191 protein-coding genes, 2 rRNA genes, 9 pseudogenes, 6 riboswitches and 1 other annotated feature are annotated in these 218420 nt (G+C 36.8%); of the genes and pseudogenes, 58 read left to right on the forward strand and 144 right to left on the reverse strand.

Annotated features, from left to right (window positions below):
• Window positions 1-446 precede the first annotated feature (446 nt).
• Window positions 447-803 (forward strand): YgzB family protein, encoded by a 357-nt coding sequence (locus ACTDJC_RS17400; RefSeq protein ID WP_098306924.1) that lies wholly within the window; start codon window positions 447-449, stop codon window positions 801-803.
• A 69-nt stretch (window positions 804-872) separates the two neighbouring features.
• On the opposite strand, the gene perR is transcribed toward ACTDJC_RS17400, so the two are convergent.
• The 6 genes from perR to ACTDJC_RS17430 all read right to left on the reverse strand — a co-directional run bounded on the left by perR (window position 873) and on the right by ACTDJC_RS17430 (window position 5373).
• Window positions 873-1298 (reverse strand): peroxide-responsive transcriptional repressor PerR, encoded by a 426-nt coding sequence (gene perR / locus ACTDJC_RS17405; protein WP_176524533.1) that lies wholly within the window; start codon window positions 1296-1298, stop codon window positions 873-875.
• A gap of 474 nt (window positions 1299-1772) precedes the next feature.
• Window positions 1773-2228, reverse strand: coding sequence for a thioredoxin-dependent thiol peroxidase (gene bcp, locus ACTDJC_RS17410; RefSeq protein ID WP_253628535.1), 456 nt, complete (start codon window positions 2226-2228; stop codon window positions 1773-1775).
• A gap of 46 nt (window positions 2229-2274) precedes the next feature.
• Window positions 2275-2679 (reverse strand): ion channel, encoded by a 405-nt coding sequence (locus ACTDJC_RS17415; protein WP_098306920.1) that lies wholly within the window; start codon window positions 2677-2679, stop codon window positions 2275-2277.
• A 103-nt stretch (window positions 2680-2782) separates the two neighbouring features.
• Window positions 2783-3568: an ABC transporter permease gene (locus ACTDJC_RS17420; RefSeq protein WP_098306918.1), complete on the reverse strand. Its 786-nt coding sequence runs from the start codon at window positions 3566-3568 to the stop codon at window positions 2783-2785.
• 7 nt (window positions 3569-3575) lie between these two features.
• Window positions 3576-4367 (reverse strand): ABC transporter permease, encoded by a 792-nt coding sequence (locus ACTDJC_RS17425; protein WP_440604202.1) that lies wholly within the window; start codon window positions 4365-4367, stop codon window positions 3576-3578.
• Complete coding sequence (locus ACTDJC_RS17430; RefSeq protein ID WP_098306914.1) at window positions 4360-5373, reverse strand: ABC transporter ATP-binding protein; 1014 nt, start codon at window positions 5371-5373, stop codon at window positions 4360-4362. The genes ACTDJC_RS17425 and ACTDJC_RS17430 overlap by 8 nt, the downstream gene beginning before the upstream one ends.
• Before the next feature lie 252 nt (window positions 5374-5625).
• Here ACTDJC_RS17430 and hemL point away from each other — a divergent pair, with 252 nt between their 5' ends.
• From hemL to ACTDJC_RS17445, 3 genes are all read left to right on the forward strand, one after another.
• The gene (gene hemL, locus ACTDJC_RS17435) at window positions 5626-6921 is read left to right on the forward strand and encodes a glutamate-1-semialdehyde-2,1-aminomutase (RefSeq protein ID WP_098306912.1); all 1296 of its coding nucleotides are present in this window, start codon (window positions 5626-5628) and stop codon (window positions 6919-6921) included.
• A gap of 377 nt (window positions 6922-7298) precedes the next feature.
• Window positions 7299-11738, forward strand: coding sequence for a glutamate synthase-related protein (locus tag ACTDJC_RS17440; protein WP_440604203.1), 4440 nt, complete (start codon window positions 7299-7301; stop codon window positions 11736-11738).
• Between the two features lie 188 nt (window positions 11739-11926).
• Complete coding sequence (locus ACTDJC_RS17445) at window positions 11927-13015, forward strand: aromatic acid exporter family protein (protein WP_098306907.1); 1089 nt, start codon at window positions 11927-11929, stop codon at window positions 13013-13015.
• 18 nt (window positions 13016-13033) lie between these two features.
• On the opposite strand, the gene ACTDJC_RS17450 is transcribed toward ACTDJC_RS17445, so the two are convergent.
• The 4 genes from ACTDJC_RS17450 to ACTDJC_RS17465 all read right to left on the reverse strand — a co-directional run bounded on the left by ACTDJC_RS17450 (window position 13034) and on the right by ACTDJC_RS17465 (window position 16503).
• Window positions 13034-14791, reverse strand: coding sequence for an ABC transporter ATP-binding protein (locus ACTDJC_RS17450; RefSeq protein ID WP_440604204.1), 1758 nt, complete (start codon window positions 14789-14791; stop codon window positions 13034-13036).
• A gap of 62 nt (window positions 14792-14853) precedes the next feature.
• Entirely contained in the window at window positions 14854-15384 is a 531-nt protein-coding gene (gene ntdP / locus ACTDJC_RS17455; protein ID WP_098306903.1) for a nucleoside tri-diphosphate phosphatase, read from the reverse strand.
• Between the two features lie 166 nt (window positions 15385-15550).
• The gene (locus ACTDJC_RS17460; RefSeq protein WP_098306901.1) at window positions 15551-15796 is read right to left on the reverse strand and encodes a YgaB family protein; all 246 of its coding nucleotides are present in this window, start codon (window positions 15794-15796) and stop codon (window positions 15551-15553) included.
• A 404-nt stretch (window positions 15797-16200) separates the two neighbouring features.
• A complete protein-coding gene (locus ACTDJC_RS17465) occupies window positions 16201-16503 on the reverse strand; it encodes a gamma-type small acid-soluble spore protein (protein WP_141524972.1) in 303 nt (100 codons plus the stop codon).
• A gap of 121 nt (window positions 16504-16624) precedes the next feature.
• On the opposite strand from ACTDJC_RS17465, the gene ACTDJC_RS17470 reads away from it, so the two are divergent.
• The gene (locus ACTDJC_RS17470; RefSeq protein WP_098306897.1) at window positions 16625-16810 is read left to right on the forward strand and encodes a hypothetical protein; all 186 of its coding nucleotides are present in this window, start codon (window positions 16625-16627) and stop codon (window positions 16808-16810) included.
• 326 nt (window positions 16811-17136) lie between these two features.
• Here ACTDJC_RS17470 and mutY read toward each other — a convergent pair whose 3' ends face one another.
• Window positions 17137-18231: an A/G-specific adenine glycosylase gene (mutY, locus tag ACTDJC_RS17475; protein ID WP_440604205.1), complete on the reverse strand. Its 1095-nt coding sequence runs from the start codon at window positions 18229-18231 to the stop codon at window positions 17137-17139.
• Between the two features lie 147 nt (window positions 18232-18378).
• On the opposite strand from mutY, the gene ACTDJC_RS17480 reads away from it, so the two are divergent.
• Complete coding sequence (locus ACTDJC_RS17480; protein WP_440604206.1) at window positions 18379-19359, forward strand: metal-dependent hydrolase; 981 nt, start codon at window positions 18379-18381, stop codon at window positions 19357-19359.
• A 25-nt stretch (window positions 19360-19384) separates the two neighbouring features.
• Here the strand turns inward: ACTDJC_RS17480 and ACTDJC_RS17485 are convergent, their stop codons facing one another.
• A complete protein-coding gene (locus ACTDJC_RS17485; RefSeq protein WP_440604207.1) occupies window positions 19385-19651 on the reverse strand; it encodes a YfhJ family protein in 267 nt (88 codons plus the stop codon).
• Window positions 19652-19765: 114 nt separating this feature from the next.
• Here ACTDJC_RS17485 and ACTDJC_RS17490 point away from each other — a divergent pair, with 114 nt between their 5' ends.
• Window positions 19766-19927: a small, acid-soluble spore protein K gene (locus ACTDJC_RS17490; protein ID WP_098306889.1), complete on the forward strand. Its 162-nt coding sequence runs from the start codon at window positions 19766-19768 to the stop codon at window positions 19925-19927.
• Window positions 19928-19961: 34 nt separating this feature from the next.
• Window positions 19962-20114 carry a YpzG family protein gene (locus ACTDJC_RS17495; protein ID WP_098306887.1) on the forward strand — a complete coding sequence of 51 codons (153 nt, stop codon included), beginning with the start codon at window positions 19962-19964 and terminating at the stop codon, window positions 20112-20114.
• 62 nt (window positions 20115-20176) lie between these two features.
• Here ACTDJC_RS17495 and ACTDJC_RS17500 read toward each other — a convergent pair whose 3' ends face one another.
• Both ACTDJC_RS17500 and recX read right to left on the reverse strand, forming a co-directional pair.
• The gene (locus ACTDJC_RS17500; RefSeq protein ID WP_440604208.1) at window positions 20177-20497 is read right to left on the reverse strand and encodes a YfhH family protein; all 321 of its coding nucleotides are present in this window, start codon (window positions 20495-20497) and stop codon (window positions 20177-20179) included.
• Between the two features lie 8 nt (window positions 20498-20505).
• A complete protein-coding gene (gene recX, locus ACTDJC_RS17505; RefSeq protein ID WP_440604209.1) occupies window positions 20506-21318 on the reverse strand; it encodes a recombination regulator RecX in 813 nt (270 codons plus the stop codon).
• Window positions 21319-21398: 80 nt separating this feature from the next.
• On the opposite strand from recX, the gene ACTDJC_RS17510 reads away from it, so the two are divergent.
• The 4 genes from ACTDJC_RS17510 to ACTDJC_RS17525 all read left to right on the forward strand — a co-directional run bounded on the left by ACTDJC_RS17510 (window position 21399) and on the right by ACTDJC_RS17525 (window position 24479).
• A complete protein-coding gene (locus ACTDJC_RS17510; protein ID WP_440604210.1) occupies window positions 21399-22301 on the forward strand; it encodes a TIGR01777 family oxidoreductase in 903 nt (300 codons plus the stop codon).
• Window positions 22302-22356: 55 nt separating this feature from the next.
• Entirely contained in the window at window positions 22357-23481 is a 1125-nt protein-coding gene (locus tag ACTDJC_RS17515; protein ID WP_440604211.1) for an amidohydrolase, read from the forward strand.
• A 250-nt stretch (window positions 23482-23731) separates the two neighbouring features.
• Window positions 23732-24289: a GNAT family N-acetyltransferase gene (locus ACTDJC_RS17520; RefSeq protein WP_253628525.1), complete on the forward strand. Its 558-nt coding sequence runs from the start codon at window positions 23732-23734 to the stop codon at window positions 24287-24289.
• A gap of 67 nt (window positions 24290-24356) precedes the next feature.
• On the forward strand, window positions 24357-24479 hold the full coding sequence (locus ACTDJC_RS17525; protein WP_098306877.1) for a YfhE family protein: 123 nt from the start codon (window positions 24357-24359) through the stop codon (window positions 24477-24479).
• A 631-nt stretch (window positions 24480-25110) separates the two neighbouring features.
• Here ACTDJC_RS17525 and ACTDJC_RS17530 read toward each other — a convergent pair.
• Window positions 25111-25686 carry a TetR/AcrR family transcriptional regulator gene (locus ACTDJC_RS17530; RefSeq protein WP_440604212.1) on the reverse strand — a complete coding sequence of 192 codons (576 nt, stop codon included), beginning with the start codon at window positions 25684-25686 and terminating at the stop codon, window positions 25111-25113.
• Window positions 25687-25905: 219 nt separating this feature from the next.
• Between ACTDJC_RS17530 and ACTDJC_RS17535 the strand changes: the two genes are divergently transcribed.
• Window positions 25906-27138: a cytochrome P450 gene (locus tag ACTDJC_RS17535; protein WP_440604213.1), complete on the forward strand. Its 1233-nt coding sequence runs from the start codon at window positions 25906-25908 to the stop codon at window positions 27136-27138.
• 84 nt (window positions 27139-27222) lie between these two features.
• Here ACTDJC_RS17535 and ACTDJC_RS17540 read toward each other — a convergent pair whose 3' ends face one another.
• The gene (locus ACTDJC_RS17540) at window positions 27223-27801 is read right to left on the reverse strand and encodes a TetR/AcrR family transcriptional regulator (protein WP_440604214.1); all 579 of its coding nucleotides are present in this window, start codon (window positions 27799-27801) and stop codon (window positions 27223-27225) included.
• 157 nt (window positions 27802-27958) lie between these two features.
• Here ACTDJC_RS17540 and ACTDJC_RS17545 point away from each other — a divergent pair, with 157 nt between their 5' ends.
• Window positions 27959-29428 carry an MDR family MFS transporter gene (locus ACTDJC_RS17545; RefSeq protein ID WP_440604297.1) on the forward strand — a complete coding sequence of 490 codons (1470 nt, stop codon included), beginning with the start codon at window positions 27959-27961 and terminating at the stop codon, window positions 29426-29428.
• 269 nt (window positions 29429-29697) lie between these two features.
• Here ACTDJC_RS17545 and ACTDJC_RS17550 read toward each other — a convergent pair whose 3' ends face one another.
• The 7 genes and pseudogenes from ACTDJC_RS17550 to ACTDJC_RS17580 form a co-directional block, all read right to left on the reverse strand.
• Window positions 29698-30861: a diglucosyl diacylglycerol synthase gene (locus ACTDJC_RS17550; RefSeq protein WP_440604215.1), complete on the reverse strand. Its 1164-nt coding sequence runs from the start codon at window positions 30859-30861 to the stop codon at window positions 29698-29700.
• 413 nt (window positions 30862-31274) lie between these two features.
• A complete protein-coding gene (gene pflA / locus ACTDJC_RS17555) occupies window positions 31275-32006 on the reverse strand; it encodes a pyruvate formate-lyase-activating protein (RefSeq protein WP_098306867.1) in 732 nt (243 codons plus the stop codon).
• A gap of 65 nt (window positions 32007-32071) precedes the next feature.
• Window positions 32072-34321, reverse strand: coding sequence for a formate C-acetyltransferase (pflB, locus tag ACTDJC_RS17560; protein ID WP_440604216.1), 2250 nt, complete (start codon window positions 34319-34321; stop codon window positions 32072-32074).
• Between the two features lie 337 nt (window positions 34322-34658).
• Window positions 34659-35305: pseudogene (locus ACTDJC_RS17565) on the reverse strand (glycosyl transferase); the annotation flags it as partial.
• Between the two features lie 12 nt (window positions 35306-35317).
• Window positions 35318-35430, reverse strand: a pseudogene (locus tag ACTDJC_RS17570) (glycosyltransferase); the annotation flags it as partial.
• 10 nt (window positions 35431-35440) lie between these two features.
• Window positions 35441-35635, reverse strand: a complete 195-nt coding sequence (locus tag ACTDJC_RS17575) for a hypothetical protein (protein WP_440604217.1) — start codon at window positions 35633-35635, stop codon at window positions 35441-35443.
• A gap of 17 nt (window positions 35636-35652) precedes the next feature.
• Entirely contained in the window at window positions 35653-36054 is a 402-nt protein-coding gene (locus tag ACTDJC_RS17580; RefSeq protein WP_440604218.1) for a DUF2642 domain-containing protein, read from the reverse strand.
• A gap of 229 nt (window positions 36055-36283) precedes the next feature.
• On the opposite strand from ACTDJC_RS17580, the pseudogene pyk reads away from it, so the two are divergent.
• A pseudogene (pyk, locus tag ACTDJC_RS17585) lies at window positions 36284-37693 on the forward strand (pyruvate kinase); the annotation flags it as partial.
• Window positions 37694-37770: 77 nt separating this feature from the next.
• On the opposite strand, the gene ACTDJC_RS17590 reads toward pyk, so the two are convergent.
• The 4 genes from ACTDJC_RS17590 to nagE form a co-directional block, all read right to left on the reverse strand.
• Window positions 37771-38421: a DsbA family oxidoreductase gene (locus ACTDJC_RS17590; RefSeq protein ID WP_440604219.1), complete on the reverse strand. Its 651-nt coding sequence runs from the start codon at window positions 38419-38421 to the stop codon at window positions 37771-37773.
• A 93-nt stretch (window positions 38422-38514) separates the two neighbouring features.
• Window positions 38515-39105 (reverse strand): sugar ABC transporter ATP-binding protein, encoded by a 591-nt coding sequence (locus ACTDJC_RS17595; protein WP_440604220.1) that lies wholly within the window; start codon window positions 39103-39105, stop codon window positions 38515-38517.
• A 328-nt stretch (window positions 39106-39433) separates the two neighbouring features.
• Entirely contained in the window at window positions 39434-40588 is a 1155-nt protein-coding gene (locus ACTDJC_RS17600) for a serine hydrolase domain-containing protein (protein ID WP_440604221.1), read from the reverse strand.
• 280 nt (window positions 40589-40868) lie between these two features.
• Window positions 40869-42362, reverse strand: a complete 1494-nt coding sequence (nagE, locus tag ACTDJC_RS17605) for an N-acetylglucosamine-specific PTS transporter subunit IIBC (RefSeq protein WP_440604222.1) — start codon at window positions 42360-42362, stop codon at window positions 40869-40871.
• A 350-nt stretch (window positions 42363-42712) separates the two neighbouring features.
• Here nagE and glsA point away from each other — a divergent pair, with 350 nt between their 5' ends.
• Window positions 42713-43642: a glutaminase A gene (gene glsA / locus ACTDJC_RS17610; RefSeq protein WP_098306849.1), complete on the forward strand. Its 930-nt coding sequence runs from the start codon at window positions 42713-42715 to the stop codon at window positions 43640-43642.
• Between the two features lie 327 nt (window positions 43643-43969).
• Complete coding sequence (locus ACTDJC_RS17615; RefSeq protein ID WP_098306847.1) at window positions 43970-44311, forward strand: DUF3969 family protein; 342 nt, start codon at window positions 43970-43972, stop codon at window positions 44309-44311.
• 74 nt (window positions 44312-44385) lie between these two features.
• Here ACTDJC_RS17615 and ACTDJC_RS17620 read toward each other — a convergent pair whose 3' ends face one another.
• The 3 genes from ACTDJC_RS17620 to ACTDJC_RS17630 all read right to left on the reverse strand — a co-directional run bounded on the left by ACTDJC_RS17620 (window position 44386) and on the right by ACTDJC_RS17630 (window position 46707).
• Window positions 44386-44544, reverse strand: coding sequence for a hypothetical protein (locus ACTDJC_RS17620; protein WP_020061179.1), 159 nt, complete (start codon window positions 44542-44544; stop codon window positions 44386-44388).
• A gap of 156 nt (window positions 44545-44700) precedes the next feature.
• Window positions 44701-46122: an amino acid permease gene (locus ACTDJC_RS17625; protein ID WP_440604223.1), complete on the reverse strand. Its 1422-nt coding sequence runs from the start codon at window positions 46120-46122 to the stop codon at window positions 44701-44703.
• Between the two features lie 330 nt (window positions 46123-46452).
• Window positions 46453-46707 (reverse strand): biotin/lipoyl-containing protein, encoded by a 255-nt coding sequence (locus ACTDJC_RS17630; protein ID WP_098306843.1) that lies wholly within the window; start codon window positions 46705-46707, stop codon window positions 46453-46455.
• A 285-nt stretch (window positions 46708-46992) separates the two neighbouring features.
• Between ACTDJC_RS17630 and ACTDJC_RS17635 the strand changes: the two genes are divergently transcribed.
• Window positions 46993-48408 carry a sigma-54 interaction domain-containing protein gene (locus ACTDJC_RS17635; protein ID WP_440604298.1) on the forward strand — a complete coding sequence of 472 codons (1416 nt, stop codon included), beginning with the start codon at window positions 46993-46995 and terminating at the stop codon, window positions 48406-48408.
• An 87-nt stretch (window positions 48409-48495) separates the two neighbouring features.
• On the opposite strand, the gene ACTDJC_RS17640 is transcribed toward ACTDJC_RS17635, so the two are convergent.
• Window positions 48496-49770: an acetylornithine deacetylase gene (locus tag ACTDJC_RS17640; protein WP_440604224.1), complete on the reverse strand. Its 1275-nt coding sequence runs from the start codon at window positions 49768-49770 to the stop codon at window positions 48496-48498.
• A 204-nt stretch (window positions 49771-49974) separates the two neighbouring features.
• Here ACTDJC_RS17640 and ACTDJC_RS17645 point away from each other — a divergent pair, with 204 nt between their 5' ends.
• A complete protein-coding gene (locus ACTDJC_RS17645; protein WP_253628510.1) occupies window positions 49975-50760 on the forward strand; it encodes a DUF4240 domain-containing protein in 786 nt (261 codons plus the stop codon).
• Between the two features lie 278 nt (window positions 50761-51038).
• Here the strand turns inward: ACTDJC_RS17645 and truA are convergent, their stop codons facing one another.
• Window positions 51039-51776: a tRNA pseudouridine(38-40) synthase TruA gene (truA, locus tag ACTDJC_RS17650; RefSeq protein ID WP_098306837.1), complete on the reverse strand. Its 738-nt coding sequence runs from the start codon at window positions 51774-51776 to the stop codon at window positions 51039-51041.
• A 283-nt stretch (window positions 51777-52059) separates the two neighbouring features.
• Entirely contained in the window at window positions 52060-52902 is an 843-nt protein-coding gene (locus ACTDJC_RS17655; RefSeq protein WP_253628509.1) for a DnaD domain-containing protein, read from the reverse strand.
• 374 nt (window positions 52903-53276) lie between these two features.
• Here ACTDJC_RS17655 and ACTDJC_RS17660 point away from each other — a divergent pair, with 374 nt between their 5' ends.
• The gene (locus ACTDJC_RS17660; RefSeq protein WP_440604225.1) at window positions 53277-54740 is read left to right on the forward strand and encodes a L,D-transpeptidase family protein; all 1464 of its coding nucleotides are present in this window, start codon (window positions 53277-53279) and stop codon (window positions 54738-54740) included.
• A gap of 371 nt (window positions 54741-55111) precedes the next feature.
• Here the strand turns inward: ACTDJC_RS17660 and ACTDJC_RS17665 are convergent, their stop codons facing one another.
• Both ACTDJC_RS17665 and ACTDJC_RS17670 read right to left on the reverse strand, forming a co-directional pair.
• Window positions 55112-56626, reverse strand: coding sequence for an acetyl-CoA hydrolase/transferase family protein (locus tag ACTDJC_RS17665; RefSeq protein WP_440604226.1), 1515 nt, complete (start codon window positions 56624-56626; stop codon window positions 55112-55114).
• 127 nt (window positions 56627-56753) lie between these two features.
• The gene (locus tag ACTDJC_RS17670; RefSeq protein ID WP_098306827.1) at window positions 56754-57398 is read right to left on the reverse strand and encodes a LytTR family DNA-binding domain-containing protein; all 645 of its coding nucleotides are present in this window, start codon (window positions 57396-57398) and stop codon (window positions 56754-56756) included.
• A 56-nt stretch (window positions 57399-57454) separates the two neighbouring features.
• On the opposite strand from ACTDJC_RS17670, the pseudogene ACTDJC_RS17675 reads away from it, so the two are divergent.
• Window positions 57455-57820, forward strand: a pseudogene (locus tag ACTDJC_RS17675) (zinc ribbon domain-containing protein); the annotation flags it as partial.
• 201 nt (window positions 57821-58021) lie between these two features.
• Here ACTDJC_RS17675 and ACTDJC_RS17680 read toward each other — a convergent pair.
• Entirely contained in the window at window positions 58022-59194 is a 1173-nt protein-coding gene (locus ACTDJC_RS17680) for an MFS transporter (protein ID WP_098311043.1), read from the reverse strand.
• A gap of 81 nt (window positions 59195-59275) precedes the next feature.
• Between ACTDJC_RS17680 and yeiL the strand changes: the two genes are divergently transcribed.
• Window positions 59276-59947: a transcriptional regulator YeiL gene (gene yeiL, locus ACTDJC_RS17685; protein WP_098311044.1), complete on the forward strand. Its 672-nt coding sequence runs from the start codon at window positions 59276-59278 to the stop codon at window positions 59945-59947.
• Between the two features lie 343 nt (window positions 59948-60290).
• On the opposite strand, the gene ACTDJC_RS17690 is transcribed toward yeiL, so the two are convergent.
• The gene (locus tag ACTDJC_RS17690) at window positions 60291-60755 is read right to left on the reverse strand and encodes a phage tail protein (RefSeq protein ID WP_098311045.1); all 465 of its coding nucleotides are present in this window, start codon (window positions 60753-60755) and stop codon (window positions 60291-60293) included.
• A 22-nt stretch (window positions 60756-60777) separates the two neighbouring features.
• Window positions 60778-61257: a GyrI-like domain-containing protein gene (locus ACTDJC_RS17695; RefSeq protein ID WP_098311046.1), complete on the reverse strand. Its 480-nt coding sequence runs from the start codon at window positions 61255-61257 to the stop codon at window positions 60778-60780.
• A gap of 110 nt (window positions 61258-61367) precedes the next feature.
• Between ACTDJC_RS17695 and ACTDJC_RS17700 the strand changes: the two genes are divergently transcribed.
• Together ACTDJC_RS17700 and ACTDJC_RS17705 are read left to right on the forward strand one after the other, a co-directional pair.
• Window positions 61368-62330 carry a helix-turn-helix transcriptional regulator gene (locus tag ACTDJC_RS17700; protein WP_440604227.1) on the forward strand — a complete coding sequence of 321 codons (963 nt, stop codon included), beginning with the start codon at window positions 61368-61370 and terminating at the stop codon, window positions 62328-62330.
• A gap of 519 nt (window positions 62331-62849) precedes the next feature.
• Window positions 62850-63638, forward strand: coding sequence for a COG4705 family protein (locus ACTDJC_RS17705; RefSeq protein WP_440604228.1), 789 nt, complete (start codon window positions 62850-62852; stop codon window positions 63636-63638).
• Window positions 63639-63749: 111 nt separating this feature from the next.
• Here ACTDJC_RS17705 and ACTDJC_RS17710 read toward each other — a convergent pair.
• The 7 genes and pseudogenes from ACTDJC_RS17710 to ACTDJC_RS17740 form a co-directional block, all read right to left on the reverse strand.
• A pseudogene (locus ACTDJC_RS17710) lies at window positions 63750-64262 on the reverse strand (IS200/IS605 family accessory protein TnpB-related protein); the annotation flags it as partial.
• A gap of 250 nt (window positions 64263-64512) precedes the next feature.
• Entirely contained in the window at window positions 64513-65982 is a 1470-nt protein-coding gene (locus ACTDJC_RS17715; RefSeq protein WP_440604229.1) for a glutamate decarboxylase, read from the reverse strand.
• 288 nt (window positions 65983-66270) lie between these two features.
• Complete coding sequence (gene rlmD, locus ACTDJC_RS17720; RefSeq protein WP_253628504.1) at window positions 66271-67656, reverse strand: 23S rRNA (uracil(1939)-C(5))-methyltransferase RlmD; 1386 nt, start codon at window positions 67654-67656, stop codon at window positions 66271-66273.
• A 10-nt stretch (window positions 67657-67666) separates the two neighbouring features.
• Window positions 67667-68530, reverse strand: a complete 864-nt coding sequence (locus tag ACTDJC_RS17725; protein ID WP_440604230.1) for a DNA-3-methyladenine glycosylase family protein — start codon at window positions 68528-68530, stop codon at window positions 67667-67669.
• Between the two features lie 58 nt (window positions 68531-68588).
• On the reverse strand, window positions 68589-69371 hold the full coding sequence (gene pdaA / locus ACTDJC_RS17730) for a delta-lactam-biosynthetic de-N-acetylase (protein WP_098310891.1): 783 nt from the start codon (window positions 69369-69371) through the stop codon (window positions 68589-68591).
• 201 nt (window positions 69372-69572) lie between these two features.
• Window positions 69573-71099: a fumarate hydratase gene (locus ACTDJC_RS17735; RefSeq protein WP_253628501.1), complete on the reverse strand. Its 1527-nt coding sequence runs from the start codon at window positions 71097-71099 to the stop codon at window positions 69573-69575.
• 117 nt (window positions 71100-71216) lie between these two features.
• Window positions 71217-71399 carry an SE1561 family protein gene (locus tag ACTDJC_RS17740; RefSeq protein ID WP_098310889.1) on the reverse strand — a complete coding sequence of 61 codons (183 nt, stop codon included), beginning with the start codon at window positions 71397-71399 and terminating at the stop codon, window positions 71217-71219.
• Window positions 71400-71841: 442 nt separating this feature from the next.
• Here ACTDJC_RS17740 and yfkAB point away from each other — a divergent pair, with 442 nt between their 5' ends.
• Window positions 71842-72969, forward strand: coding sequence for a radical SAM/CxCxxxxC motif protein YfkAB (yfkAB, locus tag ACTDJC_RS17745; RefSeq protein WP_098310888.1), 1128 nt, complete (start codon window positions 71842-71844; stop codon window positions 72967-72969).
• Window positions 72970-73098: 129 nt separating this feature from the next.
• Here yfkAB and ACTDJC_RS17750 read toward each other — a convergent pair whose 3' ends face one another.
• Together ACTDJC_RS17750 and cax are read right to left on the reverse strand one after the other, a co-directional pair.
• Complete coding sequence (locus ACTDJC_RS17750; protein WP_098310887.1) at window positions 73099-73896, reverse strand: YfkD famly protein; 798 nt, start codon at window positions 73894-73896, stop codon at window positions 73099-73101.
• Window positions 73897-74029: 133 nt separating this feature from the next.
• Window positions 74030-75088 carry a calcium/proton exchanger gene (cax, locus tag ACTDJC_RS17755; RefSeq protein ID WP_141525096.1) on the reverse strand — a complete coding sequence of 353 codons (1059 nt, stop codon included), beginning with the start codon at window positions 75086-75088 and terminating at the stop codon, window positions 74030-74032.
• Window positions 75089-75286: 198 nt separating this feature from the next.
• On the opposite strand from cax, the gene ACTDJC_RS17760 reads away from it, so the two are divergent.
• The 3 genes from ACTDJC_RS17760 to ACTDJC_RS17770 all read left to right on the forward strand — a co-directional run bounded on the left by ACTDJC_RS17760 (window position 75287) and on the right by ACTDJC_RS17770 (window position 76512).
• Window positions 75287-75703: a pyridoxamine 5'-phosphate oxidase family protein gene (locus ACTDJC_RS17760; protein WP_098310886.1), complete on the forward strand. Its 417-nt coding sequence runs from the start codon at window positions 75287-75289 to the stop codon at window positions 75701-75703.
• A 162-nt stretch (window positions 75704-75865) separates the two neighbouring features.
• On the forward strand, window positions 75866-76012 hold the full coding sequence (locus ACTDJC_RS17765; RefSeq protein WP_028411195.1) for a BH0509 family protein: 147 nt from the start codon (window positions 75866-75868) through the stop codon (window positions 76010-76012).
• Between the two features lie 71 nt (window positions 76013-76083).
• Window positions 76084-76512, forward strand: coding sequence for an EamA family transporter (locus ACTDJC_RS17770; RefSeq protein ID WP_098310884.1), 429 nt, complete (start codon window positions 76084-76086; stop codon window positions 76510-76512).
• A 25-nt stretch (window positions 76513-76537) separates the two neighbouring features.
• Here the strand turns inward: ACTDJC_RS17770 and ACTDJC_RS17775 are convergent, their stop codons facing one another.
• Window positions 76538-77140 carry a DedA family protein gene (locus ACTDJC_RS17775; RefSeq protein WP_253628498.1) on the reverse strand — a complete coding sequence of 201 codons (603 nt, stop codon included), beginning with the start codon at window positions 77138-77140 and terminating at the stop codon, window positions 76538-76540.
• A gap of 363 nt (window positions 77141-77503) precedes the next feature.
• Between ACTDJC_RS17775 and ACTDJC_RS17780 the strand changes: the two genes are divergently transcribed.
• The gene (locus tag ACTDJC_RS17780; protein WP_440604231.1) at window positions 77504-80302 is read left to right on the forward strand and encodes a dynamin family protein; all 2799 of its coding nucleotides are present in this window, start codon (window positions 77504-77506) and stop codon (window positions 80300-80302) included.
• 134 nt (window positions 80303-80436) lie between these two features.
• Here ACTDJC_RS17780 and ACTDJC_RS17785 read toward each other — a convergent pair whose 3' ends face one another.
• The 4 genes from ACTDJC_RS17785 to ACTDJC_RS17800 form a co-directional block, all read right to left on the reverse strand.
• Window positions 80437-80862, reverse strand: coding sequence for a hypothetical protein (locus ACTDJC_RS17785; RefSeq protein ID WP_440604232.1), 426 nt, complete (start codon window positions 80860-80862; stop codon window positions 80437-80439).
• A gap of 13 nt (window positions 80863-80875) precedes the next feature.
• The gene (lepB, locus tag ACTDJC_RS17790; protein ID WP_440604233.1) at window positions 80876-81409 is read right to left on the reverse strand and encodes a signal peptidase I; all 534 of its coding nucleotides are present in this window, start codon (window positions 81407-81409) and stop codon (window positions 80876-80878) included.
• A 265-nt stretch (window positions 81410-81674) separates the two neighbouring features.
• Entirely contained in the window at window positions 81675-82355 is a 681-nt protein-coding gene (locus tag ACTDJC_RS17795; RefSeq protein ID WP_440604234.1) for a lysoplasmalogenase, read from the reverse strand.
• A gap of 170 nt (window positions 82356-82525) precedes the next feature.
• Window positions 82526-83485, reverse strand: a complete 960-nt coding sequence (locus ACTDJC_RS17800) for a DMT family transporter (protein WP_440604235.1) — start codon at window positions 83483-83485, stop codon at window positions 82526-82528.
• Between the two features lie 269 nt (window positions 83486-83754).
• On the opposite strand from ACTDJC_RS17800, the gene ACTDJC_RS17805 reads away from it, so the two are divergent.
• Entirely contained in the window at window positions 83755-85683 is a 1929-nt protein-coding gene (locus ACTDJC_RS17805) for a heavy metal translocating P-type ATPase (RefSeq protein ID WP_440604236.1), read from the forward strand.
• 186 nt (window positions 85684-85869) lie between these two features.
• On the opposite strand, the gene ACTDJC_RS17810 is transcribed toward ACTDJC_RS17805, so the two are convergent.
• From ACTDJC_RS17810 to ACTDJC_RS17820, 3 genes are all read right to left on the reverse strand, one after another.
• Complete coding sequence (locus tag ACTDJC_RS17810; RefSeq protein WP_253628492.1) at window positions 85870-86739, reverse strand: YihY/virulence factor BrkB family protein; 870 nt, start codon at window positions 86737-86739, stop codon at window positions 85870-85872.
• 5 nt (window positions 86740-86744) lie between these two features.
• Window positions 86745-87233 carry a DUF4075 domain-containing protein gene (locus ACTDJC_RS17815; RefSeq protein ID WP_098311124.1) on the reverse strand — a complete coding sequence of 163 codons (489 nt, stop codon included), beginning with the start codon at window positions 87231-87233 and terminating at the stop codon, window positions 86745-86747.
• 175 nt (window positions 87234-87408) lie between these two features.
• Window positions 87409-87873 carry a low molecular weight protein-tyrosine-phosphatase gene (locus ACTDJC_RS17820; protein WP_098311125.1) on the reverse strand — a complete coding sequence of 155 codons (465 nt, stop codon included), beginning with the start codon at window positions 87871-87873 and terminating at the stop codon, window positions 87409-87411.
• Between the two features lie 165 nt (window positions 87874-88038).
• Here ACTDJC_RS17820 and ACTDJC_RS17825 point away from each other — a divergent pair, with 165 nt between their 5' ends.
• On the forward strand, window positions 88039-88263 hold the full coding sequence (locus ACTDJC_RS17825; protein WP_098311126.1) for a DUF1128 domain-containing protein: 225 nt from the start codon (window positions 88039-88041) through the stop codon (window positions 88261-88263).
• 100 nt (window positions 88264-88363) lie between these two features.
• Here the strand turns inward: ACTDJC_RS17825 and ACTDJC_RS17830 are convergent, their stop codons facing one another.
• From ACTDJC_RS17830 to ACTDJC_RS17865, 8 genes are all read right to left on the reverse strand, one after another.
• Window positions 88364-89446 (reverse strand): toxic anion resistance protein, encoded by a 1083-nt coding sequence (locus ACTDJC_RS17830; protein WP_440604237.1) that lies wholly within the window; start codon window positions 89444-89446, stop codon window positions 88364-88366.
• A gap of 18 nt (window positions 89447-89464) precedes the next feature.
• On the reverse strand, window positions 89465-91096 hold the full coding sequence (locus ACTDJC_RS17835) for a YceG family protein (protein WP_440604238.1): 1632 nt from the start codon (window positions 91094-91096) through the stop codon (window positions 89465-89467).
• 79 nt (window positions 91097-91175) lie between these two features.
• A complete protein-coding gene (locus ACTDJC_RS17840) occupies window positions 91176-91964 on the reverse strand; it encodes a TerC family protein (RefSeq protein WP_440604239.1) in 789 nt (262 codons plus the stop codon).
• 73 nt (window positions 91965-92037) lie between these two features.
• Complete coding sequence (locus tag ACTDJC_RS17845) at window positions 92038-92616, reverse strand: TerD family protein (protein WP_440604240.1); 579 nt, start codon at window positions 92614-92616, stop codon at window positions 92038-92040.
• A 29-nt stretch (window positions 92617-92645) separates the two neighbouring features.
• Window positions 92646-93230 (reverse strand): TerD family protein, encoded by a 585-nt coding sequence (locus ACTDJC_RS17850; protein WP_253628488.1) that lies wholly within the window; start codon window positions 93228-93230, stop codon window positions 92646-92648.
• Window positions 93231-93250: 20 nt separating this feature from the next.
• Window positions 93251-93847 (reverse strand): TerD family protein, encoded by a 597-nt coding sequence (locus ACTDJC_RS17855; RefSeq protein WP_440604241.1) that lies wholly within the window; start codon window positions 93845-93847, stop codon window positions 93251-93253.
• Between the two features lie 469 nt (window positions 93848-94316).
• Window positions 94317-95747: a proline--tRNA ligase gene (proS, locus tag ACTDJC_RS17860; protein ID WP_440604242.1), complete on the reverse strand. Its 1431-nt coding sequence runs from the start codon at window positions 95745-95747 to the stop codon at window positions 94317-94319.
• Window positions 95748-95792: 45 nt separating this feature from the next.
• Window positions 95793-95996: a binding site (T-box leader), on the reverse strand.
• A gap of 104 nt (window positions 95997-96100) precedes the next feature.
• Window positions 96101-96376 (reverse strand): YesK-like family protein, encoded by a 276-nt coding sequence (locus tag ACTDJC_RS17865; protein WP_098309211.1) that lies wholly within the window; start codon window positions 96374-96376, stop codon window positions 96101-96103.
• A gap of 148 nt (window positions 96377-96524) precedes the next feature.
• Here ACTDJC_RS17865 and ACTDJC_RS17870 point away from each other — a divergent pair, with 148 nt between their 5' ends.
• Both ACTDJC_RS17870 and ACTDJC_RS17875 read left to right on the forward strand, forming a co-directional pair.
• Window positions 96525-97838 carry an alkaline phosphatase family protein gene (locus ACTDJC_RS17870; protein WP_098309106.1) on the forward strand — a complete coding sequence of 438 codons (1314 nt, stop codon included), beginning with the start codon at window positions 96525-96527 and terminating at the stop codon, window positions 97836-97838.
• A gap of 96 nt (window positions 97839-97934) precedes the next feature.
• Window positions 97935-99221 (forward strand): MFS transporter, encoded by a 1287-nt coding sequence (locus ACTDJC_RS17875; RefSeq protein WP_440604243.1) that lies wholly within the window; start codon window positions 97935-97937, stop codon window positions 99219-99221.
• 193 nt (window positions 99222-99414) lie between these two features.
• Here the strand turns inward: ACTDJC_RS17875 and ACTDJC_RS17880 are convergent.
• Window positions 99415-99828, reverse strand: a pseudogene (locus ACTDJC_RS17880) (MFS transporter); the annotation flags it as partial.
• A gap of 895 nt (window positions 99829-100723) precedes the next feature.
• Between ACTDJC_RS17880 and ACTDJC_RS17885 the strand changes: the two are divergent.
• Entirely contained in the window at window positions 100724-102043 is a 1320-nt protein-coding gene (locus ACTDJC_RS17885; protein WP_098309109.1) for an amino acid permease, read from the forward strand.
• A 75-nt stretch (window positions 102044-102118) separates the two neighbouring features.
• Here ACTDJC_RS17885 and ACTDJC_RS17890 read toward each other — a convergent pair.
• From ACTDJC_RS17890 to ACTDJC_RS17950, 13 genes and pseudogenes are all read right to left on the reverse strand, one after another.
• A pseudogene (locus ACTDJC_RS17890) lies at window positions 102119-102273 on the reverse strand (IS6 family transposase); the annotation flags it as partial.
• 159 nt (window positions 102274-102432) lie between these two features.
• Window positions 102433-102576 (reverse strand): histidine kinase, encoded by a 144-nt coding sequence (locus tag ACTDJC_RS17895; protein WP_098309110.1) that lies wholly within the window; start codon window positions 102574-102576, stop codon window positions 102433-102435.
• A 171-nt stretch (window positions 102577-102747) separates the two neighbouring features.
• On the reverse strand, window positions 102748-102990 hold the full coding sequence (locus ACTDJC_RS17900) for a hypothetical protein (protein WP_440604244.1): 243 nt from the start codon (window positions 102988-102990) through the stop codon (window positions 102748-102750).
• Between the two features lie 17 nt (window positions 102991-103007).
• A complete protein-coding gene (locus ACTDJC_RS17905) occupies window positions 103008-103319 on the reverse strand; it encodes a thioredoxin family protein (RefSeq protein WP_440604245.1) in 312 nt (103 codons plus the stop codon).
• Between the two features lie 15 nt (window positions 103320-103334).
• Window positions 103335-103635: pseudogene (locus ACTDJC_RS17910) on the reverse strand (DnaJ family domain-containing protein); the annotation flags it as partial.
• A 336-nt stretch (window positions 103636-103971) separates the two neighbouring features.
• The gene (locus ACTDJC_RS17915) at window positions 103972-104640 is read right to left on the reverse strand and encodes a methionine ABC transporter permease (protein WP_098309113.1); all 669 of its coding nucleotides are present in this window, start codon (window positions 104638-104640) and stop codon (window positions 103972-103974) included.
• Entirely contained in the window at window positions 104615-105655 is a 1041-nt protein-coding gene (locus ACTDJC_RS17920; RefSeq protein ID WP_440604246.1) for a methionine ABC transporter ATP-binding protein, read from the reverse strand. Before ACTDJC_RS17920 ends, ACTDJC_RS17915 begins: the two co-directional genes overlap by 26 nt.
• A gap of 12 nt (window positions 105656-105667) precedes the next feature.
• A complete protein-coding gene (locus ACTDJC_RS17925; protein WP_098309115.1) occupies window positions 105668-106480 on the reverse strand; it encodes a MetQ/NlpA family ABC transporter substrate-binding protein in 813 nt (270 codons plus the stop codon).
• 91 nt (window positions 106481-106571) lie between these two features.
• Window positions 106572-106686: riboswitch (SAM riboswitch) on the reverse strand.
• 177 nt (window positions 106687-106863) lie between these two features.
• Complete coding sequence (locus ACTDJC_RS17930) at window positions 106864-108408, reverse strand: ABC-F family ATP-binding cassette domain-containing protein (protein WP_440604247.1); 1545 nt, start codon at window positions 108406-108408, stop codon at window positions 106864-106866.
• 391 nt (window positions 108409-108799) lie between these two features.
• Window positions 108800-109549: an ABC transporter ATP-binding protein gene (locus ACTDJC_RS17935; protein WP_098309117.1), complete on the reverse strand. Its 750-nt coding sequence runs from the start codon at window positions 109547-109549 to the stop codon at window positions 108800-108802.
• A complete protein-coding gene (locus ACTDJC_RS17940; RefSeq protein WP_440604248.1) occupies window positions 109546-110550 on the reverse strand; it encodes an ABC transporter substrate-binding protein in 1005 nt (334 codons plus the stop codon). Before ACTDJC_RS17940 ends, ACTDJC_RS17935 begins: the two co-directional genes overlap by 4 nt.
• On the reverse strand, window positions 110547-111347 hold the full coding sequence (locus ACTDJC_RS17945) for an ABC transporter permease (protein WP_429707837.1): 801 nt from the start codon (window positions 111345-111347) through the stop codon (window positions 110547-110549). The genes ACTDJC_RS17940 and ACTDJC_RS17945 overlap by 4 nt, the downstream gene beginning before the upstream one ends.
• Window positions 111295-111615: an MTH1187 family thiamine-binding protein gene (locus tag ACTDJC_RS17950; RefSeq protein ID WP_429707839.1), complete on the reverse strand. Its 321-nt coding sequence runs from the start codon at window positions 111613-111615 to the stop codon at window positions 111295-111297. Before ACTDJC_RS17950 ends, ACTDJC_RS17945 begins: the two co-directional genes overlap by 53 nt.
• A gap of 107 nt (window positions 111616-111722) precedes the next feature.
• Window positions 111723-111825, reverse strand: a riboswitch (TPP riboswitch).
• A 131-nt stretch (window positions 111826-111956) separates the two neighbouring features.
• Between ACTDJC_RS17950 and ACTDJC_RS17955 the strand changes: the two genes are divergently transcribed.
• A complete protein-coding gene (locus ACTDJC_RS17955) occupies window positions 111957-112328 on the forward strand; it encodes a cytochrome-c oxidase (RefSeq protein WP_440604249.1) in 372 nt (123 codons plus the stop codon).
• Window positions 112329-112489: 161 nt separating this feature from the next.
• Here ACTDJC_RS17955 and ACTDJC_RS17960 read toward each other — a convergent pair whose 3' ends face one another.
• Complete coding sequence (locus ACTDJC_RS17960) at window positions 112490-112594, reverse strand: methyl-accepting chemotaxis protein (RefSeq protein ID WP_440604301.1); 105 nt, start codon at window positions 112592-112594, stop codon at window positions 112490-112492.
• A 392-nt stretch (window positions 112595-112986) separates the two neighbouring features.
• On the opposite strand from ACTDJC_RS17960, the gene ACTDJC_RS17965 reads away from it, so the two are divergent.
• Window positions 112987-113256: a DUF1292 domain-containing protein gene (locus tag ACTDJC_RS17965; protein WP_098309122.1), complete on the forward strand. Its 270-nt coding sequence runs from the start codon at window positions 112987-112989 to the stop codon at window positions 113254-113256.
• Window positions 113257-113529: 273 nt separating this feature from the next.
• Window positions 113530-113616: riboswitch (cyclic di-GMP riboswitch) on the reverse strand.
• Window positions 113617-113909: 293 nt separating this feature from the next.
• On the forward strand, window positions 113910-115223 hold the full coding sequence (locus ACTDJC_RS17970) for an anaerobic C4-dicarboxylate transporter family protein (protein WP_098309123.1): 1314 nt from the start codon (window positions 113910-113912) through the stop codon (window positions 115221-115223).
• Between the two features lie 110 nt (window positions 115224-115333).
• On the opposite strand, the gene ilvA is transcribed toward ACTDJC_RS17970, so the two are convergent.
• From ilvA to thiM, 4 genes are all read right to left on the reverse strand, one after another.
• The gene (gene ilvA, locus ACTDJC_RS17975) at window positions 115334-116542 is read right to left on the reverse strand and encodes a threonine ammonia-lyase (protein ID WP_440604250.1); all 1209 of its coding nucleotides are present in this window, start codon (window positions 116540-116542) and stop codon (window positions 115334-115336) included.
• 422 nt (window positions 116543-116964) lie between these two features.
• The gene (locus tag ACTDJC_RS17980; RefSeq protein ID WP_098309125.1) at window positions 116965-117354 is read right to left on the reverse strand and encodes a cupredoxin domain-containing protein; all 390 of its coding nucleotides are present in this window, start codon (window positions 117352-117354) and stop codon (window positions 116965-116967) included.
• 419 nt (window positions 117355-117773) lie between these two features.
• Complete coding sequence (thiE, locus tag ACTDJC_RS17985) at window positions 117774-118436, reverse strand: thiamine phosphate synthase (protein WP_440604251.1); 663 nt, start codon at window positions 118434-118436, stop codon at window positions 117774-117776.
• A gap of 6 nt (window positions 118437-118442) precedes the next feature.
• Window positions 118443-119252, reverse strand: a complete 810-nt coding sequence (thiM, locus tag ACTDJC_RS17990) for a hydroxyethylthiazole kinase (RefSeq protein WP_440604252.1) — start codon at window positions 119250-119252, stop codon at window positions 118443-118445.
• 73 nt (window positions 119253-119325) lie between these two features.
• A riboswitch (TPP riboswitch) is annotated at window positions 119326-119435 on the reverse strand.
• Between the two features lie 199 nt (window positions 119436-119634).
• Between thiM and ACTDJC_RS17995 the strand changes: the two genes are divergently transcribed.
• Window positions 119635-121830 carry a DNA topoisomerase III gene (locus tag ACTDJC_RS17995; RefSeq protein WP_440604253.1) on the forward strand — a complete coding sequence of 732 codons (2196 nt, stop codon included), beginning with the start codon at window positions 119635-119637 and terminating at the stop codon, window positions 121828-121830.
• Between the two features lie 141 nt (window positions 121831-121971).
• Here the strand turns inward: ACTDJC_RS17995 and ACTDJC_RS18000 are convergent, their stop codons facing one another.
• The 10 genes from ACTDJC_RS18000 to argR form a co-directional block, all read right to left on the reverse strand.
• Complete coding sequence (locus ACTDJC_RS18000; RefSeq protein WP_440604254.1) at window positions 121972-124611, reverse strand: YhgE/Pip family protein; 2640 nt, start codon at window positions 124609-124611, stop codon at window positions 121972-121974.
• Window positions 124612-124978: 367 nt separating this feature from the next.
• Entirely contained in the window at window positions 124979-125770 is a 792-nt protein-coding gene (locus tag ACTDJC_RS18005; protein ID WP_440604255.1) for an endonuclease/exonuclease/phosphatase family protein, read from the reverse strand.
• A gap of 3 nt (window positions 125771-125773) precedes the next feature.
• Window positions 125774-127414: a PTS transporter subunit IIBC gene (locus tag ACTDJC_RS18010; RefSeq protein WP_098309131.1), complete on the reverse strand. Its 1641-nt coding sequence runs from the start codon at window positions 127412-127414 to the stop codon at window positions 125774-125776.
• 195 nt (window positions 127415-127609) lie between these two features.
• A complete protein-coding gene (locus tag ACTDJC_RS18015; RefSeq protein WP_440604256.1) occupies window positions 127610-129274 on the reverse strand; it encodes a glycoside hydrolase family 13 protein in 1665 nt (554 codons plus the stop codon).
• 386 nt (window positions 129275-129660) lie between these two features.
• The gene (locus ACTDJC_RS18020) at window positions 129661-130350 is read right to left on the reverse strand and encodes a Crp/Fnr family transcriptional regulator (protein ID WP_098309133.1); all 690 of its coding nucleotides are present in this window, start codon (window positions 130348-130350) and stop codon (window positions 129661-129663) included.
• A gap of 286 nt (window positions 130351-130636) precedes the next feature.
• A complete protein-coding gene (arcC, locus tag ACTDJC_RS18025; RefSeq protein WP_098309134.1) occupies window positions 130637-131578 on the reverse strand; it encodes a carbamate kinase in 942 nt (313 codons plus the stop codon).
• Between the two features lie 34 nt (window positions 131579-131612).
• Window positions 131613-133028 carry an arginine-ornithine antiporter gene (gene arcD, locus ACTDJC_RS18030; RefSeq protein WP_440604257.1) on the reverse strand — a complete coding sequence of 472 codons (1416 nt, stop codon included), beginning with the start codon at window positions 133026-133028 and terminating at the stop codon, window positions 131613-131615.
• 164 nt (window positions 133029-133192) lie between these two features.
• Window positions 133193-134191 carry an ornithine carbamoyltransferase gene (gene argF, locus ACTDJC_RS18035; protein WP_098309212.1) on the reverse strand — a complete coding sequence of 333 codons (999 nt, stop codon included), beginning with the start codon at window positions 134189-134191 and terminating at the stop codon, window positions 133193-133195.
• Between the two features lie 30 nt (window positions 134192-134221).
• Window positions 134222-135454, reverse strand: coding sequence for an arginine deiminase (gene arcA / locus ACTDJC_RS18040; protein ID WP_098309136.1), 1233 nt, complete (start codon window positions 135452-135454; stop codon window positions 134222-134224).
• Window positions 135455-135882: 428 nt separating this feature from the next.
• Window positions 135883-136332 (reverse strand): arginine repressor, encoded by a 450-nt coding sequence (gene argR / locus ACTDJC_RS18045; RefSeq protein ID WP_440604258.1) that lies wholly within the window; start codon window positions 136330-136332, stop codon window positions 135883-135885.
• 390 nt (window positions 136333-136722) lie between these two features.
• Between argR and ACTDJC_RS18050 the strand changes: the two are divergent.
• The 4 genes and pseudogenes from ACTDJC_RS18050 to ACTDJC_RS18065 form a co-directional block, all read left to right on the forward strand.
• Window positions 136723-136788 (forward strand): annotated as a pseudogene (locus ACTDJC_RS18050) (BBE domain-containing protein); the annotation flags it as partial.
• 256 nt (window positions 136789-137044) lie between these two features.
• Complete coding sequence (locus tag ACTDJC_RS18055) at window positions 137045-137767, forward strand: amino acid ABC transporter ATP-binding protein (RefSeq protein WP_098309138.1); 723 nt, start codon at window positions 137045-137047, stop codon at window positions 137765-137767.
• A gap of 17 nt (window positions 137768-137784) precedes the next feature.
• Entirely contained in the window at window positions 137785-138570 is a 786-nt protein-coding gene (locus ACTDJC_RS18060; RefSeq protein WP_440604259.1) for an ABC transporter substrate-binding protein, read from the forward strand.
• Between the two features lie 93 nt (window positions 138571-138663).
• Window positions 138664-139350 (forward strand): amino acid ABC transporter permease, encoded by a 687-nt coding sequence (locus ACTDJC_RS18065; RefSeq protein ID WP_440604260.1) that lies wholly within the window; start codon window positions 138664-138666, stop codon window positions 139348-139350.
• Between the two features lie 77 nt (window positions 139351-139427).
• Here the strand turns inward: ACTDJC_RS18065 and ACTDJC_RS18070 are convergent, their stop codons facing one another.
• Complete coding sequence (locus ACTDJC_RS18070; protein WP_440604261.1) at window positions 139428-140516, reverse strand: fatty acid desaturase family protein; 1089 nt, start codon at window positions 140514-140516, stop codon at window positions 139428-139430.
• Between the two features lie 534 nt (window positions 140517-141050).
• On the opposite strand from ACTDJC_RS18070, the gene ACTDJC_RS18075 reads away from it, so the two are divergent.
• Window positions 141051-142577: an FAD-dependent oxidoreductase gene (locus ACTDJC_RS18075; RefSeq protein ID WP_440604262.1), complete on the forward strand. Its 1527-nt coding sequence runs from the start codon at window positions 141051-141053 to the stop codon at window positions 142575-142577.
• A 41-nt stretch (window positions 142578-142618) separates the two neighbouring features.
• Here the strand turns inward: ACTDJC_RS18075 and ACTDJC_RS18080 are convergent, their stop codons facing one another.
• The 12 genes from ACTDJC_RS18080 to ACTDJC_RS18135 form a co-directional block, all read right to left on the reverse strand.
• Window positions 142619-143395: a nucleotidyltransferase domain-containing protein gene (locus ACTDJC_RS18080; protein WP_440604263.1), complete on the reverse strand. Its 777-nt coding sequence runs from the start codon at window positions 143393-143395 to the stop codon at window positions 142619-142621.
• 266 nt (window positions 143396-143661) lie between these two features.
• Entirely contained in the window at window positions 143662-144774 is a 1113-nt protein-coding gene (locus ACTDJC_RS18085) for a PRK06851 family protein (RefSeq protein ID WP_253628463.1), read from the reverse strand.
• Window positions 144775-145251: 477 nt separating this feature from the next.
• A complete protein-coding gene (locus ACTDJC_RS18090; protein ID WP_369680114.1) occupies window positions 145252-145614 on the reverse strand; it encodes a hypothetical protein in 363 nt (120 codons plus the stop codon).
• 314 nt (window positions 145615-145928) lie between these two features.
• On the reverse strand, window positions 145929-147164 hold the full coding sequence (locus ACTDJC_RS18095) for an ATP-binding protein (protein WP_440604264.1): 1236 nt from the start codon (window positions 147162-147164) through the stop codon (window positions 145929-145931).
• Between the two features lie 724 nt (window positions 147165-147888).
• Window positions 147889-148128: a helix-turn-helix domain-containing protein gene (locus ACTDJC_RS18100; RefSeq protein WP_440604265.1), complete on the reverse strand. Its 240-nt coding sequence runs from the start codon at window positions 148126-148128 to the stop codon at window positions 147889-147891.
• Window positions 148129-148366: 238 nt separating this feature from the next.
• Window positions 148367-149008 (reverse strand): L-fuculose-phosphate aldolase, encoded by a 642-nt coding sequence (locus ACTDJC_RS18105; RefSeq protein WP_098309148.1) that lies wholly within the window; start codon window positions 149006-149008, stop codon window positions 148367-148369.
• 32 nt (window positions 149009-149040) lie between these two features.
• Entirely contained in the window at window positions 149041-149826 is a 786-nt protein-coding gene (locus ACTDJC_RS18110) for a DeoR/GlpR family DNA-binding transcription regulator (protein ID WP_253628461.1), read from the reverse strand.
• Window positions 149827-149879: 53 nt separating this feature from the next.
• The gene (gene mtnA, locus ACTDJC_RS18115; protein ID WP_141525033.1) at window positions 149880-150926 is read right to left on the reverse strand and encodes an S-methyl-5-thioribose-1-phosphate isomerase; all 1047 of its coding nucleotides are present in this window, start codon (window positions 150924-150926) and stop codon (window positions 149880-149882) included.
• Between the two features lie 12 nt (window positions 150927-150938).
• Entirely contained in the window at window positions 150939-152171 is a 1233-nt protein-coding gene (gene mtnK, locus ACTDJC_RS18120) for an S-methyl-5-thioribose kinase (protein WP_440604266.1), read from the reverse strand.
• A gap of 252 nt (window positions 152172-152423) precedes the next feature.
• Entirely contained in the window at window positions 152424-153032 is a 609-nt protein-coding gene (locus tag ACTDJC_RS18125; RefSeq protein WP_440604267.1) for a methyltransferase, read from the reverse strand.
• Window positions 153033-153368: 336 nt separating this feature from the next.
• Window positions 153369-154475, reverse strand: a complete 1107-nt coding sequence (locus ACTDJC_RS18130; protein ID WP_440604268.1) for a M20 peptidase aminoacylase family protein — start codon at window positions 154473-154475, stop codon at window positions 153369-153371.
• A 293-nt stretch (window positions 154476-154768) separates the two neighbouring features.
• The gene (locus ACTDJC_RS18135) at window positions 154769-156055 is read right to left on the reverse strand and encodes a transcriptional regulator (protein WP_440604269.1); all 1287 of its coding nucleotides are present in this window, start codon (window positions 156053-156055) and stop codon (window positions 154769-154771) included.
• Window positions 156056-156146: 91 nt separating this feature from the next.
• On the opposite strand from ACTDJC_RS18135, the gene ACTDJC_RS18140 reads away from it, so the two are divergent.
• Both ACTDJC_RS18140 and ACTDJC_RS18145 read left to right on the forward strand, forming a co-directional pair.
• Window positions 156147-157256 carry a mandelate racemase/muconate lactonizing enzyme family protein gene (locus ACTDJC_RS18140; RefSeq protein WP_440604270.1) on the forward strand — a complete coding sequence of 370 codons (1110 nt, stop codon included), beginning with the start codon at window positions 156147-156149 and terminating at the stop codon, window positions 157254-157256.
• A 13-nt stretch (window positions 157257-157269) separates the two neighbouring features.
• The gene (locus ACTDJC_RS18145; RefSeq protein ID WP_440604271.1) at window positions 157270-157965 is read left to right on the forward strand and encodes a GNAT family N-acetyltransferase; all 696 of its coding nucleotides are present in this window, start codon (window positions 157270-157272) and stop codon (window positions 157963-157965) included.
• A gap of 173 nt (window positions 157966-158138) precedes the next feature.
• On the opposite strand, the gene ACTDJC_RS18150 is transcribed toward ACTDJC_RS18145, so the two are convergent.
• The 8 genes from ACTDJC_RS18150 to rlmD (ACTDJC_RS18185) form a co-directional block, all read right to left on the reverse strand.
• Window positions 158139-159008: an HD domain-containing protein gene (locus ACTDJC_RS18150; RefSeq protein WP_440604272.1), complete on the reverse strand. Its 870-nt coding sequence runs from the start codon at window positions 159006-159008 to the stop codon at window positions 158139-158141.
• A gap of 252 nt (window positions 159009-159260) precedes the next feature.
• Window positions 159261-160805, reverse strand: coding sequence for a DHA2 family efflux MFS transporter permease subunit (locus tag ACTDJC_RS18155; protein ID WP_440604273.1), 1545 nt, complete (start codon window positions 160803-160805; stop codon window positions 159261-159263).
• Between the two features lie 568 nt (window positions 160806-161373).
• Window positions 161374-162975 (reverse strand): alkaline phosphatase D family protein, encoded by a 1602-nt coding sequence (locus ACTDJC_RS18160; RefSeq protein ID WP_440604274.1) that lies wholly within the window; start codon window positions 162973-162975, stop codon window positions 161374-161376.
• A gap of 1046 nt (window positions 162976-164021) precedes the next feature.
• On the reverse strand, window positions 164022-165122 hold the full coding sequence (locus tag ACTDJC_RS18165) for a glycerophosphodiester phosphodiesterase (protein WP_098309159.1): 1101 nt from the start codon (window positions 165120-165122) through the stop codon (window positions 164022-164024).
• A 393-nt stretch (window positions 165123-165515) separates the two neighbouring features.
• A complete protein-coding gene (locus tag ACTDJC_RS18170; protein WP_440604275.1) occupies window positions 165516-166223 on the reverse strand; it encodes a M48 family metallopeptidase in 708 nt (235 codons plus the stop codon).
• A gap of 121 nt (window positions 166224-166344) precedes the next feature.
• Complete coding sequence (locus ACTDJC_RS18175) at window positions 166345-166875, reverse strand: DUF1456 family protein (protein WP_440604276.1); 531 nt, start codon at window positions 166873-166875, stop codon at window positions 166345-166347.
• Between the two features lie 504 nt (window positions 166876-167379).
• Window positions 167380-168369: a tRNA dihydrouridine synthase gene (locus ACTDJC_RS18180; protein WP_440604299.1), complete on the reverse strand. Its 990-nt coding sequence runs from the start codon at window positions 168367-168369 to the stop codon at window positions 167380-167382.
• Window positions 168370-168606: 237 nt separating this feature from the next.
• Window positions 168607-169983, reverse strand: a complete 1377-nt coding sequence (gene rlmD / locus ACTDJC_RS18185; protein ID WP_440604277.1) for a 23S rRNA (uracil(1939)-C(5))-methyltransferase RlmD — start codon at window positions 169981-169983, stop codon at window positions 168607-168609.
• 122 nt (window positions 169984-170105) lie between these two features.
• Window positions 170106-170207, forward strand: a riboswitch (purine riboswitch).
• A gap of 181 nt (window positions 170208-170388) precedes the next feature.
• On the opposite strand from rlmD (ACTDJC_RS18185), the gene ACTDJC_RS18190 reads away from it, so the two are divergent.
• The 4 genes from ACTDJC_RS18190 (at window position 170389) to ACTDJC_RS18205 (ending at window position 175576) form a co-directional block, all read left to right on the forward strand.
• On the forward strand, window positions 170389-171585 hold the full coding sequence (locus tag ACTDJC_RS18190) for a NupC/NupG family nucleoside CNT transporter (protein WP_098309164.1): 1197 nt from the start codon (window positions 170389-170391) through the stop codon (window positions 171583-171585).
• Between the two features lie 188 nt (window positions 171586-171773).
• Window positions 171774-172892, forward strand: a complete 1119-nt coding sequence (locus tag ACTDJC_RS18195; protein ID WP_440604278.1) for a polysaccharide deacetylase family protein — start codon at window positions 171774-171776, stop codon at window positions 172890-172892.
• Window positions 172893-173159: 267 nt separating this feature from the next.
• Complete coding sequence (locus ACTDJC_RS18200; protein ID WP_440604279.1) at window positions 173160-174251, forward strand: polysaccharide deacetylase family protein; 1092 nt, start codon at window positions 173160-173162, stop codon at window positions 174249-174251.
• A 95-nt stretch (window positions 174252-174346) separates the two neighbouring features.
• On the forward strand, window positions 174347-175576 hold the full coding sequence (locus ACTDJC_RS18205) for an aminopeptidase (RefSeq protein ID WP_440604280.1): 1230 nt from the start codon (window positions 174347-174349) through the stop codon (window positions 175574-175576).
• Window positions 175577-175715: 139 nt separating this feature from the next.
• Here ACTDJC_RS18205 and ACTDJC_RS18210 read toward each other — a convergent pair whose 3' ends face one another.
• From ACTDJC_RS18210 to ACTDJC_RS18250, 9 genes are all read right to left on the reverse strand, one after another.
• Window positions 175716-177125 (reverse strand): NAD-dependent succinate-semialdehyde dehydrogenase, encoded by a 1410-nt coding sequence (locus ACTDJC_RS18210; RefSeq protein ID WP_440604300.1) that lies wholly within the window; start codon window positions 177123-177125, stop codon window positions 175716-175718.
• Window positions 177126-177216: 91 nt separating this feature from the next.
• A complete protein-coding gene (locus ACTDJC_RS18215; protein ID WP_098309169.1) occupies window positions 177217-178599 on the reverse strand; it encodes a sigma-54 interaction domain-containing protein in 1383 nt (460 codons plus the stop codon).
• A gap of 229 nt (window positions 178600-178828) precedes the next feature.
• Window positions 178829-180190: a 4-aminobutyrate--2-oxoglutarate transaminase gene (gabT, locus tag ACTDJC_RS18220; protein ID WP_440604281.1), complete on the reverse strand. Its 1362-nt coding sequence runs from the start codon at window positions 180188-180190 to the stop codon at window positions 178829-178831.
• Window positions 180191-180346: 156 nt separating this feature from the next.
• Window positions 180347-181102, reverse strand: coding sequence for an HAD family hydrolase (locus ACTDJC_RS18225; RefSeq protein WP_440604282.1), 756 nt, complete (start codon window positions 181100-181102; stop codon window positions 180347-180349).
• 132 nt (window positions 181103-181234) lie between these two features.
• Window positions 181235-182137 (reverse strand): diacylglycerol kinase, encoded by a 903-nt coding sequence (locus tag ACTDJC_RS18230; protein ID WP_429707927.1) that lies wholly within the window; start codon window positions 182135-182137, stop codon window positions 181235-181237.
• Between the two features lie 441 nt (window positions 182138-182578).
• The gene (gene gatB, locus ACTDJC_RS18235; protein WP_098309172.1) at window positions 182579-184009 is read right to left on the reverse strand and encodes an Asp-tRNA(Asn)/Glu-tRNA(Gln) amidotransferase subunit GatB; all 1431 of its coding nucleotides are present in this window, start codon (window positions 184007-184009) and stop codon (window positions 182579-182581) included.
• 14 nt (window positions 184010-184023) lie between these two features.
• The gene (gene gatA, locus ACTDJC_RS18240; protein WP_253628440.1) at window positions 184024-185481 is read right to left on the reverse strand and encodes an Asp-tRNA(Asn)/Glu-tRNA(Gln) amidotransferase subunit GatA; all 1458 of its coding nucleotides are present in this window, start codon (window positions 185479-185481) and stop codon (window positions 184024-184026) included.
• 15 nt (window positions 185482-185496) lie between these two features.
• Window positions 185497-185787: an Asp-tRNA(Asn)/Glu-tRNA(Gln) amidotransferase subunit GatC gene (gene gatC / locus ACTDJC_RS18245; RefSeq protein ID WP_020062440.1), complete on the reverse strand. Its 291-nt coding sequence runs from the start codon at window positions 185785-185787 to the stop codon at window positions 185497-185499.
• A 277-nt stretch (window positions 185788-186064) separates the two neighbouring features.
• Window positions 186065-186298 carry a YiaA/YiaB family inner membrane protein gene (locus tag ACTDJC_RS18250; protein WP_253628439.1) on the reverse strand — a complete coding sequence of 78 codons (234 nt, stop codon included), beginning with the start codon at window positions 186296-186298 and terminating at the stop codon, window positions 186065-186067.
• Window positions 186299-186539: 241 nt separating this feature from the next.
• Here ACTDJC_RS18250 and ACTDJC_RS18255 point away from each other — a divergent pair, with 241 nt between their 5' ends.
• The 5 genes from ACTDJC_RS18255 (at window position 186540) to ACTDJC_RS18275 (ending at window position 189887) form a co-directional block, all read left to right on the forward strand.
• Window positions 186540-187022 (forward strand): MarR family winged helix-turn-helix transcriptional regulator, encoded by a 483-nt coding sequence (locus ACTDJC_RS18255; protein WP_253628438.1) that lies wholly within the window; start codon window positions 186540-186542, stop codon window positions 187020-187022.
• A 76-nt stretch (window positions 187023-187098) separates the two neighbouring features.
• Window positions 187099-188280, forward strand: coding sequence for an ArsA family ATPase (locus ACTDJC_RS18260; protein WP_440604283.1), 1182 nt, complete (start codon window positions 187099-187101; stop codon window positions 188278-188280).
• On the forward strand, window positions 188273-188467 hold the full coding sequence (locus ACTDJC_RS18265) for a DUF3926 domain-containing protein (RefSeq protein ID WP_377880523.1): 195 nt from the start codon (window positions 188273-188275) through the stop codon (window positions 188465-188467). Before ACTDJC_RS18260 ends, ACTDJC_RS18265 begins: the two co-directional genes overlap by 8 nt.
• A 163-nt stretch (window positions 188468-188630) precedes the next feature.
• Window positions 188631-189188 carry a cysteine hydrolase family protein gene (locus tag ACTDJC_RS18270; protein ID WP_253628435.1) on the forward strand — a complete coding sequence of 186 codons (558 nt, stop codon included), beginning with the start codon at window positions 188631-188633 and terminating at the stop codon, window positions 189186-189188.
• 282 nt (window positions 189189-189470) lie between these two features.
• Window positions 189471-189887, forward strand: coding sequence for a PH domain-containing protein (locus ACTDJC_RS18275; protein ID WP_440604284.1), 417 nt, complete (start codon window positions 189471-189473; stop codon window positions 189885-189887).
• Between the two features lie 48 nt (window positions 189888-189935).
• Here ACTDJC_RS18275 and pruA read toward each other — a convergent pair whose 3' ends face one another.
• From pruA to ACTDJC_RS18305, 6 genes are all read right to left on the reverse strand, one after another.
• On the reverse strand, window positions 189936-191483 hold the full coding sequence (pruA, locus tag ACTDJC_RS18280) for an L-glutamate gamma-semialdehyde dehydrogenase (RefSeq protein WP_440604285.1): 1548 nt from the start codon (window positions 191481-191483) through the stop codon (window positions 189936-189938).
• A 158-nt stretch (window positions 191484-191641) separates the two neighbouring features.
• The gene (locus ACTDJC_RS18285) at window positions 191642-192412 is read right to left on the reverse strand and encodes a TSUP family transporter (protein WP_098309187.1); all 771 of its coding nucleotides are present in this window, start codon (window positions 192410-192412) and stop codon (window positions 191642-191644) included.
• 275 nt (window positions 192413-192687) lie between these two features.
• On the reverse strand, window positions 192688-193869 hold the full coding sequence (locus tag ACTDJC_RS18290) for a CamS family sex pheromone protein (protein WP_440604286.1): 1182 nt from the start codon (window positions 193867-193869) through the stop codon (window positions 192688-192690).
• Between the two features lie 16 nt (window positions 193870-193885).
• Window positions 193886-195895 carry an NAD-dependent DNA ligase LigA gene (gene ligA, locus ACTDJC_RS18295; protein WP_440604287.1) on the reverse strand — a complete coding sequence of 670 codons (2010 nt, stop codon included), beginning with the start codon at window positions 195893-195895 and terminating at the stop codon, window positions 193886-193888.
• A 15-nt stretch (window positions 195896-195910) separates the two neighbouring features.
• Window positions 195911-198151, reverse strand: coding sequence for a DNA helicase PcrA (gene pcrA, locus ACTDJC_RS18300; protein WP_440604288.1), 2241 nt, complete (start codon window positions 198149-198151; stop codon window positions 195911-195913).
• Window positions 198152-198841, reverse strand: coding sequence for a heptaprenylglyceryl phosphate synthase (locus tag ACTDJC_RS18305; protein WP_440604289.1), 690 nt, complete (start codon window positions 198839-198841; stop codon window positions 198152-198154).
• A 197-nt stretch (window positions 198842-199038) separates the two neighbouring features.
• Here ACTDJC_RS18305 and ACTDJC_RS18310 point away from each other — a divergent pair, with 197 nt between their 5' ends.
• The 3 genes from ACTDJC_RS18310 to ACTDJC_RS18320 all read left to right on the forward strand — a co-directional run bounded on the left by ACTDJC_RS18310 (window position 199039) and on the right by ACTDJC_RS18320 (window position 200648).
• A complete protein-coding gene (locus tag ACTDJC_RS18310) occupies window positions 199039-199422 on the forward strand; it encodes a YgaP family membrane protein (RefSeq protein ID WP_429717350.1) in 384 nt (127 codons plus the stop codon).
• Between the two features lie 200 nt (window positions 199423-199622).
• Window positions 199623-200468, forward strand: a complete 846-nt coding sequence (locus ACTDJC_RS18315) for an SPFH domain-containing protein (protein WP_253628428.1) — start codon at window positions 199623-199625, stop codon at window positions 200466-200468.
• Between the two features lie 15 nt (window positions 200469-200483).
• Window positions 200484-200648 carry a toxin-antitoxin system HicB family antitoxin gene (locus ACTDJC_RS18320; protein WP_440604290.1) on the forward strand — a complete coding sequence of 55 codons (165 nt, stop codon included), beginning with the start codon at window positions 200484-200486 and terminating at the stop codon, window positions 200646-200648.
• A gap of 149 nt (window positions 200649-200797) precedes the next feature.
• On the opposite strand, the gene ACTDJC_RS18325 is transcribed toward ACTDJC_RS18320, so the two are convergent.
• The 14 genes from ACTDJC_RS18325 to purE form a co-directional block, all read right to left on the reverse strand.
• The gene (locus ACTDJC_RS18325; protein WP_440604291.1) at window positions 200798-201220 is read right to left on the reverse strand and encodes a DUF1801 domain-containing protein; all 423 of its coding nucleotides are present in this window, start codon (window positions 201218-201220) and stop codon (window positions 200798-200800) included.
• Between the two features lie 204 nt (window positions 201221-201424).
• Complete coding sequence (locus ACTDJC_RS18330) at window positions 201425-202030, reverse strand: hypothetical protein (RefSeq protein WP_440604292.1); 606 nt, start codon at window positions 202028-202030, stop codon at window positions 201425-201427.
• Between the two features lie 314 nt (window positions 202031-202344).
• Window positions 202345-203610: a phosphoribosylamine--glycine ligase gene (purD, locus tag ACTDJC_RS18335; RefSeq protein ID WP_440604293.1), complete on the reverse strand. Its 1266-nt coding sequence runs from the start codon at window positions 203608-203610 to the stop codon at window positions 202345-202347.
• 219 nt (window positions 203611-203829) lie between these two features.
• On the reverse strand, window positions 203830-205365 hold the full coding sequence (purH, locus tag ACTDJC_RS18340) for a bifunctional phosphoribosylaminoimidazolecarboxamide formyltransferase/IMP cyclohydrolase (RefSeq protein WP_429717334.1): 1536 nt from the start codon (window positions 205363-205365) through the stop codon (window positions 203830-203832).
• A 36-nt stretch (window positions 205366-205401) separates the two neighbouring features.
• Window positions 205402-205980, reverse strand: coding sequence for a phosphoribosylglycinamide formyltransferase (gene purN / locus ACTDJC_RS18345; RefSeq protein ID WP_440604294.1), 579 nt, complete (start codon window positions 205978-205980; stop codon window positions 205402-205404).
• Window positions 205977-207017 carry a phosphoribosylformylglycinamidine cyclo-ligase gene (purM, locus tag ACTDJC_RS18350; protein ID WP_098309200.1) on the reverse strand — a complete coding sequence of 347 codons (1041 nt, stop codon included), beginning with the start codon at window positions 207015-207017 and terminating at the stop codon, window positions 205977-205979. The genes purN and purM overlap by 4 nt, the downstream gene beginning before the upstream one ends.
• Window positions 207018-207160: 143 nt before the next feature.
• Window positions 207161-208576, reverse strand: coding sequence for an amidophosphoribosyltransferase (purF, locus tag ACTDJC_RS18355; RefSeq protein ID WP_440604295.1), 1416 nt, complete (start codon window positions 208574-208576; stop codon window positions 207161-207163).
• Entirely contained in the window at window positions 208561-210780 is a 2220-nt protein-coding gene (gene purL / locus ACTDJC_RS18360) for a phosphoribosylformylglycinamidine synthase II (protein ID WP_429712552.1), read from the reverse strand. The genes purF and purL overlap by 16 nt, the downstream gene beginning before the upstream one ends.
• On the reverse strand, window positions 210764-211447 hold the full coding sequence (gene purQ / locus ACTDJC_RS18365; protein ID WP_098309203.1) for a phosphoribosylformylglycinamidine synthase subunit PurQ: 684 nt from the start codon (window positions 211445-211447) through the stop codon (window positions 210764-210766). The genes purL and purQ overlap by 17 nt, the downstream gene beginning before the upstream one ends.
• On the reverse strand, window positions 211444-211698 hold the full coding sequence (gene purS, locus ACTDJC_RS18370; protein WP_098309204.1) for a phosphoribosylformylglycinamidine synthase subunit PurS: 255 nt from the start codon (window positions 211696-211698) through the stop codon (window positions 211444-211446). Before purS ends, purQ begins: the two co-directional genes overlap by 4 nt.
• A complete protein-coding gene (gene purC, locus ACTDJC_RS18375) occupies window positions 211691-212410 on the reverse strand; it encodes a phosphoribosylaminoimidazolesuccinocarboxamide synthase (protein ID WP_429712554.1) in 720 nt (239 codons plus the stop codon). The genes purS and purC overlap by 8 nt, the downstream gene beginning before the upstream one ends.
• An 89-nt stretch (window positions 212411-212499) precedes the next feature.
• Entirely contained in the window at window positions 212500-213801 is a 1302-nt protein-coding gene (purB, locus tag ACTDJC_RS18380; protein ID WP_253628418.1) for an adenylosuccinate lyase, read from the reverse strand.
• A complete protein-coding gene (gene purK / locus ACTDJC_RS18385) occupies window positions 213798-214949 on the reverse strand; it encodes a 5-(carboxyamino)imidazole ribonucleotide synthase (protein ID WP_440604296.1) in 1152 nt (383 codons plus the stop codon). Before purK ends, purB begins: the two co-directional genes overlap by 4 nt.
• On the reverse strand, window positions 214946-215431 hold the full coding sequence (gene purE / locus ACTDJC_RS18390; protein ID WP_098309208.1) for a 5-(carboxyamino)imidazole ribonucleotide mutase: 486 nt from the start codon (window positions 215429-215431) through the stop codon (window positions 214946-214948). Before purE ends, purK begins: the two co-directional genes overlap by 4 nt.
• 109 nt (window positions 215432-215540) lie before the next feature.
• Window positions 215541-215642: riboswitch (purine riboswitch) on the reverse strand.
• Between the two features lie 216 nt (window positions 215643-215858).
• On the opposite strand from purE, the gene ACTDJC_RS18395 reads away from it, so the two are divergent.
• Window positions 215859-216359: a DUF1269 domain-containing protein gene (locus ACTDJC_RS18395; RefSeq protein ID WP_098309210.1), complete on the forward strand. Its 501-nt coding sequence runs from the start codon at window positions 215859-215861 to the stop codon at window positions 216357-216359.
• Between the two features lie 246 nt (window positions 216360-216605).
• Here ACTDJC_RS18395 and rrf read toward each other — a convergent pair.
• Together rrf and ACTDJC_RS18405 are read right to left on the reverse strand one after the other, a co-directional pair.
• Window positions 216606-216721, reverse strand: a 5S ribosomal RNA gene (gene rrf, locus ACTDJC_RS18400).
• Window positions 216722-216771: 50 nt separating this feature from the next.
• A 23S ribosomal RNA gene (locus ACTDJC_RS18405) occupies window positions 216772-218420 on the reverse strand; the annotation flags it as partial.

A 218420-nucleotide genomic window follows, 5' to 3' on the forward strand; every position in this document is an offset into this window, starting at 1 on the left:
AATAAAGTGTTTGTCTAGCATCATAAATAAAAATTGACGTTTCACGTTGTTTGTTTCGTTCAGTTTTCAAAGAACTTATCCGCCGCTCAATTGCGACTTCCTCATGTTAGCATCTTTGTTTTTCGATGTCAACATTGTTTTTTACTTCTTTTTTCTTTTCGCTTTCTGCTCTTGTGCATCAGCGACGTTTATTAATATAACACGGCCATTACAGAGGGTCAATACTTTTTATAAAAAATTTCACATCCCGTTTAAACACTACCCAACTATAGTTAAATCACTACATAAGAAGACCTCTATTCCTTCACATCAACTTTTACTCTTGGCTTAGCTTAGTTATAAAATATATATCTTCGTAACTCTATACAGCATTCAGTAAATAAGGTATCAATCATCCAAAAATTCAGAAATATATGATATATTATCTTTATAGGAAGGTGAAGGGAATGAGCATTAAATACTCAAATAAAATCAATAAGATTAGAACCTTTGCATTAAGTTTAGTATTTATCGGGCTTTTTATTGCATACTTAGGGGTATTTTTTCGAGAAAACATGATTATTATGACCATTTTCATGATGGTTGGTTTTTTAGCCGTCATCGCTAGCACAGGTGTGTACTTCTGGATTGGTATGCTATCAACAAAGACCGTCCAAGTTGTTTGTCCATCTTGCAATAAATCAACGAAAATACTTGGACGAGTCGACGCTTGTATGCATTGCAACCAGCCGCTAACACTCGATCGTAATTTAGAAGGAAAAGAATTTGATGAAAAATACAACCGTAAAAATTACAAAGCCTAATGAAGAGTATATGTTTACTTCTAAAAAAAGAGAGGCTGACTTAAAATGTCAGCCCCTTAATCATTCTTATTACTTATTACATTCTTGACAAACGCCGTAAATTTCTAAGCGATGACTATTGATCACAAAGCCAGTTGCTTTCGCAGCTTCATCCTCAATCTTCTCTAAACTTGCATACGGAAAATCTACAATTTTCCCACATTTTTCACAAATAACATGATAATGTTGGCTTGTAACGTAATCAAATCTGCTAGACGCATCACCATACGTAAGTTCTTTTACAAGCCCTACTTCTTTAAATACGCGTAAGTTATTATAAACTGTCGCAACACTCATATTTGGGAACTTACCTTCTAATGCTTTATAAATTTCATCCGCTGTTGGGTGCGTCATAGATTCCACAAGGTACTCTAAAATAGCATGACGCTGTGGAGTAATGCGTACACCCGTATTTTTCAACATTTCCAGCGCTTCTTTTAATTCCTCTTTGACCACCGTCATGCACCCCGATTCTATACGGATTATTATTTTATAATTCTTATAAAGAGTGTACTCCTTTTCCTTTCACTCGTCAACATTTCTACTATAACTATGTGGTTTTATTCTTCATCTTATATTCATTTCACTCTAATAAGGAATAAAAGTACGATTGGTGAGAACGATGGAAGCTTCATTTTATCCCTAAGAACCCGATTGGTTCAACTGGCCATCAGTGAGCGATAAAGCCTCCCACTGATAGAAGTTTCATTTTATTCTTATATGAGCCTGCCTTTTTTTATACATATGCATAAAAAAAAGTGCGAGAAAAAACTCGCACATGGAAAACTATCACCTGAGGAGGTATGCCCTACACTACTAACATATGAAAAATTCCCAAAAGTGTATAGACATATGCCTTGTAATATTTCACTTATTATTTCGTGCTGCACAAGTGGGTAAAACTCCACCTCTATTGATGCAATTTTTACTTTACTTTATATAAGACAAAACTTCCTCTACGTGACCTTTTACTTTCACCTTACGCCACTCTTTAACGAGTTCCCCTTCCTTATTAATGAGGAATGTAGAACGCTCAATACCCATATATTCTTTTCCAAAGTTCTTTTTTAGCTTCCAAACATCATATAGTTCTGCTACTTCATGTTGCTCATCCACTAAAAGTAAAAATGGTAAGTCATGTTTTTCAATAAATTTTAAATGTCTATTTACTGGATCAGGACTCACCCCAAGAATAACTGTATCTTTCTTTTGAAACACCCCGTATGCATCACGAAAATCACACGCTTCTGTTGTACAACCTGGTGTCATATCTTTCGGATAAAAATAAAGTACAACATGTTTCCCGCGAAAGTCAGATAGTTTTACTTGCTCTCCGTTACTTGCTTCTAGCGTAAAATCTGGTGCCATTTGTCCTACTGCAACCACGTATAATCACTCCTTGTCTTTTTCTTCCACTATATCAAATATCATATCATTTTTCAGTTTCTATAACTGTTCGTACAACAAACGCAAATGGCATCGTATACCCTATTAGCGCTTCTACAATCGCGATCCAACGCCCAATTCCAATAGGAGTTACATCCCCATATCCAACTGATAGTAATGTAATCGCACTAAAATATAAACATACCTCTACAAGTGAAAATGAATGACTCGTTATCATCTTTCCGTCTTCCTGTAATACCGAAAATCCACTTTCTTCTAAAACAACATAACTTAACGCAAACGCAATTAGTATAGTTGTATAAATAAGAAATAATGAAATAAGATTATACAAAGAAAAGAAACGATTTGATTCCCCCGCCGAACTCCATAACAATTGGATACTTCGTAACACAGCAATCGCAGCAATAAATAAAATAATTCCCCATAACATGTCCTCCACCTCATTTTATTTGTATGAGGACAAAGATAGTTTTATCCCATCCTCAATGGACAATAAAACCTAGAGAAAGAAGACATAAAACAAATTAACTTTATTAATTTCCGGCACCGCGATATCGTTTTACTCCTATATTCCAAACGAAAAAACCAATTGAGAAACAAATAATTCCAACCGCAGGCGTTGCAAATGCGTAAGAGTTCCATTCTGTTTTTCCTAGAAAATAAGATGCTGGATATACACCAACAAAAGCAAATGGCAATACAAACGTTAAAATAAAACGAATGACGCGATTATAAATGTTAATAGGATAACGCCCATAGTTTCCGATATTATACATAAGCGGCATAATCGAACTTCTTGCATCTGACCAAAAACCAATACTTGCAAGTGTTACGAAAATTCCCCCATATACTAGCGCACCGCCTAGTACCATCAATATAAATAAAAAGAAATCATACCAATGAAATGTTAATTGAAGCTGTACTGCAGCATATCCCATTACCGCAAAACCTGTTATCGCACCAAGAAGTGACTCCAGCTCCATTCGTTCTAATATGACTTGAAACAAACTGTGAATGGGACGTGTTAAAATGCGATCCATTTCACCTTTTACGATATAACGATCATTAAAGTCCCATATATTAAAGAACGCTGAAAAAACTGCAAATGGAACTAAGAAGAACCCATAAATAAAAATAACTTCCTCCCTATTCCACCCTTTCAATTCTTGTGTATGTCCAAATACAACAAGAATAAAGATTAAGTTTACTGCTTGTAACAATAAATCTGATAGTAAACCAACAATAAAATCACCGCGATATTCTAGCTTCGTTTTTATATATTGACTTGCATATTGTAAAAACAACTTAAAATATAACATTTTCTCATCATCCCCCTTGCACAATCAGCCGTTTTCTCGCTGTTTTCCACATCATAACAATTGGAATAATGAGCAGAACCGCCCATGTTATTTGAAATAATAAAGCTTTATAAATTGCCTCACCTTGTATGCCTTCAGAAAAAATCATACTTGGAATGTAACTAATCGCTTGAAACGGCAAAAACATCATTGCTTTTTGAGTCCATAACGGAAAGAAGCTAATTGGGATTAATAGTCCTGAAAACAAATCGATAACGACACGTTTCGCATACATAATTCCATTATTATTAAATAAAAAGAACGTTAACATCCCTGTCATTAAATTAATTTGTGTATTAATGATAAAACTAAATAATAGCGATAGGAAGAAGTACAACCACGTTTGGAAATTCGTTGTAATTTGCAGTGAGAATAACAATGTAACGATTATCATACCTGGAATAGAAAAGAAAGCAAATCTAAAAATCCCTTCCCCTAACCCTTGCATCACTTTCATACCTAAATAGTTATATGGACGAATTAACTCAACTGCAACTCGCCCTTCCATAATTTCCATCGCAATCTCTCTGTCAATGTTATTAAAATAAAAAGCACGGGCCATCCATGCAATTGCGATATATGTTGTCATTTGTGTAACTGATACACCCTCGATATTTTCTTTCCCACTATAAATTGCTTGCCATAAAAAATAATATGCTCCGATATTAATTGTATAAATGATAATACCGCTATAGTAATTTGTTCGATAAGCAAGCATCATTAAAAAACGGACACGAATCATTTCAATATACTTATCCATGAGTTATACCCTCTTCATAAATATTACGAATGATTTCCTCCGTAGATACTTCATTAATTTTTAAATCTTTAATTGCAAAAGTTTGTACAACTTTTGATATAAGAGTGGAAATAATAATTTCTTCATTCGGAATCTTGGCAATCCACGTATTTTGTTCCCTTCCTTGCGACCAAACTACATCATTATCAGGCATTAACATCGCAAGCTGCTGATAAGCAACGGGAGTCCCAAATTGAAAATGAATTTCTTTTTCTGCTCCCCACTGCGACCTTAGCTTATCTAAAGATCCGTCATACATTACTTTTCCTTCATCTAACATAACAACACGATCACAAAGCGCTTCAATATCTGTAATGTCATGTGTCGTTAATAAAATTGTTGTTTTATATCGCTCATTCATTTCTTTTAGAAAGTCACGGATTTTCAATTTAACAAGAACATCAAGTCCAATTGTTGGTTCATCCAAAAACAATAACGGCGGATTATGAATTAACGCTGCCGCTAATTCGCAGCGCATCCGCTGTCCAAGGGATAACTTTCGAACTGGCTTGTCCAAAAGCGGACCAATATCTAACGTTTCAATCACATGCTCCATATGTTCTTTATATTGCTGATCAGAAACACCATATACTTTTTTTAACAAACGGAAGGACTCCTGCACAGCAATATCCCACCAAAGCTGTGAACGCTGCCCAAACACAACACCAATCGTTTTCACAAATTCTTCCCTTTGTTTGTGCGGATTCATGCCATTCACAGTGATCTGTCCAGCGGTCGGTGTTAAAATACCTGTTAGCATCTTAATAGTAGTGGATTTACCAGCACCATTTTCACCAATATATCCAACCATCTCCCCTTGCTTTACAGTAAACGAAATATCATTTACTGCTGGCACAATCTTATAATTACGATTTAATAAATCTCGAAACGCTCCTTTTAATCCTGAGCGGCTTGAGTACGATGTAAATTCTTTTCGTAAATCTTTTACTTCAATAACCGTCTCCATACTCATTCTCCTTTCTGTTTCTCCCTAACAAGCAACACCTTTTATTTTCATATGATATAAAGATCAGCGAGCTTTTGCGGGATTTCCCTATGAACTCGCTTCATTTAACTAACCATCAATGAAGCAGATAATGCCGACGAAAGTTTCATTTTAGCACAACGAATAGTTTACCCAACAGTAGCAACTATCACAAACAATACGTCTTTTCCAAAAACGTGTTAAAATAATACATAGATTTTTGTAAGGAGATGAATTTTCGTGAAATTCACAAAATCGGAAGAACTACATAAAGAAGCATTAGAACATATCGTTGGTGGTGTAAATAGCCCTTCTCGCTCTTATAAAGCGGTTGGCGGTGGATCACCTGTTGCAATGGAGCGCGGTAAAGGCGCTTACTTTTGGGATGTAGACGGCAACAAATATATCGATTATTTAGCAGCATATGGACCAATCATTACAGGTCATGCTCATCCGCACGTAACAGAAGCAATTAAAGTAGCTGCTGAAAATGGTGTATTATATGGAACACCAACAGCTTTAGAAGTAAAGTTTGCAAAAATGCTAAAAGAAGCAATGCCTGCAATGGATAAAGTACGTTTCGTAAACTCTGGAACAGAAGCTGTTATGACAACAATTCGCGTTGCTCGCGCTTATACAGGTCGCACGAAAATTATGAAATTTGCTGGTTGCTACCATGGACATTCTGATTTAGTACTTGTAGCGGCTGGCTCTGGTCCTTCTACACTTGGTACTCCTGATTCTGCCGGTGTACCTCAAAGCATCGCACAAGAAGTAATCACAGTTCCTTTTAATAATGTAGAGACATTAAAAGAAGCATTAGATAAATGGGGACATGAAGTAGCAGCAATTCTTGTGGAACCAATCGTTGGGAACTTTGGAATTGTCGAACCAAAACCTGGATTCCTTGAAAAAGTAAATGAACTTGTTCATGCAGCAGGTGCATTAGTCATTTATGATGAGGTTATCACAGCTTTCCGCTTTATGTATGGTGGTGCTCAAGACCTACTTGGTGTAACACCAGACTTAACTGCTCTTGGCAAAATAATCGGCGGCGGTCTTCCAATTGGTGCTTACGGTGGTAAAAAAGAAATTATGGAACAAGTTGCACCGCTTGGCCCTGCTTACCAAGCTGGCACAATGGCTGGAAACCCAGCTTCTATGGCTTCTGGTATCGCATGCTTAGAAGTACTTCAACAAGAAGGTGTATACGAAAAACTAGACGAACTTGGAGCAATGCTTGAAAAAGGTATTTTGGAACAAGCAGCTATACACAACATTGATATTACAATAAACCGCCTAAAAGGCGCTTTAACAGTATACTTTACTAAAGATAAAATCGAAGACTACGATGCTGCACAAAATACAGACGGTGAAATTTTCGGTAAATTCTTCAAACTAATGCTTCATGAAGGAATTAACTTAGCGCCATCTAAATATGAAGCATGGTTCTTAACAACAGAACATACAAAAGAAGACATTGAATACACGATTGAAGCTGTTGGCCGAGCGTTTGCTGCATTAAAATAAAGTGAAACTTCCATCAGTAGAGGTTCTTCATCCCCCGCTGATGGTTAACCGATTGGGCGCATGCCAGTAGTAATACCCTCACCACTTTTTGCATAACTTTAAGATGAGGGTATTACTCCTAAAAATAGAAGTATAACGCTCAACTACAGAACAGTGAATCTCTTTTCTGATCAATAATTAATATTAGTGAAATAAAAAACAGAGGTCCCCCTCTGTTTTTTTATTTTTACTATTTCATAAATTATGAATTGATAGTATAATTATTCATAATTATTTGTTTTTAGTCTTGAATAACAATTTATTATTTTAAAATATTAGGTGTCGCACACCTTTAATATTTTGACTATTCAAAATTAACACCAGAGGGGGCTTGACGGATGCTAAATAAAACAAATAAATGGACACCGTCTTTATTTCAAAATTATGCAAATGCAGAGCATGATGCGTGTGGAATCGTTTCCGTAATGGAAAAACGAAACATTCCAACGAAAGAAAACATTAATCTTTGTATACAGTCGCTGGTGAAAATGAATCATCGTGCCGGATTTATTAATAATGAAGGTGACGGGATTGGAATTCATATTGATCTTCCAAAAACACTTTGGAAAGAAAAATTAACTCAAAATGGTTATAATCCAACATTAGTGGACCATCCTCACTTTATTGTTGGACATTTTTTTCTACACCAAAAAAGGGATACAAACTCCTTACAAAATTATATTCGTTCCTTGCTGCATAAAGAAAATCTAACTATCGTATTTGAAACTAGCACCGTAACAAACTCTGATGCACTCGGACCTATCGGCAAACAGGAAGAACCACTATTTTGGCAAATTGCTATTGTTCCGGAAAATCAACATGAAAAGATTGATCAATTATTATTCTCTCTAACGATAGAAATTGAAAAAAATGAAGCTGTTCATGTCGCGTCATTCAGTCAAGATTATGTTGTTTATAAAGTACTAGGAGCTGGCGATACGCTTGTATCATACTATGATGACCTGCGAAATCCACTTATCGCATCTACAATGACACTTGGGCATAACCGTTATTCTACTAACACATTATCTAACTTTTTCCGCGTTCAGCCATTTAGTATTCTTGGACATAATGGAGAAATTAACACAATTGCTAAGCTGCGCGATCAGGCTGAAATGATTGATGTACCACTTACAATTGGCGGCAGTGACTCTCAAGATTTAAACCGTACCCTAGAAACACTTCTCACTCATTACAACTACAGCTTATTCGAAGCAATGGATATATTATTTCCGCCAATTATTAATGAAATTAAATTATACAAGCTGCATATGCAAGACTTATATACGTATATACGTGAAGCCTGGGGACATTTTGCTCAAGGACCCGCTGGAATTATTTCACGACATAAAGATGAAGCTGTTTTTAGTGTAGACTCCCTTGGCTTACGACCAGTTTGGAAAATAGAGACAGAAAATTCTTATATTTTTTCATCTGAGCCAGGTGTTATTTCTCCATCAGAATATGTTGCAGAACCAAAATCACTTGCTCCTGGAGAAAAAATTGGGTTAAAGCGGAATGCACAAGGCGAGCTTATTTTATACGAATACGATGTATATCAAGATGAAGTATATGCACGTATGAAACAGCGAATTGACTTTATCGACTATCGTTATCATCTACATCTTCCACCAACAGAAGAGCTAGATAACCTTGCTTCAATTACTGAAGTCAAAACAGAACAATACGCAGCCTTTGGCTGGGACCGCGAGCATATTCAGCTTCTCGAACAAATGGCTGAAAAAGGCGCTGAGCCAATCCGTTCTCTCGGACATGATGCTCCTCTTGCAGGACTCGATATAGGCAGAAGAAATATTGCTGACTTTATAAAGGAAAGCGTTGCTGTTGTAACAAATCCTGCTATTGATCGCGATCGAGAAATAGAGCACTTCTCTACACGTACAATTGTAGGAACACGCCCAAATCTGTATGCCACAGAAGAACAACCATTTGTTGTAGAACTTCCGAGCCCAATTGTCTTAGAAGGAGAACCCGGACAGCAAGCGGCAAAGTATTTAGAAACAGTAACATACGAACAACTCATCCGTATGTTTTCTCTGCATAGCACTGTCTATAAATTATCTGGAACATTTACAGCAGATGAAACTTTATATACTGCACTTAATCGACTAGGAGCAGAAGCTGTAACAGCAGTAAAAAAAGGAGCCTCTCTTCTCATACTTGACGATGCAAAGGCTCATCAAAACAACCAATTATGGATTGATCCGCACCTAGTCACAGCAAAAATCCATAACGAACTTGCAAAACATAAACTCCGCCGTGATTGTGCAATTGTCGTACGTTCTGGAGCGCTTCGTTCTTTACATGATATTGTAACGTTATATGGTTTAGGGGCAGATGTTATAAATCCGTACCTTACATTTGCAACAGTAAATGACGGAACAGAAAAGCCTATTCTAAATTTATATAACGCATTTAATAAAGGGCTTGAGAAAGTCATCTCAACACTTGGAATTCATGAATTACGAGGCTACGGCCGCCTCTTCTCTTCCATTGGTCTACACGAAGAGATTGCACGTATACTGGATATTACAAACTTTCTTGGATCTGATACATTAGCTTTTTCACTAGAAACATTAGCTGAAGATGCAAAAGCTCGGGCAATGGATTATACAAACGAAAAAGCAAAAATACGAAAAACGTTTCATCTATTCCCACGAATTTGGAAAGCGATTGGGGACATCGCAAAAGGGAATGCCTACGATGACTATCGTGAAAAGCTAGAAGAATTAGAAGAAAAAAATCCAACAACAATTCGTCATCTCATAAAAATAAAGGAAACAAATCATAAAGTTCCAATTGAACGCGTTTCAATTGCAATAAAAAATCATAGCCTACCATTTATTATTAGCTCGATGTCATTTGGCTCACAAAATGAAATTGCCTTCCGCGCTTATGCTGAAGCTGCCGACCGATTAAATATGATTAGTTTAAATGGTGAAGGCGGCGAAATTAAAGATATGATTGGCAAATATCCACATACACGTGGACAACAAGTTGCATCAGGACGTTTTGGCGTTAACGCTGAATTGCTCAATTCCTCTAATTTAATTGAAATAAAAATTGGGCAAGGAGCAAAACCGGGAGAAGGCGGACATTTACCAGGCTCAAAAGTAACGGCAAAAATTGCAGAAGCGCGAAATGCAACAATTGGTTCGGACTTAATCTCTCCTTCTAATAACCATGACATTTATTCGATTGAAGATTTAGCACAAATGATTACAGAAATTAAAACGGCTAATCAACATGCAAAAGTTGCTGTTAAAGTTCCTGTTGTCCCTAATATTGGAACCATTGCGGTAGGCATCGCTAAAGCTGGTGCTGATTTTATTAACATTAGCGGTTTCGACGGCGGGACAGGTGCAGCTCGTATTCATGCCTTGCAACACGTTGGTCTTCCTGTTGAAATTGGTGTAAAAGCTGCTCATAATGCTCTATCAGAAGCTGGGATGAGACATCATGTAGAAATTTGGGCTGACGGTGGTATCCGCAGTGCTGCAGATGCGTTAAAAATAATGCTTCTTGGTGCAAATCGCATTGGCTTTGGTACACTTTCTATGATTGCCATCGGTTGTACGACATGCCGCGGCTGTCATTTAGATACATGTCATGTCGGAATTGCAACGCAAATTGAATCAGAAGCGCAAGCGAAAGAACACGGTCTGCGCCGCTTTGTGCCACGAGATTTTGAAAGTGCTGTAAAAGGATTATTGAATTTATTCACAGCATTTGGAACAGAACTAAAGCGATTAACAGGACAGCTCGGTCATGTAAACTTACAAGAAATTGTCGGACGTTCCGACTTATTAGAACAAGCACACGGTCAGCATTTGCTAAATTTACATTACCTATTACAAACATTAGAAGATGTAACGTACGATGCTCCGCAAACAACATCACAACAAAAGTGTAGTGAGGCTAATTATGCCATTGAATCAAAAGAACTTGTTAGTGTTGGTGTCGATCAGCGCGTAATGGGCGGCATGGAATCTTGCTACCGCGTGCGCAGTAAATTATATGAAAATCATGTATTAGAGCCAATCACATTAAAATACACAAATGGTTCCGTTCCCGGAAATGGTTTAGGTGCCTATAATAGCGAAAACCTGTTCATTCATGTCAACGGCGGCGCGCAAGACGGCATCGGAAAAACAGCTTTCGGAGGCGGTATTTACATTACAAAAACAAAAGGAAAAGACAGTAAATACTACAACGGTTCTGTTGGAAAAGGATTTGGATACGGAGCACAAAAAGGATCATTATATGTACAAGGAAATGCTGATGCTAGAGCTGGAATTCGTCTATCAGGTGCTGATATGATTATTGGCGGAAGAATGACAACATCACTTCCGAAAGAAGAACATGGAAATATCGGTGTTCACGCTAATATAAAAGGATTTGCTTTTGAATACATGACAAATGGTCGCGCGCTCGTCCTCGGTGACCCTGGTCCATGGATTTGTGCTGGAATGACAGGCGGAGTTGTATACTTACGTCATCAACCTGATCTTGGATTAACAGAGCAAGCACTAGAGCGACGAATTGCAAAAGGCGCTAACGTTACGCTTCGTCCACTCAGTAAAACAGGAGAATCTGATGTAAACGAACTATTATCGGACTATCTCCGCGTGCTAAAGGAACATGAACAATATGAAGAAGTTGCTCTTCTTTCACCTTTGCTAATAGATCTGGATTCTCATTTCTACGAAGTAATTCCAGCAAAAGAGCAAGCAGATCCGTCTGTTTCAACAGAGTAAAATAAAAGAATAACAGCTTTCTCATTGACGACTTATGTTTCTCATAGTAAGCTATAACAAATTAAAAAAACCTGCTGAAATTCAGCAGGTTTTTTCATTAAAATATTACTTGCTAACATAAGTTAATGAATGTATAGTATCATGTTGTACATTCATTATGACAAGAAAGAAAGGATATAAAAAAGAGTATGAAACTTGGTGCTCGCGTTTTAAAAACGGGTATTGCCATTACATTAGCTTTATTTGCATGTTTATTGCTTGGATTACCAAGCCCTGTATTCGCTGGGATCTCAGCAATTTTTGCTGTACAACCCTCTGTGTACCGCTCATATTTAACAGCTCTAGAACAAATTCAAGCAAATGTAATTGGGGCAATTTTTGCCATTGTCTTTGTGTTTGCCTTTGGAAATAACCCTTTTATTATTGGGTTAACATGTATATTAGTTATTGCACTTACTTTAAAACTACATTTAGAAAATACAATTTCCATTGCCCTTGTAACTGTTATTGCCATTATGGAATATCAAGGTGCAAATTTCTTTGACTTTGCCCTATTACGCTTTGCAACAATTATGGTTGGGATTATCGCAGCATCTCTAGTAAATTTAATATTTATGCCGCCAAAATACGAAACAAAACTCTATCATAAAATCGTGGATAATACAGAAGAAGTCGTAAAATGGATTCGTATGAGCAGCAGGCAAGCATCTGATTTCACAACATTGAAAACAGATATTGACCATATGAAAGAAAAAATGATTCGTCTAAATCATTACTACTTACTGTATAAGGAAGAAAGAAGCTATACGAAAAAAGTGCAATTTGCTAAAATTCGTAAGTTAGTTTTATTTAGACAAATGTTAACGGCAACTAATCGTGCTTTGAGTACATTAAAAGCATTACATCGAACAGAAAACGAATTACGTTATATGCCAGAATCATTTCAAGAATCGATTCAAAATGAACTTGATTCGTTAACACATTATCATGAGCAAGTATTGCTGAAATTTATTGGGAAAGCAAAGAAACAACAATCTGTTGAATTTCTTGACGAAGTTTCTATTGGTAAACAACAACTAATTGACATATTTATGAACTACCAAAATAAAGAAGATGAAGAAAGTTATAAAATATGGCTTCACCTGTTCACTCTCGTTTCAGCTATTATTAATTATAGCGAAGAAGTAGAGCATCTAGATTTACTTGTAGACAGCTTCTATACGTATCATAAGCCAGAAGACGAACTGAAAATTCATGATAAACAAGAAGATGAATAAAAAACGACCCTTTCACCATTACGAAGGGGTCGTTTCTTTTATATGTTGAATTTGATATAAATTATAATAATGACCACGCTTTTGCATTAATTGCTGATGAGAACCCTTTTCTTTTATCTCACCGTCTTCTAAATAAATAATTGTATCTACATGTGTAATTGTCGATAATCTATGCGCAATAATAATAGTGGTTCGATCAGCAGCTAGCGTTTGCAGTGCTTCTTGAATATAACGTTCATTTTCTAAATCTAACGCAGATGTAGCCTCGTCTAAAATAAGCAGTGAGGGATTTTTTAAAAATACACGTGCAATTGCAATGCGTTGTCTTTGCCCACCTGACAATTTCACACCTCTTTCCCCGACCACCGTTTCATATCTATCAGGCAAACTCATAATAAAGTCATGAATATGTGCAGCTTTAGCTGCTTCTACTACCTCTTCTTCTGTCGCCTCAGGTCTTCCATATAAAATATTCGCTCCAACCGTATCGCTAAATAAAATGTTATCTTGCAAAACAAGACCAATATGACCACGTAAATTACGCACATCGTAATTTCTAACATCAATCTCATCTACATAAATCAATCCTTTAGAAACATCATAAAAACGAGGAATTAAACTTGCAAGCGAAGACTTTCCACCCCCGCTTAAACCAACAAGCGCTACTTTTTCACCTGGTGAAATAGATAAAGAAATATTTCGGAGCACATCTTGTTCATGTTCATTGTAGCGAAATGAAACATCTTCAAATACAACCTCACCTCGAAGTGACTTCTTTGTAATAGCATCTGGACGGTCTACAATATCGTACTCTTCATCTAATAATTCAAAAACACGGTCCATGGAGGCAAAAGATTGCGTAAGTGTGGTTGAAGAGTTTACAAGACGGCGTAATGGACTATATAGACTATCCATATAGCCAACAAAAGCTACCATTGTACCGAGTGTTAACGATCCATGAATGACTTCATAAGCAGCAAAAGCTATTACGATTAAAGGACCAAGATCCGTTAATGTGTTTACAGTAGAAAATGTCCTCGCTGTCCAGCTCGTATGTGTTAACGCCTTCGTTAAGAATTTGCTGTTCTTCTCTTGAAATTGCTCTTTTTCATACTCCTCTAACGCAAAGCTGCGTGTCACTTGCATGCCTTGAATACGCTCATGTAAATACCCTTGCATCGTCGCCAGCGCTTGTGAACGCTCACGTGTTAATGTTCGAAGACGACTGAAGAAGTATTTAACTGCAACTACATAAACAGGTAATACGAGTAAGGAAACAAGTGTTAGTTTCACATTCATCGAAAACATAACCGCAATTGCAATAAAAATTGTTGCTGTGTCAAGCCAAACATTCATTAATCCAGTAATAACAAAATCTTTTGTCTGTTCAACATCATTAATTACACGAGAAATAATTTCACCGGTCTTCGTATTAGAGTAATAACGTAAGCTTAATTTTTGTAAGTGTGCGAAAATATATTTTCTCAAATCATACAACACTGCATTTCCAATGCGCTGTGCAAAATATTGACGATAATATTCAATCGGAGGCCGTAGCACCGCAAAAATAAACAACGCAATCCCAATGGCCGTGAATAATTGAGTTGTTTTCTGTTCGAGTGAGCTTCCTCCTTGAATAATATCATCAATAATATACTTTAATAACCAAGGCATAATAAGCGGAATACCAAATTTAATGAGACCTATTACAATTGTAACCGTAATGAGCCACCGATACGGCTTTACAAATTGTAGATACCGTTTTATTCCTTTCATGCCACTCCCCCAATCATGTTCTAACAAGACAAAACCTGCAGGATGCCCTAGCAGGTTTTTCTCTAGTCTCTATACATTAAATATCGTTCATACCACATATCAATAAAATCAGGAGCAAATGGGCCCTTTCGTTGATGAATCCATTGTGTTAAATACTCAACATTTCTTTTTAATATAGTGTCAATTACAGCTGGATAGTTCATAAGCTCACGATGTTTTTCATACTCATCTTCATCTAACAATGTATACGTCATATCAGGATACACTTTAATGTCTAAATCATAGTCAATATACTTTAATGCTTCATAATCGTAGGCAAATGGCGAACTTAAATTACAATAGTAGTACACACCTTCCTGCCTCAGCATTCCAATAATATTAAACCAATAATTCGAATGAAAATAACAAATAGCTGGCTCGCGAGTAATCCACGTTCTTCCATCCGCTTCTGTTACCATCGTTCGGTCATTTGCTCCAATAACAAAACTTTGTGTCCCTTTTAAAACCGTTGTCTCTTCCCACATTCTATGAATGGAACCGTTATGTTTATAACTATGTATTTGTATTTTTTCTCCTTCTTTGGGAAATCCCATACTTTCTCCCTTCTTTCGCCGTGAACGCTCTTCTAAAGTTGTTATTTGGTATACCGTTCATTTTTACTCTTGTCCCAAAACATATTGAGCCTAATTCACTTTTCTTTTTATTATAACGGTTCTGTCGAAATTTTAAAACAAAAGAGCCGATTTACAAAATCGTCTCTTAGTTCGAAAGCATTTTCTCATTTTCAAAAGAATGAATCACTGCTGCTGTTTGCTGTTCAAATTTCTCCTGTAAATCTTTTAATGTTTTTTCTGTTTTTTGGATTTCTTGACGAATAAAATGGAGCTCTTTCGCATCTTGCTGATTCATTTCAAGGTGTTGGTATTTTTCTAAATGAACTTGTAACTTTAACAATTCGTCCATCGTCCTCAATTGTTCTTCAACCAGTTCATCAAACGATCTCATTCCATACCTCCTTAAAAATACTATTACATAGTTTCGAAGAAAAACGTTCCTTCTCCTTTGACTATATTTGTTGACTTATTAGAAGTTATGTCGGCTCTCACAAATAAAGTGAAACTTCCATCAATGAGGGTTTTCTTTATCCCCCACCTAGCTTCTTCGCTTTTCTCTGAATCTTGAGGCGGGGGTCTTACTGTCCGCGAATAGCGGGATAAAGTGAAACTTCCTTCTGGGAGCGTTTTTCCCCAGAAGGTTAGTCAACCAATCGGGCTTTTACGGACAGTTATTCCTCACCTACCTTCTTCGCTTTTCCCAGAATCTTGAGGTGGGGTCTTACTGTCCGTTAATGCGGGATAACAAAGAAAAAACACTCCTCTTACATTAAAGGAGTGTTTTTTTCTTTGTTATTAAGATTGTGATTTTTTTGCTGCTGATTTTGCGTTTTGTTGTTTTACCGCTTGTACATTCGTTTCTGTTGCAAACTCTGTACCATAGCTAGCAGCTGCACTTTGAGCAGCGCTAGCAGCGCCAGAAGCTTGTGATTTCTTAGCTTCTGCTTGTGCGTTTTGTTGTCTTACTGCTTGTACATTTGTTTCTGTTGCAAATTCTGTGCCATAGCTAGCGCTTTGTTGTTTTGCGCTTTGAATGCTAGCACCAGAAGTCGTTTTTCCAAAACCTTGTTGTTTTTTGTTCATCTTTCTCACCTCCACAACAAATAATGTAACCATCCTTCACTGAACATATCCGTTAAAAATGTGAAAAGAAAAATATTTTTTTACGTATACAGACAAAAACGTTCATTCAAACTAACTATGATGGAGGTGTAAATATATGTATGTTGGACGTGATATGACAGAATTATCAATGACTCCAAGAAATCAATGGAAAAAAGATGAACTCGCTCATTTTCATCATTCTCTGCAGCAAATAATGCCTTATTTAAATGTAGAAGGCCAAACTATTTACAAAGAAATTGTAAAAGAAATTGAAGCACGCGGTGGTTTACAGCGGCAATAAGCTGATTAGACACATGGTATAAAGTGAAACTTCCATCAGTGGGGGTTTTCTTCATTCCCCACTGATGGAAAGCTCTCACCAATCGGGCGCATGCCAGCAGTTATCCCCCACCTCTCTTCTGTAGAAAAGCGGAAGCGGCTCGCCCAGAATCGCAGGACGTTGGAGCACCCGACAGAGAGGCGCTTTTTGCCTCGTCCGAGGGGGCGAAACGACCGGAGATTCTAGCCGCTAGAGCTGGACAACGCTTTTCTCTGCATCTTGAGGTGGGGGTCTTACTGCCCGCGAATAGCGGGACAAAAATATCCTATGATTAAAAACCCCAGCCGCTACGGCTGGAGTTTTTTCACACACTCTTCAAAAATTGTTCGATGCGATTTAGAAATTGGTAACTGTTCAAATTCCTGAACCGTTATCACCTTTAAAATATCTGTTTCAACAATTGAATTTGTTACTGTACCATAAAATACAAATATATCCCACGTTCTATGCGTAAATGTATGCTGAACATTCATTGCATAATCATCAATAGAAACAGAAAGAGAAAACTTCTCTTTCATATAATCTGTCAATTGCTGTTTGTGGTTACGAATTCCTTCTCCAATTTCTACGTTAGGAAATTCCCACATGTTAGCAAGTAGCCCTGTGCTTCCTCTTTTATTAATGACATATTTACCGTCTTCTGTACGCAATACACCGGCAACGATTGGAACCATTTTCGGTGCTTTCGCCTTACTTTTCACAGGCAATTCCTTTTGTACTCCTTCTGCAAACGCGCGGCAGTGTTCTCTAACAGGACATAGAAGACAAGATGGATTTTTAGGAACACAAATAAGTGCACCTAATTCCATCAATCCTTGGTTAAAATAAGATGGATTTTCTTTTGAAATGATTTCACGAACAATATCTTCAAATAATTTACGTGTCTTTGGTTTAGCGATATCATCCCAAATCGATAAAATTCGTGATAATACACGCATCACATTTCCATCAACAGCCGGCTCTGGAATTCCGTAAGCGATACTTAAAATTGCTCCTTTTGTATACGGACCTACACCTTTTAACTTTTCAATTTGTTTTACATCGCTTGGAACTTTTCCACCATATTGCGCTTTTACTTCTTTGACTGCAGCGTGTAAATTACGTGCTCTCGAGTAATAACCAAGTCCTTCCCACGCTTTTAACACCTCTTCATCCTCAGCATCAGCTAATGCTTCTAACGATGGAAACTTTTCCATAAAGTTTGCGTAATATGGTTTTACAGCTTCAACTCGTGTTTGCTGAAGCATAATTTCCGAAACCCAAATGCGATATGGATCTTTATTGATGCGCCATGGTAAATCACGCTGCTCTGTTTCGAACCAACTGATTAAATCATGTTGGAAATTTTCTATATTAAAATCATCTAGTATCTCAAGCTTCAAACTTGATCCCCCTCATTTTTTGCATATACGTACTATTATAAAGAATTTAGGAGAAAATTTAAGTAAGATGATATAAGAAATAAAAGGTAAATGCCTTGTGATATAAAACAAAAAGAGTTACATTAATAAAAAACGGAGGTGGTTTTCATGGACACAGCCACTCATCTTGTCATGGGCGTTACATTAGGAAGCCTAGCCACACTAGATCCAGCAATCAGTCAAAGCGATTTTGGACCGCAAGCTGTGATGCTTGCCGCAATTGCCGGTTCGAATATACCTGATATTGATACTGTTTTAAAACTGCGCAACAATGCGAAATATATTCGAAATCACCGCGGGATTACTCACTCTATCCCAGCTGTTATGCTTTGGTCATTTCTTGTTAGCGGGATTACCTTTGCAATATTTCAAGGAACCCCTTATTTCCATCTTCTTTTATGGTCATTTATTGCTGTTTTTCTTCATGTTTTTGTTGATATTTTTAATGCATACGGTACACAAGCGCTGCGGCCCTTTACTAAGAGATGGGTGGCATTAGGCGTCATTAATACATTTGATGCAGTTATTTTCTTCATTCATTTATTAGCGATTGCATGTATACTTGTCGGTGCAAATAAAGGTTATGCAGGAGTAGCTGCTTATATATTAATGACCATTTATTATATTGGCCGAATTATAATGCGTCAAAATGTAAAAAGCGTCGTTAATAAACGGTTCCGTGATGTTGAACAAGTCATTATTTCACCGTCATACCGCTTTTATCATTACCGCTTAGCGATTGTAACAAAAGATCATTACTTTGTTGCTCATTGGCATCGCGGTCATATTATGGTTCATGATAAATTCGAGCGCATTCCATTACCTAATAATGATGTCATTCGTGCCGCTCAAAAAGATGAAAACATTTCAGCATTCTTATCGTTTTCTCCTGTCTATCGCTGGGACATTTTTGAATACAACGATCATTATGAAGTTCGATTTATTGATCTGCGCTATCGCAGCAAAGGTTATTATCCATTTGTTGCAATTGTTCGGCTTAATAAAGAACTTGATATTATAAGCTCATACACAGGATGGATTTTCAGTGAAGAAAAACTACGAAAAAAATTAGAATTAATTCCCCATTAAAAAAACGACCTCAATTGGTCGTTTTTTAATGTTTTAAATGATTTTCTTGATTAATTAAATGACTATACTTTGGATTATTCGTTTGAATTTCATGCAAACGCGCCCCTTGGTTATTAATCCACGCTCGTACAACTTTCTCTGTCATTTCAATCCCTTGATACGTTCCTACTTTTGCATATGCCGCTCCAAAGTCCTCCCATAACAACTCAACCCAAGTACGCGCCTGAGAATAAGAAAGGGTAGCATTTTTTTCAAGAAGTTCTTTCGTTAGTTTTTCAAAAATATCGTTCATTTTATATCTCCTTTAGTCAATTTATCCATTTTACGTTATAGAATATTTTTTCTCACATTGCACATTCTATAAGTGATACTTTTTGTATCAATTTGTAGCGAGGGGGAGTTCCTCTTGGGCAAACAATCTGAAATTTGGTCTGAAGCTAGAAATAACAATAAGTTAGACGGTCCGCCAAAAGCACAAGCACGTTTTGCTTCGAAACGACCTAACGGCACTATTAATACGCATCCGCAAGAACGAATGCATGCCGCTAATCGAGAAGAAGAAGCATAACAAATGTTTATCGATAACTATACGAGGTGATAAGATGAGTTACCGCGATCATTTAGACCATCGTTCCGAGTTATTCAACCCTACATGGGCGCGTCGAAAACATGCAAAAGCACAAGTAAATGGACAAACGCAGCAAAATCAATCTCTTATTATTTTGGCAAATGAGATGAGAAAACGCCAAACTTGATTGCCTATCTCCTGTAACAACTACGAAAAGTGAAAACCAGAGCAGCCAAGGCTCTCTGGTTTTTATTTCTTTTGCAATAGCGAAATAGGAATACCAATTTCCTCTGTTTCATTTTGTTTGTGGCCCCAAGCAAATACTCCATTAAAATACGTAATGGTAAAAGATACTCCTGGTTCTTCTATAAGTTCATATGTTTCACCAATCTTAAATGCATCGATATCTGTCATATAAGCACGAGCCATTGCAATTTTCCTCATCAATACATCAAATTCATTTACAATACCAAGCTGCTCTGCCTTTACTGCCTGTTCTTTTAAAATGCCAATTTCTTCTCTTAACTCATGTGGTGTCATCTCGCTATAGCGCTTTGGCATATTTCTCATATTTTCCCTCATCCCTCTTCACGTTTCATTTGAATAAGCACTTCTATTTCATCAATCGAAAAACCCTTTCGATATAACGCTTGCTTCATCTTATTTTCATACGTCCAGCCATCATATTTCTTGTATTTTTCATGATATTTATTACCATGATATATAAGGGCTTCTTCTTGTTGCTTATCATCCTTTTCATCCTTCAGTTCTTCTAAACAAATTTGAATGATATCACGCCCATACCCTTTGCGCACTAGCATCTCTTCTAATTTTTGTTTCATTTGCAGAAAAGAATGTTTTTGATAAGATCTTTTCTTTTTTTCTATAAGTCCAAGACCATTTTCAATTTGTTTCTCTTGTGGATACTCCTGTAAACTATGAGTAATAATTATATCCGAAACACCCTTACTTAACAGTTCACGTCTAATAACAATCGGTCCTTTTTGGCTCACATTGCTATGAGTACGTACATATGCAATTGCATACTCTTTATCATTAATATAACGGTCATGCAATAGTTTTAAAATGACTTCAGAGATGATGGCTTGTCCAATTTCTTTTTTTCGTAATTGCTCTTCTACTTCTTGTTTCGTTCTCATTTGATGCGATAAATAAGTAATGGCGTATAAATACGCTTTTTGCACTTCTTCATCGTATAAAATATTTGCTAATTCAACATCATCAAATTCTAGGCCTTTTTGAAGCCCGTGTTTAATTAAGGTCACTTGATCTACACTGAAACCATATTCTTCTCCTTGACCTTTATCAACATAAATATTAAATCTTTCTTTTATTCGTTTTTGTACTTCTATTTTTGTAATGACAGCCATAAATTTCACCCCTACATTATTTTAACATATATGAAACAAATTTGAGTTTCTTGAATATACATAATGAGGAGGGATTTCTCTTGGAAATTGCTATTTCTGGAGGAACAGGTTTTATTGGAAAAGCACTCACTTTATATTTAGCAAGCAACGGACATACCGTATACATTTTGACACGTCAACTGAGAGAAAATCTTTCACCTTCAAATATTCGATATATAAAATGGGACGCTAATGCTGTGAAATTCCCCCTTTCTTCCATTGATGTTGTTATTAATCTTGCCGGGGAATCTATTAACAATGGACGTTGGACTATGAAACAGAAGGAAAGAATCGTCAATAGTCGTTTACAAACGACAAAAGGATTAATTAAGCAACTACAAACGTTGTCCCAATATCCACATACGTTTATAAATGCAAGTGCAATCGGCTATTATGGTACATCAGAAACAGAAACATTTACAGAAGAACACCTAAAGTCAGGTAATGATTTTTTAGCTACTACAGTAAAGTTATGGGAAGAAGAAGCAAGCAAAGCTGCTGCACTCGGTATTCGCACTGTCTATACACGCTTTGGTGTTGTTCTTGGAAAAGATGGAGGAGCACTACCGAAAATGTTACTTCCATATCAATTGTTTATTGGAGGAACCATTGGCTCAGGCAACCAATTGCTTTCTTGGGTTCATCTTGAAGATGTTGTTCGAATGATTGATTTTGCTATTCATACAAAAGAAGTGAACGGTGCATTAAATGTTACAGCTCCTCACCCAGTAACTATGGAAGAATTCGGAAGAACAATTGCAAAAGTGATGCATAGACCACATTGGTTACCGATGCCTGCCTTTGCACTCAAAACCCTTCTCGGTGAAATGAGCATCCTTATTTTACAAGGACAAAATGTATTACCTCACAAGGCGATACAACATGGGTATACACATTCTTATGATACTTTAGAAAATGCGCTTCAAAACATTGTATCGTACTAATAATTTCTAAACTTCCTCAAGAGAAAAAACTCGTATGCAAAATAAAGAGGTTATTATGAAAATATTATTTAAGCAGGCCACTGTTTACCCTATTACATCTCCTAAATTACAAGGCGATGTACTAGTAGAAAACAACAAGATTGCTGCGTTAGAACGATTTATTGAATCTAGCGAAGATATGACCGTTATTGATGCACGTGGTCTCCATCTTCTTCCAGGCCTTATCGATGTGCATACACATCTTGGCTTATATGATGAAGGAACAGGATGGGCTGGAAATGATGCAAATGAAACAGCAGAAATGCTAACTCCTCATGTTCGCTCTTTAGATGGCATTCATCCTTTTGATATTGCTTTTCAAGATGCCATACAAAGCGGTATTACAACCGTACACGTTATGCCTGGAAGTCAAAATGTAATTGGCGGAACAACATGCGTCATAAAAACAGCAGGAAATAGTATCGATCACATGGTCATTCAAGAGCCCGCAGGTCTGAAAATTGCGTTTGGAGAAAACCCAAAAGGAATGCATAGTAATGGAAACAAAGAGTCTATTACCCGCATGGGAATTATGGGAATGCTGCGCGAAGCTTTTTATGAAGCAAAGTATTATGGGAATGATGCAGACTTTCGAATGATTCCTATCTTACAAGCGCTCCGCCGTGAAATTCCTATACGTGCCCACGCCCACCGTGCAGATGATATTCTATCCGCCCTTCGCTTTGCTAAGGAATTTAATCTTGATTTACGTATTGAACACTGTACGGAAGGTCATCTTGTTGCTGATAGATTAGCAAACCACGATTTAAAAGTATCTGTCGGTCCAACATTAACACGTCGTTCAAAAATTGAATTAAAAAACAAGTCTTGGCAAACATACCATACCTTATCGAATCATGGGATCGAAGTCTCAATTACGACAGATCACCCCTATACACCAATTCAGTATTTAAATATTTGCGCAGCTATCGCTGTTCGAGAAGGATTAGATGAGCATAAAGCTCTAGAAGGAATTACGATTATACCTGCTCGCAACTTACGTTTAGAAAAGAAAATTGGTAGTATCGAGCCTAGGAAAGACGCTGATCTTGTCCTATGGACTCATCATCCTTTTCACTACTTAGCCAAGCCTGTATTAACGATGATAGACGGAAAAATTATCCACACAAAAAAATCATAAAAACTAGTTTATTTTTTTGACTAGATGAAGTATTATACGATTATAAACTGAATGAAACCATGATCAATTTGTGTCGTGTTGAGTAATTTCAAATTGATGAATGGGGAAGGCAAATGGTGCGCCACCAGCATTATAGACTGGTTCTAGTGGGTTCGATTCCCACCCCGAAATTTTTTTAAGTTTTATATAAAAATTTCGAGGGTGGGGTGTTTTTTGTCGTCATGCTGCCCTCTTTTTAGGAGGAGATAGTATGTTAAAAAAACGTGACCTACATGACAGCCACGTTCTATATGATTTGATGATTCACCCTGATGTCTTCCCCTTTGTGCGTCAGAAGGCATCTTCTTATGAAGAATTTTTGTTTTTAACAAAACAAACAATTGAAGCTGAAGAGCGCGGAGAACTAATTTCACGCACAATTGTTGATGAATGGGGAAACCCTATTGGAACAATAACTTTATTTGATGTGCAAGAAAAAGCAGGTTTTCTTGGCACTTGGCTTGGCAAACCGTATCACGGAAAGGGTTATAATAAACCAGCAAAAGATGCTTTCTTTAGTGAACTTTTCTATGAATTAGATATTGAGACTATTTTCATGCGAATTCGCAAATTAAATACTCGCTCTATTAAAGCTGCCGAAAAACTACCATACGTTAATCTAGCAAATGAAACAAGAAAATGTGTATACGATCAAATTAACGCAAATGGTGAAGTATATAACTTATATGAAATTCCAAAAGATCAATACACACTACACACAATGCGCGAAGCAACATTCCAAGACGCTCATCATTTAAAAGAAGCATAATATATGTATATCTCCCTCTGTCATTGGTAACGATAGGTAATGACTTTATGACACGAGGTGAACTGTAATGGATAAGAAAAAACGTGAAAAATCAAGAAATACATTATCTAGCACACAAGAAGTTCTCTATCAACGTGAATTTAAAAGAGCAGATCGTGCAGCTGGATATAAACCAAAAGGAATTTATTAACATAAAGCTACCTCTTGTTCAGAAGAGGTAGCTTTTTTTGTGGAAAACTTTATCCACAAAATCACTAGAATTGTGTATAAATTCTAATATCTTTTGTATAAAAGAGGAATTTAATCACAGTTATCCTGTTTACTTTGTGGATATATTTACTAAAAATTGTGGATATTGTGGATAGTTTTGTTAATATTTAAAGTTTACTGTATATTGTAAGCGGATTCTTTTGTGGATAAAGTGAAATTTACATTCGCCTTCTTTACTTTCTCAAAATCCTGACGAAAATATCTATCCTCGCAAGTAGTTTAATGCAACCAAATGTTGCATTAAACTAAAGTTTGATTAAAAGTTGCACACACATTGATTTTAATATAAAGAAAAAGACCTCGTTTTGAACAAAGTTTGATCAAAACGAGGTTACTTTTTTAATATTGATAGGTTTATTTTTATAAAAAAGATTGATCAGTTTGTCTGCTAATTTCAACAAACTTATGAGTATGTAAATGATAGCAAACCACGTTAGTAAGAATTCCACTGACATCCGGCAACTTGTCTCTTTCGAAGGTGTGAATATTAAATGTGGATAATACAAATATGTTCAAATCTCATAAATTTCTTGCACCAAAAACGCCTCTATTCATTCCCTTTCAAATTGAAAAATTTCTTGATTAATCATTTGATGAAAGTATCTATCCATTTCTTCTGCTGAAACACTTTTTCTATTTTGTAACCACCATGCAATTAACGTTGCAGTGACACCCGAATAGAATTCGATAATTAACTCATTTGGTATCGTATGATTTTTACAAAGTCGATTTAGCTCTTGATTCTCCAGTTTCTTTATTTCACGATTTTGATAATGTAAACGGCTAATAAATTGCTCATCATCCATTTGTGACTCTAACATTTTACCAAACTCTTTATGATGTAAGAATTGTTCCATCACTTGAAATGGCTTAGTTAATCGCTCTAAAAGTGGTATTTGAAAAACTTCCTCTTGAAATTTGTTAATTCCAACTACAAGTAAGGCATCTTTATCTTCAAAATGTTTATAAAATGTTGTTCGATGCACCATCGCACGATCACAGATTTGATTGATGGTAATGGAACTATATTTCTGTTTTGATTGCGTCATTAATTCAAATAAAGACTCCCACAATAATTTATGTGTACGTCTAACACGTAAATCCAGTTGCCCCTCATTACTATTCATCTACACTTCTCCTTTTCTGTAGATTAATTATACAACTGGCGAAAATTGATTCTCCCTTTTTAATCTACATGTGTATATTATATTAAATATCTTAGTATACAAGTGTATTAAAAACAATCAATGCAGGAGCTGATCTAAGGGGAGTATGTTTCTGGGCCAGACGGATTAGGTAGTCAAATTTTGTTCTATTGTACTCTGATTAGACATGGAGGGATTTATATGGAAAATACAGTAATTTCAACTTCTGAAATTAAGGGTTTAAAAACTAAATCCGAAGAATTTGCTCCATTTTCTTGGTATAAAAAAATGCTGACGGAGCATCCGATTTACTATCATGCAGGCACGGACACTTGGAATGTTTTCAAATATGAAGACGTTAAGCGAGTTCTTACAGACTATGAACTATTTTCAAGTAAACGCCACCGTTCCATTTCCCAGATTGGAGCAGACACAGAGGAAGGGAGCGTCCCAGATCGCTTAAAAATTAATGAAACGGATCCACCGGAACATCGTAAGTCACGTTCTCTGCTTTCGGCTGCTTTCACCCCTAGAAGTCTCAAAACTTGGGAGCCGCGTATTGAACAGATTATTAACGATTTGATTGCCGAAATGGGGAATAAGTCGGAGATCGACATTGTTAAAGATTTTACAACCCCCCTTCCGATCATAGTAATGGCCGATTTGCTTGGGGTTCCGCATAAAGACAAGCTGCTGTTTAAGAAATGGGTCGATATATTATTCATGCCGTTCAATAGTGAAAATGCCGAGGAAGTAGGTCAACAAAAGGCGAAGGCAGCGATGGAGTACTTTAATTATCTGTATCCGATTGTTGTGGAAAAAAGAAATCAGCTTTCAGACGACATTCTTTCTGATTTGATTCAAGTTGAAATCGAAGGAGAAAAGTTTACGGATGAAGAAGTTGTTCGTGTGACTATGTTTCTTCTTGCGGCGGGTGTTGAAACAACAAGTCTTTTGTTGGCTAATTCATTCTACTCATTGCTATATGATGCTCCTAAACTTTACGAAGAATTAAGAAGCAATATAAACCTCGTACCTAATTTTGTTGAGGAGATGCTGCGTTACCGTTTCCACGTTATTGCATTGGACCGTGAAGTGAAAGTAGATAACAATGTTCTAGGCGTTGAGTTGAAGAAAGGTGATTTGGTGATTACTTGGAATAGCGCGGCAAACTTTGATGAGGATGTATTCGAAGATCCATTTACTGTGAATATTCACCGAAAAAATAACAACCGGCATCAAACGTTTGGCAATGGACCGCATTTCTGTCTCGGTGCGCCACTGGCGAGATTGGAAGCTAACAAAGCGTTCAAAATTTTTATAGAAACATTTTCTCGCATTGAATCGGTTCCAGGCTTCAATTTGGAGGCAAGTTTACAGGCCTCAGCTGCTGGCCAGGCCTTATCCAGCTTACCGCTGAAGGTTCACCGCTAGGCCAAGTTATCCGGTAAATTTGGGTGTCCCAAAAGTCATCAAAAATGACGGAGGGACGCCCTTTCCTCGTTTTGAAAATGATCTCTAGTCTTCTATTTCAAATCCAAAAACATCTTGATTGATCATTTGATGAAAGTATCTATCCATTTCTTCTGCTGAAACACTTTTTTTATTTTGTAACCACCATGCACTTAATGTTGTAATTACACCAGAATGGAATTCGATAATTAACTCAATTGGTATTGTATGATTTTTACAAATTCGATTTAATTCTTGATTCTCCTGTTTCTTCATTTCACGAGTTTGATATTGTATAAAGCTAATAAATTGTTCATCATCCATTTGTGACTCTAATATTTTACCAATTTCTTTATGATGTAAAAATTGTTCCATCACTTGAAATGGTTTAGTTAGTCGATCTAAAAGTGGTATTGTAAAAGCTTCCTCTTGATATTGTTTAAATCCAAATGCCAATAACGCGTCTTTATCTTCAAAATGTTTATAAAATGTTGTTCGATGCACCATCGCACGATCACAGATTTGGTTGATGGTAATGGAACTATATTTCTGCTTTGATTGCGTCATTAATTCAAATAAAGACTCCCACAATAATTTATGTGTACGTCTAATACGTAAATCCAGCTGCCCCTCATTACTATTCATCTACACTTCTCCTTTTCTGTAGATTAATTATACAACTGGCGAAAATTGATTCTCCCTATTTTTAATCTACACGTGTATATTATATTACACGTGATCTTTTAGATACAAATGTATTAAAAAGAGAGACAAAAAATAGGAGGAAAATCGATAAATGAATATGGCAGCCACGAGTTCCACAAGTAGCAAAATTGATACTTCTAATATTAGACATACACCCATTTTAATTGCATTAATTTTAGGTGCAATGGTCGCATTATTAAACGAAACATTACTTGGTAATGCTTTAACCGTATTAATGAAAGATTTTGATGTAACAGCTTCAACAATTCAATGGCTTTCTACATCCTACATGTTAGTTGTTGGGGTTTTAGTACCGATTACAGCTTTACTTCAACAATGGCTTACAACAAGACAAATGTTCTTAACCGCCATGTTAACATTTTTAGTCGGTACATTGATTGCTGGATTCGCACCGACATTTGCCGTTTTATTAATCGGACGTATTGTCCAAGCAATCGCGACTGGGTTAATTTCACCATTACTAATGAATACGATTTTAATTATTTGTCCACCTGAAAAACGTGGTGCGACAATGGGCTTAATAGCACTTGTTATGATGTCTGCTCCAGCAATTGGTCCTACTTTATCTGGACTTATTGTTGATTCGCTTAATTGGCGCTGGTTATTCTACATTGTTATTCCTATCGTAATCATTTCAATTTTAATTGGAATGAAGTATATTCAAAATGTCACAGAATTAACACGACCAAAAATTGATTATTTATCAATTCTTTTATCAACATTAGGTTTCGGTGGTATTGTGTATAGCTTTAGTTCTTCAGGTGATTTAGGATGGTCAGATCCTAAAGTTTATTACTCTTTAATTATCGGGGCTATATCATTATTCATTTTTGTTGTTCGTCAATTAAAAATCGATAATCCAATTTTAGAACTACGCGCATTTAGATTTCCAATGTTTACTTTATCAGTTGGGTTAATATTCATCGTCATGATGTCGCTGTTCTCAACAATGACATTATTACCAATGTTCTTACAAACGGTTTTACTTGTTACAGCCTTTAAATCAGGGCTAATCATGCTACCGGGGAGTATGATTAGTGCCATAATGGGACCGATTGCAGGTAAATTATTTGATAAATTGAGTCCAAAGGTTATTATCATCCCGGGCATTGTGTTAGTAGCCGTTGCAATGTGGCTATTCAAGGGTATTACCCCCGAAACAACATTGACACAAATTATCTTGATGCACAGCGTATTAATGGTTGGGCTCATGTTTGTAATGACAGCACAAACATATGGTTTAAATCAATTGACACCAGAGCTTTATCCACACGGTACAGCGCTCTTCAATACATTACAGCAGGTAGCTGGCGCGATTGGCACAGCTATATTTATATCTAAAATGTCTTCAGGCACAACTCAATATATGGAGAACTCAGCAAATCCAATGGATCCAGCAGAAAAGTTAAATGGCTTAACATCCGGCTTCCAAGGGGCATTTACGCTTGGGTTAACCTTGGTAATTGTTGCCCTCGTTGTATCGTTTTTCTTAAAAGGACAGAAAAAGAAAGCAAAAACCACTCAGCTCTTACACAATGAAAATTAGAAGAGCTTAAATTTTATATTAGCTGTAGCTTGATTTAATAAGAACATCAAAAAGACATCTTTACTAGTTAAAGATGTCTTTCGTTATAACCTACGTTGGATCGAATATAGGTATATCAGTAAATTTAAAAGTCCTTCATTTTGATTTTTATGTATGCTTGTCAAATAGTCTACAAACAATTCCTCTTCTCCCTTTTTTAATATTACTATCCATTTAAACGAAATAACGAAAAAACCTCCTTCTACTCAGATAGAAAAGAGGTTCTTATATTAAGTAAAAGACTGCACAAGGGCTGTTGGGTGTACCGGCGAATGTACTTGTACATGATTTTCTTTTAAAATAGAATCCACAATATGAAACGCTGGTTCCGGACGATAAATGTGTTTCATCGCTTCTTTCATTTGCAATAATCTCATATCATCTTGCAATAATTCTTTCGTTTTCTGAAAGATTTCATTATCTTCGCGAATAACAATTGCTGCACCTTGTTTTTCAAAATACTTCGCATTTTCATTTTCTTGCCCTGGTACTGGTTTATATAAAACGACAGGTACTTGCAAAGCTGCTGCTTCACTTAATGTAATTCCTCCTGGTTTTGTAATCATACAAGAAGTAATACGAAACAATTCATCAATATTCTCTATATAACCGAATACTTTTAATGCATCTGGATTGCTTTCTTGTAATTGCAGCAAGTCCTCTTGCAATACTTTATTTTTCCCACAAACTACGGCTACCTGCAGATTAGGAACTGACATAAAGGATTGGCATAACTCTTTTACACTTCCTAACACTCCATGCGCTCCTGCTACAATAAGTAGAATCTTTTTGTCCCGTGACAAATCATACTTATCATACAATGTTTCTACATTGATGACCGCTTCAAAATTTTTACGAATCGGAATCCCTGTTGCTACAATTTGCTCAGCAGGTACGCCTACCTTTATCATAATGTCCTTCACATAATCTGTTGCAACAAAATAACGATCTACTTCTCGGTGAATCCATATTTTATGCAAGCAAAAATCGGTAACTACATTATAAACAGGTATAGAAATATCTGTTTGCTTTTTCAACTCTGGCACCGCAATGATTGGAAATGTATTAATAACAATATCGGGTTTTTCAGCATGCAATATCGCTTTTAAACGTTTTCGACCAAAATTGGCATACCATGATGCAATTTTTTTATCGTAAATTTTCTCAACACCATAATAAAATAAGCGGTATAGCTCTTTCCCAATTGTATAACTTTTTAAATATAAATATTTTGTAATGTCTGTTATAACAGGGTGCGATTCACTAAAAAGATCGCATACGATTACATCCTCAAATCCTCTTTGACGAAATGTTTGTTCTAATGTTTTTGCCACTTGTATATGACCGTTACCATAATGTGCTGTTAATATTAAAACCTTGGGGTTTTTTATCAAACAAATCCACTCCTAGCTTTTTCGGTCCTTCATATTGCATCTGTCACAATATAAAAAACAATTTCCTTATGATTTTGCATGTTTGAATTCCAACAAATTTTCGTTGGATCTGTACCTGTCGTGGATATGCAAAGCATATGTTATTGACCCCTTAATCCCATCTGCTCATATCTTAAACATTATACTTTCCTATAACTGCTTTCGCAATAACTTGACTTTTATCTATACTCCAAGATACGCATTACATTATTTCTTAATTCTTTCTATTGTTTCGTTTTCCCTTTACATTTTTGTAAATTTATCCATATCGTTTCTTTACAAAAATAGACATTATGTAATCTTAGTATACTCTTTTCCTTATTTTTGCTCTACTATTTGTCAACAGAAAGCAAAAAGTCTAATCCACAATTGGATTAGACTGCTGCTAAAATATGCTTTGCTTTTTGAATGCTTTCTTCCGTTGGAGGCTCTACTCCTTCAAGAGGATATTTATGCCCTAACGCCTCCCATTTATAAACGCCTAACTTATGATATGGTAAGACTTCTACCTTTTGTACGTTATCAAGACTTTGGATAAAGGCTGCCAAATTTTCTAAGTCCTCTGTACCATCTGTAATTCCAGGTACAAGTACATGACGCACCCAAATTGATTTCTTTTTATCTGATAAATAACGAGCAAATTGTAAAATATGTTCGTTCGGTTTTCCTGTTAATTTGCGATGTTTCTTCGAATCAATATGTTTTAAGTCAAGTAATACCAAATCTGTATATTCCATCAAAATATCTAATTTTCTTTGGAATTCTTCATCTTCAGAATAGCACCCTCCAGAAGAATCAATTGTCGTATGAATCCCGATCTCTTTACATTTCTTAAACAGCTCAGTCAAAAAATCTAACTGCAGTAAAGGCTCGCCGCCACTTACTGTAATACCACCGCCAGAAGCTTCTATAAAAGGAAGGTAACATGTAACATCCTGCATCACTTCTTCAACTGTTATTTCTTTCCCTTTACCAATCTCCCACGTATCCGCATTATGACAATATTGACAGCGTAATAAACACCCTTGTGTAAATATGACATAACGAATTCCTGGGCCATCAACAGTACCACAAGACTCTACAGAATGTATTCTTCCTTTTACCATGTTGCTTCCCCCTCTATTGAAACAGCCTCCCTCTGTCTTCATGAGAACAGAGGGAAAGCTTTTACTTACATACTTTCGTGCATTGTACGGTTAATAACGTCAATTTGTTGTTCACGAGTTAATTTAATGAAGTTAACCGCATAACCAGATACACGAATTGTTAATTGTGGATATTTTTCAGGATGTTCCATTGCATCCATTAATGTTTCACGGTTAAATACGTTAATATTTAAGTGATGTCCTTCTTTTACTGCATATCCATCAAGCATAGATACTAAGTTGCGAACTTGTACATCATCTTCTTTTCCAAGTGCTTTTGGAATAATAGAGAATGTATTAGAAATGCCATCTCTTGCATCTTCATATGGTAATTTCGCAACGGATAATAATGATGCTAGTGCTCCTTTTGTATCACGACCGTGCATTGGGTTTGCCCCTGGTGCAAACGGTTCGCCAGCACGACGGCCATCTGGTGTGTTACCAGTTTTCTTACCGTATACAACGTTGGAAGTAATCGTTAAGATTGACATTGTGTGAATAGAATTGCGATATGTTGTATGTTTACGAAGCTTGTTCATAAATGTTTTCACAAGATTTACCGCAATTTCATCAACGCGATCATCATTGTTACCGTATTTAGGGAACTCGCCTTCGATTTCAAAGTCTACTGCAACTCCGTTTTCATCACGAATTGGTTTTACTTTTGCATATTTAATTGCACTTAAAGAGTCAGCTACTACTGATAAACCTGCGATACCTGTTGCCATTGTACGAATTACTTCAGTATCATGAAGCGCCATTTCAATACGTTCATAACTATATTTATCGTGCATATAATGGATGACATTTAATGTGTTTAAATATAAACCTGCTAGCCATTCCATTGTCATATCAAATTTACGCATAACTTCTTCATAATCTAATACTTCAGAAGTGATAGGTGCAAATTCAGGTCCAATTTGTTCTTTTGATTTTTCATCTTTACCGCCGTTAATTGCATATAGTAGTGTCTTAGCTAAGTTTGCACGAGCTCCGAAGAACTGCATTTGCTTACCGATTCTCATTGCAGACACACAACAAGCAATACCGTAATCATCGCCATACTCTGGACGCATAATGTCATCATTTTCATATTGAATTGCAGATGTCTTAATAGACATTTTCGCACAGTAGTTTTTAAAGTTCTCTGGTAATTGTTTAGACCAAAGAACTGTTAAGTTTGGTTCTGGAGCTGGTCCTAAGTTATCTAATGTATGCAAGAAACGGAATGAGTTTTTCGTTACTAATGGACGACCATCAAGTGCAATACCACCGATAGATTCTGTTACCCAAGTTGGATCACCAGAGAATAATTCATTATAATCAGGTGTTCTTGCAAATTTCACAAGACGTAACTTCATAATGAAGTGATCAACAATTTCTTGTGCCTCTTCTTCTGTTAATGTACCGTTTACTAAATCTCTTTCAATAAAGATATCTAAGAAAGTAGACGTACGGCCAAGACTCATCGCTGCACCGTTTTGTTCTTTAATTGCTGCAAGATAAGCAAAATATAACCATTGGAACGCTTCTTGTGCATTTGTTGCTGGCTTAGAAATATCAAAACCATGAGAAGCTGCCATTTGTTTTAATTCTTGAAGTGCACGAATTTGCTCAGATAATTCTTCGCGTAAACGCATTGTATCTTCGCTCATTACACCGCCAGTTAAATTCAAATCTTCTTTTTTCGCTTCGATTAAACGATCTATACCGTATAATGCAACGCGGCGATAGTCACCAATAATACGGCCGCGACCGTATGCATCTGGAAGACCTGTAATAACGCCTGATTTACGAGCTGCTCTCATTTCAGGAGTATAAGCATCGAATACACCTTGGTTATGCGTTTTACGCCAGTCTCTGAAAATACGGCTTAGTTCTTTGTCCATTTCATATCCATAAGATTCACAAGCTTGCTCTGCCATACGAATACCACCGTATGGTTGTAATGAACGCTTAAATGGCTTGTCAGTTTGGACACCAACTACTTTTTCAATATCTTTATTTAAATATCCTGGGTCATGTGATGTAATAGAAGAAACAATTTTCGTATCCATGTCAAGAACTCCGCCATTGTCACGTTCTTGTTTTGTTAATTCCATTACTTGATCCCAAAGTTGTTTCGTCGCTTCTGTTGCTCCAGCTAAGAAGGATTCATCCCCCTGGTAAACGTTTATATTATTTAAAATGAAATCGCGAACATCAATCTCTGCTTTCCACTTTTCACCTTTAAAGCTTTCCCATGCGTTTTTTACATTTTCTAATACTTGAGTCATCCTAATCTCCTCCATTTTTTGATTAGTACAGGACTAAGATTTTTTGTATAACAGCTTATGTGCTTAGCATACTACTTTTTTGAAAAAATGAACGTTAAAGTTGTGACATGTTTGTGAAACAATGAGCAAACTCCTATAGACATAGTGAAAACGTTATTGGAATCTTTATTGAATTAACCCCTTTTACTAATTTCTTTTTTGGGTATTCTAATAAAAGAATCCTTTTCTGCAGGTTAAGAGTCGTATCCACTTTAAACTGTAATACTCTTCCTCCCTATTCTGTTATAGTATTTTTGAAACAGAATAAAAAAAAGTGTGCCTGTTTCAGCACACTTTTTTATTTTGTTTCTCTCTTACGTCCTCCATCATGAAAACCACCTCGAATGCCAAGTTCTACTATCACACATGACATCCCCTCTATGTAATCCTCAATACAGCTGGGGCATGCCCCTCCACTGCAAAATGTTCACTCGGCCGACTTCGATTCATTTAGTCTAAATCCACAAGAGGTAGAGAATCCTGCTAATATCGCCTTCACCTGTGCCACACATGGAAATAAGAAAGCATCAAATCCGATATATTCTAAACAAACCTTACTAAATGCATTTAGTACGGCTACCAGCGAACCTACACCTAAATCTTTTCGGTTACAAGCCAAGTTTAAAGCATATTTTAGTGCCGTAACAAGATGTAACGGTGCTCGTAAATCTAAATAATAATTTAAATCATTCAACGCCACGTCTTGTCCGTCCGCAATCGCTTTTGCAAAATCCCCATCAATAAATAGCACGATATCCCCTCCCCTATAGAACGTCCCACATCATTTCCAAGCGTTTCTTCATAAATAATAGTTGTAGCCCCGCATTACTTTGCAATTGTCGCTGTCTTATCATTCAATCCATTAACAGCAACGATAATTTCAAGTGGCTCAATTTTACGTGCTTCTTGAATAACCGATGCAATCGTCATTTCTTCGTTTTGAACAGTCTCTTTATCCGCTCCATTCGCAATAACAATAATTTCATAAGGTTGTACTTTTTTACTTCTTCCAACACACCACCTATCGTTTGTGCTTCATTATGTGTTGGAATCACAACAGATACGCGCATGTTATTCCTCCTAACTATACAATCGAACATATGAAACAACTGGAATTCTTACAATAACATCTTCTAGTGGACCATAGAACGGAGCTGTTCGTATGACAATTACTCCATCTGTTACAGATAAAATACTCCCAGTTACAATTTCTCCAACAGTTACAACTTGAGCAAGTTGTCCCACATGAGACCGTAATGCATCAATAAACGACATTTTATTTCCCCCTTTCTCTATACCTCACGAATTGAAATAATACTTGAAAATGGTAATGAAATAGTTGCTCCAGTTAATTCTTGTAATGTTAAAAAGTCATCTCCTACTTGCGCAATGATACCTGTTAAACCTCCAACAGTTACAGTAATTTCGACCTCTTTCCCTAACAATTGTTCTGCAATTTCTTTAAATGGAGAAACATTACATTCTTTTAAAATAAAACAAATAATATTTTGAAATTCCTGCGATTTAATGTATTCTGCAACACCTTTTTTTGTATAAATTTCTATATACCGTGCAAACCGCGGTGAAAATAATTTTTCTTCCATAACAGGGATAAATTTCTTATATAAAAAGCAATCTAATTGTTTATCGACAACATGTGCAAACTTACGCCAATAATCTTTAAATAGAGACACTAGACTTTCCCCCTATATACATTTTGTTGTATGGACAACTTATTCACACTTATCAGCGTATACAGAAATAACACTTTTGGTGCTAAATAAACTACACATTTTCTATAAAACAAATCACATACCTATACATGAAGTACACATACAATTGCCAACATAATAAAGTGAAACTTCCAACAATAGGAGGATTTATTGTCCGCTAATATGTGGGTTAAAAAAGGAGGAATTTTATATGCGAAAAACAAAAATCGTTTGCACAATTGGACCTGCAAGTGAACAATACGAAACATTACTTTCTTTACTAGAATCTGGAATGAATGTGGCTCGGTTAAATTTTTCTCATGGAACACACGAAGAACATCGCGCACGTATAAATACAATACGAAAGGCCACAGCGGCAGCTAAAAAAAATATTGCACTCTTACAAGATATTAAAGGACCAAAAATTCGAACCGATGAATTTGAAGGAGGACAGGCAGAACTGCTTGAAGGTACGACTGTTACCGTTTCAATGAAAAAAGTACTCGGAACATCTAAACAGTTTTCCGTCACATACGAAGGTCTATACGATGATGTAGAAGTAGGATCTCATCTATTACTTGATGATGGATTATTAGAGCTAGAAGTAATAGAAAAGGCAAATGGTGAGTTACAAACAAAAGTTATACATGGCGGGATAATTAAAGATCATAAAGGTGTGAACGTACCGAATGTAAAAATCCGCCTACCTGGTATTACGGAAAAAGATAAAAAAGATATTCTTTTTGGAATAGAGCAACATGTTGACTACATCGCCATCTCCTTTGTACGTAAAGCTGCTGATATTTTAGAAGTACGCGACATATTAGCGAAGCATAATGCCTCACATATTCGCGTCATCGCAAAAATTGAAAATCAAGAAGGAATTGATAATATAAAAGAGATTGTAGAAGTTGTGGATGGAATTATGGTTGCCCGCGGTGATATGGGCATTGAAATTCCAGCAGAATATGTACCGATTATCCAAAAAGAATTAATCCATACCTGTAATCTGCTCGGAAAACCGGTCATTACAGCAACGCAAATGCTGGATTCTATGCAAAGAAACCCAAGACCAACAAGAGCAGAAGCTTCAGACGTAGCAAATGCAATCTTTGATGGCACAGATGCGATTATGCTTTCAGGAGAAACAGCTGCCGGTGAATATCCAATAGAATCCGTACAAATGATGAATAAAATCGCTCTGCAAGTAGAGAAGTCTTCTCTATTCCAAAGTCAAAAGCAATTGCTTCATGATAACCATAAACAAATAACAGAAACAATCGGTGCTGCTGCTGTCCAAGCAGCTTATTCCTTACAAGCAAAGGCAATTTTAACACCAACCAAAAGTGGTTATACAGCACAAATGATTTCAAAATATCGTCCGCACACTCCTATTATCGCAACAACATCTGAACAATCTGTTATGCAGCAACTCGCACTCGTATGGGGCGTACACCCATTTTTCACTGCACCAAAACAAACGACAGATGAAGTAATTGAACAAGCATTATGTAACGCTAAAGAACAACAGCTGATCTCTACGCAAGATATTGTCATTGTAACAGCAGGTGTCCCAGTTAACGAACGTGGAACGACAAATCTGATGAAAATTGAAGTTGTAAAATAAAGTAAAACTTCCATTCGTGAGCCCGCTAATAAAGTAAAAGAGGCAGATGCACTACGTCATCTGCCTCTTTTTCACTCGCAACCCTCTATATTACATGTCATGCCATTTGAAAATGTTGCTTTTTCTTTTTTTAATTCCTGCTCGATTATAGCCTCTAATGCTTCTTTGTTACGTACACCTTGTACTACACTCTCGCCAATAACAAATGTCGGCACAGCTTGTACCCCTTGTTCGTAATAAGCATGATGTACAGCTTTTTGATGCGCTTCTTTATACGTACCATTCTCTAGTGCTTGACGAAATTCATTTTGATTTAATCCTACTTCTCCGGCGATTTCTACAAGCACATCCACTTCTCCTATATTCCGTTCCTCTTGGAAAAATGCAGTAAACACGCGGTGCTGATATTCATTTCCTTTTCCATTTTCTTTCGCATATTGATATCCTTCAAATGCAGTATGTGTATATGGATGTGGTGACAAACGAGGTAATTTTATATCAACACCCATTTGCTCTGCCCACGGTGCAATTGTACTTTGGAACATCCCTAACTTGTCTGGTTCATTCCATGGATCAATACGTTCCGCTGGATATGGACGTAATTCAAATGGCATCCATTCTACTTCTACATCTTTGCCTTGAATTGCTTCTTGTAATGGTTGTTCACCAATAAAACAAAATGGACAAACATAATCGGAATATACTTTTATTTGTAATGTCATTATTTTTACTCCTTTGTTTTCTGATTGTAACAATTATAGTTACAACAAGGATTTTCTGTCAACTAAAAAGTGTTTCCATTCAAAAGAAGACATCTAACGATTTTTCAAAGCTACTATTGCGGCTACCGCATAATACAAAGCTTTCTCATACTTTGAATGTTCCACAATTGATAAATTAACGAGCGAACCGCCGCTCGCAGAAAAATATTCAATTGCTTCTACTGGAATCGCATCTTCTTTTACTTCAATAAAACTGCCATCTTTCCAATGTCCCTTTTGGATATTCGCATACAAATCTCCAGTAATTTCTCCAATTTCTTCATCATGTTCAGATCGCAAAAGCCATTTCAGCTTTTTTAAATTCAATGTCTGTTTCAGTTCGCAAATCTTATCTCCCGCTAGATCATGAAATGTATAAGAATAGTATGCTCTTTTTCTTACAATCAATATCTCTTCTCCCAGTTCGTTATACAAAATAAATCGCTTTTCATTCAATGATTTCAAGAAAAACGATATGAAAATTTTCCATATCTTTTGCATTTCTGTTTCATATTCTTCTCTTAAAACTCCAATTGTATTTCCATCCATTGAAAAATACGTAACTATAGTGGCTAAAGACATTTCTCTTCGTACAACAAACCGATGTTGATGCAGTAACGGCGATGTGCCTTTGTTACAAATCATTGTCCCAATTCTCTTAGCTCTCTTTCTTTCTACAAAACTATAAATCATAAAAAGAAAAGCCATTATAATCATACTTATAAAAGTCATAGTACCTTTGTTCCACTGAAGATGCGGCGTCCGAATAAAATCAAGGATAAATGCTATAATAGCAACAAAAAATATAAAGAGAGAGAGAATAAATAGTCTTTTTCCATTCCGTTCATGATGATCATGGATCCCCATATACAACCCCGCTTTTTTACATTTTATTATCTCATTTAACCATTATTTTTCCAAACGAATCCCCGACTGAAAATATATAAAAAAAGCTATCTTATAAGATAGCCTTCTAACCTTCTACATGCCGAGTCATTGTATAAATATCATTACTTAATACACCAAACGATTTAATGTTATTTTGAATATTAGATAATAAAACCACATACGTACTTCCATTTTTACTAAAACTATTTAAACAATTCCATCCCGGCATAACGCCATGATTTGAGTAACTACCAGGGTCCACATACCAACCAAAACCATAATCTTTTTTAAATGCTGTAAACATTTGATGATAACTTTCATTTGAAATGAGCTTTCCTGTAAATAAAGCTTGATCAAATAAATATAAATCATATGCGGTCATATATATATCACCGCATCCAAATAATTGTGACATACTTGGTAAAGCTGGTGTTGTCATCTTATTATCTACAATTTTATAGCCAGTAGAAGGATATTTTTCTTGTTGAAACTTGTCACCAAATCCGGAGTGCTTCATACCAGCTACTTCAAATATATGCTTTTGAATATAATCCTCAAGAGATTCTCCACTCACTTTCTCTACAATATACGCAAGCACAGAATAGTTAGAATCGGAGTATTTCCATTTCGACCCGGGAGGGAATGCCAATTTTTGATTTCCTATTCTTCTAATCAGTTCATCATGTGTGATGTCCTCTGATCCCTCTGGATACTCTGGAATACCTGATGTATGCGTAAGAAGATGTACTAATTTAATTTCTCCGCCTCTTGGGAAGTCAGGAATATATTTTGCCACAGTATCTTCTGTGTTTAATTTATTTTGTTCTTTCAATTGCATAATAGAAGTTGCGACAAAAGCTTTCGTAATTGATCCAATGTAATAGGATGTATCTGAATTATTAGAAATTTTTTCACCTTGATTAGCAAGTCCATATCCTTTATTCAAAAGAACTTTTCCATTCTTTACAACAACAGCTGTACCACTGAAGTTTTTACTCTTTATATACTCATCTAATTGAGCATTGTTATTGATTTCTTGCGGAGATTGCTCAGTTACCAATTCTTCTGAACGTTTCTCTACAGGTTCTGTCTTTACTTCTTTCGCTTCTTTCGCTGCTTGCAATGTTTCCTTTTCTTTATTGTTCGAAGTAATTTTCGTATACCCCCAATATACAAGGATGAATAACAGACTGAGAATAATCGTTCGCTTTATATATATAATCGGTCTGCGAGAGTTCATAACAATAAAAACCTACCTTTTCTCATAGTTGCTCATTTTACATCTTACTTTATCACGCAATGGGTGGTTTACCAACACCATGCACAAAAAATAAAAAAAGAGCATCTAAAATGCAAGATAGTCGTTACATTCGTAATGTGGTGAAACTTCCATCAGCGTTTTTTTCATCCCCCATCTATCTTCTTCGGATTCCTCACAATCTTGAGGGGGGCTTACTGTCCACGGATAGCGGAATAAAAAAACCCCTCATTTTTATCAATGAGGGATTTCTTTTCATTATTTATACATGTTTTTTCATATCATCAGCAACAGACTCAACGTTTGTACCAACGATAACTTGTATACTTGTATCACTTAGTTTCATAACACCTTTTGCACCGGCACGTTTTAATGCTGGTTCATTTACTAAGTTTGCATCTTTTACTTGTAAACGAAGACGAGTTGCACAGTTATCAATTACTATTAAGTTTTCTTTTCCGCCTAATGCTGCTACGTAAGTTTCACCGATAGACCCTGCAACTGGTGCTTCGCCTTCTTCTACTAGCTCATCGTCATCTTCACGACCTGGAGTTTTTAAGTTAAATTTCTTAATTAGGAAATAGAACACGAAGAAGTAAATTGCTGCATAAATTAAACCAATTCCTGCTAATAATAACGGTTTTGTTGCAATACCGAAGTTTAAGAAGTAATCAATTGCACCGGCACTAAATGAGAAACCGTCATGAATGCCGAGTTGTGTTGTAACAAATAAAGAAATACCTGTTAATACAGCATGAATACCATATAATACTGGTGATAAGAACATGAATGAGAATTCAATCGGTTCTGTAATACCAGTTAAGAATGAAGTTAAAGCAAGACCACCTAACATACCCGCTACTGCTTTACGCTTTTCTGGTTTAGCTGCTGCAATCATCGCAAAACATGCTGCTGGTAAACCAAACATCATGATTGGGAAAAAGCCGGTCATGAACGTACCTGCAGTTGGATCTCCCGCAAAGAAACGAGCAATATCGCCATGAACAATATCGCCTGCTGCATTTGTAAAATCACCAAGTACAAACCAGAAATATGTGTTCATTACATGGTGTAAACCAATTGGAAGTAATAAACGGTTTAATACCCCGAAAAGACCTGCACCAATCGCACCTAGATTAACGATACCGTGTGCCACTGCATCAATACCACTTTGAATCGTTGGCCAAATTTCTCCAAATACTAAACCTAATAAAAGCATAACTACAGCTGTAATAATTGGAACAAAACGTTTACCAGCAAAGAATCCTAACCATTCTGGTAATTTAATTTTATAAAATTTATTATATAGCAACCCTGCAACCACACCTGCAATAATACCACCTAAAATCGCCATATTAATTTTCGGTGCTAACGTTGCCGCCTTTGAAATCTTCCCTAAAGTATCTGCTACTTTAGACGGATCAACAGAACTAACTAAATCTTGAATGCTATTTAATTTATCGTGTAATTCTGCCGCCGAATACCCTTTACTTAAAGTATCAGTTGTATTTTTCAAAACAAGATAGCCAATTGCACCTGCAAGAGCTGCGGCACCGCTACCATCAACAGACAAACCAACTGCAACACCAATCGCAAAAATAAGTGCTAAATTATCAAAAATTGCTGCACCGGCTTGTGCCATAACAGGAATATTAAATACGTCAGGCTGCCCTAAACGAAGCAAGAGCCCCGCTGCTGGCAATACGGCAATTGGAAGCATTAATGCTTTACCAATACGTTGTAAAAACTGCAACATCTGAATTCCTCCTATCCAAAGATATGAAAACGTTACCATTTGTAAATAAGTTTTAGAAATGGTAACGTTTTCTATTACATAATCATGATAACATATAGTTGTATAGATGTGTAGTTATTATTTCGGGTTTTTTTATGGATTTATTTCCCTTAATCCTAGTTGTTTGTAAGATTCATCCTTATTCTAATCACTAAAAAGCAAATTGATTAAAATTATCATTTTTACAAATAACGAAGCGTCCTCATGAATAGAAGTTTCATTTTATCATTCCTCATTTTCATGTTATTATTTATTTCCGCGCTTGTCGGGAAAGTTAAATTTAGTAACTAATATAATAGGAGTGGTTTATTATGCAGTGTATCGAGACTAGCAACTTACAACAGTTATTAGATCAAGTTCAGCCCTATACAAAACAAGGTAAGCTTGCAACATATATTCCCGAGCTAGGAAATGCAAATCCCGATGATTTAGGTATCGCAATTTACCATAAAGAAAGCCATTACGTTCATGCGGGAAAATCCCAGATACTCTTTACGCTTCAAAGTATTTCAAAAGTAATTACACTTGCACTTGCTCTTTTTGACCGCGGTGAAGAGTATGTATTTTCTAAAGTTGGCATGGAACCCACCGGTGATCCTTTTAATTCTATTATTAAATTAGAAACAACAAGTCCCTCTAAACCATTAAATCCAATGATTAATGCTGGGGCGTTAGCTATCACAAGTATGATTGCAGGAGAGTCCAATGAAGAAAAAATGGAACGCATTCTTCACTTTGTCCGTGATATTACAGATAACCCTTCCATTAACTACTCTTCTAAAGTTGCCATCTCTGAATTAGAAACAGCTTATTTAAACCGCTCTCTTTGCTACTATATGAAGCAAAACAACATTATCGATGGTGATATTGAAGAATTAATGGATCTATATACACGCCAATGTGCGATTGAAGTAAACTGCATCGACTTAGCCCGTATCGGACTTATCTTTGCGATGGATGGTTATGACCCATATCGCAACAAACAAATTATCCCAAAATACATTACAAAAATTTGTAAAACCTTCATGGTAACATGTGGTATGTACAACGAATCTGGAGAATTTGCAATTCGCGTTGGAATTCCAGCAAAAAGCGGTGTAGCTGGTGGTATCTTTGGATGTGTAAAAGGTGAAATGGGTATTGGTATTTTCGGTCCTGCGCTAGATGAAAACGGAAATAGCCTTGCTGGATTTAAAATATTAGAGTTACTTTCTGAACAAGAAGGCTGGAGTATTTTCTAAAAAGCGTCTGAAATGGCGCTTTTTTCTGTATAATTTTGCATATTTCCTATACACCTCCGAATAGTATAGTACAACCTAGTGTTTTATCATATGAAATTTCCATGCAGGAAATACCTTTACACTAATCAAATTTTATGGAAAGTATCCGGCGAGCAAACAGGATAAAGTGAAACTTCCATCAGTGGGGGGCTTCATCCCCCACTGATGGTTGGTTGAACCAATCGGGCTTTTACGGGCAGTTGTCCCCCACCTACCTTCTGCGTTTCTCTCTGCATCTTAAGGTGAGGGTCTTATTGCCCGTTAATGCGGGATAATAGGGAGGTGCCCATGAAACTCATCCTTCAAACAGAAGATCAGGCAGTTCTTGAGAAAACTATCCTTCTTTTTGTATTAAGCATCGTTGAAAGTTTAAAATTAAAAGTTGTTTCCCTTGATGAAGCCTATCGATACATATTTAATTTAGATGTACTGGAATTGTTAATGGACCGAAGTATTGATGATAAAGTACTAGAAATTGTTCATTTCGGCATTGAATTAGAAGACATTCAAAACTTAATCCCCGAAGATTTAGAACAAAATATCGAAGAGTTGAAATGGCGCTGTATTCAAGTGCTAAGTGACTATGAAATGTATGAGGAAACGGAGCAATTAATTGAAGATATTCGGTAAAGCGGAAATTCCAGTAAAATATTGCGCTCCTTCTCCACATGAAAGCAGGAAAAAAGCACCTCTTTAGGTGCTTTTTAATGTTTTTTTAAACTATTTTTATATGTTTCAATATTTACTGGTAGCTCTTCCTCTTCTAACGTATGTTCATTTACATCTTTATGAATGTAAGCACCCTTTGGAGGTTGATGATCGTGTCCTTTTTTCTTATGATCAAAAGATTTACCGCGTCCCATACTAACACCCCTTCCTTTGAATAAAGTCTATGTTAGTATAAATAAAAGATCGTCGACATATGCAATTGTTTGTTGTATTTCCAAGGAAATGATAGAAATTTGTTTGATCCCTTGCTTAACAACCTGTGAGCCCCCACTGATGGAAGTTTCACTTTATTATAAACTTTGCGCTTCTGCCGTATTCGTCTCTTCAACCTGTTTCATTTTATTGTTCTTATTTTTAGAAAAATGGTAAAACAGTAAGCAAACAATCATAAATGGAATACCGCAATACAATGCCATACGTTGATCTGGAATAAAGGCCATACTCACAATTACAATCATATTTAATGTAAAAGCAAGAAGTGGAACAAACGGATATAATGGCGTTCTAAATTTCAAATCCTTAATATCCCCGCCTTGCTTTACATACGTTCTTCTCGCTAAAAGATTTGATAAAGCAATAGATGCCCAGACCAGTATTGCACCAAACCCTGCGATAGAAAGAAGCCATAAATAAACTGTATCTTCTGCATATATACCGCATAATAAAGAGAGACAACCAACAATGGTACTTGCAGTTAATGCATAAATTGGAACACCCTTTTTAGATAACTTACCAAAAATCGGACTAATCATTCCTTGGTTCGACATAGACCAAAGCATACGAGAAGTGGCATATAAACCAGAGTTTGCTACTGATAGCACTGCTGTAATAATAACGAAATTCATAATATCTGCTGCATATGGAATCCCAATTTTATCAAATACAACTACAAACGGACTTTCTACTAATCCCGCTTGTTCCCATGGGAATAAGCCAGCGAGTATAAATATAGAAAGTATAAAGAAAACTAATATACGCCAAACCGTATTATTAATTGCTTTTGGAATTGTTTTCTCTGGATTTTCACTCTCTCCAGCCGCAATACCAACTATTTCTGTTCCCTGAAAGGAAAAATTGACGGCAACCATTGTAACTAAAATCGCTGTCAGCCCATTTGGAAACAGTCCTCCGTGATCAGTAAAATTCGAAAGCATTGGGGCTGGTTCGGTTCCTTTCATATCTAAAAATCCAAACATAGCTGCCCCACCTAAAATAATAAATGCAATAATCGTAATGACTTTAATGCTCGCAAACCAAAACTCAACCTCTGCAAAACTTCGTGAAGATAATGCATTAACAGCAAAGAGAAGTACTGCAAAAACTACGCACCAAATCCAAGATGGTACATCTGGAAACCAACGTTTCATTAAAATACTAACTGCAATCAGCTCAATCCCTATCGTAGCAGACCAGTTTAACCATGACATCCAACCTACTACATAACCTGCCGCAGGCGAAATATGCTTTGTAGCATACACTTGATAAGATCCTGCACTCGGCATGGAAACTGCTAATTCCCCAAGACAGAGCATTGTTAAATACATAACAAAGCCTCCAACAAGATATGCGGCAATTGCCCCGCCTGGCCCAGCTTCATGAATGGTATAACCGGATCCTAAGAAAAGACCTGTACCAATAACCCCTCCAAGTGCAATCATAAATATGTGTCGACTTTTTAGCTCTCGCTTTAACTCCTGATTTTGCTTTTCCATATGAACCCCCCTTTAATTTTATCCCGCTATTCGCGGACAGTAAGACCCCCGCTGATGGAAGCCTCACTTTATAAGCACCCCAAAATGTAAACGCTTTACATTTAATATGAAAAATAAAAATGAATAAAGTGCATTTTTATTTCATCGTTACTATAGATTTGTAATAAGAGGGAGATTTTTCAAAAGAAAATCTCCCTATACAAGAAAATACCCAAAACACGATAGATTGTTCATACGAAAACTTTCTTATGCTTCACTTGGTAATGACATAAATTAAACAATTGTTTAAAAGAGCATTAGAAAACGGTACATAATCCAGAAGGCTTTGTATCAATCACTTCCTGTGATCAACAGATCATCCCTGACTGTTATTAATAATGTTTGATTTGTGATAGCTTGTCCTTCTTCTACTTCTAACAACTCCACATAGCCACTGATTCCCACTTTAATCTCTACTTTCTGTTTATCCATCGTTTCAATTAAAGCTAATTTCTCCCACTCATACACATAGGAACTTTCATTAATAAATAATTTTTCAACTTTACCATAACAAGGACTGTACACGTTTTCTATCACTGTTCTCATCTTTTAAACCCCTCTTTCTTATTAAGTGCAGATGTAACTCTTTCAACTTACCCCCCATCTCAAAATTTAAAGTATTCAACTACTATTAATGCAAGATATGTACCAACCTAATTTCTTACGTGGAATTAAGAGTTAGTACTGAAAAAATTTTAATACGCGCAAAATTTTTCTTCTCCTTTACAGATTTTTAACCCAGAAACGCAAATTTTTTTTGCATACTTACAATAATTTTATTAAAATTAAGAAAAATCAGTCTTCATATGGTATACAAGGAGAAGATAAATGATGCACACAGAAGAAATTAATTTCAAAAAATTAGTCGAAATGAATATGCTATATGAAACCTTACTCAATGAAATTGATATTGGGATTCACATTATTAACGAAGAAGGCAAAACAATCATCTACAACCGCAAAATGACGGAAGTTGAATCAATGAATCATAAGGAGGTACTATATAAAAATCTTTTAGAGGTATTTGCATTTGAAGAAAATCAAAACAGTACTCTTATAGAAGCACTAAAACTAGGAAAAGCGAGAAAAAATATAAAGCAAACGTATTTTAATAATAAAGGACAAGAGATCACAACAATTAATGATACCTTTCCCATAGTAGAAAATGGAAAAATAAAGGGTGCTATTGAAATAGTAAAAGAGATTCCCCAGATAAGGCAAACAAGTAAAGCAAATGCCCTTCGAGGCCATAATACTAAATTTACCTTTAATCATATAATAGGTAATTCTAAAGCCATTCAATCGGTTATTATAGAAGCAAAAAGAGTAACACGCACCTCTTCCTCTATACTTATCGTGGGAGAAACGGGGACTGGTAAAGAATTATTTGCACAGAGTATTCATAATGAAAGTTATCGTGCAGGGAAGCCTTTTATCTCACAAAATTGTGCTGCTATACCTGAAACTCTAATGGAAAGTTTATTATTCGGCACAAACAAAGGGGCTTTTACAGGTGCAATAGATAAACCAGGTTTATTTGAAGAAGCACACGGGGGAACTTTATTATTAGATGAAATTAACTCATTAAGCCCAGCACTTCAAGCTAAATTGTTGCGTGCAATACAAGATAAAACAATACGAAGAATCGGAGGAACACAAGAAAAAGAAGTAGACGTTCGAATCATAGCAACTATTAATGAAGATCCAATTGAAGCCATTACACACAACCGCTTACGAAAAGACCTATATTACAGATTAAGCGTTGTTACTTTATTTCTTCCACCTTTAAGAAAACGAAAAGAAGACATCTTCCCCCTTCTTCATAGTTTTATTGAAAAATATAATATGCAATTTGGCTTAAAAGTAAAAGGGATTGCTGACAACGTAAGGGACTTTTTCTATAAACACGATTGGCCTGGAAATATAAGAGAATTAGAACATATAATTGAAGGATCCATGAATTTAATAGAAGATGAGGAAATGATTACAACATCCCATCTTCCAACACGTTTTTATGAGTTAACAAAAAATGAATTCAACATTCACCCTCCTCTAACTAGGTGGGAGACAGATAACTCAGATTCCACATCTAAAACTTTAAAGAACACAATAAATGAAATGGAAAAAGAATATATCATTCAAGTTCTTAACGAACATAACGGTAATATCTCACAAGCCGCAAAATACTTAGGATTAAGTAGGCAAAATCTACAGTATCGATTAAAAAAGTACGGGCTAAACACGTAAAGATTATCGCTCTATCATTAATCCATACGAGTTTCTATAAAGTTTCTATAAGTACAGCAAAAAAGGGCGTTCTTAAAGAACAGCCCTCTATTTTTTTGTATGACACCACTCATAAACAAATGACAGAATCACTTTTGTAAACTCAACAAGCTGTTCTATCTCAACCTTTTCATTTACTGAGTGCGCTTCTTCTAACGTGCCTGGCCCGTAAATCACTGCTGGAATGTTAAATTCACTAAACCATCCTCCATCAGTTACTGTTGCAGACATATCAAGAATGGCACTGCGGTGTAATGTTGATTCATGTACAGCAGCAAGTTGTCGTACTGCTGGATGATCTTGATCAACTTCTAATGAAGGAAAGATTTCACCACGATCCACAATCATAGATTCCCCGCCCCATTTAAATTGTGGTGGATTTTCACGCAACCATGGATCAGCTGCCGCAAGTCTGCCAATATAATCTTCAATCTCTTCAATCACTTGTTGATGTGTTTCATTTGGATAAAAGTGTACCGTAATCCATAATCGGCATTCATCTGCAATAAATGCTGCATGACGGCCGCCTTCAATGACAGCCGGATTAATTGTCGTTGTCCCTACTGGATAACCTTCATATGTTTTCATAATAGCCCAGTGACGTTCTAGCTCTTGCAACCCTTGCACAATTTTCATCATCTTTTCAATCGCACTCGCTCCGAACAAGCGACCGCCGGCATGAATCATTTGTCTGCGCGTTGCATCATGAAATGTTTGCGGACTTTTCACAGTAATCCATCCTGTAATAACCCCGCCTTGGCCTTGCATATGTAAATCACTTGTATCCACAACAACTGCAAAATCAGCATTATATCCACGCTTGCAACATTGAAGCGTTCCTGCTTCTCCCACTTCTTCTCCAATTACCGATTGAAAAATTAAGTCCCCAGGCAGTTCCATACCAGCTTCTTGCAAAAGCTGAATGGCAAATAGAGCTCCAGCTAGTCCACCTTTCATATCAGCAGCGCCGCGGCCAACAAGCCAACCATCTTTAATAAAAGGTTCAAACGGTCCAGTTTCCCATGGTTCATCTGCTGAAACTTCTGCTACATCCATATGACCGTTAATAATTAAGCTTTTGTGTGAATCTCCTGCTGTCCCCTTTTTTACTCCAACAATATTCGGATCATTTGGATATACGTCCCATTTATCAATTTTAAAATTACGCTTCGTTAAAAAATCAGCGACAAATTGCTGTGCCTCATTTGTATTTCTCGCTGGTGGTGCAGGAGTTTCAAAACGGATTAATGTTTTTGCCAGTTCTACTATTTCATCTTTTCTTACATCAATTTGTTCTAGTAGCTGTGAAATCGTTTCATTCATTGCAAATTCCCCTTTGCATACCTAGTATATTCTTGCTCTTATTTTCACATAAAAAAGAGACTGTTTACAATGTTACAGTCTCTCATAAGCCACAAAATATATTTGTAAAGAACTTATTCTACAGAAACAATTCATACAAGAGAAGATTCTATCAAATATTTTTAATATATAATGAATGCAAAAGTAATTAAGGAGATAATGGCTATGCAAAAATTACTCATATATCAAGATAACTCCTCTCATAAATTTTGGAGAATCAACGTTACCGGAAACTGCTTTACCGTTACTTATGGAAAGATTGGAACCATTGGTGCTATTCAAAGTAAACAATTTGATTCACCTCAAAAATGTGAAAAAGAAGCTAATAAACTAATCAATTCAAAGTTAAAAAAGGGATATATAATTACAGACAATACTGAAGAAATAGTAAAAGAAAGTACGATAACAGAGGACACTTTCTGGAATTTACTAGATTCAGCGAAAAAGAAAGGTGATGATCCAGAAGAACAAGTCGAATGGCTAATTAATCACTTATCCAGAAAACCAATTAAAGATATTATTGAGTTTGACTTCATTCTTCAAAATTATCATCATTCTTCTTATACATCTGACTTATGGGCCGCTGCCTATATTATCATGGGTGGTTGCTCCGATGATTCGTTTGACTATTTTAGAGCATGGCTGATTTTTCAAGGAAAAGATATATTTAACGTTACCCTACGGGATCCACAGGCTATTATTCCAGCTTTACAATTGATAGAAGACGGAGAAGTCCCTGAATTGGAAGATCTGCTATTTGTAGCAAGTAGTGCATATGAAGAAAAGACGGGATTAGATGATGAACAATATAACAATCTATACTTGCAAACAAAAGACGGGCCATACAGTTTCCCAGACATCGAATTTGATTGGGATGAAAATGACGAAGAAGGATTAAAAAATAAATTCCCCAAATTGTGGGAGTTGTATGGTGATGAACCATTAGGATAGCAAAAAACAATAAAGTGAAACTTCCATCAGTGGTTTTTTTCATCCCCCACTGATGGTTAGTTAAACCAATCGGGCTTTTACGGGCAGCTATCCCCCACCTATCTTCTTCGCTTCTCTCTCAATCTTGAAGTGGGGGTCTTACTGCCCGTTAATGCGGGATAAAACTTGATTTGATTGAAGCATCCCTTGAATTGAAACGATAAAATCCCAGCAAGTAAAAAAGAAATTGACTTACCTTTTACCTGCTAGGATTTTTATTTTCTCTCTCATTATCTTAATTAAAAATCAACCTTCTCCAAATACAACCCACTTGCATCGGCAAGACAATTTATTTGGTTTCGTTGTTTTGCCTCTAAAATTTGCGGTATTGCTTCAGCATCTAGCTGGCCTAATCCAACTTCTATTAACGCTCCAACAATTTTTCTCACCATATTGTGAAGAAATCCGTTTCCGCTTACTCTAATTTGGATAAAGCCCTCGTCTTCAACGATATCAAGCATATATACTTCTCGAACCATAGACTTCTTCTTAGATTTAGCATTTGAAAAAGCAGTAAAATCATGTGAGCCGATTAAATATTGAGCTGCTTTTTTCATGCGTTCAATATTTAACTTTTTTCCAACGTGCATACTGTATTTTCGCATGAATGGATTTGTATGTTCCTCATTCCAAATCTTATATAAATACGTTTTCGCTTTCGAGTTGTAGCGGGCATGGAAACGCTCCGGAACTAATTCCACATCAGTAATACTAATATCATTTGGTAAGTATTGATTTAAGTACTTTTTAACTTTAGGTTCCGCCAAATTCTCATCAATCGTAAAATTAGCTACTTGATTAAGAGCATGTACACCAGCATCCGTTCTGCTGCAGCCAATAATTTCGATTTCTCTTCCGAGCATTTCAGATAATACACTCTCTATTTTTCCTTGAATGGTATTATCATTATTGCCAAGACGCTGCCAGCCCTTATAGCGTGCACCATCATATTGAATCGTCAATTTATAATTGTTCATTGTATTCTCCTTACTTTAATTCGCTGAATAAAGTGAAACTTCCATCAGTGGGAAGTTTCTTCATCCCCAACCTACCTTCTTCGCTATTCTCTGAATCTTGAAGTGAGGGTCTTACTGCCCATTAATGGGGGATAAAACAAAATCTTAAGCATTCTATGATGTTTTTCGTTATCTTCTTTCCATAGTAACACAAGACAGCTACTTTAGTGTCTACTTGTGCCAATGTATTATGCGCGTAGCCTAAATCAACAGTGTACAATCTCCCTCTTCTCGTTCACGGACGCTACCCATGTTCCTGCCAGAACTTCTGCAGTTCTTCTTCAGACGGTACATTTTTCTCCCACTCTTCGCACTCCTCTAGAAGCTTCTCAGTCTCATGGACGACAGACGGTTCCTTCTTCCGAAACCTCACTGTAGCTTCCTCTACTTCACTAAACTTCGTATATACTTTTCCATACCAATCTCGTAAGATGCCCTTCACATAAGCAAGCGTCCGCTTGTTGTTTTCATGAGCAATCTGGAGTGCTTTTAATACAAGTTCATCTGACAGATCATCCATCCACGCATTCAGTTCCTCCGTCGTATACCGTGACAAGCTGCCAAAGTTTTGTTCATAAAACATGAATACATTGTCGCCCGAATCAATTTTTCCATCTACTTCACAGCTTTCGGCATCATCTTGAGGAGCAGCTTGAAACTCCTCAACCGGCATACCGAAATGCTCCAATAATAGCGGAATGCTCAACTCCTCTTCCAAGCATTTTTGAAGAAACATATGAATAAACTTTTTGCTTTTCACAGTCTTTAACTCACGCAACACGCATTTCTCAATGTTTGTGTTCGCAACTGGGTTATAACGCAACCAATTCTGGATATATAACTCCTTCGTTTCTGCATCATATAATATTTTTCCATAGTCGATGAACCGCTGCAGCAGCTTCTCGACAGTCTCTCTGTTATAGCCTGTTTCCATCTCCGCCAAACGCTTCGGTAACGAATAAATACCGCATTGCGTCGTTTTAGAGCATGTCAGCAAGTATATGTAAAAGTATCGCTCCTCCGGCGTTAAGTCCAATATAAAATCATCCTGCCAAAAATTCACCTGTACATTCCGGTATACTGCCATATGTATTCCTCCCATCTTTACCGCAAATATAAAATTGCTGTTTCCTTAATAGATATAAGGATGAGTGAGGAAATTTGGTAGTTTTATTTTATAAAAAATTACTACTACGGTTTTATTGCTTTCGGGGTGATTCTTGTAGTAGTAGTGTTTTTTATTTTGTTTTTGTAATGATTTATTACTTGCAAGGGGCTTGGGATGGGCTTACAAGGGGTTTGTAAGGGGCTATTCATTGTGAGTCGAAAGAATTTGGCTATCATTACTATAAAACATGGTAAAAAATAGTGAAAATTTAAGAATAATAAGGTAAACTAATCAATGGTCTTATTTTACTAGTTTAAAGTCAATTGACGTTGATGTATGCGGAGGAAAGATTTATGAACAACAACACGCTAAATGAATCAGTTGAAGAAATTGATAAAAAACGAAGTGATAAAAAACGGGTAAACTCAATCAAGTGGTTTAAAAATTGGAAGTTTATCACAGCGGGTGGCGCTGTTATAATTGCACTTCTAATTGGGGGAATGAGTTATTATCAGGCAACCCGTTTCAATTCACATGTTACGATTAATGACACAAACGTCGGCGGTCTGACTGCTGATCAGGCAATAAAGAAATTACAAACATCTGTATTAAAAAACGAAGTCTATGTTGATCAACAACAAATTTTAGATGAAGAAGATACACAAATAGGATTTACGGATGAAGATTTGCCTAAAGTTAAGAAATTACTAAAAAGCCAGTGGACATTTTTCCCTTCCTCAAAGGAAAAAAATTATTGGCTGATACCCGAAAAGGCGGATCAATATCGAAGCGAAACGATGAAAAAACTTGTAGAAGAAAAGCTCTTATCTATGAATAAAGATTTAAAAGCGCCTCAAGATGCTATGGCGAAGTTGGAGCAGGGCAAAGTTGTTATCTCAAAAAGCATTGACGGAAAACAGTATGATGTCGCTAATCTATTGAAGGATTACGACAAGCAGAAGTATAAAAGTGAAATCCATTTGAATCCTGTATACATACAGCCTATTAAAGAAAACAATCCGATTGTAAAAAAAGAGGAGAAAGCGCTACAGGATCTTCTTCAACAAACCATTGATTATAAGGTACAAAATGAAGTTTACTCTTTAACAGCTAAAGATCTAATTAAAAATGCCTCTATGTCAAAGGATATGAAGGTTACAATCGATGCGAGTGACATTAAAAACAAAATTACTGAAATTAATAAATCTCAAGCAACATTAAATAAAAACTTCACATTTACAACCCATTCTGGTTCGGTCATATCAGTAAAAGGACAAGGCTATGGCTGGGCAATAGATGTTGAAAAAGAAGCAAAACGAATCCAAGAAGCCTTCGAAAAAGGGGAAAAATCACTTTCTGCTTCTAATATTTACGGAAATGGCTGGGAGAATAAAGGCATCGGTTATGAAACAACAGCCAATAATGGCATTGGAGACACGTATGCTGAAGTGTCAATTGCAGAACAGCAAATCTGGATTTACAAAGATGGAAAATTGGCAGTCACAACGAGTGTAGTGACTGGTAAACATAGCACGAGTGAAGATACATCACCGGGAGTGTGGTATATCCTCTATAAACGATCACCGTACACACTCAAAGGCAGCGCAGTAGGTAAACCTGATTATTCCGTTAAGGTAGATTACTGGGCTCCGTTTACAAACAGCGGACAAGGGTTCCACGATGCCGGCTGGCGGACAAACTGGGCAAATAATGCCTATTTAACGGGCGGTTCGGGCGGATGTGTCAACCTCCCTCCTAGTGTTGCGAAAACTGTGTATGATAATCTCAGCACTTATGAACCGGTTGTCGTGTACTAGCGAATAGCAGTCTCTCATGAAGTGAGGCATGTATCCAGAACTGAAAAAGTATTTTCTTTATAAAAAAAAGAAGCAGGCAATCGCAAGTGATTGTCTGCTTCTTTTTTTTATGTATGATACGTCCTTCTCATGTGCAGGTGGAGAAACAGTTATATGCTTATATTCACTTGCAACAAAAACTCCATTTACTTATGGTACAGTTCACCGTTATGAATCTATATGAGGTAAATTTCTAGGTGATTGAACTCTACTGGGCTTACCACCACGACTCTTCATGATATTTTTTGCTTTCTTCGTATTTAAGTAATGCAAATATAGTGATTCGTTGGATATACCATAAAAAAATTTAAGCGGTTACTTGTGATACGTACCTATACGGTTTCTACTGCCGCTTCAAGCATTGTTCCATTTTTAGCATAATTCGTATGCCAAGAAAAAGCTTTTTCTAAAACATGAGGAGTTTGTCCACCTCTTGTTTGTGCTTCTTGATAATAGGCTCGTAGCTGGTTACGATACATTGGATGTGCGCAATTCTCAATAATCAGTTCCACTCTTTCCCTTGGCGCCAGTCCCCTTAAGTCAGCATATCCCTGTTCAGTAACAATCACATCTACATCGTGTTCAGTATGGTCTACATGAGAGACGAAAGGAACGATGCTTGAAATGTTACCGCCTTTCGCAATCGATTTAGTAACAAAGATAGCTAGGCGTGCATTTCTTGCAAAATCACCAGAACCACCAATACCGTTCATCATCTTTGTACCTAAAACGTGAGTAGAGTTGACATTTCCGTATATATCTAATTCTAAAGCAGTATTAATCGAGATTAATCCAAGGCGGCGAATGATTTCAGGATGATTAGAAATCTCTTGCGGGCGCATCATTAATTTATCGCGATATTTTTCAAAGTTGGAAAATACCTGTTGCATTTTCTCTTCGGAAAGCGTGATGGAGCAGCAGGAAGCAAAATGTACTTTCCCAGCATCCATAAGATCAAAGACCGCATCCTGTAATACCTCAGAATACACTTCTAAATCTTCAAACTCCGAATCTAACATTCCATGCAGCACTGCATTGGCCACTGAACCAATTCCCGATTGTAATGGCGCTAAACGATTCGTTAATCTGCCTACTTTTACTTCTTTTCGAAGGAACTCTATTAAATGCTGTGCCATGATAACAGTTTCTTCATCTGGAGGAACAATCGTTGACGGCGAATCAAGTTGGTTCGTAAACACAATACCCTTCACTTTTTCAACATCAATCGGAATACCGATAGTTCCAATTCGATCATCCGATTTAACGAGCGGAATTGGAAGCCTTTCCCCTTGTTTCCCAGGTTCATATAAATCATGCAGCCCCTCTAGTTGTGTAGATTGAGCCATATTAATTTCAATAATAATGGACTTGGCATTTAGGGAAAACGCTAAGGAATTTCCAATTGAAGTGGTTGGAATAATCATTCCGTCCTCAGTTATCGCAACCGCTTCCAAAATAGCGACATCTATATCCATAACGTCGGCACGGAGTAGCTCTGCTGTATGAGACAAGTGCTGATCCACAAATAAAAAGTCTCCTTTATTAATTCCTTTTCGCATGGTCGCATCGGCTTGGAAGGGCAATCTTTTTCCTAAAATTCCTGCTTCAGCAAATAATTTATCTACATCCGAACCTAAGGAAGCTCCAGTATAAACATTTACTTTAAAAGATTCATCATGCTTAACGCGGTTCACCAGCGCAAATGGGACTGCCTTCACATCACCTGCACGTGTAAATCCACTTAAGCCTAAAGTCATTCCATTTTGAATCCAGGAAGCCGCTTCTTCAGGTGTAACTACCCGGTCCTTTAGACGTTGGTCCCTGATTCTCTCCAAATTATTCTCCATAAGTAATCCCTCTCTTAATGAATATTCATAATTATTTTACACATTAACACTATCAAAATAGGGATTTTGGTATACGATACCGAAAATTCAGATAAAATAGCAAATCTAGGCTCTAGAGCAGAGAAATCTAGAATCCTAGAAGCTTCCGAAAATAACTGGCGTATGATTGACTAACTGGTACCCTCTCACCATTATCCATCGAAAGTAAAAAGGTAGAATGGGTATCAGGATAAATCGCTTTAATATGATTAACATTTACAATAAATGAGCGGTGGCATCTAATAAACGAATCCTTCGGAAGCAAGTATTCGAATTCTTGCAGAGAGTATTTATGCGTTCCTGATAACTCTTCGGAATTCACATACGTCTTTTTATCTTTAGCCTCTAAATAAATGACCTTTGAAAAAGGAATCGGAATCCAGCCGTCCGTTGTTTTTAAGGTAACGACCGATTTTCCATCCGTTAAAGCTGGATAAATTGCCGTCACGCAACCCTCAAGTTTTCCATTATTTAAAAATGGTACGGCCATTCCATGATAAGGAATACCAAAAACATCCCGATTAATAAACTCAGAAACCTTTTGCTTCGTCACGATTGCTTTATGGGCAATCGTCCCTTCCTTTATAGGGTCCCCGACGCTAATTTTTAAATCAATTCGTTTACTTGGCCGATAGTATATATATTCTTTTGTATTAGAAACAGCAATTGAAATTTCATCTGAAAATACTTCACCAATAACATCTAGTAGTAAGCCTAAGGTTATATCTTCCATACTATTAACACCTCATTTACTATTATACTACTTAACACCAAAGTGTACTGATTCTGATGGGAAAAAGACAGAATCAATCCTTTTGCCATATCCCACACAATCTCCTCATTGAAATGATCATCTATAAAGCAAAACGAAAAGGCATTCCTGTACAAGTCGTGGAAGAATCGTATACAAGCAAGGCATCCTTTCTAGACAGTGATGCGATCCCCATTTACGGTGAGGAAGACATTCCTGTATTCAGTGGAAAACGGATCAAACGTGGATTATATCGTACGAAAGAGAATAAACTACTGAACGCAGATGTGAATGGTTCCTATAACATCTTAAAAAAAGCAGTTCCAAAGGCGTTTGCCGATGGAATAGAGGGGTTGTGCCATCAGGCAGCTGTGTCAACTCCACTCGTGTTAAGCATCTTTTGAAGATGATACACGAGAAACCCCCACTTCAAGATCCGAAGGAGATAAGTGGCGGGAGTTTTCATAATAACCCAGTATTACCTAATAATGCTCTACGATGATCTTAAGTATTAGGAAAAACGAAAATATGCCGCTGCTTGAATATCCGAAGATTTGTGCGGCATATAAGATCGATTTAGCTTCGTATAGTCTTAAATAAACAAACTAAATAAAAACTGCTGCTTTCTTTTTATATTCCAAATTTCGATAAACAAGTGCAAGCAGCATCGACGGTATGGTACAAACAATCATCCCGATAAAGGCGTATCTTGGCTCGATTTCGTATAAATAACCGCCAAACATCGTGAACACCGCAGTACTCCAGCTAAGTGCCAGTGCTGAATACATGCCTTGTGCTTTTGGAATCTGCGCATGTGGAATATTTTTGATTAAATATTTCATAAAGGCATAATGCCCCATTGCAAATGAGCATGCATGCAATGTTTGTGCGATACAGAAAACAATAACATTTGGAAAGGCAAATACTAATATCCAACGTACGGATGAACCAAGTGCCGCTAGCGTCAGTAAGGAGCCTACTGAAAATTTATGAAAGCTCTGATCTGCGATTGAGAAGAAAATGATTTCTGCGATCACGGCAATGTTAATAATTAACCCAATTAAATATTTGGGTGCGTGAATATCTTGTAAAAAAATATAGCCATAGCTGTAATAAGAAGCGTGTGCCGCTTGCAGTAAAATCACAATGACGAGCACCAAACCAAAGTGTTTGATGCGAAATAATTCCAGCATACCGCCTTTTTTTGTTTGATCCTCTTGCGGTTTTTTAGATAAAACAACGGGTGCACGCATAAAACCAAGACACACGAATACCAATGTGCCGAGTAACAGTGCCCATAAAATCACTTCATCGCCAAACGCCCCTGTAAAGATGGTTAAGATCATACCTGCCACGACAAATCCAATGGATCCCCACGAGCGGCTCTTCCCATAATGTCTTAATTGATTACTTTGCGCAAGTACGCCAGCTGCGCTATCTAAAGCAGGCATCAGCGCTGGGTAAATAAAATTCAAAAGTAACGTTACCAAAAGTAAGCTAACAAAGGAACTCGCTGGAATACAACACAGAATAGCAATTAGTGTGCCGATTGCCATCCCATTTAATAAGATTTTACTACTAAATTTCCTCGATAAATAAGGAAATGCAATTAATGTAGAAAGGCCTCTTGCAACCAAACCTAAGCTCATAATCAAACTAGTTTGTGAAAGAGTAAGCCCTTTTGTATGAATCATCCATCCTGTCCAATAGGGTAGAAAAATGCCCCATGTCATATAAAAACTAAAAAACTGTCTACTCATCCAGCGTTGTGTGTTCATTCTGTATCCCCCTCATTGTTTGCATGATAACATGGAGATACGTACAATAATATGAGATATCTCACATTTTTGAGGTGGATTATGGAAATTTATAAAAATGAGAAAAGGAAAAGATATTTGAATGAGTACTCCATTGCGCATTTATTTTCTTTTCCGATTGAAGAGTTTATAGAAGTGCATGAATATAAACGCGATGAATGGATTATTCAAGAAGGCATGCGACCGGATTTTTTATTTTATGTCATTGAAGGAAAAGCAAAAATTTATGTAACGCATCAAAATGGGAAAGTTTCCTTAATTAATTTTATCAATGCGAATGATTATATTGGGGAAATGGAATTATTAAATGAGGTGTACTATACAAAAGGGATCCAAACCTCCACTAAGACCATTTGCTTTGCGCTTCCTTTTCATCGCTGTCGCACACAAATGTTAGAAGATGCAAAATTTCTACGTGAACTAACCAAATTTTTAAGTGTAAAAGCAACACAAATGGCTGCAAAGTATTCGTATAGTCTCGCCTTCCCGCTTGAAAACCGGCTTGCGGATTTTATTTTGCAAACCTCGGATGAAGAGGTCTATAAGGAGAAACACGTAACTGTTTGTGATTTTTTAGGCGTCTCCTATCGACATTTATTACATGTGCTTGCACAATTTTGCGACAAAGGGTATTTGCAAAAGGAAGGACGTCACTATCGCATTCAGCAGCACAACCTACTATATGAACTTGCTGAGATGTTGAGGAATAAATAACTAACTGTGATTCATAAATAGTGGTATACCAAAATAGAAGAACAGACGTTTACTCCGATAAAAACCTTAATTTAACGAGCCTCACTTAGATTAATCACGCTGAACCGTATCATAAGTAAATGATGTTTTTGCGAAAAAAGTAACAGCACCCTCTAATTTGATGGAGAGGTGCTGTTTTGTTATTTTGAATGCCTAGATGAGCATTTGTTGCATGAATGGTTGTTTTTGCTCTTGCGATGAATTTAATTTTTTTGCTCAATCAGGATTTCCTTATCCAAATGAAGAAAAAGAATGACCAACTACCAAAAATGGCTGAATTCCTCCACTTGCGCTTTGGCTTACTTTAATATTCTCCTTTAATTACAAAAAACGAGCCCCGAATTGTTCCAGCTAGTTTAGACTTCTGCCTAGCAAACTTAAACTTCGTTTCTAACTCCTTTGGTACCTCCATCGCCTCAGAAAGTTTAAAACCAACGGCACGCTTCTTAGGGTCATCAACCGTATACATGACGTTGACCCCAAGACCATCCTCATAAAAGACGTAGGCAAATTTGATATTTTCCACTTGAAAACGCGACGTTTCTAAAGGTTTGGCCGCAAACTCAATATCACGTTCTTCTTTCAAAATTCGGTTCACATAATCAAGGGTCTCCTGGCTTTCGCTGGCTGGTACAACCGTAAATTCATGCTTATATTTGTTCATAAAGTAACGGGCTTCATGAGCACGTAAACCAGCAAGCGCTTCTACTGCTGGTGAAGACTCTAAACCAACTGTAGACACATTTTTAAAATCAACGATATAGGACATTTCCATCCCTCCTTTAATCCTTTTATTTCCTAACAACAGGAATCCACATTTCACCAAATACTAAGCCGTTTCGCTGCCCCATCTCAACCGTTGCATTTGGCCCGCCAACATAGGCAATATTCTTTGCTTCTGGCAAGACTTGACCAAAGGCAATGCCAGTAAGCTTATTACTCAACTCATCAGCCGTTTCTCCTTCCCCTTTAACAACTAGGTATGCCCCTTTAGGAAATTGGATAACTCTGGATTCTTCTGGTACCAATGCCTCTGTCATGACGCCAGCATAATGCATCATCTTGTTATTCACCGCTTCGTTCACGGCAAAAATGTAGTCATTTGTGGCTATGGCTTTTAAAGTGTCAAGCCTTCCATCTTGTTTGACGGCCCGCCAAAAGTCTGACTTTTCCTTGTTTATGCCAGCAAAGTCTGTGTAATCGCTCTTAAGCTCAGTTCCAAAACCTAAAACGGTAAAGCTGTCTTTTTCTTCTAGTGTATAATCTGCCATATTCAAAACCTTCCTTTTTTTTAAATTAATCAAATGATTTGTCTTTTCACTTGATAAGTTTATAATAGCCTTAAATCATGTCAAAAAATGATACTGTTTAGGAGGTCCTGATGAAAAAAGTTGAGCGGATTAATATCATCATGCGGTATATCAATAACCGCGCCCACTTTACAATTTCTGAAATCATGCGAGAATTTAACATCTCTCGTTCGACAGCTATTAGAGATATCAGAGAAATTGAAGCCATGGGGATGCCACTTGTCGCTGAAGTTGGAAGGGATGGGGGTTATTTTGTTATGAACAACTCTGTCCTGCCTACTGTTCGCTTTACCGATAATGAGATCAAAGCTCTTTTTATTGCCTTTATGGCTACAAGAAATCAACAACTCCCCTATCTAAAGAGTCGTCATTCTTTAGCTGAAAAATTACTAGGCCTCATCTCAGAAAACCAGCAAGAGGACCTTGTTCTTTTAAATCAAATCTTGCTTTTTGAAGGGACCAACCCCAATAATCCCGACCTGCTTGATCTGTCAGACCTCCCCCATCCTATGTTAGAAAAGCTTATCCAAATCCTTCTTTTGGATAGCTATTTATTGATTACCATCAAAGAAGAGAAGGTAATAAAGTCTTATCCAATTTATCTCTTGCACCTTTATCGTGAAAAAAGCCTTTGGCTGATTGAAGGCTTTGACTTAAAGGAAGAAAAGAGACAGACTTTTCCTGTCGACAATCTCACCAATGTCAAACCATACCCTACGAAAAAAAGATTAAGTAAGAAAAAGATTTTAGAAAAACTAAGTAAGCAGGAAGAAGTAATCAACCTTGTCGTTGAACTTGGTCCAAAGGCGATTGTCCAGTTCAAAAAATACCATCCTTTAAAAGTTTCAATTTCCTATACGAATCCTTACCAAACCACAGCCATTCTAAAGACTTTTATCAATGTTAATAATTCAGAAGAATTGACCGAAATAACAAATTGGCTACTTTTCCTAGGTGGGGATATCAAGGTCAGGGAAGTGCCAGAAGAAGTCTTAGAAGGTTTACAAGAGAGATTATTCCTATATTGCCGATAAGCAGTGCCAGTTAAAACCCAAATAATTTTGAGCTTGGCCAGTTGCTGGTTACCACTTATTTTCGCAAACCCTGAAAAGATAAGGATTTATGAATGTTGGAAATATTTTGAAAGGGTAATAGCATTTTTATTAGTATTGTTCTTTATTGAATTTCTAGTAAATTCATTCTAGCAAAAAAAGGTTAAACCTCATTTAGATGCATTACGCATGAACCATGCCACAAGTAACAGTAAATTATATTTTTTTTGAGTAAATGAACTTTATTTAATGAATTTTTAATATAATTCTCATTCTCCTTTCATGCAGTGAAGGGTGTTTCCTTGTAACATATTTTTATGTTCTGATACAGTGGTGGCTGTACAAATGATTATTTCCGCAAATCCGTTTGTTGAACGGTTAACAGACCGGATTATACAAAAAGCCCAACTCAGAAAAAATAATAGACTTTAAAAATAATTTCTTTTGCATCCAGATTGTTTTTTTGTGAAGGAAAGAATCATTGGAGGGAAAAACGAGCATATGAATAAGTCCTTATCGGCCGTTATGCATCGCGCAAAGCCGATCTTGTCGAAAGTTCCGGAAGTTACAGTCTATTTTTGGATTACCAAGGTGCTGACTACTGGAATGGGAGAGGTGTTTTCTGATTACCTAGTCAATCATATGAATCCGATCATTGCAGTTGCTCTTGGGGGATTTGGTTTAGCGGCCTCATTGGTACTTCAATTCTTGGTACGAAGATATGTGCCATGGATCTACTGGCTCGTTATTGTGATGGTCAGTATTTTTGGTACGATGGCTGCTGATGCTGTGCATGTTGTGTTGGGAGTCCCATACCTTGTATCAACCGTGTTTTTTGCAGCGACACTGGCAGTTATCTTCGTCATCTGGAACACGTTCGAGAAGACTCTGTCTATCCACAGTATTTACACTACTCGCCGCGAGATTTTTTACTGGTGCACTGTACTGAGTACGTTCGCCCTCGGTACTTCTGCAGGTGACATGACCGCGTCAACAATGCACTTAGGTTACTTTTCCTCGGGGGTGCTGTTTGCCGTCTTACTTGCCATTCCAGCTCTAGGATATTGGTTGTTTGGTCTAAATGAGATATTTGCCTTCTGGTTCGCCTACATCATGACTCGTCCAGTAGGTGCCTCGTTTTCGGATTGGATCTCGGCGTCTCACAACCGCGGTGGTCTTGGGCTTGGTGAAGGTCCGGTCAGTCTTGTCTTAACGATTATTATTGTTGTTCTTGTCGGCTACTTGACGATTAGCAAAAAAGATCGTAAGGATGAGTCTGCCGCGGCATAGGAGCGGTAGAAAGCTCACTTGCCCATAGCTTTTTCTTATTCTAATTAGGATGAAAACTCCCGCCACTTATCTCCTTCGGATCTTGAAGTGGGGGTTTCTCGTATATCATCTTCAAAAGATGCTTAACACGAGTGGAGTTGACACAGCTGCCTGATGGCACAACCCCTCTATTCCATCGGCAAACGCCTTTGGAACTGCTTTTTTTAAGATGTTATAGGAACCATTCACATCTGCGTTCAGTAGTTTATTCTCTTTCGTACGATATAATCCACGTTTGATCCGTTTTCCACTGAATACAGGAATGTCTTCCTCACCGTAAGTGGGGATCGCATCACTGTCTAGAAAGGATGCCTTGCTTGTATACGATTCTTCTACGACTTGTACAGCAATACCTTTTCGTTTTGCCTTATAGGTGATCATTTCAATGAGTAGATTATGCGGGAGATGGCAGAACGATTGATTCTGTCGTTTCCCCATCTCACTGTTTTGTTTCCACGATGTATTTTTCCCAATCACAATCGTAGAAATTTCGTATTGAACTGCAAGCTGAACAATATGGTAACTCATTTTGTGAAAGAGGTCTTTGATTTTGAGAAAACGTTTCTCATGAAGCCTTTCTAAACGATTACCCATTTTCATATTTTTCGAGTCAATTGGCGGAATCTCTCCGTCTATTTATCAGATCGGGTGCTTAACCTGTTCCCCCAGCCGATAAGAGATATAAACTTTTCTTCTGTATAAAGCATATCCTTATTGGTCGACTTAATCTCCATAAAAAGTCCCTCCAATAAATTTCTTAATGGAGGGATTCATCTAAGATAGTTAATTTCACCGGTGGTTAGCTCAACTTAATGACTACGGGATCTGTCCCCACTTAGTGATGAAACCCATTATCACATTTCGTATCATGTGGCATAGGCCCGTCCAGGGAATCCAGAAAGGCAACGGCCTGTTTGAGGTTCCTCAAAAATAAATGCGCGAGATCCATGGAAAATCCATTTCGAACCACAACGCGCATAATCGTCACCGCTTCCATATCTGGGGGCAATGGATAGGCGGGTACTTGCCAGCCGAACACACGCAATTGTCGAGATAAATCATAAAGATTCCAGTTTAATGTGTAACCATCTTTCAGTCGCCAAGCGAAAACCGGAATATCCGAACCCTCGGACAAAAGTTCGAACGGTTCCATCTTCTGAATCGCCTTGCTAAGAAAAAGAGCGACTTTCTGAGAAGCCCTTTGGACATCATAGTACCCACTTTTCCCCAAACGCAGGTAATTGTAATATTGCAGGAGCACTTGTGCGCCAGGACGAGAGAAATTCAGGGCAAAAGTCGGCATGTTCCCGCCCAAATAGGAGACGCGGAAGACTAGATCCTCAGGGAGATCTTCAGCTTCCCGCCAAATTATCCAACCCAACCCAGGATAGACTAATCCATATTTATGTCCGGATACATTGATGGACTTCACCCTCGGTAATTGAAAATCCCAGACTAAATCTGGTTGAAGAAACGGTGCTATAAATCCCCCCGAAGCCGCATCCACATGCATGGGAATGTCGAGGCCCGTCCTCTCCTGTAAATCGTCCAACGCTTTCGCAATGGCGGCAACCGGTTCGTAAAGCCCGGTATAAGTCTCACCGAGAATCGGTACCACACCAATCGTATTTTCATCCACGGCAGCGAGGACCCTCTGAGGATCCAATCGGGGATGCTCTGGGCTAACCTTTACATAGCGTGGTTCAACCTCCCAATAGTTCGCGAATTTTTCCCAAACGACTTGAACAGCAGAACTAAACACAATATTGGGCCGATCCACCGGCTTCCCTTCGCTTTTGCGTGCGTTTTGCCAGCGTCTCTTTAACGCAAGCCCCCCGAGCATACATGCTTCCGACGATCCAGTTGTTGAAACGCCCATAGTCGTAAGGGGGGTGGGCGAATGCCAGAGGTTGGCTAAAATGCGGACACACCGCTCCTCAATTTCGGCTGTCTGTGGATATTCATCCTTGTCAATCATGTTCTTGTCGAATGATTTGGCATATAAGTGCTCTGCGGCAGGCTCCATCCATGTGCTAACGAATGTTGCAAGATTCAAGCGGGCATTGCCATCAAGAGCAATTTCATCATGGACGATTTGATACGCTGTTTCTGGTAACATGCCTTCATCAGGCATGTGAAAGCGCGGAACGACTAATTCTCCTTCGCGGGCAAACAGAGGATTTACAGAAAATTCGTGAGGCAGCTCCATTTGCACGTGACGCGGTAGATATTGTGGATTATCTGGCATGATCTCTTTTCCTTCGTATGCATCGTTTTGAGCTTCTGCTTTTCGATCCTGTGGCATACAAGTCCCCCTTAATTAATTGTTTAACAAACATATTATTTACAAAAAAGCATTTGTTAAATCAAGAGGACAATTCTAATAAAAGGTGCTGCCACCATTCGAATTAAAGGAGTATATTAACGTAAGCCATTCAAATAACAAAACAGCACCTCTCCAGCAAATTAGAGGGTGCTGTTGTTTCTTCGCTAAAACCTCATTTACTTATGATACGGTTCAGCGTAATCAATCCTAAATAAAAATTAGGCCTTATCGATTTTTCGATAAGGCCTATGGCTCACTACTACACCTTTAACTTTCTTTTCTAACAAGCCTTACAACATTCTCCACATGCGCCGTATGTGGGAACATATCCACCGGCTGCACATACTCCACTTCATAGCTCTTCATTAATGTTTTCACATCACGTGCTAATGACGAAGGATTACAAGAAACATACACAACTTGCTTTGGTTTTACTTTCAAGATCGTTTCAAGTAGTTTATCATCACAGCCTGTACGCGGCGGATCGACAACGATGACATCCGGACGCCACCCTTCTTTCACCCATTTTGGTAACCATTGTTCTGCTTTTCCAGCCTCATACTTTGTATTTGTAAAACCGTGACGTTTTGCATTTTTCTTCGCATCTTCAATCGCTTCTGGAATCACATCCATACCACGTACTTCCGCTGCATCTTTTGCAAGCCAAAGTCCGATTGTACCAACACCGCAATACGCATCTACGATTTTTTCTTTTCCTGTTAAAGCAGCTGCTTTTTTCGCTTCGTTATATAAAACAACTGTTTGCTCAGGATTCAACTGGAAGAATGCGCGTGCCGATAATTCAAATGATAAATCACCAAGCGTTTCTTGAATGATTTCTTTTCCAGCTAAGCGGAATGTTTTATCACCAAAAATAACAGATGTTTTACGCCAGTTCACATTTTGCATAATCGATTTTACAGTTGGCATCTGTTTTTGTACTTCTGCGATAAATTGATCTTTATTTGGTAATTCTTCTTTTGTTGTAATTAATGTGACTTGTACTTCCCCTGTTTGAACCGCAGCACGTGTCACAATTGTACGTACAAGACCTTTTTGTTTTTTCTCATTGTAAATAGAAATGTTCAGTTTTTCTAATATACGTCTTACAACTTTTGTTGCTTCGTTTGTTGCTTTATGCTGAATCATACAATGAGAAATATCAATTAATTGATGTGAGTTTTGTTTGTATAAGCCTGTAATGACTTTTTCGTCTTTACGCCCTACTTGCAATTGACTTTTATTGCGATAATGCCACGGATCTCCCATACCAAGCGTCGGACGAATATCCGCTTCCATACTTCCGTTCATATACTTTTCAAATGCTTGTACAACAATATCACGCTTTTGATTCAACTGCTCTTGATAATCTAAATGTTGCAGCTGACAACCGCCACATTCATCGTATACAGGACATGGCGGCTTCACACGATGCGGTGAAGCCTTGCGAATTTTTTTCACTTTTGCTTCTGCAAAACCACGTTGAATTTTCGTTGCTTCTGCAACAACTTCCTCTCCCGGTAATGCTCCTGGAATGAAGACAACTTGTCTCTTAAAGTAACCTACGCCCTCTCCGTTAATTCCAAGACGTTTAATTGTCACAGGAAACGTTTGACCAACTTCCAACTTACTCTCATGTTGTTTTTGTATCATTGTTACACCTCTACTCTATACTTTTCCATAAATATAATGATGCATAACTGCAATATGGTTCACACTCTTGTTTCATTCGTTCTAAAAATGCGTCATCTGGCTTTTGTTCTAACTGAAATAACTGTTGAAGCGCGCGTTGAATTCCGATATCTGCTTTTGGAAACATATTTTGGCGTCCAAGCCCGAACAGTAAGAAATTTTGTACGGTCCATGCCCCAATACCTCGCAGCGGCAATAGTTGTTCTCTAACCTCTTCGTCAGTTTTTCCCTCTAACTCTTCTAAGTTTAACTTACCGTCCATAATATGTTTCGCAAGTCCAATGATATATTCTGCCTTCCGCTGACTAAATTTTTGATTTCTCAATTCTTCTACTGTAATATTTGCTACTTGTTCAGGTTTTGGAAAAAAGAAAACACCGTGTTTCTCTATTCCATATGTTTTTACAAATTGTTCTGTAAGCTTTGTAGCAAATTTCAAATGAACTTGTTGATGAATAATGCAGCGAAGAAGACAAGCGAAATAATCAAACTCTAAAATAATTGGTGTATATGCAAATGTTTCAAAAAGCGGACGTAATGACGTGTTTATAAAATGATTTTGAATCTCATGAAAAGGTTGATTCCATTGGAAAATAGAAAAAATACGCTTCTTAATTTCATCTTGTTTGTCTGTTTGACTAGAAATCCAAAATTGTGGCTGTTCCATTGTTCCCTTCCCCTGTACACGTACAACAAGTTGCTCTCCATCTATGCTAAGCGGAACATGAATTGTTTTATCTTCTAGATTAACGACATTTAATGGATCAAAAGATAATCGCTTTAACACTTCTTCAAAACGATACGGGTATTCTAACGTAACTTGTTCGCTCCACATACGTTCCTCATCCTTTTTACACATCATTATAGCATGAGAAAACCGCAAGCATACATGCTTACGGTTGATTGCCTTTTACTAAATCATCTAAGCTTTTAAAATGATACCCCTTCTCGCGTAAATCATCAATGATTTTCGCCAATGCTTCTGTATTATCTTTGGAAACAGAGTGCAGTAAAATAATAGCTCCAGGGTGAATCATATTCATAACATTATTATGAGCATATTGCCATCCTCTTTGCTGATCTACTTTCCAATCGAGAAAAGCAAGTGACCAAAATACATTATAATAGCCCTGTTCTTTTGCAAGTGCTAATGTACGCTCACTAAAAATCCCGCGTGGCGGCCTTACATATAGTACTTCTTTTTGGCCAGTTACCTTCTTAATTTCATCTTTTACAATTTGCAGTTCTTCACGAAGCTTTGTGTCATTTACTGTTGTAAAATCCGGATGACTTTGTGAGTGGTTTCCAATAATATGTCCTTCATCTGCCATTCTTTTCAATAAATCTGGTTGGCTTTTTATATAATGTCCTGTTACAAAAAACGTTGCTGGTACCTTCTTTTCTTTTAACACATCAAGAATCTTTCCTGTAAAGCCATTTTCATACCCATTATCAAACGTTAAGTAAATATCTTTTTTCTTTGTATCCCCTAAATAAAATCCTCCATTTTTCTGCAGCAGCTCTGTAAATTTCTGACCAGCATCCGGAGGAGTTTCATTCTTCGCACGTGGAATCCCCCAATGATTCGGTGTATTCACATAAGCAAACACAGAAGCTGGAACAAGTACCATCATAATTGAAAAGATAATACTAATGTATAACCAATTACGCTTCATTTATAAGCTCCTTTTCATATATAATCGTACTTGTAGTTTCTGTGTCTCTAATTTGTTTCATGCTGAACACGTTTTTCCATTTATACCAATACAAAGAAAGAAACTGACTCAATATATCGACCACTATTTAAAATATATCGGCGCTTCGACACATCAAACGCAAGAAAGGGAGCTGACAAAAGTCAGCTCCCTTCATCTTTCTTATTTAAATACTGGTTCTTTAAACGTTGCTAATTTCTCTAAAGATGTTTTATCAACATCAGCATGTAAGCTATTACCGTGAGAATCCATCGTTACAACTGCTTTGAATCCTTCTATACGTAAATGCCACATTGCTTCTGGAATACCAAATTGTAAGAAATCAACATTTTCTACTTCTTTAATACACTCTGCGTAGTACTGTGCTGCACCGCCAATTGCATTTAAATATACGCCGCCATGCTCATTTAATGCTGCCAATGTTTTCGCACCCATACCACCTTTACCAATAACAGCACGAATACCAAACTTCTTCATAATATCGCCTTGGTAAGGTTCTTCACGAATACTTGTTGTTGGTCCTGCCGCTTTAATTTTCCAATTGTCGTTTTCATCTTTTACAACAACTGGTCCGCAGTGATAAATAACTTGTCCATTTAAATCAACTGGGCAATCGTTATCCATTAAATGCTTATGAATCGCATCACGACCTGTGTACATCATACCGTTAATCGTTACAACATCACCGACGCGAAGTTCACGAATTTGCTCTTCTGTAATTGGAGCTTGCAGGACGATTTCACGTTGCGTATTTGCATCTTCCTTCGCTTCCTCGTGCTTTAACGTATCTTCACCTTCTTGATATAACCAGTCAATGATTTCACCTGATTCTGGATGAATCATTACACCTAAGCGGCGATATGCCCAGCAGTTATACGCAACAGAAACATAAAAACTAGCTGGAAGACGGTTGTATACGCCAATTTTGCAACCAAGCAATGTCGTTTCGCCGCCAAAGCCCATCGTTCCAATGCCAAGCTTATTTGCATTTTCAATAATATATTCTTCAAGCTGCTTCAATTCTGGGATTGGATTTTCATCATCTAATGTACGGAATAATTGGTTTTTCGCAAGCTCATAACCAGACGTACGATCTCCTCCGATACCAACACCAATTACACCAGCACTACATCCTTGCCCTTGTGCTTGGTATACCGCATGAAGAAGACATTTACGAATTCCTTCTAAATCGCGACCAGCTCGTCCTAGTCCTTCTAGTTCACAAGGTAAGCTATATTGAATATTTTTATTTTCACAGCCACCGCCTTTTAAAATAAGACGTGCATCAATATAATCTTTTTCCCATTGTTCAAACTTAATAACAGGTGTTCCTGGTCCTAAGTTATTTCCGCTATTATCGCCAAACAGAGAATCAACAGAGTTTGGACGAAGCTTTCCGTCTTTTGTTGCCTGTTCAATTGCTTGGTAGATCGCTTCTTTAATGTGTAATTGATTTACACCAACTGGTGTGTAAACTTTAAAAGTTGGCATCCCTGTGTCTTGGCAAATTGGCGAAATATTGTCATCTGCCATTTTAATGTTATTTGTAATTGTTCCAAGCGCCATCGCTGAACGAGTCCCTGCATTTTCTCGTTCTTTCGCTCGTTGAATTGCACGGCGAACATCTTTCGGTAAATTCGTCGACGTTTCAACAATTAGTTGATACATGCTTTCTTGAAGCTTTTTCATTATTACTTCCCCCTCAATTGTGAACGCTACCAAAACGCTTTAAAAAATTTCACATTTTGATTATACCTCTTTTTTTGTGTTGCTTCTAACAAAAAAGAATCAGCAATTTGCTGATTCTTACTCACCTTTTTTAAATTGCTCGCATTTAAATTCAATATCATCTAACATTTCAAGAAGACGGTCCACATCTTCTAGTTCTACATCTTCTGGTTCAATTGTATCAATAACTTCTAAAAACATATTTAGACGTTCTTTCAAATATACTAATTGTGAATCTTTATCATAAGTAGCATTTCCCATAGGGCTCTCTCCTTTTTGTTCGAGTTATCCTAATAAGCTCTTACTAAACATAAGTGTTCCTATATATTTACGAAAAATAACACACTTATACAACTCGATTGCTTCGACTCATATTCAGCATACTCATGGTTTGCTTGTTGAATCTTTATTTTATTATACAGCAAAAATGATTATCACGGTCATGAAATTTTTTCTTCAATTTAAGTAAAATGGTTTATCCCGCTATTCGCAGACAGTAATCCCCATTCCTCAAAATTCAGCATAAAGCAAAGAAGTTAGGTAGGAATAACTGCCCGTAAAAGTCCGATTGGTTCAACTAACCATCAGCGGGGAAGAAAAAAACTCCCCACTGATGGAAGTTTCACTTTATTAAAAAGCAATCTTCTTCTATCATAGAGAATGGACAAATTGTTATTTCAATAGTCAAAGGAGTATTTCATAAATGAATACATCACAAAAAATGAAGCCGATTACTCCTTCTTATGATCCATGGGAAGCGTATATGGACCTTGAAGAGTATGGCAAATTATTATTAACAAACGTTGAGTTTACAACTACAACGTTATGCAACATGCGCTGTGAACATTGTGCTGTTGGTTATACATTACAGCCAAAAGATCCGAATCCACTTCCGCTTGATTTGTTATTACAACGATTAGATGAAGTTCCTCATCTACGTTCTTTAAGTATTACAGGTGGCGAACCAATGCTTTCAAAAAAATCCGTTGATAACTATGTAACACCGCTCTTAAAATATGCTCACGAACGAGGCGTTCGTACACAGATTAACTCTAACCTAACTATAGATTTAGCTCGTTATGAACAAATTATTCCTTACTTAGATGTTCTTCATATTTCCCATAACTGGGGAACTATTGATGATTTCGTTGAGGGCGGATTTGCCATGATGGAACGCAAACCATCATATGAACAACGTGCCAAACTATTTGAACGTATGATTTCAAATAGTAAAGCATTATCAGAAGCGGGTGTTCTTGTTTCTGCTGAAACAATGCTAAATAAACGTACCCTTCCACACATTGAACATATTCACCGTCAAATTGTTGAAGAGATGGGCTGCAAACGTCATGAGGTACATCCGATGTATCCAAGTGATTTTGCGAGCAATCTTGAAATTTTAACGAAAGATGAAATTCGCAGTGCAATTTCACATCTTCTTGATATTCGTGATGAAAATGTATGGATGTTATTTGGAACATTGCCATTCTATGCATGTAGCAATGACGAACGTGATTTAGAAGTATTCAAAAAGCTACATACAAGTAAAAACGTCACAGTACGCAATGATCCAGACGGTCGTTCTCGCTTAAATGTAAATATTTTTGACGGTAATATTATCGTTACAGATTTCGGTGACATTCCATTGCTTGGAAACGTCCAAACGAACACATTGCAAGAAGCTTATGACAAATGGAGCTCTTCACAAACAGCAAAAGAATTAAGCTGTCATTGTCCAGCTGTAAAATGCCTTGGACCAAATATTCTTGTGAAAAATAGTTATTATTCAACAGAAGACTTCTTAACAAAACAAGCGAATCTCACTCTATAAGTGGGAAAAAAAAAGCCAGCGCAATATGCGCTGGCTTTTTTTCCCTCTATTCGCCGGCAGTAAGAGCCCGATTGGTGAGAGCTTTCCATCAGTGAAAGATGAAGAACCCCCAATGATGGAAGTTTCACTTTATTTTGGGGTAGGAGACGAAATAAACTTAAATGAAATATGATCTTGAATTGGTATGGAAGCTCCAATTCCTTGTGATGTTATATTTTTTATCATAAGTTTTCGCTGATTTCCTTTTAAGACAAGATATACTTCTCCAAATGTTACTTTTCCTTTTTCATTAACTGCTGGCGTATATGCATATAAGTATCCAAGTTGTTTCGGACTAATATTGTATACTCGTTCATGCTCGGTTCCATAGCCAATAATTGTTTTAAACGAAAGAGGTAAGCGTACTTTTTCCATTGCTTTTAGTAGCATCATCTTCTTTACATCTTCCGCATTTTTAATGTAAGAAGTGAGTCCACCTTCCACAATTTTTTGTGCTTCTTGCTTATAACGAAGTGAATAAAACCCCTGCCCACCACGATTATCATGGAAATTCCGATTCACTTGTCGATATTCCCAATTCATCGTTGTTTCAGTTGATTCATAATTTAAAGGCCATTGTCCTAAATAAATTTTAGCCCGGTATCCAACTGCAAGCGGCGCATTAGAAATAGACGTTTCATTAAACATTCGAATTAGGTCCGGATTTTCAATCACTATTGGCGATGTTTCAAGCAATGTTTTTGCTAGTTCGCTCGGTTGTAAGCGCGGCAAATCTTGTGTTGGATTTGGATACGTATTTTCTTTTGAAATGTTTAAAACAGACGGTGGAATTTTCACATTCAGTTCTGTCTTTGCAAAGCTACTACAAGGGAATAAAAAGATAAACGAGAACATGATGATGAGACAAATACTGGACACTCGTTTCATCCGTAAAGCTCCTTCCTAATGGGACTATACGGTTATATTCTTTTCCGCACTCCTCGTTGTTATCCAAACTTTTTATCAAAAAATAGGAGAAAACCCCACTTCAAGATCTAAAAGTGATAAGTGATAGAAGTTTTTATAATAAATAAAAACCGATACCCATAATGAGATACGCTGCAAGTAATGTTAAACCTTCAAACCAATTCGTATCGCCATCATTTGATATAGCAATTGTCAAAAATACAGCTGTAATCATTGCCACTAATTCCGGGAAAGTGAATATAAGAGGCATTTCCACTGCAAAAAACATAGAACTAATGACAAGTACAGGCGCAACAAACATTGCAATTTGTAATGTTGATCCAACTGCAATTTCAACTGCAATATTAACCTTATTTTTGTAGGCCATGAGAATAGCCGATGCATGCTCTGCTGCATTTCCAACAATGGCCACAATAATAACCCCAATAAATAATTCACTCCAGCCAAATGCTTTTGCAACTGTTTCAAACGTATGTACAAGCGCCTCTGATACATAGCCAACCGCTACTGTTGCAAGTGCTAAAATAAGCAACGCTCTTCCTTTTGACCATTCTGGCTCTTCGTCGTGTTGTTCTATTATTTCTTCTTTAGGCTGATATACTCCTCGATGCGTGACAAGTTTAAAATACAATGCAGCTAAATATAAAATAATCATAACGATTGAAACGCCAATACTAAGTTGGAATGTTTTTCCTATGTTCATTTTCATTGAAAATATTTCTGGAATAACAAATGCAACAACAACCGCAAAAATTAATAGGGCTGAATTATGTCTTGCATCATATACATTAAAGCTTTGACGTTTATACTTTAGACCACCTACAAAAAATGAAAGGCCGCCCACTAATAATAGGTTACCGAGAACAGAACCTGTTAACGAAGCGAGCACTACTTCTATTAACCCAGCTTGCAATGCAAAAATAGAAATAATAAGCTCAACTGCATTACCAAATGTTGCATTTAACAAGCCACCGATACGTGGTCCTGACAAAATCGCCAAACTTTCTGTCGCTCTCCCCATAAAGCCAGCAAGCCCAATAATCGTAATACAATATACGGCAAACATAATTGTTTGTGGCCAGTGCATGACGTTACCAAGAATGGAAAACGGCACACCAATAACTACAACGAATAAAAAGATTTTATTAAACATCCTTTTCATCCTTCCAATTTTCATCAATTACCCTTTGTTTTATCATTATTCTTCTAACTTACCCAATTTTCATAAAAATTACGTTTAAAAAAGGGCATTGAAGAAAAAAGTAAGAGCGAGCAAAGAATTTTTCATCACGTAAAAGCCTGTTAATTCAACTAATAATAAGTGCGAGACAATAGAAAGGGGCATAAACAAATGCATATAAAAGAAAAAATAGCAAATATCATTCAAAATCAAAAAACAGGTGTACTGGCAACACTTCGTGACAACAAACCACATAGCTGCTTTATGATATTTTTTCATGAAGATTTCGTATTGTACGCTGCAACAGATCGTCATTCAAAAAAGATAACAGATATAGAACAAAATCCAAACGTTCATATTTTACTTGGTAAGGAAGGAAAGAACTGGGATGAAGAGTACATTGAAGTAGAAGGAATCGCTTCTATTGAAGAAGACAATACATTAAAAAATAAATTCTGGACAAACAGCTTGAAACGTTGGTTACTTGGTCCTGAAGATCCAAATTACGTTTTAATAAAAATTAATCCTGAAACAATTTATTACATTGATAGTGTCGGTACAACGCAACCAGAATTTTTACGCCTATAGCAAAAAGAAACGAGATCTCACGAAATATGAGGTCTCGTTTTGTCGAAAAGTTCTTTTCCAAAAAAAATTGAAAAAGCTGGAACTTTCTAAAGATTCTGTTATATAATAGCATTAACTTAAATAAACTGTATTAAAACAGAGTGAAAGGGGAAATAAAAAATGATGAAAAGAGAAGAACGGAAAAACATGATTGAATTTATTGAAAAGAAAAAAGGGATTGAACGCGAAGAACTTATGTATATGACAGATGACGAGGTAGAACATATTTATAACGTGACGTACTTCTTATATGAGGAGATTGCAGAATAATAAGAAAAGACCATTCCCTAACAGGAATGGTCTTTTTTTATGTAAAATAATAGATGATCGGAGGAATTCATATGAGCTCATGGTTATTATTCGCATTACTATCAGCAATCACGGCAGCACTTGTATCTATCTTTGGAAAAATAGGACTAGAAGGAATTGATTCGAACGTTGCAACGACAATTCGTTCAATCATTATGGCCTTATTTATGATCGGCGTTATTATCATCCAAGGAAAATTCCAAAATATCGGAGAAGTATTAGTAAACAAGAAAGCATTATTATTTATCACACTTAGCGGTGTAGCAGGGGCTTCTTCTTGGCTCTTTTACTTTCTCGCCTTAAAAACAGGAAAGGTTTCACAAGTAGCACCTGTTGATAAGTTAAGCGTGGTCTTTTCGATTATCCTCGCTATGATTATTCTTGGTGAAAAATTAAATTTCATGACTGGTATCGGTGTTCTCCTTATTACAACAGGAGTTCTTTTTATTGCTTTTAGTTAATAAAAAAACCGCTATATAATATAAATTAGCGGTTTTTCTTAGCTTTTTGTATTCTTACATATGTATAAACAATCAAAGCGATGACAATTGAAATAATAAAAATCCAAAATCCATATCGATGTAAATTGTACTCTACCTCTCTCCACTTTTCTCCTAATTTCCATCCAAGCCCAATAAATACACTCACCCAAATCAAAGCACCGCCATACGCATATAAGCAAAACTTACCCCATTTTAAGTTGGACATTCCTGCAAAATATGCAGTTAGATGTCTGACACCAGGTAAAAAATAGCCAATCATTAGTAAAAAAGGACCATACTTCCCAAATAAAATATGAGTCCTCTCAATTTGTGCTTCTTTAATTCCCACTTTAGAACCATATTTTTTTAGTACAGGAAGTCCTAGCTTTAAACCGAGCATATAACTTAATGTAATCCCAAGTATAGACCCAGCCATACTGCTCATAAAAGCCTCTGTACCTGACATATATCCCCTTGAAATATTATATCCGATAAATGTAAGTAAAAATTCATCTGGTATCGGTAATCCAACGATTCCTCCAGCAAGTGCAATAATAATTCCATAATAACCATAGTGTGCGATTAATTCACCAATATGTTGTTCCATTCGCACGACACATCCAATACGTTATCGTTATTCCACATTGTACCCTCTCTATCAATGAAGCAAACATGGCATACATATTCACTATACATTGTTTTTATAACGAACTCTACATGTAATGTTACAACTTAATGTAGAATATTATATTCGCATTAAGTTATTAGGAACATCTAATGTTGTTTCACAACTGAAAGGAAATTGAAAAAGAACTGAAACTTTTCGCATAAAAATTCAATCATACTTAAAAAATGAAAGGAAAATGAAATTTTCCAAAAGAAAATCTTTGTTAAAATAAAAAGTATAAATACAAAAAAATGTTGACACATAGAGGAAAATGTATTTTTCAAGATATAGTGGGGGAAAAATATGAGATTAGAAAAACAATTAATAAAAAAGATATATTATGAAACATTCTTAATGGAGAATGAAACACATCCACCTCTTCAAGTACTTGGAGAAGCTTATTTAAACGAACAAAAAAATGAGTTTTCCGATGGATCTTATATTCGTTTTGCACAAGGTGAATTTTATTATCACTATCAAGATTTTGAATCAGCTATTTTTAAATGGGAGAAAGTCAATAATGAATTAGCACCATGGGCACAAAAAAATATTGCGGATGCTTACTTCGAACTTAACCAATTATCAGTTGCTGAAAGTGTTTATACATCAATTACTACTGATAATAAAGTACTTATGACTGAAATTTCATTGCAATTACTTTCTCTTTACATCGAGCAAAATAAATTTGATTCAGCTTTCGCTGTTATTAAAAAAGCGGTTTCTTTAAATCCCGATTATCCAAACGTCACAACAATTGCACGTTCCTTTTATGAAGAACAGCAAGATTTTGGCAGTGCAGTAGAGCTTGCTGTGAATGAGTTAATTCGAACAGAATCTTTTCCATGGTTTGAGGTTCTAAAAGAATATATTGATAAAGGATTTACTAAAACCATTTCACCAGATTATTTTTATGAAGTATTAGTTACATTAAATAATGTAGACCAAATACAATTTACGCAAATTGTTGCATCGCTTTGGCATAGCTATAAAAATGAACAAACTTATTTATTATGGCTTAAAACAATAAATGAATTTTTCTTACATATCGAAATACATTCGTCCGATATATGGGACAAAATTTCTTCTCTTTACGAAGAAACGTACTTTGAATTAATTCAAGGTCAATATATGCTGAGACAATTACACGATATCATTCCGAATCTTTTAACAAATTGGTTAAAGGTAACCAATCCGTCTCAGTCTGTATTTCCATCTTCAGCAGTATTAGCATGGGATGAGATTTTCCCTTCCCAAATAGATTCAGCAGATATAAAACATGCAGAAAATACCCTATCATATTCTACCAATTACACTGATGGATTAGAGTATAGCTTACATCTTTTTGAATCTATTACACAGTGGGCACAAAGAAATGATTTAGAAATAGGCCATCGATTTAGATGGTTAGTTGGCGAGCTTGCAGATTTAAAAACAAATCGCCTTTTAATAACAGGAACTTCAGGAAACGGAAAATCTTCATTTATTAACTCTATACTGGGAGAAAATATATTAGAAGACTCCAGCTCAAATGTAATTGTCTTTAAAAATGATGCTCAGACAGAAATTAACGCCGTAACAGATTCAGCAATTACAACGACTGAGAATTTCTCTGATTTCCATAACATGTTGTCTATGCACCGCCAAACATATAGAGATAGAGCATGTGTTGAATTTAAATTACCATGCAGATTTTTAAGTAAAAATAAACTTACATTCGTTGTTACACCTAGCTTCAGCAGAAACAATGATAGTAGAAATGAAACATTTGAATATTTAAATTCTGCAGATGAATTATTATTCGTATTGAATGCGGATTCACCTTTTACTGACAAAGAACGTGACATTCTATTAAGCATTCAAGAACATACACCAAATCTACAAATTCATTTCTTATTAAATAAAATTGATAACATTTACAGTGAAGCAGAAGCAAAAAGAGTTATACATGATACGCAAGCGAGAATAAACGCATATTTCCCGCATGCGAGGGTTTTCCCTTATTCTTCGTTATATACAAATAGTCAACAACTAGCCGAGTTCACTGAGTTTATTCATTTTAACTTTAACCATAAAAATATCGATGCAGAACGTACTGAAAAGCTATTAGTTTTCATTCGAAAAACAATTACATATCTTTTGGATAAACGCGTCGAGATGGAAAACAACCTAGTGGATTCCATTAGTTGGAATGAAGATATTTTAGTTAGACTAAATGGTTTTATTAATAACCTTACTGCTTTTGAAAAGGAAAAAATTCAGTTTATTACAGAATCATATCGTAAAATGAAAAAAGAAATTACTCATGATCTGACAGAACATATTCCGAAACTATTACAAAGTTGTTCTGATTTAATTAGCGAAGAGAGCGATTTCGGACACATTGATATTGAACTAAATACAGCGATGAACGAAAGAGTTCAAAACTATCTAGAACAAACTGTATTACCTAACCTTGCTCTCTCTATGAAAAATTGGATTGAAGCTTCTAATAACGAGTTCCTTCAAAGTCAATCGTACTTAGAAGAAATCAGTGAAGGACTTAATTCTTTATGTGGAGAAAATCGAATACAGTTAGAATGTGACTTTAAAGTGCTCGATGATTGGCGCAGAGATACTGATAGAATGACAACTAGAATACAAATGGAAGAAGTGAATATCTTACGCCGCTTTACACCAGCACAATTTTTACTGAAAAGTGCCGGTAAATTATTTGGAGTTCTTCCTAAAAACAAAGCAATGCTATATAACAAATACAAACAGTATTTAGAAAATGAAGATTATACCGATGTAACAGCTTCTATTATGAACAAATTTTTCTTGCAGTTTGAGCTATTTGAAAACGCACTAGAGCGAGATATTACTATGTTCTTTAGAAATCCATTTGGTGCGTTGAAACAAGCTGTAGAAAACACTCATTTAGAGATACAAGAAAATCAAAATACACTGCATAAAATGAAATCGAATCCTGAAGTTTATCATGACCCTATAACGCTCTTTGAATTGAGATTATGTCAGTATGAAGTAATCTTAAATATAGGTAAAGATAATTCCTATCCAGATTCAACTTTAGAAACAGAAATAGATGAACTATCCACCTTTTAACTTTCTCATATTGTAGTAAATAAGAACCAAAAAAGCAGCCTATATTGGCTGCTTTTTATACTAAGCTCTTATGTGAATGTAACTCTTCTTTCATTCTGTTTTATCCCGCATTAACGGGTAGTAAATCCCCCGTTTCACTTTACATCCCAAATCACATCATCAACCTTTGCTTCCACACGAATTTGCTGAATAAATTGTTGTCTTTCATTTTCGTTACGAATTAGTTTATGTATATACCGCCGCTCACTCAACAAATTCCGATAATGCTCTTCTGTATGAATTATATCTCGGCATTTTACATCTTCATATATAACTTTGAACCAATCATATCCTTTTAACTTTTCAATATGACGAGCAAATCTTCTTTTCTTTCGCTTCTCTCGTCCTTCTATGCTTTCTAACGCTTGTTCTACAATTTCCTCTGCTATACCTTCTCCTACAGCTTTTACAATTCCAACTGTTCCGCGAACGATAACCTTTGTAGCATCTACTGCCGCCTCTCCTAGTGCAATTGCTCCTCGTACAACCCCAGCGAGAATGTGACCAATAATATCTTCCATATCCACTCTCCTTCTAATCTACTATGTGCATCCGTTCAAAAGGATAATATATTGCAACCAAACTTCCTAATACATCATCTTTATCAATAAGCCCTAGCCCATTACGACTATCTCGGCTCACTAATCGATTATCCCCCATCACAAAGATTTTATTTTTCGGAATTATCATCGGACCAAAATCCTCAGTTAAATTTATCATAAGTTGTTTTGCTTGCTTCTTATTTTTTTCCAAATATGTTTCCTTTTGCAATTGACTATTTATATACAACTGATCATTTTTCATTTCAATTGTATCTCCAGGTAAACCAATAATACGCTTCACATAAAAATTATCTGTTTTTATCACAATTACATCACCATGATTATAGCTATCCTCTTTCCTTGCTAACTTATTTATAATGACTTTATCTCCTTCATAAAGTGTAGGCTGCATTGAAGCTCCTTGCACCGTCGTCGGAAAAAATACAAATACTTTCATAAAAAAAGCAATCATGCATGCAATCGCAAATACTTCCATCCATTCCCGAAAGCGGCTTTTCTGTCTCATGCTTATCTCCTTTATCCCTCTATGTACATATATTATAAAATATTTTTGTAAATATATTCTATATTATCAGTAAATTATCCACACCATTTATAGAATAGAATCTAACATTCGATATATAGAAAATGAAAGAAGAACTGCTCAAGAGCAGTTCTTCCTTCATTTTCTATACATGTGGCAATTATTCCTACGTCAACTTCGTAATAATCTCCTTATGCTGATGATATTTTCTTAAACGTTCATCGTTAGCACCTGATTAGTTCAACAATTACATTCCAACATAAATAATACACATTTGCGCTCCAACATATGTTGCCCAAACCCAAAGAGGATCATATTTTATATTTCTTCCCCCGATATCAGTAACTCCAATAATAAAGTCGGAAATGACAAACAGCAAACCACCAAGCGCTGGAATCCACCATATTCCACCGTAAGAGTATGCAAGTCCAAATGCAAAGCACGCCATTCCACCAACCCAAAGCCCGTATACAAGTGCTCCTATTGTAAATAGCTTATCTTGCTTATTATTTCTAATAAAAAAGAACCAACCGATAATTAAAAATAACCCATATCCTACTAAGCCAAACCATAATCCTGTCCATGCAATACCTGTCTCTAAAAAAGCTGTAACATACAAGCAATGTGCAATAGCAAATGTGACCATCCCACCAATTAAACGGTTACCAAATGGAATTAAGCCTGCCATAAATAAATCGCCAATTGTTGACAAAATCATACCGATTGCAACCCATTGCCGATAAGGTGTCGCAGGGTCTTGCACCCACATCCATATTGCAGCTCCAGTTAATGAAAAGCTTAGGAGTAAACGTACAAATAAAGGTAATGGTTCGTTTTTCTTTGTTTGTTTTGATTGCCTTATTGCATAAATTGTACCAAATAGAAACAAAGTTACTTGTCCAATCAGCAGTACGTACATTTCATTCATATTTTTCTCCTTGATGAATTAATATTTCTACGTTATTCGATATAAAAACATCATTTCCCTTCCTTTTATCTACAAATTTCAACAAAAATATGTGTGTTTCTATTACTCCATCACTTTCTAAAAAAAATTCCATTTAATATTTCCTAACTTTACATATGAAAAAGCGGCTCTTACTGAACCTCTTCATGCTGCTTTTGTATTTGCTCCGTTTTTTTCACCATAGGTGCACGATTCACCACAATGATTCCCGTCGCTACACATGCCAATCCAAACAATACGAAAGAATGAATCGCTTCACCTAAAATTAAGCTTGATAATATTACACCAAACACTGGAATGAAGAACATGTACATCGATACTTTTCCAACTTTGTTGTATTTCATCACTGTATTCCAAATACAAAATCCCGCTGCCGATAAGAAAGATAAGTATAGTAGCATAAGCAACGTTTGCATATGAAATGTAAATGGCATGAATCCAACTTGTAAAATCCCGATGAACAATAAACCTAAAGAACCAATAATCATTTGATATGCAGTCATATAGCCTACATCCATTGTTTTACTGCCTTCTTTCGCCAAAATGTTACCGTATGAGTACAGCATTGCTGCACCTAATAATAACAATTCGCCAATACCAAAGTGAAAATCCATATTTCCTTTTGGAATATTTACAAGGACTACACCGCAAAACCCAATTGATACTCCAACGATTTTTCTCATATTTAATGAATCATCTTTATATAGAAAATGTGCTAATAAAATTTGAAAGAATGAAGATGTTCCAGAGATAACTGCTCCTTCAATCCCGGTGCTATAACTCATGCCAATATAAAAACAAATATATTGTAAAAACGTTTGAAACAAACCAATCTGAACAAGCTGCTTCGCTGTACCTTTTTGGAAAGATACATTTTTTCCTAATACTTTTAAAAAGAATAAGAGCATTACTCCCGCTAAGAGAAATCGGTAACCTGCAAATAAAATTTGTTCACCTACTTCATGAGGTTGAATGTCTAACTGTACATAACTTAATTTAATAAATGGAAACGCACTGCCCCATAGAAAAGTTGCACTTAATGCCGCTACAAATACGCCGAGCGGATGTGTAAAAAATCTTTCTGTCTTCACGTGATGTCTTCCTTTCCGTACTTTTTACGAACAATATTCATATATAACAAAGCAAACTCAAAAACACAAGTATTTTCACTTCTAATCATTAAATAAAAAATCTTTCTATAAGTGGAAACATATGTTACAATTTAGAATAATAATAAAGTGAATAACTACACAGAATGTGTTTTCTAAGAAATGCTGCTATCCGTATGGATGGCAGCTTTCGTCGTTTTATAAGGGTTTCGATGATGATTATTTTTCTCAATGAAAGGAGTACAAAAGCTATGAATACACAAGTAAAAGTATTATCAAAACAAACAACAACGCCAACTTCTTCATCCTGGTTGGAAACATTCCAAAAACATTATGAACTTATTTTTGCGATTACATCTGGAATTTTTATTTTGGCAGGTTGGTTACTAACAAAGAATGATATTACAACAGCTGCAACCATATTTTACGTATTAGCTTATGTAATTGGAGGTTATGCCAAAGCAAAAGAAGGGATTGAAGACACAATTGCAGAAAAAGAGCTGAATGTCGAAATGCTCATGATTTTTGCGGCTATCGGCTCAGCCATTATCGGCTACTGGACAGAAGGTGCCATATTAATTTTTATCTTCGCTTTAAGCGGAGCTATGGAAGCTTACACACTGGATAAAAGTCAAAAAGAAATTTCAGCACTGCTCGACTTACAACCTGAAGAAGCACTGCGCATCTCTCGCGGAGTAGAAGAACGTATTTCAGTCCAGCAGCTGCATATTGGTGACATCATTTTAATTAAGCCAGGTGAACGTATTCCTGCTGACGGTGTAATTCACACTGGCGAAACAAATATTGATGAAGCTGCCATTTCAGGTGAACCAATTCCAAATGAAAAGAGACCAGGCGACGAAGTATTCGCGGGAACTGTTAACTTGCGCGGTGCCATTGAAGTGGAAATCACAAAACATAGCGATCAAACATTGTTCCAAAAAATTATTCGTCTCGTGCAAAATGCACAAAGTGAAAAATCTCCTTCACAACTTTTTATTGAAAAATTTGAAGGAACATATGTGAAAGGAGTACTTCTTGTTGTAGGGCTCATGATGTTTGTTCCTCACTATGCTCTTGACTGGAGCTGGAATGAAACATTTTACCGTGCAATGATTCTACTCGTTGTTGCTTCTCCCTGTGCGCTCGTTGCAGCCATTACACCAGCTACGTTATCGGCGATTTCAAACGGTGCAAGGCATGGCATCTTATTTAAAGGCGGTGTTCATTTAGAAAGACTCGCTTCATTAAAAGCCATTGCCTTCGATAAAACAGGTACATTAACACAAGGAAAACCAACAGTAACAGATGTATATACGCGTGATGGAGTATCTGAAAAAGAGTTATTGTACATTACAGCATCTATTGAAAGTCATTCTACACATCCTCTAGCAGAATCAATTGTTAAATATGCAAAACACGCATATGATATTACATTAACAAAACCAGAAAACGTAGAAGATGTAACCGGATTTGGCTTGAAAGGAATACTGCAAAACAAAGCTTATAAAATCGGGAAAGCTGATTTTATCGGTGCAGAAGCAACATTATTCCATAACGGCGTTTCAACACATTTAGAACAAGAAGGAAAAACTGTTGTATATATAGGCGATGAGAAAGGTATTCTTGGTATTATCGCCTTGAAAGATACACTACGCCAAGAAACAATTGCAGCAATTCACGAGCTTCAAGGCCTTGGTATCGAAGCGATTATGATTACAGGCGATAATGAACAAACGGCAAAAACCATCGCTGCTGAAAGTAATATTAAAGAGTATTATGCATCTTGCTTACCAGAAACAAAAGTGGAAGCAATAAAAGAATTGAAAAAGAAATATGGTACAGTGGCAATGGTCGGTGATGGCATTAATGATGCTCCTGCATTAGCCACAGCAAGTATTGGAGTTGCGATGGGAGAAGGAACTGATGTTGCTTTAGAAACTGCAGATGTTGTCTTGATGAAAAATGAACTTTCTCGCTTAGCACAAGCAATTCGCTTATCAAAACGAATGAATCGTATTGTAAAGCAAAACGTTACCTTTTCGTTGACAGTAATTATGCTGCTCATTTGTTCGAACTTCCTACAATTTTTAGCACTTCCATTAGGTGTCATCGGTCATGAAGGAAGTACCATTCTCGTTATTTTAAATGGGTTACGATTATTAAAAGCAAATAATTAAAAGGGTTCCAATATGGAACCCTTTTTTTAATGATAACCGTTATGTCCGTTTGCACTGCTGCTCGTTTTATGTTTTGGCTGTGAGCTGCTGTGTTGTTTACGTTGGTTTTTATCGTTTTTGCTATTGCCAGTTTTATTTTGGCCCATGAATAATCCCCCCTATTCCCTTTTAGTATGGAACAGAAGGTTACTTTTGATTACGGGAATTATTGTCACTCGTTCGATAATAATTCAAGAGTGCGTTAATTTCTCCACCAAGCAAAATCACCCAGCCAGTTAAATAAAACCATAATATTAAAATAATAATAGCACCGAGACTACCGTATGTATTAGAATAATTTCCAAAGTGATCGACATAGAATGCAAATGAATACGATGCCACAATCCATCCGATTGTAGCAAATAATGCTCCTGTTATCACTTCTCTTCTATTTACATGACGATTTGGAGCAAATTTATACAAAAAGCAAAATAAACCAAATAATACGAGAAAACTTAATAGTAATCGAACAATACTCCAAACAAGCGAAAATTCATGAGATAAACCTAAAATTTTAAAAATTGCTGATCCAATTACTTGGCCAAATACAGGTAAAATTAAAGCAAAAACAATCATAAAAATCGTTGCTAATGTTAATACAACTGACAATGCTCTTGTTGCAATATATGAACGTGTTTCAGTAATATCATAAGCACGATTAAATGCCTTCATCACAGCATTTACACCATTCGAAGCAAAATATAACATTGCAAGTAAACCAAACGATAATAATCCGCCATTTTGTTCACTTACTATTGTATCTACATTTGTTTCAATTAAACTCAATACATCTTCAGGAGCATAATTCTGTAAAAAGCCTAATACATCTTCTGTCTGAATTGGAATATATCCAAGAAGAGTTATTAAAAAAACAAGTGCTGGAAACATAGAAAGCAAGAAGAAATAGGCAAGCTGTGCTGATAAGCCTGCCACATCATCTCGCATTGTTCGATCATATAAGTCTTTCCCAAATGTGAAAACATGATGAGTTCTTGCTTGTTGTAAAAATGTTCTCATCTTTTTTAAACGCTTTTCTTTTCTTCTTGATTTTGTTCTAGCTCAATAAACGCTTCTGACTTCTTCTCTTCTACAATAGATTCCTTCGTACCGCTATCTTCTGCTACAATCAGTTCTTCTTCCGTCTTTAGCTCTTCTGTTGGTACAACCGCTTGAATTTCAATTGTTTCTGGTTTCTCTTTCGCATTATTCTTCTTCTTGTTAAAAATATCTTTCGTCTCTTTTAATGTTTCAACAACAGCTGGCGTTAATTTTTTAATTTCTGCCACTTTTGCTTTTACAACATTAAAGTCAGCAATTTCGCGCCCTTTATCTGTAACTGTTTGCATCTTCTCTTTTAGCTTTGCATTTTCACCAATTTCAATCATTTTTGTTTTCGCTTTTCCTGCCGTATACTTCACTTTCTCACGATTTTCTTTCTTTAACATAGAAACCGCCACACCTGCTGCCACACCGATTGCAATGTTTCGTACAATATTTCCCTTCTTTTCCATATTCCTTCACCCTTTCATCTATTTTGTTAGAAAGTTATCTCACTCTAACGGACAATGAATCCTAAAGGTGATAGCCTTGAGGTACCTCCCCATAAGAGCTCGATTGGTTTAACTAACCATAAGTAGCGATGCTCACCAATGGAAGTTTCACATTATACTTTCTGAACTAACATCCTTATATTCCTTGCTCATTTCGAATGAACGCTAACAATTTTGCACATCCTTCTGTTACAAGGTCATATACTTCTTGAAAGTTCCCTGTAAAATATGGATCCGGAACATCTGTCCAGCCACCGTCTGGAACAAAATCGGATAGTCTGCCAATATAGCCGCCTGCTTTTCCTAAAGCCTTTAAGTCGTCTAAGTTTTTATTGTCCATTGCAATTATGTAATCAAACTTTGTTAAGTCTTCTTTTTCTACTTGACGTGCTTTAATTCCTTCAAAGGACACTTCATTTTCTGTTAAAATTTTTTGTGTGCCATGATGAGGCGGGTGACCGATATGCCAATCTCCGGTTCCAGCAGAATCAACAGTAATCGCTTGTTCTAATCCTTCTTTTTTTACAAGCTCACGAAAAATTGCTTCTGCCATCGGAGAACGACAAATGTTTCCTAAACAAACAAATAAAACTCGAACCATATTTGTTTCTTCCCTTCATGATGCATTTGTTATATTTAGTATAAACAATCAACAATTACTTATAAAGGAAATAGGTACTAATTTAATACGAGTTCAAACTTCCGTTAACGAAAATGATAAAAAATGTTAAGATAAGTCTATGTTACTTTAAAAGGGGGCACTTTCGTGGATTTATCTGTAAAAACACAAGAAAACGTTGAATATATGGTAGAAGCAATTAAAGAAAAATTACGCATGGTAAACGCCGGAGCAATGAGAGCTTCAAATTTCAATGAAGATATGTATGAAGATTTACGTGACATTTATGAACACGTTATGAAACGCGAAACATTTAGTATTAGTGAGATGCAAGCTATTACAGAAGAATTAGGCTCATTAATTAAAAAATAAAATAAAAAGGCAATGAGGAGCATCCTCATTGCCTTTTTTATCCCGCTATTCGCGAGCAGTAAGCCCCCCTACTGATGGGAGTTTCACTTCATATCAGTCATTATCCTTGCATTTCCTTTTTAATTCTATCCGTTAAGTCTGCCATACGCTTACGGCTTTCTTCACGTTCACGTTTGTTTTGTTCTTCAATTTGTTGTGTCTCTTGAACACCTTTAGAAATAATATTCCAAGTCTCTTCAAGAGTTTCCATCTTAACACTTGAAGAACCCGCCAATTTTGCTACTTCTACACTTTGTGTCGCGATATTTTGTGCATTTCTCTTCAATAGCTCGTTTGTGCGGCGGTCAAGTTCTGCCATTGAATCAGCAACAAGCTTTTGACGTTTTGCATTTACGGCTTGAATAATACCATTTTTAAAAATAGGAATTGTCGTAATAAACGCTGTATTAATTTTCCCTATTAACTTGTTGTTACCACGTTGAATCATGCGAATTTGCGGTGCTGTTAATAGTGCAACCATACGCGCTTTTTCTAAATCGTCAATGCGTTGCTCTAAAATCTCTACAGAGTTTTTTAATGATTCCAGCTCGATTCCTGCAAGTTGATCATTGTTACGAACGCGCTCTTCATACATTGGAACTAATTCTGTTTGCAGACGCTCAAGTAGCATTTCACCCGCAACAACGTATTTCTCTAAATCTAAATAGTATTTTAAGTTTTGCTCATACAAACCATCTAACGTACCGATTGAACGCTTCATTTCATCTTGATATTTCGTGATTTCCACGTATACTTTATCCATTTCGCGTCCCATCGTTTGATACTTATTAAAGATTTGTTCAATCATTTGATTTCCTTTTTTAAATAAACGAGAGAAAAAACCGCCTTTTTCTTCAACGAAATCTTTGCTATCAAACTTGTCCATAATTTTCCCAAGCTGTTTTAATAGCTCACCGGAATCTTCTACCTTAGATAATGTCATCGTCTGTAAAATTTGATCAGCAAATCGTGAAATTTCTACAGATGGCTCTTTTCCTAACTCAATTAATTCCAGCTGATCTTTTATATCCACCGCATTATAGATGCGCTGTACTTCAGGATCTTGTCTTAACTGCAGACGGATATCTTGTGATGTTTGTTCATTCAATTCTGTTGTTTTTGAATCTAATACAATCGGATTCATATATGGATCTTCCTTCCTTTATAAAAATGGACGAAATAGCCCTTTTAAAGTATTTGATAAGTTTTTATAGGCCGATGGGCCGTGAAACTCTACATCAAAACTCACTTCTTCTAACCAATGTGAGTCAAAAGCTTCCGCTTCAATGTACTGCTCAATATCATTACGTCCTGTCGGATTAAAATGTAAAACATCTACACCAATATGATTTAAAAAGAGCATCAATATCGCATCGGAACGCGTAAGCTCTCCACTTTTTTCATTGTTGAATATAACTATTTTTGGTACCTCTTGCGAATAGTCAAATTTCTCAAGCTGTTCAAGTATGTTCGGCGGAATTTGTGAAAGCTGCGCAAACACATATAAAGCAGCATCTTGCTCTGTTTCTGCTCCCATTCTCTTGTAAAGCTGACTTTCACATGTATGAATAATCGCTTCAGCAATGCCGTATTGTAATCCTTCTGGCAAGCGTTTATGCGGCCACCAATGACTTTGAATGATTTTCTGTGCATTAAGCTTTCCAGAACGATCTAATGCGTCGCGATAATGAAATTGAAAATTGGCTTTCTGTTCTTTCGTAAACGGAAATTGATTTATTAATATACTGTTTTCATACGACGTTAATATTTTCAATCTTTGAAAATACTCTTTCTCATTTTTAGAAACACCGGACACTTTTGCAAATAACGATGGAATATAAATATGTTGATTTTCTACAAAGAATGTTGGTCTTATAAATGCCTTCTCTTTCGTAAGGATAAACAGTTCATCATATGTTGTCTTTAATGTACGCGCAACTGGTGTATATGCTCGAAATTGCCACGGTTTATATAAGAGTGAATTATCATGATGAAGCACTTGCTCAATTTCTTTCGACGCTTGATATGCAACTGTTGCAACGCGCTCCCGCTTTTTATCTGGAAATGGTTCAAGGGAAATCCGACTCGGATGCGAAATTACAAACGTGCGACTTTCTTCATCAACCTGTTCAAATCCATCTTTTCCTTCTGGATGATAATACAATACATCACATCCGAGCATAATAAGAAAGTATAAAAAGTAAATTTGACTTTCTGACGCATCACCATACCATATAATCTGGGGCATTTGTACTTTGTAATCCTTTTGTGAAAACCATTTTGAAACGTAATTTTCACTTAGCTTAATCATATCAATTAAGAAACGGCGGAAACCTTCTGTTTTTAATGATTGATTGTGCTGTTTTTCGTACAGCTTTAAAATTGAAATAAAAGTTGTATGTATGTAGTGTTGTATATCTGGATGGTCAACTTCAGGCAACAAACGTTTTCCCGATAAATGAGCAACGAGACGATTTACAGTTAAACCGTTTGGTGCTTGTTGATGTAATGAAAAAACTTCTTGAATATCACGAAGCTTCTCTGAAGGAATGACTTTATTTAAATTTTGTTCATGAAGCACAGTGATATTCTCATTTTGACTATACTCAAATAACTGGTTATAGTATCCATCCACATCATTCGGTACACCAAGAATGCGGCATCCAACATAGCTAAAATGTATATCATTCTCTGTCAATTCATAATGTGGGCGCTTTGCTAAACCCATTTCAAATTGTTTAAATGCTTCTTCCTCGCCCAATAGCTGTGGGTGAAATATAAAACGTGAAAACACACTCGTTCACCTCCAAACGAAACGTTTATAAAAAATGGGCGCCCATGTAAAGAGCAAGCCCATTTAGTCTATTAACCTATTAATCTTCTTTCTTAGAAGCTGCCACCTCTTCACGAGTTTGGCGAGATGTTTTCATATTATGCACAATAAATGTAGCCCCAAATGCAATAACTAAAATCGTAAAGAACATCCAATGCGGCATTTCAATATGGAATACAGAAAGGAACATTTTCACAGCAATAATTGCAATTAATATATATGCTGTCGTTTCAAGCTCTGGAATACGCTCTAGTAATCTTAAAAATACACCTGCAATACCGCGCATCATTAAAATACCAAGCATTCCTCCAAGAAGCAGAATCCATACTTCATTTGAAACACCAAATGCCGCAAGAACGCTATCTACAGAGAACGCGATATCCATTAGTTCGACCATTACAACTGTTCCCCAGAACATGCCAAACATTCTAAATAGAATGCTATCTTGCTTCATACCATGAGCTTCTTCGTCTTCTTCATTTCCTTTAGATTTATCAATGAAGTGTTTCAAAGAAAGCCATGCAAGGTAAAGAGCTCCCAGTACTTTTACCCATGCTAATTTAATTAAGTACATACCAATTCCGATGGCAAGAAAACGAAATACATACGCACCAATAAGTCCGTAAAATAAAGCTTTTTTACGCTTTTCTGCTGGAAGATGTTTTACCATAACTGCTAATACAAGTGCGTTATCAGCAGATAACAACCCTTCCAAAACAACAAGCGTACCAATTAATCCCCAAGATACTGGATCTGTTAATACTTTTACCCACATATCCCAATCAAAGAACTGGGCATACGTATTAAGGATTCCATGTAAAATCTCCATATCGTTGTTGACTCCTATTCTCTTTGTAAATTTCTAAAAAGCGGAAAAGAAGGAAACGAAAGTCGCTTCCTTCTTACGCATCCAAGCCGTACGCTCTTACAAGCGCACCTAGTCCACCTTGGAAGCCGCTTCCGACAGCATTAAACTTCCACTGTCCATTATGACGGTATAATTCACAAAAGACAACTGCTGTTTCAATGGAGAAATCTTCCCCTAAATCATAGCGAAGCACTTCTTCATTTGTTTCTTCGTTGGCTAAACGAACAAAAGCATTGGCAACTTGTCCAAAGTTTTGACGGCGCCCCTCTGCATCATAAATCGTTACTGTAATGGCAATACGATGTACATCAGCCGGTACTTTACTTAAATCAACAACAAGCTGCTCATCATCACCATCACCAGCCCCCGTACGATTATCTCCTGTATGTGCAACAGAGCCGCACGGTGATTGTAAATTATTATAAAAGATAAAGTCTGTTTCCTTCGTACATTTACCATCTTGATTTAATAAGAAAGCCGATGCATCTAAATCATAATCAGATCCACCGTCATATTGTTTAATATCCCAGCCAAGACCAATAATTGCTTTCGTAAGGCCTGGGCTTGTCTTACCTAAATCAATTTTTTGGCCTTTTTGTAACTGAATGACCATATCTATTCACCTCTATTTACACAGATTCTTTACTCTACATCTAAACCAAAGTTTTTACATAAAGCTGCTAATCCGCCTTGGAAGCCGCTTCCAATCGCATTGAACTTCCAGTCATTGTTATGACGGTATAATTCACCTACTACAACCGCTGTTTCAATTGAGAAGTCTTCACCTAAATCATAGCGAATTAGCTCTGTATTCTTCTCTTCATCTAAAATGCGTACAAAGGAGTTAGACACTTGTCCAAAATTTTGACGACGACCTTCTCCATCATAAATTGTAATCGTAAAACAAATGCGTTCAATATGCGCAGGAACATTTTTCAAATCCACTTTAATTGTTTCATCGTCTCCTGCACCATCCCCTGTACGGTTATCCCCTAAATGCTGTACAGAACCATTCGCTCCAGTTGGATTGTTGTAGAAAACAAAGTCTTCTCCTCCGCCAACTTTACCGTTTGCACCAACTAAGAAAATACTTACGTCTAAATCAAAATCAGCTTGTCCATCATATTTATTTGTATCCCAGCCAAGACCAACAATTACTTTTGAAAGACCTGGATTTGTTTTCGTTAAATCTACCTTTTGTCCTTTTTGTAATGAAATAGCTGCCATATATAGCGCCTCCTTAAAGATTATTGATAACGCGTTACAATTTCGCTTAAGTTTTTAGCTTGTGCTCCGTCTCCAATTGCAGAGAATTTCCATTCACCGTTATCACGATATATTTCACCAGCAATTAGCGTCGTCTTTCCGCCGTAGTTATCCGTTAAATTATAACGTACCAACTCTTCATGTGTTTGTGGATTTTGAATACGAATATACGCATTGCGAATCATTCCAAAGTCTTGACGACGATTCACACAATCATAAATATTTACAACAAATATTAAGCGGTTCACTCTAGATGGAACTTTTGATAATTCCACAAAGATAGTTTCATCATCGCCCGCTCCTTCACCTGTTAAATTATCACCTGAATGAACAATACTTCCGCAAGAAGATAATTTATTTCCAAAATAAATAAGGTCATGTTTATTTAAAAAGCGATCATTTTCAAGCATAATCACAGATGCATCACAGTCAATATTCGGCTTACTTCCAAACAATGAAGATAAAAATCCACCTGATTTTTCAAGCGGATCCCAACCCAGGCCAACTTGTAACTTTGTTAAACCAGGTTGTCCTTTCGTTAAGTCGATCTTCTGTCCTTTTTCTAAAATAATAGGCATGAAGTCTCTTCCTTTCAATCACTTTCCACCTAGGAAAATATTGTATTCTTTCTTTATATTGTAGCATTTTTCATAGATTGAGAAAAAGAATAATTTGTTAATTATACGAAAACATCTATTTGATTTCATCGCACTGATGTAAGAAGCAGGAATTTATTGGACAATCTATGCACAATTTTTTTATTTAAACTTTCACATTGTAAGCGCTTTCTGTTATAATGATTATAGGTAGGATAGCACCGGTGGCTATCAAAGCATATGGCGAAGGCGGGGCCAATGCTGCGGGTGGGATAAAAGAGTTATCCTTCTCATTTATTATACAAACCTAATTTTCTAACAGCTCAAAATATTGATTGACAAAGCTATGGTAGCAGCTATATACCCTATAAAAATTTAAAAAGAGTGAGATCCTTTTGTGTTTGGATTTCACTCTTTTTTCTTTTAAATTAAAATAAATCATTTGAACTACTTAATACGCCTTACCCCAATACACCATATGCTTCGCATCTTTCTCACAGCACACACATTGTTTAGCTAATTCCTCTTGTTCAAATGGCATACAACGTGATGTAACACCTACTTCTTCTTTCAACTTTTCTTCACAATCAAGACTTCCGCACCACATCGCTTTAATAAACCCTTGTTTTTCTTCTGCTACTTGTTTCATTTCTTCAAAAGTAGTAGCTATATATGTTTTTTCTTCACGAAATACTTTTGCTTTTTCAAAAAGAGACTGCTGAATGTCATCAAGTAATGTTGTAATACGTTCTTCTAATTCGTTTATAGATACAAATTCTTTCTCTTTTGTATCACGGCGTACAAGGACAACTTGATTTTTTTCAATATCTTTCGGCCCTACTTCTAAGCGAATTGGTACTCCCTTCATCTCATATTCATTAAACTTCCAGCCTGGTGTTTTGTTGCTTGCATCCATTTTCACACGCGCAACTTTCTGAATACGAGTTTGAAGCTCAGTTGCTTTTTCTAACACGCCTTCTTTGTGCTGGGCAATTGGTACAATCATCACTTGCGTTGGCGCAATCTTTGGTGGTAACACAAGTCCATTATTATCGCTGTGCACCATAATAAGTGCACCAATCATTCTCGTTGTTACACCCCAAGATGTTTGATGTGCATACTGCCATTTTCCATTTCGATCTAAAAATTTAATATCAAACGCCTCGGTGAAGTTAGTGCCAAAGTTATGTGACGTGCCCGTCTGTAGTGCCTTACCATCATGCATTAAACTTTCAATTGTATAAGTTGCTTTAGCACCTGCAAACTTTTCTTTTTCCGTCTTCTGCCCTTTTATAACTGGAATAGCTAAATACTCTTCACAAAACGACGCATATATATCTAAAATATTAAGCGTTTCTTGCTGTGATTCTTCCGCTGTTTCATGAATTGTATGACCTTCTTGCCATAAAAATTCAGTTGTGCGTAAGAACGGACGCGTTGTTTTTTCCCAACGTACAACTGAACACCATTGGTTATATAACTTTGGTAAATCATTATACGACTGAACAATTTTCGAGAAGTGCTCACAGAATAACGTTTCTGATGTTGGACGAACACAAAGACGCTCTGCTAATTCTTCACTTCCTCCATGCGTAACCCACGCTACTTCTGGTGCAAAACCTTCCACATGATCTTTCTCTTTTTGAAGTAAACTTTCTGGAATAAACATTGGCATATACACATTCTCATGCCCTGTTTCTTTTAATTTTCCGTCCATCACTTTTTGAATATTTTCCCAGATCCCATAACCATATGGACGTAAAATCATACATCCTTTTACACTTGAATAATCAACAAGCTCAGCTTTCTTTACAATATCGGTATACCACTGTGCGAAATCTTCTTCCATTTTTGTAATGGCTTGTACTTGTTCTTTTACCATCTACTTTTCCTCCTTCAAAAAAATAAAAAAAGCCCGTGTCCCTATAATAGGGACCGAGCTTTTGCCGGCGTTACCACCCTGATTCATATACAACATGTATATGCTCTCTTGTTTGATAACGGGAATTTCCCGCTGCATATGCAGAACTCAAAGGTAGGTTCCATATTATCTTTTAAGAATCTCTCAGCCACTGGATTCTCTCTCTGCAAAAAGATTGAACATGTACTAATCCTTTTTCATCGTCATAACGATATAAATTTGTTGATTATCATAATACACACTTTGTTGTAAAGCAATATAAAATTTTCTGATTCTTGTATATTCTTTTCATTTTATTTTGTTTTATACTTGTATTATATATATTTATCTCGAAAAAATTTTACGACTTGGTGAAGTAACATCCCAGTAATTGTTCCGATTAGGATAAAGAAACATAGAAAACCATATGCCATGCCTTCCCATCCACCAATGAAAAACAATGTGAATAAAAAACAAACGAAACAAATTATAATCACAATAAGTCCAAAGGCAATGTCAAACGAACGATTCGGAAAGCTTTTCCGTAACATAAACGAAATTAAAAAAACAACAACCGTTGTGATAATACTGATTATCCAAAAGATCTCCACCTTTTCCACCCCCTTCTCCTCCTAAATATATTATATGTTATAAAGTCTGAAAATTTTAAAAATACTTTTTTAAAAGATAAGTTTTTATCACAAAGTACTAATAGTAATATATATAAATAGGATATAGAAACTTGTGGAGGTATTTTCTATGAACAAACCTGCAACAAAACATGTTATTGTTTTATCTTTTGATTGTTTATCGGCTTTAGATTTTCCTATATTACAAACACTTCCTCACTTTCGTTCTTTACTAAAACATGGTGCGTACGCTGAAAAAGTCGAGAGTATTTATCCATCTGTTACATATCCAAGTCATGCAACGATTGTGACAGGAAATTATCCTGCAAAACATGGTGTTGTAAACAATACACTACTGCAACCTGGAAAAGAATCACCCGACTGGCACTGGTACCGCCGTTCTATTAAAGGAACAACCCTTTATGATGAAGCGCGAAAGGCAAACTTAAAAACAGCAGCACTTCTATGGCCTGTCACAGGAAGAGCAAAAATTGATTACAACATGCCAGAAATTTTCCCAAATCGGCCATGGCAAAATCAAGTACTCGTCTCCCTATTCAGTGGAAGTCCATTGTATCAACTAGAATTAAATCAGCGCTTTGGTCATATTCGGAACGGTTTGTCACAACCAGAGCTAGATAATTTTGTTCTCGCTTCTGCGGTACACACAATTCAAACGAAAAAGCCAAACCTTATGTTTGTTCACTTTACCGATTTAGATACACAGCGCCATTACCATGGATTTTCTTCTGAAGAAACAGTAGCAGCTATTCATCGCCACGACAAACGTCTAGGTGCAATTGTTGAGGCGTTAAAAGAAAGCGGCATTTATGAAGAAACAACTATCATTGCACTTGGGGATCATAGCGCATTAGATGAGCATAAGGCTATTCAATTAAATGTCTTATTGCGTGAAAAAGGATTCCTTACTGTGAACAAAAAAGGAGAAGTAACAAATTGGAAAGCTTATTGCCAAAGCTGTGATGGTTCAGCATATGTATACGTAAAAGATAAAAATGATACAGACACAATTGGAAGTTTGCACCGTTTACTGCAAGAAATCATGCAAGATGACCAAAACGGAATTGAGTTTCTATTAACAGATGAAGAAGCAAAAGATCGCGGAGCTGATGGAAATTGCCTCTTTATGCTTGAGGCTCGAGAAGGGTATTACTTTTTAGAAAATCATACCGGAGACCTGATAAGAGAGATTACAAGAGAAGATGTGACCTCTAGTAAAAAATATACGTTTGGTACTCATGGCTATTCTCCATCAAAACCAAATTACGAAACAATTTTCATGGCAGCTGGTAAGGGTATTCGTCAAGGAGCAATTATTCCACGTATGCGGCTTATTGATGAAGGTCCTACGATTGCAAGATTGCTTGGATTACATCTTGGTGAAACAGATGGCACTGTAATAGAAGAGTTATTGCAATTGTAAAGTTGTGTAAAAAATATGTAAACATTCAGTTAGTTTCTCTTTTTTATAAACGCCTTTTTGTACAATAACATTAGATTAGTTGAGGGAGGAACATATATGAAAAAAATGTCCAGGCAGGAAAAAAGCTGGATATTATATGACTGGGCAAACTCAGTGTATTCACTTGTTATTACAACTGCTGTATTTCCAATCTACTTTAAAGCAGCCGCTAAAGAAGCTGGACTTGCAGGTACAACATCAACTGCATATTGGGGATATGCAAATTCCTTTGCGACACTTATGGTGTCTATACTTGCTCCAATTCTTGGTACAATTGCTGATTATAAAGGATTTAAGAAACGTTTCTTCACATTCTTTTTCCTATTAGGCATTATTTTTACAAGTATGTTGGCAGTAGTACCAACTTCGCAGTGGATTCTCTTACTTGGCTGTTATATGCTCGCTTTAATTGGATTTGCAGGAGCAAATATTTTTTACGATGCGTTTTTAATAGATGTGACGACAGAGGACCGAATGAACCGTATTTCAACACGCGGCTTTGCTCTTGGCTATATCGGGAGCACAATTCCATTTATCGGCTGCATGGCCCTTATTATTCTTTCACAAAAAAGTATCATCCCATTATCAGTCGGCGTGGCAAGCCAAATTTCATTCGCAATTACAGCACTTTGGTGGGGACTCTTTACCATCCCTATGTTAAAAAATGTTGAACAACGTTATTTTATCGAACGTGATCCAAATCCTGTTGTGACAAGCTTTAAACGCCTTGCTTATACATTTAAAAATATCCGTCAATACCGAACTGTTTTTTTCTTCCTCCTTGCCTATTTCTTCTATATTGATGGAGTCGACACAATCATTACAATGTCAACAGCATATGGAACAGACCTTGGGATTAATGCAACAAATTTATTAATTATTTTATTCGTTACGCAAATCGTCGCCTGCCCATTTGCATTGTTATATGGCAAGTTATCTGAAACATTTACCGGAAAGAAAATGCTATATGTCGGTATTATTATTTATATTATTATTTGTACGTACGCCTATTTCCTAAAAACAACGCTGGATTTCTGGATTTTAGCGATGCTCGTTGCTACTTCACAAGGCGGTATTCAAGCGTTAAGCCGCTCCTATTTTGCAAAGCTCATTCCGAAAGAATCAGCAAACGAATTCTTTGGATTTTATAACATATTTGGTAAATTCGCTGCCATTATGGGTCCTGTTCTCGTCGGTGTCACAACGCAATTAACAGGCAAAACAAACGTTGGTGTTTTAAGTATTATCATATTATTTATTATCGGTGGATTTCTGTTAACACGCGTACCAGAGGGCTCTTCTGCTTCTGTAACACCACCTTCTCCAAAATCAGAAACATTATAAAGTGAAACTTCCATCAGTGGGGATTTTTTCATCCCCCACTGATGGTTAGTTGAACCAATCGGGCTTTTATGGGCAGTTCCCCCCCACCTAGCTTCCTCGTTTTTCTCTTCATCTTGAGGTGAGGGGGGCTTACTGCCCATTAAAGCGGGGTAATAAAGAAACTCTCCCAACTTATGCTAGTGGGAGAGTTTTTTTATAATTGATTTACTTTCTGCATTTCTTGTTTTTGTGTCATCTTCATTTTGAGTATCGGCAAGACAGCAATTACGACAAGTACAGCTGCTACACTAAACACTGTAATAAGGGAAGTCGCTTCCTTCAATATCCCCCCTAAAGAAACACCTATTAACATCGTGCTCATAAATAACGGCAATATAGTTCCGTTTACCCGGCCAATCATATTGTCAGCTACAAGCTGAATCATGAAAGTTCCTATTACGATATTTACACACGCTAAACAAATTCCTGTTACAAAACGCATACATACCGTAATCCAAAATGAAGTAGAAAATCCTTCTAAAACAAATGAAACGGCTAAAATGATAATTCCAAAAACAAGCAAGTGTTTCTGCTTTACTTTTGCAGCAACCACAGCTGGTACTGGGCCTTATAGCATAAGATACAATTCTGTTAGGGATATATGCATTTTATTCTCTTTTTTACACCAGAACCTAAATAACTGTTCTTTTTCCATACTAATCACACACCTTTTGTAAAGTAATAATATCAGTATGTCCAAGATTTATACAAAAAGAAGTTCCTTTTTTCTGAAAAATGAATATAAATTCAAGATTAATAATAAATATCCTAAGGAGATTTTATATTTCTTTCATTTATTCCTTTACATCTGCATGAATCATTTATTATAACAGTTTTCCCGTCTAAAATAAGATGTTTCAACAAAGGAAAGTATAATTATCTTTGTAATGGTCTTCCAATATAATCGATGTGTTAATCAAAGGAAAACTGTATTATTATTTTCTTTCTACTAACTAATACAGATTCAAACGATGGGCACAACTGCTACATGCCAAGTGTAATTTATTATCTATTCAAGATTCTGTTTATTCAATCTTTCTAAAAATAAAAAAATATTAAAACTCATAAATATGCAAGCTATAATGAGGGCGTCAGGAGATAATCTATTACCTCCAGAGAAAATATCAAACCAAGTTCTGGTGCAAAAATTCTAAACTTCTAAAATTGGACATACTGATACGCTTCCTTTTGTAATCAGAAAGGGAAATTTATTTAACATAAAAGTGGAAGCGTTACCATCCGAATCTTATGTTCTGATTTTTGGAACAAATGTAATTGTAGAAAATAAAAGCCGGAACATATTTTGAATTGGACATTCTAATAACTTAGATTCAACTGCAGTTAAAAACAATACATTATGGGGGCTTAGTTGTTAAATACAAAAGTTGTTTTGATGTGATTGGGCCAATATTCCTAAGCCTTAAAAAGAGACGTAAGAATAGGATACAAGGAGGAATTATTATATGAATGGGAATACTGCAAAAAAAATAGAATTTCAAGCTGAAAATACTGCAGTAAAAAATGAGAAATATCCAGATCCTAAAAAGTGGCATAAACAGGATACTACCTGGGCATTGAGCCTTTTTGGAACAGCAATTGGAGCAGGAGTACTCTTTTTACCTATTAATGCAGGTTCAGGTGGTTTATTATCATTACTGTTAATTACCATACTTGCATTTCCTGTTATGTACTACTCACATAGAGCGCTTGCTAAAATGATATACGCTTCTAATTCTGCTGAAGAGGGGATTACAGGTACAATAAGAGAGTATTTCGGAAATAAGGCAAGTATAATTTTTAATATAGTATATTTCGTCTCAATTTATACTATTGTGCTGATGTATTCGGTTGCACTTACAAATACTGCAAGTAGCTTTATCGTGAATCAATTGCACATGCAGGAGCCTCCAAGGGCCATTTTATCGCTTGTATTAGTACTCGGTCTTATAGCTATATTAAATTTTGGTCAAGATATCACTGTAAAGATAATGAGCATGCTAGTATATCCTTTCATAGCTTCTCTACTTTTTATCGCAATATCTTTGATTCCACAGTGGAATACGTCAATGCTTAGTTTTTCAAGTGTTTCTACTGCTTCAACAGGCACAGGATATTTTGGAACGATATTGATGATACTACCAATCATAGTATTCTCGTTCAATCATTCGCCTATGATTTCATCATTTGTTATGAAACAGAGAGCAACCTATGGAATAGAAGCTACTGATGCCAAATGTGCTCAAATACAAAAAGCTTGTTATATCATGACATTCGCTGTTGTTATGTTCTTTGTTTGGAGCAGTACATTGAGTTTGACTCCAGCTGATCTTATAAAAGCAAAAGAAGAGAACTTATCAATTCTATCATATCTTGCTAATGAGCTTAATTCGCCTGTCATCACTATTGCAGCTCCTATCATTGCTTTTATGGCTATAACAAAGTCCTTCCTTGGCCATTATATAGGAGCATATGAGGTAATGCGTGACATGATTATCAAGGTCGGTAAAAAACGCGGAAAAAATATGGGAGAAAAAACAGTTAAGACAATGATCCTTACTTTTGTTGTATTAACATGCTGGTATGTTGCTTATGCAAATCCAAGTATTCTTGGAATCATTGATGCCCTTAGTGGTCCGTTAGTTGCTGCTATCTTATGTCTATTACCAATGTATGCGATCCGCAAAGTACCAGTACTAGCTAAATACAGAGGGAAAGCGAGCAACGTATTTGTCATTATTATAGGTATACTTACTGTCCTAGCAAGTATTAGATCATTATTCTAATTCACTATTGTTGGTTCTGTTGCAAAAATAGTGGGAAATGAAAAAAGAACGAAAGATTCCTAGCGGAAATGAATTTTATGCTGTTAAACCAAAGAAATTATAGATAAGATATATCTGTTTTGGACAAACTTCTCACCTTGGGGAGTTTGTCCTTTTTTGATTATAGGCATAACTTCTATTCCAGCAATCACTTTTTTAGCTGTTTGCAATGATTTTAATCCAAGCATATTGGGGTGCCGCCCCATGTCCATCAAGCTAATATTTTGAAGTATCCCCAAAACGAAAATTTTATATCACTACAACAGTTATTTATGAGAATTTAGTGCATTTTTTGCGTTTTGGGGAACAACCAATTTCTTAAGTTGATGGGTATGTAAGGTGACCCCTATTTAAGAAAACATCTTGTCAATCCAATTATGAATCGCATACAGTTTCCCTATTTTTAACGCGACCTTAAATAAAATAACGCCTACCCCTACTAAAGCAAATGCAATCATCTTCCCTTTATTTTTTACTTTCGGCTTTTTTTCCATTCTATATTCCCTCTTTATATCTTTTTATCTTTATTAATCGATATGAGTTCCCTTATTAATCAAACGTTTGTTTAATACATTTCACAAGGCTTTGCCCCAACTAATCAAACGTTTGTTTAAATTTCAAAACAGTAAGAAATGCGCCTTTTCAGACGCATTTCCATATTAACTTCAATCGCCACCACAACTTCCACCATCTCCGCCATCTCCACCATCTCCACCAAAAGAACTATCACAATCTCCTGAACTCTCACTAGGTCCTGCGAAAAAAAATGGTGTAGCAGTATACGTTGTACTACCCGTTGCATCAGACTTATATTGTTTTTGTGCCCGCTTTCTTTCACTAGATACAATTACTTTTACAATAATCCAAAATAGTATAATAAAAAGCACAGCGCCTACTAATATTTCCATTTTAAATCCCCCTTTCACTATTCAATCATTTGTAGAATACGATTTATATTCTCCAAAGAAATGAAACGAGATTCTCGTACTATTTCTTTTCCACCGTAAAATAGTAAAACAGTTGGTGCAGTAAACACTAAATATTGCCCTGAAATTTCCCTCATATCCTCTAATGAAACAACAATTCTTTCCACATTCGAATGATGTTCGAGTAATTGTGTTATTTTTTCGAGCATAACGTCGCATACACCGCAATCTTCAGTTTTAATAAATAGTAGTAATAATGGCTGTTGTTCAATATATGCTGTTAGTTCTTCTATATTTGAGAATTGTTTCATGCAAATCCCTCTTTCTTACATGAATTTTTGAAATATCTTTTTACGATATGTGCCAAATACTGATGTTTCTTTTAATTTACGCCTTTCTAGCATTTGCTGAAGACGAAGCGATTTTGCAATTAATTCTTCTTATAATTGCCTTCTTTCTGCTTCATCGTGACAGCAAGCAATCAGATCTTCGATTTTTAACATATCTTTTTGTAGCTGCATTTCTTCAGGAATCATGCCAGCATTTTTTAAAATTTTATAACTTATGCGAAGCTTCTGGTATCATTGACAAATCCTTTCATTCAAGAGGCTTTCCTTTGTCATGTATCAGCATTTATATAGATATGTTAAAAACTTCATGTGCCGTGGCTTCATTATCATCATACGGAAATATATGTAATTCCGTCAATAAAACAAGCTATTTTTATATGATTCATACACGCAAAATAGATTTATAAAGTGAAACTTCCATCAAGTAGGATTTCTTCATCCCCACCTATTTTCTTCACTTTCTCTGCATCTTGAGGTTGGGATCTTACTGCCCAAAAGTAGCGAGATAAATATAAAACTGTCGTTTTTCTAATATTTGAAACTCTAATTATCTTAACTGGAACAAAGAAAACGGCGCTCTTGCACAAAAGAGGCACCGTTTTTACATTTTCTATTAATCTTTTTTTAATTTTCTAGCAATCCCATTTCCAAGAGACTGCAATCCTTGTACGAGGATAATTAAAATTAGAACGGTCGCATACATCACTTCTGGTTCATAACGCAAATGCCCAAAGCGATATGCTAAATCACCAAGCCCACCTGCTCCAACAAGTCCCGCCATTGCAGTTGCACCAATTAACCCGATCGTCGCAATCGTTAAACCTAGAACTAAAGATGGCCTTGCTTCCCTAACCATCACATACCAAATTATTTTTCGAGTCGAGATTCCCATCGCTTTATAGGCTTCTAATACTCCTCGATCAACTTCAAGTAATGCTGTTTCCATAAGACGTGCAATATAAGGTGCTGTAAATACGACAAGTGGTACAATTACTCCTTTTACTCCAATTGTTGTCCCAACAATGAATTTTGTAAAAGGTAAAATAAAAAATAGTAGAATAATAAACGGAATAGACCGAATGATATTAATCACTGTATTGAGAATCGGATATATGATTTTATTCTCTAGTTGCCCGCCGGGACGTGTTAACACAAGTGCTACACCAAGCGGAAGCGCAATGATAATTGAAATAAAAAGAGCAATGCTTGTCATTTGAAATGTTTGAATCGTTGCTTCCCATATTACTTCACTCCACTCACCCAAAAAGGACTTGCTGGTCATGTTCTTTTCCGCCCCCTTCTACAATAATTCCCTGTTCTTGTAAAAATGATAATGCCCTATGTACTTCTTTTGTTTCTCCTTTCATATGAACAACTAATTTTCCATACGCCTCATGCTTCAGCTGGGTGATGTTCCCCGATAGAATATTGGGATACACATTAAAGCGCTTTGTCGCAACAGCAAGTGCTGGTTCACCAGATGAATTTCCAATAAACGATAACGTAACGATTTCACCATTCTTTTGTAATTCAACCTGTAATACGTTAGGAATTTTTGAAGCAAATGAACTGTTTACAAACTTTTTAGTTGTGTCATGCTGCGGATTCGTAAATATATCTCTTACCTTACCGCTTTCTACAATACTACCGTTTTCCATTACCGCTACGCGATCACAAATGCGCTGAATAACATTCATTTCATGCGTAATCAGTAAAATCGTAATCCCAATCTCCTCATTAATTTCTAAAAGCAAATCTAAAATAGATTCTGTTGTTTCCGGATCTAATGCACTTGTTGCTTCATCACTTAGTAATATTTCTGGTTCGTGAGATAGGGCGCGGGCAATCGCGACCCGTTGTTTTTGTCCCCCTGAAAGTTCATTCGGATACGCATCTTTTTTTTCAAACAATCCAACAATGCGCAAATATTTTTCTACCCTATTTTGAATCTCAGCCTTTGTAACTCCTGTAAGTCGAAGCGGAAGTGCTATATTTTCATATACAGTTGCTGTTTTTAATAAATTAAACCCTTGAAAAATTATGCCAATTTTTTGCCTTGCCTGTGCAAGCTCATTTGAAGATAAAGATGTTAAATCTTTTCCATTTATAAGAACATGACCAGTCGTCGGCCTTTCTAATAAATTGACGCAGCGGATTAACGTACTTTTCCCGGCACCGCTATATCCAATAACTCCAAATATTTCTCCTGTTTTCACAGTAAGCGATGTACCTTTAAGTGCTTCTACTTTCCCTTTTTCTGTTTCAAATATTTTAGATACATTCTGTAATTCAATCATGCACTTCATCCCCTACCACGATGGCAATACAGCTCCATCAAATTTTTTCTCAATAAATTCTTTCACTTCTGGTGATTGGTAAGCTTTCTTAAACTGCTTTACGACTGCATCATCTTTATTATCTGAGCGAACAACGACCCAGTTTACATATGGCGAATCTTTTCCTTCACGGAAAATAGAATCTTTTGCTGGATGTAGTTTTGCACCCATTGCAAAGTTTGTATTAATGGCAGCTGCTTGTACTTCACTTAACTGTGTTGGCAGCTGGGATGCTTCTAGTTCAACAATTTTTAAGTTTTTAGGATTCTCTACTACATCTTTCGCGGTTGCCTTCTCTTTTGCTTTTGGATCAACTTTTAATACGCCCGCTTTCTCAAATAATTTCAACGCGCGTAATTCATTTGTTGGATCATTCGGTACCGCAATTGCATCCCCTTCTTTTAAGTCCTTCACATCTTTCACTTTCTTTGAATAAATCCCCATTGGAAACGTTACTGTTGAAAATACTTCTGTTAACTTCATTTTGCGTTCTTCTTTAAATACATCTAAATATGATTTCGTTTGAAAGCTATTCAGATCAATGTCTTTTTCATCTAACGATACATTGGGCATTACATAATCATTGAACACTTTAATCTCCACTTGTAAATGATCTTTTGCAGCTACTTCTTTTACTTTCTCCAAAATTTGTTCATGCGGCCCGCCGGTTACGCCAACAGTAATTTTCTTCTCATCTAATGCCTTAGCATCTTTTGTTGAATCTAGGCTGCATGCCCCTAGTAACAATACAGCTCCGCTTACAATACTTAATAATAATTTCTTCATCTCAGTTCCTCCTTAGTTTCTATCTTTTTGACAAAATAAAAACACCTCTCTAAAGTTAAGAGAGGTGTCCTATATATAAAAGTAGCTTCCTCTCTTATCTTCCAAAACGATAATCGTTTTGCTGGAATTAGCACCTGAACTTACCGTTTCGTAAGTTTGGTTGCCGGGCTTCATCGGGCCAGTCCCTCCGCCTCTCTGGATAAGAGTATCGGTATAAAGTTGTCAAAAACTATGTACCTTATACTAAATCTTGTAAAACATTTTGTCAACATGCTTTTCTGAATTTTTTTTATTCTCGAACAATAAAGCGAAACTTCCCCCATTGGGGGGCTTACTGCTCAAAAATAGCGGGATAAAGGAGCTATACGCTCCTTTGATATCCCTTATTTTATCTCTTTGCGCCACCCCTGCACATGCCAAACTTGCGTCACCCAATCTTCATAAAAATCTGGTTCATGAGAAACTAGTAACACCGTACCTTCATATTGCATGAGGGCTTCCTTAAGCGCTTCCTTTGCTCGAATATCTAAATGATTAGTCGGTTCATCTAAAACAAGTACATTACTTTCTGTTAACATCAATTCACATAAACGTACTTTCGTTTGTTCTCCACCACTTAATGAGTAAAGCCGCTGCCCAATATGTTCTTCTGTTAAACCGCACCTTGCTAGGGCCTGCCGAATTTCTTTTTGAGTCATATCAGGTCGCAATGACCATATTTCCTCAATTGGTGTTTGTTCTGAAGCAAATTCTTCTTGTGCAAAATAAGCTGGATTTACTCGCTCTCCTATTTTCACAATACCACTTAAAGGCTGCAAATGTCCCAATAGTGTTTTTAACATTGTTGTTTTCCCAATACCGTTATAGCCGACGATGGCAATTTTTTCACCGCGCTTTACCTGTAAATCAATTGGCGGGAATAAGGGCGCTGTGTAGCCAATTTGCATATCCTTTGCCTCTAAAATCCGGCTCACAGGATTACAGTAAACATGAAACATAAAACGTGGCTGCAGTGCAGAAGTTGGTTTTCCGATTTTTTTTATTTTTTCTAATACTTTTTCGCGGCTTTTTGCCTGTTTTGCTTTACGAATTTTATTCTTTTGAATAAAGTCCTTTAACTTTCCAATTTCTCTTTGCTGCCTATCATATGCCACTTGTAATTGCTGTTTATTTTGTTCATAGTTTTTTATAAATGTTTGATAATTGCCTATATAACGTTTCATTCCTTTATGTTCTAAATGATAAATTACATTGGTAATTTCATTTAAAAACCCTTCATCATGCGAAACCACAATGTAAGCATGTTCGTAATTTTTCAAATACCCCATAAGCCATTCAATATGAACGTTATCGAGATAGTTTGTTGGTTCATCAAGTAATAAAACATGCGGTTCTTCTAATAATAATTTTCCTAATAATAGTTTTGTTCGTTGGCCGCCGCTTAGTTTTTCCACCTCACGCTCCATACCAAGTGCTAAAATCCCTAATCCCGCAGCAACTTCCTCTATTTTTGCATCAATATGATAAAAATCAGAATGCTCTAGTATACTTTGTAACTCTCCATATTGTACTAACAATTGTTCAAGGTTATCTCCTGCTGTTGCCATTTTCTCCGCTACTTGCCGCATATTATGCTCGATGTCATACAAATGTACAAAGGCACTTTGTAAATATTTCATAATGGTTGTTCCAGCTTGTAAATCAATATGTTGCTGTAAAAAACCAATATTTACATGAGGAAACCATTCAACCTTTCCCGCATCAGGAAGTAACTCTCCTGCTAATATACGCAGTAATGTGGATTTCCCTGCTCCGTTGCTCCCTACAAGGCCAACACGCTCACCTCGAAGTAAGCGAACACAAATATTTTGAAAGATTATTTTATCCCCGTACATATGGGTAACATTTTCAACTGATAACATACTCATTTTACTCTCTCCTTTTCGCCTCAAATACAAAGCCAAACGAGAGAACAGCATGATAAAAACAATATTCAATTAGCTGAACATAAAAATGGGTAAGGCGAACACACCTTACCCATTACAATTTATTATTGTAAGAAAGGAATAAGGTTCTTTATCTACTGTCTTCTGGTCGGCTTTTAATCAAAAATTGGGCAGACTTCTCCCTTATCAAGCCAAAACCATTTGAAGAACAGTTGATAAAGTCATCTTATCCTTTCACTCCTTTTGAAATCATTATTTTCTCATAATAATAGTATAAACAAAGCTCTTATATCATATTCTTCATTTTCCTTTTTGTTCCTGCACTCAAAAGAAAAAACTCTTAACAAATTAAATTTGTTAAGAGTTTTTTCGTCTATTTCCTCATATAAGGAGCCAATATTTTTAATATCTCTGTTTTATCTTCTTTTAGTTCTTCAGATGTTAACATGTCCATTGTTCTAGGTCGTGGCAAGTTCACCTTGACTTCTCCAACAATTGTTGATGGTTGCTGTGACATAATGAAGACACGATCTGATAATAAAATAGCTTCATCTAAATCATGTGTGACCATAATAATGGTTTGCTTTCCTTTTTGCCACGATTCTAGCAGCCAGCTATGAACTTCCATTTTTGTAAATGCATCTAATTTCCCAAAGGGCTCATCAAGCAGCATAATTGGTTTATCACATAAATACGTACGTAAAAAACTAACTCGTTGCCGCATTCCACCAGATAAAGCATCTGGGTAATGATTTGCATATTCATCAAGTCCAAATTGCCTTAGCGCATCCATGCCAGCTTCTAATCGTTTTCTTTTTGGCTGTCCTTCAATTTCTAAAGGTAACACAATATTATGAAGAGCAGAACGCCACGGAAGCAGAAGATCTTGCTGCGGCATATAGCTAACAATCTCCCGATTCATAACGGATTGATTTTCGTAAAGTACATCTCCCTCATTTGCTCCTTCAATTCCAGCAATAATGTTTAATAATGTACTTTTTCCGCAACCACTTGGCCCAACAAAAGAAACAAACTCTCCATCCTGAATTGAGACGTTCATATGCTCTAGCACTGTTTTCCCATCAAATGTTTTCGTAACGTCTTTTACTAGTAATCCGCTCATTTTTCGCTTGGAAGGAATTCGTTTGTAAAGGCCGCTTTCACATCAATTTTCTTTTTAATGACTTTATTGTCATATAAGAAATTCATATAATTGCTCCATACCTCTTCCTTCTGTACTCCCCACGCTTTCGCATCATCTTGATATTTCGTACTTAACCATTTTTGACTTTCTTGCACTAACTCTTTATTGATGTCAGGTACATTTTTAATTAAAATATCCGCTGCTTCTTTCGGTTCCTTAATTGCAAAGTTATAACCATCTGTTGTTGCTTTCATAAATTTCTTCACAAAGTCTTTATCTTGTTTTGCATGTTTTTCACTTGTAATAATAACAGGACTATAATAATCTAACGCCGGATCTAAATCTTTTAACATAATTGTATTCAATTCAATACCTTGTCTCTTTGCTTCAATTCCATCCCAGCCATAATAGATCCACTCAAAATCAGCATCGCGGCCAATAGATTTAAAGAAATCAGTTTGTCCAAGTACAACATTCTGTACCTTACTATAGTCAGCTTGATGCTTATCCATAATTGTTTTTAATGTCGCTTCTTCTGCCGGTGCACCCCAGCCACCATATCTTTTTCCTTCAAAATCCTTTGGTGATGTTATGTTATCTTTTTTTAGAGACGCAAACGCAGATGTATTATGTTGAATAATTGCACCAATTGATACAACTGGAATGTCTTCTACACGTGCTGTTGTTACGTTTTCTTGATAGCTTACACCAAAATCAGCTTTTCCTGATGCAACCATTTGTTCAACAGAAGTATTATCACCCGGCTGAATAATTTCTACATCTAATCCTTGTTTTTTATAGTAATCTTTCGTCTTTGCTACATATAAACCAGTATGGTTTGTATTTGGAAACCAGTCCAATACCACTGTTACTTTCTTCTCTTTACTCTCTGCTCCCTTGCCTGCTTTCTTGTCTGCTGAGCAACCTGCAAATGAAAATAGTAAAGAAGCTGCTAATAACATTTTTAACCCTTTTTTCATTTTCCCTCATCCTTCCTGTAAATCCATGGTGCTGTTAGTCTTGCCATCAATTCGACAATAAAATACAACAATAACGTCATACCAACAATAACAACGGCTATTGCAAATACACGTGCTGTTAAAAAAGATTTCGTTGCCCTTGTCAGCATTACACCTAGCCCTTCACTTGCACCAAGCCATTCTCCAATAATAGCTCCCATTACGCTATACGTAACTGCAATTTTTAATCCAGAAAAAAAGTATGGCAATACTGCTGGAAATTTCACTTTTTGATATACTTGCCACTTGCTTGCTCGCATCGTTTGAAGTAATTTCAGCATCGGTTTATCTACCGTTTGAAAACCTTCTAAAATGCTAAGCGCAATTGGAAAGAAGCATACAAGAATAACAACCATTACTTTTGGTAGCATTCCATAGCCAAACCAAATAATGAATAAAGGTGCTAGCACGACAATCGGAATCGTTTGTGAAATCACCAATAGTGGATGAATTAAGACACGGAACAACGGAATGACGTCCATAATAATTGCAATGCTCGTTCCAATTACAATCGCAAAAAATAATCCGATTAAAACTTCTTCCAGCGTCTGCACCGTATTTGGAAGTAATAAATCTTTCATTTCTATAAGTTCACTTACAATCGCAGAAGGCTTCGGTAAAATCCACGGTTCAATATGAAATACTGACACAGCCCCTTCCCATATTGCAACGAGAAAAAGAAGCCAAACCATTGTAATCGTTACGTTAGATCGTTTCTGTTTTTTCATGCTCTTCACGATACTTCCACACTTTTTCATCAATCGTTACACCTGTGCTTGGACGATAATGAATTTTAATAGAAGTAATGACTTCTTCAGCCCCATCATCTATACAAGCTTGCTGCGCACGTTTGATAATATCAAGAAGCTCATCTAATTCCCCTTCCATCGTTGTTTCCATCGCACCAACTTCATAGCGTACACCAGATTGCTGAACAACCTCAATCGCTTTATCTACAACTGCATATACATCTTTCTGCTTTGCTTGTGGTACAACTGAAAATGAAATCGTAACTTGCTGTGACATACTAAATTCCTCCTTATATTAAATAAGTTTCACGAAAAAAGAAAAGGCTTTCCTGTCATGAAGCCAGGAAAGCCTTATATTCAAGTTACCATAGAATAACATATGCTACGATTCTTGATACAACTCCCTACGCTGGCATTATCCAGATCAGGTTAAGGGTCGATGCATTGTTACATCCTCTCAGCCGCACGGGCTCCCCTGTTCCAATTCGTTTTCATTGTAGCACGGATTATTTTTGTGAACAAACAAAAATAAATTTTTCCATCTAATGATACTGTCCTCAAGTTCATCTTCATATATTCTATTGTACTCACAAATTAATATGGAAAGGTGGAAATTGTATGGGCATTCGCTTTATAAAGATTTCTTCTATTTATTTTGTCATCGGCGTCTGTATGGGGATGTATATGTCAATGTCTCTTAATTTTGCATTAAGAAGTGTACACGTTCACTTGCTGCTTCTTGGCTGGGCTTCAATGATGGCAGCTGGCATTTTATATCATATCTTTCAAGAAGCTGGTCATTCTAAACTAGGAAAAATTCACTTTTGGCTGCTTAATATTGGGCTGCCAATTATGATGATTGCACTAGCTCTTGAGATTTATGGAAATCACGCAGCTATTCCGTTTGTTGCCGGCGGTAGTATTCTTGTTGTTCTCGCTATTATTATATTTTCTATTAATATTTTTACACATATAAAAGAAAATTCATAACGACATTCTTTATAAAGTGAAACTTCCATCAGTGGGATTTTTCTCATCCCCTACCTATCTTCTTCGGATTCTTTACAATCTTGAGGTGGGGGATAACTGCCCTTTATACAAAATACAAGAAAAAGCAGAAGCGGTTAGCACTTCTGCTTTTTCTTGATATTTCAGCTTTTAAATTCTCCAATAAGCTCTCGCAGCTCATAGGCAAGCGTATTTAAACAATTTGCTAATTCTGCTACTTCTTGAACAAACATTTCTTGCTCTTTCATACTTTCTTCCACTGTCTATTCAAAACATATAATGACGAATCTAAATCTTTATTTTTTTGAGATAAGGTAGGGATAGAAGGAAGAATGTAATTACATCAATAAAGCTTAGTCTAATACATTTTTTTAATGGAACAGTGAGAGAAGTTCACAAGGGTAGTCAATAACCAAATATCCACATGCAACCCATTTCTAAAGTTGATGGGCATGTGACGAGAGCTCAAAATGTATTCATTCATATTCACAGATGATATCCTTTTAGTTGGATTTTTACGCTGAGGCAGCAAGAAATTGTTGTTCTTTGAGCATTAATTTGATATTTTATGGAAAGATATACTAGTAAGTATACGATTTGAACGTTCTATTTTTTAGAGTATAACAGGAGGAGAATGAATATGTCGGAAATTGAAGTAGGCGAAATTTTTACCCTTAGCGATGAGAGTAATGAGGAGCAGGAAGTTGAAGTGCTCGGAACGATGAATGTCGAAGGAGCAGAATACATTGCTGTTGGCTTTGTAGAAGACATTCAAACGGAAACAGAGGAAGACATTGATATCTTCTTTTTAAAAGTAGAAGAAGATAGTGAATTCTCATACATTGAGAGTGACGAGGAATTTGAAAAAGTATCTGCTGCGTTTGAGAAAATTATGGACGAGCAAGAATAATATTGGTTGGACACAAGAGGGGGATGCATATCTGCCCTCTGTTTTTGTATATAGGGGTACCGCCCCATTGCCATCAAGTCAAGAAATTCATTGTTTCCCAAAACAATAAATAAACTGGATTCCCATAGGCAACTAGGAAGAGAGAAAATTTTCGTTTTGGGGATTCTTCAAAATCTTAGCTTGATAGGTATGCGGCAGGACCCCTTACAGAAAAATAGCAAAAAAAAGAGACCAATGTATGAAAAAAGCATTGGTCTAAACCAATCCTATCAGTCCGGTAACTGGCCAGCTTAGTCCATTTCAACCTTAGCCCCTAGAGTTTTGCGACCCTATGTTTCCATAAGTTTGCCTTTCTCGATGAACGAGTTGAACGATATGGGAGTTTTATGAGAATTACACAATTCTCCGTCCACAGATTACAACATCTAAATCAAATTATATTTATATTTTTACATACAAATATAAATGTCCCAATGATTCTTTTGTAAAATAATTGTAACAAAAAGGAGTGAATCATGTTTTTGATATGCTATATAATAAAAATGGCTATTTTCAGAGATTTATTTTATTATTCATTATTTAATTTTTGAATCATTAAACAAATTAAGTTATTTGATAATAACGATTGATTATTATCTCGGAGGTACTATACTATGTTCTGGCTACAGTTTATCATCTTATTACTCTGCATTTTCATCGGTGCGCGCCTTGGAGGTATTGGCCTTGGAGTAATGGGAGGTGTTGGTATGACAATCTTTGTCTTCTTCTTCCACTTACAACCAACCTCCCCGCCAATCGATGTTATGCTTATGATTTTAGCAGTTATTACAGCCGCTGGGGCACTACAGGCTGCTGGGGGGATGGACTATCTTGTTCATATTGCAGAAAAAGCGCTCCGCAAAAACCCGAAACGTATTACGTTCTTTGCCCCAATCGTCACTTATTTATTTACGTTTTGTGCAGGGACAGGCCACGTTGCCTATTCAGTTCTTCCTGTCATTGCTGAAGTATCGCGTGAATCAGGAATTCGACCAGAGCGTCCACTGTCAATTGCTGTTATTGCATCGCAGCAAGCGATTACAGCAAGTCCAATTTCAGCAGCAACCGTTGCACTTCTCGCTATGCTTGCTGACTATCAGATTACACTATTAGATATTTTAAAAATTAGTATTCCATCTACCTTTATCGCTTGTATGTTAGCTGCTTTCGTCGCAAGCAAAATGGGAAAAGAGCTAAACGAAGATGAAGAATACTTAAAACGATTACAAGAAGGCATGATTCCAAAACTAGAAGAAAAGAAAGAATTTATTGTCCCGAAAGGTGCAAAACTGTCTGTTATCCTCTTTTTATTTGCAACAGTTCTAGTTGTTCTTCTCGGATCTTTTGAAGCGTTACGCCCTAGTTGGATGATAGACGGAAAACTTGTACGTCTTTCTATGCCAAACACCATTGAAATGGTGATGCTAACAATCGCTGCACTTATTATTATTTTTTGTAAACCAAATGTAGAAAGCATCGTGTCTGGTAACGTCTTTAAAGCAGGAGCAACAGCAGTTGTTGCGATTTTCGGCATCGCATGGATGGGAGATACGTTCTTTAACGGTAACTTACAAATGATTCAAGGTTCTATTCAAGGTCTCGTAACGAGTGCACCGTGGTTATTCGCAATTGCACTATTCGTGCTATCAATCTTGCTATATAGCCAAGCTGCAACGGTACGTGCGTTAATACCGCTTGGATTAACACTTGGCATTTCACCAGCACTATTAATTGCGATGTTCCCAGCTGTAAACGGATATTTCTTTATTCCAAACTACGGAACAATCGTTGCAGCAATTAATTTTGACCGTACAGGTACAACGCGTATCGGTAAATATGTGTTAAATCATAGCTTTATGATCCCGGGTCTTGTTGCAACAATTACATCAATCGGAATTGGAATGTTTCTCGTTTCACTGATGTTTTAATTAAGAAAGAGCTAGCCTTTACAAGGGCTAGCTCTTTTTAATCAAACGTTTGTTTAAATATTTATCCCGCGTTAACGGGCAGTAAGACCCCCACTGATGGAAGTTTCACCCTATTCAATGATTTCGATACTATATCCTTTCTTCCGCATTCCTATTAGCACTTGCTCAATATGCTCATTATCTTTCGTCTCAAGAGAAAGGTGCAGCTGCGCATAACCTGGGAATACTTTCGTTCCAATTCTCTCTAAATGAATATGAAGAACATTCGCTTCAAAATCGGTTACAATCTGTAATACTTGTTGTAGTTGCCCTGGCTTATCTTTAATCGTCGTTGAAATATGGACAAATCGGCCTGCTTCAACCATCCCGTGTTCAATAATACGAGAAATAAAATTAACATCAACATTACCACCACTTAATACAGAGACAATCTTTTTCCCTTGCTCAGGCACTTTTCCATATAACATGGCAGCTAATGAAGTAGCACCCGATCCTTCTACAAGTAATTTATTACGCTCTAATAACATAAGCATTGCCCGAGCAATCTCCATTTCATCCACACAGAAAATATCATCTACATAACGCTGCACAAGCTGAAAAGTGAGATCCCCTGGTTTTTTCACCGCAATTCCATCGGCCATCGTTGGTGTTGATTGTACCGTCACCCTTTGTTTTTCCTGCAAGGATTGCTTCATACTAGGACACGCTAGCGCCTGTACACCATATATTTTCACCGATGGCTTTTGTTCTTTAATTGCCATCGCAACGCCCGCAATTAAACCACCACCGCCAATAGGACAAATGACCGCATCAACATCATCAAGCTGATGCAATATTTCTAACCCAACTGTTCCTTGTCCAGCAATAACATCCTCGTCATCAAATGGATGGACAAATGTCGCTCCAGTTCGTTCTTTTAAATCAAGTGCATAAGCTAACGCTTCATCAAACACATTTCCTTGCAATTCTATATTAGCTCCGTAACGCTTTGTTGCAAGTACCTTACTGAGCGGCGCTCCTTTTGGCATAACAATTGTACAAGGAATGCCGAGCATATTACTAGAATAAGCAACACCTTGCGCATGATTACCAGCCGATGCTGCCACAACTCCTTTTTGTAATTCTTCTTTGCTAAGCGAAGTCATTTTATTATAAGAGCCACGTACTTTAAAGGAACCTGTCTTTTGGAGATTTTCTAGTTTTAAATACACTTCATTATGAGATAACTCGCTAAATGTACTGGAATAATCTAATGGTGTTGTATGTACAATGCCTTTCATTTTTTCATGAGCAGCTATAATATTTTGTAACGTAATCATGTCGTCGCCTCCGAAGCAGTATATTCACACACTTTAGTTTCAAACGGCACAATTTGTTTTATACAAAAAAAGAATATTGCCTTAAAATAGAGTTTGATCCAAAACACCTCACAAACTCGTATTTTACGGTAAATGAGAAGAATCCATTTTGAAAAAAAGATTGATTAAAATGGATTCTTCTTTAGCATATTTAAGTTTCAGTTTTATAAAAAAGTTTGATCATTTTTCACCTTAGGTCTTCCACAATAACGCCCGATTGTGGAAGATCTTAATTACTATGTCTTTTTGAACAAACCTACTTCTTTACTTTTTATAAGAACATCCGTTTGCAGAGGGAAGTTAGCAGTTATAATGATGTCTGGGTAATAATAAGTAAGTTACCGTTGCTTATAAAACAAGCAAGGCCCGATTGGCCCTGCTTGTTATTTGACTATTACTTTTCCATCCATTCCTTTCTGGAAATGGTACCGACATATCAGTTCATATGTACCGGGATCTTGAGGTTTCACGGTAATGGTTCTTTCTTTTCCCGGCTGGACTTCGGCGTCAATTCTGAGCTTTTCCACTGTAAAGGTGTGCTCTTTCTTACCTTGGTTTTTCAATATCAACGTTGTCGTCCTTCCAATCGGAATAGTGATGACATTCGGATTAAAGTAATCATCATTCAACTCGACCTCAATCACTTTCACTGACTCAATAGGCTGTGTTACGACGCCGGATTCGGCAAATACACTGAGTGAGCCCGGAGTTGTCACAACCACAATCATCGTAAGCAAAACGACCAATCCAGTTAACCACTTTTTCACAGACATTCGCAGTCCTTCCTTTCCTAAGCACTATTGTTTTCCAATTCATAAAATATTATCACTATAAATGGGGCTCCAACGTGCTTCAAATAGTAGCTCTTTTATCTGAAACAGTGACAAAGAAAAAAAATCGACTCTAATAACGATCTTCTGAAATCTATTCTTCTTCAATTAACCTGCACCATTAGTTTAAGTGTAATACTTCATATTCAAACAAAATATTTTCATCAGCTTCAACAATCTGGCCCGATTGTTGAATAAAAAAAATCCTGCATTTCATGCAGGATTTTTGATCAAACTTTTTTACAAACAGTACATCTTTTTTATAAACGGTACGACTTTCTTATAACCAGTACAACTTTATTTCAAACCGACAAAGAACCATTTCTTCATGTTAGAAATGATTCCTTTCATATATGAACTGATTATTTTTTTACTAACTCCGCTAATTTTTTCGTACTATTATAAGGAGAATCCGCTAAGCTAATTGCAGAAATAACGGACACCCCATCCGCACCCGCTTCAATGACAGAAGCAGCATTTTCAATTGTAATTCCACCAATGCCGACAATTGGAACTTCAACGCCACTTTCGCGGAAGAAACGTAATCCTTCCGTTCCTTGTACTGCTTTTGCATCTTTTTTCGTATTTGTTGGAAAAATCGGCCCTACCCCTAAATAATCGGCACCATTTTCAATCGCAAAACGTGCTTCTTCTATTGTATGAGCGGATACACCAATTATTTTATCACCCATTTTTTCACGTACTGTCTTAATGCCCTCATCATCTTGTCCAACATGAACGCCATCTGCATCTAATTCTAGTGCTAATTCCACATCATCATTTACGATAAATGGAACATTATACTCTTTGCACAAAGACTGAAGCTGCTTTGCAAATGCATATCGTTCTTCTCCCATTAATGCTCCTTCACCTTTTTCACGATATTGAAAGATTGTAATTCCACCATCAAGTGCTTCTTTCATGACTTGTAATGGATCTTTACAGCAATTGTTACTCCCCATAATAAAATATACTTGTAATAACTCGGACATATACTGTTTATCGATGCACGCCATTTCTCTCATCCTTTCTTAACGAACTTCTTCGACATTCCCATATTGTTCAACGTCTTTTGCAGTAACATTTGCTAACTGATTAAGAAATTCAATTTGGAAACTTCCTGGCCCTTGTTCAACTGTTTTGTTTGCCGCAATTTCTGCCGCTACACCGTAAAACGTTACCGCTGCGACTGCCGCTTTTACATAGTCCCTTTCGACTGCTGCAAATGCTCCAATCACAGATGTTAATAAACAGCCTGTTCCTGTTACTTTTGTTAAAATAGGATGACCATTACGAAGAATAAATGTTCTTTCTCCATCTGTTATAACGTCTTCTTTTCCAGTGATAACAGCAACGGTATCTAACTGCTCTGCTGCTTGTTTCGCAATTGAAACAACATCACCGTTTCCTTCCCCTGCATCAACACCTTTAATCTTCCACTTCTCATCAATAACATTTGCAATTTCCGCCGCATTGCCGCGGATAATTGCTAGTTTTGCTTCACTCGGGAGATATCTTGCAACTTCTGTTCGGTACGAAGTTGCACCAGCACCAACAGGATCAAACAAAATCGGTACATTATGCGCATTTGCTGATTTCCCAGCAATGAGCATCGCTTCTACTTCTTCCGGGCGAAGTGTTCCCATATTTAAAACAAGCGCTCCAGCAATACTTGCCATTTCAGCTACTTCTTCTTTCGCATATGCCATTACAGGCGATGCACCTAATGCAAGTAAGCCATTAGCTGTAAAATTTGTCACAACAACATTTGTAATATTATGAACGAGCGGATTTCTTTCTCGTACTGTTTCGATTACTTGTGCAATTTCTTCGATTTTCATATTTATCAATCCCCTTTTTTTATAATGGGAGATATAGCTAAAAAAGACACTTTGCGTATGCAAAGTGTCTTAATATGCGTTTTCACACTCTCCCTACGCTGGCATTATCCAACAGGTTCAAATGGTCAACGACAGATTAGCCGTACTCTCAGTTTGCATCCGCAAACTCCCATGTGTTTTATTATTCATCTAATTCAGAGTCTACTCTTATTCTATCAAAATCACAAGTTACATTTTGTTATAAAAACTCGCCCCCCTCTTAACCAATCAAAGATGTAGAGTATGTAATTAATAACAATGGATGCGAATCTTCGGAATAACTGAATCCAAAAGAGATGTATGCTATAGTTAACTTACGGAAATTCGAAAGGATGTTTTAAATATGGCAAAAAGTGTTGTAATTGCTGAAAAACCTTCTGTTGCACGTGATATTGCACGTGTATTGAAGTGTGATAAAAAAGGAAATGGTTATATTGAAGGAAATAAGTATATCGTTACTTGGGCTTTAGGGCATCTCGTTACATTAGCAGATCCAGAAAGCTATGATGTGAAATATAAAAAATGGAATCTAGAAGATCTTCCAATGCTACCTGAACGCTTAAAATTAACAGTGATTAAGCAGACCGGCAAACAGTTTAATGCTGTTAAAAGTCAACTGACTAGAAATGATGTAAATGAAATCATCGTGGCTACAGATGCAGGAAGAGAAGGAGAATTAGTCGCTCGCTGGATTATTGATAAAGTTAAAATGAATAAACCTATTAAACGTCTATGGATTTCATCTGTTACCGATAAAGCAATTAAAGATGGCTTTGCAAATTTGAAGCCTGGTAAAGCATATGACAATTTATACGCTTCAGCTGTCGCACGTTCTGAAGCCGACTGGTATATCGGTCTTAACGCAACACGCGCATTAACTACACGATTCAATGCGCAACTAAATTGCGGTCGTGTCCAAACACCTACTGTGGCAATCATTGCAGGGCGTGAAGACGAAATTAAAAACTTCAAAGCGCAAACATACTACGGTGTCGAAGCCCAAACAACAGACAAGTTAAAATTGACTTGGCAAGATGCAAAAGGCAATAGCCGTAGCTTCGATAAAGAAAAAATCGATACGATTGTGAAAAAACTAGGCAAACAAAATGCCACTGTCGTGGAAATTGAGAAAAAACCTAAAAAATCATTTGCTCCTGGTCTTTATGACTTAACAGAACTACAACGTGATGCGAATAAAATCTTTGGCTATTCTGCAAAAGAAACGTTAAATATTATGCAGAAACTATATGAGCAGCACAAGGTATTAACGTACCCTCGTACAGATTCACGCTATATCTCATCCGACATTGTAGGAACACTTCCAGAACGTTTGAAAGCGTGTGGAGTAGGAGAATATCGTTCTTTAGCTAATAAGGTCTTAAATAAACCAATAAAAGCTTCTAAATCGTTTGTTGATGATAGTAAAGTAAGTGATCACCATGCGATCATTCCAACAGAAAGTTATGTAAACTTCTCCGCCTTCTCAGATAAAGAACGCAAAATTTATGATTTAGTTGTAAAACGTTTCTTAGCAGTTTTATTCCCAGCTTTCGAATACGAACAACTAACGTTACGAGCAAAAATTAGTGATGAAAACTTCGTCGCACGCGGCAAAACAATTCTTAATTCTGGTTGGAAAGAAGTATACGAACATCGCTTTGAAGATGACGAGACAGTAGACGATTTAAAAGAACAAATCTTACCTCGCATTGAAAAAGGCGATACATTAAACGTAAAACTAATTGCACAAACATCAGGTCAAACAAAGCCACCTGCACGTTTTAATGAAGCAACATTACTTTCAGCAATGGAAAATCCCACAAAGTACATGGGCACGCAAAATAAACAACTTGCAGACACGTTAAAATCAACTGGTGGACTAGGTACTGTTGCTACACGCGCGGATATTATTGATAAATTATTCAATTCGTTCTTAATCGAAAAGCGTGGCAAAGACATTCACATTACATCAAAAGGCCGTCAGTTACTTGATTTAGTGCCAGAAGAATTAAAATCCCCTGCACTAACTGCTGAATGGGAGCAAAAACTTGAGGCAATTGCGAAGGGTAAATTGAAAAAAGATGTATTCATTTCAGAAATGAAAAACTACACAAAAGAAATTGTTTCCGAAATTAAATCGAGCGATAAAAAATATAAGCACGATAACATTTCAACAAAAACGTGCCCAGACTGCGGTAAACCGATGCTAGAAGTAAACGGCAAAAAAGGCAAAATGCTTGTGTGCCAAGATCGTGAATGCGGCCATCGAAAAAATGTATCCCGCACTACAAATGCACGCTGCCCTCAGTGTAAGAAAAAACTAGAACTTCGAGGTGAAGGAGAAGGTCAAATCTTCGCATGTAAATGCGGCTATCGTGAAAAGCTTTCTTCATTCCAAGAACGCCGTAAGAAAGAATCTCATGGAAAAATGGATAAACGCTCTGTACAAAAATACTTAAAACAACAACAAAAACAAGAACAAGAAGAACCTTTAAATAATGCGTTCGCAGAAGCATTAAAAGGGTTGAAATTTGATTAAACCCATACTTAAGGGGCTATTCATAAAGATTAAATATCTTTATGAATAGCCCCTTTATCAAATTTTATATGGTACCTTGTCTATATGTAGATTTGTAATAAACAAAAGGTTCCCACCATAACTGGCAGGAACCTTTTTCTATTAGTGAATTAACTTACTTCCTTTTGCATTTTCTACAAACTTACTGCTCGACTTATTAATTGGCTTTTTCAAGAACAGCGCCATAACAAGCATAACAACGACCCATATACACAATGCGAGAAGATCTTTCCATACAATATCCCACAGCATACCGCCAACTGTCTCGCGAATCAGGCTAATCGCATACGTAAACGGTAAAAACGGATAAAGAGCTTGGAAGAATTTCGGCGTCATCTGAATTGGGAATGTTCCACCTGAACCGGCAACTTGTAGTACGAGTAAAATGACCGCAAATGACTTCCCGACGTTTCCAAATACAGAAACGAGCGAGTAAACAATACAGACGAATACCCCACTAATCAACATACTAAATAGAACAAACCAGAATTTATCTACTACATAAGTACCGAGCAAGAACATATCGCCCATTGCTACGATAAACGCCTGTGCAAGGCCAACCGTTAAGAACGTTAAAAAACGACCAAAGTAAATGTGATAACTTCTATACTCCGCATCTTCCTCATGTACTTCTACCGTTAACAATGAAACCATAAGTAATGCCCCTACCCATAACGCTAACACTGTATAAAACGGCGACATCGCTGAACCGTAGTTCGGTATTGGGTATAATTTGTTCTCTTTTAAGTTTACTGGGTTTGCGAAGAAATCACTTTGTTTTTCTACGTCATGTTTTAACAAGCGAATGATGTCATTTAAATCTTCTTGTGATTTAAAATCGCGAATTTTATTAGCAATGTCTGTAATTTTCTTCTGTGCATCAGGAAGTTCAGCTTTTATCTTTTCAACTTCATCTTTGCCAAGAGTTAAACCTTTCGATGCATCTTCTAATACTTTTTTCACATCAGGAAGACTTTTATTTGCTTCACTTAAGATTTTTGATGTATCTTTTGACATTTGTTTCGTACGTTCAATAGCATCGTTGAAACTTGGAACAATTTCGGAATCATACTTTCCTAAAATGTCACCTAATGCCGCTGAAGCACTTTTAGATGCAGCATTTATACCATCAACTACATCCTTTGCAGGTTTCTGACCTTTATTCATTGCATCTAATGCTAAATTTGCCCCGTTGATTCCTTTTTGGAAATCGCCTTTTACTTTGTTCAATTGATTAATTGTATTTGGTATATTTGTTGTTTTATTTAAATCTCCAGCAATTTTATCTACATCATTTAATACAGGAATAATCCCATCTATCAATTGGATCCCAGTTGTTAAACTTGCTTTTAAAGAATTCAATCCGTTTTTCGCTGGGTCTAAATTTACGCCTGGTTGTTTTAATTGATCCAAATCAGGCCATGTTCCTAAAATACTGTCGATAATAGCAATTCCATCTTTAGCCGCTTGATCTAGTGCATTAATCGCATCTTGCGATGGCTGTTGCCCTTGATCTATAGCCTTAATCATATTATCAATCTTCTTACTTGTATTATCTAATACCGTTTTTAAACCTTTCAGTCGGTCAATATTATCATTGAAGATTGTTGTATTAAATGTTTCATTAAGAGTTTGTAATAACGAAATGATTGAATCCACTTGTTTACTTCTAAAATCAATTTGATTTTTAATGATTTGAAGATCTTGTTTTGTCTTTTCAGGATCACTGACATTATTTTGTTTTAGAGCATCTGCCAGTTGTTGTGTAGATACTAATACTTGTCGAGTAGATGCTAAAAAGCTTTTTACAGTTTTTGATGATTCGGTTAATGTTTGTTCATTAATATTTGCTAAATCTAAATTCCCTGCTGGATTTTTCAAGAACTCTGTAATTTGTACAGCACCATCTGCAGACTGTTTTAGAAATGTTAGATTGTTTTTTATTGCTTCTGGTGCAGCTTCTAACGTTTTCGTATTCTGTGCAAAAAAGGCATCTAAATCCTTCGTCATTTCTTGTCCATCTCGAATGACATTCTCAACCGTCGGCAATGTTGCTTGTGCTGTTTTCACAAGTTTTTGTGCTGTATCAGCATCCGTTAATGCTGTATCAACTAAATTGTTAATCTCTGGAAACTGCGCTTCTAATTTAAAAACAAGTTCTGTTACTTTTTCAATACTTGGCAAATTCGTTTCTAAATCAATCCCAAGTTCATTAAAAATTTTAAAAATCTCACCGTTTGCTGTTTTTACGAAGTTTTTACCTATTTCCTGTACAACACCTGATGCACCTGATGACGTAATCTTTGGTGCAATAGCATTGACTTTTTCATTCACATAATATTGAAGCTCTGGTTTTTGCGGATTATCACTTAATACCGTTGCAATTTTTTCGGAGAAATCTTTTGGGATGGTAATACTCGCGTAATAATCACCATGCTTTACACCATCTATGGCCTGCTTCTCATCAACGAACTTCCAACCAAGGTTTTTGTCCTTTTTTAAAGAATCAACAACCTCTTTCCCTATATTAATATCTTTCCCGCGTAAAGTTGTACCAGTGTCTTCATTAGATACTGCAATAGGAACATCTTTCGTATTTCCATAAGGATCCCACGAGGCTTCAATATTAAACCACGCGTATAGCGATGGTAAAATGGTAAGCCCCAGTATGATAACAATTGCAGCCCAATGTTTTGCCACATTCCGTATGTCTGTCGTATAAATACGCCATATTTGTCTCATATTTTTAATCACCTAATCATATGTTTTTTCTTTTTCCCAAATTCATACATACATTTTGCCATTATATCACTGTTTACACAGAATTTTAAATGAAAATAATCCATACTTTTCTAATAAAGTGAGACTTCCATCAGTGGGGGTTTTCTTCATTCCCCACTGATGTTTACGGGCAGTTTTCTTCCCAGCTCTTCTCCATCCTTTACTGCCCGTTAATGCGGGATAAACTGTATACGTCATTATATAATGAATACATGTCGATATCTACACTAAATGACCAATTTAGTTTTATGTTCAATAATAGAAATTATGTATGAAATGTAATAAAAAAGCAACCAATCCGTATTTTACACGGCGGTTGCCTTTCTTATTACATATTAATTTGAACTTCAACACCAAAATGATCCGATATTACATTTCGGTTCACATCATTAAAAATCACTTGGGAAGAAACAACTTGCACAGGCTGATTACTTAAAATGAGATCGATGCGTAAATCTTTCTTGTTCTCATCCCAACCAGCAATCTTTCCTTGCACAGTTGTTCCTTCGTCTTTTCTTCCTGCTAATTCATACGTGTCGTATAGACCATTTTTCACGAGATAGTCATACCCCTCATTCTGTATGCGTGCATTGTTGTTGAAGTCACCCATTAAGAACGACAACTCATTATTATCTACATAACTCAATAAATGAGCTACTTGTTTCTTAAACGGCTCTTCTTCATCAAGCCACCAGCCAAGATGACAAGAATAAATTGTCACCGGCTGATTGTTATAGGAAACTGTTGCACTTACAATTTTTCGTGTTTTCCAGTATGTTGCATCTGTACTGTCTGATATGAAAAACGAATCGCTCTTTGTAATGGAATGCTTTGTCAAAATTGCCAAGCCTTCTTCATACACCTCATACCCAATATGAGCAAAGTCCCATACAACATCATATTTTGCGGCTCCTAGCTCTTCTAACTCCGCTTGTAATAAGCGTACAAAATTATCTTCTTTCATGTTACCGCATACATTTCTTGCTGTAATCGACTGACTTACCTCTTGCAGCGCAATAACGTCATAGTCATTTTCTTGAATTATTTTTGCTAAATAATGAATCTTTGCAAGTTGCTCTTCTTCTTGCCATGAATGACAATTTAAAGTTAATAATTTCATTTGTTATGCACCTAAAATGTCTTGAATGTCTGACTTTAATACGTCAGCTTTTGGACCGTAAACAGCTTGTACCCCTTTATCTTTTACAATTAACCCAAGTGCCCCGTTTTTCTTCCACTTTGCTTCTGGTGCAACAATATCTAAATCTTTTACTGTTACACGTAAACGTGTCATACAAGCATCTACATCCGCAATGTTCCCTCTTCCGCCTAATAACTCAATAACCGCTGTTGCTAATGAACCTTCTTTTACATTTGCCGCTACTTCTTCAGCCCCATCTTCATTATCAATGTAGTTACCAGCACGTCCTGGTGTTGGTATGTTAAACTTTTTAATTAAGAAGTTGAAGATTGTAAAGTTTAAGCCAAAGAATATAACTGATACAACAACAAAGTTGATAAGATCTCCTATTAATCCTGCCTTTATAATCATTGGTGTACGAGTTAATAACTCAATAAAACCAAACGCATGAATACGTAGGTGAATTACATCTGCTAATGCGAATGCCAAACCTGTTGTAATTGCATACACAACATATAATACTGGTGCGATGAACATGAACATAAACTCAATTGGCTCTGTTACACCTGTTAAGAATACAGCTAATGCTGCAGATAAGAACATTGGTTTATATTTATGACGTTTTTCTTTATCTACGTTGCGGTACATCGCAAATGCGATACCGATTAACGATGCTGTGGAGCCGATAACTTGTCCTACTTTAAAACGTGCTGGAACCACATTATTTAATAAATCATGATATGCTTTCGTATCACCATTAGCTAATAAGTTATTTAAGTCTGTAATCCATGCGAGCCATAATGGGTCTTGACCAGCTACTACTTGTCCTGCCTTGGTACCTGTTAATATTGTGTACGTGCCGCCAAGCTCTGTATAGTTCATTGGAATCGTTAACATATGATGCAATCCAAATGGTAATAATAAACGTTCTAGTGTTCCATATACAAATGGTGCCACAACTGGCGCGCTATCCTTTGAAGCTGCAATCCAACGCCCAAATTCATTTAATCCGCTTTGAATGAACGGCCATACTAACGATAAAATAATAGCAGTGATTGTAGAACCAACAATTACTACGAATGGTACAAAGCGTTTTCCATTAAAGAACGCTAATGCTTGTGGTAATTTATTATAGTTATAATATTTATTGTATAGAGTAGCTCCTAAAAAACCTGAAATAATACCTACGAATACTCCCATGTTAAGTGCCGGTGCACCAAGAACAGAAGTAAAATAATCTTTAACAAGTAAATTTCCCGCTAAAAAGGAAGAAACTTTCGCTTTTGAATCCGCTAACATTACAGCGTTTACACCAAAAATTGCTCCTGTAATTCGGTTTGTTAATATGAATGCTATCAAGGCTGCGAATGCACCGCCTGCACGATCCTTTGCCCAAGATCCCCCAATTGCTACAGCGAATAAAATATTTAAGTTTCCAATAATTCCCCAACCGATATCTTCCATAACTCTAGCAATCGTTTGTACTACAGCTATATCACCCGCAGACATACCGATTAGCTTACCAATGGAAATCATTAAACCAGCAGCCGGCATAACTGCAACTACTACTATCAAAGCTTTCCCAAACTTTTGCCAAAAATCAAAAGACGCAAGCTTCTTCATTTCTTTGTTCCTCCTTTTTCTAAATTACAATCCCTCATGTATAAATAATAATTGCTTATCCCCTTACGAAAACATTTTTTACGCAATCGTTTTCATAAATTAATTTTAATAAAAACGTTTTCATATTACAATAACAATTTTATAGAAAATACAAATTTTTATGAGAAAAGATGCTGTATGAGCATCTTTTCTCCATTAAGAAATATAATACACCCTTGTTTCATAAGGCTTTAAAGTTATGGTTGTAACTACATCATGTTCTTCTACTTCGTAGTTATTTAAGAGCAAACGTTTGCATTCTAGATTGAATGCAGCCTCATCATATACAGCTTCACTCTTTGATAAATTGCTAATTACAATAACTTTTTTATTATTTAACGTACGTGTATACGCATAAATTTGTGGGTCATCTTCTAAAAGTAAATCGTACGTTCCATAAGTAAACACTTCATGCTCTTTCTTCAATGCAATCATCTTTTTATAGAAATTTAAAATGGAATTTGAATCTTTTTGCTGCACCTCTACATTAATTTCTTTATAATTTGGATTCATTCCAAACCAAGGCGTACTTGTTGTAAAACCGGCATTTTCTACACTATTCCATTGCATCGGTGTCCGTGAATTATCACGACAAGATGCCCAAATAATCTCCATAATTTCTTGGTGAGGTATACCCTCTTCAATCTTTTGACGATATAAATTCTTAATTGCTACATCATCATAATCTTCAATATGTGGGAACTGGACATTTGTCATTCCAATTTCTTGGCCTTGGTAAATAAACGGCGTACCATGCATAAAGAAATACATTGCACCTAAAGCTGTTGCACTTTCGCGCCAATACTGTTTATCATCCCCCCAAGTAGAAACAATACGAGGTTTATCATGATTTTCAATATACAGTGCATTCCATCCTTTATTTTCCAAACCTTTTTGCCACTTCGTTAAAACTTTTTTAAGCCCTGCAACATCAAGCTCTTTTTTCTTTTCTGCATCCCATAAGCTTAAATGCTCAAATTGGAATACCATATTAAACTTTCCTTGTTCTTCTCCAACCCAAAGCTCAGCATCTTCAATTTTCACACCATTTGCTTCGCCAACAGTCATAATATCATAATTTGAAAACGTTTTCGTTTTTAACTCTTCTAAAAGCGGCTGAATGCCATCAACATTCATATGTTTATCAAAAGAAGGTACATACTTTAGTCCTTTTGGATTTGGCATGTCTTTAAACCCTTCTTCTTTTTTAATATGACTAATCGCATCAACACGGAAGCCGTCAATTCCTTTATCAAGCCACCAATTGACAGTATCATATAACGCCGCACGCACCTCTTCATTTTCCCAGTTTAAATCTGGTTGCTTACGTGAAAACAGGTGTAAATAATATTGATCTGTTGCTTCATCATATTCCCAAGCAGAGCCGTTAAAAATACTTTCCCAGTTATTTGGCTCTTTCCCATTTTTTCCGTCATGCCAAATATACCAATCACGTTTCGGATTATCTTTAGAAGAACGCGATTCAATAAACCACGGATGTTCATCACTTGTATGATTAATAACTAAATCTATAATGAGCCGCATTCCACGCTTATGAACCTCGTCTAATAACTGATCAAAATCAGCCATTGTACCGAATTCATCCATAATAGCTTGATAATCACTAATGTCGTAACCATTATCGTCATTTGGCGATTTGTACATTGGACAAATCCAAATCACATCAATACCCAGTTCTTTTAAATAATCTAATTTTGAAATAATGCCTTGCAGATCCCCAATACCATCGCCATTTGAATCCATAAAGCTGCGCGGATAAATTTGATAAGCTACCGCTTCTTTCCACCACGTTTTATTCATAATTCCTTCTCTCCTTTTGCACAAATTAATGCAAACGTTTTCGTAACACTATCATAACAAAATATAAAGAATTTGTAACGATAATTTTTTACATTCTTATTAAAACATCCGATTTAAAAAAATATCTCATCGTTAACCTATATGTATGATTAGTCTTGAACAAAGTGAAACTTTTACTAGTGATTTACGAACTCCTCTACACGAGATTCCGTTTGTTAGTACAGTAATATACAAATTTTTTATATTTGATAACATAAAAAAGCCCTTTATAAATATATAAAGAACTTTAATAATATAAAATCTGAAAAGGAAAGTTAGCATAATAATTCATTTTTTATATATTGTAATATTAATCTTGTACTTCCCTATCATCTATTACTTTGTTTTTACACAGAGATTTCTTCAAAATAAATGGGATCATGTATTGTAATTTTTTTATCTAGGACCGTGACAATACAATCATTTTTTAGTTGCTTTAACACCCCACTAACCGTTTCACGTGATGTCCCAGATATTTTAGAAATTTCAATCGTTGTAAGAGGGCATGAAATTATAATTTCTTCTCCCTCTTGTTCTCCTAAATCATTCATTAAATAACATAATGTTTGAATGACACGATCTTGCGCATTTGGAATTGTGATATTTTGGATACGTCTTTCATTTACCTTCAATATAGAAGATAACTCCTGAACAATATACATGAGCTGTTTTCGATCTGATTTCACCATGTCCTCAAAAATAGAAGTGGGGATATAGTACACATCAACATCTGTCATTGCTATAGCTGTATAATTATATGACTTATCTGTAAACATTCCACTGCAAGGAAAGATAGAGAAACGCTTTATGTAATCTTCATATAATAAATTTCCGCTTTGATTGACTCGCTCCAATTTTACAAATCCATCTAGCATAAGATATATTCTTTCTCTTGAATCACCTTCTAAAAATAAAAATTGCCCTTTTTTGTAGGTTCGCCAATAGACAAGCTCTGCTAGGCTTTTTAATTTCTTATCTGATAGATCAGCAAATAGTTCAAATTGCTTTAAGTCTTCAACTATATTTCGTCTTTGCATGAAACGTTCTCTCTCTTTCTATAAAGTGAAACTTCTATCAGTTGGGGATTCTTCATCGTCCACCTATTTTTTCGCTTCTCTTTGAATCTTGAGGTGAGGGTTCCCACGAATAGCGGGATAAATTATAAAGCAACGTAAAGAAAGCGCCTTCAAAAAATATTCTATCATAATAAAACACTGAATTTTCCCTTTATGAATGAATACTTTATGAACTTCCTCTATATTTGTACATAAAAAGAATGAAGCATGCCACTTCATTCTTTTTATGTACAAATATTTATAGATCTTACTTAGAAATGATGGTACCAGCATTCTCTTCTAATGCTTCATATACTTTTTCTAATGAAGTAATAATTGTTTTTCGCTTTGGATTTGTATTAACAAAATGAATTGCTGCTTGAATTTTTGGAAGCATGCTGCCTGCTGCAAATTGGTTATCTTGTATATATTGTTCTAGTTCGTCAACTGTAACATTCTCTAATTTCTTTTGATTTGGTTTATTAAAGTTTATATATACATGATCAACAGCAGTTAAAATAACAAGAATATCAGCATCTACTAATTCAGCTAATTTTTGAGCTGCAAAATCTTTATCTATAACAGCCTCAGTTCCTTTTAATCCATCGTCCGAATCTATAACTGGAATTCCGCCTCCTCCAACAGCAATGACAATATCCCCGTCCTCCACTAATGCATTGATTACTTTATGCTCATGAATACTCACTGGTTTTGGTGATGGTACAACTCGCCGCCATCCACGCCCAGAATCCTCTTTAAATGTAGCTTTTGTTGTCTCCATTAATTTTCGTGCTTCTTCTTCCGTATAAAAGGGACCAATTGGTTTTGTTGGATTTTTGAACGCCTCATCCTTTTCATCCACCACAACACGAGTTATAACCGTTACTACATCTTTTTCTATATTGCGCTTTTTCAAAGCCTTTTCAATTGCATTTTCCATCCAATACCCAATCATCCCTTGACTCATTGCACCGCAAGTATCTAATGGCATTGCAGGTGTTTTTTCCGTTTCCGCTGCTTTTTGCTGCAATAAGATGTTACCCACTTGCGGGCCATTCCCATGTGCAATGACAACATCTACATTATTTTCCATAATTTTAACTAATTGTTCTGCCGTTCTTTCCAAAGCTTCCTGTTGTGCTTGTGCAGTAGCATCCCCAGATTGTATTGCGTTTCCTCCCAATGCAACAACGATTTTTTTTCTTTTCATCTTTCAACCCTCCAATTCCTTTTCAAAAGAGTTTTTAAAGAGTAATACTACCTGTAGCCAATTGATAAATTGCAAACAGTGCTAAAGCTCCAATGACTATCGAGGAGACAAGCTCGACACGAGTAAATATTTGTTTTGGACTTGTTTGCTTTTGAACTTTGTAAAAGATAAAAATTCCTGGTGCATACAGTATCATAGTCAGCAATAAATAATCTAAACCTGCTGCATAAACTAACCAAATCGCATACATACTCGCAACTAAACCAATTACGATATTTTTTGTTCGATCGTTCTCTTCAGACTGCAAACTATACTTGAATTGATAGAATGCTGAAAAAGCATAAGGAATTAAAATTGCAGAGGAAGCGAGAGAAAATGCAAAATGATAGGCTTGATCTGAAACAACAAATGTCAACAAGAAAACTTGAATCAGACCATTTGTTAACCATAATGAATTAACAGGAGCTTTATTTTTATTTTCCTTCGCAAACCATTTTGGAAATACACCGTCTTTAGCAGCCAAATAAGGAATTTCAGATGCTAGTAACGTCCAACCTAACCAAGCACCTAATACAGAAATAATTAAACCTAAATTAATAAAAATAGCTCCCCATTTCCCAACAACACTTTCAAATACATATGCCATCGCTGGATTTTTCAAATTTGCAACATCTGCCTGCTTCATAATCCCTAAGGATAATAGTGTCAAGAGAATGTAAATAATGAGAGTCCCTATTAATCCAATAACAGTTGCTTTCCCGACATCACTTCGATTTTTTGCACGACTCGATAAGACCACAGCTCCTTCTACCCCAATAAATACCCAAAGAGTTACAAGCATTGTACTCTTAACTTGACTTCCTACAGCCACCCAGGAAAAAGTAGCACTTTGTCCCCAAAATCCATCTAAGAAAATATCAATATGAAAAGCAAATATCCCTACAACAATAAATACAAAGACAGGTACTAACTTTGCAATCGTTGTTACTAAATTTACAAGTGCTGCTGATTGTACACCGCGTAAAATCAACATATGAACACACCAAAGCAATATACTTGCTCCAATAATTGATGCTACATTTTGCCCACCTTCAAAAACTGGAAAAAAGTAACCTAGTGAAGCAAATAATAACGTACCGTAAGCCACATTTCCGAGCCAAGCGGATAACCAATATCCCCAGGCACTATTAAAGCCCATAAAGCTACCGAATCCAGCTTTTGCATAACTAAAAATTCCTCCATCTAAATCCGGCCTTTTAACTGTTAAGTTTTGGAACGCTAATCCAAGAGAAACCATTCCGATACCTGTTATAATCCAACCAATAATAATAGCACCTGCACCTGCACCCTTTGCCATATCACTTGCTAGGTTAAATGCTCCGCCTCCGATCATGGAACCTACAACAAGAGCGGTCAAAGTAAGCAGTCCTAATTTCTTTTCTTCACCCATTACACTCACCTCTCTTTTATCAGATAGGAATAAACAACAGTAGTGAATGATTGTATATAAAGGAAGATAAATTGAAACTTCCATCAGTGGGGGATTTTTTCATCCTCCACTGATGGAAAGCTCTCATCAATAATGGGATAAAAAAGGAGGAATCTCCCCCTTCTTTATTCCATATCTCCTAAAGTAGCTGCCATAACCGCTTTAATTGTGTGCATTCTATTTTCCGCTTGATCAAATACCTTTGAATGCTTACTACGGAATACTTCATCACTTACTTCCATTTCTTTTATGCCGTATTTTTCATATATTTCCTCTCCATACATTGTTTCCGCGTCATGAAACGCAGGTAAACAATGTAAGAAAATCATATTTTCATTCCCGGTCTTTTCAATCATTTTCATATTTACTTGATATGGTTTAAGAAGTTCAATACGTTCAGCAAATTTATCTTCTTCTCCCATAGATACCCATACATCTGTATAGATAACATCTGCACCTGCAACAGCTTCTTCCACGTTGCTCGTTACCATTACCCGATCACTATATTTTTTAGCGATATCAATGACTTCCTGTGCTGGAAATAATGATTCTGGGGTACAAATATGTACTTCCATTCCTACAATAGAGCCGCCAACTAATAAGCTATTCGCTACATTGTTACGGCCGTCTCCAACATAGACCAGCTTAATATCTTTTAATTTTCCGATATGCTCTTTTATTGTTAACAAATCTGCAAGTGTTTGTGTCGGATGCCACATATCTGTTAAGCCATTCCATACTGGTACACCTGAATTTTTTGCTAAAGATTCCACTGTTGCATGTGCAAATCCACGAAATTCAATACCATCAAACATACGTCCTAAAACTCTCGCTGTATCTTCAACAGATTCTTTTTTCCCAAGCTGAATATCATTTTTACCTAGGTACTCAGGATTTGCACCTAAATCCGTACATGCTACCGTAAATGCACAACGTGTACGAGTTGAAGTTTTTTCAAATAAAAGGGCAACATTTTTGCCTTCTAAATAATGATGTGGGATACCATGTTTCTTTTTCTCTTTTAAGTCTGCTGCTAAATCAAGAAGATATAACAACTCTTCTTCTGTAAAATCTTTTTCTGCAAGAAGGCTTCTTCCTTTTAAGTTTGGTTTTGTCATTAACATCATTCATCCCTACTTTCTCCAGTATTTATGCTAAATATCTTTTCGAACAATTGGCATACTCATACAACGTGGACCCCCACGGCCGCGAGACAATTCCGAGCTTAATACTTCAACAACCTCTATACCATGCTCACGTAATAAAGCATTTGAGACATAGTTGCGATCATATGTAACAACTACTCCCGGTGCAATTGCTAATGTATTAGATCCATCGTTCCATTGTTCACGAGCAGAAGCAATCACATCTCCTCCTCCGCAAGGAATAAGAACCAATTCACTCAAACCTAACGCTTCTTTTAAAGCCTCAGTTAAAGATGTGCGGTATGTAATTTTGAGAGTCTCTTTATCCGATCCTTTTTCCAAAATATAAATATTCATATTCCCCTTTGGACCTTGAATGGCTGGATGGATTGTAAATTTATCATAATCAACCATTGTAAATACTGTATCTAAATGCATAAACGCACGACATTTTGGAATCTCTATTGCCAGCACTTTCTTAATTTTATTTTGACGACTAAATAAATTTTTTGCTAAGCGTTCAATGGCCTTAGCTGAAGACCTAGCAGATACTCCAATTGCAATTGTTTCCTCATTTAAAATAAGCTCATCGCCACCTTCAATCGGAAACTTATAATCACGATCTAACCAAACCGGCACATTGTGACTTGCAAAGCGCGGATGGTATTTAATAATATATTCCATAAATAAAGATTCCCGTCTCCGTGCTGGCTCTCTCATTCTATTAATTGTTAAGCCTTCACCTATTGTCGCTGCTGGATCACGTGTAAAATATAAATTTGGCATTGGATCTAAATAAAATGGATAATGCTCTTCCATTAATTCATAAAGATGCGCTTTTTTATTCGTTTCAATTTCACTTTTACGCACGCCACCCATAATTTTTTGAATCAAATCTTCATTTGAAAAGGAAAGTAAATACTCTTTTAAAGTTTGGTGTGCAATATTTACATCTGCTTGCCCTTCTTTTAAAATACGATCAACAAATTCTTCTCGAAGCTCTTTATTAACTAATGCTTCAGCTGCTAGTTTCTCTAGATAAAGGACCTCAATCCCCCGATTTCGCAGTGTTTGTGCAAAATAGTCATGCTCTTTTTGAATAATTGGTAAATATGGAATATCGTCAAATAATAATTGCTGTAAATATTCTGGTGTTAAATTTTCAATTTCTTTACCAGGGCGTTTTAGTAAAACGGTTTCTAATTCTCCAATTTCTGAAGTAACATGTATCGGATGCTTCATTTGTTGTACCTCCTTTTAAATTCATTTGATGTCTTACAATTACATAATAAACAGAATGCACATATCGCTTTGTGAAAACGCTAACAATACTAGGTGAAATATTTCACAAATTATTTTGTAAAAAGTATAGCTAATCGTATTTTTATAAGATACTTCATCTCATAATTAAATAACTAGCTTTATATTATGTATATTAAATGTATAATAGCGTCCTATTTTATGTTAAAAATTTTTATCTCGTATTAGCGGAAAGTAATTGTTCTACCTCAAAATTCAGCAAACACAAAGAAGTTAAATTAGGAAAATCCCGATTGATGAGAACTCATAATTAATAACAATAGAACCGCTCCATTAATTAAAATTTCACTGTTTCACTTTATAAAAATAAAAAAGACTGTTCTAATTTGCATTAGAAACAGCCTTCTCATTTACATAATCAAATTCAATCTACCTTTTAGAATCTCCCTATCTGCTTTTGATCGAGAAATTACAAGACATGTATCATTCCCACATATACATCCTATTTTTTCTTTCCAGTCTAAAGAATCAAATAAAATACCGATAACATGGGCATTTCCAGGCAGAGTTTTTATAATAATCAGTTGTTCTACATAATCGATTTTTACAACAACCTCTCTTATTTTTTTCTTTAGCTGTATATCTGCTCGCTGGTTCTCTTCTGTAAAAATCTTATATATTACCAGCCCTTTTGAAGAGGCTACCTTTACTAAATTTAATTCATGAATATCTCGAGAAATAGTTGCTTGTGTAACAAATACATCACGGTGCTCTAACAACTCTACCAATTTTTCTTGTGTATCTATTTCATTCTCTCTCACCAATTGTTTAATTAGTTGTTGTCTTTTCTCTTTTTTCATGAAAGACACTCCTTCTAATATTATAGCTTTATTATATCTTGCTATAATTTTCTTCTGAAAGAGACAAAGATAAATGTTGCGGAAACGTTCATATTTTTACTTTTTATAACAATTTTTTCTATAATTTATAAAAAAAGAGAGCCAATTATATTGGCTCCTATTGAATTCGCTGCTGCTAATCCAAGCCCTACTATTTTTTTCATATCAATTAATCTCCTTTTAACTTTTCTATTCAACTTTATTTCAAAAAAATATTTTTATAGTTTTCGTTTTCTTTAACTACAGCAGTAACCTGTTCTTTTTTGATGGCCTTCCTGCCTAATTTCATTCTATCCAACAAAAAGCGCAATCACTATCGAGTTACATTACAATAACATTGCACTTCTGTAAGCAAGATATGACCATCATAATGTCTTTCGTTTTCCTCAAAGCATTCCACCGCTTACAAAAAAATAAAAATGAAGAACGATACATCGCTCTTCCTTCTATATGTTGTTATCTATACTTTTTATCATAAATAGATATATCGATTTTTGAAATAAATAATTAAATTTTGAAACAAATACTTATTTCTCTCAATGAAACTGTGTAATATACGACCAGTTATAATCCCTTTAAATTTTTAACGAAAAATAAAGGAATATGACAATTTATGACTAATTACCAAGAACAAGGTATTTTTATACACCCGAATTTCATTGGAGGGGGATGCATGATACAAGTTCAAAATCTGACAAAATCTTTTGGTTCTTTAAGCGTGCTCAAAAACGTCAATTTACACGTGCAAGAAAAAGAAGTTGTCGTCTTAATTGGTGCAAGCGGTTCAGGGAAAAGTACATTACTGCGTTGCTTAAATTTCTTAGAGCTGTATGATGATGGAGAAATTTCAATACAGGGTGAACAAATCCATCCAAAACGTACAAATCTAAACAAAGTTCGAGAAGATGTCGGCATGGTTTTTCAACATTTTAATTTATTTCCTCATATGACCTCACTAGAAAACATCATTGAAGCTCCTATTCACGTCAAGAAGTTAGACAAAACAAAAGCAACAAGCATTGCCTACGAACTGCTAGGAAAAGTCGGATTGCAAGATAAGGCTAATGTAACACCCGATCTTTTATCAGGTGGCCAAAAACAACGAGTTGCTATTGCAAGAGCACTCGCAATGAATCCGAAAATTATGCTATTTGACGAACCTACCTCAGCTCTCGATCCTGAACTCGTCGGAGAAGTACTACAAGTTATGAAAGACCTCGCAAAAGAAGGTATGACGATGATTATCGTCACGCATGAAATGGGATTTGCCCGTGATGTAGCTGACCGCATCATTTTTATGGATGACGGACAAATCGTAGAGGATGCACCTCCAGAACAGTTTTTCACCGCTCCGTCAAATAAACGCGCACAGCAATTTTTACGAAACATTATATAAACATTGGAGGAGTCTTTATGAAACGACATATGCTTAAAGTAATAGCAGCGATTGCATTATGTGCTTCTTTAATATTAAGTGCCTGTAGTAAAGAAAGTAGCACTACATCCGCAGATGGAAAGCAAGAATTTCGCTATGCAATGAGTGGTTTATATAAGCCGTTTAACTATAAAGAAAATGGCAAGCTTGTCGGCTTTGACGTCGAAATTGGTGAGGCACTTGCTAAAAAAATGAATATGAAGGCTGTTCCTGTAACAAATCCTTGGGAAACACTCATACAAGGTCTGCAAGCAAAAAAATATGATGTAATTCTAGGAAGTATGGCCATTACAGAAGATCGTCTCAAAGCAGTTAGTTTTACGAATCCATATTATCGCTCTGGGGCACAAATTTTCGTTACAAAAAATAACACATCAATCTCCTCCGCTGAAGATTTAAAAGGGAAAAAAGTAGGTGTCGTAAAAGCAAGTACATTCAAAACACTTGTTGCCAAGCAGACAGATCAAATTACAGAATACGATAGCGACATTACAGCTCTTATGGATTTAGAACCAGGACGAATTGATGCTGTTGTCACAGATCAAATGGTAGGTCTTCGTATGATGAAAGAAGGAAAATCAAATATAAAAGATGCTGGTAAACCATTATCTCTTGATGAAATGGCCATTGCTGTTCGCAAAGATGATAAAGAATTAATGGAAAAATTAAATAAAGCATTAGATGAAATCATTCAAGATGGTACGTATGAAAAAATCAGTAAAAAGTGGTTTGGTCGTAACATTCTAGGTGAGAAAGCAGAATAGATTTTTTGTGCATAAGTAGTGCCCCGCACCTTTCATTGGGGCATTGCTATCATATTCGTAAAATGAAAATCAACTCATATAGAGGTGATACTAATGATCGATATTTTCATATCTACATATCCAACGTTCCTAAAAGCAATTGTTCTGACATTACAATTAACAATAACTTCCTTATTACTTGGATGCCTAATTGGATTGTTATTTGCTTTTTTTCGTATTTCTAATAATAAACTCTTAAATGGAATTGCGCATGTATACATTGCTATTATTCGTGGTATACCGTTAGTTGTACAAATTATGATTCTCTATTTTGGAATTACATCTGTTATTGTATTATCACCTTTTTGGGCCGGCGCTATTGCCCTTGCTATTCATAACGGTGCCTATATTACTGAAATTTTCAGAGGGTCCATTCAGTCTGTGGACCGCGGCCAACTCGAAGCAGCCCGCTCTTTAGGGATGACATATCCATTAGCAATGCGACGTATTATTTTGCCTCAAGCATTTCGTTTATCTATTCCGCCACTTGGCAATCAGTTCATTATCGGCTTAAAAGATTCTTCTCTCGTTGCCTATGTAGGAATGTCTGAGCTATGGGGATCCGGGCTTTCTGAAGCTGCTGCAAACTTTCAGCAACTTGAAACATATATTGTCGTCAGCATCTATTACTTAGCGCTCGTTCTTTTATTTACGTACTTCGTTCATCTTCTTGAAAAACGATTAGCACGGAAAAATATAAATCACACACAACCCGCTAAACAAAAAGAAATCCCTATGTAAAAAGCACGAACTCTTCATGAGTTCGTGCTTTTATCATTATTATATAAACATAGTTGATTCTAATAACAACATATATTTTAGCCGTTTTTTACATTTTTTACTTCTTTTACTTCTTCTATATTTTCCTCACGAAATTCAATATTCGAAGGATCTAATCCATTCCCTAAGGAACCGTATAGATGCGCCTTATGCGGATCAATTAACTCGCTACCTTGGTGGTACACACGCGGTGTATTCCAAAGTGTAGCTAATGCTTTCCCCATCGGCATTTCATGATAGCGCTCTGGCCACATTTCTTTAATTTTCTCTTTTACTAATGGATAGTATTTTGAGCTCATACCTGGGAACAAGTGATGTTCTGTATGATATGAGAAATTAAAATGTAATACGTCTACCCAGCGCGGCACTGTTACTGATAAACAGTTAGCAAGTGGATCATTTACAGGAACAATCGGATTCAAACGGTGATTTGTTGCGATATATCCCATTACAATAGCGTTTGCAATTAATAATGGAAGAACATAAGCAAAAAACCATTTTGCAGGACCCATAATGAACAATAAACTAATCCACACTGTCCATGGTAAAAGAAGCTGAAGCCATACAGATTTTTGAGTTGATGGCTTAAATTCCTTGATAAAAAGGAAAAACATACGAGACGAATGCATTGTAAATTGAATTGTTAACGATAGAAAGCTAAAGAAAGAACGAACATGTAATGGAAGACGATATACCCATCGTAAAAATTTGCTTTTCTTAAACTTATCCATTGTTGGCCACGCATCTGGATCATGCTCCTCATGCTGTGTATGCACATGGTGAGTCAAATTGTGCCACTTTCTCCACAACTTTGGTCCAGTTGATAGTGGCAGAAACGCAATTGCTCCAAGAAAATCTCGCAGCCAAGCTTTTCTTACTACTGTACCATGTAAAATTTCATGTCCAAGAAATCCCATAGATGCAAAACATAATCCTAGAACGATTGCAATTCCAAGATTAGCCCACACGTTCAAATCTAATAAACCAATTGTCAAAAATCCCGCTATCGTAATAAGTAAATAGGCTAGTCCACCAAACAAACGAGTTGGGACTGGTTTAAATGCCTTCTTTGGCAAATGCGGTGATACACGTGCTGCATACCATCCAAACGTATGAAGATCCTTCATTCTTTTGCCCCCTTTTCATGCCGCGCTTACGCACCCTGCATACATCGATTGTCGTTTCCAGATTGATATTACTATTATTATAAAATTTTCTTTCCCAAAGAAAATTATGCTCACTTAATCTTACAATTATTATTCATTGAAAAATATTTCTCTTTTTACTCTTTATCAACCTTTCCACTAGATGAATCATATCAGTAGACTTTCTATATTGTCAATAACTTTTATGACCTAGTAATAAAAGTTGGTTATATTTTCATAATCACTTCCTATGTTACTAAAGAAAAAATGCTTATTTACCAACATTTACACTCCATACCAATTCTTCATCACTTTGTTACCAAACACTTAATTTTGTGAAGGATACTATACTTAACCCTATTTGTCCTGTGTTATGTCAAGAAAATTAAAACAAAGAATCATATACAGAATCCCTGTTAATTTATTATTTTAAAATAATTTATTTTTGACACATGAAATTTTGGTTATTGGAAAAATTAAGTAAAAGAAACTGATTAGAATAAGAGGTGCATTCATATGGAACATGAACAACTTCCAAGATTTCCAGAACCATATTGGCGGGACTCTACTAACTTCCCTACTTTCCCAAAGCTAACCGAGAACATTAAAACAGAAGTTGCCATTGTCGGAGCAGGTATCACTGGCATTACAACAGCGTACTTACTTGCAAAAGAAGGAATCAAAGTTGCATTAATTGATGCCGGAAATATTTTAAACGGAACAACTGGACATACAACTGCAAAAATTACAACCCAGCACGATCTTATTTACGATGAACTAATTAGCAATTTTGGGGAAGAGAAAGCAAGATTATATTACGAAGCAAACGATAAAGCGCGGCAATTTATAAAAGATACCGTACAACAGCACAATATCCAATGTGATTTCACAGAAGAAGATGCTTATCTATATACGAATTCAACCGACAATCTACACAAGTTAACGAAAGAATTAGAAGCATATAAAAAGCTTAATATCCCTGGCGAATACATAGAAAGTATCCCGCTTCCAATTCCTATCAAAGCGGCACTTGTTATAAAGAATCAAGCACAGTTTCATCCGCTTCGCTATTTAGCAGCGCTTGTCGAACAATTCATTGAAGCCGGCGGTGTTATATACGAAAACACAACTGCAGTTGATGTGGAAAAAGGATCTTATCTGCAAGTCATTACAAGAGACGGACATCGAATCACCTGTGGTTATGTCGTTTCTTGTTCGCACTTTCCGTTTTATGATGCGAACAGCTTTTTCTTTGCAAGAATGTATGCAGAGCGCTCTTATGTCCTCGGTGTAAAAACAAAACAAGAATATCCAGGAGGAATGTATATAAGTATTGATAATCCGAAGCGTTCCCTTCGCTACACCACAATGGGTGATGAAAAGTTGGTGTTAATTGGTGGTGAAAGCCACAAAACAGGACAAGGCATTAACATGATGAAACATTACGAAGCACTGCAAACATTTGGCGAAGAAACCTTTGGCATAGAAGAAATTCCATACAGATGGGCAACACAAGATTTGATTACACTTGATAAAGTTCCTTATATCGGACACATCAATGAAAATAACCCTAACATTTTCGTCGCAACAGGGTACCGTAAATGGGGCATGACAAATGGAACTGCGGCAGCTTTATTACTAAAAGCATCCATTATGAAAATCGATAGTCCATATAAAGAACTGTACGCACCATCACGCTTCCATACGAATCCAGATATAAAAACGTTCGTCACTCAAAACCTCGACGTAGCAAAACATTTAATTGAAGGAAAACTAGAATTTGCGCTTCGTAAACCCGAAGACCTCGTAAATGGAGAAGGTGCTGTCGTAAGGGTAAACGGAAAACGTGCTGGCGCTTATAAAGACGATGACGGCAAACTTCACATTGTCGATACAACTTGTACACATTTAGGCTGCGAAGTGGAATGGAATAGCGGTGATTGCACGTGGGATTGCCCTTGTCATGGTTCGCGGTTTTCGATTCAGGGAGATGTGATTGAGGGGCCGGCTGATAAGGCGTTAAAGAGAATTGAAGATATGTAGTACTGTTAATGTACAGCCTTTACCAAGGAAGAGCACCAATATTATCGGTGCTCTTTCCAGCTTTGATGTAGCATATCCCGAAACAGGACATTCAACTGCTCAATATCTATAGCTGTCTTCTTTTCTAAACTCTTCACATACTCCTCGTAATACATAATCTGTCCTTCTAAAAATTCATTCAATGTCGCAATTCTTGGTCCTACATCCAGCTCGATACCTGCTTTTTTCTTCTCAAGCAATTCCTCAATTTCTTTCAAAAGATCTGCATCCAAGGCTAATCCATTCACTAATCTTTCAAACTCAACAGGCGGCAATGTTCCTTTCTCTTCTAACCATCTGCAAGCTAGTATCGGACGTAATACATAAAAGTATTTCTTTAGCTTTACTTCTTCACCTTGCAAAAACGTACGATAGTTTTTAGATGCCATATGTAAATAATGATAGATCGTTGCTTTTAGATCAAAATGATTGCTCATTTCCTGCAAACGCTCCGGAAGATTTGATTTCTTAACGTATACAATTGGCGAAAGAATCCACTCTAACAAAGCTGGATTCGATTTAGAAAATAACTGTAATGCTTTACGGAGTTCCCAGCCACTTATATCAAGGGCATCGCTGATTGGATACTCAATAACATCCCGCTTTTGCTCAATTGATAAGTACCAGTCCATTCGATGTACGTATACAAAACGGACATCATAGTCACTATCTTTTGATGGAAAGCCCCAAGCCCTGCTTCCGGATTCAACAGCGAAGAGAATCTTTACGTCGTTTTCTCTTTCAATTCGTTGTAGCTCTAATTGAATTTTTTCTCTCATATTTATCACTCTCATTTTTCTATCATTTCCTCGGAAATTCGACACCGAATCCAAAACACCTGCCTTTAGTATGGCATCTGCGATAACATACATATACAAATTTTCTGTGTATGTCGTGTCTTTCTTTAAGATAAAATGTCAATGAAGAGGATTCTCTATTTCTCAACTATACCTTCAATCACCACTCCTAAAAGACACTATTACATGTCATTTCCTCGTTAAGCAGGATAAGATCTCAAAAAAATAACCCCTTGGAAACCAAGGGGTTATTTTTGCTCTTGTGCTATTTTCTCTGCAATCCGTTCAAACTCAGCTTGAATTTCATCTTTAAACGAATCCACTTTGTCAAAATCCATCGCTGTAATATAAATTTTCTCTAATTTGTCACGTACAGTTTTTGCTTTCGCTAAATAGGACATCGCTTCATTCATTTTTTCTCTATAGCGCCTTGATACATCTTGAATTTCTACTGCATATTTCTCATCTGTTCCCGGTGCAATAATGAGCTCATACATATCAATGATTTCATCACTCTCACGGGTTGGAAAATATTCATGAGGTGCTGTACTATCAAAAATTGCAAAGCCAAGCTCTCTTACAATAACCATATCAAGGCTATTTGGATCAAAGCCGCAATGATATATCTCAACATCGAAGCCCTTCTCTTCAGCTGCCGCTGCTAATTTTTTTAACATCGTCGATTTCCCAGAACCAGGACGCCCTTTTATAAAATAACGCTTCGGTACATCTTCCGTTAAATTTGGAACAAAATCAACTGCTCCTTTTGGCGTTGCGGCTCCTAAAAAACGATGCTTCACATTTGCTTGTTTCGTACACGTTTTATCACTAAAAAATTGCTGTATGAGCTGTTCTGTCAGCTCATTTGCTTTTTCAAAATCAATATGGTCAATATAAAACTTCTCCCACTCATCATGAATCTCTAGCGCCGTCTTAAAACGCGCATAAGCTGATTGAAACGCATTGCTCGCTTCTGATGTATAACGCATAATCTCATCTTTATGCGCCCCAAGTTGAGTAGAATCCCAAGCTACACCTAAGTTTACATACTCTTCTACAACGCCTGGCGCTTTCGGTTCAATAACATGCGGCGCTGTTCCATCAACAATTCCAACTTGTAATGATGGAATAATCACACCATCAATCGAATTATTGTCAGACGAACAATGTAAAAATTCAATATCATACCCTTTCTTCACCCACTCACGACCAATCAGCTTCATAAGCGAAGACTTTCCTGTTCCAGGTCCACCTTTTAAAATAAACAACCGGTCTAATCCCGTTAAGTTCTCTTCAAATAAACTGTAAAATCCCCTTGCTGTATTACCGCCAGCATAATAATTTTTTATATTTCCTGTCACTGCCTTTCACTCCCTTGTAAGCAGTTTCACTACATAAGCTACAATATGCAAACAGGGAAGGATAGGTGAATACCCATCTAAACTTCCTTCAGTGGGGTGCTTACTGTCAGTTAATGCAGGATCAAAAAAGAGAAACTCGTAATAGTTCCTCTTCATCTCTCATTATTCATTTCTATATTTATTTCTCCAAGAATATAAGAGAAGGCTAAACATGACTACAGTTTGCAGCATAATAAGCACCGCATCCCAAAAATATAAATTCGACATCGGTTTTTGCAAGTTAGGAATAGTTTGCTTCATCTTGAATCATAGTAATTACATCAATACAGATCGGAGGTATTTCATAAAATTCACCCGTCACTGCATCTTCAACAATGTAGCTTTTTTAATCTTTACGGATTTCTATATCATGTAATGTTACTATCGATTCATACATTAGTTTCATAGTATTCACCTTTTTTATTTACATTTTTATTCCTACCATGGCCAGTTGCACCACCAACATCCTGTCGTTTTTACTTTTTCTAACTTGCGAATTTTCATATTTACACCTCCTTCATCATCTATTATCGTAAGTGAAATATAAGTGCCAAAACAAATGCATTTGATTAAAAATTCTTTATTTTCTTTATGAAGATAATACATCACAGGTAATAACAAGAGCATAATAATATAAAACCACAGTCCCATAAAACCCATATGTTTTGTGCCACTTTTTATAACATAGACTGGGAAAATATAATTATACAGAAAATCATATAATATAAAAATCGAATAAAATAATGATATAAACCATTTCATAGCTTGTTTCTCTTCATTTTTAAAATTGGAACATATTATTAATTTTCACATATCTTACAACACTAGCCGTACGTACTCTAAGAAGTGTATGTTATTCATTTAAATATGCAGCTACACAGTTATCATAACTAACATAATATTTCGTCATTTATCGACATTTTCCTCTATTCATAAATGAAATATTTTCTAACTAAAACAGATTGTCCTCTCTTTAACAATACTTTTACACTTCATTTACTCATAGTTATGTATAAAAAAACTCTTCTTTCACCGTTTGAAAGAAGAGTTTTTTTTATACATATATTTATCCCGCATTAACGGGCAGTAAGACCCCCGCTGATGGAAGTTTCACTTTATTTTACCTCTACTGCTGGCAGCATAACTTTTACCTTTGTTCCGATACCAAGTTTGCTTTCAAATACAATCTCACCTTGATGTTCTTCAATAATTTTGTATGTAACCATTAATCCTAAGCCTGTTCCATTTTCTTTTGTCGTATAGAAGGCCTCACCTATTTGATCTATTTTTTCTTGATCGATTCCGCATCCTTCATCAGTAACACTCACTACAATTTGATTATCATGAACTACATTTGCTTCCACAATAATATTACCGCCATTTGGCATAGACTCTATCGCATTTTTAATAAGGTTAAGAAATACTTGTTTCATTTGTTTCTCATCACATTGTATAGACGGTAATGCTTTATCAATCATTGTCGAAATGGTAATGCCATATTGCAAAGTCGGCTGTTCTACAATATAAATCACATAAGATAAAATATCTTTTATATTATGTAATTTATATTCTCTCTTTTTCGGCTTTCCAAGAACCATTAATTCACTAACAATCGTATTCATACGCTCAATTTCTTGCACCATAATGTTATAATACGCAGCATCTTCAGGATGTTTTTCTCTCTGCAATTGTGTAAATCCTTTTAATGCTGTTAATGGATTACGGATTTCATGTGCAATCGTAGCCGCCATTTTTCCAACGACTGCTAGTTTTTCAGCTTGCTGCGCTTCTTCAAATATTTGTGTAATGGTACGTACATACGATTTGAAACGTGTTAACAAAATAAAGGATATGATTCCGAGAATCGCACATAATACGATTGGAATAATAACCGTTGATATGTGTAAGAGAATCCCTAAAAGGGCATATTTCCCAATCATACCGAGCGAGACTAACCAAAAATATCGTTTATTCACAAAAAGGGGCGAAAACAGAACGAGAAACTGCTCTACCGCATTCCCACTTGCAAATTTTTGTGAGTCCCCTAGATAAATCATTATACTATTAAGTAAATCAATAAATGTATATCCCAAAAATATGATATACTTTACAGCATATGGATTTTTCTTTTTTATTAAGTAAATTCCAATCGGCAATAACAGAAACATGAAAATATGCACTCCAAACCCTAATCCACCTTCTGGAAAACCGATTGGCCGATCATCTATTTTCATTGCCGGATAAATAAAATAATATATGATATCATAAGAGAAAAAAATAATATAAAACAAACTTAAAAAAAGCTTTAATGCTTTAATTTCCTCTTGTATGAGCATATCAGCTTTGTCCACGCTAAAACTCCTTTATACATAGCATCAATTTTATATACTACTTGTTATTTTATAAGAAAAAAACAAATTTATGAAACTATTCTTCCTAACATAGATTGTTATTCATTAAACAAATATTGTTTTCTTAAATACTTTATTGATTCCCTCAACATAAGAGTGAAAACTCATTAATAAAATATAAGCTTCCCAATTCAGCATCTCTCAAATACATTCACACGTTACAGAAAATGTATCGAAATGCATATCCTATTAAATATACATATTTCACAACATGTAGAATTTCTTTCTTTACAAAATGTATGCTAAGTAATAATAAAAGCAAAATTAAACACCCACAAAAATAACTTGGCACTTTTCATTTCTTCTTCAAGCAATATAGGATTTGGATTCACCTTAAACTCCTTTGCATGTTTATATAATCGAGAATAAAAAATGTTTCCAATGTTTTATTATATCGATAAAAAAATATCCTACAATCCTATTTTAAAAATAAAAAGAAAGACTCTTATCTAATTTGTTGCATCCACAATTAGAAACAGTCCTCTTTCTCCCCCTTGTTTTCTTCCGCTATTTTCAAATAGCTTTTTCATTCTCTTCATACATAAGTTTACCTAAAGCAGGATAATCTTTCTGAATCCCATTTAATAAAACCTTTTTTCTTCTATGACTAAAATCATGTATTTTAGTTTTAATAATTGATTCATATTTTCTAAGTATCCTATTTCTAGTCCTCATCTTTCACATCGAAATCTTCAGGAATTGGTTCGTTTAATATTTCTTCTACTAACTTTGTATATTTCTCCATTTGTTCTAGGTGTGTATTAAATTGCTCTTTATTCAGCAAGTACTGTTCTCCATCATGGACAGCACGAATGCGTTTTTGTTGGATTAAGCTTTCAATATACGATTCTGGCATATTTAAAAATTCAGCTGCTTCTTTTATTGTTAAATACAATATGTTCATTCCTTTCTTATATAAGCGAAGTAAGTGAAATTACTCCATTTTATCCCGCTATTTGCAAGTAGTAAGATCCCACTGATGGAAGTTTCACTTTATTAATCACTTTATCTTCCATTCGTATAAACTTTACCACACTCACCACATCTTTGGGAGTTAACAATACAGATATATGTTCAAATTGTATTCTATAGAAATAAAAGATTAGGGAAACTCATCCCTAATCTTTTATTTTGAATGTTATTCATTTTTGACCGTACGTCTCAAACTTCTTCGCTAATACAGCTAATTCTTCCTCTGGCAATAGTTTCGGTTCTCCAATACATTTCGTTTGATAATAAATTTGCGCACAAAATTCTATCTCTTCTGCGACTGTAAACGCCATTTTAATATTATGCCCCCCTGCAATTAGTCCATGATTCGCAAGTAAAACAGCGCGGCGATCTATCATTCCTTCATAAGCTGCTTCTGCTAATTCTTTCGTACCAAATGTTGCATACGGTGCACAGCGCACATTTGGACCTGCAAAAGCTACTAAATAAGAAACAGCTGGAAGCTCCCAACCTAATGATGCAATTGTCTTTGCATAAGGAGAATGTGTGTGTACAAGAGCATTCAAGTCGTCTCTTTTTTGATAATAAATGAGATGCATATCAAGTTCACTAGATGGTCTTCTTGTTCCATCAATAACATCTCCATTTAAATTCAGTACAACCACATCTTCAGGCGTTGTCTCAAAATACTCTAATCCGCTTGGACTCATCGCAACTAGGCCTTGTTCACGATTAAAAATACTAATATTACCGCCTGTCCCCTTTGTTAGTCCGCTTGTGATTAATTTCTTTCCATACTCTACAATTTCTTCTCTCTCTTTTTGTAGTAACATATACATCCTCCTCAACGGGACACTTGTTATGGCTAGTTTGCTATAATAACCGGTATTCCATATTTTTCATAGCTTGTAATACATTCTTGCTGCATCGGTGTAAGTGGTACGAGTTCATCTGTAATAATTTTTGTAATGCACTGTTTATCACAGACTTCAAAGAAAGCAACCTTTCCAAGCTTCGTATGATCCACTAGAACGATGATTTCACTTGCCTTATTCAGCATCGCCTGCTTCGCTTCCCCTTCATCTATTGCCGTATCTGTTAAACCTTCATGGAAGCTTAGCCCTTTACTTGAAATAAAAACTTTATCAATATAAATTGATTGAAGATATTGCTGTAAGGATGCCCCCATGATAGACAATGATTTTCCTCGTAAAAAGCCGCCAAGCAAAATCACTACAATATGAGGCGCATCTGCCAGCTCTATTGCAATGCTCAAGTTATTTGTTACAACTGTAAGGCTTTTACGGTCTTTAATGAACTTACTTACCTCAAGCGCAGTTGTACTTGCATCAAAAGCTATTACATCACCATCTTCAATGAGCTTTGCGGCTTCTTTCGCAATAGCCATCTTTTCTCGCTTATTACTGTTTAACCGCTCTTCCATGGAAGCTTCATATACACGCTTCGTTTTCAGCTTTACACCGCCGTAGACCCGGATAACCTTACCATCCTTTTCTAGCCTCTCTAAATCCCTTCGTATCGTCATTAATGACACTTGAAAGACATCACTTAAATACGAAACATCTGCGTATTCCGTCTTCTCAAGCATCTCAATAATTTTATTTCTTCTATCTGCTGGTGAATTAGACATGATAATCGATCCTCTTTTATTTATTTTCTTATATGTCTAATATGCAAAGTTTATTATTGCTGAAATAACTTTTTTAAGTTTTCCGCAAACGGTGGACGTACAATGCCCTTCTCTGTAATGATTGCTGTAATATTCTCATGCGACGTTACATCAAATGCCGGGTTATACACCTTGCTATCTTGCGGTGCTGAATATTGTCCAAAGCGGTTAATAACTTCAGAAGCATCGCGTTCCTCAATCGGAATCTCTTTCCCTGTTGGTGTTTTCAAATCAATTGTTGGTGTCGGCGCTGCTACATAAAATGGAATGTTATAATACTTTGCTAAAATAGAAACTCCTAACGTTCCAATCTTATTCGCTACATCACCGTTTGCTGCCACGCGGTCACATCCGACAATTACTGCATCAATTTTCCCTTGTGACATTACCATCGCTGCCATATTATCGGTGATGACTGTTACATCGATGCCAGCTCGCTGCAGCTCTAACGCTGTTAGTGTAGACCCTTGTAATCTCGGACGCGTCTCATCAGAATAAATTTTTAAATCCCAACCTTTTTCCTTCGCTAAATACATCGGTGCTGTTGCAGTTCCGTATTTTGTTGTCGCCAAAGCACCTGCATTACAATGCGTTAACACACCCATACCATCTTGAAATAACGTAAGCGCATGTTCACCAATTTGACGGTTAATTTCCTCGTCTTCCTTATGAATCATCTTTGCTTCTTCTAACAATCTATTTTTCAAATCTTTAATAGATAAATGAACATTTTCTTTTGCGACGTTCTCTATTCTCTCAAGCGCCCAAAATAAATTTACAGCTGTCGGTCTTGAAGTCGCTAAATAAGCACATACTTTTTCAACTTCATTTATAAACAGCTCTATTGAATTTTCCGGTACTTCTTTTACTCCTAAATACACACCGTAAGCTGCTGAAACACCAATCGCTGGTGCACCGCGTACCTTCATCACTTGAATCGCATCCCATACGCTCTCTGCTGTTGTAAAAGATTCATAGACAACCTCATTTGGTAATAAAGTTTGGTCTAATAAAACTAAAGCTTCATCTTTCCATTGAATCGGTATTAATTGCTCAGACATAATCTTCTCTCCTTATTTTGTGTTAAGTGACAGTGCTTGTGTTTTTAACGTTTGTAAAAAATCATTGCCTGTTTTGTGCGTACTTGCCTGTAAAATAAACAACTTCGCAGCTTGCAAACAAATGCGTTCTGCTCTAGTACGAGCTTCTTCATCTGCAATAGATATGATATCCTTTACTTTTGCTAAACCAACAATGCGGCGAATTAATTCAAGACCAGTAATAGCCGCTGTATCTTCTAGCACAGACTGTAAATACCAACGACTAAATCCTTCTTCTTTTGCCATAATGTCTGTAACATGTGCATTCCAAGTTTCTAAGAATTTTACTGAAAACAGATCAATTACATCCGTAATCGTAGACTCCAACCAGTCCATATAAGCATCTTTTTCTATCCCAGAAACCATTGTCGCATCCGCATTTGCCCATGCAAATATTAAGTTTGCCACAACATTCCCGATGTCATATCCCATCGGTCCATAAAACGCGAATTCCGGATCAATCACCTTTGTAGAATCTTTTCTTACAAATACAGAACCAGTATGCAAATCTCCATGCAGCAAAGCTTGTGCATTTGTCATAAACGAAAACTTCAGCTTCGCCACTTCCATGCGAAGTGCGTCATCACTATATATATGCTCTCGAATCCAGCCTTCATTTAAAGAAAACAGCTCATTTCTTTTGTTATGATCTGTAAACGGCTCAGAGTACACAAGATCTTCTGTAATCTCACATAACTCCGGATTTATATAGTTCTTCACTAACTCCTTTTTCTCTTTATGATTCATTACCACATCTGATGTTAATAGCAATGTGTTGACCATAAAGGTCGTTAAATCATCTGCAAGCTTTGGAAAGATTTGATGATTCATAAGCGCAGTACGAAGAATCGTATGATCTGACAAATCTTCCATCACACAGCAATTCATTACATCATCATACAAATACACATTCGGCACGAGCTTTGGTGCCAGCTTCCCCTCTAGCTGGAGCACATCTGACTCAATGCGAATACGATTCGTAGATAATTTAAACTCATCAGAAATACGCGCCGTATCTCCTGCTTGCTTCACAATAACAGAAGTTCCCTTCTCTTCATCCCAAACACGGAACACATAATTTAAATTGCCATCCCCAATTTCCTTACACTGCAAACGCTGTGCGTCCTCGAACATCGATAACTTCTCCATCACATACGGTATTACATCACTAGATTCCATTAAAAAATACTTCGTGAACTTAGACATGGTTTCTCCCTCCACACTAAATGTAAGCGTTTTCTAAAAGCCGTAAAAATAATAGATTGATAGTATTTTATTCAACCTATGTTATAAATTGTTCTTTTTGGATCATATTTTGTTCGAAACGAACATCTATTTTTTATTATAGCTTGTTAAGGAGGGGAGTCAACATTTTCCTATATAAGTGAAACTTCCATCAGTGGTTTTTTTTCATCCCCCACTGATAGAAGTTTCACTTTATCCATTTAATATCACTTTCTAATATGCTAATCGATATATCAAAAACCTCTCATTCGAATTTCGTTCATACAATCCTGGCAATATAACTTCCTCTTTCAATTCAAAAGAAGTTTGGTTATCTAAAAAATAAATATAATCTTCTGATGGATAATATAAAACTAGTTCTACTTCCCGTTCTACTTCTTCCACTGAAAGTAGTATGTTGTTTATCACATTCATAAACACTTGCACCGAAAACGGATTAAAAAAGTAAAACTTATTATCAAGTGGATCAATCTCGTACTCTTGTGCCAAGCAACAATGAAAATGAATTTTATCTTTACTTTTTTTAGCCTTCTTCAAATAACTATCTCTATTGTCCATTGCTTCTTGATAGAAAGTCTCGTTCATTTCTATCCCTACTACAGATACATGATAGAAATAGTGGATATAAAAATTCAATCGTCCTTTTCCGCATCCAAAATCAACAACTCGATCACTACTTTTCAGTTCATACTTATTAAATAATTGTTCTAGTGCAAGATATGGTGTTGGTTCATAACGATGATAATGCAAAGACTCGTAGAACCCCTTTTGCTCTCCTACTGTTTTTATGTTTAATACTGCGTCATAATATTGTTCGTTCATGGATTCACTCCTAATTAACAGATTATAAATTCCATTATAAAAAGACCCCCGATAAAGTCAGCGGTCTACTCGTCACGCTTCGTCATCTCATCCATACATTCTAGTATGCAAAGATATTGGTAAGAATTGAAGGACCTTCATAATTTGTTAGCATTTTTTATTTGCTTCAGAAAATTTTTCAATGACATATAATCCAATTTTATCATATCCAAAAGTTTTGAACCTGTACCATATGAAAAAGCTACCCTAAAAGGACAATCAATTTTGACCTTTTCAGGGTAGCTTTCGTATTTGAATTTAAAGACTGGAAACCTCAAATTTCAAATAGAAACAATCTTATTTCAATACTTCCAATACCGTTTGCTTCAATATTTGCACGCCATCTACTATACAAGCGTGATCAAACGTCATGTGAGGATGATGTAATCCTGGCTTTAGATTTGCACCTAATCCTAGCATAGCAGCTTTTAAGTGTGGCTTTTTGACCGTATAATAATGAAAATCATCACTTCCTGCTGTAGGAAGTGGTGCGGTGCAGCCACCTTCGCCATACGTTTGGAGAATTCCCTTACGAAGGAACTGCTCCGCCTCAGCTGATACTTGTGCTCCAGGTGCGAAATCAACCCATTCGTAAGAAATCTTTACACCCATCGATTCAGCTGATTGAATAACTTGTTCTATCTTTTTCTTTAACTCTTCTAACAGCGGATTACTTTCTGCCCTTACATCTAACGCAAAGTGACCGTTCCCTGGAATGATATTTAAACTTTCACCGCCTGCTTGGCATCTCGTCATTTTAACGGAATAGGAATGTTGTGGTGAAAGCCATATATTTTTCAATCCAATATTAATCATCGAAATCACATCAATTGCGTTTACACCTTGATGCGGCCGCGCACCATGAGCGTCAGTTCCATATATATGAGCTTCTAAAAAATCAGCCGCTCCATGGCGAATGGATGGTGCCGCTTGCTTCAATGGTAATTCCTCTATTGGTCGTAAGTGAATACCAAATAAGAAATCAACATCATCCACAACACCTTTCTCCACCATCTTCAGAGCCCCGCCTCCTTTTTCTTCTGCGGGCTGAAAAATAAAGCGAACCGTCCCCGTTGGCCACTCCTCATTTTTCAACTGTAAAATAAGCCCCATCACAATTGTCATATGACCATCATGACCACATGAATGATTTGCTTTGAACTCCCCATCTACCTCTTGCCACAATGCATCCATATCAGCTCGAATGGCGACAACTGGTTTCCCGCTTCCCATTTCTGCAATTACTCCAGGACAATCATCAAATGTTTTATAAGAAATTCCTTCTGCCTCTAAAAATTTTGTAATATAAGTAGTCGTATTATGTTCATGCCAACTCACTTCAGGATGCTCATGTAAATATTGAAAAATTTTATTTAAACGATTCTGCAAATCTTCTCTTTTCAACTTGATGCTCTCCCTTCTATACGCAAAACAATTCTCTTAAGGCTGTTTTGAAATGACATTCATTCGATACAAAACAACTTTTTATTTTTCATTTATAACATTCATGTTTTTCAAAAACATATTGAATATTCATTTAAATGTCAAGTGATTGCTCTCTCGGTATGATGAATGAACTTTCCCTTTTCACCATATGCTGAACTGAATTTTACTGTATCCACCCTCTCCACTCTTTATGCGATAACCAGTTTTAATATCACTAAACTTTCCAAGACAGAAAGAATGGCACTAAGAAACTACATCAGAGACGTAGTATGAATAGAATAAATAGGAAGCTTTAATTCATAAAGGGCACGAGGGCGTCCTTGTTGATAGGGCATCTCCTCACCACAAATATTTGCATATCCTTGATCGACCAATTTCTTCAAAATACGCTCTGTTGTGCGTCTTGTTACTTGTAAATACTCCGAAAGATCAGCTGCCGTAAATTGAAGTGATGAACGAGACTGACTAAATTGAATGATTTTCGATAAATTTGCCGGACTAAGCTTTGTTTCCTTCGCTATCTTTAGTAGTTCTTGATCATCATTTTTAAGGCTCTGCATTTTCTTTTCTTTTGGAAAAGGACCGAACAGTTCTTTTTCATCCGTTAATATATAACAACAGCTTTCCATTTGATTGTTTGTCGCAAAGTTTTGAGCAATTTTAGCGTTTTGTTCCGCTTCTTTTACTGTTCTCCCGTAACCAAATCCGAGCGCTATAGGATCTTTCGAATTGCTTAAAAAGTTTTGGAGGGAACTTCTTTTTATAAGTGCCTCAATATCACCACGCGTCGTATACAAAATGTATGAGGTTTCATCTACTTGACGAAATGAACCGTGAATTTCACGAGCAAACATATCGAGATGCTCCGTTGGTATATGGTGTGATGCTGAAAATGCTATCACACAAGCTGCAACAGTCGCTGCATAACTCTTTGCTAACTGTGCTTTTGCTTTTGCATCTTTTAATCCTTGTATAAGAGCTTTTGTCGGATCAAGCATTCGCTGTGAAGGTACACCAAGTTCGATAAGTTGGTCATAAACAGCATGAACACTCGTTAGTGCTAAATCAACTAATCCTGATTGATACCGAGAATAATGAAAATCCACAATCTCTTTTATTTCAAACATATTCGGTAACATATCTTGATAATCCATAACTTTGGGAACCCCCGTAATCCCGATATCACTGAAAACATTTGTAACGAAAGAAGAATTCACTAAATCAATTGAAATTCGTTCCGGTTGAATGTTTTTATGATGTAAAATGAAAAGTAAAGAAGACGCAAGCGCCATTTCGTTTTGCTGCAAATAAATACTTGGAATTCGTAATTGTTCTCGCATTTCTTTTGAAATATAATAAGGTATAACACCGGAGAAGAAGATCACATCACACGGCTTTAAATGCCGGATAATTTCTGAAGATTCTTTCGGATGAGAATAAACATAAGGTTCAATCTCTATATCTTCGACTTGGTGGGCAACAGCCACAAGGTTCTGAATAGACTCTTGTGTACCAATAACCGCAATCTTTATCATCATTTGTTCAAACTCCTTATCACCATTTAACGACTATTTAACGACAACTATATCAAATAAAAAAGAACATTGTAAACAGAAAGGGGTCTTTTCAATGAAAATCACAGCAATTCATCTTTATGCAATTCGTTTACCGCTTCGCAATCCATTTATCGTAAGCTATGGTACTTATCCTGATATGCCTTCCATTATTGTAAAACTCGAAACTGATGAAGGCATTATTGGTTACGGAGAAGGCGTAGCTGACGAGCATGTTACATGTGAAACATGGGAGAGCACTTTTCATATTTTAAAACATACATTAGCTCCTGCCTTGCTAGGTAAAAATCCAATGAATATCGAGAAAATACATGACATCATGAATCGAACTATTTACGGGGTACCTACTGCTAAAGCTGCGATTGATATCGCTTGCTTTGATGTAATGGGGAAAAAACTCGGACAGCCTGTGTATCAATTAATTGGCGGACGCTATCATGAAGAATTTCCAATTACCCATGTTTTAAGCATCGACTCCCCAGAAAACATGGCGGAAGAAGCTGCTTCCATGATAAATAAAGGTTACCAATCTTTTAAAATGAAAGTCGGAACAGATGTTAAAAAAGATGTTGAAAGAATTGAAGCTGTACGTGAACGAGTCGGAAACGATGTCGCAATTCGCGTTGATGTGAACCAAGGCTGGAAAAACAGTGCGACGACGTTAACCGCATTACGTTCACTTAAGCATTTGGACATTGATTGGATTGAACAGCCTGTTATAGCCGATGATATCGACGCAATGGCTTATATTCGCTCAAAAACAGACCTTTCTCTTATGATTGACGAGGGATTAAAAGGCCCACGTGAAATGCGCCAAATTATTCAAAAGCAAGCTGCCGATAAAGTGAACATTAAATTAATGAAATGCGGTGGAATCTATCCAGCCGTCAAACTAGCCCATCAAGCAGAAATGGCTGGAATCGAATGTCAAATTGGTTCAATGGTCGAATCATCCGTTGCCTCTTCCGCAGGATTCCATGTCGCTTTTTCTAAAAAAATCATTACAAGTGTTGAACTGACCGGGCCATTAAAATTCACAAAAGATATTGGGAATCTCTCCTATGATGTCCCTTTTATTCGCCTAACAGAAAAGCCTGGGTTAGGCGTTGATGTCAATGAAGATATACTCAATGAGTTAACTGTTTTTCAAGATATTATTTGCTAAAGGAGACCCAAGCATGAACATTCTGTATGAAGGAACGTTAAAACAAAACGAGCAATCATTCAAAGTTGCACCATTATCTTTGCATCACATCGAGCAAATTTTATCCGTACAAGATGATGTAATTGAAGCACTAGAAAACAAACAAAACTTGCAGCCTCTTACATTAGAAGAATTTCAAAATATATTAACAGGAAATGGATTCATGATCGGTGCATTCATAGATGAACAACTCATTGCATTCCGTGCACTCTTAGTTCCACCGATTGATGAAGAACATTTAGGCTTTGATATTGGCTTACAAGGTGAAGAATTAGAACGTGTCATCTATCAAGAAGTCTCAAACGTTCATCCAACTTATCAGGGAAACGGACTGCAAAAAATATTAGCGAAAGTCATTATGGAGCAATTAAAACAGGTAGATCACAAATATGAGTATGTTTGCTGCACCGTTGCACCGTTTAATATTCCTAGTTTAAAAGACAAATTTGCGCAAGGGATGGAGATCGCTGCGCTGAAAGAAAAATATAGTGATCGATTACGGTATGTGTTTGTAAAAGAGTTACAGAGTGAGAGAACAAAAGAATGGACGAATATAGAAAAACTCCTAATGAGTGATATTGCTGGGCAAAAAAAGTTGCTGGCGGAAGGTTATCGTGGGTATGAGATGGAGTTTCGTGGTGGGGAGTATTGGGTGCGGTTTTGGAAGTAGGTAGGTAGCTATTACTTCCTGATATTATTGGATTTATTATGGAAAGAAAGAAAAAGGTGAGGTACTACTATCTGTAGTGTGTCACCTTTTTTCAATGAAACATCCTTCTTAGAAAATGGTAGGGAGAACTTGATAATTTTCTCCTTCCACTTTTAAGTGTATACTCGCCCTCTCTATAATTTCGAACAGTTTCTTAAGTAATACTGATAAAATAATTCATCAGACCACCCCATTCGATGTCTTAGCTCAGTTAAATACGCTAATAGAATAAAGGGACCATCTGAATTGAACTCAAAAGAAACCCCTCTTTCTTGCAGATTATTTGCTAACGGGGTGATCATTTCAATATTTCCACTATGATAAATCGCCTCACTAGAAGTAGAAACTTCCTTCGCAAATTTTAATACACCTCTTTCATACAATTTCGCTTTTTGTGACTCATAAATGCCATACGCACAACTGAATAATACATCGATGTCATCCAACGTAAGTGTTTCTTTTCCAATAAATAAATTTTGTGTTTCTTTTTCGAACACCCGAATAATTGGAATGTCCCGCTTTTTTTCTTTCAAAGCATGCAAAATACTCATGTAATACCATGATTGGTCACGTTTTCCACGCTTAAAACGCGACCATACTTGATCGTCTTCTCTTTCTCCGTCCTCTTGAATGGACCGTAAGTTATGTAATTTATCTGCGATGATTAAAGTAATCTCTTCATTCGAACGGTGTGGAAGAGATAGAATAGTATGATTCTTTCGTTCTTCCCATGACAATGATTTATCTGGTTCTGAAGCCGCCTGAACCAGCTTCAACACTTCTTCGCCAAAATGCTCGTACAACTCAGCCTCGGTTGTATTTGTATCTTCTAAAGTATCATGCAATAATCCTGCGGCAATCACTTCATCACGCTGCTTTGCTTTCTGTAAAATGAGCGCTACTCCAAATGGATGTATAATGTACGGAATGTTCGTGCCTTTGCGCATTTGGCCTTCATGCTTAATAGCAGCAAACTGCATCGCTTTCTCAATTAATCTGCTCATGTCACTCATCTCCTTTCCATTTATTTATATTCATAACATAAACACCGCTCAGAATAAAATCTTCCGAGCGGTGTTTACTTCTCTAACCACTTAAGTCATTTGATTTTACGAAATCCTTCTTTTACAGTTAGCGTTTCGTTAAATTGTACACGACCTTCGTCCCCCGTCTTCTTCCATAATTATTATCAGATGAAGTGTTCGCCAAAATTAAAAGCGCCCCCCTTTGTAAAGGAGGCACTTTTGATTTATTTATTAACCTCTAACAAATTCCCCTGCTCCAGCTTTTTCCTTATTGTCCTTTTGCTCAACCTTATAACGAGCTCCACCTACAAATAAGGAAACAAGCAATCCGATGATACCAGCTATCATTGCCAATATAAAGCCATGGTGCAACGCGTTTTCTAATGCTCCTCTCATGAATTCTACTAGCTGAGGAGGAAGCTGTGTATGATTTTGCATCAAGATTTCTGGTTTTGCTAATTTTTCAATTTGATTAGCCGGCATTTGAGAAGATGACGCAAAACCTATCATCTTTTCTTTTAAATCATTGTTCACAATGGTTGCTGTAATTGCAGCCCCCATCACACCACCAATACTTCTCCAGAACCCAACAACTGATGAAGCAATCCCCATGTATTTCATATCGACGGATTGGGCTACAGCATTTTGCGCGACACTCATAAGCGGCCCCAGAACAATCAATCCCATTGTGATCATAACAAGGGTTACTGTCAATTTCGCAGTATCATGTGTAATGTTACTAAGCATATAAGCCTCAAATATTCCAACCGCCATCGAAATGACCATGATAGTACGGAAAGGAACTTTCGTACAAAGGAAACCTCCTAAAATCGCACCAATCATAATCGGAAACATCATCGGTGTTAATACACCATTTGAATTTTCATTCCCAATAATAGCTACTGAAAGAATGGGAAGATAAGTAATCGCAGAGAACATGATTGCTCCCTGACAAAATACAACAATACTTGTACCTAGCACCATTTTATTTTTAAATATGGAAAGAGGTAAAATTGGTTCACTAGCCTTTCTTTCCACTAATATGAACAACACAATTGATATCGCAGCTGCACTAAACATTCCAATAATTTGAGCGGAATCCCAAGCATAATCCTTCCCGCCCCATTCTAAACCGAGAAGAAGGAGAACAGTTGAAGCAATTAATAAAACCGTTCCAAGATAATCAACTTTTGGTTTATGTTCTGATTTAGATTCTTTTAAAGAAAACAATAAAGTAATAATCGATAAAATGCCAAAAGGAACATTTACATAAAAGCACCATCTCCACCCTAACCAAGAGGCTTCAGAAATCCAAGTTCCTATTTGTGGTCCAAGAACTGAGGATATACCAAATATCCCAGCAAACACACCAGACATTTTTGCTGCTTGTTTAGGATCTGTAGAAATTGAATAAATGATTGTGAATGAAATCGGAAAAATAGCTCCTGAACCTATCCCTTGAATAACACGATACGCAATCAACTGATCTATATTTTGAGCAGTTCCGCATAATGCCGAGCCAATTAGAAATAAACTAATCCCGAGTAAATAAAACAATTTTCTTCCAAATAAATCGCTCATTTTCCCAAACACAAGCATCGTACTTGTTGCCGCAAGCATATAAGCCGTAAAAACCCAGCTCATTTTATCAAATCCACCAATATCCTTAATGACCTGACTAATACTCGCAGAAACAATGGTGTTATCCAAAGATGACATAAAAAGTCCTAACGCCATGGCTACGATTACAAAAGGCATTCTTTTATTCTTTTCCATTGCGCTCTCTCCCCATTTCTTCAATCCTATCCACTCAAATAGAATAACATTTTTCCATTAAATAACAATAAAATTCAAAAGTAATTTTTTGACAAAAATCTACTTCATTTGTAATAAAAACAGCTACTGACTATAATTACGCTTTGAAATTTACTTTATGTAGATTAATTATTGCTAAAATTACTTTAAATGTATTGAGTCTATATTATGGAAAAAAATAAAAGTGCACTTTCTAATCCACTTTTTAAACAGGAACAAGAAAAAATAGTTTCAATTTGTATTAACGCTTTACAAATAATTTATAGTGAAATTATACAAAAAAGACAAATAAATTATTTCAAAGTGACTTAGTAAAATATTTTAAGCAATTAGAAACATATATCCCTAGTGTAAAAAAACAAGCAATTCCTTTACGTGATAAAAAACAAAGCCCTTCCATCCCCGAAAAAGGACGGAAGAGCTTTGTCTCCGTGGTACCACCTTCATTGATACTAGATCAATTTCCAGTCAATCACTCTCTTTCGAAAGTCATAGATTCAATTATCAAAAGTAAATTAGATTTTCAACCCTACACCGGATTCGATACTAATTGCTTCAAACTAGGTACTCCATCTTCCACAACGAAAGAGGCACGTGTGTTGATTGAGGCACCTGGTCTTGTTACATATTTAACGACCTGATAATCTGTTTGCCAAATGTCTTGTGTCACTTTACAGCGCACATAGCCACGATAGTTATTAAAGAATTTAATATGCGGATTTTCCTTCAGATACTGAGCTGTATTGCCGTTTACATCAGAACCGTCTCCATTGGAAGTAATAGAAGTTCCAACAAACTCAACCCCCACATTTTTTGAATCAGGGTCATGGAAGTCTACCTTGATTTCATTTGCCCAGCTGGTATGAACATCCCCGGTGAGGACAACGGCATTCTTAATATCGTTTTCAGCTATAAAATCCACAATACGTTGGCGCGCGGCAGGATATCCATCCCAGGCATCCATACTTACACTCTCTTCGTCAGGATCAAAATCCCCATCGCGGTGAGCGAAAAAGACTTGTTGAGCGAGTACTTTCCATTTGACCTGTGATACAGCCAATCCATCTAATAACCATTGTTCCTGTTCCTCACCTAAAAGGGTACGGCTTGGATCCTCAGATTCAGGGGTTGGTGGTTTCCATCCATCTCCATTTGCCTGATCATCTCGGTACTGCCTAGTATCTAAAACATTAAATTCTACTAAATTACCAAATGACAAACGGCGATACATTTGGATATCACTACCTTGCGGAAACGATGTACGGCGAAGCGGCATATGTTCGTAATAAGCTTGGTAAGCAGCAGCCCTCCGTTTCAAGAACTCTTCAGTTGGTTGTTTGTTTGGATCCTGCGGAATATCCCCCGCATAGTTATTATCCACTTCATGGTCATCAAATGTCACGATCCATGGGAAATTAGCATGGGCAGCCTGTAAATCGCTATCCATTTTGTACAGAGCATAACGATTACGATAGTCATCAATCGTATAGATTTCAGGAGCAGAATAATTCAATGGACGAACCGTTGAATTAATATTTCCTTCGTAAATATAATCTCCAAGATGGACGACCAAATCCAAGTCATCCTGGGCCAGGTGCTGATAGGCTGTGTAATAGCCGGTAGGCCAGTTTTGACAGGAAACAAAGGCAAAGTTGAGCTGATCAACCTCGCTATTATTGGCCGGTGCCGTCTTTGTTCTGCCTGTTGGACTGACTTCAGCGCGTACTGTAAATCGGTAATAATACCATGTGGAAGGTTTCAAGCCATCAACTTCTACATGGACAGAGTGGCCAAGTTGAGGCTTGGAAAGTTCGGTTCCTCTTTTGACGACTTTTTTAAAATCGGGATCAAGTGAGACTTCCCAATGGACTGGGTATGGATGGTTATCCATGCCGCCCCCATTTAATGGATCCGGCGCAAGTCTCGTCCATAAGACAACCCCATCTGGTAGCGGGTCGCCAGAAGCAATTCCTAATGTAAAGGGATATCGTAGGTTGTTAGATTTGTTGTTCTCTTCTGCGGACGCCATTCCAATAGGCAACGAACTCACAATAGTCGCACCAAGAGCAATTCCCATTCCCTTTCCAGCGCTTTTTAAGAATGTTCTACGATTATTGTCAAATTCTCTCATATTTATCCTCCTTTTGCGTTCATTGAAAAGTTTAGTCTCTAATTGTATATAGAATTCGAACTTTTCGTAAAATATATGTAAAATCGAATAAAAATGATAGATTAGGATTAATTCCCAACATGAATATAAGGATAAAAGAAGTAGGGGAATTCCATTAAATAACAGAAATTTAAGCAGAATGATTAAAAGAAAGGGGACATCTTTTTAACTAGATCTTCCAGTAGAGATGTTATTTTGGAAATACTTTTTAGTTTTATCCATTAATAAACAGGAAATATCGTTGCTGTTTATACCAATAAAAAATGGAGTTATTTAGGTTTGTGTAATGGTTTCTTTTCGAATTGACATACTTTTCCAACTTGAATGTTATCCACAAGAGTATCGGTTAGAAGGTAAGATAGAGAAATCATCTTCGGTAAATACTTTCTCTACCTTTTTTAAATTCTAGTTTAACTTTTACAAAATATTTTTAAAACTCAATGAAACTTAAATATAAAAGGTAGAAAAATCTTAAAAAACCTCATTTACTTATGATACAGTTCATCGTAGTTAATCCTAAATAAAAATAAAGTCCTATCGATATCTCGATAGGACCTGTTGGCCACTACTGCATCTCTTATTAATTTTTCCTTATGAGCCAAGCCACGCACTCCACATGTCCAGAGTGTATGTAGCAATACATGGGTTGTTGGTGAGTTTTACTAAATCTGTAAATAGCACGTGGTCAATACCTCATCTTTTGCTTCTCATTTTACCTTTCGTTTCACATTTACCTTAAATCTTAGAAATGTATATCTTAATGCTTTCTAGAATGGCAAAAGCACCTATCTAAGTTTGAAATAAAGGATAGGTGCATCACAATGAAACTTTAATAATATAAGAATAGCCATTTCATCCCTGGTATGGGTGGAAAATCGTTATTACGATTTTTTAAAAATTCGAGAGATTAATAGATAAATATTGACAGCCATAATCTAAAGTAGTTGAAGATGTAAGTATATTGTATAATTTTTTCTTCAAAAGTATTAGCACTACTTTATAAGTACTCACTTCTTGTGAGCAGAGTAGCTCTTGGGTAGTTTCAGACTATTCTGTTCCATGACCACACGCAGGCGGTCCGGGTAGTCAGTGATCATTCCGTCGACGCCATCATTGATAAGCTTTTGCATAGTAGGCTGGTCATCAACCGTCCAGGGAATGACCTTCATTCCGTACTTGTGCGCTTCCTGAACCATGCTTTTCGTCACATAGGGCACGTAATTCTCATCAGTAACTTTGCCGTTCTGCGGGAAACCGTGCACTGGAGAGATGGCGTCTATTCCTAACGAGTGGGCAGCCGCAACGGGGTCTCCGCCAAAGTCGTCGATATCAATTCCACCTAACCATGGAGAGGAACCCGGCTGACCAGGCTGCAGGAACTCTGGACCGTTGGTCAGTGCAACGAGAGGTAAACGAGGCTCAACCTCGTGCATTCGTTTGAGCGCTCCCCAGTCGAAGCTTTGAATCGACACTCGGTTGAGCATACCGGCTTCGCGAACTTCTTTGGCAACAATCTGTACGAATTCTTCACGTGGAGCAGTTTGCTCAGGTGCACCGGCCTCCACCTTCGTCTCGATATTCATCCACACATCGTTGGCGTTATAGAGCTTGATAAGGTCAAAAATCTCGGTTAGCAGTGGTATTTGAGCACCAGGGCTCGGGTGCTGACCTGGGAATTGCGGCAACGTCTTTGAGCCACAATCCAGCGTTCGTACTTGGGCAAGGGTTAGATCTTTTATGTACTTACCGACGTAGGGGTACTCAGGGTCACCAACGAATGCAGGACTCGTGTCCATGCACTTGGAACCCGAAATCTTTCGGTCGTGCGAAATAACAGCTTGATGGTCTTTGGTGATCTGCACGTCAAGCTCAAGTGTGCTCACACCGACTTCGAGGGCATGGGAAAACGAGGCAATCGTTGACTCAACGGTTAGCCCAAGTCCGCCTCGGTGTGCCTGCAGGTCGAACCCTTTAGGACCAAAACTCTTTGAGTTGCCTGACCAGGACGGATTCTCAGTGGCTGAGGCTGATTGTGCTGAAACTTGGCTAGCTCCTGAATACACCATAAGGGCTGCCATTGTTGCTAATATAAATTTTTTCCTCTTCATTTCTACTCATCTCCTTATAAAATCTATTACTCTTATAAGTTTAGATGACTGATGTAATATCCCTATTAATAATATGATAAGAAATAGTAAAGGGAAATAAAGCGCTTACACACAGGAATTGAAGAAAATAAAATTGAATATCGAATTGATGGTAGTATTGAAATACACTACAATTTTGCAAATCCGTTAAAAGAAGTGTAAAGGCAACGTACCAATAAAGGGACGTTGCCTTCTTTATATTATTTAGTTTTTAAAATAAGTTGCGCCACGCACTCCACATGCGCGGAGTGTATATGGCACTACAATGGGATGTTTGTGAGTTCAGTTATAAGAGAAGAAGCAATTATAAACTAAAACTGTAGTGCAATAGTAATCGCTCCAACGATGTCACTGCTAAACAGTCATTTTCCAGCCTGATAATGCCAACCAGTTTTCCAGTTCCTTATAATCAGGCATTATCTTCCCAACAAGGCGCCAAAAAGAGCGATCATGATTTAGATGGACCATATGGCACATTTCGTGAACGACTACATAGTCAATCACCCTCTGTGGTGCCATTGCCAGCTTCCAATTAAATGTTAACTGTAGATTTGAATCACAAGTTCCCCATGTACGATTACTATCTGAAATACGAATGGAGCGCGGTTTTGTTTTAAAGTTACTTTGATATGATTTAATACTCTTCTCCACTAACGCCTTACACTGCTTATAGTAAAATCGCTTTAAAGCTTGTTGTATTTTCTCATTCTTAAGCTCTTTCACATAAATATGTAGCTTATCTCCCTCAAACACTGCGTTATCTTGCTCAATGCTTGCATCTTGAGAAATCTGTATCGGATACGTGTTTCCTAAATATAGAAAGCCCTCTCCTTGATCATAAGCCTTTTCCTGTGGGCCAAGCACTCGCTCCTGCATTTCCTTACGTGTTTTCTGAATCCAATCCCATTTCTCCTCTAACAATTGGACTAAGTATTCAACAGGCGTTCCTTTCGGAGCTTGTACTTCAACATTTCCGTAAGAATCTACATAAAGACGTACAGATTTTTTCTTCTTATAAGTTATATGAAAATTAATTGTCTTACCTAAATATGTATGTATCATTTCATCACCTAAAGTATTCGTTCATGTTATTTTTACAAATAAAAAAGAGTAGGCTACAAACGTCCTACTCTATCTATTATATCATTTACTGTTTCAACATAAATGTTACAACGCTTATTCCTTATCCTCTATACTTTACAGCTAATCCCTTTACGAAATTCCTTGCGTATCTATCGCCGCACTCTTTGTAATTCTTATGACCTTTCTTTCTTAATAGAGCGCCTAACTCTCCTTTTGTCACCTTAACTCCTACGCTGTCTAATATATCAAGCACATCTTCACTCGTTAATGAAAGTGCTATTTTCATTTTCTTTAGAAGAAGGTTATTGGCATTCTCATTACTCTGTAAAGGCATCGCTTGTCCAGCTGGTTGCCCTGGTTTCGGATCTTGCTTTCCTCTTTTTAAAGTAATAAATCCATTTAAAAATGACTCTAACATCACCATATCGCATGTTAATACGTAATCATCTTCGACTACATCAGCACTTTCAGCTTCATGCTGGGGACTTTTCTTTACTTTTGTAAGCATATCAACTACTTCTTCTTTCGTTACTTCAATGCCACCAAGTTTAAATATCTCTACCATATCTATATCTTTTATATCCATAGCATATCTTACTCTTTTTAATATATCATTATTGCTCATTGCCATTGTTAGTCCTCCTAAAATGTTGATTATTTATACGGCTGTTAAAGTTTATCCTCTAACATGCTTTAAACTATCATGTTTAATATAACCTTTTAGTTAATGTCCGCTAAATTAATACTTTAACATTTTAAAGATAGGTTTTATAGTCTTACCCGAACTTTTCTCCATCATTGTATCTATAGATCTCTTACGTGTTTTTTGCATGCTTATAAAAAGATTTCCCTCATAACATTAACTAAAAGAAAAAACAGTGCTTTGATTTCTCAAATACACTGTTCTTTTCCAGCTCTACGCTTATTTTGAACTCAACCAAGCCACACACTCCACATGTCCAGAGTGTATGTGGCAATACAAGAATGCTGGTAGGTTTATTAAATTCTTAAGACCTTCTTCTTTCAGAAAACAGACCTTACCAAAACAAAAGTTGCCGGCTGCAAAGGAACTCGAAACTGAACAAAATAAATACACATAAGTTGATGTAATTCATTTCCCTCTAACTTTTGAGAGTTACATCATTTCACTGTCCCCTGCCTCATCAACACTCTTTTCAAATTTATCAAGCAATGCACGCACTTCATCTGTTGATTTCGTGCTCATCAATTGATTTCTTAATTCAGCAGCTCCATGGAATCCTTTTACATAAATTTTGAAAAAGCGATGAAGCCCTGTGATTGAACGGGGTAGTACTTCCGCATATTGATCTTGAAGATCAAGCTGTAGTCTTAAAAGATCAAGGTGTTCTTTACTGGTATGCTCTTTTGGCTCTTTTTCAAAAGCAAAAGGATTTTTAAAAATACCTCGCCCGATCATAACGCCATCAATACCATATTTTTCAGCAAGCTGCAGCCCGATTTGACGGTCAGGAATGTCTCCATTGATTGTTAGTAGCGTATTTGGTGCAATACGGTCACGTAATTTTTTGATTTCCGGAATTAGCTCCCAATGCGCATCTACTTGGCTCATTTCTTCTCTTGTACGTAAATGAATAGAAAGGTTCGCAACATCCTGTTTTAAAATATGCGTTAACCACTCCTCCCACTCATTTAACTCCTTAAAGCCAAGTCGTGTTTTCACGCTGACAGGCAGTCCGCCCGCTTTTGCTGCTTGAATAAGTTCTGCCGCAACGTCTGGACGCAGAATAAGGCCACTACCTTTCCCTCTCGATGCCACATTCGGTACAGGGCAGCCCATATTAATATCGATGCCTTTAAATCCTAGCTCTGCCATGCCAATACTCATTTGACGGAAATATTCGGGATTATCCCCCCAAATATGTGCCACCATTGGCTGTTCATCTTCTGTAAAAATTAAACGGCCACGCACACTTTTCATACCCTCTGGATGACAATAGCTATCCGAGTTTGTAAACTCTGTGAAAAATACATCCGGTCGACCGGCTTCACTTACTACGTGACGAAAAACAACATCTGTCACATCTTCCATTGGTGCAAGTACAAAAAATGGTCGTGGTAAATCACGCCAAAAATTATCTATCATTTCAAACTCAAATCCTCTCACTATGAATACAACTTCAAACTCTTGATCAAAAAATATAAAACCAAATGTTACACTTATATCATGCTTCATAACTTATTATCAAACACAAGTACATTTGTACATTTATAATTTGTGAAAATCGGCAATATTTATTTTAACTAAAATCGGTCCTGAATGGTATTTTTATAAACAAAAAAGCAGATGGTATAGATTTTTTCTATATCAACTGCTTTTCTATTATACCAACTCCAACCAGGCCACACACTCCACATGTGTAGTATGCGGGAACATATCCACAGGCTGAACTTCCTGCGTCTTATATCCGCCCTCTTCAAGAATCTTCAAATCACGAGCAAGTGTTGCCGGATTACAGGATACGTATACAACACGCTTTGGCTTCATGTCGATGATTGTATTTAGTAGTGCTTCATCACAGCCTTTACGCGGTGGGTCGACTACGATTGTGTCAGCGATGATACCTTGTTTGTACCAGCTCGGAATGACTACTTCTGCTTCTCCTACGCCAAATTCAACGTTTGTCATGTTGTTTAGTTCTGCGTTTCGGTTTGCGTCTTCGATTGCTTCTGGTACGATTTCAACGCCGTATACTTTTTTCGCTTTTTGCGCTAGGAATAAGGAAATTGTTCCAATGCCGCAATACGCATCGATAACGGTTTCGTTTCCATCTAATTTTGCATACTCCAGCGCTTTGTCGTACAGTACTTTCGTTTGCGTTGGGTTTACTTGATAGAATGAACGTGCTGAAATAGCAAATTTAATATCGCCGATGAAATCATAAATATATTCTGATCCGTATAGGACTGTTGTTGTGTCGCCAAAAATGATGTTCGTGCGTTTGTTGTTTACGTTTTGGACGATAGATTTTACATTTGGAAACTTCGCTGTAATTTCTTCAATAATTGCATTTTTGTTTGGAAGCTCTGCGGTGCGTGTAATAAACACAAGCATGATTTCGCCTGTTACTTGTCCGTAGCGAGCCATTACATGACGAAGTGTTCCTTTATGACGTTCTTCGTTGTACGCTGTTATGCCGTGCTTCTCACAAATGCGTTTTACTTCTTGAATTAATGTATCGTTTTCTTCTGCTTGAATTAAGCATGTTTCCATATTAATGATGTCATGCGTTCCTTGGCGGTAAAAACCAGCGACAAGTCCGCCTTCACGTTCTCCAATTGGCACTTGTGCTTTGTTTCGATATACCCATGGATGTTCCATGCCAAGAACAGGGTGAACAGGTACATCATGCAGTCCACCGATGCGCTGCATAACGTCACGCACTTGTTTTTCTTTTGCTTGCAGCTGTCCTTCATATGTTAAGTGCTGAAGCTGACAACCGCCGCACTGGTTATATACTGGACATTCTGCCTCTTTGCGATATGGACTTTCTTTATGAAGCTTCATTAAACGACCAAAAGCAAAGTTCTTTTTCACTTTAATAATTTTAATTTGTGCTTCTTCACCTGGTAATCCGTTTTTCACGAAAATAGGATAGCCATCTACTTTCGCAACACCGGCACCGTCATGTGTTAAATCTTCAAACACTACATCTATAAACTCGTTTTTTTCAACTGGTGGCGTCATTTTATTACTCATTTTCCGACCTCTCTTTTTTCATCACACTGCGTTACATTTTACCATACTCCCCTGTCCTTTAGCCATTGGAAGAAAAAAAGCTATTGACGATTTTTGTCGATTAATGTTACGCTACTACTAATTCAATACGGATGGTGTTACCTCATATATACTTGATGATATGGATCGAGAGTCTCTACCCGGCAACCTGAAATTGCTGGACTATGGGGAAAACTAATGAATATTAGCTTTTTTGTGTATATAAGGACTCATATTGATTAGCTTTCTCGCATAGAAGGAAGTGGATCTGTATGGGTCTTTTTTTATTTTCATTTTAAAGGTCAGACATCATACGTATAACTTAAAACCTCGAGATTAACTTCTCTATTTATTACAAAGTAACAACATCTGAAAGGAGCAAATTTTGTGCAATATGTGATGAGTATCATCGGCATTCTTGCCGTATTGGGAATTTGTTTTGCTTTTTCCAACAACAGAGCAAAAGTTAATTTCCGCGCTATTATTATTATGCTTGCTTTCCAAATTTTAATTGGTTGGTTTGTATTTGGAACAAAAATTGGTCAGCAAATTATTGTTTGGATTGGTAAAGTCTTTAATAAATTGATTCAACTTGGTACTACAGGTGTAGACTTTTTATTTAACGGAATTCATAAAGATTTTGTCTTTTTCTTCAATGTATTATTAATTATCATCTTTTTCTCCGCACTACTTTCTGTTTTTAGTTATCTTGGTGTTTTACCTTTCATCGTGCGCGTTGCTGGCGGTGCAATTTCGAAAATTACAGGCTTGCCGCGTGTGGAATCGTTCCACGCTGTGAACTCTGTCTTCTTTGGATCAAGTGAAGCGTTACTTGTTATTAAAAATGATCTGCAACATTTTAATGCAAATCGTATGTTTATCATTTGCTGTTCAGCAATGAGTTCGGTATCTGCTTCTGTCACAGCATCTTATGTAATGATGTTAGATACAAAATACGTATTAGTGGCCCTGCCGCTGAACTTATTCTCTAGTCTAATCGTTTGTTCACTATTAACACCAGTTGATACGGCGCAAGAAGATGAAAAGCTGCAAAAGTTCGATAAAAATCTTTTTGGCAGTAGCTTAATCGACGCGTTGATTAACGGTGCATTAGACGGTTTAAAAGTAGCCGGAATTGTTGCGGCATTAATGATTGCTTTTATCGGTGTAATGGAAGTTGTAAACTTCGTGATTTCTTATGCATCAGGCGCACTTGGTCATAAAATTACACTACAACAAATTTTCGGTTACATTCTTTCACCGTTTGCATTCTTAATGGGAATTCCAGCACACGATGTTATTTCTGCCGGTGGTATTATGGGGACAAAAATTGCATTAAACGAATTCGTTGCTATTCTAGATTTAAAGAAAATCATGACTACATTATCCCCGCGTACAGTTGGGATTGTTACAGTATTCTTAATCAGCTTTGCAAGCATTAGTCAAATCGGCGCAATTGTCGGTACAATTCGTGCCCTATCTGAAAAACAAGGGCGCATTGTATCACGCTTTGGATGGAAGCTCCTTTGTGCTTCGACGCTAGCTTCTATTTTATCTGCAACAATTGCAGGGTTATTCATTTAACTATGCAGGCAGCTCCCTATTTAAAATAGGGAGCTGCTTTTTGTTTTCTTCACAAAAATTTTACATATTGCTCATAGGCTAATAAAATATAGTATTTTTGCCTTAATTAACCAAAAATGATATTTCCCTCTATATATGAGAGTGATATGATTAACAAGGGTATAATACACAATAGAAGGATGGATATAATGAAAAAATACGCACTAATGGCTTTACTTTCTTCTACCATTCTCACAGGTTGCAACACTAGTGTAACTAGTGATAAACAGAAAAAAGATGCAGCTGCTGAGAAACAAGTGGAACCGAAAAAAGTTGAAGCGAAAACAGTTGATGTTCCCTTAACACAAGGGAATATAACATGGGAGCCTTTTGCACCTGATGCAAAAAGCACTGTGCTCTATATGAACCATTTAAAAGATGCGTTTACAGAAGTACAATACCACGTTTGGCGCACTGCTGATGGCCCTGAAAGCAAACAAACATTTTCATCAAAGGAAAAAGAACGTAATTTTGCTTTCCCATTCCACTTAAAGGCTTTCAATTTGAAACGCGGGGAATATCAAATTGAAACAACAGGATTAAAAGAAGATGGCACACAAGTACCTCTTGCTAAATCTACAATTACCTTTCAACAATCTGTACCAATTCTAATGTATCATGCAATTGAAAAATACTCTGGACCAGGTGACGGCGAGTTAGGTTTGTATGTACCGCCAGCACAGTTCGAATCACATATGAAATATTTAAAAGATAACGGGTATACAATGCTGACATTTGAACGTTGGAACGATATAAATCGAGTCAATAAACCTATCTTTATAACGTTAGATGACGGACGAAAAAATAATATGAATGCCCTTCATATTTTACAAAGTTTAAAAGATGACAAATTCCAGCCAGCAGCGACAGAGTTTATCGTTGCCAATGATATTGATGCACCAAATCGTCTTTCAAAAGATGAGATTAAACAGATGGTAGATTCCGGTATTTTCTCTATACAATCGCACACATCTACTCATGCGATGATGGCTTATTCAAACAATTACGATGAAGAATTACGCGTTTCAAAAGAGAAAATTGAAAGTCTTACTGGTCAGAAAATAATTGCTCTCGCGTATCCAGTAGGCTCTTATAACGATCAAGCTGTTGCAGAAACAAAAAAATATTACGAGTTTGCAGTAACAACAGATCATGGCAATCATATGACAAAAGGTTTACCGAACGAACAATATTTAATTAAACGCCATTTTGTCGGACCTAACACATCAATGGCGCAATTTACAGCATTGGTAAGAGAGCGCAATTAGTTATATAAATGCAAATTGGAAAACCGACATACCCCCCTTTTCTTTTTAGGTGGGCGAGGACATCTGGCCATGCCTAGAAGCTGTTAAGGTCTTTTCCCGCCACATGCAGGAGTGAAAACAAAGGAAGAAAGCAAGCGCAGATTATGTTTTGCTGTGCATAGCAGCGACTTATATGTGGAAAAATTAAAATGGATTTACATATTTTAAGGCTGTTTTATTAACAAAGCAGCCTCTTCTTATACAATTTGACTAAAGGATGCTTATAATATGAAAAAATACATTTCTACCATACTACTCTCTACTCTGTTCATCTCTGGTTGTAGTCATGTAACTCAACTAGATCCCAAAAAAGAAGTACACGCTGCTGAGCAGCAAACAGATAAGAAAACAGAAGAGAAAGTGCAGCCACAAGGAACTATTTCATGGAATCCGATTACATACGAATCAAAAAATACAGTTGTATACACGAAAGATGTAAAAGCGCCAATTACAGAAGTACAATATAAAATTTGGCGCACTGCTGACGGAAAAGAGAGTGCAAAAACATTTTCTTCTAAAGAAAAAGAGAACCATTTTTCTTTACCGTTTGATTTAAAAGAATTTGAAGGAAAGCGCGGCGAATATCAAATTGAGGCACACGGTATAAAAGAAGATGGGAAAACCATTCCACTTACAACATCGGCAATTGTATTCCAGCAACACGTACCGCTTCTAATGTACCATGCGATTGATGATTATAAAGAAGGCAATGGTCTGAAAGATCTGTTTGTATCTCCTGCCAACTTTGAAGCACAAATGCAATATTTGAAAGACAACGGCTATACATTGTTAACCTTTGAACACTGGGGTGACATTAACAAAGTCAACAAACCAATTTTTGTTACATTTGATGATGGTATGAAAAATAATATGAATGCCCTTCATATTTTACAAAAGCTTAAAGATGATAAGTTCAAGCCAACCGCGACAGAATATGTAATTGTCAATTCCATCGATACAGAAGGCTCAATGTCTACAGCAGATATAAAAGAAATGATTGATTCCGGCATTTTTTCTATTCAATCTCATACAGCAACACATGCCGATTTGCCGAAAGTTACAAACTATGAAGAAGAGCTAAAGGGTTCGAAGGAAAAACTCGAAAAGATTACTGGCAAACCCGTTATCGCTATTGCTTATCCATTTGGCCATGTAAATGACCATGTTGTTGCTGAAACAAAAAAATATTATCAATTTGCGACAACAACAAAACCTGGTCAATTTATTGAAAAAGGCGAGCCAGATGAATTGTTACGTATAAAACGTGTCCGTATTCATAACTCAACAACTGTAGAACAGTTTGGGCTGGCAATTAAATAAGAAAATAGAACTCGATTCCAATCGGGTTCTATTTATATTTTCAGAATCTTCATGTATTATGTACATAAGAACTATTTACGCAAAGGAGAATATATATGTCATTTGAACAAACGTTAGAAAAGTATGCTGCTCTAGCAGTAAATGTCGGAGTAAATATTCAACCAGGACAAACATTAAATATTGGTGCACCAATTGAATCAGCTCCATTTGTTCGTCTTGTTACAAAGAAAGCTTATGAATCAGGTGCAAAGCATGTGTATGTCGATTGGGTTGATGAAAATTTAACACGCTTAAAGTTCGATTTAGCACCAGAAGAAGCGTTTTCTGAATTCCCTGCTTGGAAAGCACATGCACGTGAAGAACTAGCAAAAGAAGGTGCAGCATTTTTATCCATTTACGCAGAAAACCCTGATTTATTAAAAGGTGTAGATCCAAAGCGCATCGCTAGCGCAAATAGAGCAGCTGGAGAAGCAATGAAAACAGTTCGCGAATATATGATGACTGATAAAGTAAGCTGGTGCGTTATCTCTGTTCCAACGACAGAATGGGCAGCAAAAGTGTTCCCTGATGTACCTGAAGAAGAACAAGTAGCAAAATTATGGGATGCAATTTTCCAAGCAACTCGTGCTGATTTAGAAAATCCTGTTCAAGCTTGGAACGAACATAATAGTAACTTACATACGAAGGTACACTATTTAAACGACAAACACTATAAAGCACTATACTATAAAGGACCAGGAACAGATTTAACAATCGAACTTCCTGAAAAGCATTTATGGGTCGGTGCTGGCAGCACTAACGAAAAGGATGTACCATTTATGGCAAACATTCCAACAGAAGAAGTATTTACAATGCCATTAAAAACAGGCGTAAACGGCTATGTAACAAGTAAAAAACCATTAGTTTATGCAGGAAATGTTATCGATAACTTTACGCTTACATTTGAAAATGGCCGCATCGTAGACTTCAAAGCTGAAGTTGGCGAAGAAACATTAAAACATTTAGTTGAGACAGATGAAGGTTCTCACTTCTTAGGAGAAGTTGCATTAGTACCGCACGACTCACCTATTTCTAATACAAATATTTTGTTCTACAATACATTATTTGATGAAAATGCATCTTGCCATTTAGCAATCGGTAATGCCTATGCCTTTAACTTAGACGGTGGTAAAACGATGTCAAAAGAAGAGCTAGAAGATAATGGTGCAAACTCTAGTATTACACACGTAGACTTTATGATCGGTTCTGCTGAACTAGATATCGACGGTATTACAGCAGATGGTACACATGAACCAATCTTCCGTAAAGGAAACTGGGCGTTTTAATAAATATAATAAAAAGACTCACATCAACGTTTTCGTTGATGTGAGTCTTTTTTATCCCGCTACTTTTGGGCAGTAAGAGCCGGATTGGTTCAACTAACCATCAGTGGGGATGAATCTCCCCACTGATGGTATTTTCACTTTATAGGCCTAATGAAATATATTTAATTTCTAAGTACTCTTCAATTCCAAAGTAACCACCTTCACGGCCGATACCACTTTCTTTAAATCCACCGAATGGAGCTTGTGCAACAGATGGAAGACCGTCATTTAAACCAATAATTCCGTATTCTAATGCTTCGCTAATTTGAAATGCTTGGCTAATATTTGTTGTAAATACATATGCCGCTAAGCCGTATGGTGTGTTATTTGCACGCTCAATTACCTCTTCAGCTGTTTTAAATTTCGCAACAGGGGCAACCGGTCCAAATGTTTCTTCTGTCATACATAACATATCATCATGTGCTTCGCCAATTACAGTTGGTTGAACAAAATGGCCATTTAATTCTGCAATCTTTTGTCCACCATTCAGTACCTTTCCACCCTTTTGAATCGCATCTTCTATATGTTCTTGTACTTTTTCAACAGCTGACTGATCAATAAGTGGTCCAACAGTTGTACCTGCTGCAAAACCGTCCCCTACTTTTAGTTCTCCTACAGCTGCTTGGAATTTCTCTACGAAGTTTTCATACACATCTTCTTGAACAAACACTCTATTCGTACAAATGCACGTTTGACCAGCATTACGGAATTTCGAGCCGATTACTGCTTCTACAGCTTTATCTAAATCTGCATCATTCATTACAATAAACGGTGCATGACCACCTAATTCTAATGAAACTTTTTTCACTGTTTCAGCTGCACCGCGCATCAATTCTTTTCCAATTTCTGTTGACCCAGTAAAGGATACTTTTCTTACGCGTCCATCATTCATCCACGTATCAGCAATTGCTTTCGCACTTCCTGTTACGATATTTATGACACCTTTTGGAATTTCTGCTTCATGTGCAAGTTCAGCTAATTTTAATGCTGTTAATGGTGTTTGGCTTGCTGGTTTTACGACCGCCGTACATCCTGCTGCTAATGCAGGTGCCACTTTTCTTGTAATCATCGCTGCTGGAAAGTTCCATGGCGTAATTGCTGCAATTACACCAACAGGCTGTTTCGATACAAGGATACGTTTATTCGGATGAGAAGCAGGAATCATGTCTCCATATACACGCTTCCCTTCTTCTGCATACCATTCTACAAAGCTATTCGCATAGTTTACTTCACCAAGCGCTTCTGCGAATGGTTTTCCTTGTTCCTTTGTCATAATAGCTGCAATTTCTTCTTTATGATCATCAATTAACGTGAACCACTTTTTCAATTTGTTCGCACGCTCAGCTGCCGTTAACTTTGACCAAGTCTTAAACGCTTCATGTGCAGCATCTACCGCTTGCTTCGCTTCAGTTACTCCACCTTTTGGAACAGTAGCAAATACTTCTTGTGTAGCCGGATTGTTAATTTCAATTTGTTCATGCAAATGAACAAATTCCCCATTAATATACATTGCTTTCTTATCTAAATTAATAGCCATTGTTTTTTTATCCAACCTTTTCATCCTCCTTTATATTTACTGTACCAAATGCAATGGTACTTTTTTAAATTCCTTCTTCTCCTCCAACGAGAAGCTCTTCTCCAATAAACTTTTTGATTTTTCTAGTTGCTGCAGACTGACTAATTTTTAAAGTCTCTGCTACTTTATAGCTTGATTGATGTGCTTTATACGCTTTCAAAATAATATTGCGCTCTACTTCCTCTAACATTTCATACAAACTTTTTCCGGATTGTTCGATTGTAGAATTTTGCATAGATAATGGTAAGTCTTCCAATGTAACAAGCTCATCTGCAGTAATAACAACACGTTCCATCACATTTTCTATTTCTCGGTTATTTCCTTCCCAAGGATATTCTAAAAATGCTTGTAGTACATGCGGAGATAGCTTCACATTACGCCCATACTTCTCATTAAAATGCTGCAGGTAATAATAGACTAGTGGTAAAATATCTTCTTGTCTCTCACGTAAAGGAGGGATATAAATCGGAATCACATTAAGGCGGTAATATAAATCCTTGCGAAACGTCCCCTGTTTCACCATTTCTTTCAAATTTCTATTCGTTGCGGCTACAATGCGCACATCTACTTTCTTTAATTCTCTGCCTCCTACTGGGCGGAATGTTTTTTCCTGTAATACTTGTAAAAGTTTCGCTTGAATTTCAAGAGGCATTTCTCCAATTTCATCTAAAAAGAGTGTCCCTTTATGAGCCAGTTCTAAAATGCCTTTTTTCCCTTCACGATGCGCACCTGTAAAAGAACCACTTGCATATCCAAACAGTTCAGATTCAATTAAATTTGTTGGCAAAGCGGCGCAATTGATTTCATAAAACATTTCATTTTTACGATGGCTCAATTCATGTAAATGGCGTACTAATCTACTTTTTCCAACCCCTGTTTCTCCTAAAACAAGAACCGTGCTATCTACTACAGATACTTTTTTTATCGTTTCAACTATCCTCTGCATAGCTGCACTTTTAAAAATAAGCCCTTCATGCTCATATGTTTCTCGTAATTCTTTTTTATACGTTTTTAATTGATCCGTCATTGCCTCTACCTTTTTTCGCAATTGATAGAGCTCTGTTAAATCACGTGAGTAGCTAATGACCCTTCTTAAATTACCGTGATCATCGAAAACTGGCCGTGTTCGAACATGTAAATATTCTCCTGACTTTGTCGTCTGCACTAATTCAATTGGCTTCTCTTTTTCGATGACTTCAAGTGTTGCAGACGGATAAAAAATCCCTTCCTTTTGTAACTCTTTTACACTCTTACCAACCAATTTCTCCGCCGGTAACTGGTAATGTCTTTCGCACATGCTGTTGACACGAACAACAATACCTTTCTCATCTGTTACAAAAATCTCATCAAATGCATGTTCAAATACATCTTTTAAATCCATAAATACTCGTTCCTTTTCCGCCACCATTCCAGTCACTCCCTGAAGTTTAAATATTTTCAAAGTTTTATAACCCTGCTATGATAAAGAGCATTTGAAATATCACAGATTGACGGTTCATCTTAGAGAATAAATGATATTCAAACACGTCCAATTTATATATAATACTTTGTCATTATTATATAACAGGGAGAACCGGAACAGTTGCAAACAAGTTTTTAAAATGAATATTTTACAGGAAACTCAATACGCTTTTAGCTTATACGTGTGCTTTATCTACTTTTCCATAACAAGCTTGAAGCGATTCTTCAAGAATGTTAAGCCCTTCTTCAAGTTGCTCATCTGTAATAACAAGCGGCATTAAAACGCGAACGACATTTCCATATGCGCCTGCCGTTAATAGCAATAAACCTCTCTTATTTGTTTCTGCAGTAAGATTTGCAGCTAACGTTTTATCTGGCTCTTTCGTTACTTTATCTTTCACTAATTCGAAGGCACACATTGCTCCTAACCCGCGAACATCACCAATGCATTCATATTTTTCAGCCATTTGGTTAAAACGATCCATTACTTCTTTTCCAATATGCACAGCACGTTCATTTAAATTTTCTTTCTCCATTACTTCAAGAACAGCTAATGCAGCACTACATCCCAATGGACTTCCAGCATACGTTCCGCCTAATTCACCAGGTGCAGCCTCATTCATTACTTCTTTTCGGCCAATTACACCACTGATTGGTACACCCGCTCCTAGCGATTTAGATACAGTAATTAAATCTGGTACTACATCGTAATGGTCAATAGCAAAATATTTACCCGTACGGCCAAATCCTGTTTGAATTTCATCAGCAACAAACAAAATGCCATGTTCAGCACATAAACGATGTACTTCTTTCACAAACTTTTTACCTGGAACGATAAAGCCGCCTTCTCCTTGTACAGGCTCCATCACAACAGCTGCAATACTTTCTGGTGCAACCTCTGTGATTAAAAAGTTTTTAAACTCTTCAATGATAAAATCTTCATATTGTTCTTCTGTTAATCCAGCTGGACGACGATATTCGTAAGGGAACGGAGCTTTATAAACCTCTGGTGCAAACGGACCAAATCCATGCTTATACGGCTTTACTTTACTTGTCATTGTCATCGTCATTAATGTACGGCCGTGGAACCCTTTTGTAAATGCAATAATCCCTGTTCGTTTCGTATACTTACGAGCAATTTTCACTGCATTTTCAACAGCTTCAGCTCCGCTGTTTAAAAACAATACTTGTTTATCGAAAGCACCTGGCGCTAACGCAGCTAGTTTTTCTGCCAATTCAATATACGATTCATACATCATTACGTTAAAACCTGTATGGATATATTGATCGATTTGCTTATGAAGAGCCTCTGTAACAGTCGGGTGACAATGTCCGACGTTGATTGTACCAATTGCCCCAGCAAAGTCGATAAATTGATTTCCATCCACATCTGTAACAAGCGCCCCATGAGCCGATTGTACAAATGTTTGAATTCCATTACTTACTCCTCTTGGTACGATATTTTGGCGGCGTTCAAATAATGAAGCTGCTTTTGAACCCGGAATATTTTGATTAACCTTAGCAAAATTTGTTTTCATTGTATATTCCACCTCTTTTAATGATTTGCTTTTTATATTGCAAAATGTGTGCCAATTTTCAAACACACTGTACTCCTATATTTCCATAGGTTTCGGCATAAAAAATAAGTCCCTAAAGACTCAAAACGAGTCTTTAGGGACTTATCTAAAAGATTTTTATCTATTTTCAATGAATTTTTCCGTTTCATTCCATACTAACTTACCAGAATCAGAAATCAACTCTCCTACAGATGGCAACAATATGTCAGCTAATGGCTCTAACGTTCCTTTATCACCTGTTCCTGAAAGAACACCAATCGCATAACCTGCTCCGCTATTTTGAGCTAAATGCATATCTGTTGGTGTATCACCTACAATAACAACTTCAGAAGGATGCAGTTGAAACCGGTCACAAAATGCGTCTACAATTTGCTTATTTGGTTTTTGTGCTGGAAATGTATCTGACGTTACAATAAACTCAAAAAACGATTGTAGTTGATATTGCTGTAGAAATAATTGCGTAGGTTCATAATCGTCTGCTGTTACAATACCGAGAATATACCCTTGTTCTCTTAATTTTGTTAGTAACTTTGGTAAATCTGCTGTCATTTTCATATGTGAACGCTGCTTATACATAAAGGCGAATAACTTTTCACTTATCCATTCTCGCATTTCAGTTGCAGAAATAGATGGAACATGCTGACAAAAAATATATGCTAAATCCATGCTTGTTCCTGCGGCCAATACACTATGCGGATTCACAAACATTTCTTCTACACCAATCTCTTTCAGCAACGTTGTTTGTAACGTTGTGGGTAGTTTATATGTTCGGATTAGCTCTGCAACAACTTCCTCTGCAACTTTTATCCAAATGGAATGAAAATCCATTAGTGTACCATCCTTATCAAATAAGATTGCTTTCATTTCCCCCATATCCTCCTACATCTCCTTTGTTACTCCCCGTCATTGTAACAAGGGAATATATACAAACTATGAAGGAATTGTAAAGATACAATAAAGATACAACAAAATACCAATTTACATTCTTTGCAAAAAAACTACCTTTTACAAGGTAGTTTCTTTTTGCTCTGGAACAAATAATTCTAAACAGTGATATATATTTTCAAACTCCATCGGTGCATCGCCGCCGTACTCACCGTCTAAATTAATCATTAACTTTTCTGGAGAATGTACTTTAATTCGATTTGCCTGTGTATATAATACTTTCGGATTATTTATATGCTCACCACGCTGCGCTTGTGTTGCTGCCTTAATTAGGTCTGCAATAGAACCCTTTTTTAATATTAACAAATCAAACAAACCATCATTAATAGATGCGTACGGCGCTACTTTTTCAAAGCCGCCGACAGATCGTGTGTTCGTAATTAAAAACATTGTAATTTCTTCTTGCAGCATCTTTCCATCATACTCAATTTCTACATATGTCGGATGCAAAGATGGTAACATTTCAATACCCTTTAAATAATATGCAAGTTGCCCAAGTACTGTTTTTAATTTACTTGGCACTTCATATGTTAATTCTGTAATGCGGCCACCGCCAGCAATATTAATAAAATATGTATCATTTGCTCTTCCAAGATCAAGAGGTACCGTTTGACCAGCACAAATGATATCAGCAGCTTCTTCGATTGAGCGAGGTACACCAATCGCTCGAGCAAAGTCATTTGTCGTTCCAACTGGGATAATCCCAAACTTCGGAAGATGCTCATTTCCAACTAACCCATTCACAACTTCATTTAACGTACCATCGCCGCCTGCTGCAATAACAACATCAAACTTACGCTCTGCCGCTTGCCTCGCTGCCACAGTCGCATCTCCAGGGCCTGTCGTCGCATGACATGATGCTTCATACCCTGCTTTCTCTAATTTTTGTAGTACTTCTGGCAAGCTCTTCTTAAATAACTCGCGACCAGAAGTTGGATTATAAATAATTCTTGCACGTTTCATATAACATTAGCACAGGAAAACCCTCATTCATCAAAAAGGGAAAGGAATAGCCGCCAAGCATTTGCTTAGCACTCCTATGCGTACCCTCCTCTCAATTCTACATGTATTTCCTTCAACCTAACAAAGCAATATAATTTCATTGTTAACACTAAATTAACATTTATTTCATACCATATTATGAAAAAATTCTCTCTAGATTTAGATTTATCATTATTACAACCTTTTTGCAACTATCATACCATACTTAACTGAAGGGATTTTTCTTATATTTGTCAGTTAATCAAACGTTTGTTTAAACAAAATATCATTTAAACAAACGTTTGATTAACTCAGAAAAACACCCATATTTGGGTGTTTTTCTGTTTAATCTTCGTTGTTGCATTCTCGCTTCAGCGGCTTCGCGGTTTCTCATCCTAAGCGAAACGCCTCCACTTCTCGTGCTTATCGCTTGTTAATCTCTTCAAGTAAGATTTTATTAACAAGCGGCGGATTTGCTTGTCCTTTTGTTGCTTTCATAATTTGACCAACTAAGAAACCAATTGCACGGTCTTTACCGTTTTTGAAGTCTTCAATAGACTGTTCGTTATTATCAAGAATTTCTGTTACGACCTTACGAAGTGCTCCTTCGTCAGAAATTTGAACAAGACCTTTTGCTTTTACGATTTCTTCTGGGTCTCCACCTTTTTCAATTAACTCGTTAAATACTTTTTTCGCAATTTTAGACGAAATTGTACCTTTTTCAATTAATTGAATCATTTTAGATAAACCAGCTGGTGTTAGTGCTACATCTTGTAATTCTTTTTGTTGTTTGTTTAAGTATGCTAGTACTTCACCCATTAACCAGTTTGATGTTAATTTCGCGTCTGCACCATCTGCAACTGTTGCTTCGAAGAAATCAGACATCTCTTTCGTTAATGTTAATACGTGTGCATCATAAGCTGGTAAGCCAAGCTCTTCAACATAACGTACTTTACGAGCATCTGGAAGTTCAGGAATAGAAGCACGCACGCGTTCTTTCCACTCATCATCGATGTAAAGTTCAACTAAATCTGGCTCTGGGAAGTAACGGTAATCGTCAGATCCTTCTTTCACACGCATTAAGATTGTTTTCTTCGTTGCTTCATCATAACGACGTGTTTCTTGTTGGATGATCCCACCAGATAATAGTTCTTTTTCTTGACGTGTCTGTTCAAACTCAAGACCTTTTTGTACGTAAGTGAAAGAGTTTAAGTTTTTCAGTTCTGCTTTTGTACCGAATTTTTCTTGTCCAACTGGACGAAGAGAAATGTTCGCATCACAGCGAAGAGAACCCTCTTCCATCTTACAATCAGATACGCCTGTATATTGAATGATTGATTTTAGCTTTTCTAAGTAAGCATACGCTTCTTCTGGTGTACGCATATCTGGCTCAGATACGATTTCGATTAACGGCATACCTTGGCGGTTGTAGTCTACTAATGAATAACCTTCGCTTGTATGTGTTGATTTCCCTGCATCTTCTTCTAAATGAAGACGTGTAATACCGATGCGTTTCTTTTTGCCGTCTACTTCGATTTCAATCCAACCATTTTCCCCAATTGGTTTATCATATTGAGAGATTTGGTACGCTTTCGGGTTATCTGGATAGAAATAGTTTTTACGGTCAAATTTTGTTTCTGTTGCGATTTCACAGTTTAATGCCATTGCAGCTTTCATTGCAAAGTTAACTGCTTCTTTATTTAGAGTTGGAAGCACCCCAGGATATCCTAAGTCAATTACACTTGTTTGTGTATTTGGATCCGCTCCGAATTCTGTTGGACTCGCAGAGAAAATTTTCGAATTTGTTTTTAACTCAACGTGAACCTCTAAACCGATAATTGTTTCAAAATTCATCTATGCTCGCCTCCTTACAGACTTGCTTTTTTTGTATGATAATCTGTTGCTTGCTCGAACGCATGTGCAACGCGATAAATTGTTGCTTCATCGAAGTGTTTACCAATAATTTGCAGTCCAAGTGGCATGTTGTTTGCGCCGAATCCACATGGAACAGAAATTGCTGGAACACCTGCTAAGTTTACTGGAATTGTTAAAATGTCGTTTGCATACATTGTCATTGGATCATCGATTTTTTCGCCTACTTTAAACGCTGGAGTTGGCGTTGTTGGTCCGATAATAACATCATAGTTTGCAAATACATTTTCAAAGTCATTTTTAATTAATGTACGTACTTGTTGTGCTTTTTTGTAATATGCATCATAGTAACCCGAGCTAAGTGCGAATGTACCAAGCATAATACGACGTTTTACTTCGTCACCAAAGCCTTCGCTACGTGTATTCTTATACAGGTCCATTAAGTTATTCACATTATCAGAACGAACGCCGTAACGTACGCCATCAAAACGTGAAAGGTTAGCAGACGCTTCAGAAGAAGAAATTAAGTAGTATGTTGCTAGTGCATATTTAGAGTGTGGAAGCGATACTTCTTCCCAAGTCGCGCCCATACCTTCTAACACTTTTAAAGCAGCTAATACTGACTCACGAGCCTCTTCGCCAACGCCTTCACCTAAGTATTCTTTTGGCACAGCGATGCGTAAACCTTTTACGTCGCCTGTTAAACCAGCTAAGTAATTGCCAACTTCAATGTTTGCAGAAGTTGTATCCATACGGTCAACACCTGAAATAGCTTGCAGTAAGTATGCATTGTCTTCTACTGTACGTGTAATCGGTCCAATTTGGTCAAGTGAAGATGCAAACGCAACTAAACCGAAGCGAGATACACGACCATATGTTGGTTTTAAACCAACAACACCGCAATATGCAGCTGGTTGACGGATAGATCCACCTGTATCAGATCCTAAAGAGAATAATACTTCGCCTGCAGCTACAGCCGCTGCTGAACCACCGCTAGATCCGCCTGGTACGTAATCTAAGTTCCAAGGGTTTTTTGTAGCGTAGAATCCAGAGTTCTCGTTAGAAGATCCCATCGCAAACTCGTCCATGTTTAATTTACCGATTGTAATTGTGTCAGCAGCGTTTAGCTTTTGCACAACTGTTGCATCGTAAATTGGGTCAAAGTTTGCTAAGATTTTACTCGCACACGTTGTGCGAAGACCTTTTGTTACGATGTTATCTTTCACACCGATTGGCATACCAAATAGTAACCCATTATCTTCAGCGCCTAATTTCGCATCCAATTCTTTCGCTTTTGCACGTGCATTTTCTTCATCTAATGTAAGAAACGCTTGTACATTATTTTCAACATCCGCAATACGTTTGTAAGATTCATCTACTAAATCCGTAACGGAAATTTCTTTGCTTTGTAATTTCTTATGTAACTCTGATACAGAATGATCAAATAATGACATCGAAATTCCCCTCCTCTATTCTAATACTGCTGGAACACGGATTTGATTCTCTTTGTGATCCGGTGCATTTTTTAATACTTCTTCAACTGGTAAACCTTTTTCAGGTACATCTTCACGCATAATATTCTTCATATCTAGTACGTGTGTTGTTGGTTTTACGTTTGTTGTATCTAATTCATTTAACTGCTCAGCAAATGTAACAATTGCATCGAGTTGTTTTTGAAATTTTTCTGCTTCTTGATCTGTAATTGCAAGACGCGCTAAATGTGCAACGTGCTTTACATTCTCAACGGAAATTCTTGACACGGCTAGGCCACCTCCATAATATATCGTACAATCTACAATACTATTGATGATACCAAATTTTCAGTAGTTCAAGCAAGTGAACACATGGGACTTACAGCATTTTTGCATAAAAAAAGAAAGGCTTTTGCCTTCCATGTCATTTTACCCCGTATTAACAGGCAATAATAGCTGTGCCCCAAAGTTCGGCGGGAGCTAAACTGCCCGAAAAATCCCAATTGGGTGGGATTCCCATCAGTGGGGGATGAAAAAACTCTCCACTCATGGAAGTTTCACTTTATTATTTCTCAATCGGTTCTTTTTTCGGAATGTGTTCATTATCTTCTTCATTATCACGAATTGTTTTTTGCAGTACAAAACATGACATTGTTAGAAATAATGTACCTATTAAGTAGTATCCTTTTACACTGAGTGGTTCATCTAATGTGTAAATCCCTATGAGCATTCCAGAAAGCGCACAAACAAAAGAAGTCCATGCTAAAAATGTGAAAGCCTGTGTGTTTCTCCTTTTCATTGTTCTTCTCCCCCTTATCATTACTTAATCTATTATTAGATGGGTATACCATCATTCATACTATGAAATCTCATGTAAAATACCCTATCTTTTGTATTACTCTAGCATACATATAATTCTTTATAAAGAAAAAAATGGATATAGCCTGAAAAGTTAAAAATAATCATTTGACATTTATTGAAGTTAAACATAGAATGAAAATAAATATTACGAACCTCGAAATATACGGGAGTGGAAATAATTGCTGCAATACGAACATTTTTTAGATTTACTGCTCAATAACGCCAAGAAGCTTTTCTATCCAGAAGAATGGGTAAGCATTGATTTATCACTTTCAAAAACAGAAGTATTCTGTCTGCTATGGATGGAGCGAAATACAGACATTACGATGAGTAAAATTACGGAACTTCTCGATATTCCAATGAGTACAACGACAGGTGTAGTCAATCGTCTCGTAAAAAAAGGGTATATTGAGCGCTACCGCAATGAAAGTGATCGTCGTATTGTATTGATTCGTTTAACAGAAGCTGGCATACAACTTGTAGAAGAAGTAAAACAAAATGCTGCTCATTATTTTAACCTTGTAACGGAAGCACTATCAGAAGAAGAAAAAGCATTTTTACTACAAATCTTCCAAAAAATAATGAATCACATTGCTACATCACAACAAAAAACAGAAGAAAAGCTTACTTCACCTAAGATCAAAAACATTCCGATTGAATAGACCCCTCTGCGGGTTTTTATTCAAAGATATATTTCGACCCTCGTAATATTCGACTACCGAAACAAAGGGGATATGAATGATGAGAATTATTTTATACACAGGTAAAGGCGGCGTAGGGAAAACAAGTATTTCAGCAGCAACAGCAATGCAAAGTGCAAAACAAGGTTTAAAAACGTTAGTCATGAGTACTGACCCTGCTCATAGTTTAGGAGATTCATTTGGTATGAAACTGTCCTCAGAGCCACAAGAAATCCGTGAAAATCTATGGGCACAAGAAATTAATACAATCTACGAAATGGAAAAAGGCTGGGGTAAACTGCAAAAATATATTACATTGCTATTTACATCAAAAGCAGCTGACGATATTACTACAGAGGAACTTACTATGTTCCCAGGTATGGAAGATTTAATTAGCTTACTACGTGTATTAGATTACTATAAACAAAAAACATATGATGTCATCATTATTGATTGTGCCCCAACCGGTGAAACATTAGCTATGCTAAGTTTCCCTGATATGCTCGGCTGGTGGATGGAAAAACTCTTTCCAATTAAACGTAAAGTATTAAAAGTTGTACGTCCTGTCGCACAGCCGCTTCTTAGATTCCCCCTTCCTACCGATGATGCCATGGACGAATTAACACATACTCTCGAACAGCTCGGTGAAATGAGAGATATTTTATCCAACCGAGAAATAACAAGTATTCGTGTTGTTGTAAATCCGGAAAAAATGGTTATTAAAGAAGCTCAGCGAAGCTTTACGTATTTAAACTTATATGACTACAATGTCGATGCCATCATGATTAATCGCGTCATTCCTGACACTGTCACAGACTCTTATTTTCAGGCCTGGAAAGATACACAAAAGAAATATAAAGCATTGATTCAAGATAGTTTTCAGCCGCTTCCTATTTATGAAGCACCAATGTTTGAACAGGAAGTAGTTGGTTTACCTATGTTAGAGCGTGTTGGCGATGCTTTATTTAAAAATGATTCTGATCCAACTGCCGTGAAATTCAACGGACGGACGCAATATGTCACAAAAAATGGTGATGAATATATCTTTGTTCTTTCCATCCCATTCTCAGATAAAAGTGAACTCTCTTTAAATCAAAAAGGCGATGAACTTATTATTCGTGCTGGTTCCGTAAAACGAAACATTACATTGCCAAAAACATTAACACATTTGTCCATTCAAGGAGCAAAATTTGAAGGTGATGTACTCAACATTCGATTTGGAGGTGCCGTTCATGCATGAGGATTTATTGCGGAAAATGATTCGGACGAAGCTAGAAATTGGAGGATACGTTATAAACAGATTACCTGCCCCGCTCCATCAGCGAGCAAACGAGGTGCTGAACATGTTTCATGAAGAGTTAACTTCCTATATACAAGAGCAGAAACAACCTGCGGAAACGTCTTTAAAACGTGTGACAATTGAATAACTGTATAGAAAAGACCAGGAAAATTCCTGGTCTTTTCTACTTAAACTTTTCAATTTTAATTTCATGTAAATTTCTTTATCTCACATTTTTCAAAAAGGAAAACTCACTAAGCTAATGGAATAATTAAACGAATACAAAATCGAAACTGGAGGCTGTAACTGAAATGAAAACTGCTCTTTTACTCGTCGACATCCAAAATGATTATTTTCCAAACGGAAAGATGGAACTGCGAAATGCTAGCGAAGCAAGTGAATATGCAAAACGCATACTTCAATATTTCCGTGAAACAAATCAGCCTATTTTTCATATCCAACATGTTTCCACTCGCGAAAATGCAACATTTTTTCTTCCAAATACAGAAGGTGTACACATCCATAAGAATGTTCGTCCTTTGCAGCAAGAAACAGTCATATTGAAGCATTATCCAAATAGTTTTCGAGAAACTTCATTATTACAAGAATTACAGGATTTACAAATCGAACACGTTGTTATATGCGGCATGATGACACATATGTGCATTGATGCTACAGTACGAGCTGCCTTTGATTTTGGCTTTACATGTACAGTAATACATGACGCGTGTGCAACGAAAGACTTAATCTTTAAAAACGTTTCCATTCCAGCTGCATATATTCACAATACAATTCTAGCTTCCTTAAACGAAGTGTATGCTGAGATAATCAGCACCGAAGAGTTTTTACAGCGCGAAAAATCCTTTTGATTTTCTTTATATCGTTTCATTTCTCTTACGCTTCCATCAGTAACTCTATATTCCTATCAAGATGTATAAAAAAAGAAACACCGCCTTCAGCGAGCAAACTGAAAGCGGTGTCTTCTTGTCTAATCATAGATTTTCCTTCAAATTGTATTATACAGGAAATTTATAAAATTTATACAGAGAAATATGACGAATGAATACAATTTTCTAGGAATTTTATGTATTTTGGTCGAATTAAACGAAATTGATCCAAAATAAGGTAAAATCATAAAAAGGGGGAAGTTCATGAAATTTTCAATTCAACGAAATCCACTGCCTTCTCTACTCATTATTGCATTATGTCCAATACCTTTTATTCTCTTTTTTATGGAAAAAGCTGATGTAGGTTCTATTATAATAGGTATTATCTTTTTACCTATTGTACTTATGCTTCTATGGGCATTATTTCATTCTTATCACGAGATTACGAATACACATCTCGTTGCTGTATTTGGCTTTGTCAAAATTATGATTCCACTTCACGAAATAACTAACATCAGATATACATACAACTTACTTTCCGCTCCCGCCTGGACGTTTAAGCGATTAGAAATTACTTATAGCAATTATGATATAGCGCTCATATCATTACCAAAAGACCCCGATTTATTTATGGCAAAAATACAAGAAAAATGTCCACTTCTTCAAAATCATTCTATTTAATACGCAAAAAGACCTTCTCGATTTTCGAGAAGGTCTTTCCTATACTTCTTATAGAGTTTCAGAAGTAGTTTTTGCTTGCATGTGTAATGCTATATAGTCAGGTCCACCAGCTTTAGAGTCTGTACCAGACATGTTAAAGCCACCGAATGGTTGGTAACCTACGATTGCACCAGTACATCCACGGTTGAAGTATAAGTTACCAACATGGAAGTCTTCACGTGCTTTTTCAATATGTTCACGGTTGTTAGAAACAACTGCTCCTGTTAAACCGTATTCTGTATTGTTCGCAATTGCAAGTGCATGATCAAAGTCTTTTGCTTTGCAGAATGCTACAACTGGTCCGAAGATTTCTTCTTTCATTAGACGAGCATCTTCTGCAACGTCAGCAATGATTGTTGGCTTAATGAACCAACCTTTAGAATCATCACCTTCGCCACCCGCTACAAGTTTACCTTCTTCTTTACCAATAGCAACATAGCTCATTACTTTATCGAATGCAGCTTGGTCGTTAACTGGTCCCATGTTTATGCCTTGTTCAGCTGGGTTTCCTACTGTTAATTCATTTGTTAATTCAATTGCACGGTTTAATACGTGATCGTATACATCTTCATGGATTACCGCACGAGAACATGCAGAACATTTTTGTCCTGAGAAACCAAATGCAGATGCAACGATAGATTTTGCTGCTAATTCAAGATCTGCTTCTTTATCAACAACGATTGTATCTTTACCGCCCATTTCAGCGATAACACGTTTTAACCAAATTTGTCCTGGATTTACTTTTGCTGCGCGTTCGTAAATACGAATACCAACATCGCGTGATCCAGTGAAGCTGATGAAGCGTGTACGAGGATGATCAACTAAGTAATCTCCAACTTCAGATCCGCTACCAGGAATGAAGTTTACTACGCCTGCTGGTAAGCCAGCTTCTTCTAATACTTCCATAAACTTCGCAGCTACTACAGGTGTTGTACTAGCTGGTTTTAATAATACAGTGTTACCAGACACTAATGCAGCTGTTGTCATACCTGCCATGATTGCAAATGGGAAGTTCCAAGGAGAAATGATAACACCTACTCCTAATGGAATGTAAGAGAAACGGTTATATTCAATTGCACGGCTTTCTACTGGAATGCCGTCTTTTAATTTCAACATTTGACGACCATAATACTCCATGAAGTCGATTGCTTCTGCTGTATCAGCATCTGCCTCATTCCACGGTTTACCTGCTTCTTTCACAAGAATTGCGGAAAACTCATGTTTTCTGCGGCGAACGATTGCAGCTGCACGGAATAAAATATCTGCGCGCATTTCTGGTTTCGTTTTTCTCCAAGTTTGGAATGTTTCATCCGCTACTTGCATTGCTTTTTCTGCTAATTCACGACTTGCTTTTGAAACGCGGCCAACGACTTCTTCTTTATTTGCAGGATTCACAGAAACGATTTTATCGTCTGTAGTGACCTTTTCTCCCCCAATAATTAATGGATAGTCTTGTCCAAGATAAGATTCTACTTTCTTTAAACCTTCTTCAAATGCTACTTTATTTGCCTCTACTGTAAAATCTGTAAATGGCTCATGTTTGTATGCTACTACCATTATTTTAGCCTCCCCTTAGAAAAAAGCGTTTACATAATACAACATTATTCTACACGATAATTTCGATTTGTTCAAATATTCTTAGACTTATATTTAAAAAATTATTTAATTTTTTAAATATAATAAATAAAAAAACAACATGATGCATATGCATCATGTTATAAAATATGAACGTATTCCCAAAAGTTTTTCCCAATTAACAAAATCGTTACTGTCAAAAATAAAATTCGTATATATCCTACGCCCTTTCGAACAGCAAATCTTGAACCGAGATATGCCCCTGCAATCATTGATAAACCCATAATTAAACCATATTTAAACTGAATTGCACCTAAAAATAAAAATGTAATCAATGATACAATATTGCTAACAAAATTTAACACTCGACCAGATGCCGCTGCACCGATAAAATCCATCCCAATTAATAAAAATGCAAAAATTAAAAATGAACCTGTGCCCGGTCCAAAAAAACCGTCATAAAATCCAAGCATTAAAATAACGAAATAAAATAAAAATGTTTTTCCTTTCGTCATTTTCTTATGGGTAGCTACACTACCCCAATCTTTTTTTAGAATAATATAAATCGCAATTAACACAAGCATAACTAACACAAGAGGTCGCAAAACATCCGGTGGGATGTACTTTACAACAAATGCCCCTGCAACTGCCCCAACAATTGTGAACGGAATTAGTTTTCCTACAATGCGAAAATCTACTTTTTTAGAACGAATAAAATAAAGCGTACTCGTAAATGATCCCATTGTTGCTGCTAATTTATTTGTAGCGATAGCCGAAGCCGGCGGCAACCCAATAAACATAAGTGCTGGAAGCGAAATTAAACCTCCTCCTCCAACCACAGAGTCGATAAATGCTGCTAAAAATCCAAAAGCAATAAGTAGTATAATGACTTGCAAACTTAAATCTTCCATCTGTCCTTTCCCTCGATCCCCTTTTTTATTAACAACATTAAAAATTATAACAAAATTTCTAATATAAAGTGAAACTTTAATCAGTGGGGGGGGCTTTATTCCCCACTGATTATTATTTGAACCACTCAGGCTTTTACGGGCAGTTTAGCTCCCACCTATCTTCTTCGCTTCTCTCACTCTTGAGGTGGGGGGCTTACTGCCTGCGAATAGCGGGCTAAATGCTCGCAAATAATGCAATAAAAAAAGCCGTTCCTATAATAAGGAACGACTTTCTCTTAATCTAAAATTTGGACAAACGGTTTATCTTGCTTTACGTCACGAATAATAATTGCTTCTGGGCGTTCTACCGACTTAATCGTTACTTGCACTTTAACATAGTTAGGAAAATACTCCATAACAGCCCCAGCTACAAATTGTGTAAATCCAATGATTTCCGCTTTTCCATTAAACTGAACTGGAATCTCAAGCTTCATTTCTTTTAATTGACCATCTTTATAGAATCCTCTGCCAACAACCGCAGTATAGTTTCCGTCAAAATAAGTCGCTAGTTTAGCATTAAAGTTCTTTACAATTGTTGCATCGTCACGATAATTCGTGTCTGCTTCATTCGAAGGGAACAAATAATATTTTTCATCTATTGCTTTCCAATCTTCTACTTTGTCACTGCCTTTATCAACTGTTGTATATGATAAATATGATCCTGGTACAAGTGAAGATTTAGATTCTTGTCGATAAATCGCAAATGTAATTGGGACATTTTTCAATTCATCTTTCTGTTTCAAAATCGGTAAAATTTCTTGGGCCATTTCCTTACCCTGTTTTAGCAATTCTTCGTCAGAGATTTTATTTTCACGCGGATAACCATGTTCTTCTGTATAATAATTAACAGAATTCATCGCAAGACCAATTACAACTCCGCTTAACTCTGCTTCGTTGTTACTTTTTGTTTTTAAATAATCTTGTTCTAAAATTTGCGCTAAATAAATTGGACTCTTTTCATTTTTTGCTTGTAATGTTTCCGATTCTCCTGCCGGTAACTCCGGATTCAATCCATTTGGCAGCTTCTTCTTCGATACTTTTTCTAAATTAGCTTGTTGCTCTGGTGTACGTTTCCTGCCCAATAGCGCTTGTATCGTATCTTTATCTAAATACTTTCCTTCCTGATAGAAATAATCTTTCGTATCATATGATTCTTTCGCAATGCGCATTAATCCTGTTTCAAATTCATCAACATCTAAACGGCTATTTAATCCTTGTACAGCTAACCCATGTGCTGAACCTGATTTAAACGGAACTGCTGTTTTATAATAATCATCTGAAATAGAGTATTTCGGAAGAATCGCTTTATCTTTCGAATCCCCGGATTTTTCTACAACTTTATCTTCTTTTTTCAAATCAGTGCTACATCCACTGAGAAGTAACCCAAGGCTTAACACTGCTAATATAACTTTTTTCATGGTAACTTTGCACCTCTTAATTATTGAGCTCTTGTAAGAACCTCGCTTCATCCCAAATCTCAACGTTATGTTTTTGTGCTTGTGCTAGCTTAGAGCCAGCGGCTTCTCCTGCAATGACTAAATCTGTACTTTTGCTCACACTACCTGTGACTTTCCCGCCAAGTTCTTCAATTTTCTTTTTCGCTTCACTGCGTCCCATCACTTCTAGTTTACCAGTTAAAACAACTATTTTCCCTGCAAAATAAGATTCAATGTTTTCTAAATCTGTTCGTTTTATCCCTTTATAAGTCATATTTACGCCATATGACTTAAATTGTTGTAATAACTCTTGTACATCTTCATTATCAAAATACGTAACGATAGATTGCGCCATTTTTTCACCAATCTCATTAATGGTCGTCAGCTCTTCTTCTGTAGCTTTCACTATGTGATCCATCGTTTCATAATGTTCCGCTAATGTGCGAGCAGCTTTGGCTCCAACGTGGCGAATACCAAGGCCGAACAGTAATCGCTCTAATGAATTGTCTTTTGACGTTTCAATTGCTTGTACTAGATTTGAAGCAGATTTTTCTCCAAAACGTTCTAGTTGTAATAGCTGTTCTTTCGTTAATGTATACAAATCTGCAAACGTACGAATATAATTTGCGTCAAATAACTGGGTAATTACACGTTCACCTAACCCATCGATATTCATCGCATTACGTGATACGAAGTGAATTAATCCTTCCCGAATTTGTGCTGGGCATGCTGGATTAATACAACGAAGCGCAACCTCTTCTTCTAAACGAACAAGTTCACTCTCACATGCTGGGCAATGCGTTGGCATATGAAACTCTTCTTCTTCACCTGTGCGGCGGTCTACAATCACATTTACAACTTCAGGAATAATGTCTCCAGCTTTCTTTACAACAACATAGTCGCCAATGCGAATATCTTTTTCACGAATTAAATCTTCGTTGTGTAAAGAAGCCCTACGGACAATCGTTCCTGCAACGCGAACTGGTTCTAATTCAGCAGTTGGGGTTACCACACCTGTACGCCCAACACTTAGTTCAATGCCCGTCAGCTTCGTAACAACTTCTTCCGCCGGGAATTTATATGCAATTGCCCATCTTGGACTTTTTGCTGTTGTTCCTAAGCTTTCTTGAAGTGACACATCGTCTACTTTAATAACGATACCATCAATTTCATAATCAAGATGTGGACGTTTTTCTTGCCAATCTTGTACATAATGAATGACCTCATCGATTGTTTCGCAAACTTGGCGATTAGGGTTTGTTTTAAAACCCAGCTCCCCTAACAGGTTTAACGATTCACTATGCGATGTAATTGTCTTTCCTTCTAAATCAGTAAGTCCATATACAAATAAAGATAAATTACGCTTTGCTGCAATTTTTGGATCAAGCTGACGCAATGAACCCGCTGCTGCATTACGTGGATTCGCAAAGACAGCTTCTCCGTTCTGTTCTTTTTCTTCATTTAACTTAACAAATGAACGTTTTGGCATGTACGCTTCACCGCGCGCTTCTAGCGTCACTTCTTCTGTTAAACGCAGAGGAATTGCTTTAATTGTTTTTAAATTTTGTGTAATATCCTCACCCGTTATACCATCACCACGAGTTGCCCCTTGAATGAAGCGCCCTTTTTCATAATGAAGGGAAACGGCAAGTCCGTCAATTTTTAATTCACACACGTATCTTACATTTTGTCCGTCAATTCCTTGACGTACCTTGCGATCAAAATCACGTAAATCTCCTTCATTAAAAGCATTTCCTAAACTTAACATCGGTGATTTATGCGTTACTTTCTCAAAAATATCAAGAACCTCTCCGCCAACGCGAACAGACGGAGAATCTTCTGTAAATAATTCTGGATGCTCTGTTTCTAATTTTATAAGTTCTTGCATATGACGATCATACTCTGCATCAGATACAGATGGATTATCTAGCACATGATATTCATAATTAAACTTATTTAAAATGTCACGCAGCTCTTCAATGCGCTTTTGTGCTGCTTCTTTCGGCATAACCTCATTCCTTTCTTACACTTTCGTAACTGGTGCAAATTTAGCCAATAATCGTTTAATACCAATTGGACTTGGAAACGCAATGTCTAATTCTTTTGCATCTCCATCCCCTTTTACACTCACAACCGTACCAATGCCCCATTTTTGATGTGACGCTTTATCACCAACTGACCAGCCAATTTGCTCACCGCCTGTTGTTTTCGCGGCAGGACGAACAAAGGCTGAGCGTGAACGAGTTGTCGTTGTAGTCGTAGGTTTTGACTTTGTACTAAAACTTTCACGCTTTGGTTTCACTTCATGAAGCGTTTCAATGAGACCCTCAGGAATCTCAGAGATGAAACGTGACTCTTTATTCATACTTGTTCTACCAAATATCGTTCGCATTTGAGCATTCGTTACGTACAGTTCTTCTTCTGCACGTGTAATACCAACGTATGCTAAGCGGCGTTCTTCTTGCATTTCATCTTCTTCCATTAAAGAGCGCGTATGCGGGAAAATTCCTTCCTCTAGTCCTAAAATGAAGACGACAGGGAATTCTAATCCTTTTGCAGAGTGCATTGTCATTAAAATCACTTCTTCACCAGCCGTTGGATCTTCATCTACACGGTCAATATCAGCAACAAGCGCTAAATCAGTTAAGAAAGCAACAAGGCTCTTATCTTCGCTTTGAGATTCAAACGTTTGTGTAACAGATAAGAATTCTTCTAAGTTTTCTAAGCGTCCTTCTGATTCTAATGTACGTTCATTCTTCAGTGCATCACGGTAACCTGTTTTCTCTAACACTTCCTCAACAAGCTCTGTTACTGATAAATACTCTTGCATGTTCACCCAATTATGAAGCTGCTTTGCAAATTCGGCTACTGTCTTCGTAATTTTTGCACTTAGTCCAACGTGTTCAATTTCATCTAACACAGCCGTCAGCGAAAGACCATTTTGCACGCCATAATTAATAATTTTATCAATTGATGTTGCTCCAACACCGCGTTTTGGTACATTAATAATACGGGCGAAACTAATTTCATCATCAGGATTCGCAATTAAACGTAAGTATGCCAATATATCTTTAATTTCTTTACGATCGTAGAACTTAATGCCACCGACAATTTTATATGGAATATTGGACTTCAGAAAAATCTCCTCGACCATACGAGACTGAGCATTTGTACGATACAGTACCGCAAAGTCTGTGTACTTTCGATTGCCTATTTGCACTTCATCACGAATCTTTTTCGCGACAAAGTAAGCCTCATCCTTTTCAGTTGCAGCACGGTAATACGAAATTTTACTCCCTACTTGATTATCCGTCCATAACTTCTTCGGTTTACGGTTCATATTATTTTCAATAACAGCATTCGCTGCGTTTAAAATACTTTGCGTCGAACGATAGTTTTGCTCCAGTAAAATAACCTGTGCATTTTCATAATCTTTTTCAAACGACAAGATATTAGCAATATCTGCCCCGCGCCAACGATAAATTGATTGATCTGAGTCACCGACTACGCAAAGGTTTTTAAAACGCGTAGCCAATTTATTAACGAGAATGTACTGAGCACGGTTCGTATCTTGATACTCATCAACGTGAATATATTGGAATTTACGTTGATAAAACTCCAGTACTTCGGGTATACGCTCAAATAATTGAATAGTCGTCATAATTAAATCATCAAAATCAAGCGCATTATTTTTGAGAAGACGCTTTTGATACTCTGTATACACATCGCTTGTCATCTTTTCGTATGGATCTGCAATTGAGATTTTCTTCGCATATTTTTCTGGAGATAACAATTCATTTTTCGCATTACTAATTGTCGCAAGAACAGAACGAGGTTCAAACTTCTTTGGATCAATATTGCGCTCTTTCATAATTTTTTTCACAACTGTTAATTGGTCGCTTGCATCTAAAATCGTAAAATTACGATTAATGCCGATGCGATCAATATCGCGTCGTAAAATACGAACACACATGGAGTGGAATGTTGAAATCCAAATATCCTCTGCTTCTGGACCAACAAGCTTGTCAATACGCTCACGCATTTCACGTGCAGCTTTATTTGTAAACGTAATCGCTAATACATTCCACGGTGCAACACCTTTTTCACCAAGTAAATAAGCAATTCGGTGTGTTAACACACGCGTCTTACCACTACCTGCACCTGCCATAAGTAACAGCGGTCCCGCCGTTGTTTGTACAGCTTTTTGCTGCTGCGGATTTAATCCTGTTAATAATTTTTCTGTTATACTCATGTATTCGGTCACCTACTCTCCTTTTACAGCTTTTACTGTTGCTAAAGCTTTCTTTATATCTTCATAAATTAAATTTCCAACGACAACTGTATCCGCATACTGTGCCATTTTCTTCGCTTGGTCTGCACTTGCAATTCCGCCGCCGTAATATAATGTTGCATTTTGCAGCTCAGCTTTCACTTTTCTTACGAGTTCCACATCTCCATATGTGCCGCTGTATTCTAAATAGAAAATTGGTAAATGAAGAAGTTTGTCAGCCATACGTGCATATGCAATCACATCGTCTTCTGATAACTCACAGTTTGCTTCTGTTAACTTTGCCACTTTCGCTTCTGGATTTAATACACAGTATCCCTGCATAAAAATTTCATCCCAGTTCATAATATCCCCAAACTCTTTCAATGCCGCATGGTGAAGGCCCGTTATCCATTCGATCTTTCGGCTATTTAATACGCTCGGGATGTAATAAAAATCGAAACCTGGTGTAACAGAATCCATCGTTGAAACCTCTAATACACAAGGAACCGCATATCTACGAATGCTTACTAGCATGTGTAATACATTATCAATTGTAATTCCGTCACTTCCACCTACAATAACAGCGTCCGTTCCTGACTCACAAATAAGCTCTAAATGTTCGTCGCTTAACTCCTTATTCGGGTCAAGCTTAAATACATGTTTCCACTGTGAAATATCGTACATGAAAACACCCTTTCTTTTTATCTAATCGCCTTTACACATTCTTTCATTATAACAAAAAATAATGTGCTGACACACATTCCACACAACATCTTTTTCTACGTCAAATGTTGGATTGTATATAGAGAAAGCATGAAAGGAACAATAACTCTTGAAATAGATATATCTATTTTAAAGCTGATGAAGAGGAAGTGAATGTCTTGTTCAAGCAAAACATCGGCACAATGAATGCCTTTATTCGTATTACCATTGGTCTCGTTCTGCTTAGCTGCAATACAGCAAAGCTTGCAAGAAGACCATGGTGTATTTGGTCCAAAATTATGCTTTGGGTCGGAGCAATGAGAATTGCAGAAGGAATCGTTCGTTTCTGTCCTATTGTGGCAGCATGTAAACTCGGTAAATTTATGAATATCCCGGATTTAAAAATGCCTGGCATGGATCTTATGAAGAATGGACAATCTAATAAACAAGAAGCACATCATACTTCTCATGACGAAGAAAAAACAAGCTCTGGAAGTTATGATGCTTCTGATAAGGAAATTGAGTCTGCACTTGAAAAGGCTCTTATGTCCAAACCGCTTTGAATCATTTGTCACTATGCAAGATGCTCTAAAAGAAACTTAGCTGCTGCAGTGGGCGGCTAAGTTTCTTTTATTTTACCACAAACAAGAACTAATGTTCGTTTTTGGTGATTTTTTTATTTTTTTGAAAAAATTAGGATATAATCCTATTGTCAACTCTGATATAAAAGTGATATCATTTTTATATCAAGGGAGGCGAAAATATGAAGGAAAAACAAGTATTTCATGTAAATGGTTTTTTAGGAATAGTTGTCATTCTAGTTTTAATTGGTATCGGTGTATTCAGCCTTATTAATGAATTATTCGCTATTGCCGTTATCTCGTTTTTATTAGCAGCAATCCTTGCAAGTGGCATTGGCATCGTCCAGCCAAACCAAGCAAAAGTGATTACATTTTTCGGTAACTATTTAGGAACAATTCGTGAAAATGGATTATTTTTAACAGTTCCATTTGCACTTCGTCAAACTGTTTCTCTTCGTGTAGAGAACTTTAATAGTAAGAAATTAAAAGTAAATGATGTAGATGGAAACCCAATTGAAATCGCAGCTGTTGTTGTATACAAAGTCGTCGATTCTGCAAAAGCAATCTTTGGTGTTGAACATTATGATGCATTCGTAGAAATTCAAAGTGAAACAGCAATTCGTCATGTGGCAACGAAATATCCATATGATAATTTCCAAGATGAAAACAACATTACACTACGCGGAAACTCAGAAGAAATTTCTGAAGAGTTAAAACGAGAATTAGAAGCCCGTTTAGAAATTGCAGGGGTAGAAGTACTCGAAACTCGTTTAACGCACTTAGCTTATGCAACAGAAATTGCACACGCAATGCTTCAACGTCAACAAGCAAAAGCAGTATTAGCCGCAAGAAAAGAAATTGTAGAAGGTGCCGTACAAATGGCGAAAGATTCTATTCAAAAACTAGATGAAGAAGGTATACTTGAGTTAGATGACGAGCGAAAAGCAAATATGGTTAATAACTTATTAGTTGCCATTGTTTCAGATAAAGGAGCACAGCCGGTCATTAATACAGGAAGTCTATATTAGAGGTTGTCGGTAATTATGGCTAAAAAGAAAAGCTTTCCATTACGAATCGATCCCGAACTGTACGCAGTTATTGAAAAATGGGCAAACGACGAATTCCGAAGCGTGAATGCTCATATTGAATATTTACTTCGCGAAATGGCAAAGCAAAAGGGAAAATTAAAAAAAGAAAACGAGTCCTAACTTTTTAACAAGTAGGGCTCGTTTTCTTTTTTTAAGGGCATCGTCGCATCGCCATCAAGCTAAGCTTAAGTAAGAATTAATTCAACTAGATTTTTTTCTGTTTTCTAAAGAATGAATATGAACTATTTAAAAATCCGCATAAAATTTCATTAATCATTTGGATACGTCTCTTTCAAAAAACTTACAGATTGTTTGATTAGTGCTTTTAGAACATTAATATCAATGTCTGCTACTTTATTAATATATACACATGATTTTCCAGACGTGTATTTTCCAAAGTTTTTTAATAGTTCTTCTCGCCCAGGGTCACCAGTTGCAAAATATAAACTAATTTTAGCTTTTCGTGGGGAAAAGCCTACTAATGGGGCATCTCCTTCATGACCAGATGCATATTTATAATGATATGTTCCAAATCCGATAATGCTCGGTCCCCACATCTTTGCTGTATAGCCCGTTGTTTCAGTAAATATATCTAATAATTGATATGCGCTTTCTCGTTTTTTTGGACTTTCAACACTTTCAATAAACTCAATTACACTATTGTCGGTTTCTGTTGTTTTGAGTTTGTACATATTAGAGGCACCCCTTTTTAGATATAAGTTTCATCACATACATAATTATAATACAAGGGTCACCATACATATGCAGAATGGATGGCATTTTTTACACCTAGGAGTAATTGATATTATTAAGTTGATGGGCATGGTGCAAATCCCAACACCTATAAAACAGCCTCCTAGTAATTAGGAGGCTGTTTGTTATTTTATGCATCACAATTATTTAGTACCAAACATTTTATCTATTGATTTTGAATTTGCAAACAATGCTTCCTCTAAATTTTCATCAGAAACAATTTTATAGTTACCATCTTTGTCTTTCTTTAAGTTCAGCGTAACTACACGAGTCGTCATTGTCGCATCTTTATCAGACAAGTTCTTAACAAGAGTTGTCGTCATCATTTGCTCCATTGCCTTATCAGATTGTTCTTTGTCTTCACTAAACGCACTTGCAAAAGCCATAGGCATGATCTCTCCGATTGTCTTTGTAGTTGCAACAGCCATATCAACAGAAGTAATTTTTACTTTAACCTTTGCCTTATCATCTTTCTTAGATACTTGTTCTGGTTCTTCAAATTTATAGTTCTTTACGATTGCATCGAGTACTGCCTTCCCCTCAATGCCGTCTTCCGTTTTATTTAGTTTGCTAAAATCGTAGCCCTTATCACCTTTATAAACAAAAGTACTTGCTTTTTCATAATTTCCTTTTTTTATAGCTGTCAAAAATTCTTGTACAGTATCATCGGGATTCGAGCATCCTGCCAATACACTCATTAATAATCCTATCATCATGACAAATGTCAATGATTTAAACATCTTTTTCATAATTATTCCCCCTGCTATTTATTAGAAATATTTAATGACATCTATATATTACTTTATAAAAAAATAACAAACAATAAAAAGTAATATTCAGATTAATTGAATGCAATCGCTTGGTAAATTTTCGTGATTATATAATCCATCAGTGGGGGTCTTACTGCCCGCGCATAGCGGGATAAAATAAAGGATCCAAAGCGAAATGTACTTTCACTTTGGATCCTTATTTCGTCGTTTTAAGAAGTGCGCGGCAAAAAACTCGCTCGATTATCAACATTATCGTTTAACAGAGCCAGTATTTAAAAGGGGGGAACCCCCCTCTAGCAATCCACTTTCGCAATTGCGCGGTACCCTATATCACTTCGATAAAATAAACCATCACTCTCAATTTTCGTGATTTCTCCATACACCTTATTCTTTGCCTCTTGTAAGTCTTTTCCTTTACAAGCAACAAACAACACACGGCCGCCGTTAGTTACAAATTCTCCATCTTTAACATCTGTTCCGGCATGAAATACGATAACATCTTCCAATGTTTCTAGTCCTCGAATTACAGCACCTTTTTCGTAAGCTTCTGGATATCCCTTAGAAGCTAATACAACACCAATTACTGCTTCTTCAGACCACTCTAAAGTAAATTCTGTTCCATCTAATACATGATTACATACATCAACTAAATCGCTTTCTAACCGAGGTAAGATTACTTCTGTTTCTGGATCACCAAAGCGAGCATTGAATTCAATTACTTTCGGCCCTTCACTTGTTAAAATAAGCCCTGCATATAAAATACCTGTAAAAGAACGTCCTTCTTGTATCATTGCTTGAGCTGTTGGATGTAGAACAGTTTCAATCGCTTGTTCTACTGCTGATTGCGGAATTTGTGGTACCGGAGAATAAGCACCCATTCCGCCTGTATTTGGTCCTTTATCACCATCAAAAGCACGTTTATGATCTTGTGCAATTACCATTGGATATACAGTTGCTCCGTTTACAAATGCCATAAGTGAAAATTCTTGGCCGTCTAAAAATTCTTCAATGACAACCTTTTTGCTTGCTTCTCCAAACTTTACATCTTGCAGCATTTCTTTTACAGCCTGCAGTGCTTCTTCTAATGTCATGGCAACTGTTACGCCTTTACCAGCTGCTAGGCCATCTGCTTTAATAACAATTGGTGCGCCAACTTTTTCAATGTATTGTACAGCTGCTTCATACTCTGTAAATGTTTCATATGCCGCCGTTGGAATATCATACTTTTTCATAAGCTCTTTCGTAAAAGCTTTACTACCTTCAATAACAGCTGCTGCTTTGTTCGGACCAAAAACGCGAAGCCCTTCCTCTTCAAAGCGATCAACAATACCGTTCATAAGTGGAATTTCCGGGCCAACAAACGTTAAACCAATGTTACTTTCTTTTGCAAAAGCAATAAGCGCATCAAAATCATTTTCGTCGATAGCTACGGGCGTTGCTACATCTTTCATTCCTTCATTTCCTGGCGCTACATATACAGTCTCTACTTGCTCTGATTGTGCAAATTTCCATGCTAATGCATGCTCACGTCCACCACGGCCAATTACTAAAATGTTCATATTTCATCCTCCATTATTCAGATAAAGTGAAACTTCCATCAGCGGGGGGCTTATTTCATTCCCACTGATGGTTAGTTGAACCAATCGGGCTTTTACGGACAGTTATTCCCCACCTATCTTCCTCGATTTTCTCTTCATCTTGAGGCGTGGGGACTTACTGCCCGTTAAAGCGGGATAAGTACAAAATAGGAGCTTCTCTGCTCCTATTTTGTTTCTAAATTAATGTTTGAAATGACGTACTCCAGTGAACACCATTGCAATGCCGTACTCGTCTGCTTTTTTAATTGAATCTTCGTCACGAATAGATCCGCCTGGCTGAATGATTGCTGTAATACCTGCTTTAGCCGCTTCTTCTACTGTATCTGGCATTGGGAAAAATGCATCGGAAGCAAGTGCGCTGCCTTTTGCTTTTTCGCCAGCTTGATTCATCGCAATTTTCGCTGCACCAACGCGATTCATTTGACCTGCACCAACACCAATTGTCATTTCATCTTTTGCTAGAACAATCGCATTCGATTTAACATGTTTCACAACTTTCCATGCTAATTTCAGATCGTTCCACTCTTGCTCTGTTGGCTCACGTTTTGTTGGAATTGTAACTGTTGCATCATCTAATGACAACGTATCTTCTTCTTGTACAAGTAAACCACCTTGGATAGAAGTTAGCTTTTTACTTGCTGTTTCTGCTTTTGCAATATCTATTGTTAAAAGACGTAAATTTTTCTTACTTTGTAATACTTCTAACGCTTCTTTTGAGAAAGACGGTGCGATAATGATTTCTAAGAAAACTTCATGTAGCTTTTCTGCTGTAGCTTTATCAATTTCGCGGTTTGCTGCAATGATACCGCCGAAGATTGATACTGGATCAGCCTCATATGCACGTGTATACGCTTCATGGATATCAGCACCAACACCAACGCCGCATGGATTCATATGTTTTACCGCTACAACTGCTGGCTCTGTAAATTCTTTTACGATACTAAGAGCTGCATCTGCATCGTTAATGTTATTGTAAGACAGCTCTTTCCCATGTAATTGCTCTGCATAAGCAACAGAAGAAACTGCTGCAAATGGCGCTTTATAGAATGTTGCTTTTTGATGCGGGTTTTCGCCGTAACGTAAATCTTGTTTTTTCTCAAACGTAACAGTTAACGTTTCAGGGCTTTCTTCTCCTGTTTGTTCTGTTAAATAGTTTGAAATTAATGCATCATATGCCGCTGTATGACGGAATACTTTTGCTGCTAATTTACGTTTTGTTTCTTTTGAAACTTCTCCGCTTCCCTTTAGTTCCCCTAATACAACATCGTAGTCTGTTGGATCAACAATAACTGTTACAAACTCATGGTTTTTTGCAGCAGATCGAATCATTGTTGGTCCGCCGATATCAATATTTTCAATTGCATCAATAAATGTCACATCTGGCTTTGCAATCGTTTCTTTAAATGGATATAAGTTTACAACAACAAAGTCAATTGGCTGAATGCCAAGCTCATTCATTTGAGACATATGTGTTTCATTATCACGTACTGCAAGCAATCCGCCATGAATGTTTGGGTGTAATGTTTTCACACGTCCGTCCATAATTTCTGGAAAACCTGTTACTTCAGAAATTCCAATGACTTGTAAGCCGTTTTCTTCTAGTAATTTTTTTGTTCCACCTGTTGAAATAACCTCAATACCTTGCTCAAGTAATCCTTTTACGAACTCTACAACTCCAGCTTTATTTGAAACACTTACTAATGCACGCTTTTTCATTTATTCTTCACCCCTAGTTGTATTAAAATGCTGCTCTTATGACTTCACTTTAGAATGTAATAAAGATTTCACCGTATCCACGTACAATCTATGTTCGACAAGTTGAATTTTCTTTTGTAAACTTTCTCGTGTATCATCTTCAGAAACTGCTACCGCTTCCTGTGCGATAATTGGTCCTGTATCCATTCCTGCATCCACGTAATGGATTGTTACTCCTGTTACTTTCACACCAGCTTCAATCGCTTGCCCAACTGCATCTTTTCCAGGAAAACTTGGCAATAACGACGGATGAATGTTAACAATTCTGCCTCCGTAAGCAGCTAGTAACGTTGGACCAATTAAACGCATATATCCTGCTAAAATAATCCAATCAATCTCGGATTCTTGCAATTTCTTTAATATTTCTTGTTCAAATGCTTCCTTTGATTCATAATCTTTCGCTGAAAAGGCAAAGCAAGGAACATGATGATCATTTGCACGCTCAACAACACGTGCACTAGGCTGATCACATACAAGTAAACTAAGCTGTGCATCTAATCTTCCGTCTTCTACTGCATCCACAAGTGCTTGAAAGTTAGAACCACTTCCTGAAGCAAAAATTGCTATTCGGTTCATGATACTACTCCTCCATTAAATGTAACCCCTGAACCTTGTACAGTACGTCCGATGATACGAGCTGTTTCCCCTTGTTCTTCTAAAAGTTTGATAGCACCTTCTGCATCTTCTTCTTTGACCGCTACTACCATACCAATACCCATGTTAAAAATATTGAACATTTCTTCTCTATTTAATTGACCAACTTCTTGCAGTAAATCAAAGATTGGATGAATTGTCCAAGAACCAAGTTCAATTTGTGCTCCAATACCGTCTGGCAACATACGTGGAATATTTTCAATAAATCCGCCACCAGTAATGTGAGCCATACCGCTTACGTTATATTTCTTCAATAGTTCTAAAATAGGTTTGACATAAATTTTCGTTGGTGTTAATAATTCTTCACCAAGTGGGAGTTCTAAACGACCATACGTACGATCAAGTGAAAGCTGTCCATCTTCTAATAGCACCTTACGTACAAGAGAGTAACCATTACTATGAATTCCACTAGAAGCAAGTCCGATTAATACTTGATTCGCTTCAATAGATTGTCCCGTAACAATTTTCTTTTTATCAACAATACCAACTGTAAAACCAGCTAAATCGTACTCTTCTTCAGAATACATACCTGGCATTTCAGCTGTTTCCCCGCCGATTAGTGAACAACCAGCCTGACGGCATCCTTCTGCAATTCCTTTGACGATGTTTTCAATTTTACTAGGTTCTGCTTTACCACAAGCAATATAATCTAGGAAAAAGAGCGGCTCTGCCCCTTGAACAACAATATCGTTCACACACATTGCAACTGCATCGATGCCGATTGTGTCATGCTTGTCCATCATGAAAGCGAGCATTAATTTTGTTCCTACACCATCTGTTCCAGATACTAATACTGGCTCTTCTAATGCAAATTTTGAAAGATCAAACATTCCTCCAAAACCGCCTAGGCCACCTAGCACTTCTTTTCTCATCGTTGTTTGCACGTGTTTTTTCATGCGAGATACCGCTTCATATCCAGCTTCAATATCTACTCCTGCTTGCTTATATGCATTCGCCATCGTTTCTATACACCTCGTCTTTTTATACTGAAAGAATTTCTCCCGTCTACCGAACAGTAAAACTATAATGATAAAGCTTCAAGAAAAAGCAAGCTTCTACACAGCGTATAGTAGAAGCTGCTATACTTTCTTATTACTCTACTTTATTTCATACTTTCTAAAAGCTCTTGCTCGTAATCATAAAGAGCCGTTGGATAATCTCCATTAAAGTAAGCCATACATAAACCGCCATATTTCCCTTCATATGGGCGGCCAATTGCATCGACTAAGCCCTCTTCACTTAAAAACGTTAAAGAGTCTGCTCCAATGATTTGACGAATTTCTTCTATTGAATGATTTGCTGCGATTAATTCTTTTCTTGTTTGAATGTCAATTCCATAGAAGCATGGATACTTAAGCGGCGGCGAAGCAATTCTTACATGCACTTCTGTTGCCCCAGCCTCGCGAAGCATACGAACAATTCGCTTGCTTGTTGTACCGCGCACAATAGAATCGTCAATCATAACAACACGTTTCCCTTCAACAACACCACGTACTGCTGAAAGCTTCATTTTTACACCTTGCTCACGTAATTCTTGTGAAGGTTGAATAAAGGTACGTCCAACGTAACGATTCTTAATTAACCCTAATTCATAAGGAATTCCTGTCGCTTCCGCGTAACCGATTGCTGCCGAAATACTAGAATCTGGTACACCTGTTACAACATCTGCTTCAACTGGAGCTTCCTTTGCTAACAATTTTCCCATATTTTTACGTGCCGCATGAACGTTAACGCCAGCAATGTTTGAATCAGGGCGAGCGAAATAAATATACTCCATACTACAAATTGCATGCTCTACATCATTTGTATAGCGATCTGCGTGTATTCCTTCATCATTAATAACAATGATTTCCCCAGGCTCTACATCACGAATGTACGTTGCGCCCACAACATCAAATGCACATGTTTCAGATGCTACAACGTAAGCATCTCCCATCTTTCCAATCGAAAGGGGCCTAAATCCATTTGGATCTAATGCAACAATCATTTCGTTTCCTGTTAATAATAAATATGCAAAAGCACCTTTTACTTTGTTTAGTGCATCTTTTACACTTTCAATTAATGTACCTTTTGTATTACGCTTAATTAAATGAAGCAATACTTCTGTATCCGAACTTGTTTGAAAGATGCTTCCTTCTGCTTCTAATTCACGACGAAGCATTTTTGCGTTAATTAAATTACCGTTATGAGCTAATGCCATACTATGGTCTGAGAAGCGAAATAACAGTGGTTGAACATTTGCAACTTCAGCGCCGCCTGCTGTCGCATAACGAACATGCCCAATCGCTGATTGTCCGTTTAAGCCTTCTAACTCGCCGCGTGAAAACACTTCTGATATTAAACCAAGACCTTTATGACCAATGATTTTCTCCCCATTATTTACAACAATGCCAGCGCCTTCTTGGCCACGGTGCTGCAAGCTATGCAGTCCATAATACGTAACTTGAGCTGCATTTTCATGCCCCCAAATTCCGAAAACGCCACATTCTTCATTTAGCCCCTTTATTTCATTAAGCATGGAATAGCCCCTTTCCAAGCCGTTCTCATTTCATCAACATCTGCTGTAAGCAATACTTCGTTTTCTTCATTACGAATTGTTAATTGATTTGCACTTGTTACTTCCCCAACATAAAGTGCATCTATCATACTTTCAAACGCTTCTTTTTGCTCACGTTTTACTGTAACAACAAAGCGAGATTGTGATTCTGCAAATAACATTGCTGTTGCTTCTCCAGCTAATTTCACATCTGCACCTAATCCGTTTGCACCCATTGCACTTTCTGCGAAAGCAACTGCTAATCCGCCTTCTGCAACGTCATGCGCTGATTGTACAAGACCTTTTTGAATAGCTGCTAGTAATTGCTTTTGGCGTTTTTCTTCTACTTCTAAATCGATGCTTGGTGCTTGACCGAAGATTTTACCATGTAACATTTTTTGTAGCTCACTACCACCAAACTCAGCTTTCGTTTCACCGATTACATAAACAAGATCGCCAGCTTGCTTAAACTCTTGCGTTGTTACATGCTTTACGTCATGTACAAGACCAACCATACCAACAGTTGGTGTTGGGTATACCGCTTCACCGCTGCGTTCGTTGTACATTGATACGTTTCCGCCAATAACAGGTGTACTTAACGTGCGGCATGCTTCGCTCATACCATCTACTGACTTCTCAATTTGCCAGAAAATTTCTGGCTTTTCTGGATTACCAAAGTTTAAGCAATCTGTAATTGCAAGCGGCTCACCGCCAGAACATACAATATTACGAGCTGCTTCTGCTACAGCAATTTTCCCGCCCATTTCTGGGTCTAAGTAAATGTAGCGAGAGTTACAATCTGTTGTCATTGCTAATGCTTTATTTGTTCCGCGTACACGAACAACCGCTGCATCAGATCCTGGTGTAACAACTGTGCTTGTGCGTACTTGATAATCATATTGATCATATACCCACTCTTTACTTGCAATCGTTGGTTGTTGTAATAGAGATAATAATGTTTCTTTATAATTCTCCACTTTTGGTGTTTCCATCTTCATTTGTTGGAACTCTGCAAAATACGCTGCTTCTTTTGAAGGCTTATGATAAACAGGTGCTTCTTCTGCTAAGGCATCAGCTGGCACTTCCGCAACCATTTCTCCTTTATGGAATAAACGAAGCATTTTATCTTCAGTTACTTTTCCCATTGTCACTGCCGCAAGACCGTATTTTTCAAATAACTCTACAATCTCTTGCTCTCTACCTTTTTTCACGACGATTAACATACGCTCTTGTGATTCAGAAAGCATCATCTCATATGGCGTCATACCTGTTTCACGTTGTGGTACATCATCTAAGTACATTTCAATACCCATACCTGCTTTACTTGCCATCTCTGCAGAAGATGATGTTAAGCCTGCTGCTCCCATATCTTGAATACCGACAAGTGCATCAGATTTGATAAGCTCTAAGCATGCTTCAATTAAAAGCTTCTCCATAAACGGGTCGCCTACTTGCACTGCTGGGCGCTTTGCATCGGAATCCTCAGATAGTTCTTCTGACGCAAACGTTGCACCGTGAATACCGTCCCGGCCTGTTGCTGCACCAACATACATTACTGTATTACCAGCACCGTGCGCTTGGCCTTTTTTAATATCTTCATGGTTAATTAAACCAACACACATTGCATTTACAAGTGGATTTCCTTCATAGCATGGATCAAACTGTACTTCTCCGCCAACAGTTGGAATTCCAATGCAGTTACCGTATCCTGCAATACCTGCTACAACTTCTTCAAATAAATATTTCACGCGCGGTGATTGTAACTCACCGAAGCGAAGTGAATTTAACATAGCAATTGGACGTGCTCCCATAGAAAACACATCACGTATAATACCGCCTACTCCTGTTGCAGCACCTTGATACGGCTCAATTGCAGATGGATGGTTATGACTTTCCATTTTAAATACTACCGCTTGATTGTCACCGATATCTACGATACCAGCACCTTCACCAGGACCTTGTAATACACGTTCACCAGTCGTTGGGAACTTACGAAGAACTGGCTTTGAGTTTTTATAACTACAATGCTCTGACCACATAACAGAGAATAATCCTGTTTCTGTATAGTTTGGAAGACGGCCTAAAATCTTTTCAACCATTGCAAACTCTTCGTCGGTTAATCCCATTTCTGCATAAATGCGTTTTTCTTTAATTTGAGTTGGATTTGGCTCAAGCAGTAACGACATATGTTTCCCTCCAATGTTTCAAAATAGATTGAAATACTTTTAGACCATCTGCTCCTCCAAGCAATTCGTCAACAGCACGCTCTGGGTGCGGCATCATGCCAAGTACATTCCCTTGCTCATTTACAATCCCTGCAATATCTGAAACGCTTCCGTTTGGATTCTCTACATAACGGAACACAATTTGATTATTTTCTTCTAACTGTTTCAATGTTGCTTCATCACAGTAGTAGTTTCCTTCACCATGAGCAATCGGAATATCGATAACTTCGTCTTTCTCATATTGCGACGTGAACATTGTTGTATTATTTTCAACACGTAGCTGAACAGTACGACACATAAATTTTAAGTTTTTATTGCGAATTAATGCACCTGGTAGCAATCCAGACTCTACTAAAATTTGAAAACCATTACATACACCTAAAATTGGCTTTCCTGCTTCAGCTGCTTTTTGTACGCCTTTCATTGCGTTTGCAAAGCGAGAAATAGCTCCGCAGCGAAGATAATCTCCGTAAGAGAAACCGCCTGGTAGTAAAATTCCATCGTACTCATCTAAGTTTTCTGTATCATGCCAAACGTAGTCTACATCTTGGCCAAGCTCATCTTTAATTGCATGAAACATATCCACATCACAGTTCGAACCTGGGAAAACGATTACGGCAAATTTCACTGCGCGACAACCTCCTCAACTTCATAGCGATAATCTTCAATCACTACGTTCGTTAATAATTTCTCGCACATTTCTTTTACCATTGCATCAATATCTGTAACTGATTTATCAATTGTTAACTCCATATATTTACCGATACGAACATCTTGTACTTCTGTAAATGAAAGACTATGAAGCGCTCCTTTTACCGCTGTTCCTTGTGGATCTAATACACTTTCTCTTAACGTGACATATACTTTTACTTTATACATGTGAAGCTCCCCCTAATCGTTTTAAAAGTTCTTCATAAGCATCTGTTAAATTACCAAGATCGCGGCGGAATACATCTTTATCAAATTTTTCGTTGCTCGTTTCATCCCATAAACGGCATGTATCAGGTGAAATTTCATCCGCTAATAAAATTTCTCCCTCTTCTGTTACCCCAAACTCTAGTTTAAAATCTATTAATCTTACACGACAGTTTGCGAAATGCTCAATCAATACTTGATTGATCTGTAGAGCTTTTTCTCGTAATGTGCTCACTTGCTCTGGCGTTGCAACGTTTAACACACGAATATGATCTTCTGTTACAAGCGGATCTCCTAAATCATCATCTTTGTAGTAAAATTCCACAATCGGTGTTGTAAGTGCAGTTCCTTCTTCCATTCCTAATCGTTTTGAAAGACTGCCTGCAATTACATTTCTTGTGACAACTTCTAATGGAATGATGCTCACTCTTTTTACGATTTGTTCTGTTTCCGATACTTTCTCAACAAAGTGTGATTTGATTCCCACTTCTTGTAACTTTCTGAATAAAAGAGTTGTAATCTCATTGTTCAGACGACCTTTTCCAGAAATCGTCGCTTTCTTTTCCCCATTGAAAGCAGTAGCACTATCTTTGTACTCTACCCAAACCATATCTGCTGTTTCTGTACGATAAATTCTTTTTGCTTTTCCTTCATACAGCAATTCTAGCTTTTGCACTTCGCAAGCCCCCTGTAGTTTGAAAAATGTGAATAGTATAATTAAAAAGAATGGCACAGAATGATCCTATTCTGTGCCATATAAAATTATCAGTTTAAGCCAAGACGTTCAAAAATTGTATCAACGTGTTGTAAGTGATGTTCATAGTTGAAACATTCATTGATTTCTTCTTGTGTTAATTTGCTTGTAATGCGCTCATCAGCTTCTACAAGCTCCTTAAATTGTACTTGTGTTTCCCAAGCTTCCATCGCTTTAGGCTGTACGATATCATAAGCTTCTTCACGTACCATACCTTTGTCGATTAGCGTAAGCATTACACGCTGAGAGTAAATTAAACCATATGTTCTTTGCATGTTACGCTTCATGTTTTCTGGGAATACCGTTAAGTTTTTCACGATATTACCGAAACGATTTAACATGTAGTTTAATGCGATTGTTGCATCTGGTAAGATAACGCGTTCTGCAGAAGAGTGAGAAATATCACGCTCATGCCATAATGGAACGTTTTCGTAAGCAGTCATCATGTAACCACGGATAACACGAGCCAAGCCAGTCATATTTTCAGACCCAATCGGATTACGTTTATGTGGCATTGCAGACGAACCTTTTTGTCCTTTCGCAAAGGCCTCTTCTACTTCACGTGTTTCACTTTTTTGTAAACCGCGAATTTCGACTGCCATTTTTTCGATAGATGTTGCAATTAGTGCAAGTGTTGACATGTAATGTGCATGACGATCACGTTGCAGCGTTTGTGTAGAAATTGGTGCTGCTTCTAATCCTAAATTTTCACAAACATATTTTTCAACGAATGGATTGATGTTCGCGAATGTACCAACGGCACCAGAAAGTTTACCAACGCGAACTGTATCAGCTGCTTGCTTAAAGCGCTCTAAGTTACGTTTCATTTCTTCATACCAAAGGCCAAGCTTTAAACCAAATGTTGTTGGTTCTGCATGAACACCATGTGTTCTTCCCATCATAATTGTGTATTTATGTTCTTTTGCTTTATTAGCTAAGATACTAATGAAGTTCTCTAAGTCTTTTAATAAAATCTCATTAGCTTGTTTTAAGATGTAAGATAACGCTGTATCTACTACGTCTGTAGATGTTAAACCGTAGTGTACCCATTTACGTTCTTCACCTAATGCTGGTGTTTCAGATACCGCACGAGTAAATGCTACAACATCATGACGTGTTTCTTGTTCAATTTCATAAATACGTTCAATATCAAAAGATGCATTCTCACGAAGTTTTTTCACATCTTCTTTTGGAATATCTCCAAGTTCAGCCCAAGCTTCACAAGCTAAGATCTCAACTTCTAACCACGCTTTAAATTTGTTTTCTTCCGTCCAAATCGCACCCATCTCAGGGCGTGTATAACGACTAATCATCTTTTTCCCTCCAACAGTTGTTCTTGATGGTCCCAAATATGCAATGTCCGCGCTTTTTCTAAAGCAACATCAATCTTATCATTTAAAATATTAACGTGCCCCATTTTACGCTGCGGCTTTGCTTCTTCTTTACCATATAAATGCAAGTAACACCCGGTTAATCTATTCACTTGCTTTAGGACCCCTTCTATATGTTCGCCTAAAATGTTTACCATGACAACTGGTTTTAACAAAATTGTTTCTCCAAGAGGTAAATTACAGATTGCTCGAATATGCTGTCCGAATTGACTCGTTTCACATGCATCAATTGTATAGTGTCCAGAATTGTGCGGCCTTGGTGCTAACTCATTAATATAAATCTCACCATTTGCTGTAGCAAACATCTCTACTGCTAGTGTTCCCACTAGCTTTAGTTCATCCGCTAATCTCTCTGCATACTGAATTCCTTTTTGTGATAGTTCTTCTGTAATACGAGCTGGTACGATTGATTCATGTAAAATGTTATTCACGTGAATGTTTTCGGCTACTGGAAATACTTTCGTTTCACCGTTTACACTACGTGTAACAATAACGGAAATTTCTTTTTCAAATGAAACCCACTTCTCTAAAATACATTCAGCCTGATTTACAAGTTCCATCGCTCTCGCAACATCAGCTTCACTTTTTAGTACAACTTGCCCTTTTCCATCGTATCCCCCTGTTGTTGTCTTTAACACACAAGGGAATGAAAATTCAGCAATTGCTTCTAAAAGCTCTTTCTGCTTCTGAACGAGTCTGTATGGTGCTACTGGTAAACCGGCTTTCGTGATTGCATTTTTTTCTGTATAACGATTTTGTGTTGTATATAATAACTCACTGCCCTGTGGTAAATAAGCATTCTTTTCAAGCCATTGTAAGCAGTTATAATCAATATTCTCAAATTCATATGTTACAACATCACTTATTTCTGCTAAGTGATGAATTGCTTTTAAATCATTATACGGTGCCACAATTTCAATGTCGGCAACTTGTGCACACGGCGAAGACTTTGCTGGATCTAATACTGCAATTTTATATCCCATTTCTTTTGCTGCAATCGCCATCATTCTGCCAAGTTGTCCCCCGCCAATAATACCAATCATTTGTCCAGGTAAAATCGTTTTTATCACTGCAGTTCACTACCTTCTCGCACATTTTTTTCAATTGCTTCTCGTCTCAGTTCTAATGCATCGTGTATATCATCATGAAACGATCCTAGCATTTGCGTGGCAAGTAAACCTGCATTTGTAGCTCCAGCTTTTCCAATTGCGACAGTCGCAACTGGAACACCTCCTGGCATTTGGACAATAGATAGTAATGAATCTAAACCATTTAACGCTTTCGATTGAACAGGAACACCGATGACAGGAATATTCGTTTTTGCAGCAACCATTCCTGGTAAGTGAGCGGCCCCGCCTGCCCCAGCGATAATAACTTTTATTCCACGTTCACGAGCTGTTTCTGCATATTGAAACATATAATCTGGAGTCCGATGAGCGGATACGACTTTCTTCTCATACGGAATATTTAACTCTTCTAATATTTCACAAGCATATTTCATTGTTTCCCAGTCTGACGTGCTTCCCATAATGACTCCAACTAGTGGTTTCATATTAGAATCCCCCCGATTCAAATAAAAAAAGCCTGATATAGAACATTCCTCTTTTACTATGAGAGAAAGTGCTCTACTCAGGCATGCGTATCCCATGTGAATAGAAAAATACCGAGTGACTTTCCCTCATAGTCCAACGATTAACGGTCGTTAGGTAGAGACTTGCAGGCCATATCCCCGCGATTATATGAGGTGCGATATAATATTGCTTCTACCGTTATATTAACAGGTGTTATTCAAACATGTCAACAAATAATCGAATGTTTTTAATAATATTAAATGTAACGTTCGTGTTTATTCCAGAAAACCGTATAAATATGCTTTATAAAACGAAATATATGTCCAATAACAAGTATTATTCAGGCATAATTCCCTTGACATACATACAAAATGCAGTGATACTTAAAGAAAAAGGCAGGTTTTGAATATGGAAAAACAAGTTGCTGTACTTACCTTTCAAGAAGATACGCAATCCTACAAAGCATTCTCTGTTATTAAAAAATTTCATTTAGAGCATCAACTAAAAGTGGAGCAAATTGCAGTTATTAAACGAAAAATAGATGGTGAATTATCAATTGAAGATTTCTTAGATGTAACGGGCGCTGATAAAACCAATAAAGGCGGTTTAATCGGGATGTTTGTTGGGATTCTAGGCGGACCTTTCGGTGTATTGTTAGGTGGACTAATTGGATCAACGATTGGTATATTTAAAGATAAAAAAGAGATTACACATGCATATTCTGTTTTTGAAAACACATTAAAATCTATTAAACCTGGAAAAACAGGAGTCATTGTAATTGTGGAAGAGAAGACAGAAGATACATTAAATAGCATTGTACATGAAGGAAATGGAAAAATAGATCGTTATCTTGAAGCTGAATTGCGCTCCGAAATTGAGGCAGAACGTAAAAAATTAAAAACTAAGTAACTAGTAAACTGTACCCCGAATCGTGAACACTTAAAAAAGTCCATGATTCGGGGTTTTTTGTATGTTTTTAAAGCTACTTCCTCGTTATAACGGAAACAATCATACAGTGAGGTACGGGAAATGAGTAAAATTATTTTTAAGGCCTTTTAAATGAAACAATTAGAGAAGAATGAGAGCGTAGTGAAAGCATCAGAGTGTTACTTTTTTAAACACAAAAAAACCTAAGTCAAAACGACTTAGGTTTTTGCCTGGCAACGTCCTACTCTCACAGGGACAAAGTCCCAACTACCATCGGCGCTAGAGAGCTTAACTTCCGTGTTCGGTATGGGAACGGGTGTGACCTCTCTGCCATCATTACCAGACTTATGAAGGTATATTCCTTCAAAACTAGATAACATTTGCTTCATATTATATGGTTAAGTCCTCGATCTATTAGTATTCGTCAGCTCCACATGTCACCATGCTTCCACCTCGAACCTATCAACCTGATCATCTTTCAGGGATCTTACTAGCTTAACGCTATGGGAAATCTCATCTTGAGGGGGGCTTCATGCTTAGATGCTTTCAGCACTTATCCCTTCCGCACATAGCTACCCAGCTATGCCCTTGGCAGAACAACTGGTACACCAGCGGTGCGTCCATCCCGGTCCTCTCGTACTAAGGACAGCTCCTCTCAAATTTCCTACGCCCACGACGGATAGGGACCGAACTGTCTCACGACGTTCTGAACCCAGCTCGCGTACCGCTTTAATGGGCGAACAGCCCAACCCTTGGGACCGACTACAGCCCCAGGATGCGATGAGCCGACATCGAGGTGCCAAACCTCCCCGTCGATGTGGACTCTTGGGGGAGATAAGCCTGTTATCCCCGGGGTAGCTTTTATCCGTTGAGCGATGGCCCTTCCATGCGGAACCACCGGATCACTAAGCCCGACTTTCGTCCCTGCTCGACTTGTAGGTCTCGCAGTCAAGCTCCCTTATGCCTTTGCACTCTACGAATGATTTCCAACCATTCTGAGGGAACCTTTGGGCGCCTCCGTTACTTTTTAGGAGGCGACCGCCCCAGTCAAACTGCCCACCTGACACTGTCTCCCGGGTCGATAAGACCCGTAGGTTAGAATTTCAATACAGCCAGGGCGGTATCCCACCAGCGCCTCCACCGAAGCTAGCGCTCCGGCTTCAAAGGCTCCCGCCTATCCTGTACAAGCTGTACCAAAATTCAATATCAGGCTACAGTAAAGCTCCACGGGGTCTTTCCGTCCTGTCGCGGGTAACCTGCATCTTCACAGGTACTATAATTTCACCGAGTCTCTGGTTGAGACAGTGCCCAAATCGTTACACCTTTCGTGCGGGTCGGAACTTACCCGACAAGGAATTTCGCTACCTTAGGACCGTTATAGTTACGGCCGCCGTTTACTGGGGCTTCAGTTCAGAGCTTCGCTTGCGCTAACCCCTCTCCTTAACCTTCCAGCACCGGGCAGGTGTCAGCCCCTATACTTCGCCTTACGGCTTCGCAGAGACCTGTGTTTTTGCTAAACAGTCGCTTGGGCCTATTCACTGCGGCTTTCCGTTAAGAAAGCACCCCTTCTCCCGAAGTTACGGGGTCATTTTGCCGAGTTCCTTAACCAGAGTTCTCTCGCACACCTTAGGATTCTCTCCTCGCCTACCTGTGTCGGTTTGCGGTACAGGCACCTTTTATCTCGCTAGAAGCTTTTCTTGGCAGCGGGGAATCAAAGACTTCGCTCCATAAGGAGCTTCCCCATCACAGCTCAGCCTTTGCGGTAAGCGGATTTGCCTACTTACCAGCCTAACTGCTTGGACGTGCACAACCAATCGCACGCTTCTTCTATCCTTCTGCGTCCCTCCATTGCTCAAACGATAAAGAGGTGGTACAGGAATATCAACCTGTTGTCCATCGCCTACGCCTGTCGGCCTCGGCTTAGGTCCTGACTAACCCTGAGCGGACGAGCCTTCCTCAGGAAACCTTAGGCATTCGGTGGACGGGATTCTCACCCGTCTTTCGCTACTCATACCGGCATTCTCACTTCTAAGCGCTCCACCA

The organism is Bacillus sp. GB_SG_008 (assembly GCF_052038115.1).
Taxonomy (GTDB): domain Bacteria; phylum Bacillota; class Bacilli; order Bacillales; family Bacillaceae_G; genus Bacillus_A; species Bacillus_A rhizoplanae.

Excerpts from the sequence above, each read along its gene's own strand:
- ACTDJC_RS17400 (WP_098306924.1), top strand. The coding sequence starts at position 447 with ATGAGCATTAAATACTCAAATAAAATCAATAAGATTAGAACCTTTGCA.
- ACTDJC_RS17415 (WP_098306920.1), bottom strand. The coding sequence starts at position 2,679 with ATGTTATGGGGAATTATTTTATTTATTGCTGCGATTGCTGTGTTACGA.
- ACTDJC_RS17420 (WP_098306918.1), bottom strand. The coding sequence starts at position 3,568 with ATGTTATATTTTAAGTTGTTTTTACAATATGCAAGTCAATATATAAAA.
- ACTDJC_RS17425 (WP_440604202.1), bottom strand. The coding sequence starts at position 4,367 with ATGGATAAGTATATTGAAATGATTCGTGTCCGTTTTTTAATGATGCTT.
- ACTDJC_RS17430 (WP_098306914.1), bottom strand. The coding sequence starts at position 5,373 with ATGGAGACGGTTATTGAAGTAAAAGATTTACGAAAAGAATTTACATCG.
- ACTDJC_RS17440 (WP_440604203.1), top strand. The coding sequence starts at position 7,299 with ATGCTAAATAAAACAAATAAATGGACACCGTCTTTATTTCAAAATTAT.
- ACTDJC_RS17445 (WP_098306907.1), top strand. The coding sequence starts at position 11,927 with ATGAAACTTGGTGCTCGCGTTTTAAAAACGGGTATTGCCATTACATTA.
- ACTDJC_RS17450 (WP_440604204.1), bottom strand. The coding sequence starts at position 14,791 with ATGAAAGGAATAAAACGGTATCTACAATTTGTAAAGCCGTATCGGTGG.
- ntdP (WP_098306903.1), bottom strand. The coding sequence starts at position 15,384 with ATGGGATTTCCCAAAGAAGGAGAAAAAATACAAATACATAGTTATAAA.
- ACTDJC_RS17460 (WP_098306901.1), bottom strand. The coding sequence starts at position 15,796 with ATGAGATCGTTTGATGAACTGGTTGAAGAACAATTGAGGACGATGGAC.
- ACTDJC_RS17470 (WP_098306897.1), top strand. The coding sequence starts at position 16,625 with ATGTATGTTGGACGTGATATGACAGAATTATCAATGACTCCAAGAAAT.
- ACTDJC_RS17480 (WP_440604206.1), top strand. The coding sequence starts at position 18,379 with ATGGACACAGCCACTCATCTTGTCATGGGCGTTACATTAGGAAGCCTA.
- ACTDJC_RS17485 (WP_440604207.1), bottom strand. The coding sequence starts at position 19,651 with ATGAACGATATTTTTGAAAAACTAACGAAAGAACTTCTTGAAAAAAAT.
- ACTDJC_RS17495 (WP_098306887.1), top strand. The coding sequence starts at position 19,962 with ATGAGTTACCGCGATCATTTAGACCATCGTTCCGAGTTATTCAACCCT.
- ACTDJC_RS17500 (WP_440604208.1), bottom strand. The coding sequence starts at position 20,497 with ATGAGAAATATGCCAAAGCGCTATAGCGAGATGACACCACATGAGTTA.
- recX (WP_440604209.1), bottom strand. The coding sequence starts at position 21,318 with ATGGCTGTCATTACAAAAATAGAAGTACAAAAACGAATAAAAGAAAGA.
- ACTDJC_RS17515 (WP_440604211.1), top strand. The coding sequence starts at position 22,357 with ATGAAAATATTATTTAAGCAGGCCACTGTTTACCCTATTACATCTCCT.
- ACTDJC_RS17520 (WP_253628525.1), top strand. The coding sequence starts at position 23,732 with ATGTTAAAAAAACGTGACCTACATGACAGCCACGTTCTATATGATTTG.
- ACTDJC_RS17525 (WP_098306877.1), top strand. The coding sequence starts at position 24,357 with ATGGATAAGAAAAAACGTGAAAAATCAAGAAATACATTATCTAGCACA.
- ACTDJC_RS17530 (WP_440604212.1), bottom strand. The coding sequence starts at position 25,686 with ATGAATAGTAATGAGGGGCAACTGGATTTACGTGTTAGACGTACACAT.
- ACTDJC_RS17535 (WP_440604213.1), top strand. The coding sequence starts at position 25,906 with ATGGAAAATACAGTAATTTCAACTTCTGAAATTAAGGGTTTAAAAACT.
- ACTDJC_RS17540 (WP_440604214.1), bottom strand. The coding sequence starts at position 27,801 with ATGAATAGTAATGAGGGGCAGCTGGATTTACGTATTAGACGTACACAT.
- ACTDJC_RS17545 (WP_440604297.1), top strand. The coding sequence starts at position 27,959 with ATGGCAGCCACGAGTTCCACAAGTAGCAAAATTGATACTTCTAATATT.
- pflA (WP_098306867.1), bottom strand. The coding sequence starts at position 32,006 with ATGGTAAAAGGAAGAATACATTCTGTAGAGTCTTGTGGTACTGTTGAT.
- pflB (WP_440604216.1), bottom strand. The coding sequence starts at position 34,321 with ATGACTCAAGTATTAGAAAATGTAAAAAACGCATGGGAAAGCTTTAAA.
- ACTDJC_RS17575 (WP_440604217.1), bottom strand. The coding sequence starts at position 35,635 with ATGTCGTTTATTGATGCATTACGGTCTCATGTGGGACAACTTGCTCAA.
- ACTDJC_RS17590 (WP_440604219.1), bottom strand. The coding sequence starts at position 38,421 with ATGACATTACAAATAAAAGTATATTCCGATTATGTTTGTCCATTTTGT.
- ACTDJC_RS17595 (WP_440604220.1), bottom strand. The coding sequence starts at position 39,105 with ATGATTTGTAACAAAGGCACATCGCCGTTACTGCATCAACATCGGTTT.
- ACTDJC_RS17600 (WP_440604221.1), bottom strand. The coding sequence starts at position 40,588 with ATGAACTCTCGCAGACCGATTATATATATAAAGCGAACGATTATTCTC.
- nagE (WP_440604222.1), bottom strand. The coding sequence starts at position 42,362 with ATGTTGCAGTTTTTACAACGTATTGGTAAAGCATTAATGCTTCCAATT.
- glsA (WP_098306849.1), top strand. The coding sequence starts at position 42,713 with ATGCAGTGTATCGAGACTAGCAACTTACAACAGTTATTAGATCAAGTT.
- ACTDJC_RS17615 (WP_098306847.1), top strand. The coding sequence starts at position 43,970 with ATGAAACTCATCCTTCAAACAGAAGATCAGGCAGTTCTTGAGAAAACT.
- ACTDJC_RS17620 (WP_020061179.1), bottom strand. The coding sequence starts at position 44,544 with ATGGGACGCGGTAAATCTTTTGATCATAAGAAAAAAGGACACGATCAT.
- ACTDJC_RS17625 (WP_440604223.1), bottom strand. The coding sequence starts at position 46,122 with ATGGAAAAGCAAAATCAGGAGTTAAAGCGAGAGCTAAAAAGTCGACAC.
- ACTDJC_RS17630 (WP_098306843.1), bottom strand. The coding sequence starts at position 46,707 with ATGAGAACAGTGATAGAAAACGTGTACAGTCCTTGTTATGGTAAAGTT.
- ACTDJC_RS17635 (WP_440604298.1), top strand. The coding sequence starts at position 46,993 with ATGCACACAGAAGAAATTAATTTCAAAAAATTAGTCGAAATGAATATG.
- ACTDJC_RS17640 (WP_440604224.1), bottom strand. The coding sequence starts at position 49,770 with ATGAATGAAACGATTTCACAGCTACTAGAACAAATTGATGTAAGAAAA.
- ACTDJC_RS17645 (WP_253628510.1), top strand. The coding sequence starts at position 49,975 with ATGCAAAAATTACTCATATATCAAGATAACTCCTCTCATAAATTTTGG.
- truA (WP_098306837.1), bottom strand. The coding sequence starts at position 51,776 with ATGAACAATTATAAATTGACGATTCAATATGATGGTGCACGCTATAAG.
- ACTDJC_RS17655 (WP_253628509.1), bottom strand. The coding sequence starts at position 52,902 with ATGGCAGTATACCGGAATGTACAGGTGAATTTTTGGCAGGATGATTTT.
- ACTDJC_RS17660 (WP_440604225.1), top strand. The coding sequence starts at position 53,277 with ATGAACAACAACACGCTAAATGAATCAGTTGAAGAAATTGATAAAAAA.
- ACTDJC_RS17665 (WP_440604226.1), bottom strand. The coding sequence starts at position 56,626 with ATGGAGAATAATTTGGAGAGAATCAGGGACCAACGTCTAAAGGACCGG.
- ACTDJC_RS17670 (WP_098306827.1), bottom strand. The coding sequence starts at position 57,398 with ATGGAAGATATAACCTTAGGCTTACTACTAGATGTTATTGGTGAAGTA.
- ACTDJC_RS17680 (WP_098311043.1), bottom strand. The coding sequence starts at position 59,194 with ATGAACACACAACGCTGGATGAGTAGACAGTTTTTTAGTTTTTATATG.
- yeiL (WP_098311044.1), top strand. The coding sequence starts at position 59,276 with ATGGAAATTTATAAAAATGAGAAAAGGAAAAGATATTTGAATGAGTAC.
- ACTDJC_RS17690 (WP_098311045.1), bottom strand. The coding sequence starts at position 60,755 with ATGTCCTATATCGTTGATTTTAAAAATGTGTCTACAGTTGGTTTAGAG.
- ACTDJC_RS17695 (WP_098311046.1), bottom strand. The coding sequence starts at position 61,257 with ATGGCAGATTATACACTAGAAGAAAAAGACAGCTTTACCGTTTTAGGT.
- ACTDJC_RS17700 (WP_440604227.1), top strand. The coding sequence starts at position 61,368 with ATGAAAAAAGTTGAGCGGATTAATATCATCATGCGGTATATCAATAAC.
- ACTDJC_RS17705 (WP_440604228.1), top strand. The coding sequence starts at position 62,850 with ATGAATAAGTCCTTATCGGCCGTTATGCATCGCGCAAAGCCGATCTTG.
- ACTDJC_RS17715 (WP_440604229.1), bottom strand. The coding sequence starts at position 65,982 with ATGCCACAGGATCGAAAAGCAGAAGCTCAAAACGATGCATACGAAGGA.
- rlmD (WP_253628504.1), bottom strand. The coding sequence starts at position 67,656 with ATGATACAAAAACAACATGAGAGTAAGTTGGAAGTTGGTCAAACGTTT.
- ACTDJC_RS17725 (WP_440604230.1), bottom strand. The coding sequence starts at position 68,530 with ATGTGGAGCGAACAAGTTACGTTAGAATACCCGTATCGTTTTGAAGAA.
- pdaA (WP_098310891.1), bottom strand. The coding sequence starts at position 69,371 with ATGAAGCGTAATTGGTTATACATTAGTATTATCTTTTCAATTATGATG.
- ACTDJC_RS17735 (WP_253628501.1), bottom strand. The coding sequence starts at position 71,099 with ATGAAAAAGCTTCAAGAAAGCATGTATCAACTAATTGTTGAAACGTCG.
- ACTDJC_RS17740 (WP_098310889.1), bottom strand. The coding sequence starts at position 71,399 with ATGGGAAATGCTACTTATGATAAAGATTCACAATTAGTATATTTGAAA.
- yfkAB (WP_098310888.1), top strand. The coding sequence starts at position 71,842 with ATGAATACATCACAAAAAATGAAGCCGATTACTCCTTCTTATGATCCA.
- ACTDJC_RS17750 (WP_098310887.1), bottom strand. The coding sequence starts at position 73,896 with ATGAAACGAGTGTCCAGTATTTGTCTCATCATCATGTTCTCGTTTATC.
- cax (WP_141525096.1), bottom strand. The coding sequence starts at position 75,088 with ATGTTTAATAAAATCTTTTTATTCGTTGTAGTTATTGGTGTGCCGTTT.
- ACTDJC_RS17760 (WP_098310886.1), top strand. The coding sequence starts at position 75,287 with ATGCATATAAAAGAAAAAATAGCAAATATCATTCAAAATCAAAAAACA.
- ACTDJC_RS17765 (WP_028411195.1), top strand. The coding sequence starts at position 75,866 with ATGAAAAGAGAAGAACGGAAAAACATGATTGAATTTATTGAAAAGAAA.
- ACTDJC_RS17770 (WP_098310884.1), top strand. The coding sequence starts at position 76,084 with ATGAGCTCATGGTTATTATTCGCATTACTATCAGCAATCACGGCAGCA.
- ACTDJC_RS17775 (WP_253628498.1), bottom strand. The coding sequence starts at position 77,140 with ATGGAACAACATATTGGTGAATTAATCGCACACTATGGTTATTATGGA.
- ACTDJC_RS17780 (WP_440604231.1), top strand. The coding sequence starts at position 77,504 with ATGAGATTAGAAAAACAATTAATAAAAAAGATATATTATGAAACATTC.
- ACTDJC_RS17785 (WP_440604232.1), bottom strand. The coding sequence starts at position 80,862 with ATGGAAGATATTATTGGTCACATTCTCGCTGGGGTTGTACGAGGAGCA.
- lepB (WP_440604233.1), bottom strand. The coding sequence starts at position 81,409 with ATGAGACAGAAAAGCCGCTTTCGGGAATGGATGGAAGTATTTGCGATT.
- ACTDJC_RS17795 (WP_440604234.1), bottom strand. The coding sequence starts at position 82,355 with ATGAATGAAATGTACGTACTGCTGATTGGACAAGTAACTTTGTTTCTA.
- ACTDJC_RS17805 (WP_440604236.1), top strand. The coding sequence starts at position 83,755 with ATGAATACACAAGTAAAAGTATTATCAAAACAAACAACAACGCCAACT.
- ACTDJC_RS17810 (WP_253628492.1), bottom strand. The coding sequence starts at position 86,739 with ATGAGAACATTTTTACAACAAGCAAGAACTCATCATGTTTTCACATTT.
- ACTDJC_RS17815 (WP_098311124.1), bottom strand. The coding sequence starts at position 87,233 with ATGGAAAAGAAGGGAAATATTGTACGAAACATTGCAATCGGTGTGGCA.
- ACTDJC_RS17820 (WP_098311125.1), bottom strand. The coding sequence starts at position 87,873 with ATGGTTCGAGTTTTATTTGTTTGTTTAGGAAACATTTGTCGTTCTCCG.
- ACTDJC_RS17830 (WP_440604237.1), bottom strand. The coding sequence starts at position 89,446 with ATGAATCCGATTGTATTAGATTCAAAAACAACAGAATTGAATGAACAA.
- ACTDJC_RS17840 (WP_440604239.1), bottom strand. The coding sequence starts at position 91,964 with ATGGAGATTTTACATGGAATCCTTAATACGTATGCCCAGTTCTTTGAT.
- ACTDJC_RS17845 (WP_440604240.1), bottom strand. The coding sequence starts at position 92,616 with ATGGTCATTCAGTTACAAAAAGGCCAAAAAATTGATTTAGGTAAGACA.
- ACTDJC_RS17850 (WP_253628488.1), bottom strand. The coding sequence starts at position 93,230 with ATGGCAGCTATTTCATTACAAAAAGGACAAAAGGTAGATTTAACGAAA.
- ACTDJC_RS17855 (WP_440604241.1), bottom strand. The coding sequence starts at position 93,847 with ATGCCTATTATTTTAGAAAAAGGACAGAAGATCGACTTAACGAAAGGA.
- proS (WP_440604242.1), bottom strand. The coding sequence starts at position 95,747 with ATGGTAAAAGAACAAGTACAAGCCATTACAAAAATGGAAGAAGATTTC.
- ACTDJC_RS17870 (WP_098309106.1), top strand. The coding sequence starts at position 96,525 with ATGAACAAACCTGCAACAAAACATGTTATTGTTTTATCTTTTGATTGT.
- ACTDJC_RS17875 (WP_440604243.1), top strand. The coding sequence starts at position 97,935 with ATGAAAAAAATGTCCAGGCAGGAAAAAAGCTGGATATTATATGACTGG.
- ACTDJC_RS17885 (WP_098309109.1), top strand. The coding sequence starts at position 100,724 with ATGAATGGGAATACTGCAAAAAAAATAGAATTTCAAGCTGAAAATACT.
- ACTDJC_RS17895 (WP_098309110.1), bottom strand. The coding sequence starts at position 102,576 with ATGGAAAAAAAGCCGAAAGTAAAAAATAAAGGGAAGATGATTGCATTT.
- ACTDJC_RS17900 (WP_440604244.1), bottom strand. The coding sequence starts at position 102,990 with ATGGAAATATTAGTAGGCGCTGTGCTTTTTATTATACTATTTTGGATT.
- ACTDJC_RS17905 (WP_440604245.1), bottom strand. The coding sequence starts at position 103,319 with ATGAAACAATTCTCAAATATAGAAGAACTAACAGCATATATTGAACAA.
- ACTDJC_RS17915 (WP_098309113.1), bottom strand. The coding sequence starts at position 104,640 with ATGACCAGCAAGTCCTTTTTGGGTGAGTGGAGTGAAGTAATATGGGAA.
- ACTDJC_RS17920 (WP_440604246.1), bottom strand. The coding sequence starts at position 105,655 with ATGATTGAATTACAGAATGTATCTAAAATATTTGAAACAGAAAAAGGG.
- ACTDJC_RS17925 (WP_098309115.1), bottom strand. The coding sequence starts at position 106,480 with ATGAAGAAATTATTATTAAGTATTGTAAGCGGAGCTGTATTGTTACTA.
- ACTDJC_RS17930 (WP_440604247.1), bottom strand. The coding sequence starts at position 108,408 with ATGAGTATGTTATCAGTTGAAAATGTTACCCATATGTACGGGGATAAA.
- ACTDJC_RS17935 (WP_098309117.1), bottom strand. The coding sequence starts at position 109,549 with ATGAGCGGATTACTAGTAAAAGACGTTACGAAAACATTTGATGGGAAA.
- ACTDJC_RS17940 (WP_440604248.1), bottom strand. The coding sequence starts at position 110,550 with ATGAAAAAAGGGTTAAAAATGTTATTAGCAGCTTCTTTACTATTTTCA.
- ACTDJC_RS17945 (WP_429707837.1), bottom strand. The coding sequence starts at position 111,347 with ATGAAAAAGTGTGGAAGTATCGTGAAGAGCATGAAAAAACAGAAACGA.
- ACTDJC_RS17950 (WP_429707839.1), bottom strand. The coding sequence starts at position 111,615 with ATGTCACAGCAAGTTACGATTTCATTTTCAGTTGTACCACAAGCAAAG.
- ACTDJC_RS17955 (WP_440604249.1), top strand. The coding sequence starts at position 111,957 with ATGGGCATTCGCTTTATAAAGATTTCTTCTATTTATTTTGTCATCGGC.
- ACTDJC_RS17960 (WP_440604301.1), bottom strand. The coding sequence starts at position 112,594 with ATGAAAGAGCAAGAAATGTTTGTTCAAGAAGTAGCAGAATTAGCAAAT.
- ACTDJC_RS17965 (WP_098309122.1), top strand. The coding sequence starts at position 112,987 with ATGTCGGAAATTGAAGTAGGCGAAATTTTTACCCTTAGCGATGAGAGT.
- ACTDJC_RS17970 (WP_098309123.1), top strand. The coding sequence starts at position 113,910 with ATGTTCTGGCTACAGTTTATCATCTTATTACTCTGCATTTTCATCGGT.
- ilvA (WP_440604250.1), bottom strand. The coding sequence starts at position 116,542 with ATGATTACGTTACAAAATATTATAGCTGCTCATGAAAAAATGAAAGGC.
- ACTDJC_RS17980 (WP_098309125.1), bottom strand. The coding sequence starts at position 117,354 with ATGTCTGTGAAAAAGTGGTTAACTGGATTGGTCGTTTTGCTTACGATG.
- thiE (WP_440604251.1), bottom strand. The coding sequence starts at position 118,436 with ATGAGAGAAATGGCGTGCATCGATAAACAGTATATGTCCGAGTTATTA.
- thiM (WP_440604252.1), bottom strand. The coding sequence starts at position 119,252 with ATGAAAATCGAAGAAATTGCACAAGTAATCGAAACAGTACGAGAAAGA.
- ACTDJC_RS17995 (WP_440604253.1), top strand. The coding sequence starts at position 119,635 with ATGGCAAAAAGTGTTGTAATTGCTGAAAAACCTTCTGTTGCACGTGAT.
- ACTDJC_RS18000 (WP_440604254.1), bottom strand. The coding sequence starts at position 124,611 with ATGAGACAAATATGGCGTATTTATACGACAGACATACGGAATGTGGCA.
- ACTDJC_RS18005 (WP_440604255.1), bottom strand. The coding sequence starts at position 125,770 with ATGAAATTATTAACTTTAAATTGTCATTCATGGCAAGAAGAAGAGCAA.
- ACTDJC_RS18010 (WP_098309131.1), bottom strand. The coding sequence starts at position 127,414 with ATGAAGAAGCTTGCGTCTTTTGATTTTTGGCAAAAGTTTGGGAAAGCT.
- ACTDJC_RS18015 (WP_440604256.1), bottom strand. The coding sequence starts at position 129,274 with ATGAATAAAACGTGGTGGAAAGAAGCGGTAGCTTATCAAATTTATCCG.
- ACTDJC_RS18020 (WP_098309133.1), bottom strand. The coding sequence starts at position 130,350 with ATGCAAAGACGAAATATAGTTGAAGACTTAAAGCAATTTGAACTATTT.
- arcC (WP_098309134.1), bottom strand. The coding sequence starts at position 131,578 with ATGAAAAGAAAAAAAATCGTTGTTGCATTGGGAGGAAACGCAATACAA.
- arcD (WP_440604257.1), bottom strand. The coding sequence starts at position 133,028 with ATGGGTGAAGAAAAGAAATTAGGACTGCTTACTTTGACCGCTCTTGTT.
- argF (WP_098309212.1), bottom strand. The coding sequence starts at position 134,191 with ATGTTAATGACAAAACCAAACTTAAAAGGAAGAAGCCTTCTTGCAGAA.
- arcA (WP_098309136.1), bottom strand. The coding sequence starts at position 135,454 with ATGAAGCATCCGATACATGTTACTTCAGAAATTGGAGAATTAGAAACC.
- argR (WP_440604258.1), bottom strand. The coding sequence starts at position 136,332 with ATGAAAAAAGAGAAAAGACAACAACTAATTAAACAATTGGTGAGAGAG.
- ACTDJC_RS18055 (WP_098309138.1), top strand. The coding sequence starts at position 137,045 with ATGATACAAGTTCAAAATCTGACAAAATCTTTTGGTTCTTTAAGCGTG.
- ACTDJC_RS18060 (WP_440604259.1), top strand. The coding sequence starts at position 137,785 with ATGAAACGACATATGCTTAAAGTAATAGCAGCGATTGCATTATGTGCT.
- ACTDJC_RS18065 (WP_440604260.1), top strand. The coding sequence starts at position 138,664 with ATGATCGATATTTTCATATCTACATATCCAACGTTCCTAAAAGCAATT.
- ACTDJC_RS18070 (WP_440604261.1), bottom strand. The coding sequence starts at position 140,516 with ATGAAGGATCTTCATACGTTTGGATGGTATGCAGCACGTGTATCACCG.
- ACTDJC_RS18075 (WP_440604262.1), top strand. The coding sequence starts at position 141,051 with ATGGAACATGAACAACTTCCAAGATTTCCAGAACCATATTGGCGGGAC.
- ACTDJC_RS18080 (WP_440604263.1), bottom strand. The coding sequence starts at position 143,395 with ATGAGAGAAAAAATTCAATTAGAGCTACAACGAATTGAAAGAGAAAAC.
- ACTDJC_RS18100 (WP_440604265.1), bottom strand. The coding sequence starts at position 148,128 with ATGAACATATTGTATTTAACAATAAAAGAAGCAGCTGAATTTTTAAAT.
- ACTDJC_RS18105 (WP_098309148.1), bottom strand. The coding sequence starts at position 149,008 with ATGTTACTACAAAAAGAGAGAGAAGAAATTGTAGAGTATGGAAAGAAA.
- ACTDJC_RS18110 (WP_253628461.1), bottom strand. The coding sequence starts at position 149,826 with ATGTCTAATTCACCAGCAGATAGAAGAAATAAAATTATTGAGATGCTT.
- mtnA (WP_141525033.1), bottom strand. The coding sequence starts at position 150,926 with ATGTCTGAGCAATTAATACCGATTCAATGGAAAGATGAAGCTTTAGTT.
- mtnK (WP_440604266.1), bottom strand. The coding sequence starts at position 152,171 with ATGTCTAAGTTCACGAAGTATTTTTTAATGGAATCTAGTGATGTAATA.
- ACTDJC_RS18125 (WP_440604267.1), bottom strand. The coding sequence starts at position 153,032 with ATGAACGAACAATATTATGACGCAGTATTAAACATAAAAACAGTAGGA.
- ACTDJC_RS18135 (WP_440604269.1), bottom strand. The coding sequence starts at position 156,055 with ATGATGATAAAGATTGCGGTTATTGGTACACAAGAGTCTATTCAGAAC.
- ACTDJC_RS18140 (WP_440604270.1), top strand. The coding sequence starts at position 156,147 with ATGAAAATCACAGCAATTCATCTTTATGCAATTCGTTTACCGCTTCGC.
- ACTDJC_RS18145 (WP_440604271.1), top strand. The coding sequence starts at position 157,270 with ATGAACATTCTGTATGAAGGAACGTTAAAACAAAACGAGCAATCATTC.
- ACTDJC_RS18150 (WP_440604272.1), bottom strand. The coding sequence starts at position 159,008 with ATGAGCAGATTAATTGAGAAAGCGATGCAGTTTGCTGCTATTAAGCAT.
- ACTDJC_RS18155 (WP_440604273.1), bottom strand. The coding sequence starts at position 160,805 with ATGGAAAAGAATAAAAGAATGCCTTTTGTAATCGTAGCCATGGCGTTA.
- ACTDJC_RS18160 (WP_440604274.1), bottom strand. The coding sequence starts at position 162,975 with ATGAGAGAATTTGACAATAATCGTAGAACATTCTTAAAAAGCGCTGGA.
- ACTDJC_RS18165 (WP_098309159.1), bottom strand. The coding sequence starts at position 165,122 with ATGAAGAGGAAAAAATTTATATTAGCAACAATGGCAGCCCTTATGGTG.
- ACTDJC_RS18170 (WP_440604275.1), bottom strand. The coding sequence starts at position 166,223 with ATGATACATACATATTTAGGTAAGACAATTAATTTTCATATAACTTAT.
- ACTDJC_RS18175 (WP_440604276.1), bottom strand. The coding sequence starts at position 166,875 with ATGGCAATGAGCAATAATGATATATTAAAAAGAGTAAGATATGCTATG.
- ACTDJC_RS18180 (WP_440604299.1), bottom strand. The coding sequence starts at position 168,369 with ATGATAGATAATTTTTGGCGTGATTTACCACGACCATTTTTTGTACTT.
- rlmD (WP_440604277.1), bottom strand. The coding sequence starts at position 169,983 with ATGAGTAATAAAATGACGCCACCAGTTGAAAAAAACGAGTTTATAGAT.
- ACTDJC_RS18195 (WP_440604278.1), top strand. The coding sequence starts at position 171,774 with ATGAAAAAATACGCACTAATGGCTTTACTTTCTTCTACCATTCTCACA.
- ACTDJC_RS18200 (WP_440604279.1), top strand. The coding sequence starts at position 173,160 with ATGAAAAAATACATTTCTACCATACTACTCTCTACTCTGTTCATCTCT.
- ACTDJC_RS18205 (WP_440604280.1), top strand. The coding sequence starts at position 174,347 with ATGTCATTTGAACAAACGTTAGAAAAGTATGCTGCTCTAGCAGTAAAT.
- ACTDJC_RS18210 (WP_440604300.1), bottom strand. The coding sequence starts at position 177,125 with ATGTATATTAATGGGGAATTTGTTCATTTGCATGAACAAATTGAAATT.
- ACTDJC_RS18215 (WP_098309169.1), bottom strand. The coding sequence starts at position 178,599 with ATGGTGGCGGAAAAGGAACGAGTATTTATGGATTTAAAAGATGTATTT.
- gabT (WP_440604281.1), bottom strand. The coding sequence starts at position 180,190 with ATGAAAACAAATTTTGCTAAGGTTAATCAAAATATTCCGGGTTCAAAA.
- ACTDJC_RS18225 (WP_440604282.1), bottom strand. The coding sequence starts at position 181,102 with ATGGGGGAAATGAAAGCAATCTTATTTGATAAGGATGGTACACTAATG.
- ACTDJC_RS18230 (WP_429707927.1), bottom strand. The coding sequence starts at position 182,137 with ATGAAACGTGCAAGAATTATTTATAATCCAACTTCTGGTCGCGAGTTA.
- gatB (WP_098309172.1), bottom strand. The coding sequence starts at position 184,009 with ATGAATTTTGAAACAATTATCGGTTTAGAGGTTCACGTTGAGTTAAAA.
- gatA (WP_253628440.1), bottom strand. The coding sequence starts at position 185,481 with ATGTCATTATTTGATCATTCTGTATCAGAGTTACATAAGAAATTACAA.
- ACTDJC_RS18250 (WP_253628439.1), bottom strand. The coding sequence starts at position 186,298 with ATGAAAAGGAGAAACACACAGGCTTTCACATTTTTAGCATGGACTTCT.
- ACTDJC_RS18260 (WP_440604283.1), top strand. The coding sequence starts at position 187,099 with ATGATGAGAATTATTTTATACACAGGTAAAGGCGGCGTAGGGAAAACA.
- ACTDJC_RS18265 (WP_377880523.1), top strand. The coding sequence starts at position 188,273 with ATGCATGAGGATTTATTGCGGAAAATGATTCGGACGAAGCTAGAAATT.
- ACTDJC_RS18270 (WP_253628435.1), top strand. The coding sequence starts at position 188,631 with ATGAAAACTGCTCTTTTACTCGTCGACATCCAAAATGATTATTTTCCA.
- ACTDJC_RS18275 (WP_440604284.1), top strand. The coding sequence starts at position 189,471 with ATGAAATTTTCAATTCAACGAAATCCACTGCCTTCTCTACTCATTATT.
- pruA (WP_440604285.1), bottom strand. The coding sequence starts at position 191,483 with ATGGTAGTAGCATACAAACATGAGCCATTTACAGATTTTACAGTAGAG.
- ACTDJC_RS18285 (WP_098309187.1), bottom strand. The coding sequence starts at position 192,412 with ATGGAAGATTTAAGTTTGCAAGTCATTATACTACTTATTGCTTTTGGA.
- ACTDJC_RS18290 (WP_440604286.1), bottom strand. The coding sequence starts at position 193,869 with ATGAAAAAAGTTATATTAGCAGTGTTAAGCCTTGGGTTACTTCTCAGT.
- ligA (WP_440604287.1), bottom strand. The coding sequence starts at position 195,895 with ATGCCGAAAGAAGCAGCACAAAAGCGCATTGAAGAGCTGCGTGACATT.
- ACTDJC_RS18305 (WP_440604289.1), bottom strand. The coding sequence starts at position 198,841 with ATGTACGATATTTCACAGTGGAAACATGTATTTAAGCTTGACCCGAAT.
- ACTDJC_RS18315 (WP_253628428.1), top strand. The coding sequence starts at position 199,623 with ATGAAGGAAAAACAAGTATTTCATGTAAATGGTTTTTTAGGAATAGTT.
- ACTDJC_RS18320 (WP_440604290.1), top strand. The coding sequence starts at position 200,484 with ATGGCTAAAAAGAAAAGCTTTCCATTACGAATCGATCCCGAACTGTAC.
- ACTDJC_RS18325 (WP_440604291.1), bottom strand. The coding sequence starts at position 201,220 with ATGTACAAACTCAAAACAACAGAAACCGACAATAGTGTAATTGAGTTT.
- ACTDJC_RS18330 (WP_440604292.1), bottom strand. The coding sequence starts at position 202,030 with ATGAAAAAGATGTTTAAATCATTGACATTTGTCATGATGATAGGATTA.
- purD (WP_440604293.1), bottom strand. The coding sequence starts at position 203,610 with ATGAACATTTTAGTAATTGGCCGTGGTGGACGTGAGCATGCATTAGCA.
- purH (WP_429717334.1), bottom strand. The coding sequence starts at position 205,365 with ATGAAAAAGCGTGCATTAGTAAGTGTTTCAAATAAAGCTGGAGTTGTA.
- purN (WP_440604294.1), bottom strand. The coding sequence starts at position 205,980 with ATGAACCGAATAGCAATTTTTGCTTCAGGAAGTGGTTCTAACTTTCAA.
- purM (WP_098309200.1), bottom strand. The coding sequence starts at position 207,017 with ATGGCGAATGCATATAAGCAAGCAGGAGTAGATATTGAAGCTGGATAT.
- purF (WP_440604295.1), bottom strand. The coding sequence starts at position 208,576 with ATGCTTAATGAAATAAAGGGGCTAAATGAAGAATGTGGCGTTTTCGGA.
- purL (WP_429712552.1), bottom strand. The coding sequence starts at position 210,780 with ATGTCGTTACTGCTTGAGCCAAATCCAACTCAAATTAAAGAAAAACGC.
- purS (WP_098309204.1), bottom strand. The coding sequence starts at position 211,698 with ATGTATAAAGTAAAAGTATATGTCACGTTAAGAGAAAGTGTATTAGAT.
- purB (WP_253628418.1), bottom strand. The coding sequence starts at position 213,801 with ATGATTAGTCGTTATACACGCCCTGAGATGGGTGCGATTTGGACGGAA.
- purE (WP_098309208.1), bottom strand. The coding sequence starts at position 215,431 with ATGAAACCACTAGTTGGAGTCATTATGGGAAGCACGTCAGACTGGGAA.
- ACTDJC_RS18395 (WP_098309210.1), top strand. The coding sequence starts at position 215,859 with ATGGAAAAACAAGTTGCTGTACTTACCTTTCAAGAAGATACGCAATCC.